Source organism: Methylorubrum sp. SL192 (genome assembly GCF_026672325.1).
GTDB classification, from domain to species: Bacteria; Pseudomonadota; Alphaproteobacteria; order Rhizobiales; family Beijerinckiaceae; genus Methylobacterium; species Methylobacterium extorquens.
The window spans coordinates 1,077,556-1,308,241 of record NZ_JAPPQV010000003.1 but is presented as its reverse complement, the minus strand read 5'-3'; the positions used below and the strand labels follow the sequence as shown (position 1 = coordinate 1,308,241).

The following is a 230,686-nucleotide window of genomic DNA, read 5'->3' as shown; positions in this document are numbered from 1 at the left end:
TCGTAGAGGGTGACGACGGGGCCGGGGCGCACGGCGAGGATGTCGCCGCGCACGCCGAAATCCTGCAGCGTCGCCTCCAGCATGGTTGCGTTCTGCTCCAGCGCCTCCGCCGAGACCTCGGAGCCGGGCGCCGCCTCACGGGGACGGGCGAGAAGCTCCAGGGCAGGCAGCCGGTACTCGCCGGCCTCCAGCCGGGGTTCGGCCGGACGCGGACGCGCCGCCGGGGCCTGCGGCAGCGGGCGGGAGACGCGGGTGGGTGGCTCGTCGGCGGTCGTCTCCGCCCCGGCGGCACTCGGCGCGGGGCGCTGGGGGACGGCACGGGCGGGCGCTTCGTCCGAATCGTCCTCTTCCGAGTCGAATTGCGGCTCGCGGCGGCCCGAGACGTCGGCCCGCTCGCGGGCCTGCGGCGCCCAGGGTGCCTCGTCCGAGTCGGCGAAGGCGCGGCGCGCGGCGAGTGCGGGCGAGGCGCCGGCATAGGCCAGCCCCTCCGCCTCGTCGGCCGGCGCCTGCCAGGATTCGAGCCGGGTGCGCAGCGAGGCGCGGCCGCGCATGACGGCTTGCGCGAGCGCGCCGAGCGACAGGATGCCGAGGCTCGGCTCGTCGGCATCGTGGCGCTCCTCGTGGGTCGAGGCCCGGCCGGAACGGGGCGCCGGGCGTGCGGCGCCGTAGGGTCCCTCCTCGTCCTCCTCGAAGTCCGGCTTGGTCACGCGGCAAGCGGCGGTGAGGCTGAGGATGGCGGAGGCCGCGAACAGGAAGCCGGCGAAATGCGCCAGCGGCCCGACCAGCATCCGCGTGCCGGCGAGCAGCGCGTCGCCCGCGACGCCGCCCATGCCGGTGGGCAGGGGCCAGCGATCCGTCGGCGGCAGGGCACTCGCGACCGCACTTGCGCAGAGAACGCCGACGAACCACAGAACGATGCGCAAGCCGCCATGCGGCAGGTCGCGCTCGCGCATCAACCGCACGCCCCACAGGGCAGGAGGCAGTGCGAGCGCGATCGAGCCGAGCCCGAGGAGTTGCATGGCAAGGTCTGCCACGACGGCTCCGGGACGACCGAGCACGTTGTGCGCCCGTTGGTCGGTGGCGTGGTTGAGGCTCGGGTCGTTGATCGACCACGTCGCCAGGGCGACGGTCAATGCGACCGCGCCGGTGAAAAGAATCAGGCCGCCGCACTCCGTCAGCCGCTTGGCCAGGAACGGCCTCAGGCTGTCGACGAAGGTGTCGTAGGGCGACGCGGAACGGCGAAGGGAACGCATGCGCAGACCGGTCCGGTGTCAACGATCCGGTAAGGCTAATGCGGGGCGGTTAACGCGGGGCTAAGTCTGCGCCGCAAAGCGGTGGACCGTCGGCGGCCGGGGTCCGGGCCAGGGTGCCGCCCGAAATGCAGGAAGCCCCGGATTTCTCCGAGGCTTCCCAAAGCAAGGTGGTGTCCCGCCGGCGAACCGGCGCGGATCTCAGAAGGTGAAGCCGGTCTCCATGAGGTAGCGCTCCTGCGAGCGCTTGGTGCCGTCGCGGCCGAAGCCGAAGCCGGGGGTCACGTCGTAGGCCTGGACGGTCGCGAACTCGCCGCGGAGGAAGTAGCGATCCCAGGTGAAGGTCGGGGTGATCGTGAACGAGAAGGCCGAGCTGCCCGGACCGTAGAGGACGCTGGTGCCGCCGCGGCCGGTGACCACGCCCCGCGTGCCCGACTGCTCGATGTATTCGAGGCGGCCGGCGAGCGCGAAGTTGTCGGTGAAGGTGTAGCCGGCCAGCAGCGTGCCGCCCCAGGTCTCCGCGCCCTCGATCGGGGAGAAGTACCCCTCCTTGCGCGCGACGTTTGTGTACTGGAAGTACGGCGAGATGATCCACGGCCCGTTGGCGTAGGTGTAGTTCACGCTGATGATGCTGCTGTTCTGCAGCGAGTTGATCGTCGCGAACTGGAAGCGCGGGCTGCGGGTCGAGGCGTCGAAATCGCTGAAATGCGTGCCGCCGTTGATGCCGATCGTGTTCGCGTCGTTGAGCTTGTAGGTGGCAAAGCCCGTCACCCAGTTCAGCTCACCCGAGTAGAAGCCGTCGGTCACCGCGAGCGCGGCCGCGAACGGGCCGTTGGCGTAGTTCACCTGGACGCCGTGGTTGATGAAGTTCTCCTGGTTGAACAGCAGACCGCGGGAGATGTTCAGGTTCTGGTAGGTGAACAGCAGCTCGGAGCCGATGTTGGTGAACATCCGACCGGCCTGGATCGACCACTCGTCGTTGATCTGCCACTTGCCGAAGGCCACCGGGATCGGGCCGAACAGCGATTCGGTCTGCTCGAACGCGGAGTAGAGCGGCAGGCCGAGCGCCGGGATCGAGTACAGGCCGGCATGGACGTAGAATTGCAGCGGGCCGTCGGCCTTCTGGATCCACCCCTGGAGGTTCGAGAAGTCGACGCGGCCGAAGCGGTCCTGCTCAGCGCTGGGCGAGAGGATGCCGAAGGCGTTGGTCTGGGTGTAGGCGAAGCCGGTGACCGCGCCGCCGACATAGATGTCGCCCAGTCCCGTCACGATGCAGGCCGGGTTCGGGTTCGCCTTGATGAGACCGCCGAAGGTCGGGGTGGAGATCGCAGCCTTACAATGCTCCTCGACGATGACGGGCGCCGACTTGGCGGCGGGCATATCTGCGGCGAGGACTGGCAACGCGTTGATGCTCAGGGTGGAAAGCACCGCGGTCGCGGCCAGAAGCTTTGTTTTGATTGTCATTGTAGTCAGCCCCACATTCGATACGGCCAAGGTGCCGAACTCGCCGCCGCGCCGCAAAATGAAGTTTTGCGCAAGTGCCTATTTTTTGGGCGTTTTTGACCTATATCAACCTGAGGGCGGAGAATGTTGCGCGAAAGCAACATCTTTTGAGGCGCACAAAACTGCACATTCGCCTCAAAACTGGATGCAATCTTTACGTTTTGTTGACTAAGCCGGCCGCCAAGCCCCGGAGCAACAAGGTGGAAGACGGCCCGGCATCACCCACACCGCACAAAAAAGGCCCCGGCGAATCACCGCCGAGGCCCTGATTCAGGATGCCTGCCGAGACGGCAGGCCCTCACTCAGTAGTTGTAGGCGCGCTCGCCGTGGTCGGCGATGTCGAGGCCCTCGCGCTCTTCTTCCTGCGTCACGCGCAGGCCGATCGTCAGATCGACGAGCTTGTAGAGGATCGCCGAGCCGATGCCGGACCACAGGATGGTGAAGCCCACCGCCTTCGCCTGGATGATGACCTGGGCGGCCATGTCGTAGGCACCGACGGTCAGCTCACCGGGCTTGGTGGTGTAGTCGGGGATGCCGGCGCCGCCGAGATCGGGCGAGACCAGGATACCCGTGGCGATGGCACCGAGGATGCCGCCGATGCAGTGCACGCCGAACACGTCGAGGGAGTCGTCGTAGCCCAGTGCGTTCTTCACGGTGGAGCACATCACGAAGCAGATCGCGCCCGCGGCGAGACCCAGAACGATCGCGCCCATTGGGCCGGCAAAGCCGGCGGCCGGGGTGACGGCGACGAGGCCGGCAATGGCGCCCGAGAGCATGCCGAGGAGCGAGGGCTTACCCTTGGCGGCCCATTCCACGAACAGCCAGGAGACGGCAGCAGCGGCGGTGGCAACGAAGGTGTTGATCATCGCCAGACCCGCGGCGCCGTTGGCTTCGAGGTTCGAGCCGGCATTGAAGCCGAACCAGCCGACCCAGAGCAGCGAGGCGCCGATCGTGGTCATGGTCAGCGAGTGCGGGGCCAGCAGGTCGCGGCCGTAGCCGATGCGCTTGCCGAGCATCAGGCAGCCGACGAGGCCGGCGATGCCTGCGTTGATGTGCACGACGGTGCCGCCGGCGAAGTCGAGGGCGCCCCACTTGAAGAGCATGCCGGCATCGCCGAGCACCGCGTCGTACTCGGCCTTGGCCGCTGCGTTGGCCTCGCCACCGGCGGCGGCGAGCTTGCGGGCCGCGTCGGCGAAGACGTCCGGACCGCCCCAGTACCAAACCATGTGGGCCATCGGGAAGTAGATCAGCGTGACCCAGAGGATCGTGAACACGACCAGCGCCGAGAACTTCATCCGCTCGGCGAAGGCGCCGACGATGAGGCCGGGGGTGATCATCGCGAACGTCATCTGGAAGCAGATGTAGACGTATTCGGGGATCACGACGCCGTTGGAGAAGGTGGCCGCCACCGAGTTGGCGTCGACGCCCTTGAGGAAGGCCTTCGAGAAGCCGCCGACGAAGTCGTTGAGGCCGCCGCCATTGGTGAAGGCGAGGCTGTAGCCGTAGGTCACCCACAGCAGGCAGACGATCGAGGCGATCGCGAAGATCTGGGTCAGCACCGAGAGCATGTTCTTGGTGCGCACGAGGCCGCCGTAGAACAGGGCGAGGCCGGGCACGGTCATCAGCAGGACGAGGATCGCCGAGAGCAGCATCCACGCCGTGTCGCCCTTGTTGGGCACCGGTGCGGCCGCGGTGACGGCGGGCTCGACCGCCGGCGCCTGCGCGAGCGACGGCTCGACGAAGAGGAGGCCAAGGGCGGCTCCTCCCAGTCCGAGCGCGAGAAGATTACGAAGTTTCATGGACAAGAAGCTCCAGATCGCAGTGCGTCGAGCGCTGAGGAGAATGGGTGGGCGGCGCGGCCGGGCGCGTTCCGCCGGAACGGGTGAAGAGCTGTCAGGGCATCGAAGAGGAAAGCGATGCGGGACAGAGTGTCAGAGCGCGTCCGCGTCGGTCTCACCGGTCCGGATGCGAACCGCCTTCTCCAGCGGCATCACGAAGATCTTGCCGTCGCCGATCTGGCCGGTGCGGGCGGCACCCGCAATCGCGTCGATCACGCTCGTCACGAGGTCGGCGGCGACCGCTACCTCGATCTTGAGCTTGGGCAGGAAGCTCACGGCATACTCGGCACCGCGGTAGATCTCGGTGTGACCCTTCTGCCGGCCGTAGCCCTTGACCTCGGTCACGGTCAGGCCGTGCACGCCGATGCCGGTCAGAGCGTCGCGAACCTCCTCCAACTTAAACGGCTTGATGATCGCCATCACGATTTTCATGGGCGGCGCCCCCTTTGTCCTGTCGTCTCACCGCCGGCCGCGCACCGGCCGAGACCCAGCGGTTCCGCGGGGATCGGAATGACCCCGCAGCCGGGCGCCCTCATTCAAGGACCGTGCCAAGCGGAACCATTTCCACTTTCGCAGCGCTGCCCAGAACGTGAGCGAGCCGTGGCGCCCCATCGCGCAGCGTGGCCGCAAATAATGCACAAAAGATCAGCATAAAGTACTTTTGTGCGGCAGAATGCGCGCGAACCGGCTCGCTTCAGCTGCGCCGGGAGCGGATCAGCCCTTCCTGTGCAACGGAGGCGACGAGCCGCCCTTCCTCGTCGTGGAACGTGCCGCGGGCAAAGCCCAGAGCGCCCGACGCGCTCGGGCTATCCTGCGAATAGAGCAGCCAGGAATCGGCCCGGAACGGGCGGTGGAACCACAGGGCGTGGTCCAGACTCGCCGACTGGATCTCGGGGTCGAACACCGTGCGGCCGTGGGGGATCAGCGTGGAATCGAGCAGCGTCATATCCGAGGCGTAGGCCAGCACCGCCCGGTGCACCGCCGGATCGTCCGGCAGAGGCTTCGTCGCGCGCATCCAGACATGGTAGCGCGCGGGCCTCGGGCTGCGGTCGCGATAGCGCTCGGTCTCGACCGGCCGCAGCTCGATCGGCCAAGCCTGGGTGAAATAGGCGAGCATCGGCTCGGGCACGATGCTGCCGCCGTCCCGGACGAGGGTCCGCGCATCCACCAGCGCGCCCGGTCCCGGCACGTCGGGAAGACCGGCGGCGTGATCGACGCCCTCCTCCGTGACGTGGAACGAGACCGACATGGCGAAGATCGCCCGGCCCTTCTGGATCGCCTTGACCCGGCGGGTGGTGAAGCTGCCGCCGTCGCGGATGCGCTCGACCTCGTAGACGATCGGCACCGCCGGATCGCCGCCGAGGAGGAAATAGGCGTGCAGGGAATGGGGCGGGCGGGGCGCCTCAACCGTGCGGGAGGCGGCCACCAGCGCCTGCGCCACGACCTGCCCCCCGAACACCCGCGGCCAGCCGATTCGCGGGCTGATCCCGCGGAACAGATCGGTCTCCAGGCGCTCCAGATCGAGGATCGCGAGGAGCGCATCGACGGGGTCGGGCATGGCGGCTTCGCTGCGGCTTTCGAACGAGGAGGGGCGGACGGCCTGACCCGCGCGGCGGCACCGCGGAGGCCCGGAGGCACCGTCGGCACGGGCCGGAGAGTGATGAGGCGGGCGGCGCGGGTTGTGAAGGCCTGTCCGGTGCGAAGGTCTGGCCGGTGCCTGCGTGCCGCGGAGCCGGCCGAAGCCGCCGATTGTCCGGAAAGCTTCACAGGACTGTTGTGGAGCGGCGCTAGCGAGGGGCCGGGGCGGAAACGAGCCGAAACCGTGCCTCCGGACCGTGATCGCCCCTCCCGGGGCGGTCGGGATCGGCGTGCGGGTTCGGCCCCGGGCGAACCCCTTCGCTTCGCAGCACGCGGCAGCCGCGACAGGGCTGCTCTGCCGCCTGGAGACGTACCATGGCCACGAGCCTTGCCGCCGGTGACATCGCCATCGTCGGGTACGATGCGGACAACCCCGACGATTTCGCTTTCGTCGTCCTGCGGGACATCGAGGCCGGCACAGCCATCAGCTTCACGGATAACGGCTGGAGTTCGAGCGGCAACGCACTTCGCACCAGCGAGGGCACCTACACCTACACGGCGCCGACGGCCGTTGCGGCCGGCACCGTGATCCACCCGACATCCGACGGCAGCGCGGGCGGCCCCGACAGCCCCGTCTACACGTCGGCCCTCGCCCCGAACTTCTCGTTCAGCACCGACGGCGACCAGATCCTGGCCTATCAGGGCTCCGACGCGACCCCGACCTTCCTGTACGCGATCAACTTCGCCGACGGAGCAACCGGCTTCGCGGCCAACGGCACGAACGCCAACACCTCGGCACTGCCGCCGGGCCTCGTCCTCGGGCAGACCGCCGTCGCGCTGGGCGCCGACAATGGCCGCTACGCCGGCACCCTCTCGGGCACCCGCGACGGGCTCCTGACCGCGATCGGCGCCGCCGGATCCTGGTCCCAGAGCGACACGGTCCGCATCGGCGCCCCCGGCTACAGCGCTTTCACGATCACCGCCGCCCCGACCATCCCGGCCCTGTCGATCGACGACGTCCAGGTGGCCGAGGGCGATACCGGCACCCGGCAGCTGACCTTCACAGTCTCCCTGAATGCGCCAGCCCCCTCGGGCGGCGTCAGCTTCGACATCGCGACCGCCGACGGCAGCGCCACCGCCGGCAGCGACTACGTCGCCCGGGCCCTTACCGGCCAGTCCATCGCGGCCGGCCAGACCGCCACGACCTTCACGGTGGACATCCTCGGCGACACGGTGATCGAGCCGACCGAGACCTTCTCGGTCACGGTCTCGAACGTCCGGGGCGCCACGGTGGCCGACGGCCAGGGCACCGGCACCATCATCAACGACGATACCGGCCCGCGCATCGGCGGCACCGCGATCTTCGAGGCGGCCCCCTCGCTCCAGGGCGTCTCCGGCGCCACGGCCACGGCGCCCCCGGTGCCCACGAACGCGCTTCAACTGGTGCGGCTCGGCGCCTACGCCGCCACCAACGATCCGGCGACGTCGACAGCCCCCAACGCGGAGGTGGTGGCCTACGATTCCGGCACGGGCCGCCTCTACATTCAGAACACCGCCGAGAACCGCATCGAGATCGCCTCGCTCGACGCCACCGGCGCCCTGAGCAAGGCCGGCGAGATCCTACTGTCCGGCCTCGAGCAATACGGTGCGGTGAACTCGGTCGCGGTCTTCAACGGCCTCGTGGCGGTCGCCTACGCCAACGCGGCTGGCGACGCGCCGGGCCGGGTCGCCCTGTTCGATGCCGACGGGACGCTGCTGCGCTCGCTGACCGTCGGCGTCGGCCCGGACCAGATCGTGTTCACACGCGACGGCAGCCGGATCCTCGTCGCCAACGAGGGCGAGCAGGCGAGCGCGACCAGCAACCCGGTCGGCGGCGTCTCGATCATCGACGTCTCGGGCGGTGCGGCCAACGCCGCCGTCACGGCGACCGTCGGCTTCGAAGGGCTCGACGGCAGCGAGGCCACCCTTCGCGCGCGCGGCCTCGCCCTCAAGCCGGGCACCGGCGCGGCGGCCGACATCGAGCCCGAATACATCGCGATCTCCCCCGACGACCGCTTCGCCTACGTCACCCTGCAGGAGGTGAACGGCGTCGCGATCATCGATCTCACCAATCCCGGCACGGCTCCCATCGCGATCCAGCCGCTCGGGTCGGTGAACCATTCGCTGGCCGGAAACGAGTTCGACGCCTCCGACCGCGACGGGCCCGCCAACCCGCAAGGCACCGGCACGCCCTCGATCCGCATCGCGGCGACGCCCGCCAACGCCCCGATCTACGGCCTGCTTCAGCCGGACGCGGTGGCGAGCTTCTCGACGGGCGGCGCGACCTACTTCGTCACGGCCAACGAGGGCGACCAGCGCGTCATCGGCGGCGGCGACGACACGGGCGATGTCGCCCGCCTCAGCAGCATTGCCAACAGCCGCCTGACCCCGGAGCTTCAGGCGCTGAAGGCCGACCCGGCCTATGCCCGCCTCAACGTCCTGCTGCGCACGGGCGACACCGACGGCGACGGCGTGATCGACCAGCTCCACACGCTGGGCGGGCGCGGCATCTCGATCTTCCGCCAGAACCTCGACGGCACGATCACCAAGGTGCGCGAGACCGGCGGCGAATTCGAGAAGATCTTCGCGCAGATCGCGCCGGAGCGGTTCAACAACGATCAGGTCACCGGCAACACGCCGGACGACCGCTCGGACAACAAGGGCCCCGAGCCTGAAGGCATCACGATCGGGACGGTCAACGGGCGGATCTACGCCTTCGTCGGCCTGGAGCGGCAGAGCGGCGTCATCGTCTACGACGTGACCGACCCGGCCAACGCGGCCTACGTCTCCTACGTCCCGCCCCAGCCCGGCGCGACCACCGATCTCGGCCCGGAGGTGCTGACCTTCATCGCCGCCGACCGCAACCCGACGGGCACGCCCCTTCTCGTCAGCGCCAACGAAGTCGCCAACGGTGGCGCGGTCGTCTACGCGGCCCTGCCCCAGGGCTTCACGCAGGAGGTCGCTTTTTCCGCGAACTCGCTCGCCGTGAGCCGGGCGGAGGGCGACACGGGCGAGACCGTGTTCACCTTCACGGTCGAGCGCAGCAACGGCACGCTGGGCGCCGTCACCTTCACCGCCGAGATCACCGGCAGCGGTGCGAACGCGGCCGACGGAAGCGACTTCGCCGGTGCCCTGCCGCTGTCGGTGACGGGCACGATCGCCGCCGGCGCCGCGTCTGCAGAGGTGAGCGTCCGCGTCCAAGCGGATGCCGTGCCGGAGGCGGACGAGACCTTCGCCCTGACCCTGCGCAGCGCCAGTTCGAACCAGCCCGGCATCGCGGCGGCGGTGCGCCCGGCGGCGGGCACCGCGACGGGCACGATCGTCAACGACGACACGAGCCTGATCTCGGCGGTGCAGGGGGCCGGCGCGGCGAGCCCGCTGGTCGGCCGGACCGTCACGGTCGAGGCGATCGTCGTCGGCGACTTCCAGAACGGCGACGCCGACGCCAAGCGCAACCTCGGCGGCTTCTACCTGCAGGAAGAGGCGGCCGACCAGGACGGCAACCCGCTGACCTCGGAGGGCGTCTTCGTCTTCGAGGGCACCGGCAACCGCCTCGTCGATGTCAACGAGGGTGACCGGGTGCGCGTCACCGGCACCGTGACCGAGTTCAACGGCGAGACCCAGATCGCGGTCTCGAACGCCGCGGCGATCCAGGTGGTCCGCGCCGGTGCGCTGACGCCGGCCGAGGTCAAAGCCGCGGCGGTCGCCGTCGAACTGCCGGCGGCGGGGGTCATCGGCACCGGCACCACCGCGCAGCCCGATCTGGAGCGCTACGAGGGCATGCTGGTCCGCTTTGCCCAGACCCTCTCGATCACCGAGCAGTTCAACCTCGACCGCTTCAACGAGATCCGCCTCGCCGCCGGCGGCCGGACCGAGACCTTCACCAACGCATTCGAGCCGAACGCGGCGGCCTACGCCGCCTATCTCGCCCAGACGGCGGCGCGCTCGATCACCTACGACGACGGCCTCAACACCCAGAACCAGCCGGTCGAGAATCTGGACGGCTTCGGCCCGGTCTATGCCACCGCGACGGCGCCGCGCATGGGCGACACCGTGACCGGGCTCACCGGCACCCTCGGCTTCGGCCCGGCCGGCGCCTACCGCGTGCGGGCCATCGACGACGGCGACAACCGCTTCGTCACGGCCAACCCGCGCCCCGCCGAGCCCGACCCGGTCGGCGGCACGCTCAAGGTCGGCAGCCTCAATGTCCTCAACTACTTCACCACCCTCGACACCGGTTCGGCCGCCCGCACGGCGATCGGTCTCGAGCCGCGCGGCGCGAACTCGCCGGAAGAACTCGCCCGGCAGACCGAGAAGCTCGTCACGACGCTGATCGGCACCGGGGCGGACGTGCTCGGCCTGACCGAGATCGAGAACCAGTTCCGCCCGGGCGACCCCGGCAACGCGCTGGAATACCTCGTCGGCCAGCTCAACCTGCGCGCGGGCGCCGGCACCTACGCCTCCATCAATCCGGGCGCGCAGCTCGACCAAGGCCAGTTCCTCGGCGGCGACGCGATCGCGGTCGGCTTCATCTACAAGCCGAGCAAGGTCAGCGTGGCGATGAACACCACGATCGAGCGGCTCGACGACACGGACGTGGCGGCCTTCAACCCGGCCTTGCTGCAGCAGAGCACCCTCGGGCACCTCTTCAACGGCGCGAACACCAGCCGGGCCGCGCTCGCGGTCACCTTCAACGAGACCGCCACCGGCGAAGACTTCACCGCAATCATCAACCACTTCAAGTCGAAGGGCGGCACCGGGACCGGCGCGGATGCCGACCAGGGCGACGGCCAGGGCGCCTGGCAGCAGCAGCGCGAACTCGCGGCCACGGCTTTGGCGCAGTGGGTCTCGATGCGGCCGACGGGCACCCAGGACAGCGACACGCTCCTGCTCGGCGACTTCAACGCCTACCTCAAGGAGGACGCGCTCGACATCCTCAAGGCAGCTGGGTTCACCAACCTCGCCGAGGACCGTCTCGCCAACCCGTATTCCTACGTCTTCGACGGGGCCTACGGCGCCCTGGACCACGCCCTCGCCAGCGCGAGCCTGAACCAGCAGGTCAGCGGCGTCACCGAGTGGCACATCAACGCCGACGAGGCGGACGCGATCGACTACAACCTCGATTTCGGCCGCTCGCCCATCTCCTTCGACGGCCGCTCGCCCGCGCGGGAATCCGACCACGATCCCGTCCTCGTCGGCCTGCGCCTCGACCAGACCGCGCCGGTCCTCGTCGCCTCGATGCCGGCCGACGACGCCGCGCGGGTGGCGGTGAACGCCGACATCGTCCTGCGCTTCAGCGAGGCGGTCCGGGCCGGCACCGGCAGCATCACCCTCACCGACGGCGCCGGCGACCTGCGCACCATCGCGGTCTCGGACACTGCGCAAGTCACGATCGCGGGTGACACCGTGACGATCAACCCGAGCGCCGATCTGCGGCCCGGGACCGCCTACGACGTGATCGTGCCGGCCGGCGCCTTCACGGACGCGGCCGGCAACGCCTCCGCCGCCATCCCCCAGAACCGCCTCGACTTCACCACTGAGCAGGCCAAACCGATGACCTACACGCTCCAGATCCTGCACGCCTCGGACTGGGAGGGCGGGCTGCTCGCGACCCAGCGCGCGGCGAACTTCGCGGCCATCGTCGATCGGCTCGAGGATACGACGCCGAACTCGATCACGCTCTCGACCGGCGATGCCTGGATCCCGAGCCCGTTCTACATCGCGGGGGCCGACCCGCAGATGGCGGCGACCTATAACGGCGTCTACAACCAGTTCTATGGGCTGTCCGGCGCCGGCGCCTACGGCCGGCTCGCGGCCTCCCCCGGCCGGGCCGACATCACCATCCAGAACATCGTCGGCGTCCAGGCCGCGGTGTTCGGCAATCACGAGTTCGATGGCGGGCCGACGGAGGTCGCCAACATCATCGGCGCCAATCTCGGCGCCGCGGCGGGTGCTGCCGACGACACCTGGCTCGGCGCGCTCTTCCCCTACATGTCGGTCAACCTCAACTTCTCCCGCGAGGCCGCCCTGTCCGGCCTCGTGCACCGCGACGGTGACGGCGCGACCTTCGCCCAGACCGGCCCGACCTCGACCCAGACCGGCACCGGCGCGGACAAGATCGCCCGCTCGACGATCCTCGTCGAGAACGGCGAGCGGATCGCCGTCATCGGCGCGACGACGCAGATCAACCCCCTGATCAGCACACTCGGCAACGTCACGGTCGACGGGTTCACCGGCCGCGACGAGATCGCGCTGCTGGCGAGCCAGATCAACGCCGAGGTCGACCGGGTGCTCGCGGCCAATCCCGGCCTCAACAAGGTGATCGTCGGCACGCACCTGCAGCAGCTCGCCAACGAGCAGGCGCTGGCCCCGCTCCTGCGCAACGTCGATGTGCTGATCGGCGGCGGCTCCCACACCCTGCTCGCCGATGCCGACGACCGGCTGCTGTCCGGCGACCGGGCGGGCGGCGGCTACCCGCAATTCTTCACCAACGCCAGCGGCCAGACCCTAGCCCTGGTGAACACCGCCTCCGAATACTCCTATGTCGGCCGCCTCAACGTCACCTTCGACGACCAGGGCCACGTCATCCGCGACTCGATCAACTCGGCCACCTCCGGCGCCGTCGCGGTGGACGACACCACGGTGACGCAGCTCTACGGCTCGACCTCCGCCGCCTTCACGCCCGGCTCCAAGGGCTTCCTCGTGCAGCAGGTGATCGAGGGCCTCGACGTCAACAACGACGGCATCCAGGAGACCGCGGGCATCGCCGACATCATCCGCCAGCAGGACGGCAACATCCTCGGCCGCTCCAGCGTGTACTTGGAAGGCCGCCGCGGCGAGGTCCGCACGGAAGAGACCAACCTCGGCAACCTCACGGCGGATGCCAACCTCTGGTACGCCAAGCAGTTCGACGGGGCGGTCGCAGTCTCGATCAAGAACGGCGGCGGCATCCGCGACTCGATCGGCTCGTTCTCGACGACCGGCGGCAGCACGGCGGAGCTTCCCCCGGCCGCCAACCCGGCGGCGGGCAAGGCGGCGGGCGACATCTCGCAGCTCGACGTCACCAACTCGCTGCGCTTCAACAACGCGCTCGCCATGGTCACGGTCACCGCCTCCGAGCTGGAGCGGGTGCTTGAGCACGCCGTCTCCTCGGCCGCTCCGGGTGCCACGCCCGGCGCGTTCCCCCAGATCGGCGGGATCAGCTTCTCGTTCGACGCGACCCGGCAGGCCCAGACCGTGGACGTCAACGGCACCGTCACCCGCGAGGGGCAGCGGATCATTTCGGCGGCGATCGTCGACGCCGACGGCTTTCTCATCGACACCCTGGTGCAGGACGGCCAGCTCGTCGGCGATGCGAACCGGAGCATCCGCGCGGTGACCCTCGACTTCCTGACCACCGGCACGAGCACGGCCCCGGGGCTCGGCGGCGACAACTACCCCTTCCCGGCCTATGGCGAGAACCGGGTGGCGCTGAGCAGCGCCGCGCCGGCCTCGCTGCCCAACGCCGCGACTTTCGCGGCCCAGGGCAGCGAGCAGGATGCGCTCGCCGAGTACCTCAAGGCGTTCCACAGCGTGACGCCCTTCGCGCAGGCTGACACGGCGCCGGCGGCCGACGCGCGGATCCAGAACCTCGCTGCCCGCTCCGACAGCGTGCTCGCCCGCGGCGTCAGCCGGACGGGAGCCGACGGCAACGACGTGCTGCAGGGAACGCCCTTCGCCGACCGCCTCTTCGGCGGCGCGGGCGACGACATCATCGTCAACAGCGCGGGCGACGACGTCCTGTCGGGCGGGCGCGGCAACGACACGCTGGTGTTCAACACGAGCTTCGCGTCGGTCACCGTCACGGAGGCCGGCAGCCTCACGGCCACCAGCGGACCGGATGGCCGCGACCTCGTCAGCGGCTTCGAGCGCTACCTGTTCTCCGACGCCACGATCGTGGTGAACGACGGCAAGCCGCTCGTGGACGACCTGTTCTACCTGTCCCGCAACAAGGACGTGTTCCAGGCCGGCCAGGACGCCGACGCGCACTACGCCCAATACGGTGCCCGCGAGGGCCGCGACCCGAATGCCTTCTTCTCGACCAAGGGCTATCTGGCGGCCAATCCCGAGGTGAGAGCCTCCGGGGCGAACCCGCTCGACCAGTACGAGCAGGCCGGCTGGAAGGAAGGCCGCGATCCGGGCGTGCGCTTCGACAACGAGTTCTATCTCGCGGCCAATCCCGACGTGAAGGCCGCCGGCCTGAACCCGCTCGCGCACTACCTTGCCAATGGCCAGGCCGAGGGCCGCGCGATCCACGACGCCGTCGGACGCAGCGGGGACATCCGCGGCGGCTTCGACGCGGAATACTACCTGCTCGCCCATGCCGATGTCGCGCAGGCGGCCGGGACCACGGACACCTTCGCCTTCGCTGCCCGCCACTTCGAGCAGTACGGCTGGAAGGAGGGCCGCAACCCGAACGCGGTGTTCGACACCAAGGGCTATCTGGCCGCCTACGGCGACGTGAAGGCGGCGGGCCTCAACCCGCTCACCCATTACGAACAGTACGGCTGGAAGGAGGGCCGCGATCCCTCCGCCTCCTTCGACTCCTCGACCTACCTCTCAACCTATACCGATGTCGCGGCGGCCAAGATCGACCCGATGCAGCACTTCCTGCAAGACGGGCTCTACGAGGGCCGCTCGACCTTCGCGGACGGCACTTTCGGCGGAGGCACCCTCGGCTGAGGCCGCCCCGTCCCGGTCGGACCGCGCCCCCGGCGCGGTCCGAAGGCCGTATCCGCCAAGCCCCACGGCATTCGAACGAACGCCCCATCAGCGCACTGCGCCGAGCGGCCTCACCGCGCCTCTGGCCACGCGCAACACCGCGGCGCCTCGCTATTGTCCTTGCTGGCGGGTCACGAGGGTGCGGTTGGGCGCGACCTCGCCCTTGTCCTGCCAGATCGGCACGATCAGCCGCGCCCAGCCCCGCGTCTCCTGGCCGCCGTAATGACGCTCCGCGACATCGCGGGTGATGTAGGCCTGAACGTTGACCGGCCCGAAATTGTAGCCGACCAGCCCGCCGACCGCGAGTTGGCTCTGGCGCCGGTAGCCCGCCACGTTGCCGACCGGCAGATCGGTCGAAGCATAGGCCACGGGACCGAATTCGAACTTACCGAATCTCTTCGTCGCGGTGAGATCGATGTTGAGATAGTCGGGAAAGGCCCGCGTGCCGTTCAGGGCACGGTCGGTGAGGAAGTGACCGTAGAGCAGGTTCGCGGTCAGATTGTAGCCGTTCCCGGTGTAGCTCACGGCGAACCGGTGCGAGAGCGAGCCCTCCTGAGGGCCGAAGCGGGTGGAATTCGGGACATAGCCGCCCAGGAAATAGCTGACGCCGACATCGTTGCCGAGGTTCCAGGCGAGCTGCGTCGCGTACAGGCTCTGGCCCAGGCCGGTGGACGAGGGAGCCCCCCGCGCACTCGCCGAGACGGCGGAGCGGTTGAAGACGATGAATTGCAGCCGCGCGCCGAGAACGGACCACGGGGTCGACAGGGCGAAGGTCGCCGTGTTGACGTTGAGATCCGACGAAGCCGGGAACGTGGGCCGGACGCCGTAATTCGGCACGGCGACGAAGTACAGACCGACGGGTATCTGTGCACCCGCGGGAATGCCAATCGATCCGCCGGGCTGCGCGGCCGACCCCGCGCCGGCCGGCGTTGCCAGCACTATGCCGGCCGCGGCCAAGGCCAAGCTCAACCGACCGGCCGCTCTTCTCGATGCAGTAGCCACCCTTACCCCCCGTTTTAGCATAATATTCCTATGACGGTGCACGGACGCTCCCCGGCGTCGATGCAGTCATGTGTTCAGAGGTCTTCGCTGGCCTTCGACGTGAGCTGGAGGCCCTGTCGATGCCAAGACAGATCGAACTCGATCAAGACTCGGAGCAAATGCCGCCGATAATCGAGTATTGACCGATGATCATCGCAACATTGCCGAAGGATAATACTACTAAAAGCTGCGCAGATGCCAGTACCGCCGATTACATTTGTTTTTATTTGCAAATCAACAGAACGAGTACTGCCATGACGCGCCATGCAACCTGAAAATGGCCACCACAGGCGCAGCGCTCAGTCCATGAGCCGGGCGCATAACAGGCCGGAACAAGTTTCAATCACCGGGCCGGCGCGGCCATGCGATATTGCATCGCAACATGAGCAGGCCGTGAGGTGGTGTCGTGGCGATCGTGACGGAAATCAGAAGCTGGCATCGTGCACCGCGGGACAGGGGTGTCTCGGACGTTCGCGCGAGGCTCGCGCGGACACTGACGACGGCGCTCCGGCGGATGGCCGAGGCCCGCTACGCGCAGCAGGTCGATCGGCTCGCCCGCTCCGGGCATGGCGGCGTGCTCTGAGCGGCTGATCCCGGGCTTCGAGAGCCGCCTCGTGGGCAGCCGGGACCGGATCAGCGCCGCAGCCCGAAGCGGCGCCGGCCTTTAGAGGAAGCCGATCGAGAACCAGGGCACCAGGATGATCACGATCAGCCCGACCAGCAGCGCCGCGACGTAGCCGATGATCGGCCGCATGCCGGCATCGGGATGGATGCGGCTGATGGCGCAGGCCGCGTAGTAGCCGACGCCGAAGGGCGGGGCGAACAGGCCGATCCCCATCGCGAGAACCACGACCATGGCGTAGTGCACCTCGTGCACGCCCACGGCACGGGCGATGGGAAACATCAACGGGCCGAACAGGACGATCGCCGGGATTCCCTCCAGCACCGAACCCAGCACGATGAAGGCGAGGGCGGAGACCGCGAGGAAGCCGAGCGCGCCGCCGGGCAGTTCCTTCATCGCGACGGCGAGCGCCTGCGAGAAGCCGGACTGCGTCAGCGCCCAGGCCATGGCGGTGGCCGCGCCGATGATCAGCAGGATCGCCCCCGACAGCGTCGCCGTCGTCACCAGCATGGGCATCAGGCGGCGCCAGTCGAACTGCCGGTAGACGAGGAGCCCCGCCAGCACGGCGTAGACGATGCCGATCGTCGAGACCTCGGTGGCAGTGGCCACGCCCTCGATCACCGCGGCCCGGATGACGAAGGGCAGCGCGAGCGCCGGCACCGCCACGACGAGCGCCTTCAGGATCGCCTTCCGACCGGGGCGGACGACGTGGCTCATGTCCTCGCCGCGGTAGCGCCACCAGACCAGCGCGCACAGCGTCGCGCCGAGGACGACGGCCGGCAGAAGGCCGCCGGTGAACAGGGCGGTGATCGAGACGCCGCTCACCGAGCCGATGGTGATGAGAACGATCGAGGGCGGGATCGTCTCGGTCTGGGCGCCGGTCGCGGAGAGCAGCGCGACGAGATCGCCCTCCTTGGCGCCGCGCGCCTTCATCTCGGGAAACAGCACCGGGGCGACGGCGGCCATGTCGGCGGCCTTCGAGCCGGAGATGCCGGAGACGAGGTACATCGCCCCCACCAGCACGTAGTGCAGGCCACCGCGCACATGGCCCAACAGGCTTGCCAGGAAACCGACCATGGCACGGGCCATGCCGGTCATCTCGATCAGGAGGCCGAGGAAGATGAACAGCGGCACCGCGAGCAGGATGAGATGGCTCATGCCCTCGTCCATGCGCCCGACGACGACCATGGCGGGCGCGTAGGTCGTGCTCATGAGGTAGGCGTAGGTCGAGAGCCCGAAGGCGAAGGCAATCGGCACGCCGGAGAACACCAGGGCGCCGACGCCGAGCAGGAAGAACACCAGCAGGTTGAGGTTGCCGATGCCGCTCAGGAGCGGCGACAGGCCGGCGAGCACGGCGGCGAGGCCGGCCCCGAGGGCCAAAGCCGCGCCCGTGAGGCGCCAGTCGCTCTCCTGCACGAGGCGCAGCACGGCGGTGACGAGCATTAGCGCGAACCCGACCGGCAGGGCGGCGGCGCGCCAAGTGTTGGGGAGGTCGAGGGCCGGCGTGTAGACCCAGGATTCCTCGATCGCGAACTCGAAGGCCGGCTCCAGCAGAACCCCGACGAAGACGAGGCCGGCGACGATCGCCAGGGTATCCATGAAGGCCCGCGCACGCGGCGTGGCCATTCCGACGAAGGCGGTCATGCGCATATGTTCGCCGCGCCGGAAGGCGACGACCGTCCCCAGCATGGCGAGCCACAGGAACAGGATCGAGGCGAGTTCGTCAGACCAGACCAGGGGCCGGTGCAGGGCGTAACGGCTGACGACGCCGCTCAGGAGCACGACGATCTCCAGAACGACGAGGATCGCCGCGGGGATCTCGACCATCCGCCCGAAGACGCGATCGAAGGTCTGGAAATGCGAGCTTTGGCCGGCGGCGGGCACGGGGGCGGCCGGCGCGGGCGCGTCGAGTTGCACGTCGAGTTGCATGGCGGCCTTCCTCACACGAGCTTTCCGGTGACGCTCTCGAGATGGTCCCAGGCCGTCGGCCCGAGCTTGGCTTTCCAGTCCCGGTAGAAGCTGGTCCGGACCAGAGCGTCGCGGAACGCGTCCCGATCGACGTCGACGAAGGTCAGGCCCTTGGCCGCGAGCGTGGTGCGCAGGTTCGCGTTGAGCGCCACGCTGTCGGCGCGCTCGTCGTCGGCGGAGCGGTCGAGTTCGCGCCCGACGATCACCCGCAAATCCTCGGGCAGGCGGGCCCAGGCGCGGCGATTGCCGAGGATCCAGTAGGCGTCCCAGATGTGGCCGGTCAGGCTGCAGCTCTTCTGGACCTCGTAGATCCGCGTCGTCGCGGTGATCGGGAGCGGGTTCTCCTGGCCCTCGACCACCTTGGTCTGCAGGGCCGAGTACAGCTCATTGAAGTTGATCGGCGTCGCGCCCGCCTCCAGGGCCCGGAACAGCGAGGTCTGCATCGGCGCCTGCGGCACGCGGATCTTGAAGCCGCGGATGTCGTCCGGCGTGCGGATCTCCTGCGTCGAGGAGGTAACGTGACGGAAGCCGTTGTCCCAGGCCTTCGACACGGTGAGGATCGGCGTGCGCCCGATCTGCTCACGGACATAGGCGCCGAGCGGACCGTCGGTGGCGGCCCAGACGCTGTCGTAATCCTTGAAGACGAAGCCGAGATTGGTCAGGCTGGCCACCGGCAGGAAGGTCGCCAGGACCGAGGCAGACAGGTTCAGGAACTCGACGGCGCCGCTGCGCACCTGGGCGAGCAGGTCGGTGTCGGCCCCGAGCTGGTTGGCCGGGAACAGCCGGATCTCCAGGCGTCCGCCGCTCGCCTCGCGGATCCGGTCGATCGCCTGCTGCGCGCGGATGTTGACGGGATGGTTCGGATCCTGCCCGGTCGCCAGCTTGTAGACGAACTCGGCCGCCGCGGCGCGCCGCGTCAGGATGCCGAACAGGGGAAGGGCGGCCGCGCCCGCGACGAGGCGCCGACGGCTGAGAGAAGCCTCTGGCATGTTTCACTCCCTGGATGGTCGCGGCCCGCCGCCCGATCCCCGCCGTTCGCGGTCTTTGGGATCGTCATCCGGTCGTGCCGGATGCTCCGCACCGCTCGGGCGCGAGGTGGGGCAGGCGTCTCGGGAGGCGGCGCCGGTCGTCCGGCGCCGCCCGCACTCGCCTCAGAGCCAGCTGCGGATGCTGCGGGCCATCGCCTGGCTGGAAATGCCGTAGCGGTCGTGCAGCGTCGGAAGGGCGCCCGCGTCGAGGAACTCGTCGGGCAGGCCGATCTGGCGGTAGCCCGGCGGCACCGTGCCGGTGCGCAGAAGCAGACCCGCCACCGCCTCGCCGAGGCCGCCGATCACCGAGTGGTTCTCGGCCACCACCACGAGCCGCCCGCCGCGGCCGACCTCGCGCAGGATCGTCTCCTCGTCGAGGGGCTTGATGGTCGGCACGTGCAGGACCGCGACATCCACGCGATCGTCACCCAGGGCCTGCGCGACTTCGAGCGCCCGCATGGTCATCAGCCCGGAGGAGATGATGAGCACGTCGCGCCCGTCGCGGATGGTCTTCGCCTTACCCCACTCGAACGTGTAGCCGTACTCGTCGAGGACGAGGGGAACGTTGCCGCGCATGAGCCGCAGGTAGACCGGGCCCTGATGCTCCACCATCGCCGGCACCACCTGCTCCAGCTCGTGCGCGTCGCAGGGGTCGAGGATGGTCAGGTTCGGCATGCCGCGGAAGATCGCCAGATCCTCGGTGGCCTGGTGGCTCGGGCCGTAGCCCGTGGTCAGGCCCGGCAGGGCGCAGGCGATCTTGACGTTGAGGTTCTCCTCGGCGATCGCGAGGCAGATGAAGTCGTAGGCCCGCCGCGCCGCGAACACGGCGTAGGTGGTGGCGATGGGCGTGAAGCCCTCGCGGGCGAGCCCCGCCGCCGCGCTCATCAGGAGCTGCTCGGCCATCCCCATCTGGTAGAACCGCTCGGGATAGGCCTGAGCGAAGATGTGCAGGTCGGTGTACTTGGCGAGATCCGCCGACAGGCCGACGAGGTCGGGGCGTGTCTTGGCCAGTTCGACGAGGGCGTTCCCGAACGGCGCCGGCTTGGTCCGCTGGCCGGGCGCGGCCAGCGAGGCGATCATCGCCGAGGTCTTGGCCCCGCCCGCCGCGCGCGGCGCCGGCTTCTCGTACTTCGAACGCCTCATGGGAGCCTCCCTTCGTCCAGAACCGCCAGGGCCTCGCGCCATTCGTCCGCCTCGACCCGCAGGAAGTGATTGCGCTCGCGCGCCTCGAGGAAGGGCACGCCCTTGGCCATCTTGGTGTCGCAGATGATGATGCGCGGGCAGCGCTCCGGATGGGACCGGGCGGCGTCGAAGGCCTTCACCAGGGCGTCGATGTCGTTGCCGTCCACCCGCTGGACGAACCAGCCGAAGGCCTCGAATTTCGGCGCGAGCGGCTCGAAGTTCAGGACACCACGGGACGGCCCGTCGGCCTGCATGCCGTTGACGTCGACGATGCCGATCAGGTTGTCGAGCCCGAAGCTCGCCGCCGACATCGCCGCCTCCCAGGTCGAGCCCTCGTCGAGTTCGCCGTCGGAGAACAGGTTGTAGACGAAGGCGGCCGAGGCCTTGCGCTTGAGGCCGAGCGCCATCCCGACGGCGATGCCGAGCCCGTGGCCGAGGGAGCCGCCGGTGATCTCCATGCCGGGCGTGTAGGCGGCCATACCGGACATCGGCAGGCGGCTGTCGTCGGAACCGTAGGTCCCGAGTTCGTCCTCCGGGATAATGCCGGCCTCGATCAGCGCGGCATAGAGGGCGATGGCGTAGTGGCCGATCGAGAGCAGGAAGCGGTCCCGGCCCTCCCATTCCGGATCGTCGGGCCGGTAGGTCATGGCGTGGAAGTAGCTGACCGCCAGCACGTCGCTGATGCCGAGCGCCTGGGCGATGTAGCCCTGGCCCTGGACCTCGCCCATCAGCAGGGCGTGGCGGCGGATGCGGTAGGCGCGGTCGTCGAGCGAGACGTTCGAGCCTTCGCGGGGGTGGATTTCGGGGGAGTGCTCCATGGCTGTGTTCCTTCCGATCAATGGATCAGCATGCCGCCGTTGACGTCGATCACCGCGCCGGTGAGGTAGGCGGACAGGTCGCTGGCGAGGAACAGGCAGACATTGGCGACGTCGTCGGCGACGCCGAGGCGGCCGAGGGGGATGCCGCTGACGATCTCGGCGCGCATCGCGTCGGTGAGCTTGCCGGCGGTAATGTCGGTCTGGATCAGGCCGGGCGTCACCGAATTCACCCGGATGCCGTCGGAGCCGAGTTCGCGCGCCATCGCCTTGGCGAGGCCGAGCACGCCCGCCTTGGCGGCGCTATAATGCGGACCGCCGAAGATGCCGCCGCCGCGCTGGGCCGAGACCGAGGACATGCAGACGATCGCGCCGGTGCGCTGGCGGCGCATGGCGGGGATCACCGCCTGGCTCATGTAGAGGGTGCCGCGCAGGTTGACGTCGGTGACGGCATCGTAATTCGCCGCCTCGATCTCCATCAGCTTCAGGGGCTGCGAGATGCCGGCATTGTTCACGAGGACATCGATTTGTCCGGCCTGGGCGATCACCTCGTCGGCGGCCGCCTGGCAGGCCGCCCGGTTGGCGACATCACAGGCGAGGCCGAAATGCCCCGGACCGATCTCGCGCGCCGCCGCCTCGGCCTGGCCGGCGTCGAGATCGAGGATGACCACCCGCCCGCCCTGTGCCGCGAACAGGCGTGCCGTGGCCTTGCCGATGCCGCGCGCGGAGGCCGCGCCGGTGATTACACAGACTTTGTCCTTCAGAAGCATGTCGCTCTCCCTGCGCGGCGGCGGTGCTTCCGCTCCGGCGCTCAGCTTGTTTGGAGATGGGAGATCCGCCGATTTGCCGGGCCCGACCGCTGGGCCTCGACAAGTTGCCCGCGCGCTCGGCCGCACTACAGCGGCGATGCCGGGCTCGGCTGCAGTTCGTTTCCTCTCATCTCATTGATGAGCACGATGATGCATGGCCCCATAATGCAGCAAACGCGAAGTTTTCAGCCCCAGATGAATTTCGCTCACCTTGCCGGTGCCGGCTGCTGCGCCCGCACGGGTTGCGGCGTCTCCGGGGGCAGCTCCGGGGGCAACGCCACACGCAGTTCCGCGGCGAGCCAGCGTGCAAACACGCAGAGCGGGGTTCGGCGCCGGGTCAGGGCCGGGAAGACGAGGTAATGACCGGTATATTCGACGTTGGAGGCCCGCTCGGCGAGCGGCGCGACGAGGCGCCCGCTCGCCAATTCCCGTTCGGCCAGAAGTGTGGATTCCAGGGCGATGCCGAGATCGTCGGCCGCCGCCGTGATGGCGAGGAAGCTGCGGTCGAAGCGAAGGCCGGCGGAGGGTGGGGCGCGCAAGCCGTTGCGCTCGAACCAGAGCGGCCAGCGCACGAGCTTGTTGTCGCTCTGGATCAGCGGCTGGCCGGGAAGGTCGGCGGCCTCGCGTATCCTGCGGGCGCGCTCGGGCGTGCAGAGTGGTGTCACCGTTTCCTGGCCGAGCGGCATGACGATGAGCCCCTCGCCGCGCGGCGGACCGTAGACGATGTCGGCGTCGAACTCGTCGGTGATGAAGCGGGCGTAATCCATGCCGGCGGCGAGCCGCACCTCGAAATCGGGATGGCTGGCCATGAAGCGGGCCAAGCGCGGAGTCAGCCACTGCGCAGCGAAACTCGGGGCGCAGTGCAGGCGCAGCAATTGCGGGGCCCGCGTCGCGACGAGGTCGAAGCCCCGGTTCATCTCTTCGAAGGCGCGACTGACATGGTCGAGAAGGGCCTCGCCGGCCGCCGTCAGGGCGATGCCGTGGCTGTCGCGCTCGAACAACGCCACGCCGAGGGCCTGCTCCAGCTTGCGCACCGCGTGGCTGACGGCACTCGCGGTGAGATTGAGCTCGCTCGCCGCGTCCTTGAACGAACGGCGGCGCGCGGCGGCCTCGAACGTGCGGACGGCGGAGAGCGGAACAGGTGGGCGCATCGGGCAGACGATGCGGCAGGCGCCTCCATCTGACAATCTCCAATAGAGCGGGGAAAGACCGTCCGCCGATCACTGGGTTTGTTCTGTCAAACGGACGCAAGCGGCAAAACCATCGACAAGGTTGTTCCGGACAAACTCGACCATCCGGGAAGACCATCCAGTCGAACCTTCTCAAGGCGCAGGAGCGGAGATCGGGGGATATTGCGGATGGCCCGGCGATCGGTCACGGCTGTCGCCGCCGACCGGAGGCGGCGTGACAATCCGGCGGCGTTGTCCCGCAGCCGCCGATTGCTCGCGCGGGATGCGGACGGGCGCCGGGCGCGATATCACCGGTTCCACCGCCTCTCCCGCTCCGGACGGGGCGGAAGAGAGACGCCCATAAGGGTCACGTGATGAGCGCAACGAATCGTCCCCCTCGGGATCGCCGCGCCGGCAGCCGCGGCTTGCTCGTCGCCGGGGCCGGCATTCCGGGCCTGACCCTGGCGGTCGCCCTGAAGCAGGCGCACGGGGCGGCGCTCGACGTGACGGTCTGCGATCCAGGTTTGGAGGCCGGCGCGGCGCGCCATCGCGGGCGCGCCTACGCCGTGGCGGCCGGGCCGCGGCGGATGTTCGAGCAGCTCGGGCTCTGGTTGCGGATCGAACCGGCGGCGGAGCCGATGCGCCGGCTGGTCATCAGCGACAGCCGGGTCGGTGATCCGGTGCGGCCGGTCTTCCTCACCTTCGGCGACGGGACGGAGGCGCGCGACGCGGGCGAGCCCTTCGCAGACATGGTCGAGGCCGAACCGATGGTCGCCGTGCTGCTCGACGCCGCGCGGGAAACGGGCGTCCACCTCGCCGCCGCGGGTGTCACCGCCGCCGTGCCGGGCCCGCGCGCGTCCCGGGTGACCCTGAGCGACGGCACCAGCGAGGAGGTCGCGCTCGTGGTCGCCGCCGACGGGGCGCGCTCGGCCCTGCGCGAGGCCGCCGGCATCGGCTGGGTTGGCTGGTCCTATCCGCAATCGGGGATCGTCGCGACGATTCAGCATGCCCGCGACCATGAGGGCCGGGCCTTCGAGCATTTCCTGCCGAGCGGGCCCTTCGCGATCCTGCCACTGAGGGCGGGCGGCGCACTCGGCCACCGCTCCTCCATCGTCTGGACCGAACGCAGCGCCGACGTGCCGGCCCTGCTCGGCGGGGATGCCGCCGAAACGCTGGCCGAGATCGAGCGCCGGTTCGGGGCCGAACTCGGGCGCATCGCCCTGGAGCATGGGCCGAGCGCCCATCCGCTGCATCTCGGCCTCGCCCGCAGCTTCCGGGCGCCCCGCCTCGCGCTGCTGGGGGACGCCGCCCACGTCATCCATCCGCTGGCGGGCCAGGGGCTCAATCTCGGCCTCGCTGGAGCCGCGGCCCTGGCCGAGGCGGTGACCGGCGCCCTGCGGCTCGGGCTCGATCCCGGCGCGGATGCGGTTTTGCGCGATTACGAGCAGGCGCGCCGCTTCGATTCCGTCGCGATGGCGGCGGCGACGGATGGGCTCAACCGCCTGTTCTCGAACGACAGCATGGCGCTGCGGCTCACCCGCGATTTCGGCCTCGGCCTCGTCGATCGAATGCCGGGCCTGAAGCGCTTCTTCATCGGCCAGGCATCGGCGCTGCGGGGCGGGACCCCGCGCCTGCTGCGGGGTGAAGCCCTGTGAAGCAGGCGCCGGGACGGCTTCTGGCCGGCTACGGCTTACGCAGGCGGGAGAATTGCCATGTCAGCATCATGCTCGAGGCCATGAGGGCCGCGTACAGCATCTGAAGAAGCGGACCGTCTTGCATCGGCTCAATCCTGCGGACGTGGCAGCGCCAGGAAAGAGTGAGTTCTGGCAACAACCGGGCCAACTTCCGGCGGGGCGTCGCAGACGATGGTGCTCCGGCGGCCGAGCGGTCGCGGAGGTGAGCGTTTCGACGGGTCGATAAGGGCGTGCCCTCGGGCCGCAGCGGCCCCTAGGGTGAGACCGGATCGGGCAGCGCGAACGCCTTGGCGGAGAGCAGGCGCGTCAGGGTCGCGAGCAGATCGGTCTGGGTGATGATCCCCAGCACGCGCCGGTCGTCGGCGGTGACGACGACCGCATGGGTGTGACCGTCCGTCAGATCGTTCACCAGCGCGATCACCGGGTCGTCCGGCCCGGTCGTCCTGGCCTCGGACATCACCTGCGCCAGCGCCACCTCGCCGTGCAGCGTCAGCTCGCGCAGACCGATCGTGCCGGCGAGCCGGCCGGCCCGGTCGATGACGGGAAGCGTCCTGATGTTGTGGACGAGCAGAAGCTCCCGTGCCCGTTCGGCGCTGCCATCGAGCCCGATGGTGACGACGTCCCGTGACATCACTTCACCGCAGGTCAGATCCCCCCGTGCGCGCACGAGTGCGTGGAGTTCGACCTGCCGGAGAAGCCGGTCGAGATCGGCGCGGTCGATGTCCAGCGTCTCGTCGAGCGCGACCAGGGCCGCATCGACATCTTCAGTCCGGAAGCCGACCCGGAGCGGGGCCGGCAAATCCCCCGTCCCGTGGGTGTTCACCGGCGTCGCGACCGCGACGTGCGGGTAGTTGCGGCGCGAGAGCTTGTGGAAGCCGATGCCGAGCGCAACGAGAATGACCGAGTTCAGGCCGACCGGGAAAAGCGGGAACAGGAAGCCCGCCGACGTGACGGCTGGGCCGCCGATGAGTGCGGTCAAGGCGGCGGCCCCGCCCGGCGGGTGAAGACACCGGGTCAGCGACATCGCTGCGATCGCAAGGGAGACGCCGACGCCGATCGCAATGACGGGATCGGGAATGAGGTGCGCGGCGAGCACGCCCATGAACGCGGAGATGGTGTTGCCGCCGATGACCGACCAGGGCTGGGCGAGCGGACTGGCGGGCACGGCGAAGATCAGCACCGCCGACGCCCCCATCGGCGCCACGATCAGCGGGATGTGGGGGCCTTCTCCGAAGAACCAGCCGCAGACCAGGCCGGTGAGCGTGATGCCCGCAAGAGCACCCAGGCACGCGATCAGGCGCTCACGCAGGGTCGCGCCGGCCAGAATCGGCCTGAACAGGCGGAAGCCGTGCGATCGTTGAGCGCGTTGTTCCGGGCCACCGGGGTTGGGCATCCTCGCGCGTTCCTCGTGTCTCGACCGGTGTCGGCGCTGCCAGTTCCGAAGGCAGGTGCTCCACCTGTCAGCTTGCGGATCTGGTATACCACATACAAGCTGACGGATCGCCACCGGATTTGCAACATGCATAGGCAGGTTGCTCTCCGGCAAGGCAGATCTGGCTAAGCTGCACCGTTAAAGGATACGCCGCCGCACGCCTGCGGCGCCCGAGCCCAGCACGGACACAACCGCATTTGCGGCCACCCGGTTTTTCGTTCATGTAGCGGCACCGCGCGCCGGGCGCGTCCGCGCGCCGATCTGCCACCCGAACGCATCGGGACTTTGAACCTATGGCCACACCGGAATTCGACCTGGGCGACATCAAGCGCCGCATGCAGGGTGCCGTCAGTTCTCTGAGCAAGGATCTGGGATCGCTGCGCACGGGCCGCGCGACGCCGAGCCTGCTCGATCCGATCCAGGTCGAGGCCTACGGCTCCTCGATGCCGATGGCCCAGGTCGCGACCGTCAGCGTGCCGGAGCCGCGGCTTCTTTCGATCTCGGTCTGGGACCGCTCGATGGTCACCAACGTCGAGAAGGCGATCCGCGAATCCGATCTCGGCCTCAACCCGATGACGGAAGGCCAGACCATCCGCCTGCGCATCCCAGAGATGAACGAGCAGCGCCGCAAGGAGATGGTCAAGGTCGCGCACAAGTACACGGAGGAGGCCCGCGTCGCCGTGCGCCACGTGCGCCGCGACGGGCTCGACATCCTCAAGAAGCTCGAGAAGGACGGTGCCATCAGCCAGGACGATGAGAAGCGTCAGGCTGCCGAGGTGCAGAAGGCCACCGACGACGCGATCAACGAGATCGACGGCGTGCTGGCGAGCAAGGAAAAGGAAATCATGCAGGTCTGACACCCGGCCTGCACGGAACGGAGACGGGTGGGGCCGCGCCGAACCGCGGCGGCGAGAGGAGGAGGCTGCGTTGGTTCGCTCGGAAGGCGCGCGGCAGATCGGTGAGGCGGCAGGCGCCGCCCCCGGAGGCGCCGGACAGCCAGCGCCGCGCCACGTCGCCATCATCATGGACGGCAACGGCCGCTGGGCGGCAAGCCGGGGCCTGCCCCGTTTCGAGGGGCATCGGCGCGGTGTCGAGGCCGTCCGCCGCGCCGTGCGCTCCGCCATCACCCTGGGCATCGACTATCTCACGATCTACAGCTTCTCCTCCGAGAACTGGCGCCGCCCCCCTCGGAGGTTTCCGAGCTGATGGGCCTGCTCAAGCTGTTCGTCCGCGGTGATCTCGCCGACCTCCACGCCAACAACGTCCGCATTCGGGTGATCGGCGACCGTGCCGACCTCTCGGCGGACATCGCGAGCCTGCTCGACGAGGCCGAGGCGCGCACCCGCGCCAATACCGGCCTGACTCTGGTCGTCGCCTTCAATTACGGCGGGCGCCAGGAAATCCTGCGCGCGGTGCGGCGCATCGCAGCCTCCGTCGCCGAGGGGCGGCTGCGGGTCGACGAGATTGAGCTGCCGACCATCACCGAGGCGCTCGACACCGCCGGCATTCCCGACCCGGACCTCGTGATCCGCACCTCGGGCGAGCAGCGCCTCTCGAACTTCCTGACATGGCAGACGGCTTACGCCGAGTACGTGATCGAGCCGGGCTTCTGGCCGGATTTCGACCACGCCGCGTTCCTCGCCGCCGTCAGCGAGTACCACCGCCGCGACCGCCGCTTCGGCGGCCTCAGCGCCGGAGCCGGCTGATGGCGGGCGACGAAGTGGTTTCCCCGGCCCGGCGCGCGCCCTTCGCCAATCGCGAATTCGGCCTGCGAGTCGCCTCGGCGCTGGTGCTCGGCGCCGTCGTGCTCGGCACGCTCCTCATCGGCGGCTGGGCCTTTGCCGGCATCTGGCTGATCGCGAGCGTCGTCGGCGCCGCCGAATGGCTCGCCATGACCCGCTCCGAGCCGCTGCTGCCGCTGCTCGGGCTGACCGGCGCTACGCTGTTCGGCGTGCTCGCCACAGTACTGCTCGGCGCCCCCGTCTGGGTGCCGGTTCTCCTTCTGCTCGCCGGCAGCCTCGGTCTCTTCGCCCTCGGGCACGGCCCCGGCCGGCGCAAGCCGATCTGGGGCCTGCTCGGCGGCGCCGTGGTCGCCCTGGTGCCGACGCTGCTGCGGATCGACCCCGAGATCGGCATCGTCGGGCCGGCCTGGATGTTTGCGGTGGTCTGGTCCACCGACAGCGTCGCCTACTTCACCGGCCGCCTCATCGGCGGGCCCAAGCTGATGCCGCGAGTGAGCCCGAAGAAGACGTGGTCCGGCGCGCTCGGCGGCCTCGCCGCGGGAATCGTCGGCGGAACCGTCACCGTGCTCATCGCCCGCAGCCAGGGTTGGGACGCGCTGCCCGCCGTCTCGCTCCCCTTGGTCGCGGCACTGAGCGGCCTCGCCTCGATCCTGTCGCAGGGGGGCGACCTCGTTGAGTCCGCCCTCAAGCGGCGCTACGGCGTCAAGGATTCGGGCCGCTCGATCCCCGGCCATGGCGGCGTCATGGACCGGCTCGACGGCTTCTTCGCCGTGGCCGGGCTCGCCGGCCTGTGCCTTGCCGCCCTGCGGCTCCTGAATGCCTGAACGGAACTGATCCCGTGACCCTCACCGTCACCGTCCTCGGCGCCACCGGCTCGATCGGCCGCTCGACCACGGACCTCCTCGCCCAGCATGCGGGCCGCTTCCGCGTCGGCGCCCTCGTCGGCGGCAAGGACGCCGTGGCCCTGGCCAAGCTCGCCCTGGAGATGCGGCCGGATTTCGCCGCGCTCGCCGATGAGAGCGCGGGCCCGGCTTTGGCCGAGGCGCTTGCGGGCTCCGGCATCCCGAACGGGGCCGGCGAGAATGCGGTGCTGGAGGCGGTCACCCGCGAGGCCGACATCGTCGTCGCGGCGGTGAGCGGCGCGGCGGGCCTGAAACCCACCCATGCCGCGCTCCGGCTCGGGCGCACCATCGCGCTCGCCAACAAGGAGAGCCTCGTCTGCGCGGGCGACGCCTTCATGCGCGACGCCAAGCGTTACGGCGCCCGCATCCTGCCGGTGGATTCCGAGCACAACGCACTCGCCCAGGCCATGGGCGACGGCCGTGTGTCCGACATCGCCAAGATGACGCTGACCGCGTCGGGCGGCCCGTTCCGCACCTGGACCCGCGAGCGCATCGCCGCCGCGACCCCGGCCGAGGCCGCCGCCCACCCGACCTGGTCGATGGGCATGAAGATCAACATCGATTCCGCCTCCCTGATGAACAAGGGGCTGGAGCTGATCGAGGCCCACCACCTCTTCGGCATCGAGGCCGAACGGCTCGACGTGATCGTCCACCCGCAATCGATCGTGCACGGGCTGATCGCGTGGCGCGACGGCGCGGTGACGGCGGGACTCGCCATGCCCGACATGCGCGTGCCGATCGCCCACTGCCTCGGCCTCGGCGACCGTTTGGAGATCGCCCGCGGGCGGCCGCTCGATCTGGCTGTCACCGGCAGTCTCACCTTCGAGCCGGCCGACGAGGCCCGCTTCCCCTGCCTGCGCGTCGCCCGCGCGGCGCTCGCCGAGGGCGGCGCGGCGCCGACCGTCATGAACGCTGCCAACGAGATCGCGGTCGCCGCCTTCATCCGTGGCGCGATTCCCTTCTATGGCATCGCCGAACTGGTGGAGCGGGCGGTCGAGCACTTCGCCGCCGAGTTCCGCCATGCGCCGGAGGACGTGGAAGAGGCGCTGGCCATCGACGCGCGGGTGCGCGCCTGGAGCCTCGAGGCGGTGCCCGCCGCCCGCGCCGCGGGCTAGGCTGAGAATTAACCTTTACGAAGTGTTGTCGGGGATGGAGAGCCCGGCCCAAGGGGTTGAGCGCGCGAATAGATCTCGCGCTCGAACGTGAGGCATGCGACGATCCGCGACTTGCCGGCCATGGGCTCGCCCTGTCAGGGCGGACGGTTGAGACTGGGATTCGCGCATGACGTGCACGGATCCCATACGTGGGTCGCGGCCTGAAGGATAACGGCCATGGAATTCTTAAGCGGCATGGGCGGCAACGCCGCCGGCTTCTTCGGCGCGGTGATCCCGTTCCTGATCGTGCTGACGATCGTCGTGTTCGTGCACGAAATGGGCCATTTCCTGGTCGGGCGCTGGTGCGGCGTCGGCGTCACCGCCTTCTCCATCGGCTTCGGCCCGGAGATCATCGGCTTCAACGACCGGCGGGGCACCCGCTGGAAGCTCTCGGCGATCCCGCTCGGCGGCTACGTGAAGTTCGTGGGCGATGCCAACGGCGCCAGCGTGCCCGACCCGGAGGCGGTCGCCCGCATGAGCCCGCACGAGCGGGCGGTGAGCTTCCCGACCCAGCCCGTGGCCAAGCGCGCAGCCATCGTCGCCGCCGGCCCCATCGCCAACTTCATCCTGGCCATCGCCGTCTTCGCGGGCGCGATCTATGTCAGCGGCCGCTACGAGACGCCGGCGCGCGTCGAGGCGGTGCAGCCGAACAGCGCCGCCGCGCGGGCGGGCTTCCAGCCCGGCGACGTGATCCGCACGATCGACGGCCAGACGGTCAACACCTTCAACGATATGCAGCGCGTCGTCTCGGCCGCGGCCGGCTCCTCGCTGGCGGTGACCGTCGATCGCGGCGGGCAGGTCCAGACCCTGACCGCCGTGCCGGACATGATCGAGGAGCGCACGCCCTTCGGTCGCCACCGCTTCGGACGGCTCGGCATCAACGGGCCGAATGCCGGCGCGGCCAAGCTGGTGCATTACGGCCCGTTCGAGTCGCTGAAGCTCGGCGTCCATGAGACCGCCTTCGTGGTGGAGCGGACCTTCGACTACATCGGCAAGCTCGTCACCGGGCGTGAATCCGCCGATCAGCTCTCCGGCCCGATCGGCATCGCCCGGGTCTCGGGTGAGGTGGCGCGCGTCGGCGGCGTCGGCGGACTGATCGGGCTGGTGGCGCTCCTGTCGGTCTCGATCGGGCTGCTCAACCTGTTCCCGATCCCGCTCCTCGATGGCGGACACCTGATGTTCTACGCCTTCGAGGCGGTGCGCGGCCGCCCCTTGAGCGAGCGGGCGCAGGAGATCGGCTTCCGCATCGGGCTGGCCTTCGTGCTGATGCTGATGCTGTTCGCCGCCTGGAACGACATCCTCAATCTCGGCGCCTCGCTGAGCCAGCGCGGCACCTGATCCGAGCGCTCTTCCCTACCCCTTCCCGACCCTGTATCGACGGCCCGGCGACCCCGCCGGGCCGTTCGCTTTTGCGGTGAATGCCGCCTTACTACGATCAGAACGCGAACCGGAAAGTCGTGCTCACGATCATATTTACGCCCTATTCACGCTAATCTGAGATCACGTGAAAAGGTGCTTCGTCGTTAAGTGGCGCGAAGGCCACGACCCCTCAAAATCCCGGTATGTCGGACGGCCGCCGCGTTTGCTTCGTGGGGGAATCCCGATACAAGCGTGGCCGGGACCAGAGGGCGGTGAGCCTTAAGGGCGGCTGCCTGCGGGTGCGAACCCGTGCTGAGACAAAAAGAGACGGGCGATTACATGATGTCGATGACGGGAAAGCGCCGGCGAAAGTCGGCGGAGCGTGCCATCGTTCTGGTCGCCACCGCCGCCACCGTGATCCTCGGCGGCGCGGCCGCGCAGGCGCAGCAGATCGTCGTCGAAGGCAACCGCCGGGTCGATTCTGAGACGATCCGCTCCTACGTCACCGGCACCGCCACCGGGTCTCCCGAGGAGGCGCGGCGCAACCTTCTGGCCACCGGCCTCTTCTCCGACGTGCAGGTCTCCGGCCGCGGCGGCACCACCGTGGTGCGCGTGCGTGAGAACAGCGTCGTCGGCCGTGTCTTCTTCGAGGGCAACAAGAAGGTCGAGAAGGCGACGCTCGAGAGCGTCGTCGAGACCAAGGACCGCGGCGCCCTGAGCCCGGCGGTGATCGCCGCCGACGTCGAGCGCATCCGCGACGTCTACAAGCGCTCCGGCCGCGGCACCGCCAAGGTCAGCTACCGCCTCGTCGACCTGCCCAGCGGACGTTCCGACGTCATCTACGCCATCGACGAGGGCGATAAGACCGGCATCCGCGAGATCCACTTCATCGGCAACCAAGCCTATTCGGAATCGACCCTCAAGGGTCTGATGTCCTCCTCGGAGATGAACTTCCTCTCGTTCATCAAGACCTCCGACGTCTACGATCCCGACCGTATCTCCGCCGACCTCGACATCGTGCGCCGGTACTACCTGAAGAACGGCTATGCCGACTTCCGCGTCGTCAACGCCGATGCCCGCTACGTCGAGACCGGCGACGATGCCGGCTGGGTCATCAACGTCACCGTCGAGGAAGGTGAGCAATACACCGTCGGCGCAGTGGCCGTGGACCCGCGCATCGCCGGCATCGACCGCGAGGCGCTCGACGGGCAGATCCGCGCCCAGGTCGGCGACGTCTACAACGCCGAGGACGTCGAGAAGACGCTCGTCGGCGTCACCAACGAGGTCAACCGCCAGGGCTACCCCTTCGCCCAGGTGCGTCCCACCGGTCAGCGCGACCGCGCCACCCACCAGGTCGCCCTCGGCTTCGTGGTCGAGGACGGACCGCGCGTCTACGTCGAGCGCATCAACATCCGCGGCAACACCCGGACCCGCGACTACGTCATCCGCCGCGAGCTCGATCTGACCGAGGGCGATGCCTACAACCGCGTGCTGGTCGATCGCGCCGAGCGCCGGCTGAACGGCCTGGGCTTCTTCAAGAAGGTGCGCTTCTCCAACGAGCCGGGCTCCGCCCCGGACCGGGTGGTCGTGAACATCGACGTTGAGGATCAGCCCACGGGTTCGTTCTCGGTGGCCGGCGGCTACTCCACCCAGGACGGCATCATCGGCGAAGTCTCGGTCTCCGAGTCGAACTTCCTCGGCCGCGGCCAGTACGTGCGCCTCGCAGTGCAGGGCGGCCAGTACGCCCGCGGCATCGATTTCTCCTTCACCGAGCCGTACTTCCTCGGCTACCGCCTCGCGGCCGGCTTCGACGCCTTCTACAAGTACTCCGACCTGACCCGTTGGTCGCGCTACGAGACGACCGTCTATGGCGGTCAGCTCCGCCTCGGCCTGCCGATCACCGAGGAATTCGGCGTCACCTTCCGCTACTCGGTCTACAACACCGAGCTGCGGGTGCCGAACACCATCAAGCGGCCCTACAACGACTGCTCGGTGGCGATCCCCGGCTACACGGCCATCAACCCGGCCGGCACGATCGATCCGTCGAGCGGTCGTGACGTTGGTGGCCTCCCGGCCTATCCGAACTGCGCCTTCGACGGCGAGGCCTCGATCGCGCTCAAGGGCCAGCAGGGCAACGTGCTGACCTCGCTCGCGGGCGTCACCCTGGCCTACTCGACGCTGGATAACCTTCAGCGGCCCACGAACGGCTTCTACGGCGAGTTGAAGCCGGATGTGGCCGGCATCGGCGGCGACTCCAAGTTCTTCCGCGTGACGGGTGATGCCCGCTACTACAAGGAACTGTGGGAGGACGTGGTCGGCTTCGTGCGTCTCCAGGGCGGCCACGTCTCGAACCTCGACGATCAGCCGCTGCGCATCACCGACCAGTTCTTCCTCGGCCCGTCGCTGGTCCGCGGCTTCGCCCCGAACGGCCTCGGCCCGCGCGACATCGGCATCGCCGACGCCCGCTCCAACGCCATCGGCGGCACGACCTACTTCGGCGCCACCGTCGAAGTTCAGTTCCCGATCTGGGGTCTGCCGCGGGATCTCGGCCTGAAGGGCGCGCTGTTCGCCGATGCCGGTACGCTGTTCGGCTATGACGGCCGCCGCAACTTCGACGTGAACCGCGACGGCTTCATCAACGGCTTCGCGCCGGGATCGGGCTGCAACTACACGAACTTCGGTGCCGGCGCGATCACGGTCGAGCCCGAATGCGTGAACGTCCGCGACAAGGCGACGATCCGTTCGTCGGTCGGTGCCTCGATCCTGTGGAACTCGCCGCTCGGCCCGATCCGCTTCGACTACGCCTACGCACTGTCGAAGGACGAGGGTGTTCAGACGGCTCTGGGCAAGGTCGGCAAGGACCAGCTCCAGGCGTTCCGCTTCTCCGGCGGCTCGCGCTTCTGATCCTCGAAGCATTGGCTTGAAAGAGCCGTGCCTGACCGTATCCCGGTCAGGCACGGCTCTTTTGCTTTTGGTGGTCCGTCCGCTCCCCTACTGGCGGATGCCCCTTCCGACGAAGAGCGCTATAGCGGCGCCCAGCTCCCTCCCCTGCCGGCGTCGAACCTCATGTCAGATCCCGTCTTCATCGCGCCGAAAGGCGGCTTGACCCTCGGCAGCGTCGCCGAGGCCTGCGGCGTTCCGCTCCCCGACGGCGCCGACCCGGCGCAGCCGGTGACCGGCGCCGCGCCGCTCGAAACCGCGGGACCGAGCGAACTCGCCTATATGGACAATGCCCGCTACGGCGACGCACTGGCCACGACGCAGGCGCTGGCCTGCCTCGTCTCGCCGCGCTTTGCCCCCCGCGTGCCGGTCGGCACCATCGCCCTCGTCACCCGCGATCCCTACCGCGCCTATGCCGGGCTGCTGGCGCGCCTCTACGAGGAGGCGATGCGGCCGGGCTCGCTGTTTGCCGCCGCCGGCGTGTCCCCCGGCGCCCACGTCCACCCGCAGGCGCGGCTGGAGGACGGCGTGCGCATCGATCCCGGCGCCGTCGTCGGCCCCGGCGCCGAGATCGGCGCGGGCACGGTGCTCGGCCCTAACGCGGTGATCGGCCCCAATGTCCGGATCGGCCGCGACTGCTCCATCGGCGCGGGGGCGACTCTGACCCATGCGCTGGTCGGCAACCGCGTCATCGTCCATCCCGGCGCCCGGATCGGCCAGGACGGGTTCGGCTTCGCCATGGGCGCGGGCGGCCACATCAAGGTGCCGCAGGTCGGCCGCGTCATCATCCAGGACGATGTCGAGATCGGCGCCAACACCACCATCGACCGGGGCGCCTCCCGCGATACGGTCGTCGGTGAGGGCACCAAGATCGATAACCTCGTGCAGATCGCCCACAACGTAGTGATCGGCCGCCACTGCGTGATCGTCTCCGGCGTCGGCATTTCCGGCTCGACCACGCTGGAGGATTACGTGGTGCTCGGCGGCCAGGTCGGGGTCGTCGGCCACCTGCGCATCGGCATGGGCTCGCAGATCGCCGGCTCCTCCAACGTCAACCGCGACGTGCCGCCGGGCTCGCGCTGGGGCGGCACGCCGGCCAAGCCCGTGCGGACGTGGTTCCGCGAGATGACGACGCTGGCCCGCCTCGCCGAACGCTCGGGCAAGGACGAGGCTGAGGGGTGAGGTTCAGGGCTCTGCCCTGAGACCCGCCAAAGGGCTTGCCCTTTGGGAACCGGTTACGGCTCAAGCCGCGAACAGCCTGCGGATCTCGGGTGACGCCGCCCAGTGCTCGATCCGGTGGCAGGTCAGGGTCTCGCGTGGCTGCCCGCGATAGATCGCGAAGCTTTCCGCGACGAAGGCGTCGAGACCGAGCGTTTCGGGCGGCGCGCCCCGGCGCTGGCGGCGCTTGAAGATCGTGGAGCCCGGCACGCCGTAGAGCATCGCCACCGGCGGATAGACCGGCCAGATCGCGTCGTCCAAGAGCTCATCCGGCGCGTAGGCCTCGACCGCGACCGGCCGCGGCGTGAGCCCGGCTTCGCGCAGCAGCCGCCCGGCGATGTCGCCCAGCACGCTCAGGCGCGGATGGTTGATGTTGTGCATGAACAGGCCGCCCCGCGACCAGCGCAGCAGATCGCCCGAGAGGTCGAAGCCGATCGCCCGGCTCGACGCGATCAGGTCCGCAGCGGCCAGCCCCCAGGCGTCGAGATAGCCGAGGCGCGAAAACACCTCCTCACGGAACAGGCCGACGATCCGCTCCGGTGAGAGCCCCTGGCGGAATCCGAACAGGGTGATCGCCGAGTGGTAGCTGCCGAGCGGTGACGGCACCAACATCACCCGCGCCACCGAGGTGAGGTCGCCGACATAGACCGCGTCCGGGTGGAACGCCGTGAAGACGATTGAGGGGAAGAGGCGCATCCGCGGCAGCCGTTCGCGCAGCGCCTCCGAGCCGCCCTCCGGGAAGAACCCCGTCGGGAAGGGTTGGGAGAAGACGTGGTCGCAATCGCCGAGCGTGGCGGCGAAGGCATCGAGGCTGCGCTTGCGCTTGCCCAACGTGCTCATCGGGATCAGCTGCACCCGCGCGCCCGGCGCGAGGATGCGCACGGCCTCCGCCACGCCCTTCGCCTGGCAATTGCCGATCACCGCGATCCGGGGACCGCTCAGACCGGCCTCGTCCGACCCGCGCCGTCCGGCCCAGGGGGGAGACACGGCCCCGAGCAGCCGCGACAGCCTGAGAGCCAAGGCGGCGCCTACTCGCGCCGCAGCAGGCGGTCGACGACGACGTCGGACCAGAAACCGGCACGGAAGTTTTGGGTGATCGCCTGCGGATCGTAGCTGTGCTCGACCCAGTCCAGAAAGCTCTGGCCCCGCGCCTCGCCCTCGCGGAGATAGGTCGCGAAGAACGCGTCGAGAATGCCGGTCTTGGCAAAGCGGAAATGGCCGTAGCGCGGCGAGAGCTGGCGCAAGGCCTCCCGCACCGGCCGGCCTTCGTGCAGGATCAGGAACAGGGTCGCGGCAAGCCCGGCCCGGTCCGCCCCCGACTTGCAGTGCATCACCGCGGGGTATTCGAGGCCGGCGAAGAAGTCGCGCGCCGCCAGCAGGGTCTCGCGGGAGGGCGCCTCGCGCGAGCGCAGCACGAACTCGACGAGGTTCAGCCCCTGCCGCTCGCAGGCCTCGCGCTGGAGGGGCCAGGAGCCATGCTCACGCCCGCCGCGCAGCGACACGATCGTGCGCACGCCCTGGCGCTTGAACCACGCGAGCTGGTGCGGCGTCGGCTGGGCCGAACGCCAGACCAGCCCGGTGCCGATCCGGTGCCGGTTGAGATAGGCGAGACGGAAGATTCCGTGATCGACCAGCAGCATGTTCGCCCAGGCCTTCGCCCGGGAGACAGAGCCGTCGATCGGCCGCTCGAACTTCGCGATGCGGGCCATGCGCCGCGCGTAGCGGGTCTCGGGAGGAAGGAAGCGGTTGAACACGGATTGCTACGAGAGGCGTGTCGGAGCGTTCCTCTAACAGCCCGCGATTCGGGCGACAACGCACCCCGTTTCAGGCCGTTGCCGAACCGCTCGCTTTGCCGTCATCATGCGGCATCGGCTCGTAATCGGACCACACCATGACGACGACCACGGTGAGCATCCGCCGTGCCCGCGCCGCGGACGCCGCCAGCCTCTCGGCGGTCTTCGACGATGCGTGGCGCGAGGCCTATCAGGGCGTGATTCCAGGGGTCGCCCTGGAGCGCTTCCTGGCCCGGCGTGGGCCGGAAACCTGGCGCGAGATGATCGGTGGCGGGCGCGGATTCGCCGTCATCACCTTCGGCGAGCGGATCGCAGGCTACGCCACCTACGGCCGGGCGCGGGACCGGGCCATGCGGGCGGACGGAGAGATCGACGAACTCTACATCGCCCCGGAATTCCAGGGGCTCGGGCTCGGCACGCGCCTGTTCCGGGCGGTGCGCAACGACCTGATCGACCGCGGGCTCACCCGCATCGGGGTCTGGGCGCTCGCCGACAACGCCCGCGCCTGCGGCTTCTACGAGGGCCTCGGCGGCGTGGCCGGTGCGGAATCGGTTGAGCGCATCTCCGGCTTCTGCCTTCCGAAGGTCGGCTACCTCTTCACCTGATCGCGCCGGGAGCAAAGCATCGTCCCGGATGGTGGTGGGAGCTCCGGAGCGGGCCTCTGCTCAAGGCCGGAATCGGGGCCGGACGGGGCAAACCCGCATTTTCCGTCACGCGATGGCGGAGGAGACGCAACTTGGCCAGAGGGACGATTTCATTTCCCGCCCGCACAATCTAAGACATCGATCGATGGGTGCGGCGTCGTAAGCCGCCCCCGCACGAGACACCCGCCGGACAGGGCGAAGCGTCCGACGGCCGGATTTCAGAGAGCACAGGCCCATGGACATCAACGCCATCTCGATCGGCAAGAATCCGCCGGACGACGTCAACGTGATCGTCGAAGTGCCGCTCGGCGGCGAGCCGATCAAGTACGAGATGGACAAGGACGCCGGCACGCTCGTCGTCGACCGGTTCCTCTACACGCCGATGTTCTATCCGGGCAATTACGGCTTCATCCCGCACACCCTCTCCGGTGACGGCGATCCCTGCGACGTGCTGGTGGCCAACACCCGCGCGATCATCCCGGGCGCGGTCATCAGCGTACGCCCCGTCGGCGTTCTGGTGATGGAGGATGACGGCGGCGAAGACGAGAAGATCATCGCCGTGCCCTCGCGCAAGCTGACCCAGCGCTACAACCGCGTCGAGAACTACACCGACCTGCCCGATATCACGGTCAGCCAGATCCAGCACTTCTTCGAGCACTACAAGGATCTGGAGCCCGGCAAGTGGGTGAAGGTCGTGCGTTGGGGCGACAAGGCGGAAGCCCATCGCCTGATCCTCGAAGGCATCGAGCGCGCCAAGGCCCAGAAGGTCGGCTGATTCGTTTTTGACGACAGAAGCGGGCCGCAGGCTTACCTGCCGGCCCGACACCGACTTCCCCCTCTCCCCCCAAGCGGGGCGAGGGGATCCTCAGCGGAAAGCGCCGCCGCCTACGGCACCACGCGGGTCGAGACCGAAGCGCCCGTCAGGATCGCATTGATCGAACTCGGGGCGTGCACCGAGCCCACCACGATGGTGAGGCGGCTCTCCCGCGCCAGGGCGAAGGCGGCGGTGTCCATCACCTTGAGATCGCGGGCGATGGCCTCGTCGTGGGTGATGCGGTCGTAGCGGATCGCCTCCGGATCGCGCTTCGGATCGGCCGAGTAGACGCCGTCCACCTGCGTCGCCTTCAGCACGGCATCGCAGCGTAGCTCCGCCGCGCGCAGGACCGCCGCTGTGTCGGTGGTGAAATACGGGTTGCCGGTGCCGCCCGCGAGCACCACGACCTGACCCTTGTCGAGGTGGTGCAGCGCCGGCTGGCGGGCATAGGTCTCGCAGATGGTCGGCATGGATACCGCCGACATCGTGCGAGCCTGGACGCCCGCGGCATTGAGCGCGGTCTCGATGGCGAGCGAATTCATCACCGTCGCCATCATGCCGAGGGAATCGCCCGTCGCGCGGTCGATCCAGCCGGCCTGGGAGATGCGCGCCCCACGGATCAGATTGCCGCCGCCGACCACCACCGCGATCTGGATGCCGCGGGAGATCGTGGCCGCGATGTCCTCGGCCAGGGCCGCCAGCATCGGCGGATGCAGCCAGAAACCGTCGGGGGCGGCCAGGGCCTCCCCGGAGAGTTTGACGAGGACGCGGCGGTAGCTTGTCGTCTCCGACATCGAAGATCCTCGTCGTCTCGGGTTCTGGGCGCCGCGGCTTCTAACAAGACGGGGGGCCGAACGTCGAGGGGCGACGGCATCGCTGCCGCCGCCCCTGGATGACGATCTGTGAGGATCGGTGACGACCGGAGCCGAGTCAGGCTCTCAAACGTCCTCGCCCGGACTTTTAGCGCGACATGCTCGCGACTTCGGCGGCGAAGTCCGGCCCTTCTTCCTTCTCGATGCCCTCGCCCAGCGCGTAGCGGACGAAGCCCTTGATCGCGACCTCGCCGCCGGCCTTGCCCGCGGCCTCTTTGAGGATCTGCGAGACGGTCTTGGAGCCGTCATGGACGAAGGGCTGCTCCAGGAGGGTGACCTCCTTGTAGTAGCTCTTCAGGCCGCTCTCGACGATCTTGGCCATCACGTGGTCCGGCTTGCCGGCGTTCTTCTCGCGCAGGATGTTGCTCTCGCGCTCGACCACGGCCTGATCGACGCCCGAGGCATCGAGCGCGGTCGGGTTGGTGGCGGCGACGTGCATGGCGATCTGGCGACCGAGCGTGGAGAGGAACTCGACGTCACCCTCGGATTCGAGCGCGACGAGCACGCCGATCTTGCCAAGGCCTTCGTTGATCTGGCCGTGGACGTAGGAGGCGATCACGCCCTTGCTCACTTCGAGCTTGGCGACGCGGCGCAGGGTCATGTTCTCGCCGATCGTGGCGATCAGGTTCGAGAGCTTCTCCTGGACCGTCTCGGACGAGCCGGGGAAGGTCGCGGCCTGGAGACCCTCCAGGGTGCCGTCGGTGTTCAGCGCGAGCTTGGCAGCCTCGCGGGCGAAGGCCTGGAAGCCGTCGTTGCGGGCGACGAAGTCGGTCTCGGAATTCACTTCGACCACCGCGGCGTGGCGGCCGGCGGACTCGACGGCCACGAGGCCCTCGGCGGCGACGCGGCCGGCCTTCTTGGCGGCCTTGGCGAGACCCTTCTTGCGCAGCCAATCGACCGCCGCTTCGAGGTCGCCGTTGGTCTCGTTGAGCGCGCCCTTGCAATCCATCATGCCGGCGCCGGTCTTTTCGCGAAGCTCTTTCACGAGTGCGGCGGTGATGTTGGCCATGGCGATCCTCTCGAGGTCTTGAAGAGCGGGACTTGAAGAGCGAGTCTTCAAGTGAATGAGCCCGGCGCTCTTTGAAAGCACCGGGCTTTGCAGGAAGATGACGATCGAGCCGCCGGGCGAAAAGCCCGGCGGCGAACGCGGGACTTAGGCCGCGGAAGCCTCGACGAAGGCGCGGGACTGCTCGACCCAGCCGTCGCGGGCGAAGCGGCCGTTGAGCTTCAGGTCGGCGTCGAGCTTGGCCACGTCCTCGGGCTGCATGGCGGCGATCTGCCAGTAGTGCCACACGCCAGCGTCGTTGAGCTTCTGCACGAGCTGCGGGCCGACACCGTTGAGCTTGGTCAGGTCGTCGGGCGCACCGCGCGGGGCGGCGAGCTGCTCGAAGTGCTCGGTCGACTCGGCGAGCGCGGCGACGTCGGCCGGGGCGATCGCGTCGGAGGCCACGGACACCGCGACGTCGTCGTTGGCCGGCGGCAGTTCCTCGGCGGTCGGCTCCTCGGAGGCGCCGACGTCGAGGCCGAGCGCGCCCTGGCCGCGGCCGATGCCCTCGATCGCCGCGCGGGCGATGAGGTCGCAGTACAGCGCGATGGCGCGGCCGGCATCGTCGTTGGCCGGGACGATGTAGGAGATGCCGTCCGGGTTGCAGTTCGTGTCGACGATGGCAGCGACCGGGATGCCGAGGCGCTGGGCCTCCTTGATCGCGAGCTGCTCCTTGTTGGTGTCGATCACGAACAGCAGGTCGGGCACGCCGCCCATGTCCTTGATGCCGCCGAGCGCCTTCTCGAGCTTGTCCTTCTCACGCGTCAGCATGAGGCGCTCCTTCTTGGTGAGGCCGACGGCCCCGCCTTCGAGCGTCTCATCGACCTTGCGCAGGCGCTGGATCGAGCCGGAGATGGTCTTCCAGTTGGTCAGCATGCCGCCGAGCCAGCGGGAGTTGACGTAGTACTGGGCCGAGCGCTTGGCCGCCTCGGCGATGGAATCCGCCGCTTGGCGCTTGGTGCCGACGAACAGCACGCGACCGCCGCGGGCGACCGTGTCGCTCACAGCCTGGAGCGCGGCGTGGAGCGCCGGTACCGTCTGGGCGAGGTCGATGATGTGGATGTTGTTGCGGGTGCCGAAGATGTAGGGCTGCATCTTCGGGTTCCAGCGGTGCGACTGGTGCCCGAAATGGGCGCCGGCCTCGAGGAGCTGGCGCATAGAGAAATCGACGGCCATGATTTTTGGTCTCTCCGGTTGATACCGCCGCGGAGGAGTAGCTGGCCAATCGGCCGGCCACCGGAAACGCCCCATTCAGGCATGGGGCCGGCTCCGCGTGTGGGATGGGCGCGGCGTTAGCAGATGGGAGCGGATGACGCAAGGCGGAGCCGGTACGGGATGAGGCCCATCGCCTGAAAGCAATCGCCCCAGCTCTTGGTTGGCCTCAGTCGCCGGCGCCCGCCTCCGCGGGCTCAGGCTTTCGCTCCGCTCGATGCTTTTGAGGGCTCACGCCCTGAAAAGCCCGCTCCGCGCGGCGCTCCTCGCGCCGCGAAGCCGCTAAGGCGGCTTCGGGCAATAGTCCTTGTCTCATTCCGTCACTCTGACGAGGCGGTGGCGGCGACGCCTCAGGCCGCCCGCACGGTGGCGAGGAAGCGGGACATCTCCGTGTTCAGGCGCTCGGCCTGCTGAGACAGGTCCGAGGCCGAGTGCAGCACCTGGGATGCCGCCGCCCCCGTTTCCTCGGCCGCCGAGGCGACGCCCGCGATGTTGTTCGTTACCTCGGACGTGCCGGTCGAGGCCTGGCCGACATTGCGCACGATCTCCTGGGTGGCCGCGCCCTGCTCTTCCACTGCCGCCGCGATGCCGGTGGCGACGCCGCTGATCTCACGGATGCGGGTGCTGATGCCGTCGATCGCCGAGACGGCCTCGCCGGTCGCCCCCTGGATACGGGCGATCTGGGCCGAGATCTCCTCGGTTGCGCGCGCCGTCTGGTTGGCGAGTTCCTTGACCTCGGCGGCGACGACGGCGAAGCCGCGCCCGGCCTCTCCGGCCCGTGCCGCCTCGATCGTCGCGTTGAGAGCGAGCAGATTGGTCTGGCCGGCGATGGTCGAGATCAGCGCCACCACATCACCGATCCGCGCCGCGGCCTCCGAGAGATCGCGGACCAGGACGACGGTCTGCCCGGCCTCGCCGGCCGCGATCCCGGCGAGTCCGGCCGAGCCGGCGACCTGCCGCCCGATTTCCTGCACCGAAGCGCCGAGTTCCTCGCTCGCCGCGGCGACCATGCCGACATTGCCGGCGGCCTGCTCGGCTGCGGCGGCCACTGCGGTCGATTGCGCCGCGGTCTCCGTCGCGATCGCGGTCATGCTCTGCGCGGTGACCTGCAGCTCGGTCGCCGCGGTGGTCACCGTGCCGAGGATACCGCCGACCGCGCGCTCGAAGCCGTCGGCCATCTCGCGCATGCCGGCCTTGCGCTGCTCTTCCGCCGAGACGCGGGCGAGTTCGGTTTCCTTTTCGAGCGCACGGGCCCGCAACAGGTTATCGCGGAAGACGAGGACGGTCGCGGACATCGCCCCGATCTCGTCGCGCCGCTGCGCGAACGGGATCGGCGCTTCGGTGTCGCCGCCGGCCAGACGGCGCATCGCTGCCGTCATCCGCTCGATCGGGCGCGAGACGCCGACGAAGGAGAAGACCATCGCGCCGATCGCCGTCAGCGTCGTGATGCAGAGCGCGACCAGCGTGACCTTCACCGCCGTCGCCTGCTCGGCGCGGATCGCGGTGTCGGCGACCTTGCTTGCCGCCATGTTGACGTCAACGAGGGCGCGTGCGGCCTCGGAGGTGGCAAGGTAGCGCGCGTTCATGGGGCCGCGGAAATAGGTGAGCGCCTCATCCTGCTGCTCGGCGGTGAAGGCGCGAAGCCGGTCCCAATCGGGCTTCGACTGTTCCAGCTTGGCCAGGAGATCGTCGTAGGTCCGCTGTTCCTCGGGCGAGGAGATCAGCCTGCGATAAGCCTCAACCTTGGCATTGCGGTCGCGCATGAAGGCCTTGACCTTCTCGCCGCTCTCCGCCCGCGCGGTCTCGTTCTCGGCCGTCACGTAGCGGAACTGCCAGAGCCGCGTCCGAATCACGAACGCGTTGATGCTGTGGGCCTCGTTGATCGACGGGATCGTGGTGTCCAGGATCTCTGACGTCCGCTCACCGATCGCGTCGAGCTTGACCAGGGCGAGAACGCCCTGCCCAACGGCGAACAGCAACATGAGCGCGAACAGCCCCATGAGAGTGCGCTTGAGTGTCATTATCCGGAGATGCCTGCGTCGAATTCGGGGACACCGAATGCTTTCCGCATCTCGCTTAAGAAATGTTCTCAGCGTGTCGAAAAACGGCAACCGAGGGTCGCAGCCGATTCGATCGCGTCGGGCCGGTATCCGGAGCTAAGGCTTCGACGCTCGCTCTTTCGACAAGCCAGCCAGCAATTCGTCAAAACGCCATCACGTTTCTTCCAGAAAGTATCTGGCCCGACGAAAAGGGGCGACAGCCACCCCTACTCGCTCGCGTCGCGATCGGAGAGGGTCCGCGTCGTTGAAGCCACGCCGGCCCGCTCCCAGGCGTGGCAACGCCCAGGGGTCACGAAGGCCGGAAGCCTTTCGCGATCCCCTTCCGCTCTCGGCGCGTCCTCAAGCGGCGGAAGCCACCGCCGGTGAGATCATCTTGCGCGCCTTCTTGTCCTCGGTCGTGCCGAGGAAGGCCTGGGCCTCTTCCTTGCGCTCGAACACGTGGGGGGCGACGCCGCGCTTGGTCAGCGCCTCCTCCATCTTCAGGCGCAGGAAGGCGCTGGTCGCGTAGCGGGTCGTGGTCGCGTAGTAGTTCGCCTGGAGATACTGAATCATCCCGGCGTAGTCGTCGTAGAGGTTCTCGTTGAGCCGGAAGCCATCGTGGTTGATCACCGCGTTGACCCGCTGGCCGGCCTTGCGGCAGGCGTCGACGATGGTCATGCGCAGCTCGTCCATGTCGCTCTTCACCCGGCAGTACCAGCCTTCCAGGTTGATGAAGAGGATGTTGCGCTCGGCATCCAGGCTGACGCGCGACTTCAGGTCGAGGTTGAGCAGATCCGAGATCAGCTCCATCGGATCCTCGCGGAAGATGCGCGGATCCATCGGCACTGGGTTACGCACGATCGGCGCGAAATCCATGTGGGCGAGGATGTCGCGCTCGATGTCGATGCCCGGCGCCACCTCGATCAGTTCGAGCCCCTCCTTCGTGAGCTGGAAGACGCAGCGCTCGGTGACGTAGATCACCGGCTGCGAGCGCTCGACCGCGTAGGGGCCCGAGAAGGTGTTCTGCTGCACCTCTGTCACGAATTTGCGGGCGCGGCCCTCGGTGACGATCTTTACCTGACCGTCCTGCACCGCGATCTCCAGGCCACCCGCGGTGAAAGTGCCGGCGAAGACGACTGAGCGGGCATTCTGCGAGATGTTGATGAAGCCGCCGCAGCCGTTGAGCTTGCCCCCGAACTTCGAGGTGTTGACGTTGCCGGCGCCGTCGCACTCGGCCATGCCGAGGCAGGTCATGTCGAGGCCGCCGCCGTCGTAGAAGTCGAACATCTGGTTCTGGTCGATGATGCAGTCGGCGTTCGTCGCGGCGCCGAAGCTCGAGCCCGAGGCCAGCACGCCGCCGACCGCGCCCGCTTCCGTCGTCAGGGTGATGTAGGGGGTGATCTTCTCCTCGTTCGCCACGGAGGAGATGCCCTCGGGCGCGCCGACGCCGAGATTGACCACGCCGTTGGGCGGCAGTTCGAAGGCGGCGCGGCGGGCGATGATCTTGCGCTCGTTGAGCGGCATCCGCTTGATGCCGGTGACGGGCACGCGGATCTCGCCCGCGAGGGCGGCGTCGTACATCACGCCGTAATTCATCCGGTGCATCTCGGGCTCGGCCACGACGACGCAGTCCACGAGGATGCCGGGCACCCGCACGTCCTTGGGCAGCAGGTAGCCGTCATCGACGATGCGCTCGACCTGGGCGATGACGATGCCGCCGTTGTTGCGCGCGGCCATGGCCTGGGCGAGGCAATCGAGGGTCAGCGCCTCCTTCTCGAAGGAGAGGTTGCCCGACGGGTCGGCGGAGGTGGCGCGGATGAAGGCCACGTCGATCTTGGTGGCGGTGTAGAACAGCCACTCCTCGCCATCGACCTCGACGAGCTTGACGATATCCTCGGTGGTCAGCTCGTTGACCTTGGCGCCGCCGTGGCGCGGATCGACATAGGTCTTCAGGCCGACCTTCGAGAACAAACCCGGCTGGCCGGCGGCGCAGGCGCGGTAGAGCTGCGAGATCACGCCCTGGGGCAAGTTGTAGCCGCGGATCAGGTTGGCCTGCGCCGCCTGCGCGACCTTCGGCATGCGCCCGAAATTGGCGGCGATGACGCGGGAGAGAAGCCCGTCGTGATGCAGGCGACCGGTGCCCAGCCCTTTGCTGTCGCCCGCGCCCGCAGTCATGATCAGGGTCAGGCCACGCGGCGAACCGGTGTCGACGAAGCGCTTCTCCAACGCCGCGTGCAGCGCCTCCGGGATGCAGCTCTGGACGAAGCCGGTCGTGGTGAGGACGTCGTTCTCGCGAATCAGCGCGATCGCTTCCTCGGCCGTGATGACCTTGTTCTTCTTCATAGGGCCCGCCGTCCTCCACTTTCCTGGCTCGGCCGGACGGTACCGCCCGCCTCTTGCCGCTTCCGCCCGGACTATTGTCGGCCGCCCCCGCGTGTCCGGACAAGTCCCGGCCTCACAGGGGCAGCTGAATTCTGCATACAATTATCGTTGCAGTGCACCGATATGCTGTCGCACTGCAAGAAACTGCACGTCTTGTCTGTGACAATACCCGAAAACCTTCCCAGCGTACGCCTCAAAAACACTTCGTTCCAGATTGAGAAAAATTGCAGGCGACCTCGGACGAGTCGTGGCTGCGAAGAGGCCGCCTCCGACCGGATGGGTTGGGCAGCAGCCTCCCGCCTGCCGCGCTTGCTCGTGCCGCGGCGCATGATTACGAGAGCCGCGATGCCCGGAACATCTTTCGGGCCACCGCACACTCGAAGACCTTTCGGAGATCTCCCATGGGCTTTCTCGCCGACGCCCTCTCGCGGGTGAAGCCGTCCGCGACCATCGCGATGACCCAGAAGGCGCGCGAGCTGAAAGCCTCGGGCGTCGATGTCATCAGCCTCTCGGTCGGCGAGCCGGATTTCGACACGCCCGACCACATCAAGGAGGCGGCGATCGACGCGATCCGCCGCGGCGAGACCAAGTACCCGCCCGTCTCCGGCATCAACCCGCTGCGCGAAGCGATCGTCAAGAAGTTCAAGCGCGAGAACGGGCTCGACTACAAGGTCTCGCAGACCATCGTCGGCACCGGCGGCAAGCACGTCATCTACAACGCGCTGCTCGCCACCCTGAACCCCGGCGACGAGGTGGTGATCCCCCGCCCCTACTGGGTCTCCTACCCGGAGATGGTGATCCTGTGCGGCGGCACGCCGGTCTTCGCCGAGACCGACATGGCCCACGACTTCAAGCTTCAGCCGGAGGAGCTGGAGCGGGTCATTACGCCGAAGACCAAGTGGATCATCCTCAACTCGCCGTCGAACCCCTCGGGTGCCGCCTACACCCGCGACGAGATGAAGAAGATCACCGACGTGCTGATGCGGCATCCGCAGGTCTGGGTGCTCACCGACGACATGTACGAGCACCTGACCTACGGCGACTTCGAGTTCGTCACGCCCGCGCAGGTCGAGCCCGGCCTCTACGAGCGCACGCTGACCATGAACGGCGTCTCGAAGGCCTACGCCATGACCGGCTGGCGCATCGGCTACGCCGCCGGCCCGGAGCAGCTTATCAAGGCGATGGACTTCGTCCAGGGCCAGCAGACCTCGGGCGCCTCCTCGATCTCGCAATGGGCGGCGGTAGCGGCGCTGGACGGCACGCAGGAGCACCTCGCGCGCTTCAAGGCGGCGTTCCAGGAGCGGCGTGACCTCGTGGTCTCGATGTTGAACCAGACCAACGGCCTGAAATGCCCGGTGCCGGAGGGCGCGTTCTACGTCTACCCGTCCTGCGCCGAGCTGATCGGCAAGACGACCGAAACCGGCAAGACCATCGGCTCGGACCAGGACTTCGTCACCGAGCTGCTCCAGGCGGAGGGCGTCGCCGCGGTCCACGGCTCGGCCTTCGGCCTCGGCCCGAACCTGCGCATCTCCTACGCCACCTCCAACAAGACCCTGGAAGAGGCCTGCCGCCGCATCCAGCGCTTCTGCGGCTCGCTGCGGTAACAGGGTCTCGCATCAAAGCTCCCGATCACCGATCGCTGTCCCTCGGGGCACGGCCGCGTGGCGGGAGTTCTGTGAGAAGCAGGTCAACCGAGGACCGGCAAGGGCCGGAACCCCCGTCGGTGGCGGGGGAGCGGCGTCACGGCACGGTTGCCGTCGGCGGCGCGGGCCTCTACATCGGCCCTCCCCGCGGCCGATGCGCCTGACGGTTTCGCGAGCCCTCTCGGGCCTGCGTGGTGGCGGGGCCGGCAGTGACGGGGCGGTGCGGACCAGTTCTCTGCGCCGTTCCTGTGACGCTCAGTGGGCCGAGCGGCTGCAGGTGCGTCGGGAGCGCGGGGAACAGGAACCGCGACCCCGGCGCAAGGCCCACCTATCCGCATTCCCCTAGCCCCAGACCGGCACGCATCCGGTCCGGGGCCGGGCCTGGGATACAGCGCGAGAAGCGTTAACGGTCTTTCTCAAGGGAAAGCGAACCGGTGGCAGGCGATTTATCGCATATTGTCGCCGAAAGGTCGCACCATGTCTCAGGTCGCCCGAGCCCGCACGTCCGCTCGCCAGTATCTGCCGGAATCGAAGCTCGACGACCTCGCCAGCAGCCTGCGGCGGCTCGCCAACCATCGCGGTCTCATCCGCAGTGAGATCGCCAGCCCGATGCTGCTGCGCCTTCTGCCGCCGCCGCGGCGTGTCGAGGAGAAGAAGTACGAGGCCGATCTGCGCCAGCGCCTCACGGACGCCAACCTCGACGGACCGCGGATCGCCTATCTGATGGCCGATGCCGAGCGGGAGATCGCGATCGCCCACACCCGGCTCTCGGGCTGAGCCAGCGGCCCAATCGCCGACGCGCGCCGCATCGGCGCGATCGGATGTCAGTCTACAAGCGGATCGTGAGCGGCCGGCTCAGGCGACCTCAACCCGCCCGTCGAGCCCGACGACGCGGCCCAGGCCGCGGACGCGGCTGAGCAGGCGTTCGCCGTTGAGTTCGGCCCATTCGGTGGGTAGGCGCAGCACCACCTTGCCGTCCTCCACCACGAGCGGCATCCGCTTGAGCGGGCCCGCCATCCCGGCCGAGACCGGGAAGGCGACGCGCATGAGCGCCCCGACGAGTCGGGCGCGGTCGAACAGGCGCGGGCCGGCAAGCGCCCGCAGGGTCGGGCTCGCCTTTTCCGGCGCCACGCCCTCGTGGCGGAAATAGCCGGACAGGGCGAGGTAGGCACGGCCGGGATGGTCGATGCCGGCGAAAGCGGCGTTGGCGAGCACATTGAGGCTCTGCTCGCCACGGTAATCGGGATGCGCCCGCCAGCCGATATCCGAGAGCAGGCAGGCAGCGTGGCGCAGGCGGCGCTCGCCCGCGGTTTCGGGACCGTCCAGGCTGGTGATGAACTGGTCGGTCCAGTCGCGCAGCTCGTCGCCGTGGCCGGGCGAGCGGGCACGCTGCATGTTCAGCTCTTGCGCCGAGACGATCAGCGGATCGGTCAGACGCGTCTCGCGGTCGAGCTGCTCGAACAGAAGGCCCTCGCGCACGCCGAAGGCGGAAATCGCGATCTCGCGCGGACGGCCCGCCCGAATGATCTCTTCGAGCACCACCGCACCGAAGGCCAGCAGCGGCCGGCGCGCCTCGGCGATGGTCTCGACCTCCTGCAGGGTCGCGGCGTCGCTCGCCTCGACCATTTCGAGGAAGCTCAGCTCGTCGGAGGGCTCCACCGCGTAGCCGTGCATGACGTGGAGCGGATAGTCGCGGGTGGCCTGATGCAGCCGGGCCAAAGCCCGCCACGTGCCGCCGACCGCGTAGAAGGTGCGCCCGCGCAGGGTGTCGAGCTGCGGCTCGGCCTTCTTCAGATGCTCGCGGGCGATCTTGCGCGCCTTCTTCAGCGAGCCCTCGGAGAGGTCCTGAAGCGCCAGCCCGCCGAGCGGCATGGTCACGCCCTGGCCGACCGTGGTGCCCTTGACATCGACGAGTTCGAGCGAGCCGCCGCCGAGGTCGCCGACCACGCCATCGGGCGCGTAGAAGCCGGAGACGACGCCGAGCGCGGAAAGCTCCGCTTCGCGCCGGCCGGAGAGAAGCTGGATCTCCTGGCCCAGCGCCTCGCGCGCGGCGTCCAGGAAAGCCGGGCCGTTGGCCGCGTCCCGCGCGGCGGCGGTCGCCAGCACGAAGATGCGCGAGACCCGCATCGTATCGCACAGGACGCGGAAGCGGCGGAGCGCCGTGAGCGCCCGCTGCACGGAATCCTCGTTGAGGCGGCCCGTGGAGAAGACGCTGCGGCCGAGCCCGCACAGCACCTTCTCATTGTAGAGCGGCGTCGAGGCGCGCTGGAGCCCGTCATAGGCGACGAGCCGCACCGAATTCGAGCCGATATCGATGATCGCGACGGGTTCGAACGTCATGCCAGTCATCAGCGGAGCCGGCCGTTCGGCGGAGTGGGCGAGCGTCAGGTGAGGACGTGTCGGACCCATGCAGCCCCCTCTCAGGGAAGCACCCCGCGCAAGGGGTGCTCACGATGGTGCCAGGCCGGACACCGCCCAGACACTCATGATGGTGCCAGGCCGGACACCGCCCAGACACTCATGATGGTGCCAGGCTGGAAGCCGCCTGAACACTCACGATGGTGCCGAGCCGGAAACCGGCCGAACACTCACGATAGTACCGGGCCGGAAACCGGCCCGGCGCAGGCCGTGGTCAGGACCGCTGGGCGCGACGGCTGAGCGCCCGCGGACTCGACTTCTTCGACGACTTGCCGCGCCCGGACAGGCTTGGATTCGTCATGAAATACTTGTGCGCATTGAACGGTTCCTCCCCGTCCGCAGGGCTGATCCGCTCGCTCGCACCCGATGCCAGTACACGCCAGCTCTGTCGGTTGTCGAGAAGGTTTGCCAGCATGATCTGATCGAGCACCTGCTGATGCACAGTCGGATTGGTGATCGGCAGCAGGGATTCGACCCGCCGATCGAGGTTGCGCTGCATCAGGTCGGCCGAGGAAATGTAGAGGGTGGCCTTCGGGTGCGGCAGCCCGGCGCCGTTGCCGAAGGCGTAGACCCGCTCGTGCTCGAGGAAGCGCCCGACGATCGACTTGACCCGGATCGTGTCGGACAGGCCCGGAATGCCCGGCCGCAGGCAGCAGATGCCGCGCACGATGCAGTCGATCTGCACGCCCTCCTGGCTCGCATCGTAGAGCGCATCGATGATCTGGCTGTCGACCAGCGAGTTGCACTTGATCCAGATCGCCGCCGGGCGCCCGGCCTTGGCGTGGGCGATCTCCTCCTCGATGTGCTGCAGGAGGCGCGGCTTCAGGGTCAGCGGCGACACCGCCATGCGCTCCAGCTCCGCCGGCTCGGCGTAGCCGGTGATGAAGTTGAAGATGCGCGAGACGTCCCGGGCGATGGCCGGGTCGGCGGTGAAGAAGGACAGGTCGGTGTAGATGCGCGCGGTGATGGGGTGATAGTTGCCGGTGCCGACGTGGCAGTAGGTGACGAGGCGGTCGCCCTCGCGGCGCACCACCATCGACAGCTTGGCGTGGGTCTTCAGCTCGACGAAGCCGAACACCACCTGCGCGCCGGCCTTCTCGAGGTTGCGCGCCCAGCGGATATTGGCCTCCTCATCGAACCGGGCCTTCAGCTCGACCAGTGCGGTGACGGACTTGCCGGCTTCCGCCGCCTCCGCGAGCGCGGCCACGATCGGCGAGTTCGATGAGGTGCGGTAGAGCGTCTGCTTGATCGCCACGACGTTCGGATCGCGGGCAGCCTGGGCCAGGAACTGCACCACCGAGTCGAACGACTCGTAGGGGTGGTGGACGATGAAATCCTTCTGGCGGATCGCCGCGAAGACGTCGCCGCCCGATTCGCGGATCCGCTCGGGGAAGCGCGGGTTGTAGGGCTTGAACTTGAGGTCCGGCCGGTCGATCCCGACGATCTGCGACAGCTCGTTGAGCGCCAGCATCCCCTCGACCACGAAGACCGAATCGGGGGCGATCTCCAATTCGTCGGCAACGAAGGAGCGCAGCTCCTCCGTCATGCCCGCCTCGACCTCCAAGCGGATGACGACGCCGCGGCGGCGGCGCTTGATCGCCGATTCGAAGTGCAGGACGAGGTCTTCCGCCTCCTCCTCGATCTCGAGATCGGAGTCGCGCACGACGCGGAAGGCGCCCTGCCCCTTCAGCGAGTAGCCGGGGAAGAGCCGGCTCGCGTATTTCGCGATCACCTGCTCGATGGCGATGAAGCGCGCGGTGCCGTCGCCGGCCACGTCGGGCAGGCGCACGAACCGGTCGAGCAGCGACGGCAGGCGGATCAGGGCGCGCAGGGTGCGCCCGTCACGGGGCCGCACCATCATCAGCGCGACGGTGAAGCCGAGATTGGGGATGAACGGGAACGGGTGGGCCGGATCGATCGCCAGCGGCGTCAGCACCGGGAAGATGTAGGTGAGGAAATAGTCGTCGAGCCAAGCGAGGTGCTCCGCCGACAGCTCCGCCGGCTCCGCGAGGTGGATGCCGTTGCCGTTCAGCTCCTCGCGCAGCGCGCGCCAGCGATCCTGCTGGTCCAGCGCCAGCCGCGAGACTTCCGTGCCGATGCGGGCGAGCTGCTCGGAAGGGGTCAGGCCGTCCTGCGAGGGCACGACGAGGCCGGCGCGGACCTGATCGTGCAGGCCGGCGACACGCACCATGAAGAATTCGTCCAGATTGTTGGCCGAGATCGAGAGGAAGCGGAGCTGCTCCAGCAGCGGATGGTTGGGGTTGGCGGATTCCTCCAGAACCCGGCGATTGAACTGCAGCCAGGACAGCTCACGGTTCACGAACCGCTCAGGCGAGTGGCGGAGCGATCGCCCGGCCTCCAGCACCGGCTCGCGGGCGGCCTCGGCCGCATCGCTCTCCACCTTGGCATCCGCCTCCGACGGCTTCTCGGCAGCCTTCTCCGCCGCAAGGATGCGGGCGGCGCGGGCCGTCCGGGCGCGGGCGGATTCGCTGCGCACACCCCGCTCGGTGGCGAGGCTGGTCTCTTCGGTCTCGGTCGCCTCCGTGTCCCGGGCGACGACATCCGACTCCACTTCCGACAACGCCCTGGCTCCCTTCCGCTCCGAAGCGCGTCCCGGTCACGATGCGACCGGTGACGACTCCGCCCCTTGCAGTGCTGCGCGGCTCCCTAACATAGGGCGGCCGAACCGGTTTGACGGTTTCGTGACAACGGCGGGCGACTCACGGCCCGCCCGCAGCGTCTTCTTCTTCGCCGTCCCCCTCGTCCGCGTCCTGCCCCTCGCCGCCCCCGTCGGCGGCCTCCATCCGGTCGAGGACGGCGAGCGCGAGCGGCCGGGTGATGCGGCGGCGGCGGCCGAGCGCGTCGCGGTCGAGTTCGGCCACGACCTCGCGGACGCGGGCGAGCGAGCGGTCGATGCGCAGGGCCAGGGCATCGACCACCGAGGTGTCGATGCCGAGCTGCCGGTCGGCAAACAGCTTGACGATCACCGCCTTCAGGAGCGCGTCGTCCGGCGGGCCGATCTCGGCGCCGGGGGCGAGCCGCAGCCGCGAGCGCAGGTCGGCGACCTTGAGGCCGAAACCGTCCACCGGCCCGCAGGCCGTGAGCAGCACCGGAAAGCGGCGCTCGCGGGCGAGGTTGAGCAGATGGAACAGGGCCGCCTCGTCGCGCCCGGCCGCGCGGTCCACGTCCTCGACCACGAGGGCGCCGTTGGAAATCAGATGCGAAACGCGGTCCATCGCGACGTCCGCGGCGGAGACCGTCCAGGCTTGCGCCCGCGTCGCCCAGATCGAGGCGAGATGGCTCTTGCCGCTGCCGGGCGGGCCGCGGAGCAGGAACACGGTGTCCGGCCAGTCGGGCCATGCCTCGATCAGGGCATAGGCCTCCTCGTTGGAGGGGCTGACGAGAAAGTCCTCGGCGCCGTAGCGCGGGTCGAGCGGCAGGTCGAAGGTGAGCTGCTTCGGGGGTTCCGTGTCGCGCATCCTCGCACCTTACACCAAGTTGCTCGACACGAGTCGGGAGACGAGCGCCCGGCGGACGCCCGCACTGCCCTCAACCATCGGGAAGGGTCGTCGGCGCGGGATTCTCCGCCGCCGCGCGATCAATCGCGAGCGGGCAGCGTCGAGTTCCCTGCCTCCCCGATCAGCAGCGGCCCGTCGCCCCGGTAGAGCTTGCTCTCGAGGTAGCGCTCGATGCCGAAGCGCACGATGACGCCGATGGAGGCCGCGACCGGCACCGCGAGCAGGAGCCCGAGGAAGCCGAACAGCGAGCCGAAGGCGAGCAGCGCGAACATCAGCCAGACCGGATGGAGCCCGACCGAGTCGCCCACGAGCTTGGGCGAGATCACGTTGCCTTCGAGGAATTGCCCGACGAGGAACACCCCGACAGTGAGGCCGATATGCAGCCAGTCGCCGCTGGGCCACCACTGCACCAGGGCGACGCCGACCGAGAGCAGGAATCCGGTGAGCGTGCCGACATAGGGGATGAAGGTGAGGAAGCCCGAGATCATCCCGATCAGCACGCCGAAGTTCAACCCGACGAGGAACAGGCCGACCGCGTAGAACGAGCCGAGGATCAGGCAGACGAGACTCTGGCCGCGCACGAAGCCGGTCACCGCCCCGTCGATCTCGCCCGCAAGCCGCCGCGCCGTCGGGCGGTGGCGGGGGGTACCCAGCCGTCGAGGGCGGCGATCATCCGGTCCCAGTCGTGCAGCACGTAGAAGGCGACGACCGGCGTGACGACGAGCAGCGAGGCGATGGAGACGAGCGCCTGACTCCCGGTCCAGAGCGACTTGAGGAAGGCCAGGAACCACGCCCCGCCCTGCCCGACCAGCGTGCCGACGGAGGATTGCAGTTCGTTGACGACCTCCGTGCCGCCGATCCGCTGGAGCAGCGGCCCGGCCCGCTCCACGAGGATGCTCTGCAGCCGCCCGACCATGGTCGGCAGGGAATTGACGAGCGAGGCGATCTGCCCGGCGGCCAGCGGCACGACGATGATGAGCAGAACCACGAACCCGACCACGAATCCGGCCAGGATCAGCAGGGTCGCGGCGAGCCGGCCGAGGCCGAGCCGCTCCAGCCGGTCGGCCAGCGGATCGAGCAGGTAGGCCAGTGCCAGCCCTGCCACGAAGGGCAGCATCACCTCGCGCAGCTCGTAGAGCAGGAAGACGACGACCGCGAGGATCGACAGCCCGATGATTGCCCGCCCACGCATCGAGATGCCGTCCCCCGTCAATCCGTCCGGCGCGGACAGTGGGAAGCGGGGCGCGCCCGGTCAAGGCAGGTCTTGCGAGGCAGGTCTTGCAAGCCGGACCTCGCATGGCGGGCCTTGCCGCGCGCGGCGGGAAGGCGTTCGATCGCCGCCTCGCCTCGAGGGGAGAGGGCGCCAGGGCAGCCGAGACCACCGATCGAGGCGGTTTTCGCCCGCGGCACGGCATGATGCTGTGCCCGAACACGCCGCCCCGCGCCGGTGACAGTGGCCAATCGCGCCGCGATGTGGCAGCGGGTTTTGGCATGATCAGCGATTACCGGACGACGGGGCGGCGATGACGGCGCAGGACGGAAACGGGCTCACCTACGCGCAGGCCGGCGTCGACATCGACGCGGGCAACGCGCTAGTCGAGACGATCAAGCCGCTGGTGCGCGCCACGCGCCGGCCGGGGGCGGATGCGGAGATCGGCGGCTTCGGCGGGTTGTTCGACCTCAAGGCCGCGGGCTTCAAGGACGCGATCCTGGTCGCCGCCAACGACGGCGTCGGCACCAAGGTAAAGATCGCCATCGAGACCGGACGCCACCACACGATCGGCATCGACCTCGTGGCGATGTGCGTCAACGACATCATCGTGCAGGGCGCCGAGCCGCTGTTCTTCCTCGACTATTACGCCACCGGAAAGCTGGTGCCCGGCGTCGGCGCCGACATCGTGCGCGGCATCGCCGAGGGTTGCCGGCAGGCGGGCTGCGCGCTGATCGGCGGCGAGACCGCCGAGATGCCGGGACTCTACGACGGCTCCGATTACGATCTCGCCGGCTTCTCGGTGGGGGCGGCCGAGCGCGGCACGCTGCTGCCGCGCCCCGGCATCTTGCCCGGCGACGTGGTGCTCGGCCTGCCCTCCTCGGGCGTCCACTCGAACGGGTTCTCGCTGGTGCGGCGGATCGTGGCCAAGACCGGCCTCGGCTACGATGCCGACGCGCCGTTCGCGCCCGGCCGCAGCCTCGGCGAGGCGCTGCTGGAGCCGACCCGGATCTACGTGAAGCCGCTGCTCGCCGCCCTGAAGCGGGCCGGCGGCATCCGGGCGCTCGCCCATATCACCGGCGGCGGCTTCCCCGACAACCTCCCCCGCGTCCTGCCCGACGGCGTCGGCATCGCAATCGACCTCTCGGCGATTGCCGTGCCGCCGGTCTTCGGCTGGCTGGCGCGCGAGGGCGGGGTCGCGGAAGCGGAGATGCTGCGGACCTTCAACTGCGGCATCGGCATGGTGGTGGTCGCCGCCGCCGACGCGGCCGACGCCGTGGCGGACGCGCTGACCGAGGCCGGCGAGGCGCCGGTCCGGCTCGGGCACATCACCGAGCGCGGGGCGGAAGCCGTGACCTTCACGGGGCAGCTCGCCCTGTGAGCGCTCCGGCCCCGAAGAAGCGCGTCGCGATCCTGATCTCGGGCCGCGGCTCGAACATGGTCTCCCTGATCGAGGCGGCGCGCGCCCCCGATTATCCGGCCGAGATCGTGCTCGTGCTCTCGAACCGCCCCGACGCCGCCGGCCTCGACCGCGCGCGGGCGGCGGGCATCCCGGCCCGCGCCATCGACCACAAGGCGTTCCCCGATCGCGCCCGCTTCGACGCCGCGCTCCAGGCGGAGCTGGACGAAGCGGGCATCGAACTGATCGTGCTCGCCGGCTTCATGCGCATCCTCACCGACGCCTTCGTCGAGGCTTGGAGCGGCCGGATGATCAACATCCACCCCTCGCTGCTGCCGCTGTTCAAGGGCACCCACACCCACGAGCGCGCGCTGGACGCGGGCGTGCGCCTGCATGGCTGCACCGTGCATTACGTCGTGCCGGAACTCGATGCCGGGCCGATCGTCGCCCAGGCCGCCGTGCCGGTGCTGCCGGGCGACGACGCCGACACGCTGAGCGCCCGGGTGATTGTGCAGGAGCATCGGCTCTATCCGGCAGCGCTCGCCCTGATCGCGGGCGGCGGCGCCGTATTGGAAGGCGGCCGCGTGCGCTTCACGGCGCAGACGCGCGACGCCGGAGCCGCGATCCTGTCGCTTTGAACCCTGATTTCCTCGGGCCGCTCCACCCAGCGACCTCATCCTGAGGTGCCGCGAAGCGGCCTCGAAGGGTGCTCCCGATCCCGCGCGGTCCCTGGACGATCCTTCGAGGGCGACGCTTCGCGCCGCCACCTCAGGATGAGGGTTAGGATGGGAGCGGCCGACCGGCTTTCTGCAAATCAGAAGAAGATCGGCCGCGCGCTCGCCGAGTGCTCGACCAGCACCGCGCCGGTGGCCGGATCGACCTCCTTGAGTACCGCGTCGTAGCCCCACAGGTCGGCGAGGTGCTGGAGCACGCGCCGGGCATCCTCCCGCTGCAGGGTGATGCGGTTGAGCGCCTTGTGGTGGAGGATCAGCCGGCGGTCGCCCTCCAGATCCACGTCCACCACCTCGATGTCGGGATCGAGCCACGCCACATCGTATTGGCGGGCGAAGGAGCGCCGCATCTTGCGGTAGCCGCGCTCGTCGTGGATCGCCGCGACGCGCATCTCCGGCTCGTCGGGATCGTCCACGACGTGAAACAGCCGCATGTCGCGCATCAGCTTCGGGCTCAAGAACTGCGCGATGAAGCTCTCGTCGCGGTAGTTCTCCCAGCAATCGCGCAGCACGCCCATGGCACCGCCGGTCCCGGCGATGTCGGGGAACCACTCGCGGTCCTCGTCGCTCGGCTGCTCCACGATGCGGGCGATGTCCTGCATCATGGCAAAGCCCAGCGCGTAGGGGTTGTGACCGCCGAAGGAGCGGTCGTCGAAATTCGGCTGGCGGATGACGTTGGTGTGCGAGGTCAGGAACTCGAGATAGGCCGCCTCACTGAGCTGCCCCTTCTGCGAGAGGGCATTCATGATCCGGTAGTGGCAGTAGGTGGCGCAGCCCTCGTTCATCACCTTGGTCTGGCGCTGCGGGTAGAAGTACTGCGCGACCAGCCGGACGATCCGCAGGATCTCGCGCTGCCAGGGCCGCAGGCGCGGGGCCACCTTCTCCAGGAAGTAGAGGATGTTTTCCTGCGGCAGCTCCAAGAGCGCCTTGCGCCGCTCCAAGGCCGGGTCGCCCTTGGCCGCGCCGGTCTTGGCCGGCAGGGTGCGCCAGAGGTCGTTGTAGATCTGCTCGCCGTGTTCCTCGCGCTCGCGCTCCCGGCGCTGCTCGCTCGCCAGATCCGGGCGCTTCTTGCGGGGATAGCGGTGGACGCCCTGGCTCATCAGCGCGTGAGCGGCGTCGAGCACGTGCTCGACCGCCTGATGCCCGTAGCGCTCCTCGCAGCGGGCGATGTAGCTCTTGGCGAAGTCGAGATAGTCGAGGATGCCTTCGGCATCGGTCCATTGTCGGAACAGATAGTTGTTCTTGAAGAAGTGGTTATGGCCGAAGGCAGCGTGGGCGATCACCAGCGTCTGCATCGTCGCCGTGTTCTCCTCCATCACGTAGGAGATGCACGGATCGGAGTTGATGACGATCTCGTAGGCGAGCCCCATCAGGCCGCGGCGGTAGCTCGCCTCCTGCTGGGCGAAGTGCTTGCCGAAGGACCAGTGCTTGTAGAACAGCGGCATGCCGATCGAGGCATAGGCGTCGAGCATCTGCTCGGCGGTGATGATCTCGATCTGGTTCGGGTACCACGACAGACCGAGTTCAGGCCCGGCCACGGCTTCGCAGGCATCGTGGATGCGCCGGATCGTCTCGAAGTCCCAGTCATTGCCGGAAAACAGCAGCTCGCCCGGTTTGGGTGCTGTCGACTTCGTGCGGCTCAGGCTCGCGACCATGTCGGCCCTTCTCTTCGACGCTGTCTCGCCTCCCCTCACGGGGAGGCTTATCGATCCGCCTCCGCCCGCGCGTCCTTGCGGCCGAACAGCTCGCGGAACACGGGGTAGATGTCGCGGCGGTGGTTCACCTTGCGCATGGCGAGCGGTTCGCCGGCCTTGGCCAGCGCCTCGTAGGTCCGCCACAGGGTGGTGCGGTGCTCGACGAAGCCGGCGCGCGGGCCGTTCTCGTCACCGACTTCGAGATAGGCGAAGTGCTGGCAGGCCGGCAGGATGTGCGCGCGCAGCAATTCGGTCGAGGTCGGCCCGTCGGAGGAGACGTTGTCGCCGTCCGAGGCTTGCGCGGCGTAGATGTTCCAGTCGTCCGGCGAGTAGCGCTCGGTGACGATGCGCTTCATCTCGGCCAGCGCCGAGGAGACCAGCGTGCCGCCGGTCTCGCGGGAGCCGAAGAAGGTCTCCTCGTCCACCTCGGCCGCCTTGTCGGTATGGCGGATGAAGACGATCTCGACGTGCTTGTAGCGGCGCGTCAGGAAGATGTGCAGCAGGATGTAGAAGCGCTTGGCCAGATCCTTCATGTGCTCGGTCATCGAGCCCGAGACGTCCATCAGGCAGAACATCACAGCCTGGGCGATCGGCTTCGGATAGGGCTCGAACCGGCGGAAGCGCAGGTCGATCGGATCGACATAGGGGATGCGCTTCGAGCGCTCGCGCAGTTCGAGCAGCTTGAGCTTCAGGTCGGGCAGGCGCGGATCCCTGGCGGTCTCCGCCGCGGCGATCTCGGCCTCCAAGGCCGCCACCTCCTCCAGCTTCGGCCGCTTCAGGGCGATGCGCCGGGACATGGAATTGCGCAAAGTGCGCGACAGGGCGAGGTTCGCCGGCGACCCTGAGACCGTGTAGCCGGCCCGGCGCAGGCCTTCCGTCTCGACCACCGCCAGCCGCCGCTTGGCGAGATCGGGCAGTTCGAGGTCTTCGAGGAAGAGGTCGAGGAATTCTTCGCGCGTCAGGACGAAGTGGAAGGCGTCCTCGCCATTCTCGCCGCCGTCCCCGCCCTCGCCGGAGCCGCCGCCGCCCCCGCCGCCCGGCGGGCGCTCGATGCGGTCGCCCTCCACGTAGGTCTTGTTGCCGGGCAGGATGTAGTCCTGATGGCCCGTGCCCGGCTGGCGCGAGAAGCGCGGCTCGCGCACCCCGTCGCCGGGCACGGTGATGCGCCCGTCCTTGCCGAGGTTCTTGATATCCTTCTCTCGGGCGGATTCCCGAACCGCGCGCTGTGCGACGTCCTTGACCCGGCGCAGGAAGCGTTGGCGGTTCGGGAGGCTCTTACCACCTGGATTGAGCCGACGGTCGACGATGTGCATCCGGGGTCGCTCAGCGCCTTCAAGTCTCACGTCCCCGCTCGGGGACAAAGGTGCGGAAGTGCGGCGGCGGATGCCGGAAGACTTCGCCTTAGAGGGCTTGCCCTCAACCCGCCTGCTTCACCCGCATGTACCATTCCACGAGTCGCCGGACCTGCCGTTCGGTGTAGCCCCGATCCGTCATGCGATCGACGAACTCGCCGTGCTTCTTCTCCGTGTCGCTGTCCTTCTTGGATCCAAAGGAGATCACGGGCAGCAGTTCCTCAACCTGAGAGAACATCCGCCGTTCGATCACTTCGCGCAACTTCTCGTAGGACGTCCAGGACGGGTTGCGCCCACCGTGCTGCGCCCGAGAGCGCAGCGCGAACTTCACCACTTCGTTGCGGAAATCCTTCGGGTTGGCGATGCCGGCCGGCTTCTCGATCTTGGTCAGCTCCTGGTTGAGGAGCTCACGGTTGAGCAGCTGGCCGGTCTCGGCGTCCTTGAAGTCCTGATCCTCGATCCAGGCGTCCGCGTAGTCGATGTAGCGGTCGAACAGGTTCTGCCCGTAATCGTGGTAGGATTCGAGATAGGCCTTCTGGATCTCGTGGCCGATGAACTCGGCGTAGCGCGGCGCGAGTTCGGTCTTGATGAACTCGATGTAGCGCTTCTCGGTCTCGGGCGGCAGCTGCTCGCGCCGGATCGCTTGTTCCAGCACGTACATCAGGTGGACCGGATCGGCCGAGACCTCGGTGGTGTCGTGGTTGAAGGTCGCCGCCAGCACCTTGAAGGCGAAGCGGGTCGAGATCCCGTCCATGCCCTCATCGACGCCGCCGGTATCCTTGTATTCCTGCATCGAGCGGGCGCGGGGATCGACCTCGCGAAGCGACTCGCCGTCGTAGACCCGCATCTTCGAGAACAGGTTGGAATTGGCGTGCTCGCGCAGCCGCGAGAGCACCGAGAAGCGGGCCAGCATCTCCAGAGTCCCCGGCGCGCAGGCAGCGGTGGAGAGCTCGGAGCTCGAGATCAGCTTCTCGTAGATGCGCTGCTCCTCCGTGACCCGGAGGCAGTAGGGCACCTTGATGACGTAGATGCGGTCGATGAAGGCTTCGTTGTTCTTGTTGGTCTTGAACGATTGCCACTCGGCCTCGTTCGAGTGCGCCAGGATCACGCCCGTGAACGGGATCGCGCCGATATTCTCGGTGCCGACATAGTTGCCCTCCTGCGTCGCCGTGAGCAGGGGGTGGAGCATCTTGATCGGCGCCTTGAACATCTCGACGAATTCGAGAACGCCTTGGTTCGCCCGGTTGAGGCCGCCCGAGTAGGAATAGGCGTCCGGATCGGCCTGGGAGAGTGTTTCGAGGCGGCGGATATCGACCTTGCCGACCAGCGAGGAGATGTCCTGGTTGTTCTCGTCGCCCGGCTCGGTCTTGGCGATGGCGATCTGGCGCAGGCGCGACGGCCGCACCTTGATCACCTTGAAGCGGGAAATGTCGCCGTCGAACTCGTCGAGGCGCTTCAGGGCCCAGGGGCTCATCAGGCCGGTGAGGCGGCGGCGCGGGATGCCGAAGCGCTCCTCGATCTCGCGGCCCATGGCCTCGGGGTCGAACAGGCCGAGCGGGCTTTCGAAGACCGGGGAGACCTCGTCGCCGGCCTTCAGCACGTAGACCGGATGGACCTCCATCAGCGCCTTGAGGCGCTCGGCGAGCGACGACTTACCGCCGCCGACGGGGCCGAGCAGGTAGAGGATCTGCTTGCGCTCCTCCAATCCCTGCGCCGCGTGGCGGAAGAACGAGACGATCCGCTCGATCGTCTCTTCCATGCCGTAGAACTCGGCAAAGGCCGGGTAGACCCGGATCGTGCGGTTCATGAACACCCGGCCCAACCGCGCGTCGCGGGCGGTGTCCACCATTTCCGGCTGGCCGATCGCATCGAGGATGCGCTCGGCGGCGGAGGCGTACATCAGCGGATTGTCGCGGCACGCCTCGAGATACTCAGAGAGCGTCATCTCCGTGTCGCGGCGTGCTTCATAGCCGCGAGCGAAGCTCTGGAACAGGTCGTTCGTCGAGTGCAGCGGCATTCGAACACCCCCTTCAGGCTGATGACAGCTTCATCCTGTCTCGGGTCGAACGCAACTGACATTGCGGGTTTTGTCGCACCGCCCACAGGAGGGCTGTCTTGCGTGTGAAACGGGACACACTCAAAGCTGACCGGGATTTAGCCCGAGCTTGACCGGCCCCGAACCCGAGGCAGAAACCTCCGGCCGAAGACCGGAAGCCCCTGGTATTCGTCAAAATTGCTGCGTCGCGGTATGATCGCGCACGAAACCGTCTATCCGATCAGAGATCGGTGCCGCTTTTCTTCTCGTCCTTGGACTTTTCGTCCTTGCCGACGGTGATGCGGATGTCGCGCTTCTCGGTCTCGCCGTCGGCATTTTTGATCTCGACGACGACCCCGTCGGCGCCCGTATAGCCGCTGTTGGGCTGGTAGAAGATCGCCTGAACCTCGGCGTCCTTGTTGGGGCAGCGGTACTTGGCCGGTGTCTTGAGCTTACCCGCCTTCGTGATGAGCGAGCCGGATTTCGGCGGCGTCACCACCCTGATCTCGGGCATCGGGCCGGCCGAGCAATCCTTCTTCAGGTTCGGCACGATCACGAGGCGCGCCTGCTTGCCGGCGGGCACGGTCTCGCTCTTGGTAACGGTGGTCTGCGCGAGGGCGGGCCCGGCGAGACAGAGCCAAGCAGCGGCGAAGGCGGCGGGCAGCGCCGCGATCGGTCCCGTGGATTGTCTCTTGGCAGTGGTCGGCAGATCCATCGGCGTTTCCCTTGAGCGTCGTTCGGGCGACCGGCCGGAGAGCGACTGGGCGCCACAGAAGATGTGGGGAGGGCGCCGGCTTGCGTCGAGGCTCGCCCCTTCGAATCTTGCCGAACGAATTTTGCCGAAGGCCGCGCCCGCTCAGTGCTGCAGCGCGGCGGCGACCGTGCCGGCCACCCGCGCGATCTGCGCGTCATCGAGCTGTCCAGCGAGCGCCTGGGTCAGCGCCTTCTCGACCCGCTCGCGTTCGCCGAGATCGGCGAAGGGTGCAGCCGGAATGTCCGCGTCGCCCAAGTCGCAGGCGCGGCGGATGGTATCGGCGGCCCTGAGCAGCGTCTCCCGATCGGCCGGGCCCATATCCCAAAGCGGCGCCCGCAGCCGGCTGATGACCCGCCGCGCGTCCCGATATTCCCGATCGACGGTGGTCGACGCCTCGATCTGGCTGACGAGGAACATCAGTTCCAGAACCTCGTTGGCGGCTTCCGGGCAAGCGCGCACGATCCGCATCACGCGGGCGATGAGTTCCTGGGTCGGAGACATCCGGGAGCGAGGGGGGGCCATGGCGCCTCAACGCCGTTCCGCCGGTAAAGTTCAGCCCGCATGGGCCGGCCGAAGCGCCGGGTGGGCCGAAATCCGCGAGGCTGGCCAATGCCTTGCGCGCAAGCGAGTTTTCGGGATTCGACGGCGGCACTCGGTCCCGCCTCAGGCGGCCTCGTGATCCGCCTCGTCGAGGCCGGCGAGCAGGGCTCGGCAGGCACGCAACTCGGCAAGCGCCCCCTCGAGCGCCCGGCGATCCGAGGCCGCCGCCTCGACGCTTTCCTCGTCCCGGTCGATGCCGGTCGGCGCGCCAACCTCGGCCTCGCCGCGGCCGAGCGCCTGGACGAAGCGCACGCCGTTCTCCTTGAGGACGCGCTGCGCCCCGCGGATCGTGTAGCCTTTTCCGCGCAGCAGGCAGCTCACGCCCCTGATGAGATCGACATCCTCCGGCCGATAGTAGCGCCGGCCGCCGGCCCGCTTCGTCGGCTTGATCTGGCTGAACCGGCTCTCCCAGAAGCGCAGGACGTGCTGCGGCACGCCGAGTTCCTCGGACACTTCGGTGATGGTGCGGAAGGCGCCGGGGCTCTTCTCGCTCCGCTCGTCACCGGCAGGCGTATCGACGGCGGAAGAATCGAGGGCGGGGGATTCCAGCGGCAGTCCCATGGCAGCGCCTCAAACCAGATTGTGCGGGAGAGGACCGGAGCGGCTTGGCCGGGTCACTCGTCCTCATCCATGTCGAGCCCGTTGACGTGGCCGCCATTGATGCGGGCCTTGAGAACGTTCGAGGGCTTGAACACCATCACCTGCCGCGGCTCGATCTCGACCTCGACACCGGTCTTCGGATTGCGGCCGATGCGCTTGCCCTTGGAGCGCACGACGAAGGAGCCGAACGAGGACAGTTTCACCGTCTCGCCCGAGGATAGGCACGTGCAGATCTCGGCAAGCACCGTCTCGACCAGCGCGGCCGATTCGGCCCGTGACAGACCGACCTGCTGGTAGACGGCCTCGCTCAAATCTGCGCGTGTGACCGTCTTGCCCGCCATCCGCTCCCCCTTCCGGCCGAGTTGCTCGACATCCCTGCCATCCTTCTCAGGACGTACGGATGCAGCCTCCGCTCAAATGCCGTGCGGGTTCCCCGACAAAGGATCCCGCCGTGTATCTCTATGATCGAACACGCTAATCGGCTGAGGGGCGACGGTCAACAGAACCTTACGGTTGACAGGAGGCTAGGCTCGTTCCGACGCTCATCGCCTACCAGCGGATGAGCGCGGCGCCCCAGGTGAACCCGCCGCCGATCGCCTCGATCATCACGAGGTCGCCCTCGCGGATGCGCCCGTCGCGGCGGGCGGCGTCCAGCGCCAGGGGAATCGAGGCGGCCGAGGTGTTGCCGTGCCGATCGACGGTGAGCACCACCTTTTCGCGGGCGATGCCGAGCTTGTCGGCCGAAGCCTCGATGATCCGGCGGTTGGCCTGGTGCGGCACGAACCACGCGAGGTCGTCGGCGGTGGTGCCGGAGGCGCGGAAGGCGTCCTCGATCACGTCGGTCACCGAGCCGACCGCGAAGCGGAACACCTCGCGACCCTCCATGCGCAGCTTGCCGGTGGTGCCGGTCGAGCCGGGCCCGCCATCGACGTAGAGCTTGGCCCGGTGGCGCCCGTCCGAGCGCAGGCAGCTCGAGAGCACGCCGCGGTCGGCACTCGTGCCCTCACCCTCGCGGGCCTCCAGCACGATGGCCCCGGCACCGTCGCCGAACAGCACGCAGGTGGTGCGGTCCTCCCAGTCGAGCAGCCGCGAGAAGGTCTCGGCGCCGATGACGAGGGCGCGCTTGGCGCCACCCGTCGTCAGGAAGCGGTCGGCGGTGGCCACCGCGTAGACGAAGCCGGCGCAGACCGCCTGAAGGTCGAAGGCGAAACCGCCCTCGATTCCGAGCGCCGCCTGGATCTGGGTGGCGGAGGAGGGGAAGGTGTGGTCGGGGGTCGAGGTCGCGCAGATCACGAGATCGATGTCGGCGGGCGAGAGCCCGGCATCGTCGAGGGCCGCCATCGCCGCGCGGGTGCCGAGCACCGAGGTCGTCTCGTCGGCGCGCGCGATGTGGCGCTGGCGGATGCCGGTGCGCTGGACGATCCACTCGTCGGAGGTTTCGATCCCGCGTTCGGCGAGATCTGTGTTCGTGACGACGGTCTCGGGCAGATACGCCCCGCAGCCGACCACGACGGAGCGCGCATGCGCCATCAGATCCGTCCCTTTCTCACTTCTGTGCCCGGCTTACTTCTCGATCAAGCCGGTTTCGAGCCCGGCGGCGACCGCCGGCGTCTGCTCCAGCATATCCCGGATCGTCCGCATCAGGTCGTAGCGCGCCATGTCGTAGGCAAGATCGACGGCGGCCGCGAAGCCCTGAGCGTTCTCCGAGCCGTGGCTCTTGATGACGATACCCTCCAACCCGAGGAACACGCCGCCATTGGCCCGGCTCGGGTTCATCTTCTCGCGCAGGGCCGCGAAGGCTTGGCGCGCGAACAGGTAGCCGATCTTGGCCGAGAGGGTCCGCCCCATCGCCGCCTTGAGATAGGAGGCGATCTGCTTGGCCGTGCCCTCGGCCGTCTTGAGGGCGATATTGCCGGTAAATCCTTCCGTCACCACGACATCCGTGGTGCCGCGGCCGAGATCGGTGCCCTCGACGAAGCCGTGATACGTAAAATTGGGCAGCTCCGACTCGCGCAGGAGCCGGGCGGCCTCCTTCACGGCCTCGTTGCCCTTCATCTCCTCGGTGCCGACATTGAGCAGCCCGACCGTCGGGCGCTCGACGTCGAGGACGATCCGGGCCATGGCCGAGCCCATCACCGCCATCTCGACGAGATGCTCGGCATCGGTGCCGATGGTGGCGCCGACATCGAGCACCACACTCTCGCCGCGCACGGTCGGCCACAGGCAGGCGATGGCCGGGCGCTCGATACCGGCCATGGTCTTGAGGCAGATCTTCGACATCGCCATCAAGGCGCCGGTGTTGCCGGCCGAGACCGCGGCCTGGGCCTCGCCGTCGCGCACCGCCTGAATCGCCCGCCACATCGAGGACTTGCCCCGGCCCTGGCGCACCGCCTGGCTCGGCTTGTCGTCCATGGCGATCGAGACGGTGGTGTGGCGGATCTCGACGGCGCCCTTCAGGCGCGGCTCGGCCTCGACGAGAGGGCGCACCACCGCCTCGTCACCGAACAGGATGAAGTGAAGCTCGGGGTGCCGCTCACGGGCGATGGCCGCACCGGGCACGACGGTCGTGGGGCCGTGATCGCCGCCCATGGCGTCGAGCGAGATGCAAACGCGGTTCGACATGGTTCCTTCGGGGCGCCGCGGGGTAAGCCGGCGGGCAGCGAGCGTGAAGGGGCGTCACAGGCCCCGGAATCGGCGGCGCAAAATAGCGGCAGCGCCCCGCCGGGCAAACAAAAACTCAACCACCGTCGTGATGAGGCCTGCCGGAAGGCTGGCGGGCCCGTCCATCAACCCTTGTCCCCACCGAGCTTGGCCCGCAAAGCCGCCAGATCGGAGAACGGCAGCGGATCCTCGCCGACCGTGACCGCATCGAAGGCGACGCCGGGCTTGCGCGGATAAGGATCGAGGCCGAGCGCCAGGAATTCCGCGGTCAGCACGCCGAAATCGACGCGTCCGTTCACGATCGGATCGGGGAGATCGACATCCTCGGCGTCGGTGCCCTCCAGGATGTCGGCATTGGTGAAGTCGACCTCGACGGGTTCGGAGACCTTCGCCTCGAAGGGCTCCAGCGTCACGGTGCAGACCTGGGTCACCACGGCCTCGACCCGGCCCTCGGCGTGCAGCCGGGTCAGCGAACCGCTCAAGGTGAAGCGGCCGACGAGGTCGCGGATGGCGGGGACCTTGAAGTCGCGGGCCAGGGCCTCGCACTCGGCCGGATTCGCCTCGACGACGATCTCGGCGCGGTCCTTGGGCAGGCGCTCGACGTTGACGGAGCGGGAGAGCGGCCCCGCAGGCTTCGGCGTCATCGATGGTCTCCTGAATTCTCTGTCGCGGCCGCGCCGACGGGCTCGGGGAAACGTGGCCCCTCGCCGAGCAGGCCGTCGAGATCTTGGGCCCCCAGCGCGGCGGCGGCGGCCTCGACATAGGATGCCAGCGGCCCGGCCGCCTCGGGTTCGACGCCGTCGAGGACGTTGCGGGCGAGTGTTTCGGCCAGCCCGGCCCGGTCGCCCGCATCGAGCGCGGTGCCGTAGGATCCGGCCCGGGCATAGAACGAGGCACCGAGTTTCTTGATGCGCTTGGGCACGCCCATGTCGCCGATGCCGAGTTCGCGCAGCGAAGCGTCGAGCTGCATGAAGACGGAATCGACCAGATCCTGCGCCACATCAGCCGCTGGCGGCGGCAACTGGCCGAGGCGGCGCAGCACGAGGATCACGTGCAGGCTCAACGCTTCGAACCGGCCCTCCACGGTGTCGGGCACGCCGAGCGCCGTATAGAGGCCGGGCCGGCGCGCGGCCTCGCCGATCGTCCGATGCAGCGATTGGATCGTCCGCCGCCGCCGGTCGGCGCGGCGGAATAAGCCCGCGATCATACGTTCCACCGGATGTGCCGACGCTGTGGCCAAGCTTGCCTTGTCAAAGCCATAACCCCGCGGTACGGCAACCGCGGACCAGGGTGCAAGTCCGAAGACGCGCGAGTTGAAACGCGCCGCGGATGAAGACCCTTTTGACTGGAAATCAGGGGGGCCGATGTCGCGCCGTCTCGTCTCGTCGCTTGCCCGCGCGGCCGTTCTCGGCTCCGTCGCGATCGGCGTATCAGGCTGCATCGGCGAGGATATCCGCCACGGCTATCAGATCGATCAGGCGGCTCTGGCCACGGTGAAGCCGGGCATGGGTGCCGAACAGGTGCTGCAGATCCTCGGCACCCCATCGACCGTCTCCACGGTCGGCAACAAGTCCTGGTACTACATCAGCCAGAACACCCGCCGCACGGTGATGTTCCTCGGTGAGCAGATCGAGGACCAGAAGGTCACGGCGGTCTACTTCAACCAGGGCATGAAGGTGGAGCGCGTGGCACTCTACGGCCTGCAGGACGGGCGCGTGTTCGACTTCATCGAGCGCACGACGCCGGCCAGCGGCTCTGACCGCGCCTTCATCAGCCAGCTCTTCCGCGGCCTGACCCGCTACGAGCCGTTCGGCAGCGGCGCCGGCGCGTCGGTCGTCCCCGGCGCCCGCGCCGGTCAGTAAGAGCCTCCGGGCGGGCCCACCAGGGCCCGCGCCACCGCGCCCGGCTCGGCGAACAGGAAGGCCGGACGCGTACCGGCCATGGCCTCGGGGCTGTTGTAGCCCCAGGCCACCGCGGCGAAGCCGCATCGAGCCTGCGCCGCCGCGTCCGCGTCGCGGATCTCGTCGCCCACCGCCAGCATGGCAGCCGGTTCGACGCCACCTGCCCGCGCAACCGTGCGCAGGTGGCGCGCCTTGCCGAACAGCGAGGCACCGCAGGCATAGTGCCGGATGAATCCGGCCGACGCGCCGAGAGCGCAGCGCACATTCGCCTCGCTGTTGGAACTCACGACAGCAAGCGTGAACCCCGCCGCATCGAGCCCCGCGAGCATCTCCGGAATGCCGGAAAACAGCCGCAGCTGAGGAGCGTCGCGGGTCGCGAGCGCGCGCATGTGACGGGCGATCAGCGGGACCTTCCAGGCGGGAATGCCGAGATCCTTCAGGATCGCCCGGGCGCTCAGGCCCCGTAGCCGCTCGGTCTCGCCCGCCTCGACCTGGCGGAAGCGGTAGCGCGCGGCCACGTCGTTGAGGTTGGCGCAGAACCAGGGAAAGCTGTCGGCGAGCGTGCCGTCGAAGTCGAAGGCGACGAGGCGGTAGGGAGCGACCGCCGCGGCGCCCTCCGGGGTCATGACGCTCACGGGATCGGGCACCTCCAAGACGCGGGCCTGCAAGACAGCGGAAGGCGGCCCCGCTTGCGCGAGGCCGCCTTCTGTACTCGATCGCTCAGTGTGGCTCGGAGGCCGAGGCCCGCCTTACGCCGCCTTCTGCGTCAGCGCCGGGTAATCGACGTAGCCTTCCGGCCCCTGGCTGTACCAGGTCTTCATGTCGTCCTTGGCGAAGGGCAGGCCCTTGGCGATGCGGTCGACCAGATCGGGGTTCGCGATGTAGGGCCGGCCGAAGGCGATGGCATCCGCCTCGCCCGAGGCCACCGCTTGCTTGGCGCGCTCGCCGTCATAGTCGCAGTTCAGGATGACCGGGCCGCCGAAGCGCTCCTTGATGACGGGTGCCACCGGCGCCACCGTCGCCTTGCCGAAGGTGCCGTCCGGACCCGGCTCGCGCATCTCGATGAAGGCGAGGCCAACGCGCTCCATCATCTCGGCGGCCAGTCCGAAGACTTCATGCGGATTGGAATCGTCCACGCCCTGGATCGGGCCGTTGGGCGAGAAGCGGATGCCGGTGCGATCCGCGCCGACGACGCCGGCCACCGCCTGCGCCACCTTGGTCACCAGCCGAACCCGGTTCTCGACCGAGCCGCCGTAGCGGTCGCTGCGCTTGTTGCTGCCGTCGCGGATGAACTCGTCGAGCAGATAGCCGTTCGCCGCGTGGATCTGCACGCCATCGAAGCCCGCAGCGACGGCGTTGCGCGCGGCCCGCTCGTAATCGGCGATGAGCCGCGGGATCTCGTCCTCGCGCAGAGCCCGCGCTTGGCTGTAGGGCTTCTTGCCGTCGTAGGTGTGCGCCTCGTCCGGCGCCGTGGCGACCGAGGGGGCGACCGGCGGCTCGCCGCCGAGGAAGTCGGAATGGACGAGGTAGCCCATGTGCCAGAGCTGGCAGACGATGCGCCCGCCCGCCTCGTGCACGGCCTTCACCACCGGCTTCCAGGCCTCGGTCTGCTCATCGGACCAGATGCCCGGCGCGTAGGGCCAGCCGAGCCCTTCCTGGCTGATGCCGGTCGCCTCGGAGATGATGAGGCCGGCCGTCGCGCGCTGAGCGTAATACTCGGCCATCACCGGCGTCGGAACGTGAGTCCGGGTCGCGCGGGCGCGGGTCAGCGGGGCCATGAGAATTCGGTTCGGCAGCTTCAACGCGCCGAGCGTGATCGGGTCAAAGATTGAGGGCATTCGATACTCTGTCGGGAGGGAGCGGCTCTCGAAAACGCTGCGCTGCAGGTGCCGAAGCCGCCTTCGGGTGGGCTGAACCTTGTGTCTAGCCGCCCGGTTCGCCAGTGCGCTGGCGCACCTGCGCTGCGGCGCACAAGCCAACGTTACCCTTCCGTCAGTGCCTTCTCGTAGCACCACGCCTCCATGCCGTCCTCGTAGTAGTCCGGCTTCGTCCCGGTTCGCGCATAGCCGCCCCGCTCGTAGAGCCGGATGCCGCCGCCGTTGTCGGCCCGCACCTCCAGGCGCAGCCGTTCGCAGCCATGGGTGCGGGCATCGGCCTCCGCGGCCTGCAGAAGCTTGCGCCCGAGCCCGAGGCCGGCGCGGGCGGGCGCGACGGCGAGCGATGAGAGCCGGGCGACGCGGCTGGTGCGCCGCCGCTCCGTCGTGGCCGCGCCGACGAGGATCTCGACCTCACCGCCCTCCGCCGGCTCGCGCGCAACGGCAACGAGGAGGGTCATGCTGACCGAGCGGATCGCGTGGCGGATCGCCCGCCGTTCGGCCCGGTCGGTGGTGAAGGCGGCGTGTTCGAGCGAGACGAGCGCGTCGAGGTCGGCGAGTTGGGCCGGCCGGATCTCCACCGGCACGCGGGCGGCGACGCGCTCGCTGCGGGTGCTCACGCGACGCTCCAGGGATAGGACCATGTCTCGGTCAGGGCCTGATCGTCCTTCTTCAGATAGGCCCGCAATTCGGTCGCGCCCGGCCCGTCGAGCTGCACGTCGAGGGCGACGCGGAAACCGCCGACATGCGGGTTCGGCACGATCGAGGTCGCGGTGATCCGTCCGTTGCTGGCGCTGGCGACGACTTCGGGCGGCACCGGATCGCCGAGACGCTTCTCCAGTTCCCCATCACCGAAATCGATCAGGAAGCGCCGGTTGCGCAGGGCGGTTGCATCCGCGGCCCGGCGCGCGGCGCCGCTCGCGGCGGGCTCGGCGATGAAGGTGTTCATCACCTTGCCGTTCGGGTGGAGATCCTCGGCCGCGAGCGCCCGGATCGTATAGGCGAGCCGCGCCGGCCGTCCCGCCGGATAAGGCTGGTTCGGGCGCCAGAAGGCGACGACGTTATCGGCGGTCTCGTTATCGGTCGGGAGCTCCATCAGCACGACGCTGCCCTCGCCCCAGGCGCCCTCCGGCTCGACGAAGTAGCCGGGACGGCGCTCGTAGCCGGCCTCGAGATCCTGGTAGCTGGCAAAGTCGCGGTCGCGCTGCATCAGCCCGAAACCCTTCGGGTCGCGGTCGAGGAAGGTCGAGATCCGCCGGCTTTGCGGGTTGTCGAGCGGTCGCCACAGCCACTCGCCCGAGCCGGTGGCGAGCTGGAGCCCGTCCGAATCGTGCAGTTCCGGCCGGTAATCGTCGCTGTGGCCGCGATCGGTTTCGCTGATGAAGAACATCGAGGTCAGCGGCGCGATGCCGACGGAGGCCAGATCCTGCCGCGGATAGAGCGTCGCGCTCACCCGCACCCCCGTGGTGCGGCCCGGCTCGACCGTGAAGCGGTAGGCGCCGGCCACGGAGGGACTGTCGAGCAGGGCGTGGATCGTCAGGGCCTTCGCATCCGCCGACGGCACCTCGATGTAGAACGCGCGGAAGAACGGAAACTCTTCCTTCTCGCCGTCCGAACCGATCGCCAGGGCGCGGGCGGAGAGACCGTAGAGCTGGTCCTGGCCGAGGAAGCGGAAATAGCTGGCGCCGGCGAAGACGATGAGTTCGTCGAGGCGGTCGGGTCGGTTGAGCGGTGCGTGGATGCGGATGCCGGCAAAGTTCAGGTCGCTTGGCAGCGTCCCGTCGATCCGCGTCCGGCCGAAATCGAACAGGGCCGGATCGTACGGGATCGGCGTGCTGATCCCATCGCGCACGAGGCTCACGGAGACAGGGCGCGGATAGAGAAAGCCACGGTGGAACAGCTGAAGCCGAAACGGCCCGCCGGCCTCGCCCAGCAACGCATGGTCCTTCCGGAAGCGGATGTCGCGGTAGGCGTCGTAATCGAGGCCTGCGAGCGGCGCCGGCAGCGGCGGGAAACGGCCGTCGAAGGGCTGCGCCGCGAGCGCCTGCGCCTGGCGCTCGACCATGCCGGGCTCGAAGGGACGGCTCCTCGCATCGTCTTCAGCGGACGCCGGCAGGGCCGCGGCGAGGCCGGCGGCGGCCAGCCCCGACATCACGCCCCGGCGCGAGGGCGCGCCTGTCGGCACGGCCTGCTCGGCATGGCCGTTGGGGGCGTGAGGGCCTTTGGCGCGGATCATGATCCCATCCCGAAATGCCACGGTTCAATGGCCGCTTCGGTCGGGCTTGGGAAGGGGCCGGCCGGGCTCGTGCGATGCGGAGCTGCGTCTTTCGCGCAACAATCGCGTGCCACGCCGAATTCTCACCCGATCCGGCCGGAAATCGGGGGGTAGCAGACCCGTTTTTCCCTTGTGGTCGAGAGCCCCCGGCCGTATATGGCGCCTGCCCAATTTCGCACGTGCCTGTGGCCGCGTGTCGGTTGGTGGGCATCCGGTCAACTGCCGGACAGCCGCCAGGGGTCTTAAAGGATCGATGGTCGTAAAGGGTGGATCCCTACGGCCGGCATCCGGGTGGCGACACCAGACCCTAACAACAACCGGCAGCCGGAGGCGAAACCGGCGAACCCCGCTCTCCACGGGGGACGCAGCTTAAAGCAACGACGAACGGGCTTTTTTGGTCTCGTCGGCCCTCCAAAGGCCGACACCGAAGAGGCTTGTTTATCCTTGCCCGGCGTGCGGTTGGGGTTCCCCCATCCAATCCACGGCAGCTTCCGGGGTGCTTCTCGCGCCCGCTGACCGTTCCGCGTCTCCAAAGCGCGAAGCGGAAGCGACGCATCGCCCCCTGACGCCGACGGTCCTTCCGGGACCGTCACGATTCGATCTCGCGCCCTCGACGGCGCCTCGAACCTGTGGTGGGGACGACCAATGACCGATCGCATCCGCGATTACCTGCGCGCGCGCCGCGACCTCGGCCAGGACGAGGGCCCGGTGATGGTCCTTGACCTCGATGTCGTGCGCGACAACTACACCGCCTTCGCCCGCGCGCTGCCCGACACCCGAGTGTTCTACGCCGTGAAGGCGAACCCGGCCGCGGAAGTGCTGCGCCTGCTTGCCGAGATGGGCTCCTGCTTCGATACGGCTTCCGTGGCCGAGATCGAGATGGCGCTCGCCGCCGGCGCCACCGCCGACCGCGTTTCCTTCGGCAACACCATCAAGAAGGAGCGCGACGTCGTCCGCGCGCTCAAGCTCGGCATCCGCCTCTTCGCCGTCGATTGCCAGGCCGAGGTCGAGAAGATCGTTCGCGCGAGCGAGGCGGCCGGCATCGCGGCCGGCGAGGTGCAGGTGTTCTGCCGCATCCTCTGCGACGGCGCCGGTGCGGATTGGCCGTTGTCGCGCAAGTTCGGCTGCGAGCCGGAGATGGCGGTGAACGTGCTGGAGCACGCCCACCGGCACGGCCTCAATGCCTACGGCGTCTCGTTCCATGTCGGTTCGCAGCAGGCCAACACGGAAGCCTGGGACGGGGCGCTCGCCTCCGCCTCCGAGATCTTCCGTGAATGCGCTCTGCGCGGCATCGGTCTGTCGATGGTCAACCTCGGCGGCGGCTTCCCGACCAAGTACCTCAAGCAGGTGCCGGGCGTGGAAACCTACGGCGACGCGATCTTCCGCGCGCTCACCAAGCATTTCGGCAACCGCATCCCGGAGACGATCATCGAGCCGGGCCGCGGCATGGTCGGCAATGCCGGCCTGATCGAAGCCGAGGTCGTGCTCGTCTCCAAGAAGTCGGAGGCCGAGGACGAGGTGCGCTGGGTCTATCTCGACATCGGCAAGTTCGGTGGACTAGCCGAGACCATGGACGAGTCGATCCGCTACGCGATCCGCACCGACCACGACGAGGACCGCATGGCGCCCTGCGTCGTCGCCGGCCCGACCTGCGATTCGGTCGACGTGCTCTACGAGAAGAACCACTACCCGCTGCCGGTCTCCCTCTCGATCGGCGACAAGGTGTGGATCGAGGGCGCGGGCGCCTACACCACGACCTACGCGGCGGTCGCCTTCAACGGCTTCCCGCCCCTCGCGCAGATCGTGATCTGAACCGCAATCCGGTCCCGCCCCGGCGGGACCGGCCCCGGTCAGGCTTCATTCACGCCTCTTCCGTCAGAAGTGCCGCGCGTCTCACGAGACGCGCCTGTCGTTGTGTCCCGGACGGCCCGCCTCGGCGGGTGCGAGGGCTGTTTCCCCCCGCTTCTCAGCGACCAGGGAGGGTACGGCCGTGATCCAGATCCGCGATGAAACCGCCTCCGATGTCGTGGCCCGCGAGCACCTGCTCGACGCCTGCTTCGGCCCCGGCCGCTTCCTGAAGACCTCGCAGCGCCTGCGCGAAGGTCGTCTTCCGTCGCGCGGCCTCGCCCTCTCGGCGGTGCGGGGCGAAAAACTCGTCGGCACCGTGCGGCTGTGGGATGTCGCGACCGGCTGCGGCCGCCCGGCCCTGCTGCTCGGCCCGCTCGCGGTCGATCCGGACGTTCAAGGCGCCGGCCTCGGCGGAGCGCTGATGCGGGCCGCGCTCGCCGAAGCGGCGGCGTTCGGCCATGGCGCCGTGCTGCTGGTGGGGGATGCGCCCTATTATGCCCGCTTCGGCTTCGCCCCGGAGAAGGCGGCAGGGCTCTACATGCCCGGCCCGTTCGAGCGCGAACGCTTCCTCGGACTGGAACTGGCGGCCCATGCGCTCGCGGGCGCAGAGGGCGTGCTGCGCGCGACCGGCGCGTTCGAGCGGCTACCGGAGGTCGCGGCCGAGGCCGCCACGGTCGTGGCACGACGACACGCCGCCTGAGGCGAGGCCGGGCTGCGACGCCCGCTTCCCGTCATGGAGTTAAGTGCGAAACAGGGCCCGTCGACGCGCAGGAGCGGCGGCGGACCCTGATCCGGTCGATGGTGGTCGTCATGAAATAGACCGGGAGCACCGGCACGGATCACCGGCTCAGCGGTGATAGGGCCAAGCGGTCGCGGAGAAGGACAGGCGGCTGGCACCCTCGTGGAAGGCGCGGGCCTGGCCGGCGGCCGTACGTCCGGCGCGGACGAGGGCGGCGAGGAGTGTGATGATGCCCGGATCGCGATCGATCGTCTCGATTTCGGGATGGATGGACGGTGCGGTGAGGACGGTCAGCATGGTGCGGTTTCCTTGTGCGTGCTGTCGGCCCTTGAGCGTCACTCCCTTGTTGCAGTGCAGCATAGACAGACTTTTCGGCACACGCCTCCGACGCCATCCGAGCCCAGACCTGCACTGACCTCATAGCTGAAAACCTGGAATCTTCACGGTTCCGCAACATCCGAGCGGACCGACCGGTTGACCGGCAGACGCCGAACCGTCATCCGCTCGTCACTTCCGAGCATCAATCACGCCGCTCTCAAGCAACGAGCAGCCCGACAGGAGTGTCCGCGCATGTCCGATGGCCCGAAGAAGGATTGGCCCGTCCACGGTCGCATCACCGGCCCGATCGTGATGATCGGTTTCGGCTCGATCGGCCGGGGCACCCTGCCCCTCATCGAGCGCCATTTCGAGTACGACAAGAGCCGCTTCACGGTCATCGATCCCGTCGACACCCATAAGGATCTCGCCGACAAGCACGGCCTGCGCTTCGAGAAGGTCGCGCTCACCAAGGAGAACTACCGCGACGTCCTCACCCCGCTCCTCACCGAGGGCGGCGGCCAGGGCTTCTGCGTGAACCTCTCGGTCGACACCTCCTCGCGCGACATCCTCGAACTCTGCCGCGAACTCGGCGCGCTCTACATCGACACGGTCGCCGAGCCCTGGACCGGCTTCTACTTCGACAAGGACCTGAGCCAGGCCGACCGCACCAACTACGCGCTGCGCGAGAACATCCTCGCCGCCCGCCGCGCCGCGCCCGGCGGCACGACCGCGGTGTCGTGCTGCGGCGCAAACCCCGGCATGGTCTCGTGGTTCGTCAAGCAGGCGCTGCTCAACGTCGCCAAGGACACCGGCTCCTCGACCCCTGAGCCGAAGACCCGCGAGGAATGGGCCGCGCTCATGCGCGAACTCGGCGTCAAGGGCATCCACATCGCCGAACGCGACACCCAGCGCGCCAAGAACCCCAAGCCCCAGGGCGTGTTCGTCAACACCTGGTCGGTCGAGGGCTTCGTCTCCGAGGGCAACCAGCCGGCCGAGCTCGGCTGGGGCACGCACGAGACCTGGAAGCCCGCCAATGCCCAGGAGCAGACCAAGGGCTCGCGCTGCGCAATCTTCCTGCTTCAGCCCGGCGCTGATACCCGCGTGCGCTCCTGGACGCCGACCGCGCAGGCGCAGTTCGGCTTCCTCGTGACCCACAACGAGGCGATCTCGATCGCGGACTACTACACGGTCCGCGAGGGTAACGAGGCGGTCTACCGTCCGACCTGCCACTACGCCTATCACCCGGCCAACGACGCCGTGCTGTCGCTGCACGAGATGTGGGGCAATGCCGGCAAGGTGCAGGAGCACCAGCACATCCTCGACGAGAACGAGATCGTCGACGGCATCGACGAACTCGGCGTGCTCCTCTACGGCCACAAGAAGAACGCCTACTGGTACGGCTCGCAGCTCTCCATCGAGGAGACCCGGCGGATCGCCCCCTACCAGAACGCGACCGGCCTTCAGGTGACGAGCGCCGTGCTCGCCGGCATGGTCTGGGCCCTGGAGAACCCGGAGGCCGGTATCGTCGAGGCCGACGAGATCGACTTCCGCCGCTGCCTGGAAGTGCAGACGCCGTATCTCGGCCCGGTCGTGGGCGTGTACACCGACTGGACCCCGCTCACCGACCGCCCCGGCCTGTTCCCGGAGGACATCGACCCGAGCGACCCCTGGCAGTTCCGCAACGTGCTCGTGCACGGCTAAAGCCCCGCTATAGAAAGCTCTTCGGGGCCGCCCTGTCCGGGGCGGCCCCTTTTTCGTTAAGCTGGCGCGACTGCTCGAGATTCGCATATGGCCGGCCCAGCACGCATGGACACCCGCATGCGGGTCGCGAAGTACCGGGACTGGATCGCCCCTCGCCCGGACTGTGAGCGGTGGGAACTGCTTGGCGGCGTACCGGTGCTGCAGGGGCCGCAGCCCGGTCGGCATCAGCGCATCATCACGAACATCGCAAAGCATCTCGACGATCTCGCCGAACGCCGGGGCTGCGGCGCCTATCCGAGACTCGCGATCCTGAGCGAGGCCATGGACGATTACGCGCCGATTCCCGACGTCGTGGTGCAATGCGCGAGCCGCCGGAAGGCGGCTACACCGGCGATCCTCTGCTCGCCGTGGAAGTCCTCTCCCCCTCGACCCTCGTGCTGGACCGTGGCCGCAAGACGGAGTTCTACCAGACCGTTCCCTCGCTCGCCGTCCTCCTGCTCGTGCATTAGGACGAAGCGCGGGTCGAGGTCTGGCGTCGGGCGCCGGACTGGGCGGTTGAAGTCGCCGGGCCCGGGGCGGTTATCGACCTGCCCGAACTCGGCGGCGCACTGTCCGTCGCGGAGGTCTATGCGCGCCTGACCTTCTGACCCCGCGCCGCACGCCGCTTGCTTGGCTCCGGGGCGGTGCTAGCATCACCTTCGTTTTCGGAGGTCTCACGATGGCGCTCGCCCTTCGGCGCGACCCCGGCATGCGGGTGGCGGAGTATCAGGCTTGGGTCGCCGACCTCCCGGACGAGGAGCACTGGGAGCTGATCGACGGCGAGCCGGTGTTGATGGCGCCGCAGAGCGAGCGGCATCAGCAAATTGTATTGAACTTGGCGCGGCGGCTCTCCGACATGACCCGCGACCGCGGTTGCCGCGCGATTCCCGGCATCGCTGTGCTGAGCGACAGCATGGACACCTTCGCACCGATCCCCGACGTGGTGGTGCGTTGCGGGCCACCGCTGAGGGACGCCTATGCCCGTGATCCCGTCCTCGTCGCGGAGGTGCTCTCGCCCTCGACCATGAGCCGGGATCGCGGCCGCAAGACCGATTTTTACCGGAGCATTGCCTCGCTCAAACTATTCTTGATCGCCTATCAGGACGAGCCGCGCGTTGAGGTGTGGCGCCGCGACCCCGAGTGTGGCTGGGCGTTCGAGGCCCACGGCCTCGGCGACGCGATCGACCTGCCAGAACTCGGCGGCCACTTGGCCGTTGCAGAGATCTATGACGACATCGCTTTCTAGACGACGAACCCGCGCGGGACCGGCCTTGCCCCATTTCGAAGACTTCTACGCCAACAAGCTGCGCGGCTCGCTCGGGGTCACCGATGCGGAATCGGTGCTCGATCTGCGCGGGGCCAACCGCCCGACCGCGGAGGCCTCGCTGACCGACATGCTGGAGCGCAGCCGCTTCGCCAAGGGCAAGACCGTGGCGATCCGCCTCGATCCACCGCCGGAGGGCGGGGGCGAGACCCTGTTCCAGCCGATCGGGCGCCAACTCCTCGATGCCAAGCGGCGCGGCTGGATCGAGCGGCTGCAAACCCTGCCCGCGGGCGACGGGCTCGGCTTCTACGTGGCGCTGGCCGGCAAGCCCGACCGCGAGCGCGACTGAACCGCCATGGCTTGGAGTCGGAACGACAACGCGTTGGAGCACCTCGCTCGCTTCGGTTACGGCGCGCGCGGCTTCGTCTACTGCGTCGTGGGAGCGCTCGCCGTGCTCGCCGCCCTCGGGCAGGGCGGATCGGCCGGCGACAGCAAAAGCGCGATCCGCGCGGTGCTCGGTGGCCCGTTCGGCGCCGTCATCGTCGGGCTGATCGCGCTGGGCCTTGCGGGCTTCGCGCTGTGGCGCCTTTTCGAGGGTGCGACCGACGCGGACCGGCGCGGGCACTCGCCAAAGGCATTGGCCGTGCGCGGCGCCCACCTGATCAGTGCCGTGATCTATGCCGGCCTCAGCCTCACCGCGGCCCGCCTCGCCTTCGGCATCGGCCGCGCCTCGGCCGGCGGCGATGGGGTGCAGGACTGGACCAAATGGCTGCTCAACCAGCCCCTCGGCCCCTGGCTCGTCGGGATCGTCGGGCTTGGCATCGTCGCCGCCGGGATCGGTTACGCCGCCAAGGCCTGGAAGGGCAACGTCACCGAACGGCTCTCCCTTCCCACCGGCTCGGAGGCCTGGATCGACCGGCTCGGCCGGTTCGGCTACGCGGCGCGGGGGCTCGTCTTCCTGATGATCGGCGGCTTCGTCCTCACCGCCGCCTGGACGCAGGCCTCCTCCGACGCCACGGGCCTCTCGGGCGCCTTCTCGGCGCTGAGGGCGCAGCCCTATGGCTGGGTGCTGCTCGCCGTCGTCGCCGCCGGCCACTTCGCCTTCGGCACCTTCGGTCTGATCCAGGCTCGTTACCGCCATATCGACGCCCCGGATCTCGACCAGGGGAATGGAGCGGTCGCCAGGGCGGTCCGCGCCGCGCGTTGACATTCCCCCCGGTCGGCGCCGATACCGCGCTCCGCCTGGAGCATCGGCCTTGTGCCGAAAACCGGTCTCCATCGTTCGGGCCGATGCTCTGACACGAAGCACCATGCAGAAGCGCACCCTCAAGACGGCGGTAATGGTCGTCCACGATCTCGCCGCGACCGCGGCGGCCGTGGTGCTGACCTTCGTCTTCCGCTTTCAGGACGGGGCCCTGGCCGAGCGCCTGCATGCGCTGCCGCTGCTGCTGCCGCCGTTCCTGGCCTATGCCGGGCTGATCTACGCGTGGTTCCGGCTCTACCGCACCAAGTGGCGCTTCGCCTCGCTGCCCGACCTCGCCGGCATCGTGCGCGCCGCGAGCGTCACCGCGCTGACGCTGCTTGTGCTCGACTACGTGCTGGTCTCCTCGAATCTCTACGGGTTCTACTTCTTCGGCAAGGTCGCCATCGTCCTCTACTGGGTCTTGCAGATCTTCCTGCTTGGCGGGCCGCGGCTGGCCTTCCGCTACCTGAAATACGCCCGCTCCCGGCAGAGCCAGGCCCGCACCGCCACCACGCCGACGCTGCTGCTGGGCCGCGGCGCCGATATCGAGATCGTGCTGCGGGCGATCGAATCCGGCTCGGTCAAGCGGCTCTCCCCCAAGGGCATCCTCTCGCCGCGGGCGGACGAGGCGGGCCAGATGATGCGCGGCGTGCCCGTACTCGGCGGGTTTCGCGACCTCGAACAGGTGGTCGCGGACCTCGCCAACCGTGGCCTGCCGGTGCGCCGGCTCGTGGCGACGCCGAGCGCGCTGGCGCCCGAATCCGAGCCCGACGATCTCATCGCCCGCGCCCGCCGTCTCGGCCTGCCGCTCGCCCGCGTCACCAGCCTCGGCGAGGGGATGCGCGACGCCGAACTCGCACCGCTGGAGATCGAGGATCTGCTCCTGCGCCCCACCGTCGCCATCGACCGGCCGCGACTCGAGCGCTTCCTCACCGGCGCCCGCGTCGTCGTCACGGGCGGCGGCGGCTCGATCGGCGCCGAGATCTGCGCCCGCGCGGTCGCTTTCGGCGCCTCGGCGCTGCTCGTCATCGAGAACTCGGAGCCGGCGCTACACGCCGTCCTGAACGGGCCGGCCCTGCTCCATGCCGAGGCCGCGGTCGAGGGGGCGCTCGCCGACATCCGCGACCGCGAGCGGCTGCACGCGATCCTCCGCGATTTCCGGCCCACTTACGTCTTCCACGCCGCCGCGCTGAAGCAGGTGCCCTATCTCGAGCGCGACTGGGCCGAGGGCATCAAGACCAACGTGTTCGGCTCGATCAACGTTGCCGAGGCGACGGTGGCCGCGGGCGCCCGCGCCCTGGTGATGATCTCCACCGACAAGGCGATCGAACCGGTCTCGCAGCTCGGCGTCACCAAGCGCTTCGCCGAGATCGTCGCGCAGTCTCTCGACGCGGAGCGCTCCGGCCCCGAGGCGACCCGGCTCATCGCCGTGCGCTTCGGCAACGTGCTGGGCTCGGCCGGCTCGGTGGTGCCGGTGTTCAAGGCGCAGATCGCCCGCGGCGGCCCCGTCACGGTGACCCATGCCGAGATGGTGCGCTACTTCATGACCGTGCGCGAGGCCTCGGACCTCGTGCTCACCGCCGCCTCCCACGCCGACGCGGAAGGGCGCGGCGATACCGGCGACCAGCGCGCGGCGGTCTACGTGCTCAAGATGGGCCAGCCCGTGCGCATCCGGGATCTGGCCGAGCGGATGATCCGCCTCGCCGGCTTCGAGCCCGGCGAGGATATCGAGATTCAGGTGACCGGCGCGCGGCCGGGCGAGCGGCTCAACGAGATCCTGTTTGCCAAGGAAGAGCCGCGTGTGACGCTCGCCGGCATCGAGGGCGTCATGGCGGCCAAGCCCGTCTTCGCCGACCGCGCGGTGCTGGAAGGATGGATTCTTCGCCTGCGCGAGGCCGTCACGGCGGGTGACCGGGCAGCGGCGGAAGCCGTGTTCGAGGAGGCGATCCCAGATTTCCGCAATCGCGCCGGGGCCGTTCCGAACACCAAGCCCGAGACCATCGCGCCGCCGGCGGCAGCCACCGAGGCGGCGACCGCCTGAGGCCTCGATTCCTTGAAGCTCAGGCCCCTTCGCCGCCGCGGCGGTCGAAGCGGGCGCGGGCCTCCTGAATCTCCGGCAGGTGGGCGAAGGCCCAGGCGCCGAGCGCCTGGATCGGCTCCCGCAGCGAGCGCCCGAGTTCGGTCAGCTCGTAATCGACCCGCGGCGGGATCGTCGGGAAGATCGTGCGCGTCACGAGGCCGTCCCGCTCCAGCCCGCGCAGGGTGAAGGTGAGCATCCGCTGCGAGATGCCGCCGATCATCCGCTTCAGCTCGTTGAAGCGCCGCGGACCGTCGCCCAGCATCATGACGACGAGGACGCTCCACTTGTCTCCGATCCGCGCGAGCACCGTGCCGACGAGGCGGCAATCCTGCCCGGAATGCTCGGGCCGCGGCGGTGCGTCGGTTCCCTCGATGTGCCCGGGTTCCAAGAATGTGCCTCCTTGCGCACGGCTGACGGTGGTTATCTATAGCGCCTCGGTTCATTTCTGATACCGAGGATCAAACATGAAGCTCCTTCACGTCGACGGCAGCATTCTGGGGCCGCATTCCGTCAGCCGGACCGTCTCCGCCGCCATCGTGGACCGCCTGCGGGCGCAGCATCCCGGTCTCGACGTCATCTACCGCGACCTCGCCGGGACGCCGTTGCCGCACCTCTCGGGCGCGGTCCTCGCCGGGGCGCAGCCCAACGCCACGAATACGCCCGACGTGCAGCACGACGTCGAACTCGGCCGGCAGGTGCTGGAGGAGTTTCTGGCAGCCGACATCGTGGTGATCGGCGCCCCACTCTATAATTTCACCCTGTCGAGCCAGCTCAAAGCCTGGATCGACCGCATCCTCGTGGCAGGTGTCACCTTCCGCTACGGGCCGACCGGGGCCGAGGGCCTCGCCGGCGGCAAGCGGGTTATCGCCGTCGTCTCGCGCGGCGGCCTCTACGGGCCGGGCACGCCCGCCGCGGCGGCCGAGCACGCGGAGACCTATCTGCGCACGGTGCTCGCCTTCATCGGCATCACCGCGCCGGAGATCATCGTCGCCGAGGGCATCGCCCTGGGCGCGGAGGCCCGCGAGCGGGCTCTGGCCGGCGCCCTCGACGCCGCGGCGGCTCTCAAGGCCGCCTGAGCCCTCAACCGCCCGCCCGCGCCAGCGCCGCGAGCCCGTCCCGCGACGCTTGCGCCGGCCGCCAGCCCAGGGCCTCCAGCCCCTCGGCGCGGGCGACGAGCGAGCCGGACAGCCGGTCGAAGGCGGCCTCGCGGCCGGTGGCGCGGCAGGCGAGGCCGATCAGCGGCACCGGGCAGGGCAGCAGGCCGGGCCCGCGGCCGAGGCCGGCGCGGAGCGCGGCGAGCATTTCGGGCAGCGTCAGCGGGTCGGGATCGGCCACCACCAGCGGACGCCGCAGGGGGCCGGGTGCCTCCAGCGCCGTGGCCACCGCGCCCGCAAGGCTCTCGACCGAGACCAGCGAGCGGCGCCCGGCCAGGCTCGCGAGCGGCAACGGATAGGGCGTGCGGGCGAGCTTGAGCAGGGCAGCCATGTTGCCCTTCACGCCGGCGCCGTAGACAAGCACCGGGCGCAGGGCGACCCAGTCGAGCCCGGTCTCGGCCAGGGCCTCTTCGGCGGCGAGCTTGGAACGGCCGTAAGGATCGGTCGGCTCCGGCGCGTCCGCCTCGGAGAGGGGCGCCGGGGCGCTCGAACCGGCCTGCGCCCGGATCGAGGAGAGGAACACGAAGCGGCCCACCCGCGCCCGCTGCGCGGCGTCGGCGAGCTTGCGCGTCGCCTCGGTGTTCGAGTTGCGAAAATCGTCCTCGGGTGCGCCGGACATGGAGTGGGCGAGGCCGGCGGAATGCACCACTGCATCGACCCCGGTGAGCGCGGCGGCCATGTTCATCGGCCGGGCCAGATCGCCCACCACCGCGCCGCTGGCACCCTCCGGCACCTCGACGGGGCGCCGCAGCAGCACCCGGACCCGGTAGCCCCGTTCCGAGAGCGCCCGCAGCAGGTGGCGTCCGATGAAGCCGGTGGCTCCCGTCAGCGCGATCAGCTTTCCGCTCACCCGTTATCCCCTCACGCGCTGGCGGCCCGCGGCGTCGCGAACCGGTGCAGCAGCCACCCGACCAGCCCCGCCGCGAGGACGAGGCAAGAGAGCGTGACGGTCCTAGACGGCCAAAGCAAGGTCACGCCCGCCAGCGCGGCCAGCGCGACCTGCAGGGCAAAGACTGAGCCGACAGTCTCCCGCACGGAGAACCCGTTGACGGTGGCGACCTGATAATAGTGGCTGCGATGGGCCTGCCAGACGGCCTCCCCCCGCCGCAGGCGCCACAGCAGGGTGAGCGTCGCGTCGGTGATGGGATAGAGCGGCAGGATCAGCGCGGCGGCCAAGCCGCCTTCCAAGCCCTCGTGCAATCCCCCCTGCCCCGCGAGGCGGAACAGCAGCCACGCCACGATCAGCCCGATCGGCAGCGAGCCGACATCGCCCATGAACAGCCGTGCCACCGGCCGGTTGAACGGCGCGAAGCCGAGAAGGCCCCCGAGCAGGGCGCCGGCGACCAGCGTCGGCTCGGGCGCGTAGCGGCCCGCGAGGCCGAGGGCGAACAGAAAGGCGGTGGGCGGCACGAACTCGGCCAGCGTCATCCAGTCGAGCCCGTCCATGAAGTTGACGAGGTTCACGAACCAGAGCCCGGCGAGGATCGCGAAGGACCGCTCCAGCCAGAGCGGGGCGTCCGGCAGCAGACGGCCCTCGGCGGTGAGCACGACGGCGGCGACCGCGCCGGCCTGGATCACGAGGCGGAGCGAGGCCGGCAACGGCCGGATGTCGTCGACGGCCCCGACCACGGCAAGAGCGATCACCGAGAGCGCCAGCACCGGCAGCTCGACGCCCCCGAGCGCGATCCCGGTCGGCACGGCCAGGACGACCGCCGTGATCAGCGCGGCGGCGATGATCGCGATCCCGCCCCCCTGGGGCGTCGGCACCCGGTGGCTGGAGCGGGCGTTCGGCCGCGCCAGGGCGTAGCGCTGCAGCAGCGGCTTCAGCAGCACGATCAAGCCAGCGGAGAGCAGCGCCGCCAGCGGGACGGTGAGGAGCGGAGCGAGGGTCATTGGATTGCGGGACGGCGCGCAGCAGCCCTCCCCCCTCTGCGGGGGAGGGTGGCCCCCGAAGGGGGTCGGGTGAGGGGAACGCGGTGCCAATCGGGTCGAGGCCAGCCGGACATGTCACCGCCGCGCCGCCCCTCACCCGCCTGCTCCGCAGGCATCCTCCCCCGCAGAGTGGGGAGGGTTCTGAAGCGGCATCGTCCAATCCTTCGCATATCGCCCGCTCTACCCGCCCGCATCAGTCCAAGCGAGACCACGGCAACCGATCCCAACTTGTTTTGGCCGCAAAGCCACGCGATCCGCGTCCCACGGTCCGCCGAAAGAGCGGTGGGTGGGCCGCGCGTCCCGGCCGGCTTGCCTTGCGGGGGCCGGAAGCCGCCGATACGACTTGGCCGCTCGCCCCCACCGCTCAAGCCGGTTGTCAAGAATCGCCCGTTGCGCACGCTTTCACTGGCCCTTGCCCTGGCCCTCGCGATCCTGACGGCCGTGGCGGGCTCTTTCGCCGGCCTGATCGGGACCGCCGCCCCCGCCCACGCGGTCGAGGCCGTGCGCGTCACCCTCGACGCGCCCGCCATCGATCTGACGCCGACGATCGAGCGCTACCGCTCGGACGGCGACCTGATCCAGATCTCCACCGCCCCTGGCAAGGACGGGATCGTGCGGCGCATCGCGGTCAAAGCGCGCGAGGCGGGCGCGCGGCCGGACTGGATGGTGTTCGCGCTCACCAACGACACCGACGAGCAGATCGACCGCCTGCTGGTCGCCCCGCATTTCCGCCTCGTCGGCTCCGGGGTGATCTGGCCCGATCTCGGCGGCTCGCGCATCGCCGCGATCACCGCAAGCGAGGGCATCCGGCCCGAGCGCGACGAGAGCCTCGACGCCGACCAGTTCCTGATCACCATCGATCCCGGCACCACAGTCACCTACGTGGCGGAGCTGAAAGGCCCGAACATCCCTCAGGTCTACCTCTGGGATCAGGACGCCTACCGCAAGAAGACCTCGGGGCTGACGCTCTACAAGGGTATCATCATCGGCATCGCCGGGCTCTTGGCGCTGTTCCTCACCATCATCTTCGTGGTGAAGGGCGCGATCATCTTCCCCGCCGCCGCCGCGCTCTCCTGGGCGGTGCTGGCCTATGCCTGCATCGATTTCGGCTTCCTGCAGCGGGTGTTTCCCGTCACCGAACTCGCCGAGCGGATCTACCGCGCCTCGGCCGAGGCCGTGCTCGGCGCGACCCTGCTGGTGTTCCTGTTCGCCTACCTGAACCTGTCGCGCTGGCACGTGCGCTACAGCCACGTCGCCTTCTTCTGGCTGACCTTCCTCGCCGGCCTCGTGGCGCTTGCAGTGTTCGACCCGCCCGTGGCGGCGGGCGTGGCGCGCATCTCGATCGCTGCCGTGGCTGGCGTCGGGCTCCTGCTGATCCTCTATCTCGCCGTCCATAACGGCTACGACCGCGCCATCCTGCTGGTGCCGACCTGGCTGCTGCTACTGGTCTGGGTGGTGGCGGCGGGCTTTGCCATCACTGGGCAGATCGGCTCCGACCTCGTGCAGCCGGCGCTCATCGGCGGCCTCGTGCTCATCGTCATGCTGATCGGCTTCACGGTGATGCAGCACGCCTTTGCCGGCGGCGGCCTGAGCCACAGCCTCGTCTCGGACACCGAGCGCCGGGCGCTGGCGCTGACGGGTGCAGGCGACATCGTGTTCGACTGGGACGTGCCGGGTGACCGTGTCTTCGCCGGCCCCGAGATCGAGGCCCAGCTCGGGCTCAAGCGCGGCGCCCTCGAAGGACCGGCGGCGAACTGGCTCGGCCTGCTCCATCCCTTTGACGTGGAGCGCTACTCGGCCGCCCTCGACACCGTGATCGAGGAGCGGCGCGGCCGCATCACCCACGATTTCCGCCTCCGCTCGGCTGATGGCCCCTACGCGTGGTACCGGCTGAAGGCGCGCCCGGTGATCGGCACCGATGGCGAGGTGATCCGCATCGTCGGCACCATCAGCGACGTGACCGAGGCGAAGACCGCCGAGGAGCGGCTGCTGCACGACGCGGTGCACGACAGCCTCACCGGCCTGCCGAACCGCGAGCTGTTCCACGACCGGCTGGAGGCCGCGCTGGCGATGGCGAGCCAGGATCCGCGCCTCAAGCCCGCGGTGATCGCCCTCGACATCGACCGTTTCAAGGCGATCAACGACGCCATCGGCCTCTCGGCGGGCGACTCGATCCTGCTGACGCTCTCGCGCCGGCTCGGGCGGTTGCTGCGGCCGCAGGACACGCTCGCGCGGGTCGCGGGCGACGAATTCGCGGTGATCCTGCTCTCGGAGCGGGAGCCCGACCGCATCCTCTCGTTTGCCGAGATGATCCGGCGCGCCATCGCCACCCCGGTCACCTATGCCGACCGCGAGGTTTTCCTCACCGTCTCCATCGGCATCGCGCTGCACGAGGCGACGCAGGGCGTCGGCAACCAGGGCAGCGGGCAGACGCGGCGCGAGGAGGTGTTCAAGAACGCCGAGATGGCGATGATCCAGGCCAAGCGCGGCGGCGGCGACCGGATCGAGGTGTTCCGCGCCAACATGCGCCTCGAGCGCTCCGACCGGCTGATGCTGGAAGCGGACCTGCGCAAGGCGTTGGAGCGCAACGAGATCAAGGTGCTGTTCCAGCCGATCGTCCGGCTCGAAGACCGCACGGTGGCCGGCTTCGAGACGCTGCTGCGCTGGGACCATCCGAAGCTCGGGCGCATCCCGCCCTCCACCTTCCTGCCGGTGGCGGAAGAGACCGGCGTCATCGTCCCGCTCGGCAATTTCGCCATCGAGCGCACGGCGCTGGAACTCGCCGCCTGGCAGCGCTCGCTCGACGTCGAACCGCCGATCTTCGCTTCGGTCAACGTCTCCTCGCGCCAGCTCCTGCGCCACGATCTCCTGCACGACGTGAAGACGGTGATCGCCCGCACCGGCGTGCTGCCCGGCTCGCTCAAGCTGGAGATGGCCGAGGGGCTGGTGATGGAGAACCCGGAATACGCCGCCCAGATGCTCACCCGCATCCACGATCTCGGCGCCGGCCTCGTCCTCGACGATTTCGGCACCGGCTACTCGGCGATCTCCTATCTCCAGCGCTTCCCCTTCGACACGATCAAGATCGACCAGAGCTTCGTGCGCCAGATGGGCCAGGGCCGCACCGCCATGCTGCGCTCGGTTCTGCGGATGGGGCAGGAACTCGGTCTGGCCACCATCGCCGAGGGCGCCGAGTCGGAGGAGGATGCGCAGGTGTTGCAGGAATTCGGCTGCGATTACGCGCAAGGTGCGGCCTTCGGCGAGCCGATGACCGTGCTCCAGGCCCGCCAGCTCGTCGGCGCCGCGCCCGAAGCGGCCTGATCCCGCAATGACGCGCAGGTCTCGCGCTTCAGTTTAAACCTCCCTTAACCATGTTGCGGGAAGGTCCATCCAAGTATCCGGGACGCCTCTTCGGCGGACCCGCCGGGTTGAGGATGGACGATGATCGAGGCGACGAGACGCAGGAGCCCGGCCCCCTCTGGCAGCGCGATGCGGCGCCTGATGACGCGGCCCATCCACGCGCATCTCGCCGCCGCGGTGCAGCCGCGGGTGGTCGTTGCCGAGGTTGCGGCCGAACCCGTGACGCAGGCTCCGGCGGACGCCGTGGTGCAGATCGTGGCGGACGCTCCGGCGGACGTCCCTGCCCCCCTGTCCTTCGAGCCCGAAGCGGCGGCGGGTGAGGCGGATCTCGCGCGCCTGCGCCTCGAAGTGGCGGTGATGAAGGCCGCACTCGCCGCTGAGCGCCGGGAGAGCGAGGCCCTTCGAACCAGCCTCGGCCTCGCGGACGCGGAAACGCTCAGCGAGGAGGCCCGGGCCGTCCGCGCGCGCTGGGCGGCGCTGGTCGAGCGCCTGATCCACAATCCGCTCTGATCCCTTCAGAACATTTCTCATCCGATCGGAGCGGGTTGCCGCCATGCGTGCTCCCACGAGCGCCCGTTGTTCGCTTGTCGTCAACGGCCAGCCCCTGCGGGTCTCCCCGGGCGATACTTCCCTGGAGACCGCGCTGGCGGACGGGATGATCGGCCCGATGACCGGGCTGCTCGGCCAGGGCCCCGGCCCGGCCTCACGGCGACTCCCCGTTCGGGCGCGGCGGGCGGAGGCGGTGACGCTGTCCGCGCCCGATCCGGACGCGACGATCCGGCCGGTCAAGACGCCTGTCCGGACGCTGGCACGCCGCACCGGCAGCATCGACTCCATCACGGCGCTGGCGCCGCGGGTCCTTCAGGTGGTCGCAACCCTGGAGCGCCGGCTTCCTTTCGAGCCGGGCGACCAAGTCGTCGTCACGCTCGAAGGCGGGCACCCGGTCACGCTCACGCCGACGCTCGGCGTCGAGGGCGGGGCGGAGTTGAACGAACTCGTTTTCCACCTGCGCGGCGAGAGCGCGGAGGATCTCACCGCCCTGTTCGGCTGCCCGGTCGAGCCCGGACGTGCGGTGAAGGTGAAGGGTCCGGTCGGTAACGGCACCTACCGGCCCGGCGGCGGTCGCCTCGTACTGGTGGCGGCGGAGACCGGGTTCGCCGGCATCTGGGCGATCGCCCGCGCCGCGCGCTACATCGAGCCGGCCCGCGAGATCTGCCTCGTGGTCGGCGCGCGCGATCCCCTCGATCTCTACATGCGCCCGTCGCTCGAATGGCTGCGCGCCACCGGCGTCACCCGCATCACGCTGGCCGCCGACCGCCACCGCCAGCGGGGGCCCGACGTGCGCCCCGGCCCGCTCACCGCCCATATCCCGAGCCTGCGGACCACCGACGTGGTGCACGCCTCCGGCTGCCCCTCGACGCTGGGCGCGGTGGAGGTCCTGGCTGCGGCGGCGGGGGCGCGGTTCTATCCGATCCCGCTTGAGCCGGGGGCTTAGACCACCTCCGGCATCGGGTTCAGGGCTGCGCTTCCGCCCAGGTTATGACCGCCGAGATATGCCACGCATACACGGCGGCGATGAAGCAGAACATTGCGATCATCCCGATCCAGTACCAAGCCCCGGCTTGGGCTTCGACCTGCTTGATCTTCAGAAAAATCTGGGGAGCAATAACGACGATGATCGCGACCGGGATCCAGAGGCCGATCGTCTTATCGGCGTACCATGTCGGCCGTCCGTTGATGCCCCATTGCATGGGAACTCGGTCGGTTTGAATGCTCGCCGCACAATACAAATTTAGCAGCGACATCGCGGCGATCGTCGCCAGGCACGAGAACCAAGCGAGCCTCGGCAGTTTCAACACCACGACGTCGAGCCCCGGTCCCCCTTGAACGGCGCCCACGCTAGGGTCGACCGCGCGTCGTTTCAACCAAAACTTGCATTTTTGGGACACGGTCGGCGCGGGGTGAACCCGCTGCCATGTCAGTGCTCACAGATGTCGATGTTTAGGTCGGACTCCCTGCGGGACAACCGACGACACACTCGAAATACGAAGGGCGAGAGGCGTATCCGCGCCTCTCGCCCTTCTGTCTTCATCGGTCGGACTGTCAGGCCACCTTCACCCGCCAGATTTCCTCGGCGTATTCCCGCATCGAGCGGTCGGAGGAGAACCACGCCATGCGGGCAGTGTTGAGGATCGCCGTCCGCCACCACTGGGCGGGGCGCTTCCAGGCCGCGTCGATCTCGCGCTGGACGCGCCAGTAATCCTCGAAATCGACCGTGGTCAGGTAGCGGTCGCCGTGGCGCAGCTCATCCACGAGCGACGCGAAGCGGGCCGGATCGTCCGGCGAGAACGTGCCGTCGGCGATGGCGTCGAGCGCTGCAGCCAGCCGCGGCGAGGCCGCGATTGCCTTGGCGGCGTAGTCCGGCTCCTTCACGCGGGCGAGCACCCCTTCGGCGTCGAGGCCGAAGATGAAGATGTTCTCCCCACCGACATGATCCTTGATCTCGATATTGGCGCCGTCGAGCGTGCCGACGGTGAGCGCGCCGTTGAGTGCGAGCTTCATGTTGCCCGTGCCCGAGGCTTCCATGCCGGCGGTCGAGATCTGCTCGGAGAGGTCGGCGGCCGGGATGATCACCTCGGCCAGACTCACCGAGTAGTTCGGGAGGAACACCACCTTCAGCCGGTCGCCGATCTCGGGATTGGCGTTGACGACCTTGGCGATGTCGCCGGCCAGCTTGATGATGAGCTTGGCCTGCACGTAGCTCGGCGCCGCCTTGCCGGCGAAGATCTTGACCCGCGGCGTCCAGTCCTCGTGGGGGGCCTTCTTGATCGCTTGGTAGAGCGCCACCGTCTCGATCAGGTTGAGGAGCTGGCGCTTGTACTCGTGGATGCGCTTGATCTGCACGTCGAACAGCGCCGACGGATCGACGGTGATGCCGGTGCGCTCGGCGATGACCTGAGCGAGGCGCTGCTTGCGGATTGTCCGCATCGCTGCGTAGCGCTGGCGGAACTCCGGATCGTCGGCGAACGGCACCAGCTTTTCGAGCTGGGTCGGATCATCGAGCACGCCCTCGCCCGCCGCCTCGACGGCCAGCGCCGTCAGTTCGGGGTTGGCGTTGTGCAGCCAGCGGCGGAAGGTGATGCCGTTGGTCTTGTTGAGGATCTTCTCCGGCTCGATCGTGTGGAGATCCTTGAACACGGTCGATTTCAAGAGCTCGCTGTGGAGCGCCGAGACGCCGTTGACCCGTCGCGAACCGTGGAAGGCCAGCGGTCCCATGCGGACGCGCCGACCGTTCGACTCGTCGATCAGCGAGACGGCGGAGATGTCGAACGTCCCACCCCGACGGTTCTTGCTCTGCTCCTCGAGGTGCAGCCAGTTGATCAGGTAGATGATCTGCATGTGGCGCGGCAGCAGCCGCTCCATCAGCTCCACCGGCCAGGTCTCCAGCGCCTCGGGCAGCAGGGTGTGGTTGGTGTAGTGCAGGGTGTTGGAGGTGATCTGCCACGCATCCTCCCAGGGGAGGTCGTGATCCTCCATCAGGATGCGCATCAGCTCCGGCACGGCGATGGCCGGGTGGGTGTCGTTGAGCTGGATCGCGGCGTGGTCGGGCAGGGAGCGTAGGGAGCCGCGCTCCGCCACGTGCCGGCGCACGAGATCCTGCAGCGAGGCGGAGGTGAAGAAGAATTCCTGGCGCAGGCGCAGTTCCTGGCCCTCGACGGAGGAATCGCTCGGGTAGAGCACCCGCGAGATCGCCTCCGCCCGGGCCCGGCCGGCCACGGCGCCGACATGGTCGCCGGCATTGAAGCGCGCGAGCTCGACCGGCGCGTCGGCCTCCGCCTTCCACAGGCGCAGGACGTTGACGTGTTTGCCCCGCCAGCCGACGATCGGCACGTCGTGGGCCACGGCGTTCACGGTCTCGGCCGGGTGCCAGTGGCGGCGGATGTGGTGGTCGCCCTGGCTCGTCATGGTGACGTGGCCGCCGAAGCCGACCTTGTAGGTCGCCTCCGGCCGCGGGAACTCCCACGGGTTGCCTTCCGAGAGCCAGGTCTCCGGCGCCTCACGCTGCCATCCGTCCTCCAACGACTGGCGGAAGAGGCCGTGGTCGTAGCGGATGCCGTAGCCGGTCGCGGGGATCGACAGGCTTGCCATGCTCTCCATGAAACAGGCGGCGAGCCGCCCGAGGCCGCCATTGCCGAGCGCCGCGTCGGGCTCGGCCCCCTCGACGCCGGCGAAATCGACGCCGAGGTCGCGCAAAGCGGCCTTGGTGGTCTCGACGAGGCCGAGATTGTTCATGGCGTCCGACAGAAGCCGGCCGATCAGGAATTCAAGCGAGAGATAATAGACCCGCTTCTCCGGCACGGTAGCGGCCTGCGCACCGTAGCAGGCGTCGATGATCCGGTCGCGCAGGGCCAGCGCCGTCGCGGCGAACCAGTCGCGCTCGCGGGCGGCCTCGGGCGTCTTGCCGAGCACGTAAAGGAGCTTGGAGCGGATCGCCTCGCGCAACTCCACCACCGCATCACCACCGGCAACGTGAAGGGGCTTAACATAGGTGGCGGCGGCCTTCGCCGTCTTCGCCGATGAAGCGGAAGTGTCCGCTTCGCCGTTCCTGACGAGAACGGACAGAGCTTCGTTCAGCACCTGGGTATCCCCCTTCGTTACAGCCGAGGATGTCGGTCGGACGCGGAGTGTAGCCGCTTCATGCGGCGGCACGATGATCCGCGACGTGGTCTGTCGCCCTGCCCCACCATGGTGTTGCCGGCCGGCGGACTTGTCGAGACACATGCGTGCAAACACATCATTCGCAAGTCGTGTGCCCGCAGGACTGTGTCACTGTAGACACATCGCGAGCACATCAGCCGGCGCCTCGCACGAGAGATGACACCGGCCGCTTGAAGGCTTGCTGAACGGCCCTACCCCACCCAGGAGCGATGCGCACGGCGTCGATGGCAACATCGAGGGAGGTCCGATGGGCGGTCCGGTATCTGGGGCGAACGGCTCCGAAGCGGCGTGGTGGAAGAGCGGGACAGTCTATCAGATCTATCCCCGCTCGTTCCAGGACACGGACGGCGATGGCGTCGGCGACCTTCGGGGGATCACGGCACGGCTGGATTACCTCGCATGGCTCGGCGTCGATGCGGTGTGGATCTCGCCGTTCTACCGCTCGCCGATGGCCGATTTCGGCTACGACGTGGCCGATTATTGCGCGGTCGATCCGCTGTTCGGCACGCTGGAGGATTTCGACGCGCTGATCGCCGAGGCGCATCGGCGCAAGCTCCGCGTGATTCTCGATTTCGTGCCCAACCACAGCTCGATCGCGCATCCGTGGTTCACCGAGAGCCGGGCGAGCCGCGCGTCACGCAAGCGCGACTGGTACATCTGGCGCGATCCGGCTCCTGACGGCGGACCGCCCAACAACTGGCTCTCGAATTTCGGCGGCCCGGCCTGGACCCGTGATCCGGCCACCGGCCAGTACTACTACCACGCCTTCCTGCCCGAGCAGCCGGACCTGAATTGGCGCAACCCCGAAGTGCGGGCGGCGATGCACGACGCCCTGCGCTTCTGGCTGGCGCGCGGCGTGGACGGCTTCCGCGTCGACGTGATCTGGCACCTGATCAAGGACGAGGGATTTCGCGACAACCCGCACAACCCCGATTTTCAGCCGCATCAGGCCGGGATCAACCGCTTCCAACAGGTCTATTCCTGCGACCGGCCGGAGGTGCTCGACGTCATCGCCGGAATGCGCGCGGTCCTGCGCGAGTACGGCGAGCGGGTGCTGATCGGCGAGATCTATCTGCCGATCGAGCGGCTGGTGGCCTATTACGGGCCTGGCCTGACCGGGGCCGACCTGCCGTTCAACTTCCAGCTCATCCAGACGCCGTGGCGCGCCGACGCGGTGGCGGCTCTGGTGACGGAATACGAAGCCGCCCTACCCGAGGGCGGCTGGCCGAACTGGGTGCTCGGCAACCACGATCAGCCCCGCATCGCCGCCCGCGTCGGCGAGGCGCAGGCTCGCGTCGCGGCGATGCTGCTGCTGACGCTGCGCGGCACGCCGACGCTCTATTACGGCGACGAGATCGGCCTCGCCCATGTTCCGGTGCCGCCCGAGCAGGCACAGGACCCGTGGGGGCGCAACGAGCCCGGCCATGGCCGCGACCCCGAGCGCACGCCGATGCAGTGGGAGGACGCACTGAATGCGGGCTTCACCACCGGTACGCCGTGGCTGCCGCTCAGCGCCGATGCGAAGCGGCGCAACGTCGATGAGATGCGCGACGATTCCCGCTCGATCCTGACCCTCTACCGCCGGCTCCTGTCCCTGCGCCGCGACCATCCGGCCCTGTCGATCGGCGATTGGCGCGGCCTCCCGCTATCGTCGGATCACGCGGCCGAAGTCTTCGCCTTCGAGCGGGTTCTGGGTGGCGAGGTTTTACGCATCCTGCTCAATTTCGGTAGCTCGGAATGGGTGATTCCGTTGGAGGATGGGGGCTGGACGATCCTGCTCTCAACCCTTCCGGGACGGGCGGGCGACAGGGCCGACGGCAAGGCCCGCCTCGCACCGAACGAAGGCCTCATTCTCAAACCGGCAAGCCGATAGGACGGGCCGTTGCCGCGCTGCACCCTGCGCATTCAGCCCGGTCAAAACCGGGAATGATGCGCAGACCGCTTTCGCCATTCGCCCAGCGCGGACAACCCATGATGGAAGCGCAGGCGTCCACTCAAAAATATTGGTCTGAACATGGCCTGAATTGTGCGATGCAACGGAACGGATTGCCTTCCGGAGCATTTCAATGCCGAGCGTAGCAGCGGCGGTTCCCGCCCTTCACCGGCCGCGCGGGTGGCGTAGGGGCGAGTCGATGGCTTACGTGGATCTCGGTGGGCTCCCGGTCGCCGATCCGCTGCTACCGACCTCCACCTTCGAGCCCCAGCCGAGACTCGGCAACGCTCTCCTACCCCGCATTCTCTACGCCACCCCCGAAATGGCGGATTTCGTGAAGACCGGCGGCCTCGGTGAGGTTGCGGGTGCCCTGCCCCGCTCCCTGCGCCGCCACTACGACGTCCGCGTCCTCATTCCCGGCTACGCGCAGGTGCTCGCCGGGCTCGACAACCTGACGATGATCGCCCGGTTCGGCAGCTTCGCCAGCGTTCCGGGCTGCGAACTCGGCTTCGGCACCACGCCGGACGGCCTCGGCGTCTACGTGCTGGTCGCCCCCGATCTGTACGAGCGCGACGGCACGCCCTACGGCGACGAGCGCGGCGATTTCGGCGACAACGACCTGCGGTTTGCCCGCCTCAGCCGGGCGGCCGCGGAACTGGCCGGGGGCATCGACCCGTTCTGGTCGGCCGACCTGCTGCACCTCAACGATTGGCAGACCGCGCTGGCCCCAGCCTACCTGTCCTGGCTCGGCATCCGCCGCCCGAGCGTGCTGACGATTCACAATCTCGCCTACCAGGGCCTGTTCCACCGCGACAATCTCGGCCGGGTCGGCGTACCGGACCACGCCTTCCAGATGGATGGCGTGGAGTTCTACGGGCAGCTCTCCTTCCTCAAGGCCGGCATCTATCACGCGTCGCACGTCACCACGGTGAGCGAGACCTATGCCCGCGAGATCACCACACCCGAGGGCGGCTGTGGCCTCGACGGCTTGCTCCGCACCCGCGCCGCGCAGGGTCGCCTGACCGGCATTCTCAACGGCATCGACGAGAGCTGGGATCCGCGCACGGACCCGCACCTCGCCACCCGCTTCGAGCCCGACGACTGGAAGGGTAAGCGGGCCAATGCCGACGAGGTGCGCAAGCAGTTCGGCATGGCGGTCTCCCGCGGGCCGCTCTTCGCCATCGTCTCGCGCCTCGTGCACCAGAAGGGCATCGACCTCAGCATCAGCGCCGCCGAGTCGATCGTCGCCGAGGGCGGTCAGCTCGTGGTGATCGGCCAGGGCGAGGGCCGGTTCGAGGAGGCCCTGCGCGATCTCGCCGTGCGCCATCCCGAGAATGTCGGCGTCCATGTCGGCTTCCGCGAAACCGAGGCGCGCCGCATCTTTGCCGGCAGCGACTTCCTGCTGATGCCCTCGCGCTTCGAACCCTGCGGGCTGGCGCAGATGTATGCCCAGCGCTTCGGCTCCCTGCCGATCGTGCGCCGCACCGGCGGCCTCAACGATACGGTCGAGGATGGGGTCACCGGCTTCACCTTCGGGGAGGCCTCGCCGAAGGGGCTGACCTCGGCGATCCGCCGCGCCTTCGAAACCTTCGGCCAGAAGAAGCGCCTCAACACCATGCGGCGCAGCGCCATGTCCCGCTCCTTCGGCTGGGATGGGGCGGCGCTGAACTACTGCAATCTCTACGCCCGCGCCTTCGGCAACCACACCGCCCGCCGTTGGAAGGCCGCCTGAGACGCGACGGACACGGTTTTCGCCCGGCCCCGGACGAAAAGGGCCATCGTGTCGGCCGGCCCCGCGGCCCTCGAGTGAACCCCACATCCGCCTTCCCAAGGGAATCGACTGGATTGGGTCCGACGCCCGACACCGATGCGGGAACATCGGGTCGGCAGGGGCGGTTTCTCGCAAAACTCCGTGCGTTTCCATGGCACGGAACGGCGCGATCCGCGTTGAGCGTCCATGGACGCGACTGTGACGCTCACGCGCACGAACCCTCTGATCCTCCGGCTTCGCTACGGCGCGGATCTCGACGCCGGAGATCGGGCCCTTTTGGCCGACCTGTCCCGCTCCAGCCGCAGCCTGGAGCCGCAGCAGGATATCGTGCGGGCCGGCGACCGGGCGGCGGGTGTCCACCTCGTCCTCGAAGGCTACGCCTTCCGCTACAAGCTCATTGACGACGGGCAACGCCAGATCCTCGGCCTGCTCCTGCCGGGTGATTTCTGCGATCTGCAATCGATCGTGCTCGGCCCGTCCGACCACTACATCGCCGCGCTGACCGCCTGCACCGTCGCTGACATCCCGCAGGACCGGGTCGATGACCTGGTGTTCCGCGATTCGCGTCTCGCCCGGGCGCTGTGGTGGGCGACCCTGGTCGATGAGAGCATCCTGCGGGAATGGCTCGCGAGCATGGGCCAGCGCTCCGCCGACAAGCGCATCGCCCACCTGTTCTGCGAATTGCTGCTGCGGCAGCAGCTCGTCGGGACGGCCGGGGAGCGCGACTGCCCGTTGCCTCTGACCCAGCCGATGCTCGCCGACATCCTCGGCATCACGACGATCCATGTCAGCCGCATCCTGCGCGACCTACGCCTTGCCGGGCTGATCCAATTGAAGGAGCGCCGGCTGCACGTCCCGGACGTCAAGCGCCTGCAGGCGTTCTGCGACTTCGATCCGACCTATCTGCACCTCGTCAGGATGCCCGATCGCGAGGCCGCCGAGGATCGGACGCGCGCCCGGCCCTGACGCGCGCGCAGCCCTGCCCCCCAGAAGGACGCCTGTACGGCAGGCAGGATCGTGCCGATTCTCCCTGCCCTGCCTCGGCCTGTCGCTCGGGCAGCGCATGAGAATAAAAACGCCATGACAGCCCCCGATCCCGTGCCGCAGATCGCTCTTAACGACGGGCGGTCCATCCCCCAACTCGGCTTCGGCGTCTGGCGGCTGCAAGAGGCGGAGACGCCTGCCCTCGTCGGAACGGCGCTCGGCAGCGGCTATCGCTCGATCGACACCGCCGCGGCCTACGGCAACGAGGGCGGCGTTGGGCGCGGCCTGCGGGAGACGATCGTGTCCCGGGCCGAAGTGTTCGTGACGACGAAACTCTGGAACGATGCGCAGGGCTACGATGCGACGCGGCACGCCTTCGATGACAGCCTCGCCCGGCTCGGCCTCGACCATGTCGATCTCTACCTGATCCACTGGCCCTGCCCCGACCGGGGACTCTACCTCGACAGCTGGCGCGCACTGATCCGTTTGCAGGAAGAGGGCCGCGCCGCCTCGATCGGCGTCTCGAACTTCACCGAGGATCAGCTCGAACGGCTCGTGAACGAGACCGGCGTCACCCCCGCCCTCAACCAGATCGAGCTGCATCCGCGGTTCCAGCAGCGCAGCTTACGCGCGGCCCATGTCCGGCTCGGCATCGTCACGGAAGCCTGGAGCCCCCTAGGCCAGGCGCAGGTGCTGGATGAACCCGCCATCACCCGGATCGCTGACCGGCTCGGGCGCAGCCCGGCCCAGGTGGTACTGCGCTGGCACATCGAGAACGGCTTCGTCGCGATCCCGAAATCCGCCACGCCCGCCCGGATGCACGAGAACATCGACGTGTTCGGCTTCTCGCTCACGCAAGAGGACCACGCGGCAATCGCCGGTCTCGACCGGGCCGACGGACGAATCGGGCCGGACCCGATGACGTTTCAGTAGGGACCCGGCACGGGCGCTCGGAGAGCGACCCTTACCCCGCCAGGGGCAGCGGCTTCGTCGCAGCGAGCTGCGTGCCGCCCTTGCGCTCCAGCAAGCCCGGCGGCGGCACCGGCGCATCGATGGTGCAGACCACGCCGTCCGGCTCGTAGAGCAGTTCGACCTTGCCCGCGAGTTCACGGGCGAGGCTACGCTCGATCAGACGCGAGCCGAAGCCGCGGCGGGTCGGAGGCGAAACCGGCGGGCCGCCGCTCTCGGTCCAGCGCAGGGAGAGCGAGAGTTCGGGCCGGCGCTGCACGGTCCAGGTGATCGTCACCCGCCCGCCCTCCTTGGACAAAGCTCCGTACTTGACGGCGTTGGTGCCGAGTTCGTGCAGGGCCATGGCGATGGACAGCGCCAGACGCGGCGCGAGCCGCAGGCGCGGGCCCGATACGACGAAGCGCGATTCCTGCCCGTCCCCCGCCTCCAGCGGGCGGATCGCGTCCCCCACCACGGTCTTCAGCTCGGCGCCCTCCCAGCTCTCGCGGGTCAGCACGTCGTGGGCGCGGGCGAGCGCCAGCAGCCGCGCCTCGAAGGCGGCGCGGGCCGCAAGTGCCTCCTCGCCGTCGAGTCCGCGCAGGGACTGCATGGCGATCGATTGGACGGTGGCCAGGGTGTTCTTCACCCGGTGGTTCAACTCGTTGATGAGCAGGCGCAGATGCTCCTCGGCCCGCTTGGCATCGGTGACATCGACGCTGCACCCGGTGAAGCCGAGGAAGGTGCCATGGTCGTCGAGGCGCGGCACGCCCTCGCAGCGCAGCCAGCGAATCTCCCCGTTGCGATCGACGACCCGCATCTCGGCCCGGAACGGTTGCCGGTGCTCGAACGCCTCTTGGAACGTCGCCTGGAAAGCCGGCAGGTCCGGCGGATGCACGATCGACTCCCAGCCGCCGCCGGCCATCTCCGCGGCCGGACGGCCGAACAGGTGGTCGAAATGCATATTGGCGAAGACCACCTCGGCGGTCTCGTCGGTCATCCAGATCAGCGCCGGGGCCGAATCGGCCATGTGTCGGAAACGTGCCTCGCTTTCGCGCAAGGCCGCGAGGCCGCGTTGGGTCTCGGCGAGTGCCCGGTCGCGCTCCTCGCTGCGGGTGCGCAGCCGCAGCGAGGCTTCCGAGAGCACGTCGGCGAGGCGGCGGATCTCGTGGATCGGCGAGGCGATCCGCGGGATCGCCTGCCCCCGCGCGAGGGCCGGCCCCGTCGCCGCGAGTTGACGCAGGGGCTTCGAGACCCGCGACCACAGATGGACGGCGAGCACCGAGGAGGTGGCGAGCACGAGAAGGCCGAAGCCGCCGAAGGCCCAGATCCAGCGCCGCAGCCGCGCCTCGACCAGTTCGCGCGGGATGCTCGCCCCCACGGTCCAGCCGTTGAGCCGCGAGCGCGCCTCGACCACGGTGACAGGCTTGAAGTCGCGGTCGCGCCCCTCCCAGACGCCGGGGGTGCCCGTCGCCGTCTGGCGCAGGGTCGCGAGCCGGGGATTCCCGACCACGCCGGGTAATTCCGGCAGGCGCGCGAGCACGACGCCGTCGCGATCCGAGACCCCCGTGACCCAACCCCGGATCTGCTCGCGGGCGAGGATGCCGGCGATGCGGCTCAGGGGCACCGAGAAGCTGAGGATGAAGGCAGGCGTCTCCTCGATCCGCACCGGCACCGCGACGGCGTAATGCGCTTGATCCGGCATAGCCCCGGCGAGATAGCCGGTGACCATGGAGCGCTGCCCGCTCTCGATGAGTTCGCGGTCGATCGGCAGGGTCGTCACCGGCAGGGGCGCCCCCGGCTTGAGGGCGGTGTTGACGATCTGCTGTCCGTCCGGCCGGCGCAGAACGAGATCGAGGCCGACCGCCTCGCGCACGAGGCGCGCCTGATTCTCGAAAATCGCGAACTCGCTGTCCTTGAGCCGCGGCGAGGTGGCGAGCGTCTGCAGCACCGAGACGAGACCGGCGGTGTCGCGATCAATCGAGAGCGCGACGCCACGCACGTTTTCCCGTGCATCCTGCTCGAAGCGGGCGCGTTCGGTGGCGGCGTAGCGGGTCAGCAGGATCGCGGTGAAGATCAGGCCGGGGCCGATCAGCGCGATCACGAGCATGATCAGGTAGAACTGCGTGGAGAAGCCACGCTGGCCGAGCCGGGAGAGCATGCGTCGGATCAAGGCGTCCCGCGGCGTTGCGCTGAAGGGTTTGAGGATGGCGCCCGCGCATCATGCCCCAGCGCGGGTATACGTGCCAACTGCCCCGCCTCAGCCCTCCCGCCCGGCCCGATCGACATGCCCGAGATCCCGCCCCGGATCGAGCCGGTCCCGGACCCGTTGCTTGAGCACCTTCACATCGGGAAAGCCGCCATCGCGCACCCGCTCCCAGATGACCTCCGCATCCAACTCGATCACGAACACCCCGCCCGTACCGGGCCGCAGGGCGACCTCGCCGAGATCGTCGCGGAATGTGGAGAGAAGCTCCTGCGCCATCCACGCCGCACGCAGGAGCCACTGGCACTGGGTGCAGTAGGTGATGGTGATGCGGGGGCGGGCGGATGCCGGCCCGGATGCGTTGCTCATCGAGGGAATGGCGCTTTCACGACAGGCGGACGCTGCCGATGCCGTTCATATCCTGTCGGACCTTGGTCGATCCACCACCACGACCGTCCGGTCACGCACCCCGGGGCGCTCGAAGGACGAAGGAAATGGCATCCGGTCGAGGCGCCAAGACGATTGCCCGGATCCCGGCCCTTCCCGCAGCGGCTGGCCCTCCCTATCTCCGACGCAAGCTTTGCCGCCAAGCTCGTCCCGGAGATCGCCCGTCATGTCCCTCTCCCTCAGCCCCGCGGTCCCCGCCCGCCCCTCCGTCCTCGGCCGGGTCATCTCTGCGCTCGCGGCGCTCTGGCTGGCGACCTGCTTGGCGGGGTGCGGGGCGATCAATCGGGTGCCGAGCCTGGAGGAGCAGGCGAAGTCGTCCTGGAGCGAGGTGCAGAACCAGTACCAGCGCCGGGCCGACCTGATTCCGAACCTCGTCGAGACCGTGAAGGGCTATGCCAAGCAGGAGCAGGAGACCCTGACGCGGGTGACGGAAGCCAGGGCCAAGGCGACGAGCATCCAGGTCGATGCCTCGACGGTCAGCGACCCGGAGAAGTTCAAGCAGTTCCAAGAGGCGCAGAACCAGCTTTCTGGGGCGCTCGGACGGTTGCTCGCCTCGGTCGAGGCCTATCCGGATCTCAAGTCCAACCAGAACTTCCTGGCGCTGCAATCGCAGCTCGAGGGGACGGAGAACCGGATCGCCGTGGCGCGGCGCGACTATATTCAGGCGGTCCAGGCCTACAACACCGAGATCCGCACCATTCCCGGCCGGTGGGTTGCCTCGTGGTTCTACCCGGAGGCGAAGCCGATGGAGACCTTCACTTCGACGCCGGGTGCAGAGCGCGCGCCGAACGTGAAGTTCTAGTTCGCCCTGCCAACTGGAGATGACGCGCCCAGATCGGACTGCTCGGCACCCCGCACTCGGCCCGCTGCCGGCGCTGTGGCTCGCGCTGCTGATTGTCGCCGGCCTCATGGGCCTCGCCCAAGCGGCCGAGCCCGATTTCCCCAAGCTCACGGGCCGGGTGGTGGATGCGGCCGGCATCCTCTCGCAGGAGACGCGGGCGCGGATCGACGGCAAGATCAAGGCCCACGAGGACAAGACGGGCGATCAACTCGTGGTCGCCACCGTGCCGAGCCTTCAGGACCGCACGGTCGAGGATTATGCCAACCGCCTCGCCCGCGCCTGGGGCATCGGCCAGAAGAAGACCAACAACGGTGTTCTGCTGCTGGTGGCCCCGAAGGAGCGCAAGGTCCGCATCGAGGTCGGGTACGGGCTCGAAGGCGCGCTCACCGATGCGCTGTCGAAGACGATCATCACGACGGCGATCACGCCCCGTTTCCGCCAGGGCGACTTTTCCGGGGGCGTGGAGGCGGGGGTCGACGCCATCCTTCCGATCCTCGCCGGCGATGCCGACGAGTGGCAACGCCGCGCGCCGGTGCGGGAAGATACGGTTGATCCCGTCACGGTGATCTTCTGGATCGTCGTCGTCATCGCCCTCGTCATCGTGCTCACGCGGATGAACGGCGGTGGACGACGCGGCCGGGGTGGCGGCTTCGTGGTGATCCCGGGGCCGTCCGGTGGCTGGAGCGGCGGCTTCTCCGATGGCGGCGGAGGTTTCTCCGGCGGGGGCGGCTCGTTCGGCGGCGGGGGAGCGTCCGGTGACTGGTAGCGTGAGCATCCTCGATCCTGCCGCGCGGGAGCGGATCGCCGCAGCGATCGGGCGGGCAGAGACTGGAACGTCGGGCGAGATCGTGGTGCTGGTCTCCGCCAGCGCCGGGCTCTATCGCTCCCCCGGCCTCGCCTTGGCCCTTGCGGTCGCCCTGGTCCTGCCCTGGCCCCTGATCCTGCTCACCGAGCTCGGTGCGGGCGAAATTGCGCTCGCTCAGGCGGCGACCGTGCTCGTTACGCTGCTGCTGACCCTGAACGAGCGTCTCCGGATCACCCTCACCCCGCGGCGCTGGCAGCGTGAACGCGCCCACGCCGCCGCCCGTCGCGAGTTCTTCGCACACGGTCTCACCGGAACGCGGGGACGCACCGGCGTGCTGGTCTACGTGGCCCTGGCAGAGCGCTACGCCGAGATCGTTGCCGACAAGGGTGTGCGGGCCCGCGTGGAGGAGGCGCAGTGGCGCGCCATCGTCTCGGAGTTGCTTGGTGCGGCCGGACGCGGAGCCCTCGGCGAGGGGCTCGTCTCGGCAGTGGAGCAGGTCGGCGCCGTGCTGAAGGCGGAGCTGCCGGGTAGCCACAGCGACAACCAACTCCCCAACCGCGTCATCGTCCTCGACTGAGACGTTCGAAGGCGCTCCACGTGGCCGATCCGCTTCGGATCGAACGAAGCCGCGCTCCAAATCGTCGGCACCACTCGGGCGCCCATTTCCCCGGTTGCCCTTCGCACGGTCGTTGATGGCACCGTGGCGCACTCATCCCAAGGTTCGGGTAACGCGGGATGGAAGATGTCACCGCGGGTGCCGAGGGAACCTGCACATGTGTGCTCACCGCAACTGGTATCGCAGGAAAAATTGCGCCAAACAGATCGGTGAAAGGCCGCCTGCATCAAGAATGCGGCCAATGACGGAGTGAGGCGTCGATGGGCGCAATACAGAAGCATGGGCCCTGGGCTCTGGTCGGGGCATTGGGCGCTGCGTCGCTGGCGGTGGTCGCCACGCAACGGGGCGAATCGATCAACGCCCTATGGGTCGTGGTCGCCGCAGTCTGCGTCTACCTGATTGCCTACCGCTACTATTCCCTTTTCATCGCCGACAAGGTGATGCGTCTCGATCCGAAGCGCGAGACCCCGGCCCACCGTCACAACGACGGCCTCGACTACGTTCCCACCAACAAATCGGTCCTGTTCGGCCACCACTTCGCGGCCATCGCCGGCGCCGGACCGTTGGTCGGCCCGGTGCTCGCGGCTCAGATGGGCTACCTGCCCGGCATGCTCTGGATCCTCGCCGGCGTCGTGCTCGCGGGCGCGGTGCAGGATTTCATGATCCTGTTCATCTCGATGCGCCGCGATGGGCGCTCGCTGGGCGAGCTGATCCGGGCCGAGCTCGGGGTGATCCCCGGCGTGATCGCCCTGTTCGGCACCTTCATGATCATGGTCATTCTGCTCGCCGTGCTGGCGATGATCGTGGTGAAGGCCCTGGCCGAGAGCCCCTGGGGCACCTTCACCGTCGGCGCGACGATCCCGATCGCGATCCTGATGGGCCTCTACGCGCGCTACATCCGGCCGGGCAAGATCGGCGAGGTGTCGATCATCGGCTTCGTCCTGCTCATGGCCGCGATCGTCGGCGGCGGTCAGATCAACGAACACCCCACCTGGGGTCCTGCCTTCACCTTCACCGGCACCCAGCTCACGTGGATGTTGATCGGCTACGGCTTCGTCGCCGCGATCCTGCCGGTGTGGCTGCTGCTCGCCCCGCGTGACTACCTGTCGACCTTCCTCAAGATCGGCACCATCATCGGCCTCGCGCTCGGCATCGTCGTCGTCGCCCCGCACATGCAGATGCCCGCCACGACGAAGTTCATCGATGGCACCGGCCCGGTCTGGGCGGGCTCGCTGTTTCCGTTCCTGTTCATCACCATCGCCTGCGGCGCCGTCTCGGGCTTCCACGCACTGATCTCGTCGGGAACGACCCCGAAGCTCGTCAACAACGAGATGGACACCCGCTTCATCGGCTACGGCGGCATGCTGATGGAAAGCTTCGTGGCGATCATGGCGCTGGTGGCCGCCAGCGTGATCGACCCGGGCATCTACTTCACCATGAACTCCCCGGGCGCCTTGCTCGGCAGCACGCCGGAAACCGCCGCCGCTGCGGTGACGGCGCTCGGCTTCCCGATCGGTCCGGACGTCATCGCCCAGACCGCCAAGGATGTCGGCGAGCACTCGATCATCTCGCGCGTCGGCGGCGCGCCGACCCTCGCGGTCGGCATGGCGCACATCATCTCCTCGGCCATCGGCGGCAAGGCGATGATGGCCTTCTGGTATCACTTCGCGATCCTGTTCGAGGCCCTGTTCATCCTGACCGCGGTGGATGCGGGCACACGCGCCGGCCGCTTCATGCTGCAGGATCTGCTCGGCCTGCTCTCGCCGCGCTTCAAGGACACCTCGGCCTGGGGTCCGAGCGTGGTCGCCACCGCCCTGTGCGTCAGCGCCTGGGGCTACTTCCTCTACCAGGGCGTCACCGATCCGCTGGGCGGCATCTACACCCTGTGGCCGCTGTTCGGCATCTCGAACCAGATGCTGGCCGCCGTCGCGCTGACGCTGGCAACCGTCGTGATCTTCAAGATGAAGCGTGAGCGCTATGCCTTCGTCACGATCATCCCGACCGTGTGGCTGTGCATCTGCACCCTGACTGCCGGCTGGCAGAAGATCTTCTCGCCCGACCCGAAGATCGGCTTCCTCTCGCACGCCGACCGCTTCTCGGCGGCGATCGCGGAAGGCAAGGTGCTCGGCCCGGCCAAGAGCATGGCCGACATGCACAAGATCGTCTTCAACGACCGCATCGACGCGGCTCTGGCCGTGTTCTTCGTCGGCCTCGTCGTGGCGATCGCGGTGTTCGGCATCATGGCCTGCGTCAAGGCCTACCGTGCCGATCGCTGGACGGCGCTCGAAGCCGATCCCCGTCTCGCCCCGGCGGAGTGAGGCCGTCATGACCGGAACCGCAACGTCGATGCAGAGCTTTCGCGAACGCCTTCAGGCCTTCAACAAGTGCGTTTGCGACGGCGCGCGGCTGATGGTGGGTCAGGGTGATTACGGGACTTACGTGGCCCATATCGCCAAGACCCATCCCGATCAGGCGCCGATGACCGAGCGGGAGTTTTTTCGCAACCGCGAGAACGCTCGCTTCGGCGTCGGCAACAGTTCGGGTTTTCGCTGCTGCTGAAGCGCCAACCTGCCTCTCGGAGGGGCAGTCCGTCCTTCCCGTGACGACATCGTGTGAAAACGCCGGGCTCCGTGATCGGGCCCGGCGTTTTCTTTTGGAAGCCCGTTCAGCGGGCCTCCCGTCAGCGGTGTCGATGCGCGCGACATCGCCGTGAGATGGGTGAACCGGAGCCGAGCGAAGGCGCCTGCCATCGGGGGACGATCCCTCTCCGAGACACGGTCACGACCCGGTTTTCACGTGAAATTAACCCTGAAAACTCGGCGAAGCCCGCTCCGTGCACCGGCTTTCCATTGATCGATCGTTCCTAAAGCAGCGATTGCGACCTCCGGCCGTTGCAATGCAACCAGCGCGGCTTCTAGTCTCCCGGCAACGAGGGGGACTGCGACGATGGATCAATTGGCAGGCGTGCCGAGCCCGGCTGGGGTGCGGACCGGGGAAGTTGCGTTCGACCGGAAGGCACCGGGGCTGACGGGCATCGTCGTCAAAGGCTTCCTGCTCTCGCTGATCACCTTCTCGATCTACCGGTTCTGGTACATCACCAATCTGCGGCGATACTTCTGGAGCCGCACCGTCGTCGCCGGCAGCCCGGCCGAGTATCTCGGCAACGGCAAGGAGCTGTTCCTCGGCTTCCTCGTGGCGCTCGCCATTCTGGTGCCGATCTACATCGTCCTGTTCGTGATCGGTCTCCTGAGCCCAGTGCTGGCGGCCCTGGCCGCGCCGATCTCCTTCATCGGCCTGTTCGTGCTCGGGCAATACGCGCTGTTCCGCGGCCGGCGCTACCGCGCCTCGCGCACGCGCTGGCGCGGCATCCGCCTCGGCCAGGACGGCTCGGGCTTCGCTTATGCCGGGCGTGCCTCCCTGTGGTGGCTCGCGACCTTCGCCAGCCTCGGCCTGGCCTTCCCCTTCATGCGCGCGGCGCTGGAGCGCTACCGCATCGACCACACGCTGATCGGCCAGAGCCGGATGCGCTCGACCGCGACCGGCCGCTCGATCCTGATGCCGTGGATGATGTTCTACATCGTCGCGTTGCTGCCGATTCTGCTGAGCGTCGCGGCGCTGCTGGCGGCGACCGGATTCGACATCCCGAGCGATCTGCTGATCCAGGATCCGGCGAGCGAGAACAGCAAGTTCATCTTCAACCCCGCCTACGAGGACTCGCCGCTCGTGTCCTACGCCAGCGCTGTCGGGATCGCCGCCAGCGTGTCGATCCCGCTGGCGCTGCTGCTGATCCCCTACTATCGGGCTCGCGAGACCCGTGCCTTCTTCAATGCCGCCTCTCTCGGCGAGGCCAGACTGGCCTCCTCGCTGAAGGCGCGTCAGTTCTACTTCCCCTACCTCGTCTACATGCTGGCGGTGATCGGTTTCATCATCGTCCTCGGCATCATCGCCGCTCTTCTCCTGCCCCTGATCGCCACGGACGGCGAGAATGCGGGGATCCAGGCCTTCGTCATCGCCTCGAGCGTGCTGCTCTATCTCGGAGCCATCCTCGGCACGAACGTGCTCTATGTCCGCATCATCACCGTGCGCCTGTGGCACGCGGTGGCGACCACAATGCAGATCGAGAACCTGCCGGCGCTGGAAGCGGTGCTGGCCTCGACGCGCGCTCCGGCCAGCGGCCTCAACGAGGGGCTGGCCGACGCGCTCGATGTCGGCGGTGCACTCGAGATCGGGTTCTAGCCCGCCGATGGAGGCGATCACCACGACCGGCACGTTCTTCGACGGCCTCAGCGCCCGGCCCCAGCCGGTAACGCTGAGGCTGACGTTCCGGCTTGAAGTCTCCGGCGAGGATGTGTCCCGCGACTGGAGCCTGCTCGACCTGCGCGCCGCCGACGCCGCCCCGCCCCTGATGCGGATCAATCACGCGCAGGGATCGGAGAGCGTCGAGTTCGCCGACGCCGCGTTCGCGGAAGCCCTGACGGCGCGATGTCCCGACCTGAACCGGACCGAGAGCGGAGGCGGCCTCACCCGTCTCGTGCTCTGGTCGATCGCGGCGGGCGTCTCCGTGTTGCTGACGGCCGTCTACGGTGTGCCGGCGGCCTCGAACCTGCTCGCCCCTTTGGTCCCGCAGGCGATCGAAGCGCAACTCGGGCGCAGCGTCGATGCCCAGATCGTCGGCCTGCTCGACGATCCGCCGCTCTGCAACGATCCGGGGGGGCGTGCGGTGCTCGACCGGCTGACGGCGCGGCTTGCCGAGGGCATGGCGCTTCCGGCGACGCCTCAGGTTAGCGTGCGCCAACACAAGGTCGCCAACGCGCTTGCCCTGCCGGGCGGCCGGGTGATCCTGCTCTCCGACATCCTAGCCAAGGCCAAGAGCGGCGATGAGTTGGCCGGCATCCTCGCGCACGAGTTCGGCCACATCGCCGCCCGCGATCCGATGCGCTCGTTGATCACGGCGGGCGGCACCTCGTTCCTGCTGAGCCTTGTGCTCGGCGATCTCACCGGCTCGACGGTGCTGGTGACGATCGGACAGGCGGCGATTTCGGCGGGCTACTCGCGCGACGCGGAGCGGACGGCGGACGCCTACGCGGTGGCGGCGGTGAAGCGGGCCGGCGGAGACGCGGCCGCCCTCGCCGCGATCCTGGAGCGCATCACCGATGCGGACGACGAAAAGCCGGACGCGACCTCGTTCCTGCGCTCCCATCCGGTCACGGCGGAGCGGGCCGCGCGGATCCGGTCTTTGGCGGGGGAGAAATCGGCCGGGCCCGGTATCCTGTCCGAGGCCGAGTGGCAGAGCCTCCAGGGCATCTGCCCGAAGCCGGCCAAGCCGTAAAAGACCAAGCCGGACGACAAGGACACCAAGACGCCGACCGAGAAGCTGTAGATCCCGGCCCGGAAAGGCCGAGATCTTGTCAGAGGTGCAGGTTCGACCCCTGCACCTCTCTTAGGGACGGCGCTCAGCGCCGCCCCCTTCATCGCATCAGACCGGACGCGGCAGCTTGCAGCTATCGAGCGCGTTCAACGCCTTGGCGCGTGCGCTGTCGTTGAAGTAGCCGGTGGTGCGGTAGGAGGCGATCTCGTCCTTGTCGAGGGTGGAGAGGGTGCGCTCGGCATAGCAGCCGCACGGCGCCGCGAGCGCGTCCTCAGGGACCTTCTGGAACCGAGCCTGGGTGACGGTGCAGGCGTGGCGCACGCGGCCGGTCAGGTTGGTCTTCGTCGCGGTCTTCAGCGTCGGATCGGGCACGTAGCCTTCGAGCGAGGTGTACTGCGTCGAGCTGCCGGCGGAGTTGCAGGCGGCGAGCAGGGACACGAGGCCGGCCGCGACGAGCAGGCGGCCGGTGCGCGAAAACGTGAGGCGCATGGGAGCGAAAATCCGAGAGAGACGGGAAATCGTCGATCGATTCCGTTCTTCGGGCCGCCCGCCTCGCGCCGCTAGGGCAGGAGAGTCACACTCGGCCGGATTGCGCCCCGGACGTCAGCCCCGCGCAAGCGCGAGCGCGTTTCTCGCCGGCCCCGTATGCGGAGCCGGCGAGGGCCACGTCTTTAAAGCGCTTTCCGACGAAGTGGACGCCGGTTCGTTGAAAGAAAGCGCGTTCAAACAAAGACCGAGAGACGCCGGCCTGATGCAATCAGGCCGGAGACGGCTCTAGGCGGCGATGTCGGCGTCGTTGAAGAACTGCGCGATCTCGAGCCGTGCGTTGTCGGCGCTGTCGGAGCCGTGAACGGTGTTCTCACCGACCGACTCGGCGAACTGCTTGCGGATCGTTCCGTCGGCGGCCTGGGCCGGGTTCGTGGCGCCCATGACTTCGCGGTACTTGGCGACGGCGTTCTCGCCCTCGAGCACCTGCACGACCACGGGGCCTGAGGTCATGAATTCGACCAGCTCACCGAAGAACGGGCGCTCCTTGTGCACCTCGTAGAACTTCTCGGCCTGCTCGCGGGTCATGCGGATGCGGCGCTGGCCGACGATGCGCAGGCCGGCGGCCTCGATCACGGCGTTGACCGCGCCGGTGATGTTGCGGCGCGTCGCGTCGGGCTTGAGGATGGAGAAGGTGCGCTCGTTGGCCATGGTCCGGTCCGGTTCGTTGGAGAAAGGGGTCGCGCGACGCGCTGAAGGAGGGCGGGCTCGAAAGCCGCCCGAGAGATCGACCGTCCTGACAGTCGATGGCCTGGTTGGCGCCCGGCGCGCCGGGCTTATAGCGGTGGACCGGTAGGCCCTCAACCACCGTCAAGCGGCGGATAGGCCGTGGATGCCCGAGCGAACGGAATCACGGCGAGCTCGGCCTTTTTCGGCCCCGCCATGGCTTTAGCGCAACACCGCCGAAAAATCGCCGGATTGCGACCGCTCAATGGGTGGACGGTTCGCCTGCCCCCGCTCGCTGCCGGGGTGATCCCTTCTCCGCAAGCCACAGCCCGTTTCGGGCCCAGCCTCAGGAGCCATTCATGCGTATCGCTCTCGGTCTCGCCGCCCTCCTGGCCTCGAATGCCGCTTTTGCCGCCCCGAAAGACCTGTCCGGAACGTGGCTGACGGGGGACGGGCGCGCGAAAATCCGTATCGACCGCTGCGGGCCGAGCGGCGGCAATGCCTGCGGCAAGGTGGTCTGGCTGAAAGCTCCGACCGATGACGCCGGCGCGCCGCGCATCGACGTGAAGAACCCCGATCCGAAGAAGCGCGCCCGCCCGATCATCGGGCTGACGCTTCTCGAAAACCTCAAGCCTGAAGATGCGGGCTTTGCGGGCGAGATCTACAACGCCGACGAGGGCAAGATCTATCAGGTCAGCCTGGAGCGCGAGAGCGAGAGCGAACTGAGCGTGCAGGGCTGCATGCTCAAGGTGCTGTGCGGCTCGCAGACCTGGACCCGCGTGCCGGACGTGAACCAGCAGGCCGCCGCGACCCCTGCGAAGACTGCCGCGAAGCCGGCGCCGGCCAAGGCACCCGCCGCCCCGGCGGAGTGACGCCCGCCGAACGGTTTAGAAAAATGGGGCGCGCCTTTGCTGGCGCGCCCTGAAGTTCGGCAAGCCTGATGGGGATCAAGGCCGATTAAGGTTGGCGCGATGCTGCGAGTCAGCGCGAGCGGCCGCGGTCACCTATTTGTCATCCCGGAACGGTTTCAGAGCGATGCTCCCGGTTCGGCCCGGCTCGGCCTGACCGGTACAACCGTCATCGTCCTGTCGGATGTTTCCGCTTCTCACGGACATCGTGGCGCCCGCGCAACCGTTCTGAAGCCTCGTGCTTCGGCGGGTCTTGGGTGCATTGCGGCGGCAACGGCATCTGCTAGGCCGCTCACGGGGTGGCGGCGGGGGCTGGCGCAGTGTTCAAGGCGCGCGCGGGGATAATCGCGAAACAGGGGGCGGTCTCGGCAGGGCTGGCCGTCATCCTCGGCGTTCACGCCGGCGCTGGCATGGCCGCAGACCTCGCGGAACGTGCACGGCCCCGCTTCATCGATTGGTCCGGCTTCTATGCCGGGGTGCAGGGCAGCGCGGGCGCTTCCTTCGGCAACTACGATTTCGGCCCGACCACGATCGGCTCGCGCCGCGTTCGATCGATCTCGACGGGCGATGCCACCGGCAGCCGCGATCTCGGCAGCGATGCCACCACGGCGGTCGGCGGCGCCTTCGCCGGCTGGAATTGGCAGGACGGGGCGCTTGTCTACGGCATCGAGGCCGACCTCGTCGGAGCCAACCTCAAGCGCGGCGCGCGCTCCGATGCGACGGGCTTCGGCTACGAGGGGATCGATCCGCCCTTCGCCCTGATCCGCGAGAAGACGGACGTCTTCGGAGCCGCCCGCGCCCGGCTCGGCTACGCCTTCGGCAACAACCTGATCTACGCAACCGCCGGTCTCACGGGCGCCAACGGCCGGGTGCTCGCCACCTATCCGGATCTGGGCGGCGGCCCGACGATCACGGCCACGCGCAACGTCTCCTATCTCGGCTTCACGCTCGGCGCGGGCGTGCAGTTCGCGGTCGATCCGCATCTCTCGCTGGGAATCGACTACCGCTACAGCGACCTCGGCGAGAGCGGCCGCTTCGGCCTCGGCGCGTTGCCGGGCCTCGATGGCGGGCCGGTGACGACCCGGACCAGCTTCGTCTCCAACAAGATGATGGCCCGGCTGATCTGGCACCCCCAGGCGCTGACGCTGGTGCCGGAGGAGGAAGACGAAACCCCGAAGGACGCTCGCTTCTCGCTGCACGGGCAGACCACTTTCGTGAACCAGAGCGTGACGGGATTCCGCGCGCCCTATCGCGGGCCGCAGAGCCTCGTGCCGGATCAGGCGCAGGCGACGACGACCGCGACGCTGTTCCTCGGCCTCAAGCTCTTCGAGGGCACGGAACTCTACTACAACCCGGAATTCAGCCAGGGCTTTGGCCTGTCGCGTACATTGGGCGTGGCCGGTTTCGTCAATGGCGAGGCGCAGAAGGCGGGTGCGCCGTTCCCGAAGCTGCGCTCGAACCGCTACTTCGTCCGCCAGACCTTCGGGCTCGGCGGCGAGACGGAAGCGGTGCCGGACGGGCCGAATTCCGTCGCCGGCACGCGCGACGTCGAGCGCATCACGGTCATCGCCGGCAAGTTCGCGCTCGGCGACTTCTTCGACGGCAACGCCTATGCCCACGACCCGCGGGTGGATTTTATGAACTGGGGCCTGTGGGCGGCCGCCGCCTGGGACTTCCCGGCCAACCTCCCCGGCTTCACGCAAGGCGTGATGGTCGAGTACAACCGCGCGGAATTTGCGATCCGTGCCGCCTACACGCAGGTGCCCAAGGAGCCGTCCTCCGACGTGCTCGATCCGCGGGTGTTCGAGCGGGCCGGCGCCGTGATCGAGTTCGAGGAGCGCCACACGCTGCCCCTGCTCGACCAGCCGGGCCGCTTACGCCTCGGCCTGTTCTCGAATGTCGGCAACACCGCCAACTTCCGGCAGGTCGTGGCGCTGACGCAGTCCGGCGCCTTCGCCGACATCAACACGGCGGCCGCAGCGACCCGGGAGCCCCGGCGCAAGAGCGGCGCCTACGTCAATCTTGAGCAAGCCCTCACCGCCGATCTCGGCCTGTTCGCGCGGGCGAGCGTCAATGACGGGCGCAACGAGAACCTGAATTTCACCGATATCGACGGCTCGGTCTCGGGCGGCCTCTCGCTCAAAGGCGCGGCCTGGGGCCGGCCGCAGGACACGGTCGGCGTCGGCGCCGCCGCGAATCGGATCTCGACCGCTCACCGCGCCTACTTCGCCAATGGCGGCCTCGGGCTCCTGATCGGCGACGGCCGCCTCGACAACTACGCGCCGGAGCGGGCGGTCGAGGTCTATTACGCGCTGAACCTGACGAAGGCCGTGACGATGACCTTCGACTATCAGCACATCGAGAACCCGGCCTATAACCGCGACCGGGGCCCGGCCGATTTCTTCGGAACGCGGCTGCACACGGATTTCTGACCCGTCCGGCCAATACGACATCGTCCCGGATGGTTCGTGGAGGACGCCGGACGCGATGGCGGACGCGTCCGAAGTGTTTGCGTGACAGCGCCGGCCGAGGGCATCATGCGCCGGTCTCGCGCCGGGGCACGGTGCCCCCCATATAAGGAGCGCCGAGGACGTGCGCCGGTTCACGCGCTTCCGCCGGTTTGGTGCGATGCCGCCGGACCGGCCGCCCTCCCGCTCCTCTTTTTCATCCAGCCCGGATACGGAGAGCCCATGAGCTCCGGACACGCCCCTTCTTTCACACCCTCGCTCGAAGGCGACGACGACGCCGTTCTGCCCTTCGCCGTCGAAGCGCTGGATCTGCGCGGCCGCGCCGTGCGGCTCGGGCCCTCGATCGACACCATTCTGCGCCGCCACGGCTATCCCGACGCGGTCGCCCGGCTGATCGGCGAGGCGGCGGCGCTCACCGTGCTGCTCGGTGCCTCCCTGAAGCTCGAAGGCCGCTTCCAGCTCCAGACCAAGACCGACGGACCGGTGAACATGCTGGTGGTCGATTTCGAGGCGCCCGACCGGGTACGGGCCACCGCCCGCTTCGATGCGGAGCCGGTGGCCGCCCTCGGGCCGAAGGCGCGCGCCGCCGACCTGATGGGTCGCGGGCATCTGGCCATGACCATCGACCAGGGGCCATCCCAGAGCCGCTACCAGGGCGTCGTCGCGCTCGAGGGGCAAAGCCTCGAAGAGGCTGCGCACCAGTATTTCCGCCAATCCGAGCAGATCCCGACGCTGGTCCGCCTCGCGGTCGCCGAGCAGATGGAGGGCGGGGAGAGCCGCTGGCGAGCCGGCGGCTTGCTGGTGCAGTTCCTGCCGACCTCGCCCGACCGGATGCGCCAGGCCGACCTTCCGCCCGGCGACGCGCCGGAGGGCCACGAGATCCTCACCGGCGGCACCCGTGACGACGATGCCTGGACCGAGGCGCGCAGCCTCGTGAACACGGTGGAGGACCACGAGATCGTCGATCCGGCGGTGTCGAGCGAGCGGTTGCTCTACCGCCTGTTCCACGAGCGCGGCGTGCGCGTGTTCGATGCGCAGAGCGTGATCGAGCGCTGCCGCTGCTCGGAAGAGCGGGTGCTGGGGATGATCCGCTCGTTCTCGGCCGAAGAGCGCCGGGACATGGTGGCGGATGACGGCACCGTGTCCATCACCTGCGAGTTCTGCTCGCGCCGCTACGTGCTCGACCCGGCCGAGGTCGAGCGGGATATCGCGACCGCGCCGGGGGCGTGAAGCACCTACTCGTCAATCTGCGTCCGGGATCGCGGCACAGACCCCGCGACCCTCGGGCCGGCATCGGAAGGATCGGCGGGTGACAGCCCGCCGATCCAGCGATCACCCGCTTTGCAGCCGATCACCTTGCCGGGGCGATCGCGATGGCAGACCCGCGCAAAGGCAGCGGCAGGGTCATCCGGCGACGGCATCCCCGACCCTCTGCCGAGCAGATCCGTCATGGCTCCGGTTCAGGAAAGCGTTCTCACGGGCGTGATCCCGTTTGGAGTCGCTCCATGTTAAGGGAAGCGCAGGCCCCGTTCTTGCGGGCCTGTCCGTGCCGTCGACATCCGAACGAGGCGAACGAGCCATGCCGGAGCTTCATCCCGAGGTCGCCGCGGTCACCGAGCGCGTCATCGCGCGCTCCCGCAACAGCCGCCGCGCCTATCTCGACCTGATCGAACGCGAGCGCGAGGCGGGCGTGCACCGCCCGATGCTCGCCTGCGGCAACCTCGCCCACGGCTTCGCGGCGTCCGGCGAGGACAAGCCGGCGATCATCGCGGGCCGTGCCATGAATATCGGCATCGTCACCGCCTACAACGACATGCTCTCGGCGCATCAGCCCTACGGGCGCTATCCCGAGCAGATCAAGCTGTTCGCCCGCGAAGTGGGTGCGACGGCCCAGGTGGCCGGCGGCACGCCCGCCATGTGCGACGGCGTCACCCAAGGCCAGCGCGGCATGGAGCTGTCGCTGTTCTCCCGCGATACCATCGCCCTCTCCACCGCGGTCGCGCTCAGCCACGGCATGTTCGAGGGCGCGGCGCTGCTGGGCATCTGCGACAAGATCGTGCCCGGCCTCATCATCGGCGCGCTCCGCTTCGGCCACCTGCCGATGATCCTGGTCCCGGCCGGTCCCATGCCCTCGGGGCTCGCCAACAAGGAGAAGCAGCGCATCCGGCAGCTCTATGCCGAGGGTAAGGTCGGCCGCGCGGAACTGCTGGAGAGCGAGTCCGCCTCCTATCACGGGGCCGGCACCTGCACCTTCTACGGCACCGCCAATTCCAACCAGATGATGATGGACGTCATGGGCCTGCACATGCCCGGCGCCTCCTTCATCAACCCCGGCACGCGGCTGCGGCAGGCGGTGACGCGTTCGGCGATCCACCGGCTCACCGAGATCGGCTGGAACGGCAACGATTACCGTCCGCTCGGGCGCTGCATCGACGAGCGGGCGATCGTCAACGCCATCGTCGGCCTGCTCGCCACCGGCGGCTCGACCAACCACGCGATCCACATCCCGGCCATGGCGCGCGCCGCCGGCATCATCGTCGATTGGGAGGATTTCGACCGGCTCTCCGGCGTGGTGCCGCTGATCGCGCGGGTCTACCCGAACGGCGCGGGCGACGTGAACCACTTCCACGCGGCCGGCGGCATGTCCTACGTCATCGCCTCGCTGATCGATGCCGGGCTCCTGCACGACGATCTCCTGACGGTGGCCGGCACGCGCCTGCGCGACCACGCCCGCGACCCGAAGCTTCTGGGCGAGGGCAACGACCTCACCTTCGAGGACGCGCCGGCCGAGCCGCTGGACGAGGCCATGCTGCGTCCCCCCTCCCGCCCGTTCCAGCCGGATGGCGGGATGCGGCTGGTGAAGGGCAATCTCGGCCGCGCCACCTTCAAGACCAGCGCGGTCGATCCCGAGCGCCGCACCATCGAAGCTCCGGCCCGCGTCTTCTCCGATCAGGACGAGGTCATCGCTGCCTTCAAGGCCGGTGAGTTGGAGCGCGACGTCGTCGTGGTCGTGCGCTTCCAGGGTCCGCGCGCCAACGGGATGCCGGAACTACACAAGCTGACCCCGCCGCTGGGCGTGTTGCAGGACCGCGGCCACAAGGTGGCGCTCGTCACCGACGGGCGGATGTCGGGGGCCTCCGGCAAGGTGCCGGCGGCGATCCATGTCAGCCCCGAGGCGGTCGGCGGCGGCCCGATCAGCCGCATCCGCGACGGCGACATCGTCCGACTCTCGGCCGAGCAGGGATTGCTCGAAGTGCTGGTCGATTCGGCCGAGTGGGACAGCCGCGAGGACGCGGTGCGGCCGCCGGACGGCCTCGGCACCGGCCGCGAGCTGTTCGCCTTCATGCGCCAGGGCGCCGACGACGCCGAGCGCGGCGGCTCGGCGATGCTGGCGGCGGCGGGCCTTTAAGTCATCGTCCCGATACGCGCGATCAGCCGAACCGACACCGGAGGAAACCCCGATGAGCACCATCGACGCGCTGATGCGCTCCGTTCCCGTCATCCCCGTGCTGGTGGTGGAGAATGCCGCCGATGCGGTGCCGATCGCCGAGGCGCTGGTCGGCGGCGGGCTCACCGCCCTCGAAGTCACGCTCCGCACCCCCGCGGCGCTCGATGTGATCCGGGCGATGTCGAGCGTCGAGGGCGCGGTGGTCGGCGCCGGAACGGTGCTGAACGCGCGCGACCTCGATGCCGCCATCGGCGCGGGCGCGAAGTTCATCGTCAGCCCCGGACTGACCGCGCCGCTGACGGAAGCGGCCCTCGCCTCGGGCGTTCCCTACCTGCCGGGCGTCGCCACCTCCGCGGACATCATGCGCGGCCTCGATCACGGGCTCGACCGCTTCAAGTTCTTCCCGGCGGAGGCCGCGGGCGGCCTGAAGGCGCTGAAAGCGCTCGCCGCGCCGTTCGGACAGGTACGCTTCTGCCCCACCGGCGGCATCACCGAAGCGAGTGCCGGGGACTGGCTCGCCCATCCTGCCGTGCTCTGCGTCGGCGGAAGCTGGGTGGTCCCCGCGGGCAAACCCGATCCGGCCGCGATCCGCCGGCTCGCCGAAGCCGCCGCAACGTTGCGGCCCGCCCGGTAGAGCACCCAACGACGAAGGGGTCACCGGTTCGTCGAAAGACTGCGCATCAAAACAAGGACCGAGAGACGCCGGCCTAATGCAATGCGGTCGGACAAGGCTCTACGCGGCCTTCAGCCTCGCCGGAAAGCGCAGAGCTTCGTCTCCGCCTCCCATGCGCCCTTGCGAGCACGGCCGCTACGCGCGGGCGTCGGATCGGCTGTTCCGTCCCGACGCCACGCCGCCATCGCGGATGAAGTCACCAGTTTACAACAGTTCCGAGCAGCGTAGTTGCGGTTATGCAACAATGTTTCTGCATCGTATAGATTTGAACGCCTCCAGCTTTCGGCAAATCGCGTTGAATGACGATGTTTTAGGCTGTTATCGCGAATTATTCTAAACAAAAGCACCATTTTTGTCGTTTGTTATAGTGCTTCACCCGCTTGATCCCCGTCGAGCGATGTCATCATGAGCGCCAAGTCGGCGTCACGACGTCGTCAAATATCGACAAGAAGACGGGGGATTGGACTTGAGACGTCGCGGAACGAACGAAGTCGCGTTTGCGCTTCTGGCAGGCACGGCCGTCGCGGTTGCCCTCCCTGCACGGGCACAACCCCTTGTTCCGGTCGAGGCGTCTCCCGCCGCCGTCGCGCTGGATGAACTGGCCGTCGAAGGCCTCGGCCGCGGCGCGCTGCGGCTTGAGCCCCAGGGCGGTGTCACGGTCGGCTATCTCGGCAAGGCGACGCGCAGCGCCACCAAGACCCCGACGCCCCTGCTCGACACGCCGCAATCCGTCTCGGTCATCACACGCGAGCAGATCCTCGACCAGGGCTTCCAGTCGATCGGCGAGGCGACGCGCTACGTTCCGGGCGTGATCCAGGCCCAGGGCGAGGGCAATCGCGACGAGCTGATCATCCGCGGTCAGCGCTCGAATGCCGACTTCTTCGTCAACGGTATCCGCGACGACGTGCAGTATTACCGCGACCTCTACAACATCCAGCGCATCGAGGTGCTGAAGGGGCCGAATGCTATGATCTTCGGCCGCGGCGGCGGCGGCGGCGTGATCAACCGCGTGCTCAAGGAAGCCGATGGCGTCCCGACCCGCGAGATCGTCGCCCAGGGCGGCCAGTTCGCGAACAAGCGCGTGGCGCTCGATGTCGGCGACCGCGTCTCCGACATCGTGTTCTTCCGCATGAACGGCGTGTTCGAGGATACGGCGACTTACCGCGACTTCGTCGATATCCGCCGCTACGGCGTGAACCCGACCATGACGTTCCTGCTCGGGCCGCAGACGACGCTGCGTCTGTCCTACGAGTACTTCCACGACGACCGCACCACCGATCGCGGCATCCCCTCGCAGTTCGGCCGGCCCTACCGGTATCGCGACAACCGGACGACCTATTTCGGCAACCCGTTCCTGTCGCCGACCTACGTCAACGCCCACATCGCCACGGCGCAGCTCGACCACGTCTTCGAGAACGGCGTCGTGATGCGCAGTCAATCACGCATCGCCGATTACGAAAAATTCTACCAGAACGTCTTCCCCGGCGGGGCGGTGAACGCGGCCGGCACGGCCGTCAACATCTCGGCCTATAACAGCCAGACCGACCGGACGAACTACTTCAACCAGACCGACTTCACCTACCAGTTCCTCACGGGCCCGGTGAAGCACACCCTGCTCGGCGGGTTCGAACTCGGCTACCAGGAAGGTCTAAGCGTCCGTGAAGACGGCTTCTTCGCGACCACCGGTACGCAGACCCTCGTCGTCAACCCGCTCGCGCCGCTGACGCGCGTCGGCGTCAACTTCCGCAACATCGCCAGCGGGGCCAACAGCACCTACGATCTCGGTCTCGCCGCGGCTTACGTGCAGGATCAGGTCGAACTGAACGACTACGTGCAGCTCATCGGCGGCCTGCGCTTCGACCATTTCGACTTCGCGGCGACCGACCGGCGCACCAACATCACCAATGCCCGCGTGGACGACCTGATCTCGCCCCGCGCCGGCCTCGTCGTGAAGCCGCTGCCGAACCTCGCCTTCTACACGAGCTACAGCATCTCCTACCTGCCCTCGTCCGGCGATCAGTTCAGCGCATTGACGCCGGGCCTCGTCATCGCTCAGCCGGAGAGATTCGAAAACACGGAAGTGGGCGTGAAGTACGACGTCTCGCCCGTGCTTCAGCTCACCGGCGCGCTTTTCAACCTCGACCGCACCAACCAGCGCATCGCCGATCCGAACCGGCCCGGCTTCTTCCTGACCTCGGGCCAGACCAACACGCAGGGCGCGGAGATCGGCGCCAACGGCTACGTCACCGATTGGTGGTCGGTCGCGGGCGGCTACGCCTTCACCGATGCGCGCATCGCGAACCGGCTCTCCGATACGATCGTGGCCGGCAACTTCGTCGGCCTCGTGCCGCTCAATTCCTTCACGCTGTGGAACAAGTTCGACATCGATCCGAGCTTCTCGGTCGGCGTCGGCTTCATCAACCAGTCGCACTCCTTCGCGACTTCGGACAACACCGTCCGGCTTCCGAGCTACTCGCGCTTCGATCTGGGCCTGTTCTACCGGATCAGCGAGAACGCACGCGCGCAGGTGAACATCGAGAACCTGTTCGACCGCAACTACATCGTCTCGGCGCACAACAACAACAACATCCTGCCCGGTGCCCCCCGCACGGTCCGGGCACAGATCATCGTGCGCTGGTAGCCGCCCCTCCCGCTTCCGGGCACGCCCGGAGGCGGGATCACACCGCCCGCAACGGCCCCTCCAACACGCCGATGACGCGGGCGAGGTCGTTGCCGCGCTTCATCACGAGGCCGCTCGCCGCGATCACCGCGTAGGCGCCCTGCCGGCGGGCGAGCTTGGGATCCTTCTCGATCCGATAGAGCGGCATCTCGGAGGCGCGGCGGTAGATCGAGAACACCGCCTTGTCGCGGCGGAAATCGAGGGCGTAGTCGCGCCACTCGCCCTCGGCGACGCGCCGTCCGTAGAGGTTGAAGATGGTCCGCAACTCGTCGCGCTGGAAGGCGACCTGCGGAGTGGTGGGCGACGGAAACGGGATCACTTGCGGCGTGACGTGCGGAGCCACTTGGCTGTCCCGGTCGTTCGAGCGGTGATCGACGCTCTGCCCCTCGCTCATCGTCACTCCCGTAGCGGTGCCGGCGTTTCTGCGGCGTGCGGGAGATGATGGGCTCCGCGGCAGGCACCCGCAAGGTGCTTCGCCGGCCATCGGTCGCGTAGCGTGGTTTCGACGCGGCGCGCGACTCATGTGCGTCGCCGCACGGTGAGGTGGTGAACATCACCGTCCCGCCGCAGACTCGCCTTGCCATCGCCACCGCGACACGCTTTCACTGTGGCTTGAAACCTCGTCGGTCTGTCCACCGCGGCGGCGCCTGAACCCGAGCTCCCCAGCCCTCGGGCAATGCCGCGGATTTCGGCAAATCGGCATCCAGGGGTTTCGAGACCCAAGGACTTCAGGCGGCCTCCTCGGAGCGCCGCCCTTTTTTCGTGTCGAGGCTCCCGCCGCTCGCGGGTGCATCAGCCCGAAAGCCGATCGCCACCTCTCGGAACGAGGCTCGCGGCGGGGAGCCGCGGCCGCATCCCCCAACAACCATCTTGGCAGCCGCGCCCGCTGGCGCGAGAAGCGGCGGCGATGTCCGAGTCCTCTCCCCCCGCAGCGGCGCCTCCGCCCGTCTTCGACGACGCCTTCCGCGCACGCCTCGCGGACCTGTTCGCGTGGCGGCGGGACGTGCGGCGCTTCTCCCGCGAACCGGTCGACGAGGCCGCGCTGCGAACCTGCCTCGATCTGGCGGCGCTGGCGCCCTCCGTCGGCAACAGCCAGCCCTGGCGGTTCGTACGGGTGTCCGAGCCCCGGCGGCGCGCGGCGGTCATCGCAAGCTTCGAGCGCTGCAACGCCGCCGCCTGCGCGACTTATGCCGATGAACAACGCACGCTCTACGCCCGCCTGAAGCTCGCGGGCCTGCGCGAGGCGCCGGTTCACCTCGCCGTGTTCTGCGATTCCGGAACGGGCGCCGGCCACGGGCTCGGCCGGGCGACCATGCCGGAGATGCTGCGCTACTCGGTGGCGGCCTGCATCCATGCCTTCTGGCTCGCCGCCCGCGCCCACGGCATCGGCGTCGGCTGGGTCTCGATCCTCGAACCCACCCTCGTGACGGACGCCCTCGACGTGCCGGAAGGCTGGGATCTGGTCGCGTATCTCTGTGTCGGCCACCCGGTCGAGGAGCATGCCGACCCGGAACTCGTCCGCCACGGCTGGCAGGAGCGGCACCCGGAGGCGGCCCGGCTCCATGAACGCTAAGACCAGCGCTGAGGCCGGCGCCCCGAGCCGATACTTAAAATTTGTCGGAATTTTCGAGCCCGGCATTCGCTAAGCCGCCAAGAGGCCGTGCATGGGGCGCGCATTTCGCGGCGCGTAAAGCAGAATCGCAAGCTGGAACGGCGGATCGTCTTCGTCAGTTACGCTCCAGCTTCGAAAGGCGATCTTCGATGTTCAGGACAGTCAAGTACAGGGTGCGCCTCGCGGGCGCGCTCACGGCGGCTTTGTGCGCGGCTGGTGCCGCGCAGGCCCGGGAAGTCGTCCCCTTCGCCGACGGACTCGGTGCGGGCACGATCGTGGTGCGCACCACCGAGCGCCGGCTCTACCTCGTCAACGGCGACGGCACGGCGATCCGCTACCCCGTCGCGGTCGGCAAGCCGGGCAAGCAGTGGAGCGGCGCCACGCAGATCGACGGCAAGTATTACCAGCCCGACTGGTCGCCCCCGGCGGAGGTGAAGCGCGACAACCCGCGCCTGCCCAACCTCATCCGCGGCGGCTCGCCGAGCAATCCGATGGGCGTGGCGGCCATGACCCTGCGTGGCGGCGAATACGCCATCCACGGCACCAACCGGCCGAATTCGATCGGCACCTTCGCGTCCTACGGCTGTATCCGCATGTACAACCAGGACATCGCCGACCTGTTCGGGCGTGTCGCCGTCGGCACCGAGGTGTATGTGATGCGCTGAGCGGCGGTTCGAGGCGCGGCCATCCGCAAAGCTGCGCGGCCTGTTGTGGAGCCGTGAGGGTGGGGGCCGCCCCGCGTCGGCGCCGCTGGCGCGACGACGCGCCCTCGCCTATGCGCCGGGGAGTCGCCCGCTTCTGGGCCAGAAGACCCGTCACTGCTGCGCCATGCTGAAGGCCTTCCTCGCCTATTACCGGCCGCACCGTACGCTGTTCCTGGTGGATTTCGGCTGCGCCGTGCTCTCGGGCCTGCTCGAACTCGGCTTCCCGCTCGCGGTCAAAGCCTTCGTCGACCGCCTGCTGCCGCAGCAGGACTGGAGCCTGATCCTGCTCGCGGCGATGGGCCTGACGCTGCTCTACGTCGCCAATGCCGGCCTGATGGTGGTCGTCACCTATTGGGGCCACGTGCTCGGCATCAACATCGAGACCGAGATGCGCGCCCGCGCCTTCGACCACCTGCAGAAGCTCTCGTTCCGCTTCTTCGACGGGCAGAAGACCGGCCATCTGGTGGCGCGCATCACCAAGGATCTGGAGGAGATCGGCGAGGTCGCCCATCACGGGCCCGAGGACCTGTTCATCGCGGTGATGACGCTGTTCGGCGCCTTCGCGCTGATGTTCCTCGTCCACCCGCCACTGGCGCTGATGACGCTGGCGATCCTGCCGCTGATCGCCTTCATCGTCATCCGCTACGGTGGGCGCATGACGCGCAACTGGCAGGCGCAGTACGGGCGCGTCGGCGCCTTCAACGCCCGCATCGAGGAGAATGTCGGCGGCATCCGCGTGGTGAAGGCCTTCGCCAACGAGGCACATGAGCGGGCGCTGTTCGCCTCCGACAACCGGAACTACCGCACCACCAAGCTCGAAGCCTACCGGCTGATGGCGGGCGCCCTGTCGATCAATTATCTCGGCCTGCGCCTCGTGCAGATCGTTGTGCTCCTCGGGGGCGCCGCCTTCGTGGTGCACGGTGACCTGACGCCCGGCGGCTTCGTCGGCTTCCTGCTCCTGGTCGCGGTGTTCTACCGGCCGCTGGAAAAGATCGGGGCGGTGATCGAGACTTACCCGAAGGGCATCGCCGGCTTTCGCCGCTACCAGGACCTGCTCGCCACCGAGCCCGACATCGCCGACCGGCCGGGGGCCCTCCCCGCCCCGCCGCTGAAGGGCGAGATCCGCTTCGAGGGCGTGCGCTTCGGCTACAGCCCGGACCAGCCGGTGCTCTCCGCGATCGACCTGACGATCCATGCGGGCGAGACGGTGGCCTTCGTCGGCCCCTCGGGGGCGGGCAAGACGACGCTGCTCTCGCTGATCCCGCGTTTCTATGAGGCGGAAGCCGGACGCATCACCATCGACGGCCACGACATCCGCGACCTGACACTGGCCTCGCTGCGCGGGCAGATCGGTATCGTCCAGCAGGACGTGTTCCTGTTCGCCGGCACGATCCGCGAGAACATCGCCTATGGCCGGCTGCGCGCGAGCGAGGCCGAGATCCTGGACGCCGCCGCCCGTGCCCGGCTCGATGGGCTGATCGCCTCGCTGCCCGAGGGGCTCGACACGGTGATCGGCGAGCGCGGAGTGAAGCTCTCAGGGGGGCAGAAGCAGCGGCTCGCCATCGCCCGCGCCTTCCTCAAGAACCCGCCGATCCTGATCCTCGACGAGGCGACCTCGGCGCTGGACACGCAGACCGAGCGGGAGATCCAGGCCTCGCTGTTCGAGCTGGCGGAAGGCCGTACGACGCTCGTCATCGCCCACCGGCTCGCCACGATCCGCCACGCCGACCGCATCGTGGTCGTGGCCGAGAACGGCATCGTCGAGCAGGGCCGTCACGACGTGCTGCTGGCCGGAGACGGCTACTACCGCCGCCTCCACGCGGCGCAGGTCGAGGATTCGCATCCGTCGCGGCCGCGCACGGCGGCGGAGTGAAGCGCCTTGCCCTCTCCCCGCGTGCGGGGCGAGTGGATCCCAATTTTCAAGCGCTCCGCCCGGCCTCGGCCAGCAGCCCATCGACGAAGCCCGGCAGGCCGGTGCGGCGGGTGCGCTTGAGGCGCTCGGCGGCCAGGATCGACTGAAGCGCGCGGAAGGACTCGTCGAGGTCGTCGTTGACGATGACGTAGTCGTACTCGCTCCAGCGCTGCATCTCGTTGCGGGCGTTGGCCAGCCGCCGCTCGATGGTCTCGGGTGCATCTTCCGCCCGGCGCTCCAAGCGGTTGCGCAACTCGGCAAAGCTCGGCGGCAGGATGAACACCGTCACCACGTCGTCCTGCAGCCGCTGCCGGACCTGGCGGGTGCCCTGGTAGTCGATGTCGAAGATCATATCCCGGCCTTGGGACAGGGTCTTCTCGACCGGGCGGCGCGGCGTGCCGTAGAAATTCCCGTGGACTTCGGCCCATTCGAGCAGGTCGTCGCGCGTGCGAAGATCCTCGAACGCCTCGCGGTCGATGAAGCGGTAGTCGCGCCCGTCGATCTCCGAGGGGCGGCGCGAGCGCGTCGTCACCGAGATCGACAGATCGAGGCCCCATTCGGGCCGCTGGGCGATGGCGCGGGTCAGCGTCGTCTTGCCCGCGCCCGAGGGCGAGGACAGGATCAGGATCAGCCCGCGCCGGGCGATATCCGGTCTGCCTTGGGTGGCATCCTGCGTCATCGGCGGGAAACTCCGCTGCGCATGTCTCTCGCTCTCATTCGACGTTCTGCACCTGCTCGCGGAATTGCTCCACCACGGCCTTCAAGTCGAGTCCGATCCGCGACAGGCTGATGTCGCCGGCCTTGGCGCACAGGGTGTTGGCCTCGCGGCCGAGTTCCTGGGCGAGAAAATCGAGCCGCCGGCCGATCGCGCCGCCCTGAGCCAGCAGCTCGCCGATGGCCGCGAGGTGAGCGCGCAGGCGGTCGAGTTCTTCGCGCACATCCGCCTTGGCCGCGATCAGCACCGCCTCCTGATGCAGGCGGTCGGGGTCGAACCCGCCGGCGCCGACGAGGGCCGCCACCGCATCCGCGAGCCGGGCGCGCACCGCCTCGGGCCGGCGGGCGGGGCAGTCCTCGGCGGCCTGGGTCAGGCGGGCGATGTCCGCGATCTGGCCCTCCACGATCGCGTGCAGCCGTGCCCCTTCCGCGCGGCGGGCGGAAACGAGATCGGCCACGAGGGTCTCGATCCCGGCGACGAGATCCCGATTGAGCGCCTCAGGGTCGGCTCCGGCCTCGCTCTCGGTCTCGACGACGCCGCGCACGGCGAGCAGCCCGTCGAGCGTCGCCGGGCCAACCTCCGCGGGACGCGGCACGCGGGCGACGGCCGCCGCGAGGCTCGCCAGCAGGGCTTCGTCGATGCGCACCCGCACCGCCGCCTCGGGCCGCGTCAAGGTGAGACCGAGCTGGCACTGGCCGCGAGAAAGCGCCTTGGACAGAGCGATGCGGGCCGCCTCCCCCGCCGCCTCGAAGCCGTTCGGCGCGCGCACGCGGATATCGAGCCCACGCCCGTTCACGGTGCGGATCTCCCACAACCATTGCACCGCGCCGGTCGTGCCGGCGGAGCGGGCAAACCCGGTCATGCTCGCGATGGTCTTGTCTTCGCTGGTCTTGCCTGCGCTGGTTTGGGCCAAGGGCGCGTCGCTCCCGCTCGTCCTCCATCGGCGCTCGGCCGCTCATCGCGGGGAACGACTCCGGAAAAGGTCGGTTTGTCGGATACGCGCTTTCGGCAAGAAAGCGCAATGCGGAGGCGGGTGGAAGGCCGGCCCGGCCGCCCTGAGTGCGTGCGCTGCACCACGACCGCGCCACCCTATTCTGCACAAAAAACGCTCACGTCATTTAATGATGCAAGAGCCCAGCGTCCAAGCAGGCATGAATACTGTGCATCAGCTTGACGCTGATGATGTGTCTTCCTAACTTCCAAGTCGATCAAAGGGCACCGAACAATCGAGCGGGGACCCATCCATGACGAACCCCTTCGACATCAAGAATCGCTTCCGGGCGCGCCTGCGCGCGGCCGACGCGCAGAAGCATCGGATCCAGGCCAAGCTTCTTCAGGACGGCGTTCGGGCGCTGGCTCCGATCACCGAGGCCCTGAGCCTGATGGCCGAGGTGTTGGAAGAGGACGGCATCGAGCACGGCCGGATCACCTGCCCCGCCCCGGAGGTGGATCGCGACGATTTCGTCGGCTTCACCGCCACGTTGCAGAACGATGCCGGTCAGGAACACCGGATTACCGTGAAGTACGGCCCCGTCCTGGGTGGGCGCAACTTCATCGCGGTGAACGGCCTGGGGGCGGAGTACAACGAGCGCCTGCTCACCCTGGCCAGCAACACGACGCCGGGCCTCGGCCGCTGCGTCGGCAGCGACGTGCATGTCGAGGCCGATCGCGGCGGCGACCTGGCCGAGATCCTGCGCGAGATGGTCGAGGACTTCTTCGCCGGCCATAGCGAGGCGCCGATCCGCACCGGGGCAACCGAGTCGCGCGGCCGTCTGGCGCTGGTGCAGTAGGCGCCGCGCGCGGCGCTTGCGGACCGTCCCGGATGCGGGATCAGGACTTCGCCGTCACGGAGCGGCGGGGCGTCCGCTCACGGATCGAGGCGGCGCGCCCGGGCGGCGCGGGCCATGGCGATGAGTTCGTTAGCGGTGAGGTTGTGCGACGGCAGGCGCGCCTCGGATTCGATGGGGTGCAGGTCGATGGAGCGCCGGTCCAGCGGAGGCGCGGCGGCGGAGAGCAGTCCCGGATTCCAGCTCGGCCAGAGACTGCGAATGCGAGATGTCTTCCTGGTCGCCGATACCGCCATGCCGCCTCCGAAGCCGATCACTTAAGAGGATGATAACCAAGCTCGGGCGCGAGAAACATTCTTGACGCGCGCCGATGTGGTGCTTCGCCGAATCTTTTGTCGGCTGCGCGTCGGGGCGGAGGCGGCCCTCGCTGCACATGGGTTCGCACAACGAAAAAGGCGGGCGCGATCCTGCATGATCGCACCCGCCCCATCGCATTCCGATCCGATCAGACCGGGCCTACTCCGCCGCGTCGAGGCGCGGGCGCTCGATCTCGGCGCGCTCGCGCTTCACCAGTTCGGCGGTCAGGAACGCCACCTCCAGCGCCTGCTCCGCGTTGAGGCGCGGGTCGCAGTAGGTGTGATAGCGGTCCTGAAGGTCATCCGCCGTCAGCGCACGGGCGCCGCCGGTGCATTCGGTCACGTCCTTGCCGGTCATCTCCAGATGGATGCCGCCGGCGATCGTGCCTTCCGCGCGGTGCACGCCGAAGAAGCCCTCGATCTCCTGCATCACCCGCTCGAACGGCCGGGTCTTGTAGCGGCCGGCGGCGATGGTGTTGCCGTGCATCGGATCGCAGACCCACACCACGTTGCGGCCCTCGCGCTGCACCGTGCGGATCAGCCCCGGCAGATGGTCGCCGACCTTATCCGCGCCGAAGCGGCAGATCAGGCTGAGGCGCCCGGCCTCGTTCTCCGGGTTGAGGAGATCGATCAGGCGGATCAGCCCTTCGGCCGTGGTCGAGGGCCCGCATTTCAGGCCGATCGGGTTCTTGATGCCGCGGGCATATTCCACGTGGGCGTGGTCCGGCTGGCGGGTGCGGTCGCCGATCCAGAGCATATGGCCGGAGGTGGCGTACCAGTCCCCGCTCGTCGAATCGACGCGGGTCAGCGACTCCTCGTAGCCGAGCAGCAGCGCCTCGTGGCTGGTGTAGAAGTCCGTGGTGCGGACCTCCTGGTGCGTCTCCGGGTTGATGCCGATGGCGCGCATGAAGTCGAGCGCGTCCGACATCCGCTCGGCCACATCGCGGTAGCGCGAGGATTGCGGGCTGTCCTTGACGAAGCCGAGCATCCAGCGATGCGCGTTCTCGAGGTTGGCGTAGCCGCCGGTGGCGAAGGCGCGCAGCAAGTTCAGCGTCGCCGCCGACTGCCGGTAGGCTTCGAGCTGGCGGCGCGGATCGGGGATCCGGGCCTCCTCGTTGAAGGTCAGGCCGTTGATGATGTCGCCGCGGTAGCTCGGCAGCGCCACGCCGTCGAGCGTCTCGGTCGGCGAGGAGCGCGGCTTGGCGAACTGCCCGGCAATGCGGCCGACCTTCACCACGGGCGAGCCGCCCGCGAAGGTGAGCACCATCGCCATCTGCAGGAAGACGCGGAAGAAGTCGCGGATGTTGTCGGCCGAGTGCTCGTCGAAGCTCTCGGCGCAGTCGCCGCCTTGCAGGAGGAAGGCCTCGCCCGCCCCGACGCGCGCCAGGGCCGCCTTCAGCTTGCGCGCCTCACCGGCAAAAACGAGCGGCGGAAAGCTCGCGAGTTGCGCCTCGACGGCCTGGAGAGCGCCCGCGTCCGGATAGGACGGGACCTGCTGGATCGGCAGGTTGCGCCAGGTTTTGGGGGTCCACCGCTCGGCCATGATACTCTCTCCGCTCACCCGATCGGGTGATGCGCGCGGGCCCTCCCGCCTCGCGCGAAGCCGGGCTTATAGAGCGGTTTTTCAGAAGTTGCGAGTTGGCCGACGCCATAGCTGAGTATCGGCCGACGCATCGGCCGCTATTCGCGCAATCCCGACCCGGCCCCCCGGCCGGCGAGCAGGCCGACGAGCTCGGCTTGGCGCGACACGCCGGTCTTCTGGAAGATGCGCCGGAGTACCGAGCGGGCGGTGCTGGGGGTGATCCCGAGCTTGGCCGCGGCCGGAGCCGGAGCATCGCCCGCCGCGATCAGGGCGGCGAGCCGGGCCTCGGCCGGGGTCAGGTCGAACAGGCCCTGGACCACATCCGCACTCGGCACGTCCTGGGCCACGACGGGGGTGGCGATCAGCACGAAGCGGGCGCGGACGAACACGTCGTGGGCCGCACCGCGGATCGGCACGAGATGCAGGATCACCGGGGGACGCTCACCGCTCGCGGCGATCGGGATCGAGCGCACCGGCATCGCCTGCGGCGAGGCGGATTGTGCCACGGCTTCGCGCAGCAGCCTGTCGGCAGCCGGATCGACGACGGCGAGCCGCAAGGGCTGGTCGCTGAGGGTGTGAGGCATCATCGCCACCAGGGACGGATTGGCGTCGATGACCCGCCCGCCGCTTCCGAGCACGGCCGCCGGCAGGCCGAGCGCTTCGAGCGTCCGGGTGGTGGTCGAGACCCGCTCCATTTCCAGGCGTGCGGAGAGCAGGGCGGCCCGGGCAAGATGGGGACGCAGGCTGTTGAGCGCGGACAGAATCTGCGGTCCGAAATCGCCCTCGGCGCGGGCGCGCTCGCAATGGACGATGACGCTGTCGCCGCTCGGCACCAGCACGGCCGTCGCGGTACCCGCGCCGTAGCCCCGGGGGATCAGGAAGTCCTGATAGAGCGGCAGCGTCGCGATCTCCTCCTCCGTCACGACGTCGAGGTCGTTGAGAAAGCCGGGATGACGCAGCGCCAACAGGCGTCCGATGCGGACGTTGTCGGGGAAGCGCTCGAAATGATCGATCACCAACGGGTCGAACTCCGGCGACGTCGTAACGAAGTCGCGAAAGTGCGTCCCGGTCGAGACGATCATCACCGCCTGCGGGGCGCCGGCGAAGCGGGCGAGTTCGACGAGCACCTCGCGCCACAGCTCGGGCAAGGCCGCCGCTTCGTAGATCCGGTCGATCAGGGCGGCGCCCTCGGCCGACAGGGCGGCAGCCGGCTCGATCGAGGCCGAGCGGATGGCGGAGGGAAAGGGGTGGGAATGGATCGTCATGAATCGAGCGAAAGCAATGGAACGAACGCGGTCACAGGGTCGGAATTTGCCATCTCCGCAGGCCGCGGGATACAGCATTGGGCTTGCTGGAACAGTATTTTGTCGGATCTTGTCCCCAGAAAAGCAATCACAACCTGCACATGGCCAGACTCCAGTCCCCTAACGGGAAATTAAAATCAGTATGTCATGCTGAATCCCCCTTTTTAGCCGATTAACAAATGCAATGAAATCTGTCTTCGTGGACAGCGGGCCGGCGTCTCGCCGACACGCGAGAGACGCCCTCCGGAGAATGAGTGCGATCAATGCCGGCCGGGGACGATTGATCGCGGCGCCCGGTGACCGAGATCCCCTGCCGGGATCGACAAGGCAGGGGGGAGTGATCCATGCGGCTCCACGTTCTCGGTTGCGGCGACGCGTTCGGCTCGGGCGGGCGCTTCAACACCTGCTTCCACGTCGATGTGCCCGGCGGCGCCTTCCTCATCGATTGCGGCGCCTCCGCGCTCATCGCGATCCGGCGATTCGGCGTCGAGCCGAACCGCATCCGCACGGTGTTCCTCACCCATCTCCACAGCGACCATTTCGGCGGCCTGCCCTGGCTGATCCTCGACGGGCAGCTCGTCAGCGGGCGCACGGAGCCGTTGACCGTGGTCGGGCCGCCGGGCACGGCCGAGCGCCTTCCGGCGGCGATGGAGGTGTTGTTTCCCGGCTCCAGCACGGCCGAGCGCCGATTCCCAGTCGAGGTCGTGGAGATGGAAGCCGGGCGCCCGGTCGAGACCGGGGGCGTGCGGGCCACCGCCTTCACCATGCGCCACCCCTCGGGCGCGCCCGCGCACGCCCTACAGATCGAGGCAGCGGGCAAGGTCGTCAGCTATACCGGCGACACCGAGTGGGTGGAGGACATCGTCGCCGCGGGGCGCGGGGCGGACCTGATGATCGCCGAGGGCTACACCGTGGAGCGTCCGGTGAAGTTCCACCTCGATTGGGCGACGCTGAAGCGGCGCCTGCCCGAGATCGCCCCGAAGCGGCTGATGCTCACGCATATGAGCCCGGAGATGATCGCTCACCCGCCGGACGGTTACATCGCGGCCGAGGACGGACTCGTCCTCACCTTTTGACCCCGCCCCTCGCTGCGCGCGATCAGCGCTTGCGCACGAATTCCGTGCGCAGGACGAGGCCCTTGATGCTGTCGTGGCGGCAATCGATCTCTTCCGGATTGTCCGTGAGGCGGATCGACCGGATGACGGTGCCCTGTTTCAGGGTCTGGTTCGCGCCCTTGACCTTGAGGTCCTTGATCAGGGTGACCGCATCGCCGTCGGCCAGGATGTTGCCCGCGGCGTCGCGGACAGGCGCCCGCCCAGCCGGCGTCTCGGCCGCCGCCGCGCCAGCGGGGCGCCATTCACCGAGCGCTTCGTCGTAGATGTAGGTGTCGTCCGTATCCGGCATCGTCTGGCTCCTGGCGGTCACGCCACCGTGAGCGCGGCCATAGCGGTGCCTTGGGATAGCGGCGCCTTGGGCAGGCCGACAAGCGCGTTGCGAGCATAGCTCCGAACCGACTACCGTTCCGCGAGTTGGCAGCGGGTGTTCGCAGGATCACCGTTACCTGCGTGTCATCCCATTCGGGCAAACAGCCCGACCCCATGTTTACGACCGGAGTCACACCGACCATGCGCCAGGAAATGCTCTCCGGACTGCTCGGCCTCGGCCTGCTCTGTGCGCCGGCCCTCGTCGCGGGCACCGTTCCCGCCTCGGCGCAGGCACCCGCCCAACCGGCCGCCCCGGTTGTCACCGCCGATCCCGAACGGTTGGCCGCCGCCCGCGAGGTCGTCGCCGCGGCGCAGGGGGACCGGGCCGCGGTGCTCGCGGCGATGAAGGCGCCGATGGCCGGGGTGATGCAGCAAATGGGTCTCACGGACCCGAAGAAGGCCCAGGTGATGGTGGACGAGGTCGTCATGCCCACGCTCTCGGAGAATTACGACGACCTGCTCGCGATCCAGGCCCTCAGCTTCGCCTCCGTCCTCTCGAAGGATGATCTGAAGGCGGTCGCCGGCTTCTACGCCACGCCGGCGGGCAAGAACCTCGTGAAGGCGCAGCCGCAACTGAGCCAGGCGATGCTGACGGGGATGCAGCAATGGATGGGCACGCTGCTGCCGCAGCTCAAGGAGAAGGTCGAGAAGGCCGCCGCGGCGCATGGCTGGTCGAACGAGGTCAAGCGGCGCTGAGCCCCCTCACCGCTCCGGCTCGAACAAGGCCGCGGCCGCGGGCCCCTGCGGGAAGGTCAGGGGCATCCGCACCACGCCGCGGTGATAGGGGAAGCGGGCGCGCTGGAGCGGGTCCGGCCCGGTGAAGATCAGCCGCGGCCGGAACGAGACCGGGCTGACGCAGAGCAGGTAATTGCGCAGATTGCGCTCGTCGGGCACGAACATCGCCGTGTCGAGGTAGCGCGCCTCGTGCCGGACCCAAGCCGGGATGAACGGCAGCCGCCAGCGCCGGGCGAGATGCTCGCCGACCCCGCCGAGGAAGGCATCGGGCCGCGCGTCTCCCAGAAAGCCCGGATCCTCGGCGATCATCGCCCCCTGGGCGGTGATGTCGCCGTCGAGCGCGTAGAAGGCGTCGAGGAAGTTCTGGAGGTGGTGATCCCAATCGCCATCCGCGCGCGCCCGCTCGACCACCTCGCGCAAGGAGGCCAGCCTCATCGTGGGCCATCCTGAAGCACCGACCGGAAGCGCAGGCTCGCCTCATCGGGTGGCGTCTCGTCGTAGACGGAGACGTACAGGTCGTGCAGCGCCGCCCCGCCTCCGTAGACGGCGAGTTCGACGAACAGCCCCCGCGCGGACAGATCCGCGCCCAGCAGCTCAAAGGCCTGGAGGAGGCGGGTGCGGTCGAAGGCCAGGGCCATGCGGACAGTGTAGCCGATGCCGCGGCCTTCGCGAAAAGGCTACTCCGCCGCTGCGGCGAACACCGTCCCGGCCCGCGGCAGATCCAGGGTATCCCAGGTTTCCACCAGCGCGGCCGTCAGCGCACCGATCCGCTCGTCGTCATGGAAGGGCGAGGGCGTGATCCGCAGGCGCTCGGTGCCGCGCGGGACGGTGGGATAGTTGATCGGCTGGATGTAGATGTCGTGGTGCTCCAGCAGGTGGTCGGCCGCCGCCTTGCACAGCTCGGCGTCGCCCACCATCAGCGGCACGATGTGGGTTTCGGTGTGCAGCACCGGCAGGCCGGCGGCTTCCAACGCCGCCTTGGTGCGGGCGGCCTGGCGCTGATGCGCCTCGCGCTCGGTCTTCGAGCGCTTGAGGTAGCGCACCGAGGCGCGCGCCGCCGCGGCGACGGCCGGCGGCAGGGCCGTGGTGAAGATGAAGCCGGCCGCGTGGCTGCGAACCGCGTCGCACAGGGTCGCCGTGCCGGTGATGTAGCCGCCGACGCAGCCGAAGCCCTTGGCGAGCGTCCCCTCGATCACATCGACCCGGTGCATCACCCGATCGCGCTCGGCGATGCCGGCGCCACGCTCGCCGTAGAGGCCGACCGCATGGACCTCGTCGAGATAGGTCATGGCGCCGTAGGCGTCGGCGAGGTCGCAGATCGCGGCGATCGGCGCCACGTCGCCATCCATCGAGTAGACCGACTCGAAGGCGATCAGCTTGGGCCGGTCGCCGGCCTCGGCGAGCAGTTGCTCGAGATGTTCGAGGTCGTTGTGGCGGAAGACGCGCTTCTCGCAGCCGGAATGGCGCACGCCCTCGATCATCGAATTGTGGTTGAAGGCGTCCGACAGGATCAGGCAGTTCGGCAGCAGCTTCGCGATGGTCGAGATGCCGGCCTGATTCGAGACATAGCCCGAGGTGAAGACGAGGCCCGCCTCCTTGCCGTGCAGGTCGGCGAGTTCGCGCTCCAGATCGACCAGCGGCGAGTTGTTGCCGGCGATATTGCGGGTGCCGCCGGCGCCGACGCCGCAGCGTGCGGCCGTGTCGGTCAGGGCCGCGACGACCTCGGGGTGCTGGCCCATGCCGAGATAGTCGTTGGAGCACCATACGGTGATCTCGCGGTTGCCGCCCTCCGGGCGCCGCCACGTGGCCTGCGGAAAGCGGCCGGAGATCCGCTCGATGTCGGCGAAGACGCGGTAGCGGCGCTCGCTGTGCAGCCGGTCGAGGGCGGCACGGAAATGGCCGTCGTAATCCGTACGCGGCCCGGCGGGCCGCACCGGCGGCCGCTCGAATTTGGCCCGGCCATTGCTAGCACCGGAATCGTCCACGCCGCCATCGCCGCCGACGATCGACTCGTCGGTCAGGCTGGCGCTGTCGGCCGCGTTCACAGGCATCAGGTTCACGGGCATCCGTCCTCGACGCTTTCGGCTGGCCGGGCGTTCTTCTTGGGACGCCTCGGTTTAAAGAATTCGGGCCCGGACCCTACCCCGGAGAGCGTGGCCGAACCGTTCGCGGCCGGGGCGGTGATCTCCCGGGGTTCAGCCCCCAGGGAGCGGCACAGCCTTCGCCGCGCGTCATCGTCCGACCGGCGGCTTTCGCATTCCGTCCGGGACAAGTCCCTCGCCGGCGCCGCCGTGACCGCAAGATAGGAGGTAATTTCGAACTGGTTCAAGGTGAGTTCGAGACATTCCTGCTTTGCACAGGCGCGAAGGGCCCTTCGATCTTGCCCGGATCCGGGCTCGATCATCGAATGCTCGCTCTCAGATGCCGTCGTAGCACGACCTCGTGCAACGCACGCGAGAACCGACGCGCGGTGATTCGCCCATGAACCCCGCCTTGGGTGACGATGGGTCGCGGTGTGAAGCGAGGCCCATGCTCGGCGGCCGATGCGCTGGCGAAGGGGATAAAATCGGGATACGGCCTTTCCCGAGATGGCCAAGCGCACGCATCGGCGGCGACGGGCGCTCCGCCGGGTGAAATCGTTTCGGAACGCGAGATGGCGACCAAAGACGAGGAGCGCGCCGCCCGCCTCAAAGCGGCCCTGCGCGACAACCTGCGCCGCCGCAAGGCGCAAGCCCGGAGCCGGGCCGACGACGCACCCGAGCCCACGAAGGCGCAGCCGGCCGAACCGACCGAGAAGAGCTAGCTCCCGCCGCCCGACTTGCCTCCCCTGCGCCACGTTATTGGAGCGATGCTTCGGACGCGGGATGGAACCGAACGGCCACGCTTCTTCTTTTTGCCGGATACCGCCTATACCTCCACCCTGAACAAGGGGCGCTCGCGCCCGGCACGCAAGGCGACCTCCGCGATCGGAACGGGGGTGCTCCGAGGATTCCGATGGACCGCATCCACATCACCGGCGGCACGCCGCTCAACGGCACGATCCCGATTTCGGGCGCCAAGAACGCGGCGCTGCCGCTGATGATCGCAAGCCTTCTCACCGGGGAGACGCTGGAACTCATCAACGTGCCGCGGCTCGCCGACATCGCGGCTCTGACGCGCATCCTCGGCAATCACGGCGTCGATCACATGGTCGTCGGCAAGCGGCCGGGGCAGACCGCCGAGACCGGCCAGACCGTCCGGCTCACCGCCTCGAACGTCATCGACACCACCGCGCCCTATGAACTCGTCTCGACCATGCGGGCGAGCTTTTGGGTGATCGCGCCGCTGCTGGCCCGCTTCGGCGAGGCCAAGGTATCGCTGCCCGGTGGCTGCGCCATCGGCACCCGGCCGGTTGACCTGCTGCTCATGGCGCTGGAAAAGCTCGGCGCCGAGATCGAGATCGACGGCGGCTACGTGGTCGCGACGACGAAGAACGGGCTCCGCGGCACCGAGATCGACTTCCCCAAGGTCACGGTCGGCGGCACCCATGTCGCCCTGATGGCGGCCGCACTCGCCTACGGCACGACGGTGCTCGACAACGCCGCCCGCGAGCCGGAAGTCGTCGATCTCGCCGAGTGCCTGATCAAGATGGGCGCGCGGATCGAGGGCGCCGGCACCTCCCGCATCGTCGTGGAGGGCGTGGCACGCCTCGGCGGCACCCGGCACGAGGTTCTGCCGGACCGGATCGAGACCGGCACCTACGCCATGGCGGTGGCGATGACCGGGGGCGACGTCTCCCTGGTCAACACCCGGACCGATCTGCTCGCCTCGGCCCTCGAGACGCTGGCCTCCACCGGCACCGAGGTCACGGCCCTGCCCGACGGCATCCGCGTGCGCCGCAACGGCGGCGGCATCAGCCCGGCGGACGTGACGACCGACCCGTTCCCCGGCTTCCCGACCGACCTCCAGGCGCAGTTCATGGCGCTGATGACGCTGGCCAAGGGCCAGTCGCGCATCCGCGAGACGATCTTCGAGAACCGCTTCATGCACGTGCAGGAATTGGCCCGCCTCGGCGCGCGGATCCGCCTGGACGGCGATCTCGCCGTGGTCGAGGGCGTGGAGCGCCTGAAGGGCGCGCCCGTCATGGCCACCGACCTGCGCGCCTCGGTCTCGCTGGTGATCGGCGCGCTCGCCGCGGAAGGCGAGACGCAGATCAACCGCGTCTACCACCTCGATCGCGGCTTCGAGGCCCTGGAGGCCAAGCTCGCCCGCTGCGGCGCGCAGATCGAGCGCGTGCGGGCCTGACGGCGCCCCGCGCCCATCTTACCGCTCGGCCCCACACGAAAACGGCCTGCACCGCGCGGTGCAGGCCGAGACTGTTTTAAGACGATCCGAGGGGTCAGCGAGCGATGGCGCCGCGCTTCACGCCGAAGCCGGGAATATCGCAGGCGCAGGGTGCGTTCGGCGGAGCGAAGCCTGTCGCGCAACTGCCGCGGGCGGTGATGCAGACGCTGCCGCCGCGTCCGCCGCGGGGCGGCCCCCGGAAGCGCGGACCCTCGTCCTCATCGTCGAAGCGGCGGCGCCGGCCACCATCATCGCCGTAGCGGCGCCGACCATAACCGTCGTCGTCATCGCGGGAGCGGCGGCTGTAGCCGTCGTCGTAGCGGCGCGGACCGTCATAGCCATCGCGATAAGACTGGGCGCTCGCCGGGCTCGCCACGAACCCGAGGGCCAAGACGACCCCCAAGGTGCGCCCTATGGCCAGAACTCCGTTTTGCATCGTCCGCATCCCCTCCGGATGACTTGGAAAAGTCACGCTGACCTTAGCCATGCGCTCATGAACGCACGATGAGCCCAAAAGAACCGCAGCCTGTTATCGCGGCTCGGACATGACGCGCCGGGCATGGCTCGCGCTCCTGCGCGGGGCGGTCTTTCCGATGCCGAACCGGCCTCCGGGTCGCCGAAACGCGCTCCGACCCGTCCGGCTGCCGGTTGCCGCAGGCGGGTCGCGTCGCTACCTACGCCTCGAAATCCGCTCGCCGCGCGTTCGGTCGGAGAGCTCGGAGCGTCATGATGGAGCTTCTCAAGCTCGCTGCCCTCGATGCCGAGGATCTCGCCGTAATCTCCGCCCACCTTCAGGATGCGATCCTGCGGGCGGAGGATCTCGCGTGGCTGCCGGGCGAGCACCGCTTCGCCCTGGCGGCGCGCCGTTTCGACTGGTCGGTGCCGCCGGGTCAGCCGCCCCGGCGACGCCTGTCGGGCCTGCATTTCGAACGCGTGCTCTCCGTGAAGACCAAGGGCATCACGCCGGGGGCGACCTCCGGCGATCCCTTGAGCCTTCTGGCAATCACCTTCGAGGAAACCGAGGCGCCTTCCGGCGTCGCGACCCTGGTCTTTTCGGGCGGAGCCGCGATCCGGCTCGAACTCGAATGCATCGAGGTGCGCCTGAAGGATCTCGGCCCCGTCTGGGAAGCCGATGGCCGCCCCGACCACGAGGCCGTGCGCAACCTCGTCGAGAACCGCCCGTGATCCCCCTCCCCCGAACCGCCGATATCGCCCGATGATCCGTCTCGACAGCCGCTCTCCCGATTTCGCGGAGGCGTTCAAGCGCCTGCTCGGCCTCAAGCGCGAAATCTCCGAGGAGGTGGACGAGACCGTGCGCGGCATCATCGCGGGGGTCGTCTCCGGCGGCGACGCGGCGCTCGTCGACTACACCCGCCGGTTCGACCGGCTCGGCCAGGATTTCGCGCCGGCCTCCCTGCGCATCACCGCCGAAGAGGTGGAGGCGGCGGTGGACGCCTGCCCGGCCGAGGCTCGCGCCGCCCTGGCTCTCGCGGCCGAGCGGATCGAGGCCTATCACCGCCGCCAGATCCCCGAGGATCACCTCTCCACCGACGATCTCGGCGTCACCGCCGGCTGGCGCTGGACCGCGATCGAATCGGTCGGGCTCTACGTGCCCGGCGGCACCGCGAGCTATCCCTCCTCGGTGCTGATGAACGCGGTGCCGGCCCGCGTCGCGGGCGTGCCGCGCATCGTCATGGTGGTGCCGACCCCCGAGGGCCAGCTCAACCCGCTGGTGCTGGCCGCGGCCAAACTCTCCGGCGTCACCGAGATCTACCGGGTCGGCGGAGCGCAGGCGGTGGCCGCACTTGCCTACGGCACGGAAACCATCGCGCCGGTGGCCAAAATCGTCGGCCCCGGCAATGCCTGGGTCGCGGCGGCCAAGCGCCGGGTGTTCGGACAGGTCGGCATCGACATGATCGCCGGCCCCTCCGAAGTGCTGATCCTGGCCGACCGCCACGCCAACCCCGATTGGATCGCCGCCGACCTGCTGGCCCAGGCCGAGCACGACACCGCGGCGCAGGCCGTGCTCGTCACCGATTCGGACGAGTTGGCCGACGCGACTGAGGCCGCGGTCGAGCGCGCGCTCGCGACCCTGAAGCGGGCCGAGATCGCCCGCGCCAGTTGGCGCGATTACGGCGCGATCATCCGCGTCCAAAATTTCGACGAGGCGGTGCCGCTCGTCGACGCCATCGCGCCCGAACATCTCGAGATCGAGACCGAGGACGCCGATGCGTTGTCGCTGAAAATCCGGAACGCGGGGGCGATCTTCCTCGGCGCGCACACGCCCGAAGCCATCGGCGATTACGTGGGCGGTCCGAACCACGTCCTGCCGACCGCTCGCTCGGCGCGGTTCTCCTCGGGGCTCGGAGTGCTCGACTTCATGAAGCGCACCTCGATCCTGCGCTGCGATCCGGCCGCCTTGCGGGCGCTCGGGCCCGCCGCGATCGCTCTCGGCGAATCCGAGGGTCTCGACGGGCATGCCCGCTCCGTATCGATCCGGCTCAACCTCTAGGGCTTCCGACCGGCCGGGATCACGTTTCGGATCGATCGCCCGGAGCGCTTGCGTGCGGGCCCGGCTTGCGGCTCATGTGACGGAAACAAGGCGCCCGGATTCGGGTGCCGACGCGAGAAGGCGCCGGCGATGAAGGCCGAACCGAAGCAGGGGGCGCAAGACGCGCAGGGCGAGGCACCGGCAAAGCCGCGAAACCGGCTCGCGGCGGTGCGTTTCGACGAGGGCTCGATCGGCCGGGGCAACCCCGACCAGGAGCACGAGCGCGCCATCGCGATCTACGACATCCTGGAGGAAAATTCCTTCACGATCCCCGAGCGCGACGAGGGCCCGTACGGGCTGGTCCTCGGCCTCGTCGAGAACAAGCTGTCCTTCGCGATCGCGACCGAGGCGGGCGAGCCGGTGATGACCCACCTGCTCTCGCTCACTCCGTTCCGCCGGGTCATCCGCGACTACGAGATGATCTGCGAGAGCTATTACAGCGCGATCCGCACCGCCTCGCCGACGCAGATCGAGGCGATCGATATGGGGCGGCGCGGCCTGCACAACGAAGCATCCGAGCTGCTGCGGCAGCGCCTCGAAGGCAAGGTCGATCTCGACCATGACACGGCGCGGCGCCTGTTCACGCTGATCTTCGCCCTTCACTGGAAGGGGTGACGATTGCGGCTTTATCCTGCCTGAAGGTGGAGCACTCGGCAGAATGCTACGCTTTGGGGAATTCCGGAGCGGATCTATATCAGCGTGTGCGCGAGCACCTCATGAAACGCCCGATCCGTGGTGCATCGGCGCAAGACGGCGTGGGCGTTTCGCGAGGGGTCACGGTGTTTGCATCGTCTTTTCCGACAAGCCGGCGCCCGTTCGCGGCGATGCTCTCGGAGTGCTCCACAGGATTTCCGGTCGTTGACCGCTCTTCCACAGGCATGACGATGCGGCGGGGGTTTCGTGGGAAGCACCCGGGCGGGGCATGACGGACGACACCATCCCCGGGACCGGGCCCAAGAAGCGGCGGGTTCAGTCCGTCCTGTTCATGTGCAACTTCAATGCGGTGCGCTCGCTGGCGGCGGAGGCGATCGCGCGCCATTATTTCGGCAAATCCACCTACGTGCAGTCCGCCGGCGTGCGTTCGGGCGAGCCGAGCGACCCGTTCATGGTCGCGGCCCTGGACGAGATCGGCATCGACGCCTCCCGCCACAAGCCGCGCACCATCGAGCAGTTGGAGGATTGGGAGGGGCTGAACTTCGACCTGATCATCACCCTCTCGCCGGAGGCGCACCACCGGGCGCTCGAACTGACCCACACGCTTGCGGCGGATGTCGAGTACTGGCCGACGCCGGACCCGACGCTGGTGCAGGAGGGCACCCGCGAGCAGCGCCTCGACGGCTACCGCGACGTGCGCGACGGGCTGACCTACCGGATCAAGTCCCGGCTGAAGGTGTGAGGGCCAGGGCCTCTCGCCCTGAAACGAAAACGCCGCCGATGACGGCGGCGTGAAAGCAAAAGGGCTCCCCGAGCGGGGAGCCCCATCGCCAAAATCAGGACGCGAAGATCAGGATGCGGCCGAGACCGCCCGCCCCTCGCGCGCCTCGGTGGCACCGCCTGCCTTGCGCCGAAGGCTGACGAGGGCCGCCGCCGCGGCCACGGCCAGGATCGCGAGCTGCGTGCCGAGCGCCTCCCAGCTGCCGTTGCTCAGGCCCCATTCCGAGACGAAGGCGGGCACGCCGTCCGTGGTGAAGGGGATCAGCGACTGCTCCTGCAGCTCCTGGAACGCCTGGCCGACCATCCGCAGGCCCATGAAGAACAGGAAGGCCGAGGTCACCACGAACATCGGGCGCAGCGGCAGGCGCAGCGCCAGCCACTGCATCGCCACGAACATCGCCACCAGCGCCAGGGTCGCGGCCGCGAGCCCGCCCAGCAACGCGGCATCGAAGCCGTTGGCAGTCTTGGCCAGGGTGTGGACGAACAAGATCGTCTCGGCGCCCTCGCGGAACACCGCCAGGAAGGCGATGCCGGCGAGCGACAGCATGGTGCCCGCGCCGAGTGCCCGCTCGGCAAGGCGGTTGAGGTCCGCCTGCCACGCCTTCGGGTCCTGGCGGAGGAACATCCAGCCGCTCATGTAGAACAGCAGCACCGCGGCCGCGAGCATCACGCCGGCCTCGAACAGATCGCTGTGATTGCCGTCGTAGAAGGTCGCGAACACCCACGCCATGACGACGCTGGCGACGACGGCGGCGAGCGCCCCGATATAGACCGGCGCGATCCGCTCCGCCGCATCCGCACGGCGAAGGAAGGCAGCGAGCGCTGCGATCACCAGCAGAGCTTCCAGTCCCTCACGGAACAGAATGATGAAAGCCTGCAGGAACGTCGATCCGTCCATCATCCGATTGCTCCCGTATCGATCGGCGGAACCCGCGTCCCGGCGAATTGTCTGCCTCAACGGCGATGCCGCTCCTTGCGGCACCGCGAATACTTGTCACGATACAATGTTGTTTTGATGCAAAACGCAGTTTGGAAACGTTCCTAACAAGAAGAGCGGTCCAGTTTCGGACGACGAAGCCCGATGTTTCGCTTCGCGTGCCAGTACAACCCTTTGCACCATTCTCGCAAGCATCGCAGCAGGCACATGGGATCGCGCTCCGTCGCCGCAGGCAACACCGCCGACAACGCAGGGAGACGCAGACAAATTTTTGCCGTTTTCCGGAAGGTCGCGCGAAACCCAATGGCCACGTTGGGGATTGTTGATTCAATATGCGGCGGCGCCTGCACGGCGGGACACCGGCCGCCCCGACCGAACCGTTGAAGCGCGCCCCCAGCGGCGCGCGGGCAGGATATCATGAACGCGCACTCCACCGCCGCGGCCGTCCTCGGCCTCGCCCTGATCGGCCCGACCGCGACGCCGAGCCTCGCCGCGCCGGGCACGGGCCGCAGCACCACCCAGGTCGCCGAGGCCGCGCAGGTCTCCCAGGCGGCCGCGACGACCTCGGACAGCGACGAGGAGAGCGCCAACTGCAACAAGCAGCGCCGTCGCCTGTGGATCGAGGGCGAGGGCTGGATCGTCCGCCGCGTCACGATCTGCCGCTAAACACGGAAGACGGGCCCGGACGCCATCGGCCGGCAGAGCGCCCGTCTCAGCATTCTGCATCGGCTGGCGGGACGGGGGGAGCGGAACGAGCATAGGCGCTGCCGATTTGGTTTCATGAATCGCGCATGTCTCGCCGATGCGCCACCGGAGAAGCCCTGCCCCATGCGCCCTGCCCTCGCCGCCGGTCTCGCCACCCTGCTCACACTCGGCGTCGCCTCGGGCGCCGCGGCCGACCCTTATTACGGCCATGGCTACGGCTACGGCGGGGGCGGATACCGCTTCGCCGGTCCGGTGATCGAGGGCGCCTATCTCGGCGCACCGTTCACGCGCCTTCCCAGCACGAGCCGCCTCGTGCCGCCGGCCTGGGGCTACGGCACCTACGGCATCCCCACGGCTGCCGGCATCCGCGACACACCCGTCGCGCGCCCGACCCTGACCGTGATCGAGCGGCCCGCGTCCTCCGGTCTCCGCCCCGCAGCCCGCAGACACGGCGCCCGCGTCCTCTCGAAGGATTCCAGGGGCATCTGGACCGATCCGGCACCCCGTTCCGAGGGTGGGGAATTCGGCGCGCAGATGGTGTCGGTCCGGGTCCCGGCCCGTTCCCGGTAGGACCGTCGCCCGAGAGGCGTCGTCCGTCCTCGTTGTGGCATGAGACTCTAGACGGGCCCTTAACCTGTCTTGCGCACAATCTACGCCAATCACCGGGGGGTTAGAGCCGTGCACATCGTCATCGTGGATTCGAGCCGTGTCGTCCTGCGAATCGTGGCCGGCATGCTCGAACCGCGGGGGCATGTGGTGACGCAGTTCACCGATTCCGGTGAGGCGCTGGCCTACATCACCGACAATCCGAAGGTCCGGGCCCTGATCACGAGCCTGGAAGTCCGTCCGTTGAGCGGATTGGAGCTGTGCTGGTCGGCCCGCCTGCTGTCCGAGTCGAGCCGTCCGCTCTCGATCATCGCCATGTCCTCGGCCCGCAACGCCCGCAACCTCGCCGAGGCTCTCGACAGCGGCGCCGACGACTTCATCGACAAGCCGCCGGGCGCCGAGGAATTGCAGGCGCGCATGCGGGCGGCCGAGCGCCTCACCACGCTCCAGAGCGACCTGATCCGGCTCGCCGAGACCGATTCGCTCACAGGCCTGCTCAACCGCCGCGCCTTCCTGCAGCGCACACGGGAGGCCGCTCAGAAGGCCGGGTCGTTCGGGCATCTCTGCGCCGTGATCCTCGACATCGACCATTTCAAGCGCATCAACGACGAGCACGGCCACGATGTCGGCGACGCGGCGATCAAGGCCGTGGCGGGGATGATCGAGGCGGAGGGCATTGCCGGGCGCCTGGGCGGCGAGGAATTCGCGGTGATGCTCGCCGGTCAGCGTCTCACCGAGGCCGAGGCGGTCGCCTCCCGCCTGCGCCTCAAGACCTCCGACCTGCGCATCCGCTCGACCAAGGGGCCGGTGCGGCTCACCTGCAGCTTCGGCGTGAGCGAATGGTCCGAGGGCGAGACCGTCGAGGGCCTTCTGAAGCGGGCCGACATCGCCCTGTACGAGGCCAAGACGACGGGCCGCAATCGCGTGGTCTCGGCGATGTCCGACCTCATCCTGTCCCGGACCGCGTAGAACACGCACAGCCGGGGCATTACCCTGCCGCATCCCGTCCCGAAGCGGGACGGTGACCGCCTGGCGGCACCGCGAGGGAACGTTTCGGGGCAATAATGGCCCCTAAACCGCTGGAACGACTCTTGTTCTTCCCCATCCGCACAAGCCGCACCGTTCTGCGGCGGGACGAGAGGGGAGCGGCATGAGCCAGGCCGTCAATCACACCGCCAGCCACACGGCGAGCCGGGCTGTCGAGCTTTTGATCGTCGACGAGCCGTCGGGGCTCGACGCACGGATGCGCGCCGAATTGGAGCACGCACCGGCCCTGCGCACCATCGGCGAGGACGATCTGGCCCGTGGCGGTCCGGTGCCGGCGGTTGCGCTGGTCCCGGTGGACGGAGCGGGAGCGGAAGCCGGCTGCGCGCGGATCGCGGCCTTGCGCGAAGGACGGCCCTGGCTGCGGGTGCTCGCGGTGTTCCGGACCCTCGACGCGTCGGCGATGCATCGGCTGATCGCCGCTGGCGCCGACGCCTTCGTCGGCTGCGGCACCCCGGCGGACGAGGTCTGCGCCAGCGTGCTCGCCCTCGCGAAGGGAGCCTCACCCGCGCCGTCGGCGGCAGCGTCCTCCGCCTGCCCCTGCACCGAGGATCCGGTCATCGGTCTCACCCCGCGCGAGGCGGAGGTTCTGCGCTTCCTCAGTGCCGGCTTCAGCAACAAGGAGGTCGCCCGGCGGCTCTCGCTGAGCGTCCGGACGGTCGAGACCCACCGGCTCAACCTGCGCCGCAAGACGCAGACCGGCCGCCTCAAGGATCTCGTCACCCTCGCCCGCCAGCTCGGTCTCGCCCCAGTGCTCGACACCGAGGCGCCGCGCAGCCCCGCCCGCCACACCGTCCACGCCGCCCGGGCCTAACGGCCCGGAGACGCATCCGACCTGCTCGCATCGGGCGGACGTTTCCGGGCCATGGTTCCGACGTGCCGGCAACCGCTTTCGGAACGATGCGCTAGATGGAGCGCGGCTCCAGCTTCTCGTCCAGTGCCGAGAGGGGACGCTTGGGCTTGCGGCCGACATCCTCGCCCTGCACCGAGGGCTCGAACGGCTCAGGGCCTTTGCGCAGCAGCTTGGCGAGATAGTAGCTGCCGAAGCCGAAGATGATCGCGTAGGCGACGATGAAGGCGATCAGCGAGGTCGTCACCGCCTGGGCCGTCAGCGGCGAATGGGCGTCCGCCGTCTTGAGCTGGCCGTAGACGATGTAGGGCTGACGCCCGATCTCGGCGGTGAACCAGCCGAAGATCACCGCGCCGAAGCCCGAGGGCGTCATCAGCATGGCGCAGGTGAGGAAGACGCGGTTCGTGAACAGCGTGCCCTTCCAGCGCAGATACAGGCTCCACAGGCTCAGGAGCAGCATGGCCATGCCGATCGCGACCATGGCGCGGAAGGCATAGAACACCGGCCAGACCGGCGGGCGCTTGTCCGGCGTCACGTCCTTGAGGCCCGGCACCACGCCGGAGAAGTCGTGGGTCAGGATGAACGAGCCGAGCCTCGGGATGCCGATCTCGAAGTCGTTGCGCTCGGCCTCCATATTCGGGATCGCGAAGAGCAGCAGCGGCATGTTGGCCTGGGTGTCCCAGTTCGCCTCGATCGCCGCGAGCTTGGTCGGCTGGTGCTTGAGCACGCCGAGGCCGTGGGTGTCGCCGACGAAGATCTGGATCGGCGTGAAGATCAGCGCGAACCAGAGCGCCATGGAGAGCGAGACCCGGGCCCCCTGAACCTTTGCCGGCGGCTCCTTGCGGGCGCGCAAGATCATCCAGGCGGCCATGCCCGACACCGCGAAGGCGGTGGTGAGGAAACAGCCGAGCACCATGTGCGCGTAGCGGATCGGGAAGCTCGGGTTGAAGATCACCTCGAACCAGTCGGTGGCCACCGCCCGGCCGTTCTCGATCGTGAAGCCCGCCGGCGTCTGCATCCACGAATTGGCCGAGAGGATCCAGAAGGCGGAGATCAGCGTGCCGAGGGAGACCATGCAGGTCGCCAGGAAGTGCAGCCGGTCGCCGACCCGGTCCCAGCCGAACAGCATGATCCCGAGGAAGCCCGCCTCCAGGAAGAAGGCGGTGATGACCTCGTACTGGATGAGCGGGCCCAGCACGTTGCCGGTGAAATCGGAATAGCGCGACCAGTTCGTGCCGAGCTGGTAGCTCATCACGATGCCCGACACGACGCCGAGGCCGAACGAGACCGCGAAGGCCTTCACCCAGAAGCGGTAGAGCACCCGGTACATCGGGTTCCTCGTCCACAGCCACTGCCCCTCGAGCCGGACGAGGAAGGCGGCGAGACCGATGGTGAAGGCCGGGAAGATGATGTGGAAGGCCATCGTGAAGCCGAACTGGATGCGCGAGAGCATCAGGGCGTCGAGTTCCATCGCTTCACCTTCCTGACCGTGGCGTCACCGCGGTTCGCGCGGTCGCGGCTGTCGTGTCGTACGGCCAGCCGCGCCAATTCATCCATCAACCGGTCTTCGACGATGCCGGTTCTCCGCGCCCATCCCTTGTGCGGATTGACCGCGCCGGGATCGGCGATTGCCAACCCCGAACCTTAAACAGGTCAGCCGGCGCGGCAACGCGCTGATTTCTCTCCAATGCCACGGCCTGAACGTCGCAAAGCGTCTCGATTTAGACCTATGTTAATCATGGGGCCGATAACACGGACTGCACGCAAACCGGGTTATCGCCATGCCGGCACCAGCATTGGTTCCTTTCTCGTTCCAAGCCGAAGCCGGGCAACAGCCGGACCACGAGCCGAAGACCATCGCCGACCTGACACGGGAAGTCGGACGCATCGCTCAGGATCGGGTCGGACGCATCCGGCAGATCACCGCCCAAGCGAAGATGCTGGCCCTCAACGCGCTGATCGAGGCCGCCCGCGCCGGGGAGCACGGCCGCGGCTTCTCGGTGGTGGCACAGGAGGTGCGCGGAATCGGTGCCGAGATCGAGGCGCTGGCGCGGGAACTGGAAACCGGACTGACCGCGCGGATCGGCGAATTGCAGCAGGGCGTCGATGCGATGACGGCGAAGGCGGAAGGCGAGCGCCTGGTCGATCTCTCCCTCAACGCCATCGAGCTGATCGACCGCAACCTCTATGAGCGAACCTGCGACGTGCGCTGGTGGGCGACCGACGCGGCGGTGGTCGCCTGCGCCGCGCGGCCGGACCGGGACGGCGGTTCGGGGACCGCCGACTATGCCTCGAAGCGGCTCGGGGTGATCCTCTCGGCCTACACGGTCTATCTCGATCTCTGGCTATGCGGCCGCGACGGCACCGTCCTCGCCAACGGCCGGCCCCAGCGCTACCCGAACCTGCGCGGGCGCAGCGTCGCGGGCGAGCCCTGGTTCCGGGATGCGATCCGCTTGTCGGGCAGCGACGACTACGTTCCCGGCGAGGTCCGGCGCGAGGCGCAGCTCGGCGGCGCACAGGTCGCGACCTATGCCGCCGGAATCTACGAGACGAACGGCGCTCCGGCCTGCGGCGTCCTCGCCATCCACTTCGATTGGGAAGCCCAGGCGAAATCGATCGTCGAGGGCGTGCGGATCGCGCAGGAGGACCGGGCGCGCACCCGCGTGGTGCTCGTAGACGCGCAGCGCCGCATCCTCGCCGCCTCCGACGGCAAGGGCGTTCTCACCGAGACGCTCGCCGTGGAGCTGAACGGGCGGGAGAGCGGGATCGCCCGCGATCCTCGGACCGGAGCCGTCACCGCCTTTCACAGAACGCCGGGCTACGAGACCTATCGCGGGCTCGGCTGGTACGGCGCCATCGTCCAGAGCGGCACCTGACCGGCGCCTGCGGACCGCCTCACGCCGCCCGCCTGCCCCCGGACGTGCGCTTCGTGCCGGTCGCCCTGGCCTTGCGGCCTCCGGTCTGACGCGGCGGCTCGATCTTCGTCGTGCTCTCGCTCTTCGTACCCTTGGACGCGGCCTTCGTCGCCCGTTCCAGCCGGGCCCGAAGCAGGCTCAGCACCGCCGCCTCCTCCGGGCGCAGCACGTCGAGTTCGTTCTTGAGTTCGCCCTCGACCGCCTCCTTCACCTGCAGCAGCATCCCGCCTTCGAGGTAGCAGTCGAGGATCTGCGGGTGGATGTAGCACTTGCGGCAGATGGTCGGCGTGTTGCCGAGCCGGGACGACACCGACTCGATCGCCGCGCGCAGGTTCTTCTTGGCCTTGGCCGCGTTGTCGAACGCCTCGAACTCCCGCAGCGCCAGGGCCGCCAGCACCGTCCCGGCCCAGGTGCGGAAATCCTTGGCGGTGAAATCCTCGCCCGTGATCTCACGCAGGTAGGCGTTCACGTCCGAGGAGGTGACGTCGCGCCGCTGGCCATCCTCGTCGAGATACTGGAACAGCTCCTGGCCGGGCAGGTCCTGGCAGGCCTTGACGATCTTGGCCACGCGGCGGTCGCGCACCGAGACCGACCATTCCTTGCCGCTCTTGCCCTTGAAGCGGAAGCGCATCTCGGAGCCGGCCACCTTCACATGCGGATCGCGCAGGGTGGTGAGACCGTAGCTCTTGTTGGAGCGGGCGTAATCGTCGTTGCCGACACGGATCAGCGTGGTCTCCAGGAGGTGGACCACGGTGGCGAGCACCTTTTCGCGCGGCAGCCCGCGCTTGCCCATATCGGCGTCGATCCGCGCGCGGATGCCTGGCAGCGCCTCGGCGAAGGCCATGATGCGGTGAAACTTCGAGGCCTCGCGCGCCTCGCGGAAGCGGGGATGGTAGCGGTACTGCTTGCGCCCCTTCTCGTCGCGCCCGGTCGCCTGGATGTGGCCGTTCGGGTGCGGGCAGATCCACACCTCGGTGTAGGCCGGCGGGATCGCGAGGCTTTTGAGCCGGGCGATCTCCTCCGCGTCGCGGACCGGGGCGCCCTTCGGGTCGATGTAGCGGAAGCCCTTGCCGTTGCGCTTGCGCCGCAGGCCGGGCTTGGAATCGTCCACGTAGCGCAGGCCCGCATCCCGCGCGGCCTCGCGGGGATCGACCACGCCGGCTCCGACCTCCTCCGACAGCATGACGCCCTCCCTGATCCGTGGGGCATCAACCGGGCGAAAGCCGGCGCTGTTCCGGCGCGGGCCCCGTGCTATGGCCACGCACGATGACCGCCTCAACAGCCTCTTACGCCGGCAAAAGCCTCGTCTTCGTCGTGACCGAGGACTGGTTCTTCGCCTCGCACTTCCTGCCGATGGCGCGCGCCGCCCGGCAGATGGGCCTCTCGGTCGCGGTGGTGACGCGGGTGCGCGCGCACCGCGCCGTGATCGAGGCCGCCGGCATCCGCGTCGTGCCCTTGGAAGCCGAGCGCTCCAGCCTCAACCCGATGGCGGCGGGCTACGCCGCGGGCCAGCTCGCGGGCATCCTGAAGGCGTTGAAGGCCGACATCGTCCACTGCGTGGCGCTGCGCGGCATCCTCGTCGGCGGTACGGCCGCGGCGATGGCCGGCATTCCGCGCCGCGTCTTCGCGCTGACCGGTCTCGGCCTGCTCGGCGCCCGCGCGGACGCGACCGGGCGGCTCTCGCGGCTGGCGCTGAAAGGGCTGATCCGCGGCCCGCTGGCGAGCCCGCAGACCCGCTTCCTATTCGAGAACCCGGACGACGCCCGTGCGCTCGGCCTCGACCCGTCCGACACCGCCGTGACCCTGGTCGGCGGCGCCGGCGTCGATCCCGATTCCTTCGCGCCGCGCCCGCTGCCGCCGCCGGCCCCGCTGAAGGTGGCGATCGTCGCGCGGATGCTGTGGTCGAAGGGCATCGACGTCGCGGTCGAGGCGGTGCGGCAGGCCCGCGCCGGGGGTGCGGCGGTGGAACTTTCGCTCTACGGCGCGCCCGATCCCTCGAACCGCCGGGCGATCCCCGAGGCAACCCTGCGGGACTGGTCGCGCGACGGGATCACGTGGCACGGCCCGACCGCGGACGTGGCCGGCATCTTTGCCGCCCACCATGTCGGCGCCCTGCCCTCTCGCGGCGGCGAGGGGCTGCCGCGCACGCTGCTGGAAGCGGCGTCCTGCGGCCGGGCGATCCTCACCAGCGACGTGCCGGGCTGCCGCGATCTCGTGCGCGACGGCGTCGAGGGCCTGCTCGTGCCGCCGGGCGACGCCGCCACGCTCGCCGCCGCGCTGACGCGGCTCGCCGCCGACCCTGCGCTCGTCGCCCGGATGGGCGCGGCGGCACGGGCGCGCATTCTCGAAGGGGGCTACACGGAAGCCGCCGTCGCCGAGACGGTGGCGGGGCTTTACGCGGAGCTTTTGGGTTGATGATCGGAAGGGTCGCGCTCGGCGGAAGACGCAGCTCGATCCGTTGCGGCGATCTAGCGGGCCTCGGCGATCCTGGCGGCACAGTAGGCGACGACGCGATCGCGTTCCTCAGTCGATATCACCGCTTCGGGGACGGCCAGCAGAATCACGCCGTTCGTCACGAAAGCGATCAGGCCCGCCTCGGATCGGACCTCCGTCATGGTCGACCAAGCCTGAAAGACTGCGGCGGCGGGTCCCTCGACGGTGACGCCCCGATGGTCAATGCGCGTTTCCGTCCAAGACAGCCTGAGTCGCGCGGACCATTCCGTTTCGATCGCCTGGGCCCCCGAGGCCGCGCAACCTGCCGCGTGCATGAGCACTCCGAGCAGGAATGCGTACAGCGCAAGCATGAGCATCCAACTCCCATTGAGAACGAAGAACCTATCACCTCCCCCGAATATCGATGGATACTCTATGTAAGTCTCGAAATTATACAAGATGGCGCAAGTTATAATCAAAACCAACAACACCAGAGCCGCCAATTTTGATCTGATGATCGCCTTGGGCCCCGCATCGGCATCGCGATATTTTTGAGACAGCCGGCATAAGGACTGAAATTCTTCAAGAGAAAGAGGACGGGCTTCCAGTACAAACGCTTCGCTTTCGCCCATATCGATCAGTATTCCCGAAGAGTAAAAACCTTATGCAGAGCGAGATCTGATTTGGCAACGTTCGACGCGGCTGGCCACGACCCCCTCCGCTTCATCCGCGAACATACGGCGTTGCGCCCGGTACCGCACGCCCCCGAAATCGTCCTGCACGTCGCCGACGAGGCGACCGCGCTGTGGCAGAAGACCGAGGACGAGTTGGAGGCGATCGGCCTGCCGCCGCCGTTCTGGGCCTTCGCCTGGGCCGGGGGACAGGCGCTCGCCCGCTACATCCTCGACAACCCCGCGACCGTGGCGGGGCGGCGGGTGGTCGATTTCGCCTCGGGCTCCGGGCTCGTCGCCATCGCCGCCGCGATGGCCGGCGCGACCCACGTCACCGCGAGCGACCTTGATCCCTTCGCGCTCCACGCGATCCCGCTCAACGCCGCGGCCAACGGCGTGGCGGACCGCATCACCGCGGATGGCAGCGACCTGATCGGCACGGATGCGGCCTGCGTTCTGGCTGCCGACATCTTCTACGAGCGCGATCTCGCCGCCGCGGTCGGCGGCTGGCTCGGCGACCTGCATGGGCGCGGACGCACGGTCCTGATCGGCGATCCCGGCCGCTCCTACCTGCCCCGCGAACGCCTGATCCCGCTTGTGACCTACGAAGTGCCGGTCACGCGGGCGCTGGAGGATGCCGAGATCAAGCGATCCTCGGTCTGGCGCTTCGCCTGATCCGCAGCGGCAGCCGGCCTCCCTTGCGGGCCTCTCTTGCCGACCTCTCTTGTCGTCTTGGCCCGGTTCGCGCATGCGCCGGAAAGCCATACCCTCTCCGCGCCCGGTCCGAAAAATGCTCGACAGGTTGTTCCATGCGGGCGCGAGCGTTGCCCTGCTGCTCGCTGTGGCGTGGCTGTTCTCAGTGAACCGGCGGGCGATCCGGCCGCGAGTGGTGCTCGCCGCCCTGGCGCTCCAGGTGGGGATCGGCGCGCTGATGCTGTTCGTGGCCGCCGGGCAGAGGGCGCTCGGCGCGGTGGCGGATGTCGTCACCACCGTGCTCTCCTTCGGCGACCGGGGCACCGCCTTCCTGTTCGGCGGCCTTGTCGAGCCGCGGATGTTCGAGCTGTTCGGCGGCTCGGGCTTCATTCTGGCCCTGCGGGTGCTGCCGCAGATTCTCTACGTCTCCGCGCTGATCGGCGTGCTCTACCATCTCGGGGTGATGCAGGCGCTGGCCCGGTTTCTCGGCGCGGGTTTGCGAAAACTGCTCGGCACCTCGCCGATCGAATCGTTCTCGGCGGTCGTCACCATCTTCATCGGGCAGAGCGAGATCGCCGTGGCCCTGCGCCCCTTCCTCGCGGCGCTGACCGGGCCCGAGTTGTTCGCGGTGATGACGAGCGGGGCGGCCTCCACCGCCGGCTCGATCCTCGCCGGATACGCCGCACTCGGCGTGCCGATGCCGTATCTCCTCGCCGCCTCGTTCATGGCGATTCCCGGCGGGCTGCTCTACGCCAAGATCCTCGTGCCCTCGACCGAGCCGACGCGCATCCTCACGACGCGCGTCGAGTTCGGCGAGGCGCGGGCGGCCAACCTGATCGAGGCCGCCGCCGACGGCACGCAGAAGGGCCTCGGCGTCGCCGTGGCGGTCGGCGCCATGCTGATCGCGTTCGTCGGGCTGATCGCGCTGGTGAACGCCGCCATCGGCTGGACCGGCGGCGTGTTCGGGTTCGCCGGGCTCTCGATCGAGGGCATTCTCGGCGTCGTGCTGGCGCCGCTGGCCTGGCTCTTGGGCGTGCCGTGGGAGCAGGCGACCCTCGTCGGCGGCGCCATCGGCCAGAAGATCGCCTTCAACGAATTCCTGGCCTATGCCAGCCTCTCGCCGATCCTGAAGGCCGGCACCCTCGACCCGCGCACGAGCGCGATCCTGTGCTTCGCGCTCTGCGGCTTCGCCAACCTCGCCTCGGTGGCGATTCAGCTCGCGAGCTTCACCAGTCTCGCTCCCGAGCGCCGACCCGAGATCGCCCGGTTTGGCCTGCGCGCGATCCTCGCGGGCACGCTCTCGAACCTTACCAGCGCGGCCATCGCCGGATTGTTCATCACCGGGTAACACGCCGAACGGACGGGAATCGGCGAACCTTTCGGCCTGCATCGTCATTCTGAGAGAATGGAGAACGCGCGCGACATGGAACCGGCCCGAGCCACGCCAGCCTCACCGCAGGCACCGGTCACGGCGCGCGATTGGGACGAGCGGGTCGACCGCGCCAGCCAGAAGCTTCCCGAGTCGGTGCAGCGCGGGGTGGCGTGGCTGCGCGAGCCGGCGCGCTTTCCGGTGCGGCTGCTCGCTGCGATCCTGCTGATCCTCGGCGGCATCTTCTCGATCCTGCCGGTGCTCGGCCTGTGGATGCTCCCGCTCGGCCTCGCGCTGCTGGCCCAGGACGTGCCCGGCCTCAAGGTGCCGATGGAGAAATCCGCCCGCTGGATCGAGCAGCAATGGCGTCGCTGGCGCGGGAAATAATCCCTACGCCTCCCTCGGCTTTCTGCCGCGCTTGACAGGATATCCGCGGCGGACGACCCATCGCGGATGGGCCTGAGCCGAGAAGGGCTCTTCGGAGACAACCTGTGATGCCGTTGCGTCTGTTCTCCCGCGGGCTCGCCGCCGCCATCCTTGCGGCGACCGTGCTGGCGGGGGCCGTGTCCGCCCCCGTCTCGCCGGCGCGTGCCGAGGACGCGATCTTTCCGCCGAGTTCGCGGTTCGGCTTCAAGCCGCCGTCGGACATGACGATCTCGAAGCGCTTCACCGGCTTCGAGCGGCTCGGCGGCGGGGCGATGCTCTCGATCGTCGAACTGCCGGCCGGCGCCTATCCCGAACTCAAGCAGAGCTTCACCGACGAGAACCTCAAGACGCAGGGGCTCGTCGTCCAGACCCGCGAGCCGGTGACGCTCGATGGCGGAGCCGAGGGCGTGCTGTTCACTGGTGAGCTGACGCCCGCCGACGGCCAGGGCACGCCCGCGGCGCGCAAGTGGCTCCTCATCGTCGGCGCCCCGGAGGTGACCGGCATCATCATCGCCCAGGCCGCCGTCGAGGCCGAGACCGACGAGTCGATGCGCGGCATGCTCACGGGCCTGCGCATCCGCGGCGCGCTGTCCCTCGACCAGCAGATCGCCGCCCTGCCCTTCCGCATCGGCGACCTCGCGGGCTTCCGCCCGGTGCGGGCGCTGGCCGGCAATTCCGTGCTGCTGACCCTCGGCCCGCGCGATCAGGTCACCAACCTGGAACAGCCGATCCTCGTGGTCGCCCAGGCGGTGCAGCAGCCGACGCCCCAAGAGCAGCGCGACGGCTTCGCCCGCGCCTCGCTCTACGCCAACCAGACGATGAAGGACTTCGTCATCGAGCGGTCTCAGAGCTATCGCCAGAACGGCATCGATTGGCACGAGATCGTGGCGCGCGCCGTCGACATCCCTTCGAGCCAGCCGGTGGTGGTCTCGCAGACGATCCGCTTCAACCCAGACGGCTACATCCGCGCCGTGGGCGTCACCCGCGCCGACCAGCGCGGGCAGATGCTGCCCCTGTTCCGTCAGGTGGTGGACAGCCTGCAACTGCGCTGAAATCCTCTCCTCCCCGCCAGGGAGAGGAGAGAAACCGTATCACTCGCAGACGCGCACGCGCCGGATGTAGATGTCGCCATAGGGGTCGATGGTCTCGCGGCGCTCGAAGTGACAGATCGGGCCCTCGACATAGACCGGCCGCGGGGGGGCCCGGTAGACCGGCTTGCCGGGGTAATAGGGATCGTTGGCCGCCGCGATCGCACCGCCGACGGCAAGGCCGCCGAGCACGCCGAGCGCCGCAGCACCACCCGGACCGATGCCGTCCCGTGCCTGGGCGGCGAGCGCCGTGCCGAGCGCCAGGGCGCTCGCCACCACGCCCCCGAGAAGGATGCCCCTCATCGTCGAAACTCCTCAGATTCGCACCCAGCGGCGCCATCGCGTTGCTGCCGGCAGCGCAGCCGGAGCCTGCGGCTCAAGCGTGGCGCTACCGAGCCAGGAGAAGAGCCCCGGTTTGAGGCCAATCTTCGGCAAGCCGGAACCCGCGCGGCCCCCCGGCCTCGCCCCTCGCATGGGCGCCTGCCACACCCTTCCCGTCCCGTTTCCTTGCGTACCGGCCCCAAATCGTTGCAGAAGTGCGCGCCGTCCCAGACGTCTTCCGCGCCCTCGCCGGACCGCCGCCCAGGCGATCCTTCGAGCGAGAAGCGGCCGTCGGGCGGCGATCCGGAACAGGTCCGGTGCCAACGTCGATTACGGTGCGAACTTCCATGACGCAGACCCTTCGCCTCGGCATTGCGGGGCTCGGCACGGTCGGTGCCTCCGTCCTGCACATGGTCGCCCGCCGCGCCGAGGCGCTCACCGCCGCGACCGGCCGCACGATCACCGTCACCGCCGTCTCCGCCCGTGACCGGAGCCGCGACCGCGGCGTCGATCTGTCGGGCCTGCACTGGTTCGACGATCCGGTGGCGCTCGCGCGCTCGCCCGAGATCGACGTGTTCGTCGAACTCGTCGGCGGCTCGGAAGGGCCGGCCAAGGCCGCGGTCGAGGCGGCGCTCGGTGCCGGCAAGCATGTCGTGACCGCCAACAAGGCGCTGCTCGCCCATCACGGCGCGGCGCTCGCCCGTTTGGCCGAAGCGAACGGCGTCGCGCTCGCCTACGAGGCGTCGGTGGCGGGCGGCATCCCGGTCATCAAGGCGATCCGCGAGGGGCTTTCCGGCAACGCGATCTCCCGCGTCTACGGAATCCTCAACGGCACCTGCAACTACATCCTCAGCCGCATGGAGGCGGAGGGGCTGACCTTCGAGGCCTGCCTCAAGGACGCGCAGGCGCTCGGCTACGCCGAGGCCGACCCGACCTTCGACGTCGAGGGCTTCGACACCGCCCACAAGCTCGCCATCCTCACCAGCCTCGCCTTCGGCGTGGAGATCGACGCCGAGGGCGTCTCGGTCGAGGGCATCTCGGCGATCCAGCCCCTCGACCTCACCATGGCCGATGAACTCGGCTACCGCATCAAGTTGCTCGGCGTCGCGCAGGCGACGGAGGCGGGGATCGAGCAGCGGGTCCACCCGACCATGGTGGCCAAAGCCTCGGCCATCGCCCAGGTCATGGGCGTGACCAACGCTGTCACCGTCGATGCGGATGCGGTCGGCGAGCTGACCCTGATCGGCCCCGGCGCCGGCGGGGCGGCCACGGCCTCCGCGGTCGTGGCCGACATCACCGATGTGGCGCTCGGGCTCGTGCGCCCGACCTTCGGCCAGCCGATCGCGGGCCTTGCGCCGCCGCGCCGGGTCGAGATGCAGCGCCACGAGGGCGGCTACTACATCCGGCTGACCGTGCACGACCGCACCGGCGTGGCGGCCGGCGTCGCCACCCGCATGGCGGAGGCCAATATCTCGATCGAGAGCATCGTCCAGCGCCGCTCCGCCAAGGCCGCCTCCAGCGATCCGCAGGGCCTCTCCGGCCAGCCGGTGCCGCTGGTGCTGATCACCTACGCCGCGACCGAGGGCAATGTCCGCGAGGCGTTGGCTGCCATCGACCGCGATGGCCTGCTCGCCGAGGCACCGCAATTGATCCGGATCGAACGCGAATAGGCACGAAAGCCGAGGCACCCGCCGCCGTTTTCCGACGCGATCCCGCCGAAACCGCCCTCCCGTGCGGAGACGGGCCGGCGTGCGCGGATCGATACCGGCCGGAACCGGGCGAGCCGAGAGCATCGTCCCGAAAGGTGGCCACCGGCTTTCGGGACGATGCTACGACAAGAGATGAGCGCATCGCCGCGGATCCGAGATCCGGGACGATGCGCCGGGGAACAAGGAACGTAGGGCGATGTCGGCGGCCAATTCCGGGATCTTCAGCGATCCCACGGCGCGGGGCCTGACCCTCGAACTGGTGCGGGTGACCGAGGCGGCGGCCATCGCCGCGGCCCGGCTGCGGGGCCACGGCCGCGAGAAGGAGGCCGACCAAGCCGCCGTCGATGCGATGCGCGCCGAGCTGATGCTGCTGCCGATTGAGGGCCGCGTGGTGATCGGCGAGGGCGAGCGCGACGAGGCGCCGATGCTGTTCATCGGCGAGGCCGTCGGCACCGGCAACGGTCCGTCCGTGGACATCGCGGTCGATCCGCTGGAGGGCACGACGCTCTGCGCCAAGGACATGCCGGGCGCCATCGCCGTGATGGCCCTGGCCGAGCGCGGCTCGCTGCTCGCCGCCCCCGACGTCTACATGCAGAAGATCGCCATCGGCCCCGGCTACCCGCTCGGCACGGTCGATCTCGATTGGAGCCCGGCCCGGAACATCGCCTCGCTCGCCCGCGCCAAGGGCGTGGAGACCTCCGGCATCACCGCGATCATCCTCGACCGCCCGCGCCACATGGACCTGATCGCCGCCGTGCGCGACACCGGCGCCAGCATCCGCCTGATCTCGGATGGCGACATCGCCGCGATCATCCACTGCACCAAGCCCGACGAGACCGGCGTCGATATCTACATGGGCACCGGCGCCGCGCCGGAGGGCGTCATCGCCGCCAGCGCGCTCCGCTGCATCGGCGGCCAGATGCAGGGGCGTCTCATCCTCGATTCCGCCGACAAGCGGGCACGGGCGGTCAAGATGGGCATCACCGACCCGAACCGGAAATACGACATGCACGACATGGCCCGGGGCGACGTCATCGTCGCGGCCACCGGCGTGACCACGGGGGCCCTGCTTGCGGGCGTGCGGTTCAGCCCCGGCATGATCGAGACGGAGACGGTGGTCTACCGCTCGAACACCGGCACCGTCCGCCGCATCGCCTGCGAACACCGCCGACTGGAGAGCGCGCCGGGCTGATTGGCGATCGCGAACGGGGGATCGGCCGGGACCGAAGCGGGGCCGGAGCCGACCCCTGCTCGGCTCCCGCTCAGCCGACGACGGCTGGACCGAACAGCGCCTTGGCCAGACGCGCCGGATCGATCGGCTTCTCGCAATGAACCGCGTCCCGCAGGCGCGACGGGACGGCATTCTCCTCGTAGCCGGTGGCGAAGACGAACGGGACGCCGCGCGCCCTGAGCGCGTCGGCAACCGGGAAGACCATGACCTCGCGCAGGTTGATGTCGAGCACCGCGCCGTCGATGCGCGGGCATGTCTCGATCATCGCCAGAGCGTCATCGACATTCCCCACGGGGCCGACCACTTGCGCGCCCCGCTCTTCGAACGCACGCCGTATGTCTTCAGCGATAAAATATTCGTCCTCGACGACGAGGACATGCCTTCCGTTGAACAGTTCGGTACCGTCCGGCATCGGCCGCTCCCTCCACGCTCTCTCGATACGCTCAAGATCGCGTTCGATACGGAAGTATAAACCGCGAAATCCGTTTCGGAGAGCCCCGCCCACAGATTTCAAGTTGCCCACAACCGTAAGGAGGTTGCGCCGGTTCCCAGCCCTAACTCGGCGGAGGGTCATCCGGTTCGCGAGACGCGCCCATCGGCACGTGTCAGAGCGCTTCCCCTCGCGTCGCCATTTCGGCAGCCGCCCGTGAGAAGGCGGCCCGAATGGGCGCCCGGGCGCGGTGGATCGAGCGGGTTCTGACGGATTTCGCCCAACGCTTGAGGGGCCGCCGAGCACCGATCGGCCGGCGGCTCCGAGCCGTTGATGGGACACGCAGATTTCGACGAACCCGCGGCCCCTGCAAGATGGGAAAGTGCCCTAGAACAGGCCGCCCTGCATACGGCCGACGCCCTGCTTGGCGACGGCGTTGTTGGGATCGAGGCGCGCGGCCTGCTGATAGCTCTCGTTCGCCTCTTTGCGGCGGTTCGTCTTCTCGTAGGCAAGCCCGCGATAGGCCCAGGATCCGGCGTCCTTCGCGTTCACGTTCAGCGCTGCGTTGAAGTCCTCGATCGCCTTGTCGTACTGGCCCAGCGAGATCAGGCTCTGGCCGCGGGCGGCGTAGGGGGCGGCGACGAAGGGGTTGCGGTCGATGGCCGCAGCGAAGTCGCCGATCGCCTCAGGGTTGTGATTCTGCTTCTGCCGCACGAGGCCGCGCGCGTGGTAGGCCTCGGCTGATTCCGGGGCGAGGCGGATCGCGACGTTGAGGTCGTTCAGCGCGCCGTCGAGGTCACCCTGGGCGCGTTCGAGGTTCGCCCGGCCGATATAGGCGGCGGAAAAATTCGGATCGTTGGCGATCGCCTTCGAGAAGTCCTGCATCGCCGCATCGGCGCGGCCGGTCTGGCGGTAGGCCAGCGCCCGGTTGTTGTAGGCCGAGGCGGAGTTCGGATCGAGCTGGATCGCCTTCGAGAAGTCGGTGATCGCCTCGCCGAACTGACCCGCGCGGGCATAGGCCGCGCCGCGGGTGTTGTAGGCGCCGGCATCCGACGGGTTGCGCGAAATCACGTCGCTGAGCGAGGCGATGTTGACGTTGGTGGCGCCCGTCGTGTCGGTCTCCAGCACCGCGAATTGGCGCGGAGCCGTCGCGCTGCCATAGGTCTCGCAGCCGGCCAGCGCCGCGGCCGTCAGCGCGAGGGCACCGACCAGCCTCGCCTTGCGTCCGTCCAGCGTCATCCCGATCATTGTCCCGTTCTCCCCCGCGCCCGCTTGCCCGGATCTCCGCGGCGGCCCCTTGAGGCCCGGATCATCCCGTCGCGCGCACGCTGCCGCAACACGGTGAATGGGCGCTTAAAGTGCCTCGCAAAACATCCGCATCGCCGACAGCGCCCGCGCGGGCCGAGCCGTGGAGCGAAGGTTTTGCGAAACGAATCCGGGAAAATTCGGCGGGCCCCTCCGGCCTGAGACCGGACAAACACGCACGATGCTTCCGCGGACGCCCCGTACCCTCCGCTGAAACCTCGGGATGTGGCGAAGGTGTGGCCCGTGTCCTCACGCTTTCGCCGAACGCTTCGAACCGGGCTCGACTGTAGTTCGCTGTTGCCGAGAGGCGACAGATTGAATGGTCAAGCTTTAGTCGAGCGGCTTGAGCCGGGTGACGTGCCCCATCTTGCGGCCGGGACGGGCCTCGGCCTTGCCGTAGAGGTGGAGATGGGCGCCCGGCTCCGCGAGCAGGTCCGCCCAGGCATCGGCCTCGGCGCCGATGAGGTTCTCCATCTCCACCGCCATGCCGCCGGTGCGGGCGGTGTCGCCGAGCGGCCAGCCGCAGACCGCGCGCACGGTTTGCGCGAATTGCGAGGTCAGCGCGCCCTCGATGGTCCAGTGCCCGGAATTGTGCACGCGGGGCGCGATCTCGTTGACGACGAGGCGGGCGGCCCCCTCGGGCCCGGCGATCTCGAACATCTCGACCGCGAGCACCCCGACATAGTCCAGCGCCTCGGCGATGGCGCGGGCGATGGCGACCGCCGCATCGCCCGTCGTCCGGGTCAGGCCGGGAGCGGGGACGCGGGTGAGCGCAAGGATATGGTCGCGGTGCTCGTTGGCGCAGGGGTCGTAGGCCGCGAAGGTCCCGTCCGGTCCGCGGGCGGCGACCACCGAGATTTCGCGCTCGAACGGCACGAACCCTTCGAGGATGCAGGGCGCGCCCTTGAACTCGGCGAGGAGGGCGGCCGGGTCGTCGCCCTCGCGGATCATCCGCTGGCCCTTGCCGTCGTAGCCGAAGCGCCGGGTCTTCAGCACGGCGGGACGGCCGAGCGCCTCCAGGGCGCGCACGAGATCCTCGACCGTATCAACCGTCCGGTAGGGCGCGGTCGGGATGCCGAGCGAGGTCACGAAGTCCTTCTCGGACAGGCGATCCTGCGTCGTGAGCAGCGCCGTCGCGCTCGGGCGAAGGGTCGCGTGCTCGGCGAGCACCGCCGCGGTGGCGTGGGGGATGTTCTCGAACTCGTAGGTGACCACGTCGCAGGCATCGGCGAAGGCGGCCAGCGCCGCCGCGTCGTCGTAGGGCGCCAGCGTGTGGGCATGGGCCACGTCGAAGGCCGGGCTGTCGGCGTCGGGGGCGTAGATGTGGACCTTGAGGCCGTAATTGGCCGCCGCGAGCGCGATCATGCGGCCGAGCTGGCCGCCGCCGACGATGCCGAGGGTGCCGCCGGGCCGGATCTGCGGCGAGGAGGTGGGAGAGGCCATGGCGCTTCGTGTCGTTGTCAGGCTTGAGAGGGGTCCGGCCGTTCGGCGACGGAGGCGGTCTGGCGGTCGCGCCACGCATCGAGCCGCTCGGCGAGCCCGGCATCGGTGAGCGCCAGCACGGCGGCGGCGAGCAGGGCGGCGTTGACGGCCCCGGCCCGGCCGATCGCCAGCGTGCCCACGGGAATGCCGGCGGGCATCTGGACGATGGAGAGCAGGCTGTCCTGGCCCGAGAGCGCCTTCGACTCGACCGGAACGCCGAAGACCGGCAGCGACGTCATCGCCGCCGTCATACCCGGCAGATGCGCGGCCCCGCCCGCCCCGGCGATCACCACCTTGAAACCGGCTTCCCGCGCGCCCTTGGCGAACGAGACGAGGCGGTCCGGGGTGCGGTGGGCCGAGACGATGCGGGCATCGTAGGCCACGCCGAGCGCATCCAGCGTTTCGGCGGCGTTGCGCATGGTCGCCCAGTCCGACTGGCTTCCCATGATGATCGCGACCGGGGGCGATCCCAGCATCGTCGTCTGGCCCATTACGAGGAAGCGGGCCCGTCGGCCCGCGAAAAGGCCGAATAACAGGGGGGCCCGTACCCCGGCAAGGCGAGACCCTGCAAACACTTAAAATGCGCCTGCACCACGGGCCGGCCATGAGGCGCACGCCTCGCCCCTAGCGCGGCGTCGAGGCCGGGCGGAGGCACCGGCGACGCCTTGTGAAAATCCCCCGATTCTCACCGAACCGGGCGGAGCCGAAATCGACCGACCGCGTTGAGCTGGAAACGGCCATCGAGCGGCCGGGCCCCTTACCTCAGCGAGCTCTCAAATGTCCTCCGCGGACCAGAACACGCGCGCCCGCACGGCAACCCATATCGACATTCACGACAGCACCACCCGCAAGCACTGGGCCGACCTGCTTCAGGTCTCCGACGAACGCCTGCGCAAGGCGGTCCGCCTCGTCGGAACCCGGGTGTCGAGCGTCTCGGCCTATCTCGCCAAGTAGCCTGACCAAGTCATTCAGTCGCCGATCGACACTAGCTTCGCCGGGGAGGTCGTACCCTTCCCGGCGCTGCCGCGCGAGCATCGTGCCGAAAAGCGGCCAGCGGCTTTCAGACAATGCCGGTGTGCTCGAGCGCATGCCGACGAAGTGGTCCCCGGTTCGTCGAAAGAATGCGCGTCAAGACAAGGGGCGAGAGACGCCGATCTGATGCCATCAGGGCGGATACGGCTCTAAGCGATGATATCCGGCGTGATCTGGTCTTCCAGATGGGTGATCCGGTCACGCAAGACGAGCTTGCGCTTCTTGAGTCTCTGCAACTGAAGCTGATCGACGGCGACGCTGACCTTCAGCGCCTCGATCGCCTCGTCGAGATCCCGGTGCTCTTCGCGCAACCGCGTCAGCTCGCCGGCCGGATCCGCGACCGCGTCGTTGGCAATCTCGTCCGCCATCATCGCTTGAAACACACCACCGGCCTTGACCGGGCGCGACCATGCGCCAAGCTCCCGGCCGGAGCAAGGCGGGACATCCGGTTCTCCCGTCTTGTCGGAGCTTGCAACGGCCAAGGTCAGCGTGCCGTCCCGCTCCAGAAGATTTGAAATTGCCCTGTTACCGATCCATCCACTTTGCCGCCGAATGGCTTCGACACGTGCTCCATCCTGTGCCAGTCTACCCCCGTCGGAAACTGTGACAGGAGCGACACCTCATGTCCTTGCAGACGCATTTGAGCCAGCTCGCCGCCAAGCACGAAGCCCTCGAGCGCGAGCTTCACCACGCGATGCAGTCCCTCGCCAGCGACGACCTGCGCATCGCCGAACTCAAGCGTAAGAAACTGCACCTCAAGGACGAAATCGAGCGCCTGCGCGGGGACACCCTCCACTAGCGACACCCCGGCCGGCTTCGCCCCGGGAGGCGCTGCCGGCCCCGCTTCTTCTCCCGCCTCGGACAAAACCGTCGCCGCCTGGGACAACCAGCGCGGCGGTTCTGCTTTGAGGCCGCGCAGTTCGAGACAGCGGAGTTGGGCGCGCAGCCGCCAAAACCGCGCTATCATCGCCCTCGAACAGGCCGATCAACAGGCCGCGCGAGGGAAACGCCGATGTCCGCCGCCACGCCCACCGCCCCCGAGGGCGCCTATGCTGCCGTCCACGCCGCCTCGCTCGCGGACCGGAACGGATTCTGGCTGAAGGCGGCAGCGGCGATCGATTGGGACGTCGCCCCCACCCACGCCTTCGATGCCGAGCAGGGCGTCTACGGCCGCTGGTTTCCGGACGCCCGACTCAATGTCTGCCGCAACGCCGTCGATCGGCACGCGGAGGGCGGGCGCGCCGACCAAGCCGCGATCATCCATGATTCGCCCGTCACCGGCACCAAGCGCCGCATCACCTACGGGGAGTTGCGCGACGAGGTGGCGGTGCTCGCCGGCATCCTCGCCGATCTCTGCGTGACCAAGGGCGACCGGGTGGTGATCTACATGCCGATGGTGCCCGAGGCCCTGTTCGGAATGCTGGCCTGCGCCCGAATCGGGGCGATCCACTCGGTAGTGTTCGGCGGGTTTGCCGCCAACGAACTCGCCGCCCGCATCGAGGATGCGGCGCCCAAGGTGATCCTGGCCGCCTCCTGCGGCATCGAGCCGGCCCGCGTCGTCGCCTACAAGCCGTTGCTCGATGCGGCGATCGCCCGCTCGACCCACAAGCCCGACGCCTGCCTGATCCTGCAGCGCCCGCAAGGCGAGGCCGGCCTCGTCGAGGGGCGCGACCGGGATTGGGCGGAGACCGTCGCGCGGGCGCGCCGGGCCGGACGGCGGGCCGAGCCGGTGCCGGTCGCGGCGACCGACCCGCTCTACATTCTCTACACCTCCGGCACGACCGGGCGGCCCAAGGGCGTGGTGCGCGACAGCGGCGGCTACTGCGTCGCGTTGGCGTGGTCGATGGCGAACCTCTACGGCGTCGCGCCCGGGGAGGTCTATTTCTGCGCTTCCGATATCGGCTGGGTGGTGGGCCACTCCTACATCGTCTACGCGCCGCTGCTGCACGGCTGCACCACGGTGCTCTACGAGGGCAAGCCGGTCGGCACGCCGGATGCCGGCGCCTTCTGGCGGGTCGCCGCCGAGCACGGCGCCGCGACGCTGTTCACGGCGCCCACGGCCCTGCGCGCGATCAAGAAGGAAGACCCGCGGGCGGAAAAGATCGCGGGCCACGACCTGTCGCGGTTCCGCGCCCTGTTCCTGGCCGGCGAGCGGGCCGACCCGGATTCGGTGGCCTGGGCCGAGCGGGCGCTGGAGCGGCCAGTGATCGACCATTGGTGGCAGACCGAGACTGGCTGGGCGATCGCGGGCAACCCGCTCGGGCTGGAGCGGCTGCCGGTGAAGTACGGCTCCACCGCCAAGCCGATGCCGGGCTACGACCTCCATGTGCTCGACGAATCGGGCAAGCCGGTCGCCCCCGGCACGATGGGCACCATCGCCCTCAAGCTGCCGCTGCCGCCGGGCTGCTTGCCGACCCTGTGGGGCTCCGACGAGCGTTTCCGCCAGAGCTATCTCGCCACCTTCCCCGGCTTCTACGACACCTCGGATGCGGGCGTGGTGGACGCGGACGGCTACGTCACGGTGCTGGGGCGGACCGATGACATCATCAACGTGGCCGGTCACCGCCTCTCCACCGGCGGCATGGAAGCCGTGCTCGCGTCGCACCCGGATGTCGCCGAATGCGCGGTGATCGGCATCCGCGACGCGCTGAAAGGAGAGGCACCCTGCGGCTTCGTGGTGCTGAAGGCGGGCGTCGCCAAGGACCCCGAGACGGTCGAGCGGGAACTGGTCGCCCGGGTGCGCGAGGAGATCGGCCCCGTGGCCGCCTTCAAGCTGGCGCTCACCGTGGGACGCCTGCCGAAGACGCGCTCAGGCAAGATCCTGCGCGGCACGATGAAGCGCATCGCCGACGGCGAGGACTTTTCCGTGCCCCCGACCATCGAGGATCCGACTGCCCTGGAGGAGATCGGCGACAGCCTGAAGGCCCGCGGCATCGGCGCCTGAAACTTCAGGTTTCGAAAGGACAAGTCCTTTCGCGGGTCCAGGGCAGAGCCCTGGTGAAGGAATGATCCCTGTGCGACCCCGGAACGCGGGCCTCAGAGCCTGAACCGGGTGGCCGCGATCAGCAAGCGGTAGAGCACCACCGCATTGAGGACGTGCCAGAGGAAATGCGTGCCGAGCGGCAGGCGGGCACAACTCGCCACATCGACCGTGCGGAAGGTCAGCGACACGAGGAAGATCCCGGCGGTCGCGAGCACCGAACGGGCGGTGCGGGGCGCCCGCTTCAGGAGGGCGAGGCCGACACCGAGGAGTGCCAGGATCGCCGGGGCATAATCGACCGAGCCGTTGGTGAGGCCTGAGACCGAGCGTCCGCTCAGCGCATCGAGGGCAGGCGTCAGGCCGAAGCTGAGGGCGGCGAAGGCCAGCGTGAGGGCGGTCGCCGCCGCTGGGCGGAGGCCGAAGAAGCGGGCCATGGCGAGAGCGAAGTAGCCGTAGATGAAGACGGCGATCGGAATCACGTCGGCCAGCATCGACCAACGGTTCGCCAGGGTGTGGAACAGGAACGAGCCGATCCCGACCACGAAGGTCACGCCGGCCAGCACCAGGACCGGCCCGTCGCCGCGGGCGCGGCGCGCCGCGAGCCCGGCCGCGACCAGGAAGGCCACGTTCGTCAGGGCATTGATCGGCTCGGCCCAGAAGCCGGCGTCGCCGCGCTCGCAATAGGCCCGCACCGGCTCGAACCACGACGCGTCCATGGGGGCGCTCCTCAGCCTTAAACGCCCGCGGCCGCATCCGCGGCCTCAGGCTTCCGCTCCGCGAGGCGCTCTTCGCACCCGACAGGCGGTCCCCGCCTTGCCAGGGCCGCGCGAAGGCCCGATGACGAGAGCCCCTCCGGCCGAGCCTCCCCACGCCCCATGCGGATCACCACCTGGAACGTCAATTCGATCAAGCAGCGGGTCGGCCACCTGCTGGGCTTCCTCGACGAGGCCAAGCCCGACGTGGTCTGCCTGCAGGAGCTGAAATGCCAGGACGCCTCCTTCCCCCGCGAGGAGATCGAGGCGGCGGGCTACGCGGTCGAGACGCTGGGGCAGAAGGCCTATAACGGCGTCGCCCTGCTGGTGCGCGCGCCCCTCCAGTACACCCAGCTGCTGCGCGGCCTGCCCGGCGACGCCGAGGACGAGCAAGCGCGGTATATCGAGGCGCTGGTGCATGGCGAGGGTGTGGCGCCGGTGCGGGTCGCCTCGATCTACCTGCCGAACGGCAACCCGGCTCCGGGGCCGAAATACAGCTACAAGCTCGCCTTCATGGCCCGCCTGCGGGCGCATGCCCGCGCCATGATGGTGACCGAGGAGGCGCTGGTGCTGGCGGGCGATTTCAACGTCATCCCCGAGCCCGAGGACGCCGCCGACCCCACCGTCTGGACGCAGGACGCCCTGTTCCTGCCCGAGACCCGCCGCGCCTTCCGCGCGCTGCTGGCGGAAGGTTTTACGGATGGCCTGCGGGCCTGCGAGCCGAGCGCCGGCCTCTACACCTTCTGGGACTATCAGGCCGGATGCTGGCCGCGGAACCAAGGCATCCGCATCGACCACCTGCTGCTCTCACCCCAGGCCGCCGACCGCCTCGTCTCGGCCTCGGTGCAGCGCCACCTGCGCGGGCTGGAGAAGCCCTCGGATCACGTGCCGGTGACGGTGGAGCTGAGCGACGGGTAAACGCTCTGAGCCCTCCCGCAGGAGAGGAGGGTTAGCGCCGCCGGCGGGTCGAACCCGTCGACAGCGATTGCGCCTGGGCCATCGCATCCGCCCGGTCGGCCTCGTTGGCCGAGGCCCAGGCTTTGTCGTAGAGATTGACGATCCAGGTGTCCGCCGCGCCCTGTGCCCCGCCGCGGGCGATGGCGAGCCAGGTCAGCCCCTTCACGGGCTGGCGCTGCACGCCGGTGCCGTTGACGAGCATGTCGCCGAGCAGCGCCTGGGCCGGGCGGTGGCCCTTCTCGGCGGCGAGGTTGAACCAGCGCGCAGCCTTGCGCGGATCCTGCTCGACGCCGGTGCCGTCGAGATAGAGCCGGGCGAGATTGTACTGCGCGTTCGGGTCGCCGAAATACGACGCCGCGTAGTTGAACATGTCGTAGGCGCGCTCGGGGCTCGGGCGCACATAGGTGCCCTTGATCCCCTCCAGGAAGTAGGTGCCGAGCGCGTTGAAGGCGCTCGCCACCACGCCGGAATTCGGGGTGTCGGGCGAATCGTCGGTGTTGTCGTCGGCGATGCGCGAAAAGTACTCGAACGCCTTCAGATCGTCGTGGGGCACGCCGTCGCCGTCCGCGTACATGCGGCCGAGCTTCCAAAGCGCCAGGGTCTGGCCCTGGTCGGCGGCGTATTCCAGCGCCCGCACGGCGCCCTGCTTGTCGCCCGCGTTGTAGTCGCGCACGCCCGAGCGCAGGGCGTCGCGGCCCGAACGGTATCCCTTCTCGGGGACCGGCGTGCGTGCGGTCGCGTCGAGCGCCGTACCGGGATCGACGGCCGTGAGCATCAGCGCAAAGCCGAGGAAGCCGGCGAGAAGCCCCGCCCGGAGCCGACTCGGATCGGCCCCGGCCGGCCACATGGGCCGGAAAGGGGCAGTCCTAGATGTCGGCATAGACGTTCGTCTCCCCCGCGCCGCCCGGATGCGTCACGGCCCCGTTCACCGCAGGCCCGACGGACTGCGCATATTTCCAGAGGTAGCCGGAGGTCGCGGCATTGCCCCGCGGCGCCCATTCGCTGCGACGCTGGGCCAGTTCCTCGTCGGAGAGCGCCACGTCGAGCGTGCCCTTGATCGCGTCGAGGGTGATGATGTCGCCGTCGCGCAGCAGGCCGATCGGCCCGCCGATGGCAGCCTCGGGGCCGACATGGCCGACGCAGAAGCCGCGGGTCGCGCCGGAGAAGCGCCCGTCGGTGATGAGGGCCACCTTGTCGCCCATGCCCTGGCCGTAGAGGGCGGCGGTGGTCGAGAGCATCTCGCGCATGCCGGGGCCTCCCTTCGGGCCCTCGTAACGGATGACCAGAACGTCGCCGGGCTTGTAGGTGCGGTTCTGCACCGCCTCGAAACAGGCTTCCTCGCCGTCGAAGACGCGGGCCGGGCCGGTGAAGACCTGGGCCTCGGGCGGCATGCCGGCGACCTTCACGATCGCGCCCTCGGGGGCGAGGTTTCCGCGAAGGCCCACCACGCCGCCGGTGACGGTGATGGGCTTGTCGGCCGGGCGCACGACGTCCTGATCCGGGTTCCAGGCGACCTTGGCGAGGTTCTCGGCGATGGTGCGGCCGGTGACGGTGAGGCAGTCGCCGTGCAGGTAGCCGTGGTCGAGCAGCGTCTTCATCAGCAGCGGGATGCCGCCGACCTCGAACATGTCCTTGGCCACGTAGCGCCCGCCGGGCTTCAGGTCAGCGATGTAGGGGGTCTTGCGGAAGATCTCGGCGACGTCGAACAGGGTGAACTCGATGCCGCATTCATGCGCGATCGCCGGCAGATGCAGCGCCGCGTTGGTCGAGCCGCCCGAGGCCGCGACCGTCGCGGCGGCGTTCTCCAGCGCCTTGCGGGTGACGATGTCGCGCGGGCGGATGTTCTTGGCGATCAGCTCCATCACCTTCTCGCCGGCGGCGGCGCAGAATTGGTCGCGGATCTCGTAAGGCGCGGGCGCGCCGGCCGAGTAGGGCAGCGCGAGGCCGATCGCCTCGGAGACGGTGGCCATGGTGTTGGCGGTGAACTGCGCGCCGCAGGCGCCGGCCGAGGGGCAGGCGACCCGCTCCAGTTCGTCGAGGTCGTCGAGGCTCATGTCGCCGACGGCGACCTTGCCGACCGCCTCGAACAGATCCTGCACCGTGACCGGCCGGCCCCGGAACGAGCCGGGCAGGATCGAGCCGCCATAGATGAAGATCGACGGCACGTTGAGGCGCACCATGGCCATCATCATGCCGGGCAGGGACTTGTCGCAGCCGGCCAGCCCCACGAGGGCGTCGTAGGAATGGCCGCGGATCGTCAGCTCGACCGAATCGGCGATGACCTCGCGGGAAGGCAGCGAGGCGCGCATGCCGCCATGGCCCATGGCGATGCCGTCGGTGACGGTGATGGTGCAGAACTCGCGCGGGGTGCCCTTGGCGGCGGCGACGCCCTTCTTCACGGCCTGGGCCTGGCGCATCAGCGAGATGTTGCAGGGCGCGGCCTCGTTCCAGCACGAGGCGACGCCGACCAGCGGCTGGTGGATCTGCTCGGTCGTCAGGCCCATGGCGTAGAGGTACGAGCGGTGGGGCGCCCGCTCGGGCCCCTCCGTCACGTGCCGGCTCGGCAGCTTCGACTTGTCGGTCTGACGCGCGTCCATCGCTGATCTCGTGCCCCGGTCCCGTTACGCCCCCGAGATCCGCGCGGCCCGTTACGGTCCAGTGCGGAAAAACGTCCTTCGACGTCCTCGAAACTCTGCGGTAAGGCGTTGGAGCGACAGCGTTTACCGCGACCCCGGAAGTCGTCCCGGTTTATGGTGGGATTGCGGCGCTCAAAGGCACAGCTCAAGGCAAAGTCAGGTTGCTTTCGCGGTGTGTCAGGGCCGCAACAGCCGAGCTTGCGTCGGCCTTGGGAAGACTTCGCAAAATCAACGCGCACACACCCTCGCGCGGTCCCGCACGAGGGCTGTTTTCATCTTAAATTCCCGCGGCCTCGGCGCGTGCAATTCAGGCTTCGCGAGCAACCTCGACAGTGCCGACACGCGTCTTTTTTTGGAAAGCCGGCGACCCGTTCGCGCCCCCCCCAAGCTCCGGCGAATTCACTCAGAATCCGCCGATGGCAGGATCAGGCGCGGCGGCCTCAAGCAACCGATCGCTCTCGTCCTTGAGGTTCACGCCCGTCAGCCCGCGGGAGAAGGCCTGGGTCAGGAGCCAATTCAGCTTGAAGGCGGCCAGCTCGAAGCTCAGGCCGGCGGGCCGGACGTTCGAGATGCAGTTTCGTTCCGCATCCGAGCGTCCGGGCTTCGGATCGAAGGTGACGTAGAGGCCGAGACTGTCGGGCGAGGACAGGCCGGGACGCTCGCCGATCACCACGACCACCGCGCGGGCCCGCAGCGCTGCGCCGGCTGCATCCCCCAGCGCGACCCGGGCCTGCGTGGCGATGGTCACCGGAGCCAGGCGCCAGCCGGCCGCCTCCGCGTGCGGCTTGAAGGCAGCGAGCAGCGCGGCGGCGCCCTCGTGGACCGCGCGCGCCGAGAGACCATCCGCCACCACGATCGCGAGATCGACGGGCTCGGCCGCGGAATCGGCGGCGGAATCGGAAAGAGCCTTGAGGCTCTCCGGCGAGAGGCGGCGCCCGTAATCGGGGCGGCGCAGATAGGTCGCGCGATCCTCCGCACCGGAGGTCACGGTCACGGTCGGCAGGCCCAGCGCCTCGATGGCGCCCGCGATCGCGGCGGCGTCCATCGGCGTATGCACGGCATCGCGCGCCTGGGCATGGGCGAGGCCGAATTTCAGCACCTCGCGGGTCGGCAGGCCGGCGCCGGCGCGGCCGAGACCAATCCGGGCGGGGGTGAGGCGGGCCAGCCGCTGCCAAAGAGTGTCGGTCTGCGTGCTCATGCGGCCAGCTCCGGCGCGGCGGTGAGCAGGCGGGCCTCGGCCCCGCCGAGCAGGAGTGCGCCGTCCGCGTCGGTGAGGCCGATACGGGCGAGCCACTCCTCGAATTCCGGCGCGCGCCTCAGGCCCAGCACCTCGCGGATGTAGAGCTGATCGTGGAACGAGGTGGACTGGTAGTTCAGCATCACGTCGTCGGCGCCGGGAATGCCCATCACGTAGGTGCAGCCCGCTGCCCCGAGCAGGGTCAGGAGCGTGTCCATGTCGTCCTGATCGGCCTCGGCGTGGTTGGTGTAGCAGACGTCGACGCCCAGCGGCACACCCATCAGCTTGCCGCAGAAATGGTCCTCCAGCCCGGCCCGGATGATCTCCTTGCCGTTGTAGAGGTATTCCGGCCCGATGAAGCCGACGACGGTGTTGACCAGAAGCGGCCGGTAGCGGCGAGCCACCGCGTAGGCGCGCGCCTCCAGGGTCTGCTGGTCGATGCCGTGATGCGCATCCGCCGAGAGGGCCGAACCCTGGCCGGTCTCAAAATACATCACATTGTCGCCGAGCGTGCCGCGCTTGAGCGCGAGCGCCGCCTCGTGCGCCTCCTGCAGGATCGGCAGGGTGACGCCGAAGCTCGCATTGGCCCGCTGCGTCCCGGCGATCGACTGGAACACCAGATCGACCGGCAGGCCCCGATTCATCGCATCGAGCGTCGTCGTGACGTGGGTAAGCACGCAGGCCTGGGTCGGAATCTCCAGACGGCCGATGATGCCGTCGAACAGACGCAGCAGGGTGCCCATCGTCTGGATCGAATCGGAGACCGGGTTGATGCCGATCACCGCATCGCCGCAGCCATAGGAGAGCCCATCGAGGATCGAGGCGGTGACGCCGGCCGGGTCGTCGGTCGGGTGATTGGGCTGGAGCCGCACCGCGAGCGTGCCGGGCAGGCCGATCGTGTTGCGGAAGCGGGTGACCACCCGGCACTTCTTCGCGACCAGGATCAGATCCTGGTTGCGCATGATCTTGGACACCGCGGCGGCGATCTCCGGCGTCACGCCCGGCGCGATCCGCGCGAGCGTCTCAGAGGACGCGGTCAGCAGAAACTCGCGAAAATCCCCGACCGTCAGCGCGGCGATCTCGGCGAACGCCGCCTCGTCGTGGTCGTCGAGGATCAGGCGGGTAACGTCGTCGTCGTCATAGGGGATCAGCGGACGGGCCAGGATCTCCCTGAGCGGCACCTCGGCGAGGCACCAGCGCGCGGCCATGTTCTCCTCGGCCGATTCCGCGGCAATGCCCGCGAGACAATCGCCGGAGCGCACCGGTGTCGCCTTCGCCATCAGCGTCGCCAGATCGGCGAAGACGTGGGTGCGGGGGCCAACGGTGTGGCGGTAGGGCATCGACTGGCTCCTTGGCCTCGCCGGACAGGATGCAAGGATCGCGAGACCTGTCGAGGTGAATTCGCGCGGACATGGGCGTTCAGCCCACCCCGCCCGCGCCCTCTAGCAAGAACGACGCCCGCCCGAGGTTGCTCGACGTCGGATGCGCCTCTCGCGCGCGATCTGGCTATTCGCCCATGCGCCAGCGTAAACTTCAGGGCGATTGGGCCTCGCGCGAAGCTTTCCAGAAGACGAGCGGAAACCTCTCCGCCGCCGTGATTCGGCCGACATGCCGGGGGCCGCGCGGTGGCCGGCGGCGAGTCACCGGAAAATTCGCAAAAGCCCCGCTGTCATACGCTCAGCGACCCGCGTTTTCTGTAGGAGGACCAACGCGTTTCCGGTTGAGTTCCGGATTTTCATCCTTCCGATCCGTCACTTTCGTGTCAGATTGCGCATTATTTCGCTTGCCTGCATGGCTGGTATACCAAATAATGCATACCAATGCCTGGGGCGAGATCGCCGCTCGGATCCCCTGGGCAGACAAGGAAACGCAACAACCTGCACTGACCACTTCTCAAGCCCAAAACGCCAAACCTACGCAACAGGCCTTCACGTCTGTGCAGGAACGAGGGAGCACGCTCATGGCATTGTCGTCCATTGCCCCGGAACGGCCGGTACCGTCTTCAAACCGCTGGCTACAAATCATCTTCGGCGTCATCTGCATGGTGGCCGCGGCCAACATTCAGTACGCCTGGACCCTGTTCGTCCCCGAAATTCAGAAGACGTTCGGCTGGGATCGCGCCGCGATCCAGGTGGCCTTCACGATCTTCGTCGTCGTCCAGACCTGGCTGACACCGATCGAGGGTTACTTCATCGACAAGTACGGTCCGAGCCGGGTCGTGATGTTCGGCGGCCTGATGACCGGCGCGGCCTGGGTGATGAACTCCTACGCCACCTCGCTGACCGGCTTCTACATCGGCTCGGTCCTCGGCGGCATCGGCGTCGGCTGCGTCTACGCCACCTGCATCAACAACGCCCTGAAGTGGTTCCCGGACAAGCGCGGCCTCGCCGTCGGTCTCACCGCGGGCGGCTACGGCGCGGGCTCGGCCCTGACGATCATCCCGATCGCCAAGATGATCGATGCCGGCAGCTACGCCCAGGCGTTCTTCACCTTCGGCCTGATCCAGGGCACCGTCATCATCCTGGCCTCGATCTTCATGCGTTCGCCGGCCAAGGACGAGGTCAAGTTCTCGACCAAGGTGCTGCAGACCCGTCGCGACTACACCCTCGGTGAGGCGCTGCGGACGCCGGTCTTCTACGTCATGCTGCTGATGTTCACCTGCACGGTCACCGGCGGCCTGATGGCGGTGGCGCAGCTCGGTGTCATCGCGACCGACCTCGGCGTGAAGAACTTCCAGGTGAACCTGTACTTCTTCGCCATGGCCGCGCTGCCCTTCGCCCTGATGCTGGACCGCGTCATGAACGGCATCTCGCGTCCGCTCTTCGGCTTCATCTCGGACCGGATCGGCCGTGAGAAGACGATGTTCATCGCCTTCGCGATGGAAGGCATCGGCATCGTCGCGCTCGGCTACTTCGGCTCGAACCCCTGGGCGTTCGTGATCCTGTCGGGCATCGTGTTCCTGGCCTGGGGCGAAGTGTACTCGCTGTTCAGCGCCACGGCCGCCGACACCTTCGGTTCGAAGCATATCGGCAAGATCTACGGCGTCCTCTACTGCGCCAAGGGCTTTGCCGCGCTGTTCGTGCCGGTCGGGAACCTGATCATGCAGGCGACGGGCACGTGGTCGACGGTGCTCTACACGGTGGCGACGATGGACCTGATCGCGGCCGCACTCGCCATCGCCGTGCTGCGGCCGATGCTGAAGCAGCACCACGCCGCCAACAACGCGGCGGTGCCGAACGCAGCACTCGCCCACGCCTGATCGGGCCTCTCCGATCCCGCAGGATCGGAAGCCGGACAAGAAAGCCCCGCCGGAAACGGCGGGGCTTTTCTTTTGAAACGGGTTTTCTCAGCGCGCCGGCCCGCGATCTAGGGGACGTCGATCGGCCAAAGAAAAAGGCCCCGTCTCCGGAGCCTTGGTCTACTCGATCATCCCATCGGGGTGGGATGGTGGGCGCGACAGGGATCGAACCTGTGACCCCTACCATGTCAAGGTAGTGCTCTCCCGCTGAGCTACGCGCCCCTGCAAGCCGTCCGGGTCGCCCCGGTGTCCTGCGAGGCCGCGGCTATAGCCGGTGCCGGGCGGCTCCGCAAGCGGGACTTTGGCGGAATCTGATCCCCTCCGTCGAAACACCCCATGCCGTCCCGTGGCTGCCGCAGCCCGTTGCACGCGAGCGGCAAAAATCGGCTAAGAGGGCACCGCGGGACGACCGACCGCCGATCTCCCCTCCACGACCCTCACGGCTGCACTCCGACGGCGGATGCATCGCGAGGGAGAGGCGGACAAACGAGCGTACCGATCAGCACGGGGCCGAGGACGGCGAGCTAAGGATGCGGTTTCTCCTTTCGTCCGACGAGGGCGACGTGATCCGGGGATGGGTGGTGCCGGACAACCCGCAGGCGATCAGCCGGGTCTCCGTCTGCATCGAGGGGCGCCGGGTGGCGGAGGTCTCGGCAATCCACGCCGACCCGAACTTCGTCCGGTTCGGCTGGCACGCGACCGGGCAATGCCATTTCGAAATCCGCGAGACCGACGTGCCGGGCCTTCCCGGCATCGAGCGGCTCGAGATCTACGACGTCGACACCAATGTGCTGATCTACCGGCGGCTGCCGCGCACGGGCCTCACCGACAAGAAGGTGATCCTGCTCAACGGACATATCCGCCCGGAAACGGTGATCCAGACCGCGTTGTATCCGTATTTCCGGCAATCGTATTTCGGCATCGGCCGCTTCCCGGACGAGATCCTGCGGGCGATGTTCGACACCGTCACCCTCGATTCCTGCCTGATGGCCGGCTCGATCATCTTCCCGCGCTACGAGGGGCACTTCGTCCAGAGCGGCGCGCTGACCATGCTGATGATCCACGACCCGTTCGTGGAACTGGCGAGCCGCCTCTATTGGCTGCGCGAGCGGGCGAGCCTTGCCGCCAACGCGGAGCAGCACTGGCGCCTCGGCAACCTCGTCGAGGCGGCGGCCTTCACTCTCGATTACGACTTCACCGACGTGAAGAGCCTGAAGCGGCTGTTCCGGATGATGCCGGAGCCGGCCTATCACCTGCTCTACAACCCCCTGACCCGCCAGCTCAGCACCCACGTACCCGAGGACCGGCTGATGCCGGGCAGTTCCATCATCGCGGTCGAGGTGCTGTCGCGCATCGACGTCGTCGGCCACCGCGACTACTTCGAAGCCTTCATGGCCTCTGCATTCCACCATATCGGGATCGAGGCGCCGATGCCGCTGCCCCTGCCGATCCCCAACGAGACGCTGGCGCTCGCCGAGCTGCTGCGCGGCATGCGCTTTGCCCGCGACATGGTGGTCTACGACACCGTGCTCAGCGACGCCGTGCGGGCCTCCGTCTCTAAGAGCTGGGAGACCTGAGCGGCGATGGCGGAACGGACCGGGTCCATCGCGTCGCTCGCGGGCCGGGCGCTGCCGGTGACGGGCGCGGACGGGGCCGAGTTGCGCATCGACCTCTCCGGCGCCGATCTCGGCGGCGCCTGGGTGAGCATGACATGGCGCGATGCCGGTAGCGGCGGCATCGCCCGCGCCCTCGTCAGCGCGGTCTCGGGCGAGGGCGAGAGCGTGGCGCTGGTCGAGGAGCCGCTCGGCGGCGACGCCTTCGCCTGGACCGGCCGATTGCCGTCGGGCGTCGCGGCTTTGCGCCTGAGCACCCTGTCGCGAACCAATCCGTTCGTGCTGCAAGACCTTTCCATCCGCCGCCGCGGTCGCCTCGGGATCGTGGCACGGGCGGGCGCCCGCCAGCCCGGCCTCACGGCGCAGGCGGTCTACTGGCGCATCCTCGGCCTGAAGGTCCGCGCCCGCGGGCTGATCGCGCGGGCTCTCTCCCACCGCGCCGAGACCGGCTACGCGGCCTGGATTGCCCGGTTCGACCGCCTCACGGCGGCGGAGCGGGCGCGAATCCGCGCCGAGATTGCGGGGTGGGAAGCTTCCCCACTGGTCTCCGTCCTGATGCCGGTGCACGATCCCGATCCGCGCGTGCTGGAGGCGGCGATCCGCTCGGTGCGGAACCAGCTCTATCCGGCCTGGGAACTCTGCATCGCCGACGACGCCTCGACCGACCCGCGCATTCCGCGGCTGATCGCCCGCCACGCGGCGGAGGAGTCGCGCATCCGCTCCGTGCGCCGGTCGGAGAACGGCCACATCGCCCGCGCGACCAACGACGCCCTGACGCTGGCGAGCGGCGCCTACACCGCCTTCCTCGACCACGACGACCTGCTCTCGGAAAACGCCCTGTTCGAGGTCGCCGGAGCCATCCGGACCGGTCCGGATCTGGAGCTGATCTACAGCGACGAGGACAAGGTCGACCGCCGCGGCCGCCGCTTCGAGCCGCATTTCAAGTCCGGCTACGACCGCGAATTGCTGTGGGCCCAGAACTACGTGAACCATCTCTGCGTGGTCCGCACCGACACGCTGCGCCGGCTCGGCGGCCTGCGGCCTGGTTTCGAGGGCAGCCAGGATCACGATCTGTTGCTGCGCCTCACCGAAGGACTGGCAGCGGAGCGGGTGCGCCACATCCCGAAGGTGCTCTATCACTGGCGGGCGGCGGCCGGCTCCGGCACCTTCTCGGATCGGGCTCTGGCGCGGGCCGAGGCGGCGCGCCTGCAGGCGCTCGCCGAAGTGGCCGCGCGCCGGGGAGCCCGGGCCGAGCGGGGAGCGCAAGGGTTCAACCGGCTGGTCCGCCCCCTGCCGGAGCCGCCGCCCCTCGTCTCGGTCGTCATCCCCACCCGCGACCGGGCGGAACTGCTCGGCGTCGTCCTCGACGGGTTGTTCGCGCGCACCGACTATCCGGCCCTGGAGGTCGTCGTTGTCGATAACGGCAGCACCGAGCCGGCGATGCGGGATCTGTTCGCGCGCTACGGTTCCGAGCCGCGCCTGCGCGTGCTGCCCGCACCGGGTCCGTTCAACTTCTCGGATCTGTCGAACCGGGGAGCCGCCGCGGCGCGGGGCACGATCCTGCTGTTCCTCAACAACGACATCGAGGTGCTGGAGCCGGGCTGGCTCACCGAACTCGTCTCGATCGCGAGCGACCCCGAGATCGGCGCGGTCGGCGCGAAGCTCCTCTATCCCGACGGCACGATCCAACACGGGGGGATCGTGCTCGGGATCGGCGGGATTGCCGGTCACAGCCATCTCGGCCTGCCGGGCACCGAACCCGGCTACTTCGCGCGCATGCTGCTGTCGCAGGAGGTCTCGGCAGTGACCGGCGCCTGCCTCGCCATGCGCGCAGAGGTCTTTTCCGAAGTCGGCGGCTTCGATGCCGCGCATCTCGCCGTGGCCTTCAACGATGTGGATCTGTGCCTGCGGATTCGTGCGGCGGGCTACCGCATCGTCTGGACGCCGCAGGCCCGCCTCCTCCACCACGAATCCAAGAGCCGGGGCGCCGAGGACACGCCGGAGAAGCGCGCCCGCTTCGAGGCCGAATCGCGGGTGATGCGCGAGCGCTGGGAGCCGGTGCTGCGGGCCGACCCCTATTACAATCCGAACCTTTCGCGCGCGGCGGCGCATTACCGGCTGTAGACCGGCGGCGCGGACCATGGTTTGCGCCGGCTTCGAACCGGGCTAAACACCGCACCGCAACACGCCGGATGCGTTCCGGCCGCCCCGGCGGAGACATCGATGCGCATCGCGATGATTGGCTCGGGCTATGTGGGCCTCGTGTCGGGCGCCTGCCTTGCCGATTTCGGCCACGAGGTCGTTTGCATCGACAAGGATCCCGGCAAGATCGCCGCCCTCAACGAGGGCCGCATGCCGATTTACGAGCCCGGCCTCGACGCCCTCGTCGCCGAGAACGTGCGCGCCAAACGCCTCACCTTCTCCACCGACCTCAAGCCCGCCGTGGCGCAGGCGCAAGCCGTGTTCATCGCCGTCGGCACCCCGTCTCGCCGCGGCGACGGCTTTGCCGACCTCTCCTACGTCTACGCTGCGGCTCGCGAGATCGCCGAGGCGCTGACCGGCTACACCGTGGTCGTCACCAAATCGACCGTCCCCGTCGGCACCGGCGACGAGGTCGAGCGCATCCTGCGCGAGGCCCGCCCCGACATCGATGTCGGCATCGCTTCCAACCCCGAATTCCTGCGCGAGGGCGCGGCCATCGACGACTTCAAACGGCCCGACCGCATCGTCATCGGCGCCGAGGATCCCCGCGCGGTCGCCGTGATGCAGGAGGTCTACCGCCCGCTCTACCTCAACCAAGCGCCGATCCTGCTCACCGGGCGGCGCACGGCCGAGCTGACCAAGTATGCCGCCAACGCGTTCCTGGCCACCAAGATCACCTTCATCAACGAGATCGCCGATCTGTGCGAGCAGGTCGGGGCCAACGTGCAGGAGGTTGCCCGCGGCATCGGGCTCGACAACCGCATCGGCGGCAAGTTCCTGCATGCGGGGCCGGGCTATGGCGGCTCATGCTTCCCGAAGGACACGCTGGCGCTGGTGAAGACGGCGCAGGATTACGGCACGCCGGTTCGGATCGTCGAGACGGTAGTGGCGGTCAACGACCAGAGGAAGCGCGCGATGGCGCGCAAGGTGATCGCGGCCTGCGGCGGGTCGGTGCGGGGCAAGCGGGTGGCACTCTTAGGCCTGACGTTCAAGCCGAACACCGACGACATGCGCGACGCGCCCTCGCTGTCGATCATCGCCGGCCTGCAGGATGCGGGTGCACAGATCGTGGCCTATGATCCCGAGGGGATGGAGCAGGCGCGGCCGCTGCTGCAGGGGGTCGCTTACGCCGAGGACGCCTATGCCTGCGCGGAAGGGGCCGATGCGCTGGTGATCGTGACGGAGTGGAACGCGTTCCGGGCGCTCGATCTCGCCCGGCTCAAAGGTCTGATGCGCGCGCCCGTCCTCGTCGATCTGCGCAACATCTACGCGCCTGCCGAGACCGAACGGCACGGCTTCGCCTATTCCGGTATCGGCGTCGCGTGACTGCGACATTCAGCCGGCCCATCGACCCGAGGGCATTTTCGATCTCGCTTCATCTGATGAGGCCGGGAGTTACAACTTGCAAGCGCAGCAATCCGGCGGCCCCGGCGAAATCGATTTCACAGGAAAGACGAGAAAGATCATCGAAAAGCAACTCAATATTCGCAGTAACTTTGCCACGCCTGTGGCGGAACAATGGCATTTTTGCAAACTACCCCAACAGCCGCAACTAATGTTTGTTACCTTCGATGCCTCGCAGGTTTTTCACCATCAACGATTCACTGATGAATACGTGCCACACAATCTCCCAATCTCTCAGGATTAAGGGAGAGGTTGCAGCCAAGCGGGTTGGACGGTCCTGACGGTCAGATTAAAGGATGACTCTTCAAACCCCCGGTCGTCGGCCGCCCTGTTGCGGGCGCCACGGTGAAGCCGAGGTTTGAAGAGACATTCTCGGTGAGGGTGAAACGCCTTCGCCGGACGGACCCCCGGTCCCTGCTTCACGAGCATAAACGGATCGACGTGACTCACCGCAAAGACATCGCGATCGTCGGCCGCGCCTGCCGCCTGCCCGGGGCTCAAAACGTCGAGGGGCTGTGGCAGCTCCTGACGGAGGGGCGCTGCGCCGTCTCACGCATCCCCGAGGATCGCTGGTCGCTGCAGGCCTTCGGGCACCCGCGCGCGCAGGAGCGGGGCAAGAGCTACACCTGGGCCGCCGGCGTGCTCGACGACATCTGGTCGTTCGATCCGGGCGTGTTCGGCATCTCGCCGCGCGAGGCCGAGCAGATGGACCCGCAGCAGCGCATGCTGCTGGAACTCACCTGGGAAGCCTTCGAGGATGCGGGCCTGCGCCCCTCCGCGGTGGCCGGCAGCCATATCGGCGTGTTCGTCGGCGCCTCGGCGCTCGATTACGGCAACCTGCGCATTCTCGACCCGTCCTCGGGCGACGCCTACGCGGCGACGGGCAACACGCTCTCGATCATCTCGAATCGCATCTCCTACATCTACGACCTGAAGGGCCCGAGCTTCACCCTCGACACCGCCTGCTCGTCCTCGCTGGTCGCGCTCAACGCGGCGATCGCGGCGATTGAATCGGGGCAGGTGGACACCGCCGTGGTGGCCGGCGCCAACATCCTGGCGAGCCCGTTCAACTTCATCTCCTTCTCCAATGCGCAGATGCTCTCGCGCACCGGCCTGTGCCAGGCCTTCTCGTCCAGCGCCGACGGCTACGTGCGCGCTGAGGGCGGCGTCGTCCTGATCCTGCAATCGGCCGAGGCCGCCGCCCGCAGCGGCCGAGCCGTGCGCGGCGTGATCGCGGCGAGCGGCGTCAACTCGGACGGGCGCACCACCGGCATCTCGCTGCCCTCCGGCCACGCGCAGGGCGCGCTGCTGGAGCAGGTCTACCGCGACGCCGAGATCGATCTCGACAAACTCGCCTTCGTCGAGGCGCACGGCACGGGCACCCCGGTCGGCGATCCGATCGAGGCCGGCGCCATCGGGAGCAAGCTCGGCAAGCCGCGCCAGACCCCGCTGCCGATCGGCTCGATCAAGACCAATATCGGCCATACCGAGCCGACCTCGGGGCTCGCGGGCCTCTTGAAGGCCAGCCTCGCGCTCGAGCACGACCTGCTGCCGCCCTCGCTGCACGCGGCCGAGTTGAACCCCGACATCCCGTTCGAGGCGATGAAGCTCGCGGTCAACCGCGCGCCGCTAGCGCTCGCCCGCACCAAGGCCGAGCGCTTCGCCGGCGTGAACTCGTTCGGCTTCGGCGGCACCAACGCCCACGTCGTGCTGACCGACGCAGGTCCGGTCGCGGCTGCCAACGATGCGGCCCCCGCGCCCGAGATCCTGCTGCTCTCCGCCCAGAGCCGCGCCGCCCTGAACGATCTCGCCCTCGACTACGCTGCCCGCTTCGACGGTGCTGCGCCGGCCGAAGCCGCCCGCGTCACGGCCGCCGCGTTCCATCGCCGCGAGCGCCTCGGCACGCGGCTCGCCCTGCCGCTCGCCCCCGAGACCGACGTTCCCGCCGCCCTGCGGGCGCTGGCCGAGGGCGAGGAGAGCGATGCCGCCATCGTCGGCACGGCGGTCGAACGCCAGGCTGAGGTCGCCTTCGTCTATTCCGGCAACGGCAGCCAGTGGGTCGGCATGGGCCGCGAGGCCTATGAGGAGAGCAAAGCCTTCCGCGCCCGCTTCGATCAGACCGACAAGCTGTTCGAGAAGCTCTCGGGCTGGTCGCTCAAGGAAGCGATGTTCGCCGAGGATCTCGACGCGCGTCTCTCTCTGACCCGCGTCTCGCAGCCGCTGATCTTCGCGATCCAGAGCGCCTCGACCGCGGCCCTGCGCGCCAAGGGCCTCGCGCCCCGCTACGTGCTCGGCCACAGCGTCGGCGAGATCGCCGCGGCCGAGGCCGCCGGCATCTTGAGCCTGGAACAGGCGGTGCGGGTGATCTTCTACCGCAGCAAGCACCAGGAATCGACGCGCGGCTTCGGCACCATGGCCGTGCTGCTCGGACCGGCCGAGGAGATGGAGGCGTTCCTCGCCGACTATCCCACCCTCGACATCGCCGCCTACAACAGCCCTAAGGCGATCACGGTGGCCGGCCCCGAGGCCGATATCGAGGCCGCGATGAAGGCGCTGGCGCGCAAGCGCCGCCGCGGGCGCAAGCTCGATCTCGAATACCCCTTCCACGGTCGCCTGATGGATCCGACCGAGCATCCGCTGCTGCGCGACCTCGACGGGCTCAAGGCTTCGGCCGGCCACACCGCCATGGTCTCGACCGTGACCGGCACGGTGCTCCCCGGCGCGCAATTCGGCGCCGGCTACTGGTGGCGCAACATCCGCGAGCCCGTGCGCTTCTGCGAGGCGCTGCAGGAGGCGACCCGCCAGGGCGCCCGCGTCTTCGTCGAGGTCGGCCCGCGCGCGACCCTGCTGCCGCATATCGGCGACGCCATCGAACCGCTCGCCATCGAGGTGGCCTCGGTCGGCGTGATGCACCGCAAGCCGATCGGCGGCGATCCGATCGCCAAGGCGGTCGCCGCCGCCCTCGTCGCGGGTGCCGCGGTCGATGAGGCGCGCCTGTTCGGTGCCGATCCGGCCGGAATCATCGCCCTGCCGCTCTATCCCTGGCAGCGCCGCCCGTTCCGCCTCGCCGAGACCACCGAGGGCGCCGGCGCCGCGCCGCGGCCCTATCACCCGCTCGCCGGCGCGCGCCTCGCGCCCGACGGCCTCGAATGGCACGGCCATCTCGACGCGGCACTCGTGCCCGAACTCGACGACCACCGCATCGACGGTCAGGTGATCCTGCCCGGCGCGGCCTTCGTCGAGATGGCGCTGCACGTCGCCCGTCAGGCGCTTCGCACGGAGAGCGTGACGCTCTCCGACGTCGAGATCCTCTCGCCGATGGTCTTCGCCGAGGACAGCTTGCGCGAGGTGCTGGTGCGCCTGTCGGGCTCCGGCAACCAGATCCAGATCCTCAGCCGCCCCCGCCTGACCCCGACGCCGTGGCAGCTCCACGCCTCGGCCAAGATCATCGAGGGCGACTTCCCCGTGCCGGCTCGCCGCGACCTCGCGGTCCCGGCCGAGCACGCGATTTCGGGTGACGGGCTCTACCGCCGGGCGCTCGCTTCCGGCCTCGGCTTCGGCGAGAACTTCAGGCAGGTCGCGGCCTCGGCGCGCATCGACGAGACCACCATCGTCTCCGAGCTGATCCCGGCCGAGTCCGACGACCGCTACGGCCTCGTGCCCGCGCGCCTCGATTCCTGCTTCCACGGCCTGATCCTGCTCTTCGCCGAGCTGATGGGCGAGGGCGCCACCAAGGCCTACGTACCGGTGCGCTTCGGCGAGGTGCGCCTGCTGCGCCCCGGTGCCGCGATCGCCCGCGCCGAGATCCGCACCCGGCGCTGCAACGAGCGCTCGATCCTGGCTGATTTCACCCTGACCGATGCCGAGGGCGAGGTCGTCGCGACGATTCGCGAGGGCCGGTTCCAGGCCCTGCGCGCCCGCAGCGGCAGCGATCTCGACGCCTACGCCATCACGCAAGGGGTCGAGCGCGCCACCGAGCCGACGGCCCTGCCGTTGGAGCGGCGCCCGAGCGTGGCCGAACGGCTGCGCCCGAGCCTCGCCGCCGCGACCGCACCGGACACGGCCGATCTCGGACCGGGCCACCTGCTGCTGGAAGGCTGGGCGACGGCGCTCGCCTACCGCCTGGCCGACGGCCTCTCCGAGAAGGGCAAGGTGACCCTCGATCGCCGCCTGCCCGCTGCCCTGCATCCTTGGGCGACCAACGCCCTCTACGCCCTGGAGAGCAGCGGTCTCGCGACCCTCGAGAAGGGTGTCTGGCGCCTGCGCCGCGACGTGTCCCTTCCCGCGCCTGAAGAGACCATGCGCTGGATCGCGGCCGACCATCCTGAACTGGCCGCCGAACTGGTGCTGCTCGCCGACACCACCGCCCTGGTCGGGCGGATCGTGGCGGGCGACGCGCCGGCCTCCGCCAGCCTGCCCCCGGCGGCTCTGGACGCCTTCCATCTGCGCGGCGCCACGGCCCGCGCCGCCGCCGACGTGGTGGCACGGATCGTTGCCGAGGCCCGCGGCCGCATGCCGTCGGACCGGGCGCTGCGCATCCTTCAGGTCGGTTTCGGCCCGCTCTCGGCCCGCGCCGCCGCACTCGCCCGCGAGGCGGATGCCCGGTTGACGGTGCTAGACACCGACCGGCGTCTGGCCGAGCGCGCCCGCCTCGCTCTGCCGAGCACGGTGGAGGTGATCGAGGACATCGACGCTCTGCCGGCCGCCGCCTTCGACCTCGTTCTGGCCAGCGACGTGCTGCACCGCGCCGACAAGGCCCTGCCGGGACAGCTCGCCACCGCGCTCGCCTCAGGCGGATTGCTCGTGGCGGTCGAGCCCGGTGCCTCGCTGTTCCGCGACCTCGTCTTCGGCCTCGCGCCGGACTGGTTCGAGGAAGCGGTCGCCGGCATGCCGCTCTCGCGTCTCGACGACGTGACCGGCTGGCAGCGCCGCCTCAGCGCGTCGGGCCTCGTGCGGGTTTCCGCCGACCGTGCGGCCTCGGCCAACGGCGACGACCTTCTGCTCGTCGCCGAAGCCCCGGTGCGCTCGGCGGTCGGCCACGGCCAGAGCTTCGCCTTCGTCGTCGGCTCCCATGACGAGTTCGGCGCGGAGACCGCCTCATCGCTCGCGACCCTGCTGGTGGCGAGCGGCGTCCACGTCTCGATCATCCTCGATTCCGAGCAGTCGCTGCGGGAACTCGAGCGCGAAACCCCGGACACCGTGGTGTTCCTGGCCGGCGCCTTTGCCGGCGAGGGCGCGGCGGCGACGCGACTGCGCGACCGCTGCCTCAGCCTGAAGCGCTGCGCCGAGTTTCTCGGCAGCCGCCAGACCCGCCTCTGGGTGGTCGCCCCCGGCGCCACCCGCGACGCGGGCGGCGAGGCGGCGGCGGTCGAGGCCGGCGTCTGGGCCTTCAGCCGGACGCTCGCCAACGAAACGGCCACCCTCGACGTGCGCCGGATCGACCTCGCGCCGACCCTGTCTTCGAAGGACGCCGCCGAGCGGCTGCGCGCCCTGATCCTGTCGGGCACCGACGAGACCGAGATCGTGCTCGACGCCGACGCCACCCGCGTCGTGCGCTTCCATCCCGGCCGCGCCGCAACCACGGCCGGCGAGGCGGCGCCTGCCGCACGGCTGGAGCGTTCCAACACCGGCGGCCTCAACGAGATGGTCTGGGGTCCGGCCGAGCGCGCCGCCCCCGGTCCCGGCGAGGTCGAGATCGCGGTGGCGGCCACCGGCCTCAACTTCCGCGACGTGCTCTGGGCGCTCTCGATGCTCCCGGAGGAAATCCTGGAGGACGGCTTTGCCGGTCCGCGCCTGGGCCTCGAAGTCTCCGGCCAAGTCACCGCGATCGGCCAAGGCGTGGTGGACTTCGCCGTCGGCGATGCCGTCGTCGCCTTCGCCCAGTCGGGCTTTGCCACCCACGTCGTCGTGCCGGAAATGGTCGTCGCGCCGATGCCGGCGGGCCTCGATCCGGCCGCCGCGGCGACCGTGCCGGTCGCGTTCCTCACCGCCTATTACGCGCTCTGCACCTGCGCCCGCCTGCGCAAGGGCGAGTGGCTGCTGGTCCATGGCGGCGCGGGCGGCGTCGGTCTGGCCGCGCTCCAGATCGCCAAGTGGAAGGGCGCACGGGTCATCGCCACCGCCGGCTCACGGGAGAAGCGTGCGCTGGTGGCCGCGCTCGGCGCCGAGCATGTGCTCGATTCGCGCTCGCTCGCCTTCGTGGACGATGTCCGCCGCATCACCGGCGACGGGGTCGACGTGGTGCTCAACTCGCTGTTCGGCGAGATGATGGAGCGCTCGCTCAACTGCCTGCGGCCGTTCGGGCGCTTCGTCGAGCTGGGCAAGCGCGACTACGTCGCCAACACCCATATCGGGCTGCGGCCGTTCCGCCGGAACCTCTCCTACTTCGGCGTCGATCTCGATCAGGTGCTCCAGCACCAGGGCGAGGACGGCGCGCGGATGTTCCGCGAGGTGATGGCGCTGTTCGCGGAAGGGGGCTTACGTCCCCTGCCCTACCAGCCGTTCGCCGCCGACGAGACCTCGGACGCCTTCCGGCTGATGCAGCAATCGGGGCATGTCGGTAAGATCGTCGTGACGCCGCCGGCGCCCGGTTCGGTCGCGCGGGTCCAGCGCAACGCCTTCACGGTGAGCGCCGAGGGCGTTCACCTCGTGACCGGCGGCCTCGGTGGCTTCGGTATCGAGGCGGCCCGCTGGCTCGCGGATCGAGGTGCCAAGCGCATCGTCCTCGTCGGCCGCTCCGGCAAGCCGAACGAGGAGGGCCGCGCGGTCGTCGCCGAACTCGCCGCGCAAGGCGTGCGGGTCGAGACCAAGGCCTGCAACATCACCAGCCGTCGGGCGGTCGAGGCGCTAATCGAGGGCATCGAGGCTCGGGGTGAAAAACTCGCGGGCGTGATCCACGGCGCCATGGTGCTGCAGGACGGCCTGATCTCGGCGATCGAGCCGGAGACGCTCGAAGCAGTGATCGCGCCGAAGGTGATCGGCGCGGGCCATCTCGACGCCGCCACCCGCGGGCGGAAGCTCGACTACTTCGTGCTGTTCTCCTCGGCCACGACCTTCATCGGCAATCCCGGCCAGGGCTCCTATGTCGCCGCCAACGGCTTCATGGAAGGCGTCGCCCGCCAACGCCGCCGCCTCGGCCTGCCCGCGCTCGCGGTCGCCTGGGGTGCCATCGGCGATGTCGGCGTGCTCGCCCGCAACAAGGCGGTGATGGAAACGCTGGCCTCCCGCGTCGGCGTGACACCGATGGACGCCCGCCTCTGTCTCGACCTGATGGCCGAGGCATTGGAGAGCCAGGGCAAGACAAGCGACGAGGGCGTGATCGCCATTGCCGCCATGCACTGGGGCAAGGCCCGCGAACGCCTCGCGACCCTGCGCTCGCCGAGCTATGCCAGCCTCGGCGGCGACCAGCAGGCCGAGTCCGGCACGGTGGCCGCCATCAATATCGGCGCGCTGCTGCGGAGCCAGGATATCGATGCGGTCCGCAAGACGGTCTCCGACGCCATCGTCGAGGACATCGCCCGCATCCTGCGCCTGCCGAAGGACGACATCAGCCGCGTGCGCCAGCTCTCCGAAATTGGCCTCGATTCGCTGATGGGCGTCGAGTTGGGGGCGAGCCTTCAGGAGCGCTTCGCTCTCGACGCGCCGCCCGCGGGCATCTCCTCGGGGCTGACCGTCAACGAGCTGACCGAAACCCTGATCCAGGCGGTGGCGACGCCGGTGGACGAGGCGGCGGGCGTGACCTTGAGTCTCGCCACGAAGCATGTCGGCGATCTCGATGCCGCCACGCTCATGCCGTTCAACGAGCTCGTTGAGAAGAACGTCTCGGACATCAAAGAGATCTTGCCATGACCCAGCCGTCACGCCCGCAGGACGGCCGGGCCGCACTCGCGAGCTTCGTCACCAATCGGCTGGGCCGCACCAATGCGCGGCCCTCCCCCGCTCTCGCCGAGACCAAGGCGCCGGCCAATGATTCGCCGCAGGATTTCGAGAAGCTGACCGGCTACCGGGAGCTGCGCCTGCAGCGCTCGGCCGCCGACCTGATCGGCCTCGGCAACCCGTTCTTCCGGGTGCACGAGACCCGCGCGGGCGCCAACACCCGCATCGAGGGCCAAGCCTTCTCGAACTATTCGTCCTACGACTATCTCGGCCTCAATGGTCACCCGGCGGTGAGCGGTGCGGCGCGCAAGGCGATCGAGGCGTTCGGCACCTCGGCCTCCGCAAGCCGGATCGTGGCGGGCGAGCGGCCCGGCCACCTTAAGCTGGAGCGGGCGCTGGCCACCCATTACGGCACGGAAGCCTGCGTCGTCCTGGTGAGCGGGCACGCCACCAACGTCACCGCCATCGGCGCGATCCTGGAAGCGCCGGACGTGATCTTCCACGACGCGCTGATCCACAACAGCGTGGTGACCGGCGCCCAGCTCTCCGGCGCCCAGCGCCGCTCCTTCGCCCACAACGACCCGGCCTCGCTCGAGAAGCTGCTCGAGGCGACGCGCCACGAGCACCGCCGCGCGCTGATCGTGATCGAGGGCCTCTACAGCATGGACGGCGACGCGCCGGATCTGGCCGCCTTCGTCGAGCTGAAGCGCCGCTACGATTGCTGGCTGATGGTGGACGACGCCCACGGGCTCGGCGTCCTCGGCCGCACCGGCGCGGGGTTGCACGAGCATTGCGGGGTCGATGCCGGCGACGTCGATATCTGGATGGGCACGCTCTCGAAGACGCTGTCATCCTGTGGCGGTTATATCTGCGGTCCTTCGGTGCTGGTCGAGTACCTGAAATGCACCGCGGGCGGCTTCGTCTACAGCGTCGGCATGTCGCCGCCGCTCGCCGCTGCGGCCGAGGCCGCGCTCTCGGTGATGCAGGCCGAGCCCGAGCGGGTGGAGCGCCTGCGCCGCAACGGGAACCAGTTCCTGGCACTGGCCAAGAAGCACGGCCTCAACACCGGCACGAGCCTCGGCCTCGCGGTGATCCCGGTCATCATCGGCGATTCGCTCAAAGCCGTGACGCTGTCCGACCGGCTGTTCAAGCGCGGGATCAACGTGCAGCCGATCATCCATCCGGCGGTGCCGGAGCGCTCCTCCCGCCTACGCTTCTTCATGACCTCCGAGCACACCCCGGAGCAGATCGCGCAAACGGTCGCGACGATGGTGGAAGAGTTGGCCGCGCTCGAAACCGGCGCCACGCTGATCGAGCAGTTGATGGCGCGCCGGGGGGCGTAACCCTCCGCATATCCCATCCATCCCCTCATCCCGAGGTGCCGCCGCGGAGCGGTGGCACCTCGGGATGAGGTTGCGATCGGGATCGCTCTCAGGATCAGCGCCGGGCCAGCCAGATCACATGCCGCGCCCCGCGCTTGCCGCGTGCCCGAGTGCCGACCTCCTCGACCGAAAACCCCGCCTGTGCGAGCCGCCGGCTGAAAGCGGCATCGGGATGCGCTGACCAGACCGCCAGCACGCCGCGGGGGCGCAAAGCCGCGCGCGCGGCACCGAGGCCGGCGGCGTCGTAGAGACGGTCGTTGGCGCTGCGGGTGAGGCCATCGGGGCCGTTATCCACATCGAGCAGGATCGCGTCCCAGACGCCCGGACGCTCGCGGATCACCGCGGCGACGTCGGCTTCACGGATTGAGACCCGCGGGTCATCCAGGCTGCCGCCGGTCAGCTCCGCCATCGGACCACGCGCCCAGGCGAGCACCGCCGGGACGATCTCGGCCACGCTCACCTGCGCCGTGCCCGGCAGAAGGCTCAGGGCGGCGCGCAGGGTGAAGCCCATGCCGTAGCCGCCGATCAGCACGCGCGGCGTCTTCACCCCCGCGATCCGCTCGGCCGAGAGCCGCGCCAGCGCCTCCTCGGAGCCGCTGAGACGGCTGTTCATGAGCTCGTTGCGATCGAGCTGGATCGAGAACTCGCTGCCGCGGCGCATCAGGCGCAAGCTGCCCGCCTCACCGGGGATCGCGGCGGTGTCGAGGTGCTCCCAGGGAATCAATGGCAGTCTCGCGGGCTCGTATGAGGAAAACTGCGCGAGACCGGTCTCGTTCGGACGGCCCCCCGGCACAAACGAAAACGGCGCGGGATGCCCCCGCGCCGCCTCTCTCCATTGGGACGACCGCCCCAAAAAATCACATGCCGAACTGCACCTGCCGGCTGTTGCCCCGCTTCAGGTTGCGGAAGCGGGCCATCGCCCAGAGCGGGAAGAACTTCGGGTAGCCGTGGTAGCGCAGGTAGAACACCCGCGGGAAGCCGGTCGCGGTGTAGCGCTCCTCGCTCCACAGCCCGTCCTGCCCCTGCGTGCGCACGAGGTAGTTGACGCCGCGGGCGACCGCCGGATCATCGACCTCGCCCGCCGCCATCAGCGCGAGCAGGGCCCAGGCCGTCTGCGAGGCGGTCGAGTAGCCCGGCTCGAATTCGGGGTTGAGCTTGTAGGAGGAGGCATCCTCGCCCCAGCCGCCATCCGGGTTCTGGATGCGGATGAGCCACGCCACCGCCTTGCGGATCTCAGGTGACTGCGGATCGACCCCGGCGGCGTTGAGCGCGCACAGCACCGACCACGTGCCGTAGATGAAGTTCATGCCCCAGCGGCCGTACCAGCTCCCGTCCTTCTCCTGGTCGTTGAGCAGGTAGGTCACGCCGCGGTCGAGCGCCCGGCTGGTCGCGCGGGTCTCGCCGAGCTGCGACAGCATCGAGACGACGCGGGCGGTCACGTCCGCGGTCGGCGGATCGAGCAGCGCGCCGTGATCCGAGAACGGGATGTGGTTGAGATAGTGGTGGTTGTTGTCGGCATCGAACGCCGCCCAGCCGCCATCGGCGCTCTGAAGCCCCTCGACCCACTCGCGGGCACGGGCGATCGACTCCGAATAGTCCGGCATGCCGCTGACCAGCCCGTGCTGACGCTGGGCGCGATCCATCGCCATCACGACGACGGCGGTGTCGTCGAGGTCGGGATAGTGCGGGTTGGCGTACTGGAACGCCCAGCCGCCGGGGCGCACGTTGGGCTTGGTCTCGGCCCAGTCGCCCTTGATGTCGAGAATCTGGAGCGGCTTCAGCCAATCGAGGCCGGCGCGGGCATTGGCCTCCGCCTGATGGCCGCCGGCTTCGAGCATGGCGTGGCTGTTCAGCGCCGTATCCCAGACCGGGGACAGGCAGGGCTGGACATAGGCCTCGTCCTCCTTCTCGGCGACGAGCTTCTCGATGGCTTCCAGCGCGATCTTCACCTGCGGGTGCTCGGGCGGATAGCCCAGCACCTCGTACATCAGCACCGAGTTGACCATGGCCGGGAAGATGGCGCCGAGGCCGTCCTCGCCGTTCAGCCGCTCGGAGACCCAGGCGACCGCCTTGTCGATGGCGCGCTGGCGCGGCACCTTCGGGAAGTGGTCCTGCGTCTTCTGCAGCACGCGGTCGATGCCGCCGAAGATCGGCGTCCACGGCCAGGTGGCGTGGGGCGAGCCCGGCCAGGTCCGCACCGAATCGGGCGGCGTCACGAACAATTCGGCCACGCCGACGCCGCGCGGGTTCTTCGCCCGCGGCTTCTTGGCCTGGATCACGAACAGCGGCACCATGGTGCAGCGGGCCCAGTAGGACACCTTATCGAGGTGGAACGGGAACCACTTCGGCAGGTGCATCACCTCCACCGGCATCACCGGCACCGCCGCCCACGGCACTTCGCCGTAGAGCGCGAGCAGGATGCGGGTGAAGACGTTGGCGTTGGCCGCGCCCCCGCGCTGGAGGATCGCCTTGCGCACCGCGCGCATGTGCGGCGCCTCGATGTCGTCGCCGATCATCTTGAGGGCGAAGTAGGCCTTTACCGACGCGCTCATGTCGAACGGGCCGTCATGCACCAGCGCCCAGCCGCCATGTACCTTCGACTGGGTGCGGCGCAGGTAGTTGCCGATCTTGGCCTCGAGCCCAGGCCGCGGCTCAGTCCCGCGGAACTGGTGGAACAGGATGTACTCGGAGGGGATGGTCGCATCCGCCTCGAGCTCGAAGCAGATGTGCCCATCCGCCTGCGTCATCTCGGTGAGGGCGCGGGTGGCGCTCTGGACGCCACGCTCCACGTCGTCGAGGGACACGTCGCGGGTCTTGGGACGCTGCAGCGTCTCGACCTTGCTTACGGCCGCCTCACGCATCGTTCTTGCCTCGTTCGACTGTCTCGATGCCGTCGTCATATCCTTCAAGCAACTCCCTGTGCCTGTGCCCGTCCGCACATCCCGGTGCGGAACAGGGCTTGCGCGGCGTTTGTGCCGGATCGGATCGCGCCCTCGATGGTCGAGGGCAGCCCCGTCTCCGTCCAATCACCGGCGAGAACCAGATTCCGGTAGCGCGTCGCCGCGCCGGGGCGGCGCGCAGCTTCCGCGGGCGTGGCCGCGAACGTCGCACGCTTTTCCTTGACGATCTGCCAGCTGGGCAAATCCCGTGCAAGACCGTTGAGATCCGCGATCTCGGTCCAGATGCGGCGCGCGAGATCCTCGCGGCCCTCCTCCAGCAGCCGGTCGGCGCCGCTGATGGTGACGGAGAAACGGTCCGGATAGGCGAACAGCCACTCGGTCAGGCCGCCGACGACGCCGAGCATCAGCGGAGCGCCCTCGGGCGGGCGCACGGCGAAATGCGCGTTGACGATCGAGCGGAATTCCTGCGGCGCGGGCGTGCCGGGCAGGAGTTCGCTCGCCACCCAGGGCGGCAGAGCCATGACCACCGCGTCGTCGGGACCGATCACCGTCGGCTCGTCGGTGAAGTCCAGGCGCTCGATGCGGCCCTGGCCGAGCGTCAGCGCTCGCAGCCGCCGGCCGTAGCGGATCTCGGCGCCGCGGCTCTGGAGGTAGCGCAGGGCCGGATCGACGAAGGCGGTGGACAGGCCCTCGACGGCGATGAGCGGCCGACAGGCACGCCCGCCCCCCCCGAAGGTCTCGCGCAGGATGGTGGCAGCGAGCCCGACATCGCTCTCGCGCGGCTCGGTGTTGAGCGCAGCGAGCAGGACCGGGTGCCAGAGCCGCTCGTAGAGCGGCCCCTCGCAGGACATCTTCTCGCCGATCGTGCCGCTCTGGCCCGGCTTGTTGCCGGAGGCGGCCATCAGCAGGGAGACCGGCGCGAGGTAGTCGCGCGCGCGGGTGCCTGGCACGCGCCGGCCGGCCCGCAGCACCCACCACGGCAAACGGCCCTCGTTCGGGCGCAGGGTCCAGCGCTCGCCGGTACGAATGTCGGCGAAGTCATAGACCGCCTCGTCCGGCCCGGTCAGGGCGTTGGCCGGCGCACCGATGAGGCGCATGAAGTCGAGGGACGAGCGGTTGCCCGACAGGAGCAGGTGGTTGCCGTTGTCGATAGTCAGCCCGAGCGAGGGGTCGTAGTAGGAGCGGCAGCGCCCACCCGCCTGCTTGGCGGCTTCGTGCAGCACCACGCGGCTGCCGGCCTCCGCCAGCGAGGCCGCCGCCGAGAGGCCGGCGAGCCCGGCGCCGACAACGTGAACCGTACCCGTCATCACAGAATCCCGTGGCGCAAAGCGACGAGGAGAAGGGGGAGCTTGCCCGGCTTCACCCGCGCCCGCGGGGCCGCCCAGCCGCGCTTGACCACGGCGTCGAGGTAGAGCCGGTAGGCCGCCGCCATCAGGCGGGCCGCCTTAGTGGCGCGACGCGGGCTGCGCTCGATGATCGCCCAGGTCTGGCGGTAATGCTCCTCCGCTTCCGCGGCGACCGCCGCGCAGACCTCGCCGAGGCGCGGATGCGCCAGCGCGCTCTGCGGGGTCGGGTTCATGAGCCCGATCTTGTGGAATTTCTCCATCGGCAGGTAGAGGCGCCCGCGCTCCGCATCCTCATCGATGTCGCGCAGGATGTTGGTGAGCTGGAGCGCCCGGCCCTGGTGCCACGCCAGCCTGATTCCGTCCGCCTCCGGCATGCCGAAGATGCGCACCGAGAGCCGCCCGACGGCGCTCGCGACCCGGTCGCAATAGAGGTCGAGCTTGGCTTCCGACGGGGCGACGATGTCTTCCTCCGCGTCCATCGCCATGCCGTCGATCACGGCCTGGAAGTCCTCGCGCTTGAGGTCGAAGCGGCGCATCGGCTCTTCGAGCGGCTTCACCCGCGCAGGGGGATGGCCGGCATAGAGCGCGTCGATATCGGCGCGCCAGCGGTCGAGTTCGGCCGCACGGACCTCGCGCGGGCCGCCGTCATCGGCGACATCGTCCACGACCCGGCAGAAGGCGTAGACGGCATACATCGCCTCACGCCGTTCCTTCGGCAGCAGGCGCATCGCCGTGTAGAAGGACGAGCCGGCGGCCGGCAGGGCAGCCGCTTCCGGGGTCTCGCCCGGCATCGGGGTGGCGGTGGCGCTCATCGGCCGGCTCCGGCGGGGGCGGGACGGGGCGCACGCGACCGGAACGGGCGGCGCACCAGCGTGGCGGCGATGCCGCCGAGCGCGGTGAGCGCGAAGGCGGCCTTGCCGTGATGGACTTTTTCGCTGAGCGGATCGCGGGTCAGCAGCCCCTTCGTCAGGACGACGGCGAGGCGATGGATCGCGGCGATCTCCAGGCTCAGGCGCAGGTCGTCGATCTGGTTCGGCAGCGGCGCCCCCTCCTCCAAGAGCACCAGGGTGCGCTCGGCGAGTTCGCGGATCACCGCGCGCAGTTGCGGGCTCGCCCGGTCGGCGCCCAGCATCGACACATCGGCGCCGTGCTTCCGCATGACGTCGAGGGGGATGTAGACCCGGTCGAGATCGCGGAAATCCTTGCCGCAATCCTGGAGGTGGTTGAGCACCTGCAGCGCAGCGCAGATCGCGTCGGAGGTCCGGTAGACCCGCGCCGGATCCTCGCCGTGCACGTCGAGCAGGAAGCGCCCGACCGGCATGGCCGAGTAGCGGCAATAGTGGATCAGCTCGTCCCAATCCGCGTAGCGCGACTTGCGCGCATCCATGCGGAAGGCGTCGAGCAGTTCGAGCGCGTGGGTCGGCGGCTGGCGATGGGCCGCGAGTTCGCGCTTGAGCGGCTCGACCGTGGGGTCGGAGCCGCCCTTGCCGGTCAGCGCGTCGGCCAGCGCATCGAGCATCGCGATCTTGCGCTCGGGCGAAAGCCCGGTGTGGTCAGCAACGTCGTCGCCGGCCCGCACGTAGTTGTAGAAGGCGAGGATCGCGCCGCGGTAGCGCGGGTGGATCAGGTGCGAGGCGACGGGAAAGTTCTCGTCGTGCTGGCCCTTGCCGGTGCGGGCGTCGCTGGCGGTCTGAAGCGCGGCGCTCATTTCATGTACCCCGCCTGTCGGAACCACGCGATGGCATCCTCAAGGCCCCGGCGGTAGGGCCGCGCGGAATAGCCGAGTTCCGCCCGTGCCTTGGCGTCGGAGAAGAACATCCGGTACTTCGACATGCGCACGCCGTCGATGGTGGCCAGCGGCGCCTTGCCGGTCACCCGCGCGATCTGCTCGGAGATGAAAGCGATCGGGTAGATCACCGCGTAGGGCAGCCGCGTCGTCGGCGCCTTGCGGCCGACGATGGCGGCGATGTCGGCGAGCATTTGTGCCAGCATCACGTCCTCGCCGCCGAGGATGTAGTGCTCGCCGATCCGGCCCTTGCGCAGGGCCAGGAGATGGCCCGCCGCCACGTCGTCGACATGGGCGAGGTTGAGGCCGGTATCGACGAAGGCCGGAATCTTGCCCTGCGCCGCGTCGAGGATGATGCGGCCGGTCGGCGTCGGCTTCACGTCGCGGGGGCCGATCGGCGTCGAGGGGTTCACGATGACGGCGGGCAGGCCGTCACGGGCCACCATCTCGTCGACCACGCGCTCGGCCACGACCTTGCTGCGCTTGTAAGCGCCGATGGCGGTCTCCGGCGTCAGCGGACGGGTCTCGTCGGCGGGGGTGCCGTCGTCGTGCGGTTTGATAGTGGCGACGCTCGACGTGTAGACGATCCGTTCCACGCCGGCCTTGAGCGCCTCCTCCATCAGGATGCGCGTGCCGTCGCGGTTGGTGCGGACGATCTCCTCCATGTCCGGCGCCCAGAGCCGGTAATCGGCCGCGGCGTGGACGAGGTAGCGCTGGCCGCGCATGGCGCTCGCCACCGCTGCCCGGTCGCGCATGTCGGCCTCGACGATCTCGACATCGGGCCAGATCAGGTTGGTGCGGGGCGAGGAGGCACGCACGGTGATGCGCACGCGGAAGCCGGCCGCGCGGAAGACGTCCACCAGGGCGGCTCCGAGGAAGCCGCTGGCACCGGTGATCAACACCGGCCCCGCTGGAAACGGGCCGCTTTGGGTCGGCTCTGTCATCGTGCTCGCGTGATTCACGGGTGGTCTCGCCCATCGGTCCTGGGACCAGCGGGCAAAGGGAAACGCCGCTCCGTCAACGCACCCGATTCAGGGCCCGACGGCGCGGCGCTTGTCTCACTGATGAGGCGGTGCAGCAAGCACCGCGCTTCTCAACCTCAAGCGCGGGGCGAGGCGCTCTTCAGGCAATGGCCTTCGAGCACCCGAACCCTCAAGCCAGACGCAGGCGCCCGGTCCGGCTGCCCTTCTTCTGGTCCGGCAGCGCGGCGCGGATGACCTTGAGGATGCCCTCGGCGTCGAGCCCGGCCTCGGCGTACATCTTCTCCGGCTTGTCGTGGTCCTGGTAGCTGTCCGGCAGCGTCAGCGTGCGGACCCGGACCCGGCCGGTATCGAGCACGCCGCGCTCGGCCAGCAGGTGCAGCACCATCGCCCCAAAGCCGCCGACCGAGCCTTCCTCCACCGTCACCAGAACCTCGTGGCTCATCGCCAGATCGACGATCAGCTCGGCATCGAGCGGCTTGGCAAAGCGCGCATCCGCCACCGTCGCTGCGACACCCTCGGCCTCCAGCGCGTCGGCCGCCTTCAGCGCCTCCGACAACCGCGTGCCGAGCGAGAGCAGCGCCACCCGCGCCCCTTCCGGACGCCGCACCACGCGGCCGCGGCCGATCGCCAGCGGCACGCCCGTCTCCGGCAACTCGATGCCGACCCCCTCGCCGCGCGGGTAGCGCAGCGCGATCGGGCCCGAATCGTGCGCGTGGCAGGTCGCCACCATGTGCACCAGCTCGGCCTCGTCGGCCGCCGCCATCACCGTCATGTTCGGCAGGCAGCAGAGATAGGCCAGATCGAACGCGCCCGCATGCGTGGCGCCGTCGGCGCCGACGAGACCCGCCCGGTCGAGGCAGAACCGCACCGGCAGGTTCTGCAAGGCCACATCGTGCACGACCTGATCGTAGGCCCGCTGCAGGAAGGTCGAGTAGATCGCCACGAACGGCTTGTAGCCCTCGGTGGCCAAGCCTCCGGCAAAGGTTACCGCGTGCTGCTCGGCGATGCCGACGTCGAAGGTCCGGTCGGGATGCGCCTTGCCGAACAGGTCGATCCCGGTGCCGCCGGGCATCGCCGCGGTGATTGCCACCACCTTCGGGTCGGCATCGGCCGCCTTGATCAGGCTCTCGCCGAACACGCGGGTATAGGCCGGGGCGTTGGCCTTGGCCTTGGCCTGCACGCCCGAAACCACGTCGAACTTGACCACGCCGTGGTAGCGATCGGCGGATGCCTCGGCCGGCGCGTAGCCCTTGCCCTTCTGCGTGACGACATGGAGCAGGATCGGGCCCTGATCCGAATCGCGCACGTTCTTCAGAACGGGGAGCAGGTGGTCGAGATTGTGCCCATCGACCGGCCCCACATAGTGAAAGCCCATCTCCTCGAACATCGTGCCGCCGCCGACGATCAGCGAGCGGGCATACTCTTCCGCGGCCGCCGCGCGCTGGTAGAGCGCCTTCGGCAGCAGCTTGCCCAGTTGCTTGGCGGTCTCGCGCAGTGAGCGATAGGTGCCGCCGGAGGCGAGCCGGGCGAGGTAGGCCGACATCGCGCCGACGGGGGGCGCGATCGACATGTCGTTGTCGTTGAGGATGACGATCAGGCGCGAGTGCAGCGCGCCGGCATTGTTCATCGCCTCATAGGCCATGCCCGCCGACATCGAGCCGTCGCCGATCACCGCGATCATGTTGCGGCGCTTCGGCGCCGGGCCGCCCTTGGCCTTGGCGTCCGCCTCCTCGAGGTCACGCGCCACGGCCATGCCGAGCGCGGCGGAGATCGAGGTAGAGGAGTGGGCCGCGCCGAAGGGGTCGTACTCGCTTTCCGAACGCTTGGTGAAGCCGGACAGCCCGCCACCCTGGCGCAGCGTGCGGATGCGGTCGCGGCGGCCTGTGAGGATCTTGTGCGGGTAGCACTGGTGTCCGACGTCCCAGACGATGCGGTCGTCGGGGGTGTCGAAGACGTGGTGGAGCGCCACCGTGAGTTCGACCACGCCCAGGCCCGAGCCGAGATGACCGCCGGTGATCGACACGGCGTCGATCATCTCGGCGCGCACGGCGTCGGCCACCCGCTGCAGCTCGCTCTCCGGCAGAAGCCGGAGACGATCCGGCGTCTCAAGACCCTCAAGGATCGTCGTGTCCGCTAGTGCCAAGGCCTTCACCCGTCTCTCAATGCGTTCCCGTCGGCAGGGCAGTTCCTGCAGGGGCACACGTCCGAATTCTCGAACGCGGCCTGCCTTCGGATTTCGCCCGCCTCCCCGGAAACAGCTTTCCCCGGGACATATGAACGATCATTCTAGCGCAAACCGATCACGGGATACCATGATCTTGCTGCAACAGCGGCGCGTCTTTCAGAGGATTCGGCCGCTTCGTCTGCCTTCAGAGTTAAGGCAGCCCCACGATTTCACGCGTGACGCGCCCTCAATTATGGATGAAGGCTGCGTTGATCAACATCTTGCCCACTCATCCCCGAGGCCGCCGCCCGATGCCTATCGCCGCAACGTTACCGGCCACGGTCGCGCTGGCGCTCGCCCTGATCGGTGGGAGCGCGGCCTGGGCGGCGGATGCCGGGAGGCCCCGGCCCGGCGCGGCACGCTGCTCGGACGACGTCCGCTGCCGCCGCCCGCCGGGACCGCCGGACCGTGACATCCGCCCGCTGATCGATCCGCTCGGGCGCCCCTGCGGCTTCCGCTGGCGCGAGACGCCGTCCGGCCCCCGCCGCGTCCGGGTCTGCTACTAAGCTTGCAATGGCGCTGCGTCCGCTCGCTCTGGCCCTTCTCCTTGTCGTCGTCCCGCACGCGGCTTTGTCCCAAGCCCTGCTGGAGCCCCAGGCTCTGCCGGAGGCGCCGGCCTGCCGCGCCCTGTTCGCGGACGGCCGGGCGCCGACGCTCACCAACCCGAAGCTCGCCGACCGAGCCGTCCCGCTCTGCTTCGAGGCCTTCGCCGTGCTCCATTCGGGCGTGTCGCGCACGCCGCTCTACGCCGCCGAGCGGCTGACGCGCCGGAGCGTGTCCGCCGCCCGAAGGGTCGAGCGGGCCGACGCCTTCCACGACGAGGACCGGCTGCCCGAGGACGACCGGGCGAGCCTCGCCGACTACCTGCGGAGCGGCTACGACCGCGGCCATCTGGCCCCGGCCGGCGACATGCCGAGCGCGGTCGCCCAGGCCGAATCCTTCAGCCTCGCCAACATCGTGCCGCAGAACCGGGCGGTGAACCGCGGCCTGTGGGCGGCGATCGAGGAAAGCGTGCGCCGGCTCGCCAGCGAGCGCGGCGAGATCTTCGTCGTGACCGGCCCGATCTTCGAGGGCCACTCGGTCGGCGCGATCAAGGGGCGGGTGCTGGTGCCGACCCAGATGTTCAAGGCGATCTACGATCCGCGCACCGGCGAGGCCGGGGCCTATCTCGTGCCGAACGCGGCGGGCGCGGAGTGGCGCGCGGTCTCGCTCGCGACCCTGCGGGAGACGGCGGGGCTCGACGTGTTCCCGGCTTTGCCCGAGGCGAGCAAGGCCAAGGCGATGGCGCTGCCCGAGCCGCAGGAATTCTCCCGCGGCGGCCCGGAATCCTTCGCCGACTTCCTCAAGCAACTGGCCATCGATGTCCTGCGCCGGCTCTGGCGCGAGCTGATGCGCGCGATCTTCTGAGGAGCTCCCGATGCCTCGCCGCAAAGCCGATCCTGCCCTCCCCTTCCGCCCCTTCGCGGAGGATGCCGGCGTCCAGACCTTCGCCGGCTTCTCCATCGAGAACGGCACGCGCCGCATTGCCCTGCATGGCAGCCTCGACCTCACCCGCGACCGGGCGGGGTTGAAGCGTGCGAGGGCGTTGAAGAGCCTGCTCGATGCGGTGGTTGCCACCCTCGAAGCGGAGGATCTGCCCGATGCCGTGCCCGAGGAGCCGGAGACGGCCGAGCCGGTGCGCAACCCTTTCGCCTGAGGCGCACCGCCCTCATATCAGGATCGGTATCCGACCGTCGCCTATCCGGCCTTCGCCTTGCCCCTGCCGGGCGGCCCTGATACTCGAACACGAAATTCTTCATCCGCGAGCGGACGGCGCCCCGCGCGGCATGGCTCGAGCATCTTGGCTCGACAGAGCCAGCCTCGCGCGAGAGGCCACGCATCCGCGAGCGCCGGCCCGACCGGCTTCCACGCTTCACGCAGGACGAACGCACATGGCCCGCGAATTCATCTACCACATGCGGGGTCTGACCAAGACCTATGTCGGGGGCAAGAAGGTCCTCGAGAACGTCAACCTGTCGTTCTATCCCGACGCCAAGATCGGTGTGCTCGGCATCAACGGCGCCGGCAAGTCGACGCTGCTCAAGATCATGGCCGGCATCGACAAGGATTGGACCGGCGAGGGCTTCGTCGCGCAGGGCGCGCGCGTCGGCTACCTGCCGCAGGAGCCGCAGCTCGATCCGAACAAGTCGGTGCGCGAGAACATCATGGAGGGCGTGGCCGAGAAGCAGGCGCTGCTCGACCGCTACAACGAACTCGCGATGAACTATTCCGAGGAGACGGCGGACGAGATGACCGCCCTCCAGGACCAGATCGAGGCCCAGAACCTCTGGGAGCTCGATTCGAAGGTCGATCAGGCGATGGAAGCGCTCGGCTGCCCGAGCGACGAGCAGCCGGTCGCGACCCTCTCGGGCGGCGAGCGCCGCCGCGTCGCGCTGTGCAAGCTGCTGCTGTGGGAGCCGGAACTGCTGCTCCTCGACGAGCCGACCAACCACCTCGACGCCGAGACGGTGAACTGGCTGGAGGGCCACCTCAAGCAGTATCCGGGCGCGATCCTGATCGTGACCCACGACCGCTACTTCCTCGACAACGTCACCGGCTGGATCCTCGAACTCGACCGCGGCCGGGGCATCCCCTACGAGGGCAACTACTCCGCTTGGCTGGTGCAGAAGCAGAAGCGCCTGGAGCAGGAGGGCCGCGAGGACATGGCCCGCCAGCGCTCGATCGCCCGCGAGCAGGAGTGGATCTCGGCTTCGCCCAAGGCGCGGCAGTCGAAGTCGAAGGCGCGTATCACCCGCTACGAGGAGTTGGTCGCCAAGCAGAACAACAAGGTCGACGCGGCGGCGCAGATCGTCATCCCGATTGACGAGCGGCTCGGGCAGAACGTCATCGAGTTCGAACACCTCAACAAGGCCTTCGGCGACCGCCTGCTGATCGAGGATCTGTCGTTCAAGCTGCCGCCGGGCGGCATCGTCGGCGTCATCGGCCCGAACGGCGCCGGCAAGACCACACTGTTCAAGATGATCACCGGCCAGGAGAAGCCCGATGGCGGGCGGATCGAGGTCGGCGAGACGGTCAGGCTCGGCTATGTCGACCAATCGCGCGACGCGCTCGATCCCAACGCCACGGTCTGGCAGGAGATCTCGGGCGGCAACGACATCATCTACTTCAACAAGCGCGAGATCAATTCGCGCGCCTATTGCGCGGCCTTCGCCTTCAAGGGCGGCGACCAGCAGAAGAAGGTCGGCACGCTCTCGGGCGGTGAGCGCAACCGCGTGCATCTGGCCCGCACGCTCAAGGGCGGCGCCAACGTGCTGCTGCTCGACGAGCCGACCAACGACCTCGACATGGAGACCCTGCGCGCCCTTGAGGACGCGCTGGAGGATTATGCGGGCTGCGCCGTCATCATCAGCCACGATCGCTGGTTCCTGAACCGCATCGCGACTCACATCCTCGCCTTCGAGGGCGACAGCCATGTCGAGTGGTTCGAGGGCAACTTCTCGGATTACGAGACGGACAAGAAGCGCCGTCTCGGGATCGAGTCGATCATCCCGAAGAAGCTGAAGTACAAGAAGTTTTCGCGCTGATCGCCGGATACGGGTCTCCGCCTGATCAGAGCGGAGGCCCGTATCAGCCGAGCCCGCGCGGCACTTGAGCGACAGCCAAATCCGCCATCCCGAAGGGGTCAAACGGATTTGGTATGCGTGTCACTCACACGACTTCCGCTCTCCTCCCCTCCGCCTCATCCTGAGGTGCCCGCGTCAGCGGGCCTCGAAGGATCCTCCAGATCGGTCGCGATCCCTGGAAGACCCTTCGAGGCCGCTTCGCGGCACCTCAGGGTGAGATGGATAGGTGGGTGGACGGGGGTGAACCCCTCACCACCACGCCTGCCCGGCCCCGAGCGGCGGTAGGCCGAGATGGGCTGCGACCGAGGCGCCCATATCGGCAAAGCTCTCCCGGCGGCCGAGCGCGCGCGGCGCCAGCCCCGGCCCGAAGGCCAGCACCGGCACCTGCTCGCGGGTGTGCTCCGTGCCGGTCCAGGTCGGGTCGTTGCCGTGGTCTGCGGTGATCACGCAGAGGTCGCCGGGCTTCAGCACCGCGTGGATCTCGGGCAGGCGCGCGTCGAAGGCTTCCAGTTCGGCGGCGTAGCCCGGCACGTCGCGGCGGTGGCCGTGCTCGGTGTCGAAATCCACGAGGTTGAGAAAGACGAAGCCGCCCTCCGGCAATCCGGCGAAGGCGTCGAGCGCCGCGTCGAGGCAGGCGGCGTTGCCGGCGGGCTTGATCTCGCGGCCGGTGGCGCGGTGGGCGAAGATGTCGCCGATCTTGCCGACACTCACAACCGCGCGGCCCGCAGTCTCCAGCCCGTCCAGCAGCGTCCCGGCGGGGGGCGCCACGGAAAAGTCCTTGCGGTGGCTGGTGCGGCGGAAGCCTTCCGCCGGGCTGCCGAGGAAGGGCCGGGCGATGACCCGGCCGACGCGGTAGGGATCGCAGACCTCGCGGGCGATCCGGCAGGTCTCGTAGAGCCGCTCCAGTCCGAACGTCTCCTCGTGGGCGGCGATCTGGAACACGCTGTCGGCCGAGGTGTAGCAGATCGGCTTGCCCGTCCGGACATGCTCGGCCCCAAGCGCCTCGATGATCGCGGTGCCGGAGGCGTGGCAATCGCCGAGGATACCCGGCAGCCCTGCCCGTTCAACCAGCGCCGCCGTCAGCTCCGCCGGGAAGGCGGGCTGCGTATCGGGGAAGTGGCCCCAGGCCTCCCGCACCGGCACGCCTGCGATCTCCCAATGGCCTGACGGGGTGTCCTTACCCGCGGCGGTCTCGACGGCGTGGCCCCAGAGCGCCCGCACGGGTCCGTCGGGCGCAAGCCCTGGCGGGACGCGCCCGGTGGCGCCTTCGCAGGCCAGCCCGAGGCCGAGCGCGGCGAGGTTCGGCAAGCGCAGGGGCCCGGCGCGCACGCCCGGCCGGTCGCCGCGTCCGGCGGCGCAGGCCTCCGCGATATGGCCGACCGTGTCGGAGCCGGCATCGCCGTAGCGGTCGGCGTCCGGAGCGCCGCCGATGCCGACGGAATCGAGGACGATGAGGAGGGCGCGGGCCATGGCTCAGGCCGGCTCGATCTCGGCGGTGGTCGCGGCATCCATCTCGAAGGCCGCCGCGAACAGGGTGCGGGTGTAATCGGTCTTGGGCGCCGCAAAGATCTCTTCGGCCGGGCCCTCCTCGACCACCTGGCCGTGCTGCATCACCATGACGTAGTTCGAGAGTGCGCGGACCACCTTGAGGTCGTGGCTGATGAACAGGTAGGCGATGCCGCGCTCGCGCTGGAGGTCGCGCAGCAGCGTCACGATCTGCGCCTGCACCGAGCGATCGAGCGCCGAAGTCGGCTCGTCGAGGACGACGAAGCGGGGCTTCAGGACGATGGCGCGGGCAATAGCGATGCGCTGGCGCTGGCCACCGGAGAATTCGTGCGGGTAGCGGTCCATCGCCGCCGGATCGAGCCCGACATCGGTGAGCGCCTTCGCCACCAGGGCGCGGCGCTCGTCGCCGCCCTTCACCAGCCCCTGCACGGCCAACCCCTCGGCCACGATGTCGCCGACCGACATGCGCGGCGAGAGCGAGCCGTAGGGGTCTTGGAAGACCACCTGCATGTCCTTGCGCAGGGGCCGCATCAGGGCAGGACCGCGCGCCTCGATGCGCTGCCCGAGGAACACGATCGGCCCCTCGGATTCGGTGAGCCGCAAGAGCGCGAGGCCGAGCGTGGTCTTGCCCGAGCCGGACTCGCCGACGACGCCGACCGTCTCGCCGGCCCGCACCCTGAGCCGTACCCCATCGACCGCCTTGACGTGGCCGACGGTGCGCCGGAGCAGCCCCGCCTTGAGGGGGAACCACACCTTGAGCGGCCCGGCCTCGACCAGCTCTTCGGCGTGATCGGGCACGGGGTTCGCCCGGCCGGTGGGCTCGGCGGCCAGGAGCCGCTGCGTGTATTCGTGCTGGGGCCGGGTGAAGACCCGATCGACCGGACCCGCCTCGACGATCCGGCCGGCGAGCATCACGCAGACTGAGGTGGCGATGCGTCGGACGATGCCGAGATCGTGGGTGATGAACAGCATCGCCATGCCGAGCCGCTTCTGCAGGTCGGCCAGCAGCGCGAGAATCTGCGCCTGCACGGTGACGTCGAGGGCGGTGGTCGGCTCGTCGGCCACCAGCAGGTCGGGCTCGCAGGCGAGCGCCATCGCGATCATGACGCGCTGGCGCTGACCACCGGACAATTCGTGCGGATAGGCGCCGAGCCGCCGCTCGGCGTCGCGGATGCCGACGAGATCCATGAGTTCGAGGATGCGGGCCCGCGCCGCCTTGCCCTTCAGGCCGCGGTGGATCTCCAGCACCTCGCCGATCTGCCGCTGGATGGAGTGGAGCGGGTTGAGCGAGGTCATCGGCTCCTGGAACACCATGGTGATGTCCGCGCCGCGCACCGCCCGCATCTCGCGCTCGGGCAGCGTGAGCAGGTCGCGCCCCTTGAACAGGATTTTTCCGCCCGGATGGTGTGCCGCTCCGTCGAGCAGGCGAAGGATCGACAGGGCGGTGACCGATTTGCCGGAGCCGGATTCGCCGACCAGCGCCAGGGTCTCGCCCCGCTCGATGGCGAAGCTGACGCGGTCCACCGCGCGGGTCTCGCGCGTCCCGGAGCGGAAGGCGACCGAGAGATCCTCGACGGTCAGCAGCGTATCGGACATCGAACCCCGGCGAACGAAAAACGGCCCGCCGCGATCCGGTGTCGGAGCGGCGGGCCGAGGGGTTATAGCGCGCGGGGCCGGCCGCGCGAATCGTCTTCGCGTCGCGCTACTGCGCCAGCCCGACCTGCACGAGGTTGTCGCTGAAGGTCGGCGAGTGGCCCATGCCGCCATAGGTCGAGGCGCTGATGACGTTCACCGCCCCGTCGCGGTTGAGCGAGTGCCAGTAGCCGAGCGAGGCGATCACCAGCCCCGGCGGCACCTCCTCGGTCACCCGCGCCTGCCCGTGGAAGGCGCCGCGATCGTTGAACACCCGCACCAGCGCGCCCTCGCCGATCTCGCGGCTCTGCGCGTCGGCCGGGTTGATCAGGATCGTCTGCTCCCCCTGCGCGCGGACCTTGTGCGCCTCGTTGGCGTATTGCGAGTTGAGGAAGCCGTGGCTCTTGGGCGAGACGATGTTGAGCGGGTAGCGCTCGGCCTGGGCCGGATTCGTCTCCGGCCGCTCGTTGGCCGGCACGTAGCCCGGCAGTGGATCGAGGGCCTCGCCGCCCTGGAACTGCTCGTACATCTGCCGGAAGGGCGGCGCGACGAAGTTGCCGCTCGTGACCGCGGCCTCCGAGTAGAACTCGCACTTGCCGGACGGCGTCGGGAAGTTGCCCTCGGCATGCGGCGTGCGCGTGTCCGGATCGCCGATGTTCAGGCGGTACCAGCCGTGCTGGCGGAAATGGTCCATGCCGATGCCGCCGAGCTTCGGGCTCTCCCAATCGAGGTACCATTCCATGAGCTCGGTCTCGCTCATGGAGAACTGGGGCTCGGTGAAGCCGAAGGTCTTGGCCAGCCGCCGGAACAGCTCGGCGTTCGAGACCGTCTCGCCCGGCGGCTCGATCGCCTTCTGGTTCAGGGTGAAGAAGAAGTGCCCCCAGGAGAACATCATGTCGTCGTGCTCGGCCGCCATGGTGGCGGGGAGCAGGATGTCGGCGTAGCGGGCGGTGTCGGTGACGAAATGCTCGCTGACGACCGTGAAAAGGTCCTCGCGGGCGAGCCCGCGCTTGATCTTGGCGGTCTCGGTCGAGTTCGAGACCGGGTTGGCGTTGTAGACCATCAGGGCGTGGATGCCGGGCTCGATCCCCGCCTCACCGGTGAGCACCTCGCCGAGCTTGAGCACGTTGAGCACGCGCGTGCCCTCCGGGATCAGGTCCGGCCGGCAGACCCGGTCCCAATGCACCGGGAACTCCCACAGCGGCATCTGGTAGACGCCGCCGCCCGGATCCTTCCAAGACCCTGTCAGAGCGGGCAGCGAGAAGATCGCCCGCAGCGCCTGGGCACCGCCGGCACTCCGCTCCACCGCCACGCCGGGCCGCAGCGCCGCGTTGCGGGTGGTGGCGTATTCGCGCGCAAGCTGCCGGATGTCGTCGGCCGGGATGCCGCAGATCTCGGCGGCGTATTCCGGCGTGAAGGCCTGCGCCCGTTCCTTCAGTGCCTCGAAGCCGACCGTGTGGCGGGCGATGTAGTCGTCGTCGGTCAGGCCCTCTTCGATGATGACGTGGATCATCGCCATGGCGAGCGCGCCGTCGGTGCCGGGCTTCGGCATCAGGTGCCAGTCGGCCTGGGCGGCGGTGCGCGAGCGGTAGGGGTCGATCACGATGACGCGGGCGCCGTGGCGCTGCGCCTCCTTCACCACGTGCCAGTGGTGGATGTTGGTCGAGACCGAGTTGCAGCCCCAGATCACAATGAGCTTCGACTGCGCGAAGCTCATCGGGTCGGTGCCGTTGGTCGGGCCGACGGTCAGCAGCCACGCGGTGCAGGAGCCCGAGCCGCAGAACGTCTTCTCGGCAACCGTCGCGCCGAGCCGGTTGAAGAAGGCGTCGCCGACGGTGAGCCCCTGCACCACGCCCTCGTTACCGAGATAGTTGTAGGGAAGGATCGCCTCCGCCCCGTGCGTCTCGATGATGCCGGTGAAGCGGCGGTGGATCTCGGCGAGCGCCTCATCCCAGGTGATCCGCTCGAACTGGCCGCTGCCCTTCGGGCCGGTCCGGCGCATCGGGTAGAGGATGCGGTCGGGGTTGTAATGGTGGCGGTCGAAGTCCTTGAGCTTGCCGCAGAGCGCGCCGCGGGTCATCGGATGATCCGGATTGCCGCGCACGTCGATCAGCCGCCCGTTCTCGACGGTGTAGATCATCGAACAGGTGTCGGGGCAGTCGTGCGGGCAGGCGCCCAGCCGGGTGACGGCTTCGAAAACGGACTTTGCAGCCGCCTCGGCATCGATCTCCGAGATGCGCTCTTCGAGCATCGTGTTCCTCCTCGTGAGGCCGGATCTTGGCGTCCGGCTCTTGCAAGCATCGAGCCTAGCGTGGGGAACTCCAGAAAAATAGTGCGATTCTTAGAACGCTACTAAGGTACAACCCCCTCGCGAAGCGTCGAACCCGGCACAATGATGCTCCTCAGCGAGGCAGAACCTGCCGCGGAAGCGGGCAGCCATCCCCTTCCCGGACCGGCGCCCTAAATCAGCCGCCGTGTCTCGTCTCGCCCTCGTTCTTCTGCCGGCCGCCCTCGCCGTGCTCGCCGGTCCCTCGCGTGCGGCCCCCTCGCCCGAGAGCGAGACGGTGGAGCAGGCGCTCTGCCGTCTGATCGAGGACTCGGCCAAGGCACGGAAGCTGCCGGTACCGTTCCTGACGCGTCTGATCTGGCGCGAGAGCGCGTTTCGCGTCGGCGTGGTGAGCCCGGCCGGCGCACAGGGCGTGGCGCAGTTCATGCCGGGCACGGCCAAGGATCGCGGGCTGACGGATCCGTTCGACCCCGAACAGGCGATCCCGCACGCGGCGCATTTCCTGGCCGACCTCAAGCGGCAGTTCGGCAATCTTGGCCTCGCCGCGGCGGCCTATAACGGCGGGCCGGGGCGGGTCTCGGCCTGGCTCGCCGGGAGCGGCGGCCTGCCCGCCGAGACGCGGGCCTACGTCATCGGCATCACCGGCCGCCCGGCGGAGGATTGGCGGCCGAACGCCAATGTCGAGATGCCGGAGGGAGCCGATCCGTCGGGGAAGAAGCCCGAGGGCAAGAAGGCCGAGGGACAACCCGAGGACAAGCCGCCCCCGCCGGAGGCCGAGACGCAGAGCTGCCTTCAGGTCACCGCCGCCCTGCGCATCCCGTCGCGCGGGGACCGCTTCGCCCTGTCCGTCGAGGGAGGCCCGGCCGCGCCCTGGGGCGTGCAGCTCGCCGGCAACTTCTCGAAGTCGCTGGCACTCGCGAGCTTCCAGCGGGCGCGGGTCCGCTACACCAGCGTGATCGGCGAGGTGCGGCCGATGATCGTCGGCACCCGCCTGCGCTTTCGCGGCACCCGCACCTTCTACCGGGTGCGCATCCCGGCCGAGAGCCGGAACGCGGCTGACGGCCTCTGCCAGAAGATCCGCGGTGTCGGCGGCGCCTGCATCGTCCTGAGGACATAACTCCCAACGTCGCCACCCCGCGGCCATGAATCCGCCGCGACCGCCGCGTCAATCACGGGTCACATGATCAAGGCATTCGTCTCCCTCGTTTCGTTGGTCTGCCTCGGGCTCACCGCCCTAGGCCTGAGCGGCTGCTCGCCGCTGGCGCTGTTCGATGCGCTCGGGCCGCGCGACAAGGGCGGGCGCCTCGCGATCCGCGACGCGGCCTACGGCGCGGATCCGCGCCAGCGCCTCGACGTGTTCGTGCCGACCGTGCCCGTGGAGCGGGCGCCGGTGCTGGTGTTCTTCTACGGCGGCTCGTGGAACAGCGGCAGCAAGGACGACTACGCCTTCGCCGCGCAGGCCCTGGCCGCACAGGGCTTCGTGACCGTGCTGCCGGATTACCGGCTCTACCCGAAAGTGCGCTTTCCCGACTTCCTGAAGGACGGTGCGGCGGCCATCGCCTGGGTCCGCGACAACATCGCCGCGCAGGGCGGTGATCCCAGTCGGATCGTGCTCGCGGGCCATTCGGCGGGCGCCTACAACGCGGCGATGCTCGGGCTCGACCCCGAATATCTGCGCCAGGCCGGCGTCGATCCGCGGATCATCCGGGCAGTGGCCGGCCTGTCGGGTCCCTACGACTTCCTGCCCTTCGACCAGAAGACCTCGATCGACGTGTTCGGGCAGGCGCCCGATCCGGAGGCGACGCAGCCGGTCTCCTACGCCGGCGCCCACTCGCCGCCGACCTTCCTCGCCACCGGCGACAAGGATACCGTGGTGCGGCCCCGCAACACGGCGAGCCTCGCCGCACGCCTGCGCGAGGCCCGCGTGCCCGTGCAGGAACGGGTCTACGAGGGCCTCGACCATGCCGACACGCTGCTGTCGCTCTCCGTCAGCTTCCGCCGCAAGGCCCCGGTGCTCGCCGAGATGAGCGCCTTCCTGCACCAGCATGCGGGCGCGCGCCGGCTCACCACGCTGACGATGCACTGAACGCCCGTTCCGCGCTCGCCAAGCCGACGTCGCCCTTAGACCTCCCGCTCCTCCGGGATCGGCCGCGGTCGGCGGTCCGGCCCGATGGCGACGAAGGTGAAGAGGCCTTCCGTGACCTTCATGGTGGCCTCGCCCTCCCGCTCCCGGCGCCAGACCTCGACCTGGATGCGCATCGAGGTGCGGCCCGTCTTCACGATCCAGGCATAGAAGCTCACCTCGTCGCCGACGAAGACCGGGCGGTGGAAGGTCATCGCCTCCGCCGAGATCGTGGCGCAGCGCCCCCGTGCCCGGCGGGCGGCGACGTTGCCGGCGGCCATGTCCATCTGCGCCATCAGCCAGCCGCCGAAGATGTCGCCGGCCGGGTTCGTATCGGTGGGCATCGCCACGGTGCGGATCACCGCCTGCCCACGGTCGGTGGGCTGCACGGGCTCGGCGGAAGGCAGTTCGCTGGTCATCGGAAGGCTTTGCAAATCCTAGGATAAGTTCAAGCCTAACAGGTGGCGTGGCGCCGCCGCCACCGCGCCCGGTGACGGTGCTCGGGACTTGTTTCGCGCTCGCTCCTGCGCCCCTCGTGGGCGCCCCAGCCCCGATCGATCAAATGCGACGGATCGCGTTAACCGATTTTTAACTCGGCGATTGCGGGAACCAGACGGCCGTGAGAGCTTCATTAACGGAAGCTTAACTGCTCGGTCAGGGCCATGCGTATCGCGTTCTCCAAGCTCTGTGTCGTCCGGCCCGCCCTCACGACCCGCCTCCTGGCGGGCCTCGCCCTGGCCGGGGCTCTTCTCATCGCCGCGGCCCCGCGCGCCGAGGCCCAGCCGACCGCCGCGCTGCCCGCCATGAGCCTGTCGGCGGTCACCACCGGACCCGCTCGGCCGATCGCCGCCTGGGCCGAGTTCTGCGAGCGCTATCCCGGCGAATGCGCGGTCGATCGCACCGAGCCCGCCAGCATCACCCTGACCCCGGCGCTGTGGCAGACGATCAACGCGGTCAACCGCCGGATCAACCGGTCGGTGGAAGCGGTGACCGATGGGGACCATTGGCAGGCCGCCGACCGCTGGGATCTCGCCGAGGACGGCCGGGGCGATTGCGAGGACTTCCAGCTCCTGAAGCGCCGCCTGCTGGTCGAGGCCGGCCTGCCGCGCCGGGCGATGCGGATGACCGTGGTCATCGACGAGAAGGGCGAGGGCCACGCGGTCCTCACCCTCATCACCAACCGCGGCGACCTCGTGCTCGACAACAAGACCAACGCGGTCCTGCCCTGGCGCCAGACCGGCTACACCTTCGTCAAGCGCGAGAGCCAGGAGGCGGTGGGCTGGATGGCGCTCGGTCGTGACGCCTCGCCGCTCACGGCGGCCAACCGCTGATCCGGCTCCGCTTCATCGAAAGCGGAACCCTCTCAGCGAGCCCGCCCGGCGCCTGAGCGATGTCCAAATCCGCCATCCCGCAAATCCACCATTCCGCAAATCCGCCATCCCGCAAATCCGCCATCCCGAAGGGATCGATCGGATTGGGGATGAGGGAACTTTCTCAGAAATTTTCCCAGTCCCAAATCGGGACCAGCCCGGATCTGGCGCGTTAGCAGGCTTTAACGGTTCGGCGGCCAAGGTTGATGAGAGGTTTCCGCGAGCGCGTGCCGCCCCGGAAAACCCTGTCACCGCCTCAGGTTCGCCGTCCCAGGGTCCGCTCGTCCCATGCGTCGCGTCCTCCTCGCCAGTCTTACGACCCTTGCGACCCTTGCCGTCCTCGCCACCCTCCCCGCGCGGGCGGAGAGCCCGGAGGGTGCGCGCCACGCGGCGTGGCAAGTCTGTCTCGACGAGGCGTTCGCAGAACAGATCCGCACTACCAGCCGCAGCTTCGCCGCCACCAAAGCGGTCTCCACCTGCCGGGACCGCGAGGAGGCCTATCTCGGCGTGCTCGCCGGATCGCCGCTCCTCGACGGCGACGACGTCACCCGCATCCGCCCCGCCCTCGTCGCCCGCGCCCGCGACCGGCTGATGGGCGAGCGGCGTTTCAGTGCCCTCTGACCCCCTCCGGCATCTCGACCGCTCACGCCAGCATGTAGGCGAGCAGCGAGCGCAGTTGCGCCGGCTTGATCGGCTTGTGGACGAGTTCGGCCCCGGTGGCTTGGGCGCGGGCGGCGATGTCCGCGCCGTGGTCGGCCGTGGTGAGGATCACAGGTGTCACCCAGCCCCGGTTGCGCCGCAGGTAATCCACCACGTCGAGGCCGCAGGCGCCGTTGTCGAGGTGATAGTCGATCACCATCACGTCCGGCCGTGCCAGACCGGCACCGAGGGCAGCCACGACGCCCGCGAGATCGCGAAACACCTGCACCTCGGCATCCCAGTTGCGCAGGAGCCGCTGCAGCGCCTCTGCCGTGGAGGCGTCGTTCTCGATCGCCAGAACCCGCGCGCCCGTCAGCGCCGTCGCCAACGGAGCGAGTGTCACCCGAGGGTCCGGACGCTGGGTGGCGAGCGGCAGGGTGAGGCTCAGCCGCGTGCCGTGGCCGCTGCGGGAATGCAGTTCGATGGCATGCCCCAGGGTCGAGGCCATGCGCTGCACGATCGACAGGCCGAGCCCGAGGCCGATCCCGCCATCGTCGCACTCGCGCGCGCCACGAAAGAACTCCTCGAAGACCAGCCCACGCTCCGCCTCGGGAATGCCGCAGCCGGTATCGACCACGTCGATCCGGCAGAGCTTGTCCCGCCGCCGCGCCGCGATCAGCACGCCGCCGCTCTCGGTGTAGCGGATCGCGTTCGAGACGAGGTTCTGGAGGATGCGCTGGAGCAGGATCCCGTCGGTCTCCACCACGAGGTCGGCGCAGCGGGTGACGAGGCGCAGCTCCTTGCGCTCGGCGAAGGGCCGGAAGCTGGCCTCGATCCCGGCCACGAGGTCGGCGAGCCGCACCGGCTTGATCACGGGGCGCACGATGCCGGCATCGAGCTTCGAGATGTCGATGAGCGCCTTGATCAGGTCTTCGATCGTCTCCAGGCCGCGCTCGACCTGCCGGGCGATCCCCTGCGCTTCCGGCCCCGGCGCGAGGTCGGTCAGCGCGGACAGCGAGAGCCGGGCGGCGTTGAGCGGCTGGAGCAGATCGTGGCTGGCCGCGGCCAGGAAGCGCGTCTTCGAGCGGTTGGCGGTCTCGGCCTCTTCCTTGGCGGCCTGCATCGCCGCGTTCGAGCGCTCTAGGCTGTTCATCAGCGCAGTCAGCTCTTCGGTGCGGGCGCGGACGCGGCCCTCCAGCATGATCGCGGTCTGGAACAGCGAGTAAGCGCCGCCCTGCTGATCCATGGTGCGCTCGACATGGGCCATCAGCGCCGCGTTGATGCGCTCGAGCTTGGCCACGCGATGCGTCAGGGCCTCGATGGTCTGCGGTTCGGAGGGCGGTTCCATCCAGAGGCCTGGGCGGTTCATCGGGCCGTCGTCATGTCGGGATCTTCGCGTCGCGGCGCTCCGGCGCCTCGGCCCGGCCGATGGCGATGCCGGTAAAAGTCTGGTTGAGGTGCATCGAGCGGTACTGCTCGCCATAGGTCTCGAAGCCGACCACGCCATAGCGACGGTACAGGTCGGCGATGCGGTGGCGCACCTGCCGGCTCTCGGCATCGAGCCGGCGAAACACGCAATCGAAGCCGATCACGAGGTCGAGCCCGCCGAGCGAGGCGTCGAGGCTTTCGAGTTCGGCCCGCGTCGCCTCGACGATGTCGCGGGGCTGCGCCAGCGTCAGCACCACGCCCTCGCCGATGGCGCAGAAGAAGGTCATCGAGCCGTCCGGCTCCACCCGGCTGATCGAGCGGCAGTAATATTCCCCGCCGATCTTCACCGCGAGTGGATAGGCGGCAAAGCTCATCGTCGAGAGGTTTTCCGGGTCGAGCCCCACCGCCATGGCGTATTCGCGCGCCGCGGGCTCGGCGTTGAGTTCGGTGACGCGCCGCTCGTCCTCGCGGGCGGCGGTGACCACGAATTTGCGGTTGGTCGGCTCGAAATTGTCGCTCTTGAAGATCCGGATCGGGAAATCGGTCTCGACCAGAAGGATCACCGCCGCCTCGCGGCAGACTTGGCCCTCGTGGATCAGCACCGTGCTGCGGAAGGCGAGGTCGTCGCCGGCCGAGCCGCCGATGAGCGGGATGCCGTCGAGCGCCCAAGCCACCGCCGAGACCACCGTCTCCTCCGCATTGGAGAGCGAGTCGATCAGCGACAGGGCGAAGCGGTGGCCGCTGCCGCCGTCCGGCCGCCCGCCGTCGAGGGTCCGGCGCAGGCCGCGCACGGTCGAGGCCGCCCCCTCCACGTCGAGCCGGGCGATGTCGGTGAGCAGGCCCGAGACAATGCGAAAGCCCTGGCGGGGGAAGGCGATGGCGACGAGGCCGCGGTCGATCGAGCCCGCCGGGCTGATCCCGCCGGAAGTGGAGCAGCCGGTGAGCCCGACGCCGGGAAACTGCGCCGCGAGCGCGGCCGTGAGGGTTTCCGCGTCGTAGGCCGGCGAGAAGAAGACGATCAGGTGGCCGACGACCGACCGGTCGATGGCCCCCGCCACGGCTGCGACTGCGCCCAAAGCGTCGCCCGCATCCGTCCAGGCCGTCTGGATTCCGCACAGATGCCCGCGCATCTGCGTGCCGTGCGCCACCGCCTCGCTCCCTCGCACAGGGTCTGTTCCGGCAGGCCGGCCGCCCCTGACATATTGTGCACGACTATGTCCGTGGTGCAGGGGCGTGGCAATGGGCGGGGCGGAGCTGTGTGAATGCCGGCGGCAGACTCCGCCCCTTCCGGGACATCACGGACAGGATCCCGCACAATCCCCCATCACTTCAGCAAGGCGCGCTGAAATCCGGGACGGGCTCGGCACCGCGCAAGGTAGTCTTGGATGACAGGCGCGTATGTCTCGACGGCGCGAAGCGCCTGGCCAAGTCCGAGGGCATAGACGACGGACACATCCGCTGCCGTGAATGCGGATCCCGCAAGATAGTCATGCTCCTCAAGGCGGCTCTGGATGGCGGGCAGCCGCGCACGGAAGATGGCCCGAGCAGCCTCGACGCCCGCATTTTCTCGCTGATCTTCAGGGCCGATGAACCAGCAATGTGCAACGACCGTCATCGGCCCCGCGAGACTGGCCTCTCCAAAATGGAAATACTGGAGATAGGAAGGATAGGAGGCCTCCGATGGCTGCGGCGCGAGGGGTGTGGGCCCGTAGCGCGCGACCAGATACTCGATGATGGCGGTGGATTCGCTGATCACGACATCGCCATCCCGCAGGACGGGAATGGAGCCGGCCGGGTTGAGACGCATGAACTCGGCATCGGAACGATGTCTCGGGAAATCGACGAGGCGGACCTCGTAAGGCAGCCCCGTCTCCTCAAGCATCCACAACACCCGAAGCGAGCGGGTCCGCGGTGCGTGAAACACGGTGATCATAACCGAGCCTCTCCCAGGCCAAGACGATTGCGGTGCCCTGAGACGACGGAGTCCTGCTCTCGTCCGCCTCAGTGGGCGGCCTTAGAGCGCATTCCGACGAAACGGTCACCGGTTCGCCGAAAGAATGGGTGTCAAAACAAGGACCTAGAAGCGCGGGCCCGATGCAATCCGGTCGGATACGGCTCTCGCGCGTCTGAAGCCCCGGTCAGCGACCGTTCTCGCTCTGGCGAGGACGCGCCGCGGTCGTCTTGTGAGCGACACTCGAACGGGTTCGAGCAACGCCCTCCGGATCTCGCCCCTAAGCCGCGGCCGCCGGCTGCTCGCCCCGTGCCCGGTAGGACAAAGCCTCGGCCAGATGCAGCCGCCGCACCTGCGCCTCGCCATCGAGGTCGGCCAGCGTTCGGGCGACCCGCAGCGTGCGGTGGAAGCCGCGGGCGGACAGCCGCATGGTCTCGGCCGCGTGGCGGATCAGCGCCGCCCCCTCGGCATCGGGCGCGGCGGCGGATTCGATGACGGTCGCCGGGCAGGTGGCGTTGGTCGTGGCGGCGGGCAGACCGAGGGCGGCGTAGCGCGCGCTCTGGAGGGCGCGGGCCGCAGCGACCCGCGCGGCGGCCTCGGCCGAGCCTTCCGCGGGCGGCGGCAGGATCAGGTCGGCCGCGGTCACCGCTGCGACCTCGATCCGCAGGTCGATCCGGTCGAGCAGCGGCCCGGAGATGCGGGCGCCGTACTGGGCGACGCAGCGTTCGTTCGGCCCCCGGCGGCAGGCATAGCCGGGCTCCAGCGCCATGCCGCAGCGGCACGGGTTCATCGCCGCCACGAGCTGGAACCGCGCCGGGTAAGTCGTCCGGTGGTTCCTCACTTTGGTCAGATACACATCCCGGTGGGACGCGTGAGCCGGCTCAATGTGGCGGGCTGACATCCGCCCCACCAGCGTGGGGCACTGAAGCGTCAGGCTCAGCGGCAGCCCACTCTTCGCCTGCCACTCCTCCCACTCACGCTCCGAAACAGTTTTTGAGCGCGGCCATCAATTCCGCATGCCGTTCGCTCTGAGGGAAGCGGTGATCTTCACGCCCCCATCAACTTCGAACAGGCCAACTTCGAAGTCACCGATCAACTCGAAGTGGGAGATGACGATCTCGCCGCCCGCCTGACGCACAAGCGCCGACAAGGCGTACATCCCCAGGGGAACGATATTCTCGTCAGGGATTGGGCGCTCGCCAGTGCTGACCGGCGAGGTGAGGCTGAAGCTTTGTCCGTCATGGCCGCGATCATGCCACGACCGCACCCGCAAGCATAGGTAAGATCATCCGCCGGCCACTGACTTTCAAAGTGCGCTAGTTTTCGTCACTGTCAAACTAAGTCCGCCGGCCATCGATTGATGACGCGCCGCGGAATTAAGCAATCCTGAGCGGTGTGACTTGCCACATCGGGGATTCGTCCCCATCCTCCCACACAGAATCGTGCCCGCGGTGGGCGCGAATCATGTGGAGACCGTCGCGACGGATTGACGACGAAGAACGCAGAAACCGCCAATCCCCGGCAAGGGACAGGCGGTTCCGCCCTCTAAGAATGAGGGATGCAGATAGATGGGTGTCTTCGCAAACCCCATCCCACAGTATCCCAACTCGCCTGTCAACACTTCTGACAGGTCTCTAGTCGTGTCCCGACGCGGCGTCCCGATGGGGATGACCGTGAACGACCTTGTATGCCTTGAGCGCGTCGGCGCTTGGCTGCGCGCCAAGCTCGCCGAACCCGGAATGCTGCGCGGACGCCAGCGCGGTGAGGAGTACACCAACCGGCTGGTCGAGTTCGGCCTTTACGTCGCCCGCGTGCATGGCCGCGACGATCACGAGCACATCTTTCCGCTTTCGCGGATGCCGATGTCGGGGCTGGTCTCGCTCGGCTTCCCCGAATGGTCGATCCGCAGTTTCATCGGCGTGCTCGAACGCATCGGCTTCATCACCCCGGAAGGGCCGTTGATGCGGCGCTGTCATGTCGGCACCGTCAGCCCGACCGCCGGGGGCAAGGCCGTTTGGTGGTGCCCGCGGCAGTTTCGGTTGGGTGCCGCGATCCGCAGCCTATTCGGCAAATCGCCAGACGCCGACCTTAACGCCTCACCTTTCGAAAGCCAATCCGCCCAAGATGAAACCCTCAACGTTAGAGGATTAGAAGATGATAATAGGGGGAGGAATGATTTCGGTGAATCTCCATTTCTGGGCGGATTGACCGAAGAGACCATGGCGGTGACCGGTCTGGACGACGATCCGATTGACGACGACCTCGAAGCTGCGCTGGACGGTTACCGTACGACCGTCGTTCCCCAGGCGATGCCCGATCGTCGGCGCAGCGAGCAGGCTTGGGCCGGGGAACAGACGTTCGCGGAGAAGGCGGAGGGGTGGAAGGCGCGGGGCGGTGCGTTGGCCGGGGAGAGGCTGAGTGCGACGGCGCTCGGTGCGGGCCTACGGCGGCGCTGCGGGCGGTGATCTCCGCAACTGAAGAGGATCGACACTCTCAACCAGTAAATCCGGCTTACGGGATCGATGTTGGCTGGTTAATTTAACGATACCAGAAGCTCAAATCGAGAAATTGTCGAAGTCTTCGTTGACGATTTATGGGGGTGATGGCAGATTTACCGTCAAGAGAGCAGAGCACCACCTACCTCTACAAACTCAGTCTCACGACGGCCAGTCCGGGTCGCAACGGGGAGTGTCGTATAGATCGCACGAAAGGAACGGCCATGGATCACCAGTTCTTCAACATGCTGACCGATCACGGGTGGGCAAAACCTCCGCGCGCCGTTCGATCAAAGATGAACGCTGAGTTCGTGGCGATTGACGATATGTTCGAACGAAATCTCGCGCGAGAACTCCGCGGCGAGAAACTGATTTGGCGAAAGCCGAAACAGGCTGGCGCAGAAATCTTCCAAACCTCTCGCAGATTGTACGAGGATTTGCAGTCGATTTCGAAGAATGAGCAAGACAGCTTCAAAATTGCTGTGCTGGCTTGTCGCGCCGTGTTCGGCGATCTGTTCGACACTCTGGGGGAGTTGGAGGCAGTAAGATCGGCAAAGCTGTTTCTGTGCGTGTACGATCGGCTTCGCATACAACTCACCCGTATCATCACGAGCGTAGTCGAGCACCAGCCGGATACATTGGCAGCAATCTCGCGACATTCCGTCGAGATGTCTATCCGACACAAAGACATGTTCGCGCGAAAAAATTGCTCGGTGAGCGAGGCGGCGGTGAATGTCTGGGCGACCCTCGTATCGGAGCGGATCGCGCAGTTCATCATGGAAGAGTTGAAGCGCAACCTCGTTTAAGGCTCGTCAAAGGATCGAGTCTCCGACAGCGACGGCACGATCCCGCTCAAACCCTTGGGCGGGATCGATCTCCGCGACCCTCAGATGGCGGGCGAGAACGACGTAGGGGCGCACGCGAAGCCATCGGTCTGCGACGGGATGAAGCCCATGTTCATGTCGTTGACCATCACCGACCCGTTCGCCTGCACCCGTTGATAGACGGTTCCGCTGACGCTTGAGACGTGCGTGCCGCTTTCCGCCCTGAGTATGCAGGCGAAGGTCACGTCTTTGACCGGATAGTTGTTCCGGTTCGAGACGACGAAGCTCAGTTCGAGGACGGTCCCGAAGCCGGTCCGGTTGCCCCGCAGGCTACCGATCGAAATCTTCGAGACTCCGTTCTCCGGTAGCGCTGTTGCCTGTGCCGGCTCGCGGTTCTGGGTGCTAAACAACCACGTCAGCAGTCCGCCGACGATTGCCATTCCAACGAGGGTATTCCGTAGCTTTTCCATCGCGCCGTGCCTCTCCTTCGCAAGAGAGTTGCACGTCGCAACTTAAGCGACTGTCACGGCGTACGGTTGAGGTTGCGCTCTTCGAAACCATTCAATTTTTTCGATCGCGCCCGCCCTTAGGCGGGGTCGATCGCGAAAAACACCTCCTACTTCAACTTCTTCGCCACCTGACATGCCGTCACCAAAGCCGCCGTAGCGCTCGAACCGTTCACAAGCTCGACCCACTGATTTTCGGGACGGTCGCGTTCCATCTTCGCAACCGTGTCGCCCTCGCCGAGCGTTTGGTAGAGCAGCCGGTGGCAGTCACCGCGCCGTGAAGCGTAGTTGACCATCCCACCGACCGGGCCACCGGGGGCAACCTGTTGCTTCGTCACGTACCGTACGAGCGGGCCGTCTTCTGAGATCACGTCGAGCATCGTGTAGGTGATCCGGTCGCCCTCTCGCTTGTGAATGAACGGCTGGAAACCCGTTTGCGAGACGTACTCCGCGGGCTTGTCTTCCCCGCACCCGGCCACCACCAACGCCATCACGGTAGCGAACATCTGGCGTGACGTTAGGGGCATCGCGGTGATCTCCGTTGACGCCGCACCTTACGCCCTAACGGTTGCCTGACTGTTGCTAGTCGCTCCGATACAATGGCTTCCCGTCTACGCGCTGTTCACCGAGCGAGGGGCCTCGCCAACGATCTCAGTGGTGGAACCTGACGCATGCGATCTGCGGCCGGATTGAGGGAGGTGATTTCGCCGAGATTTGCCCACCGCCTTACGACATCACCCTCGCTCCCACCTCCGCGATCATGGCGGAAGCATCAGCGTCTCGGCGCTGGTGATCGCACTTCGAGCCCGAGAACTTCACGACCGGCGGCTGCCAATCTGTTGCAGACGTTCGTAAGGTCCGTGCGCCGTGTTACCGTTGAACATGGACGCATTCTCCGATCCGCAGGCCGTTGCCCGCTACGCCGAAAATCCGCCGCGGATGGTACCCGGCTACGCCGACCTGCAACGCATGGCAGGGCTTCTTCTGGCAGAGCGTGCACCGAACGACGCTCAGGTGCTCGTTCTCGGCGCAGGCGGCGGCCTCGAACTCAGGGTCTTTGCCGAGGCGCAGCCTGAATGGTTGTTCGTCGGCGTCGATCCGTCCGCCGCGATGCTCGACCTCGCTCGGATGACGCTCGGTGAACTCGCGGTCCGAGCAGAGTTGCACGAGGGCCTAATCGATAGCGCGCCGGAAGGCCCATTCGACGGCGCGACCTGCATTCTGACCCTGCACTTCATCGAGCGTGAGGAGCGCCTACGAACGCTTCAAGAGGTGCGGCGTCGCTTGAAGGCGGGTGCTCCCTTCGTGACCGCACATTTCAGCATCACGAGAGGCGAGGTCGATCTCTGGATGTCACGGTATGCCGTCTTCGCGATCTCATCCGGCATCGAGCGTTCGCAGGCAGAAGCTGCTCGGTTCGGGATCGCGGAGCGGTTGCCGATCCTTTCGCCTGAGGAAGATGAGCAGCTTCTCCGCGATGCCGGATTCACCGGCATCAGCCTCTTCTACGTTGGCTTCGCGTTCCGGGGGTGGGTCGCCTACGCCTGATCTCCGCTTCCACCCTTTGCAGCCCAACGCTTCTTGGGTCATCGTAGGTTGATGGATTCCGTCTACCTGCTCTGGCACGTCCGGGCTGATGATCCCTACAAAGAGAATGCAAAGCTCATCGGTGTCTACCGATCCCAAGAGAGTGCGGACGCAGCCGTGCTGAGGGTGAAAGGGCAGCCGGGCTTTCGCGATCGTCCCGAGGGTTTCGAGGTTTCGGTCTATCCCCTCGACAAGGACCATTGGACCGAGGGCTTTGTTTCCGTTCGCTACGACGAGGAAGGCTGAGCCGCTTTCCACCCGCTGCGGACCTCATCACGGCGCACGGATTTCGCGATTTCGGCCACTTTACCGGCCCCCATCCGATTGGGTGCAACCGGACGTATGATGAAGGTGGTGATCTGGCGGAAATCAACGCGATCATCTGCACCACAGGCACGGTCCGGGTCTGAGCCCGAATTCGGGAATCGCGATCACCACTCCAGCCGCCGTGGCATGCCCGGGAAGTTCACCCCGCCCGTCAGGCTCCCGGCCCTCCCGATAAGACTCACGCCGAGATGCCATATTCTATAGGCGAAGATCACCGCCTGTGACCCAGTTCACCCCTTAACGGGATCGTTGCAGCCCAATCGGGAGCCTTCGATCTGCCGGCCTTGCCGGTGATCTCGCCGACGTTCGATGAGATCACCAGCTTCGCTGGCACGGTCCGCTCTTGTGCACCGTGACCGGGAACACCGACGCGTGCGATAGGAGCCGTGCCGTGCCGAGACGCAGGGTGGTTCCCAGGTCTCACAAAAGGAACTGCGGGCTTCGTACGCGACGGCGGCTGAGATTTGTGTGTCCCCTTGCCTCGATCCTGACAGGGAGACCGTCACCTCTCTGTCATGCTATGCCGAGCAGGTGTCGATCAACGCTCGACGCGCCAGAGGGGGCGCTGGGAGATCAATAGGTTCGATATGGCTTCGCTTGAAGCGATTGCAAACACTCTACGCAGCGTAGCGGCGAGCGGCATGAAGCCGAAAGCGTTGCTGGCAGCCGTGCGTGCGCGGCACCCGGAGGCGACCAAGAAGGAAGTCGTCCGTGCGGCCTTCTACGCGCTGACTGAGAGCCACGGCGATGCCCCCGAGCACCTTCGGGACCTGTGATCGGCCCCCACGCGGTGGTCCAAGTTCTAAGTTAGTGCAGGGTCGGCCTTTGCTCCACGGGTCGCTTGGCCGGCGGAGCCGACCGGGTGAGCGCAGCCGGCCAAGCGGTGAAGGCCGGCACGAACACCTCCGGGGCCGGTGGTCGGTAGCCGAGCGAGGCGTGCGGGCGCACGCTGTTGTAGTGTAGACGCCAACTCTCGATCACGATCTGCGCCTCCTTGAGCGTGTAGAAGATCTCACCGTTCAAAAGCTCGTCCCGTAGTCGTGCGTTGAAGCTCTCGACGTAACCGTTCTCCCATGGCGAACCGGGTGCGATGTAGGCTGTTCTGGCGCCGACATCGGTGATCCAGGCCTGCACGGACTTGGCGATGAACTCCGGACCGTTGTCCGAGCGGATATGGCCGGGCACGCCGCGCAGGATGAACAGGTCGGACAGCACGTCGATCACGTCCGCCGCCTTCAGCTTGCGTGCGACGCGGATCGCCAGGCACTCCCGCGTGAACTCATCGACCACGTTCAGCATCCGGAACTTGCGGCCCTCGTGCGTGCGGGCTTCGACAAAGTCGTAGGACCAGACGTGATCGCGACGCTCCGCCCGCAATCGCAGGCAGGAACCATCCCCGTCCCAGATGCGGCCGCGCTTGGGCTGCCGAGACGGGACCTTCAGCCCCTCGCGCCGCCAGATCCGCTCGACCCGCTTGTCGTTGACGAACCAGCCCGCCGCCTTCAGCAATGCACCGATCTTCCGGTAGCCGTAGCGCCCGTACTGGCGAGCCAGTTCCACGAGGTCGGCTGTCAGCGCGGCCTCATCCTCTCTTCCCCGCGGCACCTTGCGCTGCGTCGAGCGATGCTGCCCGAGCGCCCGACAGGCGCGGCGCTCGGAGACGTCTAGGACGTTCATGACATGCGCGATGCAGGCGCGTCGGCGCGCGGGGCTGGTCAGTTTCCCCGAGCGGCCTCCTGCAGGATCAGCTTGTCGAGGGTGAGATCCGCAATCGCCTTGCGCAGCCGCTGGTTCTCAACCTCCAAGTCCTTCATCCGTCGAACCTGATCGCTCTTCAGGCCGCCGTACTCCTTGCGCCAGCGGTAGTAGGTCACTTCCGTCACGCCGATGGCCCGGATCGCCTCCGCCACGCTCTGGCCCTGCGAGACCAGAACATCCACCTGCCGCAGCTTGGCGACCACGTCTTCCGGCTTGTGCCGCTTCGTTCCCATCTGTCCGTCCTCATCTGGCTCAAAAGCCATACCTCAGGGCGGACCACTTCAGTGGGGGCGGATCAGGTCGATTGATACCACCCTCCCCCGCTGCGCTTCCGCGCGCTCAGCGTAGGTGCGCCGATCGCGTTCAGGTGCTTCGCAATGGCGTGCGCTCCCATCCCGTTCGCCGCGAGATCGAACGCCTTCTCGACCACCGCGATGACCGGCTCGTTGCGCGACCAATCGGCGTTCAGCCACCCCGGTGGGTTCTGCCCTTTGACTTTGTGGCCGGGCGTCGTCCGGGCGAGAGCGATTTGCCCTTCCCACCATTTCGACGTGCGGAACCGTTTGATCGCCGACTCCTCGTTTCCGCGCGTCATGACGACGAGCGATCCCATCAAAAGATAAGGATTCTCGTCCATCGTCTCGATGTCGTAGCGGCGATCTCCGTCACCGAGGGTGATGATGACGATCCCCGCGTTGATGATCTCTAAGAAGATCGGCATCGCGAGACGCACCTTGTCGCGGGACAGCCGGTCGAGGCTTTCCACGAGAAGATACGAGCCGGGCGTGATATGCCCTTCCTCTACCATAGCGCGAAAACGACCGAGAGCACCCTTCCTCAGGTTGTCGCCCGTGAAGGCGCTGACGCCGATGTCGCGAAGGGTCTCATCAAGGACCAGCCCGTGCTTCGCCGCGTACTCCCGACTTTGCTTCATCTGGCGCTGGATGCCGCTTCCGCGCTCCTGCTTTTTCGTACTGATTCGCGCGTAACTGTATGCAATGGTTGGGACTTCACCCATGGGTCATCGCCCTCAGAAGCTATCTGAGGACCGGCGTAGCACGCTGGTGTGTTTCTAACCAGAATGGTTCGCGCGGGCGATCATGATCTCGCCCGTCTCCATCGGCTGGCGCAGGGAATCGAGCACCTGCGGCGTGAATTCGGGCAACTCGTCGAGGAACAGCACGCCGCCATGGGCGAGCGAGGCCTCGCCGGGCCGCGCGTTGAGCCCGCCGCCGACCAGCGCCGCCATGGAGGCGGAATGGTGCGGCTGGCGGAACGGGCGCCGGTTCGAGAGGGCCCCGCCTTTCAGCTCGCCCGCGACCGACTGGATCATCGAGACTTCGAGCAGTTCGCGCGGGCCCAAAGGCGGCAGGATCGAGGGAAGACGCGCGGCGAGCATCGACTTGCCGGCGCCCGGTGGGCCGTTCATCAGCAGGTTGTGGCCACCGGCCGCCGCGATCTCCAGGGCACGCTTGGCGCCCTCTTGGCCCTTGATGTCGCGCAGATCCGACATCGGCCCGGCGGGTGCCGCCACCGCGGGCTGCGGCCGGGCCATCACTTGGCTGCCCTTGAAGTGGTTGGCGAGCTGGATCAGCGAGCGCGGCGCCAGCACATCCATGTCGCCAGCAGCCCAGGCCGCCTCGGGCCCGGTCGCGGCCGGGCAGATCAGGCCGAGGCCGCGCCCGTTGGCTGCCATCGCCGCGGGCAGCACGCCGGCCACCGCGGTGATCGAGCCGTCGAGCGCCAGTTCGCCGAGCACGCAATAGCCGCCGAGCGCGTCCGCCGGCAGCGCGCCGATGGCGCCCATCACCGCGAGCGCGATCGGCAGGTCGTAATGCGAGCCTTCTTTGGGCAGATCGGCCGGAGCGAGGTTGATCGTGATGCGCTTGGCCGGCAGCGCCAATCCCGAGGCGATCAGCGCCGAACGGACCCGCTCGCGCGATTCCGCCACCGCTTTGTCGGCCAGACCGACGATGGTGAAGGCGACGGCGCCCGCCGCGATCTGCACTTGCACATCGACGGCACGCGCCTCGATCCCCTCGAAGGCGACGGTGGCGACGCGCGTGACCATGGTGCTGCGGCAAGCTCCGAACCCGGAGGTTGCAACCTAGGCGGCACTACGCGCGCTGGCAATCATGAGCGGGGCCGTATGCAGGGCCATCGCTCGAAGCCGCAGGAGCGGCTTCGCGGCGCGAAGAGCGCCGCGCGGAGCGGGCTTTCTGGGGCGCGAGCCCCGGAAAGCATCGAGCGGAGCGGAAGCCTAAGCCCGCGGAGGCGGGCGCCGGCGACTGAGGCCAGCAAGAAACCGGGGTCCTGGCCTTCAAGCGAGGGGCCTGGAGCTGTCTGGCGATCGGCCAGGAACAACCGGGACGATCAACGGTTCGCCCGGCGTCTCTCTCAGTATTGGAGCGTCTCATGTCCTTCCGCCCCCTCGCCGCCTTCGCCATCGGCTTCGCTCTCCTCAGCGGTCCGGTGCTCGCCGACGAGAAGCTGCCGCCCGACCAACAGGCCAAGGTCGAGGACATCCTGAAGAAGGAGGGCTTCACCAAGTGGAAGGAGATCGAACTCGACGACGGCATGATCGAGGTGGATGACGCCATCGACGCCAACGGCAAGCAGTTCGACCTGAAGCTCGACCCGAAGACCTTGGAGGTCGTGAAGCGCAAGGCGGAGTGACGAACCCGCTCCCGGAGAGGTCGCCTCTCCGGGACTACCGCACCTTTTTGAAGTAAGCGCCGCGATCGGCCACGCCCTGGCCGTCCGGCTTGAGGTCCTGCCAACGCGTGACCAACGCCCCACCCTTGGCAAGGGTGAAGAGGGGTTGGCCCGGCTTGTAGACCGCCACCCCGTACCTGTTGACCGTTCTGCCATCGCCGTAGCGATCGAACGTCACCGCGAGATCCTGCCCCTCCCGGCGGGTCCGGCAGCGGAGCGTCTCGTCGGCCTGGAAGCCCCGCACCGTCAGAACGCATCCGTCGCGGACATCGGGCGGCAGCAGGACGAGGTCGTAAGTCACGACGATGCCCGTGCCGCCGGCCGTGCGGCCGGCCGCGTGCTCGTAGCGGTAACGGCCCTGCCAATCTTTTGGCGCCCCCTCCTGTACCGGCCCTCCGGCCCGATCCTGCGCGCCGGCGGGCACGGGCAGGATCGCAAGCAGCGCGAGGACGGCGAGGCGCGCCGGGATCGTGGTCGTCCGCATGGCCTCTCCCTGCCTTGGCCTCTCTCTTTCCCGAAGCATGGCCGCGCGGTCGGAGGGAGGCAACCCGCTTGCATCCCGCCGCGCGGGCCGTCATATACGGCGCGGGAGGTTGGCGAGGGACGTTTCACTCGCCAACCGGGTCAGGTCCGGAAGGAAGCAGCCCTAACGAGACCGAGCGGGTCTTCGTCCAGCCTCCCACCCTCGCCGTCCGCTTGAGCTGGACGGCCCGGCCTCTTCCGAAAATCCGAACGGCGGCATGGACGAGACGCACGGCACGCTCACCGACGAGCCGGGCCTGCCCGGCATGCCCACCCCCGCGCCCGTGCCGGCCACGACGCCTTACCGGGTGTTGGCGCGAAAATATCGCCCCCAGACCTTCGATGACCTGATCGGCCAGGGCGCCATGGTGCGCACGCTGGGCAACGCCTTTGCGGCCAACCGCATCCCGCAAGCCTGGATGCTCACGGGCGTGCGCGGCGTCGGCAAGACGACCACCGCCCGCATCCTCGCCCGCGGCCTCAACTACCTGCGCACCGGCCAGCCGGATACCGGCCCGACCGTGTCGATGCCGGAACTCGGCCAGCACTGCCAGGCGATCATGGAATCCCGGCACATGGACGTGCTGGAGATGGACGCCGCCTCGCATACCGGCATCGACGATGTGCGCGGGATCATCGATGGCATTCGCTACTCGCCGGTCTCGGCCCGCTACAAGGTCTACATCGTCGACGAGGTCCACATGCTCTCGGAGAAGGCGTTCAACGCCTTCCTGAAGACGCTGGAAGAGCCGCCGCCCCACGCCAAGTTCGTGTTCGCGACCACCGAGATCCGCAAGGTTCCGGTGACGATCCTGTCGCGCTGCCAGCGCTTCGACCTGCGCCGGGTCGAGGCCGACGTGCTCGCCGCCCACCTGAAGAAGATCTGCGCCGCGGAAGGGGTGGAGGCCGAGGACGAGGCGCTCGCCGCCGTCACCCGCGCCGCCGAGGGCTCGGTGCGCGATGCGCTCTCGCTGCTCGATCAGGCCATCGCCCACGGGGCGGGCGCGGTCTCGGCCGCGGGCGTGCGCGACATGCTCGGCCTCGCCGACCGCTCGCGCATCGTCGATCTGTTCGAGGCGGTGATGCGCGGCGACGTGCCGGCCGCCTTCGCCGAAATTCGCGCCCAATACGACGCGGGCGCCGACCCGGCGGTGGTGCTCTCGGATCTCGCCGGCTTCACCCATCTCGTCACCCGCCTCAAGCTCGTGCCGGGGGCCGAGGCCGACCCGACCTTAAGCGAGGCGGAGCGCGTTCGCGGCGTGGCGTTTGCCGGGCGCCTGCCGGTGCGGGCCCTGTCGCGGGCGTGGCAGATCCTGCTGAAGGCGCTGCCCGAAGTGCAGGCCGCCCCCCGCCCGCTCGCCGCCGCCGAGATGGCGATCGTGCGGCTGGCCTATGCCGCCGATCTGCCGACGCCCGACGAGGCCCTGCGCCAGCTTCGGGCCGACATCGCCTCGTCCGAGGGCAACGGCGCCGCTCGCCCGAGTCTCGGACGCGACGGCGGCTCCCCCATGGCCTCGCACGGCTCGGCCGCGCTGCAGATGGCGCCACCCGCCCCGCAGCCCTCGCCTCGGCCGACCCTGGCCGCGGTGCCCTCCCCCGTCACCGCCGCGGCGCCGCAACCCGCATCGCGCCCGGCTCCGGTGGCCCCGGCCGGTCCGCGGCTCGGGCGCTTCGAGGACGTGGTCGCCCAGGCCGAGGCCGCCCGCGACATTGCGCTCAAGGTGGCGCTGGAGCGTGACGTGCATCTGGTGCGCTTCGAGGAGGGGCGGATCGAGTTCCGCCTCGCCCCCGGCGGCCGGCAGAGCCTCCCGACCGATCTCGCCCGCGCCCTCGATGCCTGGACCGGACGGCGCTGGCTGGTGGCCCTCTCCAAGGAGCAGGGTGCGCCGACGCTCGCGGAAAACACGCGGGCGGCCGAGGAAACCCGCCACCAGAACGCCGCCGCCCACCCGCTGGTGCGGGAAGTTCTGTCGCGCTTCCCCGGCGCGCAGATCGTGGATGTGCGCGACAAGGCGCCGGAGACCGACAGCGCCGACGCCGTGGCGAACGGCGCCGGGCCGGCAGCCCCTCCGCCCGAAGAGACGGACGACGACGCCTGAGGCTCACGCCTCACCCTGGCAAGCCCTGGCCCCTGCGCCTAAGTGCGGGGGAGCCGACCCTTTCTCGACCGGAACCGGAGCGAACCCACCATGCGCGACCTCATGGGCATCATGAAGCAGGCCCAGGCCATGCAGGAGAAGATGGCCTCGGTTCAGTCCGAACTCGAAGCGGTCGAGGTGTCGGGCGCTTCCGGCGGTGGCGCCGTGACCGTGCGCATGACGGCCAAGGGTCAGGTGCTCGGCGTTTCGATCGATCCGAGCCTGATGGTCGCCGACGAACGGGAAATCCTGGAAGACCTGATCGTCGCCGCCTGCAACGACGCCCGCGGCAAGGCCGAGGCGACCGCCCAGGAGAAGATGGCGGAGCTGACGAAGGGTCTGCCGCTGCCGCCCGGCATGAAGCTGCCGTTCTAGGATTGAGTCGACAGGATCGACGGCGGGTTGTGTTCAGTCCGCCGGCCAAGGTCGCGGCATAGGGCGTGCGGCGTTGTGCCGCATGCTGGCGTAAGGGCGAGATCGTTCGCCCTTATACGGAACTCAGCCTCGGAATTAAAACGATAAATCAGGGACTTGTCTTGATCCCGCCATGCCACATCAGAGGTGCTGCCAGGCCCGCCATCTGAACGGTGGCCGAACGAGGCGACACAACTATAAATTTTGTTAAAGCAGCTATTTCGCTGAACAGGCAGGTTGATTGGGCCGGGTCGAACGCGGCCCCCCCCTTAGCGAGGCTCGGCGGTTCCGCCGGTCCCTCCGATCTGGACCGGCGGAACCACCGCCCTGATTCGGGGAGATACCGTGCCAATCCTGCTCTCGGTTTCCGCGATCGCCGCGGGCGTTGCTCTCGCGGCCCTTGTGGGCACCAACCTCTGGGCCCTGCGCGTCGCCGCCGCGATGGCTGCGGCGGAAGACGAGCATGGGACAGGTTGCTGAACCAGCTCCTCGCCCCGTCGGAGGTCGGCCGGCGCGTCAGGCCGAGAGCCGCAGGGGCGTCCCTTCCAGGCTCGGCGTGAGGTCCGCGTCCTCGCCATGGCGGGCAACCACCACCCGGGCCACACCGGTTTCCTTGGCGAGGCGATAGAGCGAGACCAGAGCCGGGTCGTCGGACGCCGCATCCGAGGCGATCACGATCGAATCCATGCAGGGTCCGACCGCGGGAATGAGGTCGGCACCGTCCTCGGCATGGCGCGCATCGAGGCGGCACAGCACCCAATCGTAACTCTGCGACAGGGCGTTGAGCCCGATGGCGAGGCCTTGCGGCTCCTCCACCAGCACATCGAGAGGCGCGGCGCCGCGCTTCACCGCGTGGAGACGCGAACCCCGCACCGGTTGGATCACGTCGAGGAAGTCGGCCGCACCGGCCACCAGATCGGTCAGTCCCGGCTCGGACGGCCCGGAGACCACGCCGTTCACATCGACCAGTAGTGTCTGGTAGCGCGGACCGAGCACCCGGGCGAGATTGGAGGCGAGACCGGGCGTGCCGTCGGCACGCGGGGTTTCGACCACGAGCACACAGCCCCCCTTGGACGGCCCGGCCAACGGCCCGTTGCCCTGCGACTTGCTCGTTCGGTTCTCCAGCCGGGCGATCAGCCCGTCGAGATCGGCAGAGGAGGCGGAGGATTTGACGGGGACGCTGAACCCTTCCTTGTCCGTTTTCGCCCCATCCGCTTGCGCGGCCGCCTCGGCTCCGATCGGCGCCGTACTGGCGAAGACCGGGTGATGCACCGTCGCCGTCGCCCTCAGGAAATGGGCGAAGGCGAGAGCTGGCGCGAAGCGTTCCGCCGCCGAGGCCGGATAGGCGCCGCCATAGACCGGCTCGTAGGCCGGGCGGCGCGACGGGGGCGGCTCCGGCTCGGGGTAGAAGTCGCGCGGGCGATCGGTCCGGGCACTTTGCACGAGGGGCTCTCCCTCATCCCCGGTGCGGTCTCCGCCCGGCCCGGCCGGCGTGACGAGGAGATGGCGGCCGATGACGCTCGCGCTCGCGAGCAGGAAGGCCAGCATCGTGGCGAAGGCGACGATCGGCAGCTTCTTCGGGAAGGAGGGCAGATCGGGCACGATCGCACGGGACACCACGCGGGCATTGGCCGGGCTGGCATTCTCGGCGTCACGCGCGGCGGCCTCGCGGTAGCGCGCGAGATAGGATTCGAGCTGTTCGCGCTGGGATTTCGCCTCGCGCTCCAGGGCGCGCAGTTCCACCTCGCTGGTGTTGCCCTTGGCGACCACATCCTGCTGTCCCTCGACCGCCGCGCGCAGGCTCTCGACCCGGGCGCCCGCGATCTTGGCGTCGTTCTCAAGGGTGCGCACCACCCGCTCGGCGGCGGCCTTGATCTGATTCTCGAGATCCTGGACCTGGGCCGTCAGCTCCTTGATGCGCGGGTGGGCCGGCAGCAGCGTGCGCGACTCGAGGGCGAGCTGCGCACGCATCGCCATGCGGCTCTCGACGGTGCGCCGAATCAGCTCATTGTTGGCGACATCAGGGATCTCGAAGGCACGGCCCTCCTTGATCATGTCTTTGAGGAGCTTGGCGCGGGCGGTCAGGTCCGCCTGGATCGTGCGGGCCTGCGAGAGCTGGCTCGACAATTCGGAGAGCTGCTGGGACGAGAGCGGCTGAGCCGCCGCGCTGCTGCCCGTGCCGATCAGGCCGTGCTTGGCGCGGAATGCCTCGACCTTCGCCTCGGCTTCGGCCACGCGGGCGCGCAGGTTGGCGATGTTGTTGCCGAGCCAGGTCGAGGCGTAACGGGCGGTATCGACGGAGGCTGCCTC

The 230,686-nt window shown here is 68.7% G+C and carries 191 protein-coding genes, 1 tRNA gene, 1 other RNA gene and 6 pseudogenes (2 of these 199 running past the window's edge); 99 read left to right on the top strand and 100 right to left on the bottom strand.

The window, feature by feature from the left end:
* From OVA30_RS06790 to OVA30_RS06770, 5 genes are all read right to left on the bottom strand, one after another.
* Positions 1-1,253 carry the 5' portion of a DNA translocase FtsK gene (locus tag OVA30_RS06790; RefSeq protein WP_268175007.1) on the bottom strand. Its footprint begins 1,363 nt before the window's first position, so 1,253 of the gene's 2,616 nt are visible here — the first part of the coding sequence; its start codon is at positions 1,251-1,253; the stop codon falls past the left edge of the window.
* A 198-nt stretch (positions 1,254-1,451) separates the two neighbouring features.
* A complete protein-coding gene (locus tag OVA30_RS06785; RefSeq protein ID WP_056119261.1) occupies positions 1,452-2,714 on the bottom strand; it encodes an outer membrane beta-barrel protein in 1,263 nt (420 codons plus the stop codon).
* Between the two features lie 341 nt (positions 2,715-3,055).
* On the bottom strand, positions 3,056-4,552 hold the full coding sequence (locus tag OVA30_RS06780) for an ammonium transporter (RefSeq protein ID WP_268175005.1): 1,497 nt from the start codon (positions 4,550-4,552) through the stop codon (positions 3,056-3,058).
* 132 nt (positions 4,553-4,684) lie between these two features.
* Positions 4,685-5,023 (bottom strand): P-II family nitrogen regulator, encoded by a 339-nt coding sequence (locus OVA30_RS06775; protein ID WP_004447263.1) that lies wholly within the window; start codon positions 5,021-5,023, stop codon positions 4,685-4,687.
* Positions 5,024-5,285: 262 nt separating this feature from the next.
* Positions 5,286-6,149 carry an acyl-CoA thioesterase gene (locus OVA30_RS06770; protein WP_268175004.1) on the bottom strand — a complete coding sequence of 288 codons (864 nt, stop codon included), beginning with the start codon at positions 6,147-6,149 and terminating at the stop codon, positions 5,286-5,288.
* Positions 6,150-6,544: 395 nt separating this feature from the next.
* On the opposite strand from OVA30_RS06770, the gene OVA30_RS06765 reads away from it, so the two are divergent.
* A complete protein-coding gene (locus OVA30_RS06765; RefSeq protein WP_268175003.1) occupies positions 6,545-14,929 on the top strand; it encodes an ExeM/NucH family extracellular endonuclease in 8,385 nt (2,794 codons plus the stop codon).
* Between the two features lie 150 nt (positions 14,930-15,079).
* Here the strand turns inward: OVA30_RS06765 and OVA30_RS06760 are convergent, their stop codons facing one another.
* Complete coding sequence (locus OVA30_RS06760) at positions 15,080-15,991, bottom strand: transporter (RefSeq protein ID WP_268175002.1); 912 nt, start codon at positions 15,989-15,991, stop codon at positions 15,080-15,082.
* A gap of 424 nt (positions 15,992-16,415) precedes the next feature.
* Here OVA30_RS06760 and OVA30_RS06755 point away from each other — a divergent pair, with 424 nt between their 5' ends.
* The gene (locus tag OVA30_RS06755) at positions 16,416-16,592 is read left to right on the top strand and encodes a hypothetical protein (RefSeq protein ID WP_015950834.1); all 177 of its coding nucleotides are present in this window, start codon (positions 16,416-16,418) and stop codon (positions 16,590-16,592) included.
* Between the two features lie 81 nt (positions 16,593-16,673).
* Here the strand turns inward: OVA30_RS06755 and OVA30_RS06750 are convergent, their stop codons facing one another.
* The 6 genes from OVA30_RS06750 to OVA30_RS06725 all read right to left on the bottom strand — a co-directional run bounded on the left by OVA30_RS06750 (position 16,674) and on the right by OVA30_RS06725 (position 23,584).
* The gene (locus OVA30_RS06750; protein ID WP_268175001.1) at positions 16,674-18,560 is read right to left on the bottom strand and encodes a TRAP transporter large permease; all 1,887 of its coding nucleotides are present in this window, start codon (positions 18,558-18,560) and stop codon (positions 16,674-16,676) included.
* Between the two features lie 11 nt (positions 18,561-18,571).
* Positions 18,572-19,588: a TRAP transporter substrate-binding protein gene (locus OVA30_RS06745; protein WP_265222241.1), complete on the bottom strand. Its 1,017-nt coding sequence runs from the start codon at positions 19,586-19,588 to the stop codon at positions 18,572-18,574.
* Between the two features lie 162 nt (positions 19,589-19,750).
* A complete protein-coding gene (locus tag OVA30_RS06740; protein WP_268175000.1) occupies positions 19,751-20,770 on the bottom strand; it encodes a transketolase family protein in 1,020 nt (339 codons plus the stop codon).
* A complete protein-coding gene (locus OVA30_RS06735) occupies positions 20,767-21,627 on the bottom strand; it encodes a transketolase (RefSeq protein WP_268174999.1) in 861 nt (286 codons plus the stop codon). Before OVA30_RS06735 ends, OVA30_RS06740 begins: the two co-directional genes overlap by 4 nt.
* Positions 21,628-21,644: 17 nt before the next feature.
* Positions 21,645-22,394: an SDR family NAD(P)-dependent oxidoreductase gene (locus OVA30_RS06730; RefSeq protein WP_253395612.1), complete on the bottom strand. Its 750-nt coding sequence runs from the start codon at positions 22,392-22,394 to the stop codon at positions 21,645-21,647.
* Between the two features lie 245 nt (positions 22,395-22,639).
* Positions 22,640-23,584, bottom strand: coding sequence for a LysR substrate-binding domain-containing protein (locus OVA30_RS06725; RefSeq protein ID WP_082290409.1), 945 nt, complete (start codon positions 23,582-23,584; stop codon positions 22,640-22,642).
* Positions 23,585-23,976: 392 nt separating this feature from the next.
* Between OVA30_RS06725 and OVA30_RS06720 the strand changes: the two genes are divergently transcribed.
* Entirely contained in the window at positions 23,977-25,257 is a 1,281-nt protein-coding gene (locus OVA30_RS06720) for an FAD-dependent monooxygenase (protein WP_268174998.1), read from the top strand.
* A 292-nt stretch (positions 25,258-25,549) separates the two neighbouring features.
* Here the strand turns inward: OVA30_RS06720 and OVA30_RS06715 are convergent, their stop codons facing one another.
* The gene (locus tag OVA30_RS06715; protein ID WP_268177463.1) at positions 25,550-26,689 is read right to left on the bottom strand and encodes an HPP family protein; all 1,140 of its coding nucleotides are present in this window, start codon (positions 26,687-26,689) and stop codon (positions 25,550-25,552) included.
* A gap of 332 nt (positions 26,690-27,021) precedes the next feature.
* Between OVA30_RS06715 and frr the strand changes: the two genes are divergently transcribed.
* The 7 genes and pseudogenes from frr (at position 27,022) to lpxD (ending at position 36,007) form a co-directional block, all read left to right on the top strand.
* Positions 27,022-27,585: a ribosome recycling factor gene (frr, locus tag OVA30_RS06710; protein ID WP_003598054.1), complete on the top strand. Its 564-nt coding sequence runs from the start codon at positions 27,022-27,024 to the stop codon at positions 27,583-27,585.
* 70 nt (positions 27,586-27,655) lie between these two features.
* A pseudogene (locus OVA30_RS06705) lies at positions 27,656-28,434 on the top strand (isoprenyl transferase).
* Complete coding sequence (locus OVA30_RS06700) at positions 28,434-29,294, top strand: phosphatidate cytidylyltransferase (RefSeq protein ID WP_268174997.1); 861 nt, start codon at positions 28,434-28,436, stop codon at positions 29,292-29,294. The pseudogene OVA30_RS06705 and the gene OVA30_RS06700 overlap by 1 nt, the downstream one beginning before the upstream one ends.
* A gap of 14 nt (positions 29,295-29,308) precedes the next feature.
* Positions 29,309-30,487: a 1-deoxy-D-xylulose-5-phosphate reductoisomerase gene (dxr, locus tag OVA30_RS06695; RefSeq protein WP_268174996.1), complete on the top strand. Its 1,179-nt coding sequence runs from the start codon at positions 29,309-29,311 to the stop codon at positions 30,485-30,487.
* A 216-nt stretch (positions 30,488-30,703) separates the two neighbouring features.
* Entirely contained in the window at positions 30,704-31,864 is a 1,161-nt protein-coding gene (rseP, locus tag OVA30_RS06690; RefSeq protein ID WP_003598046.1) for an RIP metalloprotease RseP, read from the top strand.
* 360 nt (positions 31,865-32,224) lie between these two features.
* On the top strand, positions 32,225-34,789 hold the full coding sequence (gene bamA / locus OVA30_RS06685) for an outer membrane protein assembly factor BamA (protein ID WP_003598044.1): 2,565 nt from the start codon (positions 32,225-32,227) through the stop codon (positions 34,787-34,789).
* Positions 34,790-34,951: 162 nt separating this feature from the next.
* On the top strand, positions 34,952-36,007 hold the full coding sequence (gene lpxD / locus OVA30_RS06680; RefSeq protein WP_268174995.1) for a UDP-3-O-(3-hydroxymyristoyl)glucosamine N-acyltransferase: 1,056 nt from the start codon (positions 34,952-34,954) through the stop codon (positions 36,005-36,007).
* 60 nt (positions 36,008-36,067) lie between these two features.
* On the opposite strand, the gene OVA30_RS06675 is transcribed toward lpxD, so the two are convergent.
* Both OVA30_RS06675 and OVA30_RS06670 read right to left on the bottom strand, forming a co-directional pair.
* Entirely contained in the window at positions 36,068-37,063 is a 996-nt protein-coding gene (locus OVA30_RS06675) for a WcbI family polysaccharide biosynthesis putative acetyltransferase (RefSeq protein WP_268174994.1), read from the bottom strand.
* A gap of 8 nt (positions 37,064-37,071) precedes the next feature.
* Complete coding sequence (locus OVA30_RS06670; RefSeq protein WP_003598038.1) at positions 37,072-37,797, bottom strand: fused DSP-PTPase phosphatase/NAD kinase-like protein; 726 nt, start codon at positions 37,795-37,797, stop codon at positions 37,072-37,074.
* A 137-nt stretch (positions 37,798-37,934) separates the two neighbouring features.
* Between OVA30_RS06670 and OVA30_RS06665 the strand changes: the two genes are divergently transcribed.
* Positions 37,935-38,441, top strand: a complete 507-nt coding sequence (locus OVA30_RS06665) for a GNAT family N-acetyltransferase (RefSeq protein WP_003598037.1) — start codon at positions 37,935-37,937, stop codon at positions 38,439-38,441.
* A gap of 274 nt (positions 38,442-38,715) precedes the next feature.
* On the top strand, positions 38,716-39,255 hold the full coding sequence (gene ppa, locus OVA30_RS06660; protein ID WP_003598036.1) for an inorganic diphosphatase: 540 nt from the start codon (positions 38,716-38,718) through the stop codon (positions 39,253-39,255).
* 110 nt (positions 39,256-39,365) lie between these two features.
* On the opposite strand, the gene pyrH is transcribed toward ppa, so the two are convergent.
* From pyrH to OVA30_RS06635, 5 genes are all read right to left on the bottom strand, one after another.
* Positions 39,366-40,088, bottom strand: coding sequence for a UMP kinase (pyrH, locus tag OVA30_RS06655; protein WP_003598035.1), 723 nt, complete (start codon positions 40,086-40,088; stop codon positions 39,366-39,368).
* A gap of 166 nt (positions 40,089-40,254) precedes the next feature.
* Positions 40,255-41,175 (bottom strand): translation elongation factor Ts, encoded by a 921-nt coding sequence (gene tsf, locus OVA30_RS06650; protein ID WP_003598034.1) that lies wholly within the window; start codon positions 41,173-41,175, stop codon positions 40,255-40,257.
* 144 nt (positions 41,176-41,319) lie between these two features.
* On the bottom strand, positions 41,320-42,387 hold the full coding sequence (locus tag OVA30_RS06645) for a 30S ribosomal protein S2 (protein WP_003598033.1): 1,068 nt from the start codon (positions 42,385-42,387) through the stop codon (positions 41,320-41,322).
* Between the two features lie 386 nt (positions 42,388-42,773).
* Positions 42,774-44,444: a methyl-accepting chemotaxis protein gene (locus OVA30_RS06640; protein WP_268174993.1), complete on the bottom strand. Its 1,671-nt coding sequence runs from the start codon at positions 44,442-44,444 to the stop codon at positions 42,774-42,776.
* A 378-nt stretch (positions 44,445-44,822) separates the two neighbouring features.
* Positions 44,823-46,805: an acyl CoA:acetate/3-ketoacid CoA transferase gene (locus tag OVA30_RS06635; RefSeq protein WP_003598031.1), complete on the bottom strand. Its 1,983-nt coding sequence runs from the start codon at positions 46,803-46,805 to the stop codon at positions 44,823-44,825.
* Positions 46,806-47,245: 440 nt separating this feature from the next.
* Between OVA30_RS06635 and OVA30_RS06630 the strand changes: the two genes are divergently transcribed.
* Together OVA30_RS06630 and OVA30_RS06625 are read left to right on the top strand one after the other, a co-directional pair.
* A complete protein-coding gene (locus OVA30_RS06630; protein ID WP_012253580.1) occupies positions 47,246-48,448 on the top strand; it encodes a pyridoxal phosphate-dependent aminotransferase in 1,203 nt (400 codons plus the stop codon).
* A 516-nt stretch (positions 48,449-48,964) separates the two neighbouring features.
* Positions 48,965-49,264 carry a hypothetical protein gene (locus OVA30_RS06625; protein WP_003598027.1) on the top strand — a complete coding sequence of 100 codons (300 nt, stop codon included), beginning with the start codon at positions 48,965-48,967 and terminating at the stop codon, positions 49,262-49,264.
* 78 nt (positions 49,265-49,342) lie between these two features.
* On the opposite strand, the gene ppx is transcribed toward OVA30_RS06625, so the two are convergent.
* The 4 genes and pseudogenes from ppx to OVA30_RS06605 form a co-directional block, all read right to left on the bottom strand.
* Positions 49,343-50,896: an exopolyphosphatase gene (gene ppx, locus OVA30_RS06620; RefSeq protein WP_015822612.1), complete on the bottom strand. Its 1,554-nt coding sequence runs from the start codon at positions 50,894-50,896 to the stop codon at positions 49,343-49,345.
* Positions 50,897-51,119: 223 nt separating this feature from the next.
* Complete coding sequence (locus OVA30_RS06615; protein WP_012253579.1) at positions 51,120-53,486, bottom strand: RNA degradosome polyphosphate kinase; 2,367 nt, start codon at positions 53,484-53,486, stop codon at positions 51,120-51,122.
* 139 nt (positions 53,487-53,625) lie between these two features.
* Positions 53,626-54,384, bottom strand: a complete 759-nt coding sequence (locus OVA30_RS06610; RefSeq protein ID WP_003598024.1) for a chromosomal replication initiator protein DnaA — start codon at positions 54,382-54,384, stop codon at positions 53,626-53,628.
* Positions 54,385-54,503: 119 nt separating this feature from the next.
* Positions 54,504-55,615 (bottom strand): annotated as a pseudogene (locus OVA30_RS06605) (AI-2E family transporter).
* Positions 55,616-55,946: 331 nt separating this feature from the next.
* Between OVA30_RS06605 and purM the strand changes: the two are divergent.
* Both purM and purN read left to right on the top strand, forming a co-directional pair.
* Positions 55,947-57,014: a phosphoribosylformylglycinamidine cyclo-ligase gene (purM, locus tag OVA30_RS06600; RefSeq protein WP_056463562.1), complete on the top strand. Its 1,068-nt coding sequence runs from the start codon at positions 55,947-55,949 to the stop codon at positions 57,012-57,014.
* Entirely contained in the window at positions 57,011-57,670 is a 660-nt protein-coding gene (gene purN, locus OVA30_RS06595) for a phosphoribosylglycinamide formyltransferase (RefSeq protein WP_268174992.1), read from the top strand. The genes purM and purN overlap by 4 nt, the downstream gene beginning before the upstream one ends.
* Before the next feature lie 176 nt (positions 57,671-57,846).
* Here purN and OVA30_RS06590 read toward each other — a convergent pair whose 3' ends face one another.
* The 11 genes from OVA30_RS06590 to OVA30_RS06540 form a co-directional block, all read right to left on the bottom strand.
* Positions 57,847-59,418 (bottom strand): SpoVR family protein, encoded by a 1,572-nt coding sequence (locus tag OVA30_RS06590; protein WP_268174991.1) that lies wholly within the window; start codon positions 59,416-59,418, stop codon positions 57,847-57,849.
* Positions 59,419-59,465: 47 nt separating this feature from the next.
* Positions 59,466-60,770, bottom strand: coding sequence for a YeaH/YhbH family protein (locus OVA30_RS06585; RefSeq protein ID WP_056503792.1), 1,305 nt, complete (start codon positions 60,768-60,770; stop codon positions 59,466-59,468).
* 103 nt (positions 60,771-60,873) lie between these two features.
* Positions 60,874-62,826 carry a PrkA family serine protein kinase gene (locus OVA30_RS06580; RefSeq protein ID WP_003598016.1) on the bottom strand — a complete coding sequence of 651 codons (1,953 nt, stop codon included), beginning with the start codon at positions 62,824-62,826 and terminating at the stop codon, positions 60,874-60,876.
* A 259-nt stretch (positions 62,827-63,085) separates the two neighbouring features.
* Entirely contained in the window at positions 63,086-63,559 is a 474-nt protein-coding gene (locus OVA30_RS06575; protein ID WP_238507948.1) for a 4-aminobutyrate aminotransferase, read from the bottom strand.
* Between the two features lie 141 nt (positions 63,560-63,700).
* Positions 63,701-64,120, bottom strand: coding sequence for a hypothetical protein (locus OVA30_RS06570; protein WP_015950813.1), 420 nt, complete (start codon positions 64,118-64,120; stop codon positions 63,701-63,703).
* Between the two features lie 141 nt (positions 64,121-64,261).
* Entirely contained in the window at positions 64,262-64,759 is a 498-nt protein-coding gene (locus OVA30_RS06565; RefSeq protein ID WP_003598012.1) for a MerR family transcriptional regulator, read from the bottom strand.
* Positions 64,760-64,812: 53 nt separating this feature from the next.
* Positions 64,813-65,139 (bottom strand): integration host factor subunit alpha, encoded by a 327-nt coding sequence (locus tag OVA30_RS06560; protein ID WP_003598011.1) that lies wholly within the window; start codon positions 65,137-65,139, stop codon positions 64,813-64,815.
* 208 nt (positions 65,140-65,347) lie between these two features.
* Positions 65,348-66,328 carry a beta-ketoacyl-ACP synthase III gene (locus tag OVA30_RS06555; protein ID WP_056463571.1) on the bottom strand — a complete coding sequence of 327 codons (981 nt, stop codon included), beginning with the start codon at positions 66,326-66,328 and terminating at the stop codon, positions 65,348-65,350.
* Between the two features lie 33 nt (positions 66,329-66,361).
* Entirely contained in the window at positions 66,362-67,420 is a 1,059-nt protein-coding gene (plsX, locus tag OVA30_RS06550; RefSeq protein ID WP_082289945.1) for a phosphate acyltransferase PlsX, read from the bottom strand.
* A 164-nt stretch (positions 67,421-67,584) separates the two neighbouring features.
* Positions 67,585-68,103: a YceD family protein gene (locus tag OVA30_RS06545; protein ID WP_076643947.1), complete on the bottom strand. Its 519-nt coding sequence runs from the start codon at positions 68,101-68,103 to the stop codon at positions 67,585-67,587.
* Positions 68,100-68,666: a ubiquinol-cytochrome C chaperone family protein gene (locus OVA30_RS06540; RefSeq protein ID WP_056119338.1), complete on the bottom strand. Its 567-nt coding sequence runs from the start codon at positions 68,664-68,666 to the stop codon at positions 68,100-68,102. The genes OVA30_RS06545 and OVA30_RS06540 overlap by 4 nt, the downstream gene beginning before the upstream one ends.
* 157 nt (positions 68,667-68,823) lie before the next feature.
* Here OVA30_RS06540 and OVA30_RS06535 point away from each other — a divergent pair, with 157 nt between their 5' ends.
* Positions 68,824-69,321 (top strand): outer membrane protein assembly factor BamE, encoded by a 498-nt coding sequence (locus OVA30_RS06535; protein ID WP_003597998.1) that lies wholly within the window; start codon positions 68,824-68,826, stop codon positions 69,319-69,321.
* On the opposite strand, the gene OVA30_RS06530 is transcribed toward OVA30_RS06535, so the two are convergent.
* The 4 genes from OVA30_RS06530 to OVA30_RS06515 form a co-directional block, all read right to left on the bottom strand.
* Positions 69,315-69,986, bottom strand: coding sequence for an HAD hydrolase-like protein (locus OVA30_RS06530; RefSeq protein ID WP_268177462.1), 672 nt, complete (start codon positions 69,984-69,986; stop codon positions 69,315-69,317). The two genes, OVA30_RS06535 and OVA30_RS06530, sit on opposite strands and share 7 nt — an antisense overlap.
* Positions 69,987-70,109: 123 nt before the next feature.
* A complete protein-coding gene (locus tag OVA30_RS06525) occupies positions 70,110-71,198 on the bottom strand; it encodes an alkene reductase (protein WP_003597994.1) in 1,089 nt (362 codons plus the stop codon).
* Positions 71,199-71,341: 143 nt separating this feature from the next.
* Positions 71,342-71,878 carry a GNAT family N-acetyltransferase gene (locus OVA30_RS06520; protein WP_268174989.1) on the bottom strand — a complete coding sequence of 179 codons (537 nt, stop codon included), beginning with the start codon at positions 71,876-71,878 and terminating at the stop codon, positions 71,342-71,344.
* A complete protein-coding gene (locus OVA30_RS06515) occupies positions 71,851-73,470 on the bottom strand; it encodes a glucan biosynthesis protein G (protein ID WP_268174988.1) in 1,620 nt (539 codons plus the stop codon). Before OVA30_RS06515 ends, OVA30_RS06520 begins: the two co-directional genes overlap by 28 nt.
* Before the next feature lie 684 nt (positions 73,471-74,154).
* Between OVA30_RS06515 and OVA30_RS06510 the strand changes: the two genes are divergently transcribed.
* Together OVA30_RS06510 and OVA30_RS06505 are read left to right on the top strand one after the other, a co-directional pair.
* Positions 74,155-75,321: a type III PLP-dependent enzyme gene (locus tag OVA30_RS06510; protein ID WP_003604242.1), complete on the top strand. Its 1,167-nt coding sequence runs from the start codon at positions 74,155-74,157 to the stop codon at positions 75,319-75,321.
* A gap of 178 nt (positions 75,322-75,499) precedes the next feature.
* Positions 75,500-76,057, top strand: coding sequence for a GNAT family N-acetyltransferase (locus OVA30_RS06505; RefSeq protein ID WP_268174987.1), 558 nt, complete (start codon positions 75,500-75,502; stop codon positions 76,055-76,057).
* A gap of 147 nt (positions 76,058-76,204) precedes the next feature.
* Here the strand turns inward: OVA30_RS06505 and OVA30_RS06500 are convergent, their stop codons facing one another.
* A complete protein-coding gene (locus OVA30_RS06500) occupies positions 76,205-76,393 on the bottom strand; it encodes a hypothetical protein (RefSeq protein WP_003604239.1) in 189 nt (62 codons plus the stop codon).
* A 273-nt stretch (positions 76,394-76,666) separates the two neighbouring features.
* Here OVA30_RS06500 and OVA30_RS06495 point away from each other — a divergent pair, with 273 nt between their 5' ends.
* The 6 genes and pseudogenes from OVA30_RS06495 to OVA30_RS06470 all read left to right on the top strand — a co-directional run bounded on the left by OVA30_RS06495 (position 76,667) and on the right by OVA30_RS06470 (position 82,702).
* Positions 76,667-78,115 (top strand): homospermidine synthase, encoded by a 1,449-nt coding sequence (locus OVA30_RS06495; protein WP_147017953.1) that lies wholly within the window; start codon positions 76,667-76,669, stop codon positions 78,113-78,115.
* 87 nt (positions 78,116-78,202) lie between these two features.
* Positions 78,203-78,762, top strand: a pseudogene (locus OVA30_RS06490) (Uma2 family endonuclease).
* A 71-nt stretch (positions 78,763-78,833) separates the two neighbouring features.
* Positions 78,834-79,400, top strand: a complete 567-nt coding sequence (locus OVA30_RS06485; RefSeq protein WP_015950800.1) for a Uma2 family endonuclease — start codon at positions 78,834-78,836, stop codon at positions 79,398-79,400.
* 25 nt (positions 79,401-79,425) lie between these two features.
* Positions 79,426-79,767, top strand: coding sequence for a hypothetical protein (locus OVA30_RS06480; RefSeq protein WP_003604234.1), 342 nt, complete (start codon positions 79,426-79,428; stop codon positions 79,765-79,767).
* Positions 79,768-79,773: 6 nt separating this feature from the next.
* The gene (locus tag OVA30_RS06475; protein WP_268174985.1) at positions 79,774-80,625 is read left to right on the top strand and encodes a DUF1206 domain-containing protein; all 852 of its coding nucleotides are present in this window, start codon (positions 79,774-79,776) and stop codon (positions 80,623-80,625) included.
* 103 nt (positions 80,626-80,728) lie between these two features.
* Positions 80,729-82,702 (top strand): nucleoside-diphosphate sugar epimerase/dehydratase, encoded by a 1,974-nt coding sequence (locus OVA30_RS06470; RefSeq protein WP_268174984.1) that lies wholly within the window; start codon positions 80,729-80,731, stop codon positions 82,700-82,702.
* Between the two features lie 19 nt (positions 82,703-82,721).
* Here the strand turns inward: OVA30_RS06470 and OVA30_RS06465 are convergent, their stop codons facing one another.
* Complete coding sequence (locus tag OVA30_RS06465) at positions 82,722-83,129, bottom strand: winged helix-turn-helix transcriptional regulator (RefSeq protein ID WP_015950797.1); 408 nt, start codon at positions 83,127-83,129, stop codon at positions 82,722-82,724.
* 76 nt (positions 83,130-83,205) lie between these two features.
* Here OVA30_RS06465 and OVA30_RS06460 point away from each other — a divergent pair, with 76 nt between their 5' ends.
* On the top strand, positions 83,206-83,817 hold the full coding sequence (locus OVA30_RS06460) for an FMN-dependent NADH-azoreductase (RefSeq protein ID WP_268174982.1): 612 nt from the start codon (positions 83,206-83,208) through the stop codon (positions 83,815-83,817).
* A gap of 4 nt (positions 83,818-83,821) precedes the next feature.
* Here the strand turns inward: OVA30_RS06460 and OVA30_RS06455 are convergent, their stop codons facing one another.
* Together OVA30_RS06455 and OVA30_RS06450 are read right to left on the bottom strand one after the other, a co-directional pair.
* A complete protein-coding gene (locus OVA30_RS06455) occupies positions 83,822-84,745 on the bottom strand; it encodes an NAD-dependent epimerase/dehydratase family protein (RefSeq protein WP_268174980.1) in 924 nt (307 codons plus the stop codon).
* Between the two features lie 11 nt (positions 84,746-84,756).
* Entirely contained in the window at positions 84,757-85,788 is a 1,032-nt protein-coding gene (locus OVA30_RS06450) for a glycosyl transferase (RefSeq protein WP_268174979.1), read from the bottom strand.
* 429 nt (positions 85,789-86,217) lie between these two features.
* Between OVA30_RS06450 and OVA30_RS06445 the strand changes: the two genes are divergently transcribed.
* The 3 genes from OVA30_RS06445 (at position 86,218) to OVA30_RS06435 (ending at position 90,682) form a co-directional block, all read left to right on the top strand.
* Positions 86,218-89,148 (top strand): EAL domain-containing protein, encoded by a 2,931-nt coding sequence (locus OVA30_RS06445; protein WP_268174977.1) that lies wholly within the window; start codon positions 86,218-86,220, stop codon positions 89,146-89,148.
* A 180-nt stretch (positions 89,149-89,328) separates the two neighbouring features.
* On the top strand, positions 89,329-89,697 hold the full coding sequence (locus OVA30_RS06440; protein WP_268174976.1) for a hypothetical protein: 369 nt from the start codon (positions 89,329-89,331) through the stop codon (positions 89,695-89,697).
* Between the two features lie 43 nt (positions 89,698-89,740).
* Positions 89,741-90,682: a ferredoxin--NAD(+) reductase gene (locus tag OVA30_RS06435; RefSeq protein WP_015822590.1), complete on the top strand. Its 942-nt coding sequence runs from the start codon at positions 89,741-89,743 to the stop codon at positions 90,680-90,682.
* A 19-nt stretch (positions 90,683-90,701) separates the two neighbouring features.
* Here the strand turns inward: OVA30_RS06435 and OVA30_RS06430 are convergent, their stop codons facing one another.
* A complete protein-coding gene (locus OVA30_RS06430; protein ID WP_245296398.1) occupies positions 90,702-91,085 on the bottom strand; it encodes a DUF1648 domain-containing protein in 384 nt (127 codons plus the stop codon).
* Positions 91,086-91,290: 205 nt separating this feature from the next.
* Positions 91,291-93,825: a glycogen/starch/alpha-glucan phosphorylase gene (locus OVA30_RS06425; protein ID WP_268174974.1), complete on the bottom strand. Its 2,535-nt coding sequence runs from the start codon at positions 93,823-93,825 to the stop codon at positions 91,291-91,293.
* Positions 93,826-94,153: 328 nt separating this feature from the next.
* On the opposite strand from OVA30_RS06425, the gene OVA30_RS06420 reads away from it, so the two are divergent.
* From OVA30_RS06420 to OVA30_RS06405, 4 genes are all read left to right on the top strand, one after another.
* Complete coding sequence (locus OVA30_RS06420; RefSeq protein WP_268174973.1) at positions 94,154-95,779, top strand: alpha-amylase family glycosyl hydrolase; 1,626 nt, start codon at positions 94,154-94,156, stop codon at positions 95,777-95,779.
* A 259-nt stretch (positions 95,780-96,038) separates the two neighbouring features.
* On the top strand, positions 96,039-97,571 hold the full coding sequence (gene glgA, locus OVA30_RS06415) for a glycogen synthase GlgA (protein ID WP_268174972.1): 1,533 nt from the start codon (positions 96,039-96,041) through the stop codon (positions 97,569-97,571).
* 225 nt (positions 97,572-97,796) lie between these two features.
* Positions 97,797-98,576 carry a Crp/Fnr family transcriptional regulator gene (locus OVA30_RS06410; protein ID WP_056503847.1) on the top strand — a complete coding sequence of 260 codons (780 nt, stop codon included), beginning with the start codon at positions 97,797-97,799 and terminating at the stop codon, positions 98,574-98,576.
* 114 nt (positions 98,577-98,690) lie between these two features.
* Positions 98,691-99,527: an aldo/keto reductase gene (locus tag OVA30_RS06405; RefSeq protein WP_015950788.1), complete on the top strand. Its 837-nt coding sequence runs from the start codon at positions 98,691-98,693 to the stop codon at positions 99,525-99,527.
* Between the two features lie 31 nt (positions 99,528-99,558).
* Here the strand turns inward: OVA30_RS06405 and OVA30_RS06400 are convergent, their stop codons facing one another.
* Positions 99,559-101,700, bottom strand: coding sequence for a sensor histidine kinase (locus OVA30_RS06400; RefSeq protein ID WP_253395547.1), 2,142 nt, complete (start codon positions 101,698-101,700; stop codon positions 99,559-99,561).
* A gap of 99 nt (positions 101,701-101,799) precedes the next feature.
* Positions 101,800-102,114, bottom strand: coding sequence for a SelT/SelW/SelH family protein (locus tag OVA30_RS06395; RefSeq protein ID WP_253395545.1), 315 nt, complete (start codon positions 102,112-102,114; stop codon positions 101,800-101,802).
* A 244-nt stretch (positions 102,115-102,358) separates the two neighbouring features.
* Between OVA30_RS06395 and OVA30_RS06390 the strand changes: the two genes are divergently transcribed.
* The 7 genes from OVA30_RS06390 to OVA30_RS06360 all read left to right on the top strand — a co-directional run bounded on the left by OVA30_RS06390 (position 102,359) and on the right by OVA30_RS06360 (position 109,783).
* The gene (locus tag OVA30_RS06390) at positions 102,359-102,994 is read left to right on the top strand and encodes a LemA family protein (RefSeq protein ID WP_268174969.1); all 636 of its coding nucleotides are present in this window, start codon (positions 102,359-102,361) and stop codon (positions 102,992-102,994) included.
* A gap of 19 nt (positions 102,995-103,013) precedes the next feature.
* The gene (locus OVA30_RS06385; protein WP_268174968.1) at positions 103,014-103,799 is read left to right on the top strand and encodes a TPM domain-containing protein; all 786 of its coding nucleotides are present in this window, start codon (positions 103,014-103,016) and stop codon (positions 103,797-103,799) included.
* The gene (locus OVA30_RS06380; RefSeq protein ID WP_082289147.1) at positions 103,789-104,415 is read left to right on the top strand and encodes a TPM domain-containing protein; all 627 of its coding nucleotides are present in this window, start codon (positions 103,789-103,791) and stop codon (positions 104,413-104,415) included. Before OVA30_RS06385 ends, OVA30_RS06380 begins: the two co-directional genes overlap by 11 nt.
* A 299-nt stretch (positions 104,416-104,714) precedes the next feature.
* Positions 104,715-106,772, top strand: a complete 2,058-nt coding sequence (locus tag OVA30_RS06375; protein WP_268174966.1) for a carbon starvation CstA family protein — start codon at positions 104,715-104,717, stop codon at positions 106,770-106,772.
* Positions 106,773-106,779: 7 nt separating this feature from the next.
* Positions 106,780-107,013 (top strand): YbdD/YjiX family protein, encoded by a 234-nt coding sequence (locus OVA30_RS06370; RefSeq protein WP_003598605.1) that lies wholly within the window; start codon positions 106,780-106,782, stop codon positions 107,011-107,013.
* 387 nt (positions 107,014-107,400) lie between these two features.
* Positions 107,401-108,690 (top strand): YjgN family protein, encoded by a 1,290-nt coding sequence (locus OVA30_RS06365; RefSeq protein WP_268174965.1) that lies wholly within the window; start codon positions 107,401-107,403, stop codon positions 108,688-108,690.
* Between the two features lie 7 nt (positions 108,691-108,697).
* Positions 108,698-109,783: a M48 family metallopeptidase gene (locus OVA30_RS06360; protein ID WP_268174963.1), complete on the top strand. Its 1,086-nt coding sequence runs from the start codon at positions 108,698-108,700 to the stop codon at positions 109,781-109,783.
* Positions 109,784-109,930: 147 nt separating this feature from the next.
* On the opposite strand, the gene OVA30_RS06355 is transcribed toward OVA30_RS06360, so the two are convergent.
* On the bottom strand, positions 109,931-110,311 hold the full coding sequence (locus tag OVA30_RS06355; RefSeq protein WP_268174962.1) for a hypothetical protein: 381 nt from the start codon (positions 110,309-110,311) through the stop codon (positions 109,931-109,933).
* A gap of 285 nt (positions 110,312-110,596) precedes the next feature.
* The gene (gene ndk / locus OVA30_RS06350) at positions 110,597-111,019 is read right to left on the bottom strand and encodes a nucleoside-diphosphate kinase (RefSeq protein WP_003598598.1); all 423 of its coding nucleotides are present in this window, start codon (positions 111,017-111,019) and stop codon (positions 110,597-110,599) included.
* Positions 111,020-111,393: 374 nt separating this feature from the next.
* Between ndk and OVA30_RS06345 the strand changes: the two genes are divergently transcribed.
* From OVA30_RS06345 to OVA30_RS06320, 6 genes are all read left to right on the top strand, one after another.
* Positions 111,394-111,906, top strand: coding sequence for a DUF2147 domain-containing protein (locus OVA30_RS06345; protein WP_015822577.1), 513 nt, complete (start codon positions 111,394-111,396; stop codon positions 111,904-111,906).
* A gap of 356 nt (positions 111,907-112,262) precedes the next feature.
* Positions 112,263-114,374: a carbohydrate porin gene (locus OVA30_RS06340; protein WP_268174961.1), complete on the top strand. Its 2,112-nt coding sequence runs from the start codon at positions 112,263-112,265 to the stop codon at positions 114,372-114,374.
* A 258-nt stretch (positions 114,375-114,632) separates the two neighbouring features.
* On the top strand, positions 114,633-115,640 hold the full coding sequence (locus OVA30_RS06335; RefSeq protein WP_012253537.1) for an Hsp33 family molecular chaperone: 1,008 nt from the start codon (positions 114,633-114,635) through the stop codon (positions 115,638-115,640).
* Between the two features lie 349 nt (positions 115,641-115,989).
* Positions 115,990-117,819: a phosphogluconate dehydratase gene (gene edd, locus OVA30_RS06330; RefSeq protein WP_076643973.1), complete on the top strand. Its 1,830-nt coding sequence runs from the start codon at positions 115,990-115,992 to the stop codon at positions 117,817-117,819.
* 52 nt (positions 117,820-117,871) lie between these two features.
* Positions 117,872-118,492, top strand: coding sequence for a bifunctional 4-hydroxy-2-oxoglutarate aldolase/2-dehydro-3-deoxy-phosphogluconate aldolase (gene eda, locus OVA30_RS06325; RefSeq protein ID WP_268174959.1), 621 nt, complete (start codon positions 117,872-117,874; stop codon positions 118,490-118,492).
* 505 nt (positions 118,493-118,997) lie between these two features.
* Entirely contained in the window at positions 118,998-121,172 is a 2,175-nt protein-coding gene (locus OVA30_RS06320; protein WP_268174958.1) for a TonB-dependent receptor, read from the top strand.
* 37 nt (positions 121,173-121,209) lie between these two features.
* Here the strand turns inward: OVA30_RS06320 and OVA30_RS06315 are convergent, their stop codons facing one another.
* Positions 121,210-121,605, bottom strand: a complete 396-nt coding sequence (locus OVA30_RS06315; protein ID WP_003598586.1) for a DUF2794 domain-containing protein — start codon at positions 121,603-121,605, stop codon at positions 121,210-121,212.
* 513 nt (positions 121,606-122,118) lie between these two features.
* Here OVA30_RS06315 and bluB point away from each other — a divergent pair.
* The 3 genes from bluB to OVA30_RS06300 all read left to right on the top strand — a co-directional run bounded on the left by bluB (position 122,119) and on the right by OVA30_RS06300 (position 125,400).
* The gene (gene bluB / locus OVA30_RS06310; RefSeq protein WP_268174956.1) at positions 122,119-122,784 is read left to right on the top strand and encodes a 5,6-dimethylbenzimidazole synthase; all 666 of its coding nucleotides are present in this window, start codon (positions 122,119-122,121) and stop codon (positions 122,782-122,784) included.
* 188 nt (positions 122,785-122,972) lie between these two features.
* On the top strand, positions 122,973-123,488 hold the full coding sequence (locus OVA30_RS06305) for a L,D-transpeptidase (RefSeq protein WP_268174955.1): 516 nt from the start codon (positions 122,973-122,975) through the stop codon (positions 123,486-123,488).
* A gap of 163 nt (positions 123,489-123,651) precedes the next feature.
* Positions 123,652-125,400, top strand: a complete 1,749-nt coding sequence (locus OVA30_RS06300; RefSeq protein WP_268174953.1) for an ABC transporter ATP-binding protein — start codon at positions 123,652-123,654, stop codon at positions 125,398-125,400.
* Between the two features lie 46 nt (positions 125,401-125,446).
* On the opposite strand, the gene gmk is transcribed toward OVA30_RS06300, so the two are convergent.
* Both gmk and OVA30_RS06290 read right to left on the bottom strand, forming a co-directional pair.
* Positions 125,447-126,118: a guanylate kinase gene (gene gmk / locus OVA30_RS06295; protein ID WP_003598580.1), complete on the bottom strand. Its 672-nt coding sequence runs from the start codon at positions 126,116-126,118 to the stop codon at positions 125,447-125,449.
* A gap of 34 nt (positions 126,119-126,152) precedes the next feature.
* Complete coding sequence (locus tag OVA30_RS06290) at positions 126,153-127,067, bottom strand: YicC/YloC family endoribonuclease (RefSeq protein WP_268174950.1); 915 nt, start codon at positions 127,065-127,067, stop codon at positions 126,153-126,155.
* 331 nt (positions 127,068-127,398) lie between these two features.
* On the opposite strand from OVA30_RS06290, the gene OVA30_RS06285 reads away from it, so the two are divergent.
* Positions 127,399-127,944, top strand: coding sequence for a hypothetical protein (locus tag OVA30_RS06285; RefSeq protein WP_012253530.1), 546 nt, complete (start codon positions 127,399-127,401; stop codon positions 127,942-127,944).
* A 77-nt stretch (positions 127,945-128,021) separates the two neighbouring features.
* Here the strand turns inward: OVA30_RS06285 and OVA30_RS06280 are convergent, their stop codons facing one another.
* The 3 genes from OVA30_RS06280 to OVA30_RS06270 form a co-directional block, all read right to left on the bottom strand.
* Positions 128,022-128,237: a hypothetical protein gene (locus OVA30_RS06280; protein WP_015950771.1), complete on the bottom strand. Its 216-nt coding sequence runs from the start codon at positions 128,235-128,237 to the stop codon at positions 128,022-128,024.
* A 220-nt stretch (positions 128,238-128,457) separates the two neighbouring features.
* Positions 128,458-129,840 carry a class II 3-deoxy-7-phosphoheptulonate synthase gene (locus tag OVA30_RS06275; protein ID WP_003606127.1) on the bottom strand — a complete coding sequence of 461 codons (1,383 nt, stop codon included), beginning with the start codon at positions 129,838-129,840 and terminating at the stop codon, positions 128,458-128,460.
* Between the two features lie 137 nt (positions 129,841-129,977).
* Entirely contained in the window at positions 129,978-131,144 is a 1,167-nt protein-coding gene (locus OVA30_RS06270) for a helix-turn-helix transcriptional regulator (protein WP_056463679.1), read from the bottom strand.
* 383 nt (positions 131,145-131,527) lie between these two features.
* On the opposite strand from OVA30_RS06270, the gene OVA30_RS06265 reads away from it, so the two are divergent.
* Positions 131,528-132,259, top strand: coding sequence for an MBL fold metallo-hydrolase (locus tag OVA30_RS06265; RefSeq protein ID WP_268174948.1), 732 nt, complete (start codon positions 131,528-131,530; stop codon positions 132,257-132,259).
* 22 nt (positions 132,260-132,281) lie between these two features.
* Here the strand turns inward: OVA30_RS06265 and OVA30_RS06260 are convergent, their stop codons facing one another.
* Positions 132,282-132,587, bottom strand: a complete 306-nt coding sequence (locus tag OVA30_RS06260) for an alkylphosphonate utilization protein (protein ID WP_268174947.1) — start codon at positions 132,585-132,587, stop codon at positions 132,282-132,284.
* Between the two features lie 221 nt (positions 132,588-132,808).
* Here OVA30_RS06260 and OVA30_RS06255 point away from each other — a divergent pair, with 221 nt between their 5' ends.
* Entirely contained in the window at positions 132,809-133,363 is a 555-nt protein-coding gene (locus OVA30_RS06255; protein ID WP_268174945.1) for a DUF2059 domain-containing protein, read from the top strand.
* 6 nt (positions 133,364-133,369) lie between these two features.
* On the opposite strand, the gene OVA30_RS06250 is transcribed toward OVA30_RS06255, so the two are convergent.
* Genes OVA30_RS06250 through hemA form a run of 3 tightly spaced genes read right to left on the bottom strand, consistent with a single transcriptional unit; the run spans position 133,370 to position 135,468 of the window.
* Positions 133,370-133,837, bottom strand: a complete 468-nt coding sequence (locus OVA30_RS06250) for a hypothetical protein (protein ID WP_268174944.1) — start codon at positions 133,835-133,837, stop codon at positions 133,370-133,372.
* Entirely contained in the window at positions 133,834-134,040 is a 207-nt protein-coding gene (locus OVA30_RS06245) for a hypothetical protein (RefSeq protein ID WP_268174943.1), read from the bottom strand. Before OVA30_RS06245 ends, OVA30_RS06250 begins: the two co-directional genes overlap by 4 nt.
* Positions 134,041-134,079: 39 nt before the next feature.
* Positions 134,080-135,468 carry a 5-aminolevulinate synthase gene (gene hemA, locus OVA30_RS06240; RefSeq protein WP_003601960.1) on the bottom strand — a complete coding sequence of 463 codons (1,389 nt, stop codon included), beginning with the start codon at positions 135,466-135,468 and terminating at the stop codon, positions 134,080-134,082.
* A 587-nt stretch (positions 135,469-136,055) separates the two neighbouring features.
* Here hemA and OVA30_RS06235 point away from each other — a divergent pair.
* The gene (locus OVA30_RS06235; RefSeq protein WP_268174942.1) at positions 136,056-136,205 is read left to right on the top strand and encodes a hypothetical protein; all 150 of its coding nucleotides are present in this window, start codon (positions 136,056-136,058) and stop codon (positions 136,203-136,205) included.
* A 191-nt stretch (positions 136,206-136,396) separates the two neighbouring features.
* On the top strand, positions 136,397-137,686 hold the full coding sequence (gene murA, locus OVA30_RS06230) for a UDP-N-acetylglucosamine 1-carboxyvinyltransferase (protein ID WP_268174941.1): 1,290 nt from the start codon (positions 136,397-136,399) through the stop codon (positions 137,684-137,686).
* A gap of 94 nt (positions 137,687-137,780) precedes the next feature.
* On the opposite strand, the gene OVA30_RS06225 is transcribed toward murA, so the two are convergent.
* Positions 137,781-138,161 carry a hypothetical protein gene (locus OVA30_RS06225; RefSeq protein ID WP_012253520.1) on the bottom strand — a complete coding sequence of 127 codons (381 nt, stop codon included), beginning with the start codon at positions 138,159-138,161 and terminating at the stop codon, positions 137,781-137,783.
* Between the two features lie 293 nt (positions 138,162-138,454).
* Between OVA30_RS06225 and OVA30_RS06220 the strand changes: the two genes are divergently transcribed.
* The 4 genes from OVA30_RS06220 to OVA30_RS06205 all read left to right on the top strand — a co-directional run bounded on the left by OVA30_RS06220 (position 138,455) and on the right by OVA30_RS06205 (position 141,672).
* Positions 138,455-138,910 (top strand): DUF2948 family protein, encoded by a 456-nt coding sequence (locus OVA30_RS06220; protein ID WP_003601964.1) that lies wholly within the window; start codon positions 138,455-138,457, stop codon positions 138,908-138,910.
* Positions 138,911-138,941: 31 nt separating this feature from the next.
* Positions 138,942-140,237 carry a histidinol dehydrogenase gene (gene hisD / locus OVA30_RS06215; RefSeq protein WP_268174940.1) on the top strand — a complete coding sequence of 432 codons (1,296 nt, stop codon included), beginning with the start codon at positions 138,942-138,944 and terminating at the stop codon, positions 140,235-140,237.
* A gap of 129 nt (positions 140,238-140,366) precedes the next feature.
* Positions 140,367-140,891, top strand: a complete 525-nt coding sequence (locus OVA30_RS06210; RefSeq protein ID WP_003601966.1) for a UPF0262 family protein — start codon at positions 140,367-140,369, stop codon at positions 140,889-140,891.
* A gap of 307 nt (positions 140,892-141,198) precedes the next feature.
* Positions 141,199-141,672 carry an arsenate-mycothiol transferase ArsC gene (locus OVA30_RS06205; RefSeq protein ID WP_012253517.1) on the top strand — a complete coding sequence of 158 codons (474 nt, stop codon included), beginning with the start codon at positions 141,199-141,201 and terminating at the stop codon, positions 141,670-141,672.
* A 108-nt stretch (positions 141,673-141,780) separates the two neighbouring features.
* Here the strand turns inward: OVA30_RS06205 and OVA30_RS06200 are convergent, their stop codons facing one another.
* Positions 141,781-142,611: an FTR1 family iron permease gene (locus OVA30_RS06200; protein ID WP_003601968.1), complete on the bottom strand. Its 831-nt coding sequence runs from the start codon at positions 142,609-142,611 to the stop codon at positions 141,781-141,783.
* 453 nt (positions 142,612-143,064) lie between these two features.
* On the opposite strand from OVA30_RS06200, the gene OVA30_RS06195 reads away from it, so the two are divergent.
* The 4 genes from OVA30_RS06195 (at position 143,065) to OVA30_RS06180 (ending at position 145,816) form a co-directional block, all read left to right on the top strand.
* On the top strand, positions 143,065-143,313 hold the full coding sequence (locus tag OVA30_RS06195; protein ID WP_268174937.1) for a hypothetical protein: 249 nt from the start codon (positions 143,065-143,067) through the stop codon (positions 143,311-143,313).
* A 162-nt stretch (positions 143,314-143,475) separates the two neighbouring features.
* Positions 143,476-143,922 carry a hypothetical protein gene (locus tag OVA30_RS06190; protein ID WP_268174936.1) on the top strand — a complete coding sequence of 149 codons (447 nt, stop codon included), beginning with the start codon at positions 143,476-143,478 and terminating at the stop codon, positions 143,920-143,922.
* A gap of 108 nt (positions 143,923-144,030) precedes the next feature.
* On the top strand, positions 144,031-144,927 hold the full coding sequence (locus tag OVA30_RS06185; protein ID WP_012253514.1) for a GGDEF domain-containing response regulator: 897 nt from the start codon (positions 144,031-144,033) through the stop codon (positions 144,925-144,927).
* A gap of 181 nt (positions 144,928-145,108) precedes the next feature.
* Positions 145,109-145,816 carry a response regulator transcription factor gene (locus OVA30_RS06180; RefSeq protein ID WP_268174935.1) on the top strand — a complete coding sequence of 236 codons (708 nt, stop codon included), beginning with the start codon at positions 145,109-145,111 and terminating at the stop codon, positions 145,814-145,816.
* A gap of 91 nt (positions 145,817-145,907) precedes the next feature.
* Here the strand turns inward: OVA30_RS06180 and OVA30_RS06175 are convergent, their stop codons facing one another.
* Together OVA30_RS06175 and OVA30_RS06170 are read right to left on the bottom strand one after the other, a co-directional pair.
* Positions 145,908-147,323: a cytochrome ubiquinol oxidase subunit I gene (locus OVA30_RS06175; protein WP_003601976.1), complete on the bottom strand. Its 1,416-nt coding sequence runs from the start codon at positions 147,321-147,323 to the stop codon at positions 145,908-145,910.
* The gene (locus OVA30_RS06170) at positions 147,305-147,487 is read right to left on the bottom strand and encodes a hypothetical protein (protein WP_012752714.1); all 183 of its coding nucleotides are present in this window, start codon (positions 147,485-147,487) and stop codon (positions 147,305-147,307) included. The genes OVA30_RS06175 and OVA30_RS06170 overlap by 19 nt, the downstream gene beginning before the upstream one ends.
* Positions 147,488-147,633: 146 nt before the next feature.
* Here OVA30_RS06170 and OVA30_RS06165 point away from each other — a divergent pair, with 146 nt between their 5' ends.
* On the top strand, positions 147,634-148,728 hold the full coding sequence (locus OVA30_RS06165; RefSeq protein WP_268174934.1) for a methyl-accepting chemotaxis protein: 1,095 nt from the start codon (positions 147,634-147,636) through the stop codon (positions 148,726-148,728).
* Positions 148,729-148,747: 19 nt separating this feature from the next.
* Here the strand turns inward: OVA30_RS06165 and OVA30_RS06160 are convergent, their stop codons facing one another.
* Positions 148,748-149,950, bottom strand: a complete 1,203-nt coding sequence (locus OVA30_RS06160; protein ID WP_238507992.1) for a DNA topoisomerase IB — start codon at positions 149,948-149,950, stop codon at positions 148,748-148,750.
* Positions 149,951-150,033: 83 nt separating this feature from the next.
* Here OVA30_RS06160 and OVA30_RS06155 point away from each other — a divergent pair, with 83 nt between their 5' ends.
* A complete protein-coding gene (locus OVA30_RS06155) occupies positions 150,034-151,182 on the top strand; it encodes a glycosyltransferase (protein WP_268174933.1) in 1,149 nt (382 codons plus the stop codon).
* A 53-nt stretch (positions 151,183-151,235) separates the two neighbouring features.
* Here OVA30_RS06155 and OVA30_RS06150 read toward each other — a convergent pair whose 3' ends face one another.
* Positions 151,236-151,832 carry a hypothetical protein gene (locus tag OVA30_RS06150; RefSeq protein ID WP_268174932.1) on the bottom strand — a complete coding sequence of 199 codons (597 nt, stop codon included), beginning with the start codon at positions 151,830-151,832 and terminating at the stop codon, positions 151,236-151,238.
* Between the two features lie 51 nt (positions 151,833-151,883).
* Here OVA30_RS06150 and OVA30_RS06145 point away from each other — a divergent pair, with 51 nt between their 5' ends.
* The 4 genes from OVA30_RS06145 to OVA30_RS06130 all read left to right on the top strand — a co-directional run bounded on the left by OVA30_RS06145 (position 151,884) and on the right by OVA30_RS06130 (position 155,411).
* Positions 151,884-152,546, top strand: coding sequence for a class I SAM-dependent methyltransferase (locus tag OVA30_RS06145; protein WP_268174931.1), 663 nt, complete (start codon positions 151,884-151,886; stop codon positions 152,544-152,546).
* Between the two features lie 115 nt (positions 152,547-152,661).
* Complete coding sequence (locus OVA30_RS06140) at positions 152,662-153,912, top strand: NupC/NupG family nucleoside CNT transporter (RefSeq protein WP_268174930.1); 1,251 nt, start codon at positions 152,662-152,664, stop codon at positions 153,910-153,912.
* A 75-nt stretch (positions 153,913-153,987) separates the two neighbouring features.
* Complete coding sequence (locus tag OVA30_RS06135; RefSeq protein WP_012253507.1) at positions 153,988-154,320, top strand: hypothetical protein; 333 nt, start codon at positions 153,988-153,990, stop codon at positions 154,318-154,320.
* Between the two features lie 107 nt (positions 154,321-154,427).
* Entirely contained in the window at positions 154,428-155,411 is a 984-nt protein-coding gene (locus tag OVA30_RS06130) for a hypothetical protein (RefSeq protein WP_012253506.1), read from the top strand.
* Positions 155,412-155,450: 39 nt separating this feature from the next.
* On the opposite strand, the gene OVA30_RS06125 is transcribed toward OVA30_RS06130, so the two are convergent.
* Positions 155,451-155,750, bottom strand: a complete 300-nt coding sequence (locus tag OVA30_RS06125; RefSeq protein WP_268174927.1) for a hypothetical protein — start codon at positions 155,748-155,750, stop codon at positions 155,451-155,453.
* A 365-nt stretch (positions 155,751-156,115) separates the two neighbouring features.
* Between OVA30_RS06125 and OVA30_RS06120 the strand changes: the two genes are divergently transcribed.
* Positions 156,116-157,438: a homoserine dehydrogenase gene (locus OVA30_RS06120; protein ID WP_015822545.1), complete on the top strand. Its 1,323-nt coding sequence runs from the start codon at positions 156,116-156,118 to the stop codon at positions 157,436-157,438.
* Between the two features lie 235 nt (positions 157,439-157,673).
* Positions 157,674-158,669 (top strand): class II fructose-bisphosphatase, encoded by a 996-nt coding sequence (glpX, locus tag OVA30_RS06115; RefSeq protein ID WP_268174926.1) that lies wholly within the window; start codon positions 157,674-157,676, stop codon positions 158,667-158,669.
* Between the two features lie 70 nt (positions 158,670-158,739).
* On the opposite strand, the gene OVA30_RS06110 is transcribed toward glpX, so the two are convergent.
* The 4 genes from OVA30_RS06110 to purE form a co-directional block, all read right to left on the bottom strand.
* Positions 158,740-159,120 carry a response regulator gene (locus OVA30_RS06110; protein WP_209688605.1) on the bottom strand — a complete coding sequence of 127 codons (381 nt, stop codon included), beginning with the start codon at positions 159,118-159,120 and terminating at the stop codon, positions 158,740-158,742.
* Between the two features lie 405 nt (positions 159,121-159,525).
* On the bottom strand, positions 159,526-160,386 hold the full coding sequence (locus OVA30_RS06105) for a tetratricopeptide repeat protein (RefSeq protein WP_003603185.1): 861 nt from the start codon (positions 160,384-160,386) through the stop codon (positions 159,526-159,528).
* A 387-nt stretch (positions 160,387-160,773) separates the two neighbouring features.
* Positions 160,774-161,886 (bottom strand): 5-(carboxyamino)imidazole ribonucleotide synthase, encoded by a 1,113-nt coding sequence (locus tag OVA30_RS06100; RefSeq protein WP_268174925.1) that lies wholly within the window; start codon positions 161,884-161,886, stop codon positions 160,774-160,776.
* A 17-nt stretch (positions 161,887-161,903) separates the two neighbouring features.
* Complete coding sequence (gene purE / locus OVA30_RS06095) at positions 161,904-162,401, bottom strand: 5-(carboxyamino)imidazole ribonucleotide mutase (protein WP_015822543.1); 498 nt, start codon at positions 162,399-162,401, stop codon at positions 161,904-161,906.
* Positions 162,402-162,702: 301 nt separating this feature from the next.
* Here purE and OVA30_RS06090 point away from each other — a divergent pair, with 301 nt between their 5' ends.
* Positions 162,703-162,879 (top strand): DUF3606 domain-containing protein, encoded by a 177-nt coding sequence (locus OVA30_RS06090; RefSeq protein ID WP_003603180.1) that lies wholly within the window; start codon positions 162,703-162,705, stop codon positions 162,877-162,879.
* Positions 162,880-163,106: 227 nt separating this feature from the next.
* Here OVA30_RS06090 and OVA30_RS06085 read toward each other — a convergent pair whose 3' ends face one another.
* On the bottom strand, positions 163,107-163,328 hold the full coding sequence (locus OVA30_RS06085) for a YdcH family protein (RefSeq protein WP_003603178.1): 222 nt from the start codon (positions 163,326-163,328) through the stop codon (positions 163,107-163,109).
* Between the two features lie 251 nt (positions 163,329-163,579).
* On the opposite strand from OVA30_RS06085, the gene OVA30_RS06080 reads away from it, so the two are divergent.
* Positions 163,580-163,756, top strand: coding sequence for a YdcH family protein (locus OVA30_RS06080; protein ID WP_003603176.1), 177 nt, complete (start codon positions 163,580-163,582; stop codon positions 163,754-163,756).
* Positions 163,757-163,969: 213 nt separating this feature from the next.
* A complete protein-coding gene (locus OVA30_RS06075; protein ID WP_268174923.1) occupies positions 163,970-165,901 on the top strand; it encodes a propionyl-CoA synthetase in 1,932 nt (643 codons plus the stop codon).
* Between the two features lie 92 nt (positions 165,902-165,993).
* Here OVA30_RS06075 and OVA30_RS06070 read toward each other — a convergent pair whose 3' ends face one another.
* Entirely contained in the window at positions 165,994-166,653 is a 660-nt protein-coding gene (locus OVA30_RS06070) for a ceramidase domain-containing protein (RefSeq protein ID WP_268174922.1), read from the bottom strand.
* Between the two features lie 159 nt (positions 166,654-166,812).
* Between OVA30_RS06070 and xth the strand changes: the two genes are divergently transcribed.
* Positions 166,813-167,607, top strand: coding sequence for an exodeoxyribonuclease III (xth, locus tag OVA30_RS06065; protein WP_056119503.1), 795 nt, complete (start codon positions 166,813-166,815; stop codon positions 167,605-167,607).
* Between the two features lie 31 nt (positions 167,608-167,638).
* Here xth and OVA30_RS06060 read toward each other — a convergent pair whose 3' ends face one another.
* From OVA30_RS06060 to OVA30_RS06045, 4 genes are all read right to left on the bottom strand, one after another.
* Positions 167,639-168,526 carry a tetratricopeptide repeat protein gene (locus tag OVA30_RS06060; RefSeq protein ID WP_041357722.1) on the bottom strand — a complete coding sequence of 296 codons (888 nt, stop codon included), beginning with the start codon at positions 168,524-168,526 and terminating at the stop codon, positions 167,639-167,641.
* The gene (ilvD, locus tag OVA30_RS06055) at positions 168,513-170,243 is read right to left on the bottom strand and encodes a dihydroxy-acid dehydratase (protein WP_015822538.1); all 1,731 of its coding nucleotides are present in this window, start codon (positions 170,241-170,243) and stop codon (positions 168,513-168,515) included. The genes OVA30_RS06060 and ilvD overlap by 14 nt, the downstream gene beginning before the upstream one ends.
* A 442-nt stretch (positions 170,244-170,685) precedes the next feature.
* Positions 170,686-171,480, bottom strand: coding sequence for an ethanolamine ammonia-lyase subunit EutC (gene eutC, locus OVA30_RS06050; RefSeq protein ID WP_268174921.1), 795 nt, complete (start codon positions 171,478-171,480; stop codon positions 170,686-170,688).
* Entirely contained in the window at positions 171,477-172,859 is a 1,383-nt protein-coding gene (locus OVA30_RS06045) for an ethanolamine ammonia-lyase subunit EutB (protein WP_268174920.1), read from the bottom strand. Before OVA30_RS06045 ends, eutC begins: the two co-directional genes overlap by 4 nt.
* Positions 172,860-173,479: 620 nt before the next feature.
* On the opposite strand from OVA30_RS06045, the gene oxlT reads away from it, so the two are divergent.
* On the top strand, positions 173,480-174,778 hold the full coding sequence (gene oxlT, locus OVA30_RS06040; RefSeq protein WP_003606322.1) for an oxalate/formate MFS antiporter: 1,299 nt from the start codon (positions 173,480-173,482) through the stop codon (positions 174,776-174,778).
* Between the two features lie 186 nt (positions 174,779-174,964).
* Here oxlT and OVA30_RS06035 read toward each other — a convergent pair.
* A tRNA-Val gene (locus OVA30_RS06035) sits at positions 174,965-175,039 on the bottom strand.
* A 308-nt stretch (positions 175,040-175,347) separates the two neighbouring features.
* Between OVA30_RS06035 and OVA30_RS06030 the strand changes: the two genes are divergently transcribed.
* The 6 genes from OVA30_RS06030 (at position 175,348) to OVA30_RS06005 (ending at position 189,254) form a co-directional block, all read left to right on the top strand.
* Positions 175,348-176,394, top strand: coding sequence for a hypothetical protein (locus OVA30_RS06030; RefSeq protein ID WP_012253494.1), 1,047 nt, complete (start codon positions 175,348-175,350; stop codon positions 176,392-176,394).
* A gap of 6 nt (positions 176,395-176,400) precedes the next feature.
* Complete coding sequence (locus OVA30_RS06025) at positions 176,401-178,554, top strand: glycosyltransferase family 2 protein (RefSeq protein ID WP_268174916.1); 2,154 nt, start codon at positions 176,401-176,403, stop codon at positions 178,552-178,554.
* A gap of 99 nt (positions 178,555-178,653) precedes the next feature.
* A complete protein-coding gene (locus OVA30_RS06020) occupies positions 178,654-179,958 on the top strand; it encodes a UDP-glucose dehydrogenase family protein (RefSeq protein WP_268174915.1) in 1,305 nt (434 codons plus the stop codon).
* Between the two features lie 76 nt (positions 179,959-180,034).
* Entirely contained in the window at positions 180,035-180,280 is a 246-nt protein-coding gene (locus tag OVA30_RS06015; protein ID WP_268174914.1) for a hypothetical protein, read from the top strand.
* Positions 180,281-180,477: 197 nt separating this feature from the next.
* A complete protein-coding gene (locus tag OVA30_RS06010) occupies positions 180,478-187,884 on the top strand; it encodes a type I polyketide synthase (RefSeq protein WP_268174913.1) in 7,407 nt (2,468 codons plus the stop codon).
* Positions 187,881-189,254 carry an aminotransferase class I/II-fold pyridoxal phosphate-dependent enzyme gene (locus OVA30_RS06005; RefSeq protein ID WP_268174911.1) on the top strand — a complete coding sequence of 458 codons (1,374 nt, stop codon included), beginning with the start codon at positions 187,881-187,883 and terminating at the stop codon, positions 189,252-189,254. The genes OVA30_RS06010 and OVA30_RS06005 overlap by 4 nt, the downstream gene beginning before the upstream one ends.
* Positions 189,255-189,348: 94 nt before the next feature.
* Here OVA30_RS06005 and OVA30_RS06000 read toward each other — a convergent pair whose 3' ends face one another.
* From OVA30_RS06000 to dxs, 7 genes are all read right to left on the bottom strand, one after another.
* The gene (locus OVA30_RS06000) at positions 189,349-190,017 is read right to left on the bottom strand and encodes a spermidine synthase (RefSeq protein ID WP_012253489.1); all 669 of its coding nucleotides are present in this window, start codon (positions 190,015-190,017) and stop codon (positions 189,349-189,351) included.
* A 133-nt stretch (positions 190,018-190,150) separates the two neighbouring features.
* Positions 190,151-192,154 (bottom strand): squalene--hopene cyclase, encoded by a 2,004-nt coding sequence (shc, locus tag OVA30_RS05995; RefSeq protein WP_003604034.1) that lies wholly within the window; start codon positions 192,152-192,154, stop codon positions 190,151-190,153.
* 44 nt (positions 192,155-192,198) lie between these two features.
* Positions 192,199-193,500 (bottom strand): hydroxysqualene dehydroxylase HpnE, encoded by a 1,302-nt coding sequence (gene hpnE, locus OVA30_RS05990; RefSeq protein ID WP_268174909.1) that lies wholly within the window; start codon positions 193,498-193,500, stop codon positions 192,199-192,201.
* On the bottom strand, positions 193,500-194,351 hold the full coding sequence (gene hpnD / locus OVA30_RS05985) for a presqualene diphosphate synthase HpnD (protein ID WP_015822526.1): 852 nt from the start codon (positions 194,349-194,351) through the stop codon (positions 193,500-193,502). Before hpnD ends, hpnE begins: the two co-directional genes overlap by 1 nt.
* Positions 194,348-195,247 carry a squalene synthase HpnC gene (gene hpnC / locus OVA30_RS05980; protein WP_015822525.1) on the bottom strand — a complete coding sequence of 300 codons (900 nt, stop codon included), beginning with the start codon at positions 195,245-195,247 and terminating at the stop codon, positions 194,348-194,350. Before hpnC ends, hpnD begins: the two co-directional genes overlap by 4 nt.
* On the bottom strand, positions 195,244-196,269 hold the full coding sequence (gene hpnA, locus OVA30_RS05975; RefSeq protein ID WP_012253485.1) for a hopanoid-associated sugar epimerase: 1,026 nt from the start codon (positions 196,267-196,269) through the stop codon (positions 195,244-195,246). Before hpnA ends, hpnC begins: the two co-directional genes overlap by 4 nt.
* Before the next feature lie 208 nt (positions 196,270-196,477).
* Complete coding sequence (gene dxs / locus OVA30_RS05970; protein ID WP_268177461.1) at positions 196,478-198,451, bottom strand: 1-deoxy-D-xylulose-5-phosphate synthase; 1,974 nt, start codon at positions 198,449-198,451, stop codon at positions 196,478-196,480.
* Between the two features lie 332 nt (positions 198,452-198,783).
* Here dxs and OVA30_RS05965 point away from each other — a divergent pair, with 332 nt between their 5' ends.
* From OVA30_RS05965 to ettA, 4 genes are all read left to right on the top strand, one after another.
* Positions 198,784-199,038 carry a hypothetical protein gene (locus OVA30_RS05965; protein WP_012253483.1) on the top strand — a complete coding sequence of 85 codons (255 nt, stop codon included), beginning with the start codon at positions 198,784-198,786 and terminating at the stop codon, positions 199,036-199,038.
* 7 nt (positions 199,039-199,045) lie between these two features.
* Positions 199,046-199,939, top strand: a complete 894-nt coding sequence (locus OVA30_RS05960; protein WP_268174907.1) for a DNA/RNA non-specific endonuclease — start codon at positions 199,046-199,048, stop codon at positions 199,937-199,939.
* 10 nt (positions 199,940-199,949) lie between these two features.
* Entirely contained in the window at positions 199,950-200,228 is a 279-nt protein-coding gene (locus tag OVA30_RS05955) for a hypothetical protein (RefSeq protein ID WP_012253481.1), read from the top strand.
* Between the two features lie 235 nt (positions 200,229-200,463).
* Positions 200,464-202,116 (top strand): energy-dependent translational throttle protein EttA, encoded by a 1,653-nt coding sequence (ettA, locus tag OVA30_RS05950; RefSeq protein WP_003606693.1) that lies wholly within the window; start codon positions 200,464-200,466, stop codon positions 202,114-202,116.
* A gap of 288 nt (positions 202,117-202,404) precedes the next feature.
* Here the strand turns inward: ettA and OVA30_RS05945 are convergent, their stop codons facing one another.
* From OVA30_RS05945 to OVA30_RS05935, 3 genes are all read right to left on the bottom strand, one after another.
* A complete protein-coding gene (locus tag OVA30_RS05945) occupies positions 202,405-203,625 on the bottom strand; it encodes a phosphopentomutase (RefSeq protein ID WP_268174905.1) in 1,221 nt (406 codons plus the stop codon).
* 3 nt (positions 203,626-203,628) lie between these two features.
* A complete protein-coding gene (locus tag OVA30_RS05940) occupies positions 203,629-205,257 on the bottom strand; it encodes an ABC transporter ATP-binding protein (RefSeq protein WP_268174903.1) in 1,629 nt (542 codons plus the stop codon).
* A gap of 106 nt (positions 205,258-205,363) precedes the next feature.
* Complete coding sequence (locus OVA30_RS05935) at positions 205,364-207,544, bottom strand: molybdopterin-containing oxidoreductase family protein (RefSeq protein ID WP_268174902.1); 2,181 nt, start codon at positions 207,542-207,544, stop codon at positions 205,364-205,366.
* Positions 207,545-207,767: 223 nt separating this feature from the next.
* Between OVA30_RS05935 and OVA30_RS05930 the strand changes: the two genes are divergently transcribed.
* Both OVA30_RS05930 and OVA30_RS05925 read left to right on the top strand, forming a co-directional pair.
* On the top strand, positions 207,768-208,697 hold the full coding sequence (locus OVA30_RS05930) for a lytic transglycosylase domain-containing protein (protein WP_268174901.1): 930 nt from the start codon (positions 207,768-207,770) through the stop codon (positions 208,695-208,697).
* A 63-nt stretch (positions 208,698-208,760) separates the two neighbouring features.
* On the top strand, positions 208,761-209,666 hold the full coding sequence (locus OVA30_RS05925) for an alpha/beta hydrolase (protein WP_012253476.1): 906 nt from the start codon (positions 208,761-208,763) through the stop codon (positions 209,664-209,666).
* A 35-nt stretch (positions 209,667-209,701) separates the two neighbouring features.
* Here the strand turns inward: OVA30_RS05925 and OVA30_RS05920 are convergent, their stop codons facing one another.
* The gene (locus tag OVA30_RS05920; RefSeq protein ID WP_003605809.1) at positions 209,702-210,121 is read right to left on the bottom strand and encodes an acyl-CoA thioesterase; all 420 of its coding nucleotides are present in this window, start codon (positions 210,119-210,121) and stop codon (positions 209,702-209,704) included.
* A 243-nt stretch (positions 210,122-210,364) separates the two neighbouring features.
* Between OVA30_RS05920 and OVA30_RS05915 the strand changes: the two genes are divergently transcribed.
* Both OVA30_RS05915 and OVA30_RS05910 read left to right on the top strand, forming a co-directional pair.
* Entirely contained in the window at positions 210,365-211,033 is a 669-nt protein-coding gene (locus OVA30_RS05915) for a transglutaminase-like cysteine peptidase (RefSeq protein WP_268174898.1), read from the top strand.
* 327 nt (positions 211,034-211,360) lie between these two features.
* Complete coding sequence (locus tag OVA30_RS05910) at positions 211,361-211,693, top strand: hypothetical protein (RefSeq protein WP_268174897.1); 333 nt, start codon at positions 211,361-211,363, stop codon at positions 211,691-211,693.
* 22 nt (positions 211,694-211,715) lie between these two features.
* Here OVA30_RS05910 and OVA30_RS05905 read toward each other — a convergent pair whose 3' ends face one another.
* The 5 genes and pseudogenes from OVA30_RS05905 to OVA30_RS05885 all read right to left on the bottom strand — a co-directional run bounded on the left by OVA30_RS05905 (position 211,716) and on the right by OVA30_RS05885 (position 216,363).
* Positions 211,716-213,080 (bottom strand): ATP-binding response regulator, encoded by a 1,365-nt coding sequence (locus OVA30_RS05905; protein WP_268174896.1) that lies wholly within the window; start codon positions 213,078-213,080, stop codon positions 211,716-211,718.
* Positions 213,081-213,090: 10 nt separating this feature from the next.
* Positions 213,091-214,287, bottom strand: coding sequence for an FIST N-terminal domain-containing protein (locus tag OVA30_RS05900; protein ID WP_268177460.1), 1,197 nt, complete (start codon positions 214,285-214,287; stop codon positions 213,091-213,093).
* A 176-nt stretch (positions 214,288-214,463) separates the two neighbouring features.
* Positions 214,464-215,072 carry a glutathione S-transferase family protein gene (locus OVA30_RS05895; RefSeq protein WP_268174895.1) on the bottom strand — a complete coding sequence of 203 codons (609 nt, stop codon included), beginning with the start codon at positions 215,070-215,072 and terminating at the stop codon, positions 214,464-214,466.
* A gap of 298 nt (positions 215,073-215,370) precedes the next feature.
* Positions 215,371-215,925, bottom strand: a pseudogene (locus OVA30_RS05890) (ATP-binding protein); the annotation flags it as partial.
* Between the two features lie 171 nt (positions 215,926-216,096).
* The gene (locus tag OVA30_RS05885; RefSeq protein ID WP_268174894.1) at positions 216,097-216,363 is read right to left on the bottom strand and encodes a hypothetical protein; all 267 of its coding nucleotides are present in this window, start codon (positions 216,361-216,363) and stop codon (positions 216,097-216,099) included.
* 394 nt (positions 216,364-216,757) lie between these two features.
* Here OVA30_RS05885 and OVA30_RS05880 point away from each other — a divergent pair, with 394 nt between their 5' ends.
* Together OVA30_RS05880 and OVA30_RS05875 are read left to right on the top strand one after the other, a co-directional pair.
* Entirely contained in the window at positions 216,758-217,555 is a 798-nt protein-coding gene (locus tag OVA30_RS05880; protein ID WP_268174893.1) for a hypothetical protein, read from the top strand.
* 254 nt (positions 217,556-217,809) lie between these two features.
* A complete protein-coding gene (locus tag OVA30_RS05875; RefSeq protein WP_268174892.1) occupies positions 217,810-218,391 on the top strand; it encodes a hypothetical protein in 582 nt (193 codons plus the stop codon).
* Positions 218,392-218,471: 80 nt separating this feature from the next.
* Here the strand turns inward: OVA30_RS05875 and OVA30_RS05870 are convergent, their stop codons facing one another.
* Entirely contained in the window at positions 218,472-218,849 is a 378-nt protein-coding gene (locus tag OVA30_RS05870) for a hypothetical protein (protein ID WP_268174891.1), read from the bottom strand.
* A 176-nt stretch (positions 218,850-219,025) separates the two neighbouring features.
* Positions 219,026-219,421: a hypothetical protein gene (locus OVA30_RS05865; protein WP_268174890.1), complete on the bottom strand. Its 396-nt coding sequence runs from the start codon at positions 219,419-219,421 to the stop codon at positions 219,026-219,028.
* 376 nt (positions 219,422-219,797) lie between these two features.
* On the opposite strand from OVA30_RS05865, the gene OVA30_RS05860 reads away from it, so the two are divergent.
* The 3 genes and pseudogenes from OVA30_RS05860 to OVA30_RS05850 all read left to right on the top strand — a co-directional run.
* Positions 219,798-220,463 (top strand): class I SAM-dependent methyltransferase, encoded by a 666-nt coding sequence (locus tag OVA30_RS05860; RefSeq protein WP_268174889.1) that lies wholly within the window; start codon positions 219,798-219,800, stop codon positions 220,461-220,463.
* A gap of 51 nt (positions 220,464-220,514) precedes the next feature.
* Positions 220,515-220,748: a DUF7336 domain-containing protein gene (locus OVA30_RS05855; RefSeq protein WP_238222944.1), complete on the top strand. Its 234-nt coding sequence runs from the start codon at positions 220,515-220,517 to the stop codon at positions 220,746-220,748.
* A gap of 668 nt (positions 220,749-221,416) precedes the next feature.
* A pseudogene (locus OVA30_RS05850) lies at positions 221,417-221,602 on the top strand (hypothetical protein); the annotation flags it as partial.
* Positions 221,603-221,636: 34 nt separating this feature from the next.
* Here OVA30_RS05850 and OVA30_RS05845 read toward each other — a convergent pair.
* From OVA30_RS05845 to OVA30_RS05835, 3 genes and pseudogenes are all read right to left on the bottom strand, one after another.
* A protein-coding gene (locus tag OVA30_RS05845) for an IS3-like element ISMex5 family transposase (RefSeq protein WP_253386706.1) occupies positions 221,637-222,820 on the bottom strand; the annotation gives its coding sequence in 2 pieces (ribosomal slippage) (positions 221,637-222,556 and positions 222,556-222,820; 1,185 coding nt in all).
* A 62-nt stretch (positions 222,821-222,882) separates the two neighbouring features.
* Positions 222,883-223,605, bottom strand: coding sequence for a recombinase family protein (locus OVA30_RS05840; protein WP_268174888.1), 723 nt, complete (start codon positions 223,603-223,605; stop codon positions 222,883-222,885).
* A 63-nt stretch (positions 223,606-223,668) separates the two neighbouring features.
* Positions 223,669-224,658: pseudogene (locus tag OVA30_RS05835) on the bottom strand (YifB family Mg chelatase-like AAA ATPase); the annotation flags it as partial.
* Positions 224,659-225,002: 344 nt separating this feature from the next.
* On the opposite strand from OVA30_RS05835, the gene OVA30_RS05830 reads away from it, so the two are divergent.
* Positions 225,003-225,263, top strand: a complete 261-nt coding sequence (locus OVA30_RS05830) for a PepSY domain-containing protein (RefSeq protein ID WP_003607156.1) — start codon at positions 225,003-225,005, stop codon at positions 225,261-225,263.
* Positions 225,264-225,297: 34 nt separating this feature from the next.
* Here the strand turns inward: OVA30_RS05830 and OVA30_RS05825 are convergent, their stop codons facing one another.
* Complete coding sequence (locus OVA30_RS05825; protein WP_268174886.1) at positions 225,298-225,786, bottom strand: DUF5991 domain-containing protein; 489 nt, start codon at positions 225,784-225,786, stop codon at positions 225,298-225,300.
* Positions 225,787-225,889: 103 nt separating this feature from the next.
* On the opposite strand from OVA30_RS05825, the gene ffs reads away from it, so the two are divergent.
* The 4 genes from ffs to OVA30_RS05805 all read left to right on the top strand — a co-directional run bounded on the left by ffs (position 225,890) and on the right by OVA30_RS05805 (position 228,856).
* Positions 225,890-225,986: signal recognition particle sRNA small type (gene ffs, locus OVA30_RS05820), an RNA gene on the top strand.
* Between the two features lie 56 nt (positions 225,987-226,042).
* Positions 226,043-227,923: a DNA polymerase III subunit gamma/tau gene (locus OVA30_RS05815; RefSeq protein ID WP_268174885.1), complete on the top strand. Its 1,881-nt coding sequence runs from the start codon at positions 226,043-226,045 to the stop codon at positions 227,921-227,923.
* A gap of 90 nt (positions 227,924-228,013) precedes the next feature.
* Positions 228,014-228,337 (top strand): YbaB/EbfC family nucleoid-associated protein, encoded by a 324-nt coding sequence (locus tag OVA30_RS05810; RefSeq protein WP_012253408.1) that lies wholly within the window; start codon positions 228,014-228,016, stop codon positions 228,335-228,337.
* Between the two features lie 384 nt (positions 228,338-228,721).
* The gene (locus OVA30_RS05805; RefSeq protein WP_268174884.1) at positions 228,722-228,856 is read left to right on the top strand and encodes a hypothetical protein; all 135 of its coding nucleotides are present in this window, start codon (positions 228,722-228,724) and stop codon (positions 228,854-228,856) included.
* 36 nt (positions 228,857-228,892) lie between these two features.
* Here OVA30_RS05805 and OVA30_RS05800 read toward each other — a convergent pair whose 3' ends face one another.
* On the bottom strand, positions 228,893-230,686 hold the 3' portion of the coding sequence (locus tag OVA30_RS05800) for a GumC family protein (RefSeq protein WP_268174883.1). The gene runs 609 nt beyond the window's last position; 1,794 of the gene's 2,403 nt are visible here — the last part of the coding sequence; its start codon lies beyond the right edge, outside the window; its stop codon occupies positions 228,893-228,895.

Coding starts and splice junctions, on each gene's coding strand:
- OVA30_RS06060 (WP_041357722.1), bottom strand. CDS start 168,526: ATGCCGACATCTAGGACTGCCCCTTTCCGGCCCATGTGGCCGGCCGGG.
- OVA30_RS05905 (WP_268174896.1), bottom strand. CDS start 213,080: ATGAACCGCCCAGGCCTCTGGATGGAACCGCCCTCCGAACCGCAGACC.
- OVA30_RS06080 (WP_003603176.1), top strand. CDS start 163,580: ATGTCCTTGCAGACGCATTTGAGCCAGCTCGCCGCCAAGCACGAAGCC.
- OVA30_RS06365 (WP_268174965.1), top strand. CDS start 107,401: ATGGATCAATTGGCAGGCGTGCCGAGCCCGGCTGGGGTGCGGACCGGG.
- OVA30_RS06720 (WP_268174998.1), top strand. CDS start 23,977: ATGAGCGCAACGAATCGTCCCCCTCGGGATCGCCGCGCCGGCAGCCGC.
- OVA30_RS05830 (WP_003607156.1), top strand. CDS start 225,003: ATGTCCTTCCGCCCCCTCGCCGCCTTCGCCATCGGCTTCGCTCTCCTC.
- OVA30_RS06495 (WP_147017953.1), top strand. CDS start 76,667: ATGTCCGATGGCCCGAAGAAGGATTGGCCCGTCCACGGTCGCATCACC.
- OVA30_RS06205 (WP_012253517.1), top strand. CDS start 141,199: ATGACGGACGACACCATCCCCGGGACCGGGCCCAAGAAGCGGCGGGTT.
- oxlT (WP_003606322.1), top strand. CDS start 173,480: ATGGCATTGTCGTCCATTGCCCCGGAACGGCCGGTACCGTCTTCAAAC.
- murA (WP_268174941.1), top strand. CDS start 136,397: ATGGACCGCATCCACATCACCGGCGGCACGCCGCTCAACGGCACGATC.
- OVA30_RS06245 (WP_268174943.1), bottom strand. CDS start 134,040: ATGGCCCTGGCCTTCGACCGCACCCGCCTCCTCCAGGCCTTTGAGCTG.
- OVA30_RS06725 (WP_082290409.1), bottom strand. CDS start 23,584: ATGCGCCCACCTGTTCCGCTCTCCGCCGTCCGCACGTTCGAGGCCGCC.
- OVA30_RS06130 (WP_012253506.1), top strand. CDS start 154,428: ATGCCGTTGCGTCTGTTCTCCCGCGGGCTCGCCGCCGCCATCCTTGCG.
- ilvD (WP_015822538.1), bottom strand. CDS start 170,243: ATGGACGCGCGTCAGACCGACAAGTCGAAGCTGCCGAGCCGGCACGTG.
- OVA30_RS06020 (WP_268174915.1), top strand. CDS start 178,654: ATGCGCATCGCGATGATTGGCTCGGGCTATGTGGGCCTCGTGTCGGGC.
- OVA30_RS06640 (WP_268174993.1), bottom strand. CDS start 44,444: ATGACACTCAAGCGCACTCTCATGGGGCTGTTCGCGCTCATGTTGCTG.
- OVA30_RS06500 (WP_003604239.1), bottom strand. CDS start 76,393: ATGCTGACCGTCCTCACCGCACCGTCCATCCATCCCGAAATCGAGACG.
- OVA30_RS06545 (WP_076643947.1), bottom strand. CDS start 68,103: ATGACGCCGAAGCCTGCGGGGCCGCTCTCCCGCTCCGTCAACGTCGAG.
- OVA30_RS06120 (WP_015822545.1), top strand. CDS start 156,116: ATGACGCAGACCCTTCGCCTCGGCATTGCGGGGCTCGGCACGGTCGGT.
- OVA30_RS05810 (WP_012253408.1), top strand. CDS start 228,014: ATGCGCGACCTCATGGGCATCATGAAGCAGGCCCAGGCCATGCAGGAG.
- OVA30_RS06520 (WP_268174989.1), bottom strand. CDS start 71,878: ATGGTCCTATCCCTGGAGCGTCGCGTGAGCACCCGCAGCGAGCGCGTC.
- OVA30_RS06135 (WP_012253507.1), top strand. CDS start 153,988: ATGGAACCGGCCCGAGCCACGCCAGCCTCACCGCAGGCACCGGTCACG.
- edd (WP_076643973.1), top strand. CDS start 115,990: ATGCCGGAGCTTCATCCCGAGGTCGCCGCGGTCACCGAGCGCGTCATC.
- OVA30_RS06305 (WP_268174955.1), top strand. CDS start 122,973: ATGTTCAGGACAGTCAAGTACAGGGTGCGCCTCGCGGGCGCGCTCACG.
- OVA30_RS06200 (WP_003601968.1), bottom strand. CDS start 142,611: ATGATGGACGGATCGACGTTCCTGCAGGCTTTCATCATTCTGTTCCGT.
- OVA30_RS06760 (WP_268175002.1), bottom strand. CDS start 15,991: ATGCTAAAACGGGGGGTAAGGGTGGCTACTGCATCGAGAAGAGCGGCC.
- OVA30_RS05880 (WP_268174893.1), top strand. CDS start 216,758: ATGACCGTGAACGACCTTGTATGCCTTGAGCGCGTCGGCGCTTGGCTG.
- OVA30_RS05865 (WP_268174890.1), bottom strand. CDS start 219,421: ATGTTCGCTACCGTGATGGCGTTGGTGGTGGCCGGGTGCGGGGAAGAC.
- OVA30_RS06485 (WP_015950800.1), top strand. CDS start 78,834: ATGGCGCTCGCCCTTCGGCGCGACCCCGGCATGCGGGTGGCGGAGTAT.
- OVA30_RS05815 (WP_268174885.1), top strand. CDS start 226,043: ATGGACGAGACGCACGGCACGCTCACCGACGAGCCGGGCCTGCCCGGC.
- glpX (WP_268174926.1), top strand. CDS start 157,674: ATGTCGGCGGCCAATTCCGGGATCTTCAGCGATCCCACGGCGCGGGGC.
- OVA30_RS06420 (WP_268174973.1), top strand. CDS start 94,154: ATGGGCGGTCCGGTATCTGGGGCGAACGGCTCCGAAGCGGCGTGGTGG.
- OVA30_RS06715 (WP_268177463.1), bottom strand. CDS start 26,689: ATGCCCAACCCCGGTGGCCCGGAACAACGCGCTCAACGATCGCACGGC.
- OVA30_RS06440 (WP_268174976.1), top strand. CDS start 89,329: ATGACGCGGCCCATCCACGCGCATCTCGCCGCCGCGGTGCAGCCGCGG.
- OVA30_RS06775 (WP_004447263.1), bottom strand. CDS start 5,023: ATGAAAATCGTGATGGCGATCATCAAGCCGTTTAAGTTGGAGGAGGTT.
- rseP (WP_003598046.1), top strand. CDS start 30,704: ATGGAATTCTTAAGCGGCATGGGCGGCAACGCCGCCGGCTTCTTCGGC.
- OVA30_RS06405 (WP_015950788.1), top strand. CDS start 98,691: ATGACAGCCCCCGATCCCGTGCCGCAGATCGCTCTTAACGACGGGCGG.
- OVA30_RS06190 (WP_268174936.1), top strand. CDS start 143,476: ATGCGCCCTGCCCTCGCCGCCGGTCTCGCCACCCTGCTCACACTCGGC.
- OVA30_RS06665 (WP_003598037.1), top strand. CDS start 37,935: ATGACGACGACCACGGTGAGCATCCGCCGTGCCCGCGCCGCGGACGCC.
- hpnC (WP_015822525.1), bottom strand. CDS start 195,247: ATGAGCGCCGCGCTTCAGACCGCCAGCGACGCCCGCACCGGCAAGGGC.
- hemA (WP_003601960.1), bottom strand. CDS start 135,468: ATGCCCGTGAACCTGATGCCTGTGAACGCGGCCGACAGCGCCAGCCTG.
- OVA30_RS06525 (WP_003597994.1), bottom strand. CDS start 71,198: ATGCCCTCAATCTTTGACCCGATCACGCTCGGCGCGTTGAAGCTGCCG.
- ppa (WP_003598036.1), top strand. CDS start 38,716: ATGGACATCAACGCCATCTCGATCGGCAAGAATCCGCCGGACGACGTC.
- OVA30_RS06250 (WP_268174944.1), bottom strand. CDS start 133,837: ATGAGGCTGGCCTCCTTGCGCGAGGTGGTCGAGCGGGCGCGCGCGGAT.
- OVA30_RS05965 (WP_012253483.1), top strand. CDS start 198,784: ATGCCTATCGCCGCAACGTTACCGGCCACGGTCGCGCTGGCGCTCGCC.
- OVA30_RS06285 (WP_012253530.1), top strand. CDS start 127,399: ATGACGAACCCCTTCGACATCAAGAATCGCTTCCGGGCGCGCCTGCGC.
- OVA30_RS06745 (WP_265222241.1), bottom strand. CDS start 19,588: ATGCCAGAGGCTTCTCTCAGCCGTCGGCGCCTCGTCGCGGGCGCGGCC.
- hpnE (WP_268174909.1), bottom strand. CDS start 193,500: ATGACGGGTACGGTTCACGTTGTCGGCGCCGGGCTCGCCGGCCTCTCG.
- ndk (WP_003598598.1), bottom strand. CDS start 111,019: ATGGCCAACGAGCGCACCTTCTCCATCCTCAAGCCCGACGCGACGCGC.
- OVA30_RS06160 (WP_238507992.1), bottom strand. CDS start 149,950: ATGCTGTCGGAGGAGGTCGGAGCCGGCGTGGTCGATCCCCGCGAGGCC.
- hpnD (WP_015822526.1), bottom strand. CDS start 194,351: ATGAGCGCCACCGCCACCCCGATGCCGGGCGAGACCCCGGAAGCGGCT.
- OVA30_RS06375 (WP_268174966.1), top strand. CDS start 104,715: ATGGGCGCAATACAGAAGCATGGGCCCTGGGCTCTGGTCGGGGCATTG.
- OVA30_RS05960 (WP_268174907.1), top strand. CDS start 199,046: ATGGCGCTGCGTCCGCTCGCTCTGGCCCTTCTCCTTGTCGTCGTCCCG.
- OVA30_RS05910 (WP_268174897.1), top strand. CDS start 211,361: ATGCGTCGCGTCCTCCTCGCCAGTCTTACGACCCTTGCGACCCTTGCC.
- OVA30_RS06165 (WP_268174934.1), top strand. CDS start 147,634: ATGCCGGCACCAGCATTGGTTCCTTTCTCGTTCCAAGCCGAAGCCGGG.
- OVA30_RS06315 (WP_003598586.1), bottom strand. CDS start 121,605: ATGAGCGAGGGGCAGAGCGTCGATCACCGCTCGAACGACCGGGACAGC.
- OVA30_RS06515 (WP_268174988.1), bottom strand. CDS start 73,470: ATGATCCGCGCCAAAGGCCCTCACGCCCCCAACGGCCATGCCGAGCAG.
- OVA30_RS06300 (WP_268174953.1), top strand. CDS start 123,652: ATGCTGAAGGCCTTCCTCGCCTATTACCGGCCGCACCGTACGCTGTTC.
- OVA30_RS05860 (WP_268174889.1), top strand. CDS start 219,798: ATGGACGCATTCTCCGATCCGCAGGCCGTTGCCCGCTACGCCGAAAAT.
- gmk (WP_003598580.1), bottom strand. CDS start 126,118: ATGACGCAGGATGCCACCCAAGGCAGACCGGATATCGCCCGGCGCGGG.
- eutC (WP_268174921.1), bottom strand. CDS start 171,480: ATGAGCACGCAGACCGACACTCTTTGGCAGCGGCTGGCCCGCCTCACC.
- OVA30_RS06280 (WP_015950771.1), bottom strand. CDS start 128,237: ATGGCGGTATCGGCGACCAGGAAGACATCTCGCATTCGCAGTCTCTGG.
- OVA30_RS06155 (WP_268174933.1), top strand. CDS start 150,034: ATGACCGCCTCAACAGCCTCTTACGCCGGCAAAAGCCTCGTCTTCGTC.
- OVA30_RS06150 (WP_268174932.1), bottom strand. CDS start 151,832: ATGGGCGAAAGCGAAGCGTTTGTACTGGAAGCCCGTCCTCTTTCTCTT.
- OVA30_RS06210 (WP_003601966.1), top strand. CDS start 140,367: ATGAAGGCCGAACCGAAGCAGGGGGCGCAAGACGCGCAGGGCGAGGCA.
- OVA30_RS06235 (WP_268174942.1), top strand. CDS start 136,056: ATGGCGACCAAAGACGAGGAGCGCGCCGCCCGCCTCAAAGCGGCCCTG.
- OVA30_RS06730 (WP_253395612.1), bottom strand. CDS start 22,394: ATGCTTCTGAAGGACAAAGTCTGTGTAATCACCGGCGCGGCCTCCGCG.
- OVA30_RS05940 (WP_268174903.1), bottom strand. CDS start 205,257: ATGTCCGATACGCTGCTGACCGTCGAGGATCTCTCGGTCGCCTTCCGC.
- OVA30_RS06045 (WP_268174920.1), bottom strand. CDS start 172,859: ATGCCCTACCGCCACACCGTTGGCCCCCGCACCCACGTCTTCGCCGAT.
- OVA30_RS06255 (WP_268174945.1), top strand. CDS start 132,809: ATGCGCCAGGAAATGCTCTCCGGACTGCTCGGCCTCGGCCTGCTCTGT.
- OVA30_RS05870 (WP_268174891.1), bottom strand. CDS start 218,849: ATGGCAATCGTCGGCGGACTGCTGACGTGGTTGTTTAGCACCCAGAAC.
- OVA30_RS06460 (WP_268174982.1), top strand. CDS start 83,206: ATGAAGCTCCTTCACGTCGACGGCAGCATTCTGGGGCCGCATTCCGTC.
- OVA30_RS06565 (WP_003598012.1), bottom strand. CDS start 64,759: ATGGGACTGCCGCTGGAATCCCCCGCCCTCGATTCTTCCGCCGTCGAT.
- glgA (WP_268174972.1), top strand. CDS start 96,039: ATGGCTTACGTGGATCTCGGTGGGCTCCCGGTCGCCGATCCGCTGCTA.
- OVA30_RS06510 (WP_003604242.1), top strand. CDS start 74,155: ATGACCGATCGCATCCGCGATTACCTGCGCGCGCGCCGCGACCTCGGC.
- OVA30_RS06110 (WP_209688605.1), bottom strand. CDS start 159,120: ATGCCGGACGGTACCGAACTGTTCAACGGAAGGCATGTCCTCGTCGTC.
- OVA30_RS06400 (WP_253395547.1), bottom strand. CDS start 101,700: ATGCTCTCCCGGCTCGGCCAGCGTGGCTTCTCCACGCAGTTCTACCTG.
- OVA30_RS06590 (WP_268174991.1), bottom strand. CDS start 59,418: ATGGTCGCGAGCCTGAGCCGCACGAAGTCGACAGCACCCAAACCGGGC.
- OVA30_RS05825 (WP_268174886.1), bottom strand. CDS start 225,786: ATGCGGACGACCACGATCCCGGCGCGCCTCGCCGTCCTCGCGCTGCTT.
- OVA30_RS06005 (WP_268174911.1), top strand. CDS start 187,881: ATGACCCAGCCGTCACGCCCGCAGGACGGCCGGGCCGCACTCGCGAGC.
- OVA30_RS06105 (WP_003603185.1), bottom strand. CDS start 160,386: ATGATCGGGATGACGCTGGACGGACGCAAGGCGAGGCTGGTCGGTGCC.
- bamA (WP_003598044.1), top strand. CDS start 32,225: ATGATGTCGATGACGGGAAAGCGCCGGCGAAAGTCGGCGGAGCGTGCC.
- OVA30_RS06385 (WP_268174968.1), top strand. CDS start 103,014: ATGACGCGCCCAGATCGGACTGCTCGGCACCCCGCACTCGGCCCGCTG.
- OVA30_RS06125 (WP_268174927.1), bottom strand. CDS start 155,750: ATGAGGGGCATCCTTCTCGGGGGCGTGGTGGCGAGCGCCCTGGCGCTC.
- ppx (WP_015822612.1), bottom strand. CDS start 50,896: ATGGGTCCGACACGTCCTCACCTGACGCTCGCCCACTCCGCCGAACGG.
- OVA30_RS06025 (WP_268174916.1), top strand. CDS start 176,401: ATGGCGGAACGGACCGGGTCCATCGCGTCGCTCGCGGGCCGGGCGCTG.
- OVA30_RS06030 (WP_012253494.1), top strand. CDS start 175,348: ATGCGGTTTCTCCTTTCGTCCGACGAGGGCGACGTGATCCGGGGATGG.
- OVA30_RS06645 (WP_003598033.1), bottom strand. CDS start 42,387: ATGGCCGTCGATTTCTCTATGCGCCAGCTCCTCGAGGCCGGCGCCCAT.
- OVA30_RS06175 (WP_003601976.1), bottom strand. CDS start 147,323: ATGGAACTCGACGCCCTGATGCTCTCGCGCATCCAGTTCGGCTTCACG.
- OVA30_RS06575 (WP_238507948.1), bottom strand. CDS start 63,559: ATGGATCTGCCGACCACTGCCAAGAGACAATCCACGGGACCGATCGCG.
- lpxD (WP_268174995.1), top strand. CDS start 34,952: ATGTCAGATCCCGTCTTCATCGCGCCGAAAGGCGGCTTGACCCTCGGC.
- OVA30_RS06355 (WP_268174962.1), bottom strand. CDS start 110,311: ATGCGCCTCACGTTTTCGCGCACCGGCCGCCTGCTCGTCGCGGCCGGC.
- tsf (WP_003598034.1), bottom strand. CDS start 41,175: ATGGCCAACATCACCGCCGCACTCGTGAAAGAGCTTCGCGAAAAGACC.
- OVA30_RS06345 (WP_015822577.1), top strand. CDS start 111,394: ATGCGTATCGCTCTCGGTCTCGCCGCCCTCCTGGCCTCGAATGCCGCT.
- OVA30_RS06740 (WP_268175000.1), bottom strand. CDS start 20,770: ATGAGGCGTTCGAAGTACGAGAAGCCGGCGCCGCGCGCGGCGGGCGGG.
- hpnA (WP_012253485.1), bottom strand. CDS start 196,269: ATGACAGAGCCGACCCAAAGCGGCCCGTTTCCAGCGGGGCCGGTGTTG.
- eda (WP_268174959.1), top strand. CDS start 117,872: ATGAGCACCATCGACGCGCTGATGCGCTCCGTTCCCGTCATCCCCGTG.
- OVA30_RS06535 (WP_003597998.1), top strand. CDS start 68,824: ATGTCGCGCCGTCTCGTCTCGTCGCTTGCCCGCGCGGCCGTTCTCGGC.
- OVA30_RS06750 (WP_268175001.1), bottom strand. CDS start 18,560: ATGCAACTCGACGTGCAACTCGACGCGCCCGCGCCGGCCGCCCCCGTG.
- OVA30_RS06450 (WP_268174979.1), bottom strand. CDS start 85,788: ATGACCCTCGCTCCGCTCCTCACCGTCCCGCTGGCGGCGCTGCTCTCC.
- OVA30_RS06390 (WP_268174969.1), top strand. CDS start 102,359: ATGTCCCTCTCCCTCAGCCCCGCGGTCCCCGCCCGCCCCTCCGTCCTC.
- OVA30_RS06140 (WP_268174930.1), top strand. CDS start 152,662: ATGCTCGACAGGTTGTTCCATGCGGGCGCGAGCGTTGCCCTGCTGCTC.
- pyrH (WP_003598035.1), bottom strand. CDS start 40,088: ATGTCGGAGACGACAAGCTACCGCCGCGTCCTCGTCAAACTCTCCGGG.
- OVA30_RS06275 (WP_003606127.1), bottom strand. CDS start 129,840: ATGGCCGAGCGGTGGACCCCCAAAACCTGGCGCAACCTGCCGATCCAG.
- hisD (WP_268174940.1), top strand. CDS start 138,942: ATGATCCGTCTCGACAGCCGCTCTCCCGATTTCGCGGAGGCGTTCAAG.
- OVA30_RS06180 (WP_268174935.1), top strand. CDS start 145,109: ATGAGCCAGGCCGTCAATCACACCGCCAGCCACACGGCGAGCCGGGCT.
- OVA30_RS06530 (WP_268177462.1), bottom strand. CDS start 69,986: ATGACCCCGGAGGGCGCCGCGGCGGTCGCTCCCTACCGCCTCGTCGCC.
- OVA30_RS05945 (WP_268174905.1), bottom strand. CDS start 203,625: ATGGCCCGCGCCCTCCTCATCGTCCTCGATTCCGTCGGCATCGGCGGC.
- OVA30_RS06270 (WP_056463679.1), bottom strand. CDS start 131,144: ATGACGATCCATTCCCACCCCTTTCCCTCCGCCATCCGCTCGGCCTCG.
- OVA30_RS06610 (WP_003598024.1), bottom strand. CDS start 54,384: ATGCGCGACACGGAACCCCCGAAGCAGCTCACCTTCGACCTGCCGCTC.
- OVA30_RS06435 (WP_015822590.1), top strand. CDS start 89,741: ATGCGTGCTCCCACGAGCGCCCGTTGTTCGCTTGTCGTCAACGGCCAG.
- OVA30_RS05855 (WP_238222944.1), top strand. CDS start 220,515: ATGGATTCCGTCTACCTGCTCTGGCACGTCCGGGCTGATGATCCCTAC.
- OVA30_RS06580 (WP_003598016.1), bottom strand. CDS start 62,826: ATGCCGCTGCACTCGACGAACGACCTGTTCCAGAGCTTCGCTCGCGGC.
- OVA30_RS06585 (WP_056503792.1), bottom strand. CDS start 60,770: ATGCACATCGTCGACCGTCGGCTCAATCCAGGTGGTAAGAGCCTCCCG.
- shc (WP_003604034.1), bottom strand. CDS start 192,154: ATGCGTGAGGCGGCCGTAAGCAAGGTCGAGACGCTGCAGCGTCCCAAG.
- OVA30_RS05955 (WP_012253481.1), top strand. CDS start 199,950: ATGCCTCGCCGCAAAGCCGATCCTGCCCTCCCCTTCCGCCCCTTCGCG.
- OVA30_RS05935 (WP_268174902.1), bottom strand. CDS start 207,544: ATGCTCGAAGAGCGCATCTCGGAGATCGATGCCGAGGCGGCTGCAAAG.
- OVA30_RS06630 (WP_012253580.1), top strand. CDS start 47,246: ATGGGCTTTCTCGCCGACGCCCTCTCGCGGGTGAAGCCGTCCGCGACC.
- purM (WP_056463562.1), top strand. CDS start 55,947: ATGACGGCGCAGGACGGAAACGGGCTCACCTACGCGCAGGCCGGCGTC.
- OVA30_RS05925 (WP_012253476.1), top strand. CDS start 208,761: ATGATCAAGGCATTCGTCTCCCTCGTTTCGTTGGTCTGCCTCGGGCTC.
- OVA30_RS06785 (WP_056119261.1), bottom strand. CDS start 2,714: ATGACAATCAAAACAAAGCTTCTGGCCGCGACCGCGGTGCTTTCCACC.
- OVA30_RS06780 (WP_268175005.1), bottom strand. CDS start 4,552: ATGAAACTTCGTAATCTTCTCGCGCTCGGACTGGGAGGAGCCGCCCTT.
- OVA30_RS06100 (WP_268174925.1), bottom strand. CDS start 161,886: ATGGCCTCTCCCACCTCCTCGCCGCAGATCCGGCCCGGCGGCACCCTC.
- OVA30_RS06220 (WP_003601964.1), top strand. CDS start 138,455: ATGGAGCTTCTCAAGCTCGCTGCCCTCGATGCCGAGGATCTCGCCGTA.
- OVA30_RS06090 (WP_003603180.1), top strand. CDS start 162,703: ATGTCCTCCGCGGACCAGAACACGCGCGCCCGCACGGCAACCCATATC.
- OVA30_RS06765 (WP_268175003.1), top strand. CDS start 6,545: ATGGCCACGAGCCTTGCCGCCGGTGACATCGCCATCGTCGGGTACGAT.
- OVA30_RS06735 (WP_268174999.1), bottom strand. CDS start 21,627: ATGGAGCACTCCCCCGAAATCCACCCCCGCGAAGGCTCGAACGTCTCG.
- OVA30_RS06395 (WP_253395545.1), bottom strand. CDS start 102,114: ATGAGCAACGCATCCGGGCCGGCATCCGCCCGCCCCCGCATCACCATC.
- plsX (WP_082289945.1), bottom strand. CDS start 67,420: ATGTCGAACCGCGTTTGCATCTCGCTCGACGCCATGGGCGGCGATCAC.
- OVA30_RS06075 (WP_268174923.1), top strand. CDS start 163,970: ATGTCCGCCGCCACGCCCACCGCCCCCGAGGGCGCCTATGCTGCCGTC.
- OVA30_RS06070 (WP_268174922.1), bottom strand. CDS start 166,653: ATGGACGCGTCGTGGTTCGAGCCGGTGCGGGCCTATTGCGAGCGCGGC.
- OVA30_RS05875 (WP_268174892.1), top strand. CDS start 217,810: ATGGATCACCAGTTCTTCAACATGCTGACCGATCACGGGTGGGCAAAA.
- OVA30_RS06085 (WP_003603178.1), bottom strand. CDS start 163,328: ATGATGGCGGACGAGATTGCCAACGACGCGGTCGCGGATCCGGCCGGC.
- OVA30_RS06555 (WP_056463571.1), bottom strand. CDS start 66,328: ATGGCGCATGCGCGCTCCGTCGTGGTCGGCTGCGGGGCGTATCTGCCC.
- OVA30_RS06470 (WP_268174984.1), top strand. CDS start 80,729: ATGCAGAAGCGCACCCTCAAGACGGCGGTAATGGTCGTCCACGATCTC.
- OVA30_RS06700 (WP_268174997.1), top strand. CDS start 28,434: ATGGCGGGCGACGAAGTGGTTTCCCCGGCCCGGCGCGCGCCCTTCGCC.
- OVA30_RS05920 (WP_003605809.1), bottom strand. CDS start 210,121: ATGACCAGCGAACTGCCTTCCGCCGAGCCCGTGCAGCCCACCGACCGT.
- OVA30_RS05915 (WP_268174898.1), top strand. CDS start 210,365: ATGCGTATCGCGTTCTCCAAGCTCTGTGTCGTCCGGCCCGCCCTCACG.
- OVA30_RS05895 (WP_268174895.1), bottom strand. CDS start 215,072: ATGATCACCGTGTTTCACGCACCGCGGACCCGCTCGCTTCGGGTGTTG.
- OVA30_RS06370 (WP_003598605.1), top strand. CDS start 106,780: ATGACCGGAACCGCAACGTCGATGCAGAGCTTTCGCGAACGCCTTCAG.
- OVA30_RS06560 (WP_003598011.1), bottom strand. CDS start 65,139: ATGGCGGGCAAGACGGTCACACGCGCAGATTTGAGCGAGGCCGTCTAC.
- OVA30_RS06475 (WP_268174985.1), top strand. CDS start 79,774: ATGGCTTGGAGTCGGAACGACAACGCGTTGGAGCACCTCGCTCGCTTC.
- OVA30_RS06335 (WP_012253537.1), top strand. CDS start 114,633: ATGAGCTCCGGACACGCCCCTTCTTTCACACCCTCGCTCGAAGGCGAC.
- xth (WP_056119503.1), top strand. CDS start 166,813: ATGCGGATCACCACCTGGAACGTCAATTCGATCAAGCAGCGGGTCGGC.
- OVA30_RS06570 (WP_015950813.1), bottom strand. CDS start 64,120: ATGGCCCCCCCTCGCTCCCGGATGTCTCCGACCCAGGAACTCATCGCC.
- OVA30_RS06625 (WP_003598027.1), top strand. CDS start 48,965: ATGTCTCAGGTCGCCCGAGCCCGCACGTCCGCTCGCCAGTATCTGCCG.
- ettA (WP_003606693.1), top strand. CDS start 200,464: ATGGCCCGCGAATTCATCTACCACATGCGGGGTCTGACCAAGACCTAT.
- bluB (WP_268174956.1), top strand. CDS start 122,119: ATGTCCGAGTCCTCTCCCCCCGCAGCGGCGCCTCCGCCCGTCTTCGAC.
- OVA30_RS05840 (WP_268174888.1), bottom strand. CDS start 223,605: ATGGGTGAAGTCCCAACCATTGCATACAGTTACGCGCGAATCAGTACG.
- frr (WP_003598054.1), top strand. CDS start 27,022: ATGGCCACACCGGAATTCGACCTGGGCGACATCAAGCGCCGCATGCAG.
- OVA30_RS06635 (WP_003598031.1), bottom strand. CDS start 46,805: ATGAAGAAGAACAAGGTCATCACGGCCGAGGAAGCGATCGCGCTGATT.
- OVA30_RS06540 (WP_056119338.1), bottom strand. CDS start 68,666: ATGATCGCGGGCTTATTCCGCCGCGCCGACCGGCGGCGGCGGACGATC.
- OVA30_RS06225 (WP_012253520.1), bottom strand. CDS start 138,161: ATGCAAAACGGAGTTCTGGCCATAGGGCGCACCTTGGGGGTCGTCTTG.
- OVA30_RS06410 (WP_056503847.1), top strand. CDS start 97,797: ATGGACGCGACTGTGACGCTCACGCGCACGAACCCTCTGATCCTCCGG.
- OVA30_RS06360 (WP_268174963.1), top strand. CDS start 108,698: ATGGAGGCGATCACCACGACCGGCACGTTCTTCGACGGCCTCAGCGCC.
- OVA30_RS06260 (WP_268174947.1), bottom strand. CDS start 132,587: ATGCCGGATACGGACGACACCTACATCTACGACGAAGCGCTCGGTGAA.
- OVA30_RS06770 (WP_268175004.1), bottom strand. CDS start 6,149: ATGCCCGACCCCGTCGATGCGCTCCTCGCGATCCTCGATCTGGAGCGC.
- OVA30_RS06195 (WP_268174937.1), top strand. CDS start 143,065: ATGAACGCGCACTCCACCGCCGCGGCCGTCCTCGGCCTCGCCCTGATC.
- OVA30_RS06265 (WP_268174948.1), top strand. CDS start 131,528: ATGCGGCTCCACGTTCTCGGTTGCGGCGACGCGTTCGGCTCGGGCGGG.
- purE (WP_015822543.1), bottom strand. CDS start 162,401: ATGCTGGGATCGCCCCCGGTCGCGATCATCATGGGAAGCCAGTCGGAC.